Genomic DNA, 226,237 nt, shown 5'->3' on the forward strand with positions numbered 1-226,237 from the left:
GCCGACAGTGCCACGCCCCGGGCGGACCCCGGTCTACGGCTGCCGACGCGGGGAGCGGACACCGACGCGCTGGGACGGCCGACACCACAAGGTGCGCGATGCGCCGGTGATCCGCCTGCGGGCGGCCTGCGGGTAACGAGGCGGGGGCCTGCCGACAGTGCTACGCCCCGGGCGGACCCCGGTCTACGGCTGCCGACGCGGGGAGCGGACACCGACGCACTGGGACGGCCGACACCACAAGGTGCGCGATGCGCCGGTGATCCGCCTGCGGGCGGCCTGCGGGTAACGAAGCAGAGACCTGCCGACCGCACCGCCCGCCGGGCGGACTCCCGCACCGGGGTAGGGCTGCTGGCGCAGGTCGCGGACACCGGCGCACCAGGACGGCCGAGGTCATACCGTCCGTGATGCGCCAGCGACTCGCCCGCGGGCGAGTCGCTGGCGAGGCAGCGGCCCTCTGGGGGCGCCACGAGCCAGGCGGACTCCCGCGCCTTTACACGGCTTCCGGCACAGGCCGCGGACACCGGCACAGCCGCTGCCACAGGGCCCGAGATGGCGCAGGCCGCCGCGGGTCCCTGCGGGTCGCGAGACGGACGGCCCGCCGACCGCGCCACCCGTCGGGCGGACTCCCGTACCGGTACACAGGTACCGGCATGGGCAGCGGACACCGACGCACTGGGACGGCCGACACCACAAGGTCCACGAGGCGCCAACGACCCGCCCGCGGGTGTCCCCCGCGGATCACGAGGCAAAGACCCGCCAACAGCGCCGCCCGCCGGACGGACCCCCCTCCGCTGCAACAGATGCCGACGCGGACCGCCGACACCGGCACGGCCCGCCACCAAGGACCACGATGCGCCGACGACCCGCCCAGTTCCCCCGGGCCCTTGAGATGCGCTCGCGTTCCGCGCAGCCGTCCCGCGCGGGCGTTCGCACCGGGCCGTCGATACGCGAACGGCCGTCCCGGTGGGGCCGGGACGGCCGTTCGTCGTGATCGTCTGCTGGTCTGCTCAGAGCTTGAGCAGTGCCTCCAAAGGGGCGCCTTCGAGGGTCGGTTCGAGGCGGGCGCGGCCGCCCAGGAAACCCAGCTCCATGAGGACGGCGACGCCCGCGATCTCGGCGCCCGCCCTGCGGATCAACTGGAGGGAGGCCTCGGCGGTGCCGCCCGTCGCCAGGACGTCGTCGACGACCAGGACGCGGTCTGCGGCGCTCAGGTCCTCGGCGTGCACCTCGATCTCGGCGGAGCCGTACTCCAGGTCGTACGCCTGGCTGAGGGTCGCTCCGGGGAGCTTGCCCGCCTTGCGTACGGGGATGAAGCCGACGCCCGCGCGGACGGCGACCGGGGCACCGAGGATGAAGCCGCGGGCCTCCAGGCCGACGACCTTGGTGGCACCGGTGTTCCCGACGATCTCGGCCAGGGCGTCCGTGAGGGCCGTGAAGGCCGCCGGGTCCGCCAGGAGCGGGGTGATGTCCTTGAACATCACGCCCGGCTCCGGGTAGTCGGCCACATCACGGATACGGCTGAGCAGCAGCTCCTGGATGTCGGTCATCGGCGCTTCCCCGAGGGACGGCCGCGGCCGCGGTTGCGGGACGCGGGCTGGGTGCGCGGCCCGACGACCGCCGCCGCGTCCTCCGGCTCGTCGTCGTAGTCGTCGTCCGACCGGTCGGTGACCTCGGGCTCGGTCGGCGTGCCCTGCGCGGCGGCCTGGGCCCGCTTGGCGAGGACGCGCTTCTTGAGCGCCTTCATCTGCGGCTCGGCCTCCTTGAGGTCGGCGACGAGCGGCGTGGCGATGAAGATCGAGGAGTACGCACCGGCCGCGAGGCCGACGAACAGCGACAGCGAGATGTCGTTGAGCACACCCGCGCCGAGGAAACCGCCACCGATGAACAGCAGGCCCGCGACCGGCAGCAGCGCGACGACCGTGGTGTTGATGGAACGCACCAGGGTGCCGTTGATCGAGCGGTTGGCGATGTCGCTGTAGGTCCAGCGGGTCTGCTTGGTGATGTCCTTGGTCTGCTCCTTGAGGCTGTCGAAGACGACGACCGTGTCGTAGAGCGAGTAACCGAGGATCGTGAGCAGACCGATCACCGTGCCGGGCGTGACCTCGAAGCCGACGAGGGCGTAGATCCCGATGGTGATGGTGATGTCGTGGATCAGCGCGACGAGCGCGGCGAGGGCCATGCGCCACTCGAAGGCGATCGCCAGGTAGATCACGACCAGCACCATGAAGATCGCCAGGCCTTCCCAGGCCTTGTTGGCGACCTGGTCACCCCAACTGGGGCCGACCAGGTCCGCGGCGATGTTCTCCGAGCTGACGTTGAGGTCCTTCGCCAGCTTCGCCTTGATGGTGTCGGACTTGTCGGTGTCGATGCCGGCGATCTGGATGCGCAGGCTGCCGTCGCCGAGCTTCTGGACGACCGCGTCGTGACCGGAGGCGTCCTCGGCGTACTTCTCGGCCTGGGTCACCGAGGCGCTCATGTGCTTCGGGGTGGTGAAGGCGGCGCCGCCCTGGAACTCGATGCCCATGTTCAGGCCCCGCACCGTCAGGCCGAGGATGGCCGTGATGGTGATCAGGATCGAGATGCCGTACCAGATCTTGCGATTGCCGACGAAGTCGTACCCGACCTCGCCACGGTGCAGTCGGGCGCCGAGGTTGCCGAGTTTCGACATCTCACGCCTCCTTCGGGTCGACAGGGCCCGCGGTGGAACCGGCGGGGCGGCGGGTGCGGCGCAGCGGCGGCTTGGCGCCCAGTGCCTTCGGGTCGATGCCGGACCACTTGTGGCCGTCCGCGAAGAACTTCCTGCGGGCGAGGAGCGTCATCAGCGGCTTGGTGAAGAGGAAGACGACGACCACGTCGAGCACGGTGGTCAGACCGAGGGTGAACGCGAAGCCCTGGACCTTGCCGACGGTGACGATGAACAGCACCGCGGCGGCGAGGAACGACACGAAGTCGGAGACCAGGATGGTGCGCCGGGCGCGGGGCCAGGCCCGCTCGACGGCGGGGCGCAGCGAGCGGCCCTCGCGGATCTCGTCCCTGATGCGTTCGAAGAACACGATGAACGAGTCCGCGGTGATACCGATCGCGACGATCGCACCGCAGACGGCGGGCAGGTTCAGCGCGAAGCCGATGCCCGGGCCGAGCAGCGCCATGATCACGTAGGTGAGGATCGCGGAGACCAGCAGCGAGGGGATCGCGATGACCGACAGACCCCGGTAGAAGATCAGCAGGTAGATGACGACCAGCGCGAGGCCGATCGCGCCCGCGATCAGACCGGCGTGGAGCTGCTCACCGCCGAGGGCCGCGGTCACCGTGGTGACGCTGTCCTCCTTGAAGGTCAGCGGCAGGGCGCCGTAGGACAGCATGTTGGCGAGGCTCTGGGCCTCTTCCTGGGTGAAGCTGCCGGAGATCTCCGCGTTGCCGCCGGTGATGGACGACTGGACGAACGGGCTGGAGACGACCTGGCCGTCGAGGACGATGCCGAACTCGTTCTGCGGGGTGGTGTTCTTCGCCAGCTCGCCGGTGATGTCCGCGAACTTCTTGGAGCCACCGCTCGTGAAGTCCATGGTGACCTGCCAGCCCGCGGCGGACGTCGTGTTGTAGACGGCCTGCGCCTTCTTGACGTCCGTGCCATCGACGGCGGCGGGGCCGAGCAGGTACTTGTACCAGACGCCGGAGACCTTGCCGCAGGCGACGGTCGCGTCCTTCGCCGTGGCGTCCTTGCCGGCCGTGTTCTGCGTCGCCTTCTTGGAGCAGTCGAGCGCCGTGTACTGGGCCTCCAGCTTGGCGGCGGCCGCGCTGGCGGCGCTGCTGCTGGTGGCCGACGGGGTGGCGCTGGCCGAGGCGGTGGCGCTGGGGCTCGCGGACGAGGTGGAGCCGGCCTTCAGGGCGTCGCTGGCGGCACGGCCCTGGGAGGTCGCGGTGGCCGACGGGGTCGCCGAGGAACCGGTCGCCTTGGGGGTGGCCGAACTCGACGAGCTGCTGGAGGCGCTGCTGGACGCGCTCGGGGACGGGCTCGCCGTCGCGGCACCGGCGGAGGCCTCGGTGGCCAGGACCGGGCGGAAGTACAGCTTGGCCGTGGTACCGACCTGCTGGCGCGCCTCCTCCGAGTTCGTGCCCTTGGGGATGTTGACGATGATGTTCCTGGTGCCCTGCGTCTGGACCTCGGCCTCCGAGACACCAAGACCATTGACACGGCGGTTCATGATGTCGACCGCGGTGTCCATGTTGGTCTTGTTGATCGCGGATTCCTGGCCCTTCTCCGGGACGGCCCGGAGGGTGATGCTCGTACCGCCGGCCAGGTCGATGCCGAGACGCGGAGTGGTGTGCCCGGATGCGAACATGCCACCGGTGAGCGCCACGATGGCGATCAGGATGAGGGCCAGCGAGCGCCCTGGCTTGCTCTGGGCGCTCGCGCTACGGCCCCTCTTAGGTGCTGCCACCTTCTCGTACTCCCTCTCGGGCCGCTCCGCGCCGGGTCAGCGCGGCCGCGGCCATGACATGGTGTCGGGATCCCGTGCGAGCGACGCACGCCCCCGGGGTGCACGGGGCGCGAGCGGGTCGCGCCGCGCTCCCGGGACGTGAACTACTTCGCGTCGGAGTCGCCGTCGGTCTTCTTCGGCTCTTCGTCCGACTTTGCCTCTGCGGCCTCGGCCGGCTCCTCGGTGGCGTCGGCCGGCTCGTCGGCCGCGTCCTTCTTGCCGAGGTCGATGGGCTTGTCGTCGGAAGAGTCGGCGGCGGGCTCGGCGGTCTCGGTGAGGGAGGAAGCGTCGTCCGGGACGATGTCGGCGTCGTCCTTCAGGTCGTGCTCGACGCCGTGGACGATGCGGTTGTACTCGTCGTCGCTGAGGACGGCGCCGATCGCGTTCTTCGCGAAGAGAAGCTCGACGCCCGGGCCGGCGTCGAGAAGGACCGTCTCTTCGTTGACCTCCTTGACCGTCGCGTACACGCCCCCGATCGTGCGGACGCCGGTGCCGGGCTGCATGTCATTACGCATCGACGCGGCCGCCTGCTGCTTGCGCTTGGCAGAGCGGGTCATCAGGAACATGGCCCCGATGAGCACGATGAACGGGAGGAGGGTCACGATATTCACGGGACGGAATTTCCTTCGCACGACCGCGGCGGTGAGCGGCCTGGTGGATGGGGGTGGTCGGCGCCGCCCACAAGGGCGGCATCGGCGGAGTCTAAGCGAGTCCACGCTGATGGAACAACGCTCAGCATGGCACCGGGGTTCCTGACCCGGCCAGCGCCCCCGCCGTCACGCCCCGAACAGGTCCCCTTGTCCGTTTCCCCCGGTTGACGAGCGGGGTGGGGTGAGGCCGAGATGCGCCCACGCGGCGGGGGTGGCGACGCGTCCGCGCGGGGTGCGGGCCAGCAGGCCTTCCCGTACGAGGAAGGGTTCGGCGACCTCCTCCACGGTCTCGCGCTCCTCCCCCACGGCGACCGCGAGCGTGGACAGGCCGACCGGGCCGCCGCCGAACAGCTTGAGCAGCGCTTCGAGGACACCGCGGTCGAGCCGGTCGAGGCCGCGGCCGTCGACCTCGTACACCTTGAGGGCCGCCCCGGCGATGTCCCTCGTGATGAAACCGTCGGCCTTGACCTGCGCGTAGTCCCGGACCCGGCGCAGCAGCCGGTTGGCGATGCGGGGCGTGCCGCGGGAGCGGCCGGCGATCTCGGCGGCCCCGGCGGGGTCGATCTCCACGTCGAGGAGGTTCGCCGAGCGGTGGATGACGCGCTCCAGTTCGACGGGTTCGTAGAACTCCATGTGCGCGGTGAAGCCGAAGCGGTCGCGCAGCGGGGGTGGCAGCAGGCCCGCGCGGGTGGTGGCGCCGACCAGGGTGAACGGCGGCAGTTCGAGCGGGATCGCGGTGGCGCCGGGGCCCTTGCCGACGATGACGTCGACGCGGAAGTCCTCCATCGCCATGTAGAGCATTTCTTCGGCGGGCCTCGACATGCGGTGGATCTCGTCGAGGAAGAGGACCTCGCCCTCCTGGAGGGAGGAGAGGATCGCTGCGAGGTCGCCGGCGTGCTGGATGGCGGGGCCGCTGGTGATGCGGATGGGGGCGCCCATCTCGGCCGCGATGATCATCGACAGGGTGGTCTTGCCGAGGCCGGGGGCGCCGGAGAGCAGGACGTGGTCGGCGGTGGCGCCCCGCGCGCGTGCGGCGCGCAGGACCAGGTCGAGCTGTTCGCGGACCTTCTCCTGGCCGATGAACTCGCCGAGGTCCTTCGGGCGCAGGGCGGCCTCGACGGCCTGGTCCTCGCGGTCGGCGACCGAGCCCACCAGCCGCTCGGCGGCGGTCTCGTCGGTGGTGTCGTCCCAGTTCACTGACGTTCTCCTAGCGGGCGCGGTTCAGGGTCTGCAGGGCGGCCTTCAGCAACTGCCCCACCTGCGGCGCCCCTTCGGCGGCCTCGGCCTGCGGCGTTACGGCGGCCACGGCCTCGTCGGCCTCGCGGGTGGCGTACCCGAGGCCGATCAGCGCGGCGTGCAGTTGGTCGCGCCAGCCGCTGGTGACCGGGGCACCGATCGCCGGGGCGGACCCCACCGGCGCGCCGAGCCGGTCCTTGAACTCCAACAGCAGCTTCTGCGCGCCCTTCTTGCCGATGCCCGGCACGGCCATGAGCGCCTTCTCGTCACCGGCGGCGACCGCCCGGCGCAGCGCGTCCGGGGTGTGCACGGCCAGCATCGCCTGCGCGAGCCGGGGGCCGACGCCGGTCGCGGTCTGGAGCAGCTCGAAGATCTGGCGTTCGTCGTCGTCCACGAAGCCGTACAGGGTGAGCGAGTCCTCGCGGACGACGAGGGAGGTGGCGAGCTTGGCCGGCTTGCCGAGACGGAGCGTGGACAGCGTGTTCGGCGTGCACTGGATGGCCATGCCGACACCGCCGACCTCAACTACTGCGGTGTCGGGGGCGAGCGCGGCGACCGTGCCACTCACGAAGGCGATCATGCGGTACGGCCTTTCGGTGCTTGCGGTGATTGCGGGGTCTTGGCCGCGTGCAGGGCGACGGCCTGCTGAAGTCGGTTCTGGGCGACGGCCTGTTGGAGACGGTTCTGTGCGGGGGCGCGCCAGATGTGGCAGATCGCCAGCGCGAGGGCGTCGGCCGCGTCGGCGGGCTTGGGGGGTGCGTCGAGCCGGAGGAGCCGGGTCACCATGGCGCCGACCTGCGCCTTGTCGGCGCGTCCGCTGCCGGTGACGGCGGCCTTGACCTCGCTGGGGGTGTGCAGGGCGACCGGGATGCCACGCCGGGCGGCACACAACATCGCTACGGCGCTGGCCTGGGCGGTGCCCATCACCGTCCGTACGTTGTGCTGGCTGAACACCCGCTCCACGGCGACGAATTCGGGCCGGTGTTCGTCCAGCCACGCCTCGATGCCCTGCTCGATGGCGACCAGGCGCATGCCCAACTCGGCGTCCGCCGGGGTCCGTACGACACCGACGCCGACCATGGTCAGCGGCCGGCCCGCGACGCCCTCGACGACACCGACACCGCACCGGGTCAGTCCGGGGTCCACCCCGAGTACCCGCACGCGCCTCCCCCTTCGGTGATCTTTGACTTCACGCCAGGCTATCCGCTGCCACCGACAACAGCGGCGGGCCGGTGGAACGTGTCCCACCGGCCCGCCGAAACCGCTCAGCCCGCGAGGGCGTTACGCGTCGACCTTCTCCATGACCTCGTCGCTGACGTCGAAGTTGGCGAAGACGTTCTGCACGTCGTCGCTGTCCTCCAGGGCGTCGATCAGCTTGAAGATCTTGCGGGCGCCGTCCTCGTCCAGCTCGACCTGCATGGTCGGGACGAAGTTGGCGTCGGCGGAGTCGTAGTCGATCCCGGCGTCCTGGAGGGCGGTGCGGACCGCGACCAGGTCGGTGGCCTCAGAGATGACTTCGAAGGACTCACCGAGGTCGTTGACCTCCTCGGCGCCCGCGTCGAGCACGGCACCCAGGACGTCGTCCTCGGACAGCTCGCCCTTGGGGACGACGACGACGCCCTTGCGGTTGAAGAGGTACGACACGGACCCGGGGTCGGCCATGTTCCCGCCGTTGCGAGTCATGGCGACGCGGACGTCCGAGGCGGCGCGGTTGCGGTTGTCGGTGAGGCACTCGATGAGCACCGCGACACCGTTGGGGCCGTAACCCTCGTACATGATCGTCTCGTAGTCGGCGCCACCGGCTTCGAGACCGGCGCCGCGCTTGACCGCGGAGTCGATGTTCTTGTTCGGGACCGAGCTCTTCTTGGCCTTCTGGATGGCGTCGAACAGCGTCGGGTTGCCGGACACATCGGCGCCACCGGTACGGGCCGCGACCTCGATGTTCTTGATCATCTTCGCGAAGAGCTTGCCGCGCTTGGCGTCGATCACGGCCTTCTTGTGCTTCGTCGTAGCCCATTTAGAGTGGCCGGACATCTGCCTGTCTCCTTCGCGTAACCCAACTCTTTACGAACCCCAGAGATCCTACTAGGACCCCGGAGCCAGGTTCGCGCGCACCATGTCGACGAACAGGGAGTGCACGCGGTGGTCGCCGGTCAGTTCCGGGTGGAACGACGTGGCGAGCGCGTTGCCCTGGCGGACCGCGACGATGTGGCCCTCGTGTTCGGCGAGGACCTCGGTCTCGGCACCGACGGACTCGACCCAGGGGGCGCGGATGAAGACGCCCTCCACAGGATCGCCCTCGATGCCCCGGACGTCGACAGCCGCTTCGAAGGATTCGTTCTGGCGTCCGAAGGCGTTGCGGCGCACGATCATGTCGATGCCGCCGATCGTCTCCTGGCCCGAGCGCGGGTCGAGGATCTTGTCGGCGAGCATGATCAGGCCGGCGCAGGTGCCGTAGACGGGCATACCTGCACGCACGCGTGCGCGCAGGGGGTCCATCACTCCGAAGAGGACGGCCAGCTTGGAGATGGTGGTGGACTCGCCGCCGGGTATGACGAGGCCGTCCACCTCGGCGAGTTCCTCGGGGCGCCTGACCTGCCTGGCCACGGCGTCCGCCGCGGCCAGGGCGACCAGGTGCTCCCGTACGTCGCCCTGGAGGGCCAGGACGCCTACGACAGGGGTGGTCATCGGTGACTACCAGCCGCGGTTGGCGTAGCGCTCGGTCTCGGGGAGGGTGTCGCAGTTGATGCCGACCATGGCCTCGCCGAGGTTGCGGGACGCGTCCGCGATGATCTTCGGGTCGTCGTAGAAGGTGGTGGCCTTCACGATGGCGGCGGCGCGCTTGGCCGGGTCGCCGGACTTGAAGATGCCGGAGCCGACGAAGACGCCCTCGGCGCCGAGCTGGCGCATCAGCGCCGCGTCGGCGGGGGTGGCGACGCCGCCGGCGGAGAACAGCACGACGGGGAGCTTGCCCAGCTCGGCGACCTCGCGGACGATCTCGTACGGGGCGCGCAGCTCCTTGGCGGCGGCGTACAGCTCGTTGTTGTCGAAGCCGCGCAGCTTGGCGATCTCGTTCTTGATCTGGCGCAGGTGACGGACGGCCTCGACGACGTTGCCGGTGCCGGCCTCGCCCTTGGAGCGGATCATCGCGGCGCCCTCGGCGATACGGCGCAGAGCCTCGCCCAGGTTGGTGGCACCGCAGACGAAGGGGGTCGTGAAGGCCCACTTGTCGGAGTGGTTGACCTCGTCGGCCGGGGTGAGGACCTCGGACTCGTCGATGTAGTCGACGCCGAGGGACTGCAGGACCTGGGCCTCGACGAAGTGACCGATGCGGGACTTGGCCATGACCGGGATGGAGACCGCCTCGATGATCTCCTCGATCATCGTCGGGTCGGACATCCGGGCCACGCCACCGTCCTTGCGGATGTCGGCGGGGACCCGCTCCAGGGCCATGACGGCCACGGCACCGGCGTCCTCGGCGATCTTCGCCTGCTCGGCGTTGACCACGTCCATGATCACACCGCCCTTGAGCTGCTCGGCCATGCCGCGCTTCACGCGCGCGGTGCCGGTCTCGGGAGTCTGGGCGGAGGGGAGGGTGCTCGACACGGGGTGACCTCGCTCGGTGAAAGAGGGTTTCTGCAGTACCGAGGAAACGTGAGAGGTGCAGGCCACAGCAAGGGCCAATGAACACCCGGTGGATCATTTTCGAACCGCTGTGCCACCAGGGGCTCGACGGCGGGTCATGCCGGGAGCGGGATCTTGGGCGCTGACCTGCGGTGCCGTCGTCGGCTCCTGACAGCAGGGCTTCGCAGCCGCACGCGCTGCTCTCACCGGAGCCGGTGGGTGCGCGGGGGGGGGCCAGCAGACCATGCCGCCAACGCGGCCCTGGACGCGCTCGCCTGCGGTGCTACCGGCAGCCGCCGGCTACCCACGACAACGCCCGAAGTCGGCCCTCCTCCACCTCGCAGCCGCCCGCCGGAGCCGGTCGATCCCATCGGCTTCCCCACTCCGCTCCGCCGGACAGGCCCTACGCGGCCCGGTCGGCCAGGGCGGACGATGGCTCCCGCATCGCACCGCCCGCCGCGGCAACGGCTGAGGCCACAGCCCAGCCGCACACACCACACACACCACACACCGGACACCGATGCCGATCAATGCCCCTCGATCTGCCGCGCCGCCCCGCCGGACAGGCCCGACGCCGCCCGGTCAGCCAAGGCCGCCGACGACTTCCGCATCACACCACTCGACGCGGCAACGGCTGAAGCCACAGCCTCCACCACCTCCCAGCCGCGCGCACGGCTCACCGGTCACCGGCACTGATCGATGCCCGTCGGTCTCCCGCGCCCCGCTCCGTCGGACAGACCCACGCCGCCCGGTCAGCCAAGGCCGCCGACGACTCCCGCATCACACCACCCACCGCGGCAACGGCGGAAGCCACAGCCTCCACCACATCCCAGCCGCACACACCACTCACCGATCACCGACGCCGACCGATGCTCCTCGGACTGCCGCGCCCCGCCCCACCGAACAGGCCCTACGCCGCCCCGTCGGCCAGACCGCCGACGGCTCCCGCATCGCACCACCCACCGCAGCGACGGCCAAAGCCACATCCCAGCCGCACACACCACTCACCGGACACCAGCGCCGACCGATGCCCCTCGATCTCCCGCACCCCGCCCCGCCGACCAGGCCCTACGCGGGCCGGTCGGCCAACGCCGACGGTGGTTCGTCGTCCATTTCGAAGGCCATGGGGAAGGGGGCGTGTCCGGCCAGGCGGAACCAGCGGACCTTGCGGTGTTCGCGCAGGCGTCGGGCCGCGCCCACCGCGTCGTTGTGGAAGCGCCGGGCCATCGGGACGCGGCGTACGGCCTCCGCGAGTTCGCGGGCGGCCGCCTCGCCGCCGGGTGCCTCGCGGACGCCCTCGACCTGCTGGGCCTCGGCGAAGACGGCGCGCAGGGCCTGGCTCAACTCGCTCTCGGCGACCTCCCGTTGCTCCTCCTCGGCCTGCCGGGCGGCGTGCGCGGCCTCGTACAGGACGATCGAGGCGGCCGGGTCGAGGACTCCGGAGGTAGCCAACTCCTGGGTCACAGAGGCGCGGCGCAGCAGTTGGGCGTCGAGCGCCGCGCGGGCCGCGTCGATCCGGGCGTGCAGCCGGTCGAGCCGGCCCGCGGTCCAGCTCAGGTACAGGCCGATCGCCACGACGGCGACGAGGATCCAGATCAGGGTTGCGGTCACGGGCGGCAAGGCTACCCGCCCGCGCTCACACTCCCGTCAGGTCCCACGCGCACCGGCAACCACCATGCCCCGTCGACGAGTCGGGCGTGTTCTTCGAGCGGGCGGCGACCCGGTACCACTGGCAGTAGGACGCGTGGCAGAGGTACGAGCCGCCTCGGATCACCCGCTCCTCCCCGCCCTGTACGAAGCGGTCGGCGCACCACTCCCACACGTTGCCCGACGTGTTGAACAGGCCGAAGCCATTGGGCTCGTACGCGTCGACCGGGACCGTACCGATGGCTCCGCCGGTGCGGGTGCTGACCCGGGGGAAGTCGGCCTGCCAGGTGTGCATGCGCTCGCCCACGAAATCGTCGCCCCAGGGGTAGCGCCTCCCCTCCAGGCCACCCCGGGCCGCATACTCCCACTCGGCCTCGGTGGCCTCGGTGGGCAGCCGGGCGACCGCCCAGGCGCAGTAGGCGAGCGCGTCGTCGTACGAGAGGTGTACGGCGGGGTGGTCGGGACGTCCGCGATGTCCGAGCCGGGGCCCGCCGGCGCGCTCCAGGAGGCGCCTTCCACGCCGAGCCACCAGGGGGCCGCTTCGACCTGGCCGTACACGGCGTCCCGCGCGCGGCCGTGCAGCAGCGGGTGGAACACGAACGAACTGCCGTACCGCTCCGCCTCGGTGACGTATCCGGTGTCCTCGACGAAGCGTGCGAAGCGCGCGTTGGTGACGGCGGTCGCGTCGATGCGGAACAGCCCCACGGTGACCGTACGGACGGGTCCCTCAGCACCCTCCGGGTAGCCCTCGTCGAACGCGTCGCCCATCCGGAACTCGCCGCCGGGGAGGGCGATCGCACAGCTGTCGTCGGCGAATCGCCCACCGCGCACCCCGAGTTGGAAAAGCGAACCGACCTCCCCGCGCGCGGGAGCGCAGCACGCCCCCTCGGGGCCGGCGCCCGGCGCCCTCAGTCCCGGGCCAGCCCGAACCGCGCCCGCAGTCCCGTGCGTTCGTCGGTGGCGACGGCCGCCGCGCCAGCGGTCACCGTCTCGTACACGGAGAGGATGTCGGCCCCGACCGTCGACCAGTCGAACCGCCGCACATGGGCGCTCCCGCTGCGGCGCAGTTCCGCCAACCGCTCGGGGTCGCCCAGAAGTCGTACGGCCGCCTCGGCGAGCGCGTCCGCGTCCTCGTTGGCGAACAACTCCCCCGCCGCGCCCTGGTCGAGGACCTGCGCGAAGGCGGGCAGATCGGAGGCGAGCACCGGGGCGCCCGCCGACATGGCCTCGACGAGGATGATGCCGAAGCTCTCGCCGCCGGTATTCGGGGCGATGTAGAGGTCGATGCTGCGCAGGAAGCGGGCCTTGTCCTCGTCGCTGACCATGCCGAGGAACTCGACGCGCGAGCGCAGCTCCTTGGGGAGCGATTCGACGGCCTCCTCCTCGTCGCCGCGTCCGGCGACCAGGAGCCTGGCCTTCGGGCGCGCGGCGAGGATCTTCGGCAGGGCGCGCATCAGCACCGGGAGTCCCTTGCGGGGCTCGTCGATGCGCCCCATGAAGCCGATCGTCTTGCCCTGCCACTCGGGATTGGGTTCGGCGCGGGCGAAGAAGTCGACGTCGACGCCGTTCGGGATCACCACCGCGTCCCCGCCGAGGTGTTCGACGAGGGTGCGGCGGGCGTACTCGCTCACCGCGATCCGCGCGCTGATCTTCTCCAGCGCGGCCTGGAGGATCGCGTACGCGGCGATCATCGCCCGGGAGCGCGGGTTGGAGGTGTGGAAGGTGGCGACGATCGGGCCCTGCGCCGCCCAGCAGCTCAGCAGGCCCAGCGACGGAGAGGTCGGTTCGTGGATGTGGATGACGTCGAACTCGCCGTCGTGCAGCCAGCGTCGGACCCGGGCGGCGGACAGGAAGCCGAAGTTGAGCCGGGCCACCGAGCCGTTGTACGGCACCGGGACCGCGCGGCCGGCCGAGACGACGTACGGCGGCAGCGGGGTGTCGTCGTCCGCGGGGGCGAGGACGGACACCTCGTGGCCGAGCCGGATGAAGTACTCGGCGAGGTCCTTGATGTGGAACTGGACGCCGCCCGGCACGTCCCAGGAGTAGGGGCAGACGATGCCGATCCTCACGAGGGCCCCTTCGTGGGATCGAGATCCGCGAGCCACAAGCGCTGGAGCATGTGCCAGTCCTCCGGGTGGTCGGCGATGCCGGTGGCGAAGGCGTCTGCCAGCGCCTGTGTCATCACAGACGTCTTCTCGGCCCGGTCACCTGACTCGGGCACCTCGACCGGCGGATGGACCCGCCCCTGCATGACGGGTGAGTCGTCGTACCAGAGCGTCACCGGGAGCAGCAGCGCGCCCGTCTGCTGGGCGAGGAGGGCCGGCCCCGCGGGCATCCGGGTGGCCTCGCCGAAGAACTTCACCTCGACGCCGGAGGCGGAGAGATCGCGCTCGGCGACCAGGCAGACCAGGCCGCCGTCGCGCAGCCGCCGGGCCAGCGTGCCGAAGGCGGTGCCGCCGCTGTGCGGCAGGACCTCCATGCCGAGGCCCTCGCGGTAGGCGACGAACCGGTCGTAGAGCGTCTCGGGCTTGAGGCGTTCGGCGACCGTGGTGAACGGGGTCTCCAGCTTGGTGGTGACCCAGGCGCCGGCGAGGTCCCAGTTGGCCAGGTGCGGGAGCGCGAGGATGACACCCCGGCCGGAGGCGATGCCGTCGGTCAGGTAATGCACGTCCTTGGGGGTGAAGCCCGCCTTGATGCGCTCGGGGCTCCAGGCGGGGAGCCGGAAGGACTCCATCCAGTAGCGCAGGTACGACCGCATGCCCGCGCGCGACAGCTCGGCGAGCCGCTCGGGGCTCGCGTCGGGCACCACGCGCGCGTAGTTGCTCTCCAGCCGCCGTACACCCTTGCCGCGCCGTTTCCAGGCGAGGTCGGCGACGGTGCGGCCGAGCCGGACGGCGACGGGCTCGGGGAGCTTCTTGACGGTGCTCCAACCGACGCCGTAGAGCGCGTCCGTCAGCCGCTCCTGGGCCTTGCTCACGGGGTTGCCCCGCTGCTGTGCTGCGTGGCCTCCTGAGCGGCCGCCGCGTCGGCCTCGGCGGACTCACGGCGGACCGTGACGACCCGCTGGATGAGCGTGACCAGGCTGCCCACGGCGACGATCCACAGCGCGATCGGCAGCAGCCACTGGATGCCCGGGACGCCGAACTTGTGCAGCCCGGCGAGACCGCACGCGACCAGGGAGATCACCAGCCGCTCGGCCCGCTCGACCAGTCCGTTGACGGCCACCGGCAGGCCGATCGCCTCGCCGCGCGCCTTGGTGTACGACACCACCTGGCCGCTGGCCAGGCAGAAGATCGAGACGGCGCACAGGGCGATGTCGTCGCCGCCGCCCGCGTACCAGAGGGCCAGGCCGCCGAAGACCGCGCTGTCGGCGACCCGGTCGAGCGTGGAGTCCAGGAAAGCGCCCCAGCGGCTGGAGCGGCCGAGCTGGCGGGCCATGTTGCCGTCGACGAGGTCCGAGAACACGAACAGCGTGATCACGACCGTGCCCCAGAAGAACTCGCCCATGGGGTAGAAGACCAGCGCGCCCGCGACCACTCCGGCGGTACCCAGGAGGGTGACCGTGTCGGGGCTGACGCCCCGGCGGATCAGAAACGCGGCGAACGGCGTGAGGACACGCGTGAAGAATGCACGCGCGTACTTGTTCAGCATGGCCTTCCCGAGGGTCGGTGTCGCCGTGCGGCCCCTGCTGGCCACCGGCTGGCCCATCGTAGCCACGCGCGCGCGTGGGTGACGGCCGGGCACCCGCGTGCCGATGTTTTGAGTGGCCGCGGCACGACCCGATGCCATCGGGGTCCACGGGCCCGGATCGCGTCCGCTGTATGGACGCACCGTGACGGGAGTGGAAAGCTCGAAGGACCGCGGGCGTCATCGGAGCCGCCACCGCACGCGGCTGCGTGTGTCCGCGCCCACAGTGACCTCACCGTGTACGGGAGGCAAGACCATGGGCGACAAGGCGAACGCACACCCCGGAGCCGCCGGCAGGGCTACGGCGGCCGACCACCCCGCGTCCGTACGGAATGTGGTGCTGGTCGGCCACTCCGGATCGGGCAAGACGACTCTGGTGGAGGCCCTCGCGCTGACCGCGGGGGCGGTGAACCGGGCGGGCCGCGTGGAGGACGGCGGCACCGTCTCCGACTACGACGAGATCGAGCACCGGCAGCAGCGCTCGGTGCAGCTCTCCCTGGTGCCCGTCGAGTGGGACGGGTACAAGGTCAATCTGCTGGACACTCCCGGATACGCCGATTTCGTCGGGGAGTTGAGGGCCGGTCTGCGTGCGGCGGACGCGGCCCTCTTCGTCGTCTCGGCCTCCGACGGCGTGGACGGCTCGACCCGCATGGTGTGGGAGGAGTGCGCGGCGGTCGGCATGCCGCGCGCCATCGTCATCACGCACCTGGAGTCCGCCCGCGCGGACTTCGAGGGGATGACCCGCACCTGCGCGGAGGCCTTCGGCGCGGACGACCCCGACGCCGTACTCCCGCTGTATCTGCCGCTGCGCGGCGCGCCGGGGCCGGACGGGCACGCGCCCGTGACCGGTCTGGTCGGGCTGCTGTCGCAGAAGGTGTTCGACTACGCGTCCGGGGAGCGCAAGGAGTCCGAGCCCGGCCCGGATCAGGTGCCGGGGATCGAGGAGGCCCGCAACCGGCTCATCGAGGGGATCATCTCGGAGAGCGAGGACGAGACCCTCATGGACCGCTATCTCGGCGGTGAGGAGATCGACGTCAAGACGCTGATCGGCGACCTGGAGCGGGCCGTGGCGCGCGGGGTCTTCTTCCCCGTGCTGGCCGCCGCCCCCGCCGCCGAGGGCTCCCGCCAGGGCCTCGGCACCGTCGAACTGCTGGAGCTGATCACAGGTGGTTTCCCGACCCCGCTGGAGCGCGAGGCGCCCGGTGTCACCACGGTCGACGGCAGGGCGCGCGAGCTGAAGCCGTGCGACCCGAACGGGCCGCTGGTCGCCGAGGTCGTGAAGACCGCCTCCGACCCCTACGTCGGCCGGGTCTCCCTGGTCCGCGTCTTCTCCGGCACCCTGCGCCCCGACGAGACGATCCACGTCTCCGGGCACGGGCTCGCCGACCGCGGCCACGAGGACCACGACGTCGACGAACGCGTCGGCGCCCTGTCCGCGCCCTTCGGCAAGCAGCAGCGGGCGCTCACGCACTGCATCGCCGGTGACCTCGCGTGCGTGGCGAAACTGGGCCGCGCGGAGACCGGGGACACCCTCTCCGCCAAGGACGACCCGCTGCTCATGGAGCCCTGGGAGATGCCCGACCCGCTGCTGCCGCTCGCCATCCAGGCGCACAGCAAGGCGGACGAGGACAAGCTCTCGCAGGGCCTGAGCAGGCTCGTCGCCGAGGACCCGACCATGCGCCTGGAACAGAACCAGGACACCCACCAGGTCGTCCTGTGGTGCCTCGGCGAGGCCCACGCGGACGTCGCCCTGGAACGGCTGCGCAGCCGCTACGGCGTCCAGGTCGACCTCGTCCCGCACAAGGTCTCCCTGCGCGAGACGTTCGCCGCCAAGGCGCACGGGCGCGGCCGGCACGTCAAACAGTCCGGCGGACACGGGCAGTTCGCGATCTGCGAGATCGAGGTCGAGCCGCTGCCGGGCGGCACCGGCATCGAGTTCGTGGACAAGGTCATCGGCGGCGCGGTGCCCCGGCAGTTCATCCCCTCGGTGGAGAAGGGCGTAAGGGCCCAGGCCGCCAAGGGAGTTGCCGCCGGACATCCGCTCCTCGACGTACGCATCACGCTGCTGGACGGCAAGGCGCACTCGGTGGACTCCTCGGACGCCGCGTTCCAGACGGCCGGCGCGCTGGCCCTGCGGGAGGCGGCGACCGACGCGAAGATCCATCTCCTCGAACCGGTGGCCGAGGTGACCGTGCTGGTCGGCGACGACTACGTGGGCGCGGTCATGAGCGATCTGTCCGGGCGCCGGGGCCGGGTGCTCGGCACCGAGCAGACGACCGGCGGCCGCACCCTGATCCGGGCCGAGGTGCCCGAGATAGAGATCGGCCGCTATGCCGTGGACCTCCGCTCCCTCTCGCACGGCACGGCCCGCTTCCAGCGCGCGTACGCCCGGCACGAACCGATGCCACCGCAGATCGCCGAGAGGATCCGCGAACAGGCGGGCGACGCACCCTAGTTGCCCCGTGCTTCAAAGATCCTTGGGTGTCGGCGGGCGGCTTCGGTTGTCCGCCGACGAATGTCAGTCGGTGCGGATACGCTGATGACCTGATCAACAGGTGTGCGGAGCACGGAAGTCGGGAAAGCCGCAGAAGCGGGAGCAGCGGCGATCGGGGGCGGGAATGACCGTTGACAGCGGTTACGCGGACATCTTCGGACCACAGGTGCCGCTGACGGGCGGCGAGGGACAGACGGCGACCTTCGCGCTGGCCTCGGCGGCCTACCGGGACAACCCGGTCGTGGACATCAAGAAGGCCGACAACGAATGGCACCAGACGACCGTCAACGCGGGCCGCAAGTGGGCGACGATCTTCCGCCCCAACCTCGGCGAGGCGTTCTCGGGAGCCCTGGTGACCCGCCTGCTGGGCCCCGGACGCAAGCCCCTCATCCAGTCGTTCGGTACCGAACCGCAGGCCGTCGTCGAGCACGCCCTGGCGGCCAACAACATCCGCCGGGCCCGGGACAACCGGCTGTCCATGGTCATGGTGTTGTGCGGTCTGCTCTTCCTGCCCGGGCTCGTGGTCTGGCTGCTGATCTTCCAGTTGCGCAACCTGATCGACAAGAGCACCCAGAAGAACAAGGGGGCCGGCGCCCTCGCCACGGCCCTGCTCGTCGCGGTGGGCGCCATCGCCGTGCTCTTCCTGATCAAGATGCCGTTCAAGGGCTTCGGGGGCTGGTACGCACGCGCGTGTGTCGTCCTCCCCGTCGTCGGCTGGCTGTGGGCCAAGCAGATTTGCGAGAAGACCGCGCGGGACCTGCGCGAGCGCTGGGACAGCCTGCTCTCCGGCAGCAGTGTCGGCGCCAAGGTCCCCGAGGCGGTGCCGACCAGCCCCGGCGAGACCCAGGCCGAGCAGCTCCGTCAGGCCCTGGCCAAGCTCAGTGCCGAGCAGCAGTCCAACTCGGTCTTCTACGCCGGGCCCAAGGGCATCCTCGGCATGGGCACCCGCTGGGGAAGCTGGCAGCTCGCCGAGGATCTGATCGCGCGCGACGCCGACCGGGAGATCCACCCCTTCCGCAGTTGGGACGTCATCCGCAACATCCACGACGACCTCCGCATGCTGGAGCGGAACACGATCAACACCGGCGGCTTCCCGAAGGCGTCCGTACGCCACTGGATCGTCACACCGATCGGTGAGGGCGCCAAGGCGGTGTCCCGCCCCGAGGGCACGGACGTCGAGGCGTACCAGGTCAAGTCGCACGCCATCCAGGACATCTGCAACAAGCAGCAGTTCGGCGCCGGCGACCGGCACTACCTGGGTGTCCAATGGACGCTCTGGGAAGGCCAGTTGGTCATCACGATGATGATCACCGTGACCGTGCTCCACAAGACGCTCCGCATCGAGATCACCGGGCACGCCCTGGGTCCGGTGAACTCGCTGTTCACCGGCAAGCCCGAGGCTCCCACCAGGGACGTCCAGAAGACCCTCAAGCCATGGGAGACCCGCAAGGTCAAGCTCCCCCTCGTCCCCACCGACGAGGTCGTACGCCTCGCGGTCCGCGCCCCGCTCACCTGGTACCCGCCGCTGCTGAACTGGCTCGGGGGCTCCATATCCCTGCCCGAGCCGTTCGGCCTGCGGCACGCCTGGGCCGACCAGCCCTGGCGCCACCGCTTCATGGCGGACGACGCGCTGCGCGCCGCGACACCGGTCCTGCGGGTGGTCCACGCCGCCGCGATCCGCGTCCTGGACGAGAACGGCGTGGACACGGAGAAGTTCGGCAACCGCTCGGCGTTCCTCAGCACGAACGTGCAGGACGCGTCACCGCGCAAGGCCGACGTCTACGACGCGTGAGACCAGCGCGGCTCGTGGCTCACACCGTGGGCCACGCGTCCGCGAGCATCTTCCGTGTGTCCGCGAGGAGTTGGGGCAGCACCTTGGTGTGGCCGACGACCGGCATGAAGTTGGTGTCGCCGCCCCAGCGCGGGACGATGTGCTGGTGCAGGTGGGCGGCGATGCCGGCGCCCGCCACACTCCCCTGGTTCATGCCGATGTTGAAGCCGTGGGCACCGGACGCGGTCCGCAGGGCCGTCATCGCCTGCTTGGTGAGGGCCGCGAGTTCCACGGTCTCCGCGTCGGTCAGATCGGTGTAGTCGGCGACGTGACGGTAGGGCACGACCATCAGATGGCCGCCGTTGTACGGGTACAGGTTGAGCACCCCGTACACCAGGTCCCCGCGCCTGACGATCAGCCCGTCCTCGTCCGATTTCGCCGGGATCGAGCAGAAGGGGCAACCGTCGTCGGCCCCGGGTCCGGTCGGCTTGTTCTCACCCTGGATGTAGGCCATCCGGTGCGGGGTCCACAGGCGCTGGAACGCGTCCGGCGTCCCCACTCCGATCTGCTGCTCCGGCTCACTCGTCATGCAAGTCAGCATATGGCTTCGCCCGTTCGCGGCGTGTCGCCGGGGTTGCGCGAGGGGGGCCCGCCGCCAAGCTGGACCGATGGACGACGACAGGCGCATGGAGCGGTGGGAGCGACGCACCGAGGTTCCGCTCGCCGTGGTGTCGATGGTCTACCTCGGCGCGTACGCGGTCCGTATCCTCGCCCACGGCCTGCCGTCCGACTGGCAGGACCTCTGCCTCGCCGTGCTGTTCGCCGCCTGGGCGCTCTTCGCCGTCGACTACGCGGTCCGCTGGCGGCTCAGCGGACAGCGGCTGCGCTTCGTCCGGAAGCACTGGCTGGACACCTTGGTACTGCTCCTGCCCCTGCTGCGCCCGCTGCGCGTCGTCAAGGTCTACGAGGCCGTCCAGCGCCGGCACGGCCGACCCCGGCTCGCCCTGCACGCGCGCGTGATCGTCTACGCCGGCCTCTCCACCGTCCTGCTGGGCTTCGCGGGCGCCCTCTCCGTCTACCAGCAGGAACACACGGCCCCCGACGCGACGATCAAGACCTTTGGCGACGCCGTCTGGTGGACCTGCGCCACCTTCGCGACCGTCGGCTACGGCGATGTCGTGCCCGTCACCCCGCTCGGCCGCCTGATCGCGGTCGGCATGATGGCCATCGGTCTTGCCCTCCTCGGCACGGTCACCGGAACCTTCGCGTCCTGGCTGCTCCAGGTCTTCGCGCGGGAGGACGACGAGAGGCCCCCGGGGAGCTGATCTCCCCGGGGGCCTCCGTAGCGGCGTTGGATCAGACCTGGACGCGGTTCGCCACGATCTGCTCGATCTTGGCGATGGCCTCGTCGAACGCGATGCCGTTCTCCTGCGAGCCGTCGCGGTAACGGAAGGACACCGTGCCGCCGTTCATGTCCTCGTCGCCGACGATGACCATGAACGGCACCTTCTGCTTCTGGGCGTTCCTGATCTTCTTCTGCATCCGGTCCGAGGACGAGTCGACCTCGACGCGCAGCCCCTTCTTCTTGGCCGCTACGGCGAACTTCTCCAGGTACTCGACATGTCCGTCCCCGATCGGGATCCCGACCGCCTGCACCGGCGCCAGCCACGCCGGGAACGCCCCCGCGTAGTGCTCGAGCAGCACCGCGAAGAACCGCTCGATGGAGCCGAACAGCGCGCGGTGGATCATGACCGGCCGCTGCTTGGAGCCGTCCGGCCCGGTGTACTCCAGGTCGAAGCGCTCCGGCAGGTTGAAGTCGAGCTGGACCGTGGACATCTGCCAGGTCCTGCCGATCGCGTCCTTGGTCTGGACGGAGATCTTCGGCCCGTAGAAGGCGGCGCCGCCCGGGTCGGGCACCAGCGGCAGCCCCTGCTTCTCGGCGACCTGTCGCAGCGTCTCGGTGGCCTCTTCCCAGACCTCGTCCGAGCCGACGAACTTCTCCGGGTCCTTGGTCGACAGCTCCAGGTAGAAGTCCGTCAGACCGTAGTCGCGCAGCAGGTTGAGGACGAAGGTGAGCGTCTTGTCCAGCTCGTCGGCCATCTGCTCGCGCGTGCAGTAGATGTGCGCGTCGTCCTGCGTGAAGCCCCGCGCGCGGGTGAGGCCGTGCACGACGCCCGACTTCTCGTACCGGTACACGGTCCCGAACTCGAAGAGGCGCAGCGGCAGTTCACGGTAGGAGCGGCCGCGCGCGTCGAAGATCAGGTTGTGCATCGGGCAGTTCATGGGCTTGAGGTAGTAGTCCACGCCCTCGTCGAGCTGCATGGGCGGGTACATGCCGTCGGCGTACCAGTCCAGGTGCCCGGACGTCTCGAAGAGCTTCCCCTTCGTCGCGTGCGGGGTGTAGACGAACTCGTAGCCCTCCTCCTCGTGGCGGCGCCGCGAGTAGTCCTCCATCACCCGGCGGACGACCCCGCCCTTGGGGTGGAAGACGGCGAGGCCCGAGCCGATCTGGTCCGGGATGGAGAACAGGTCCAGTTCGTTGCCCAGCTTGCGGTGGTCGCGCTTCTCGGCCTCGATCAGGAAGTCGAGGTGCGCCTTCAGCTCCTCCTTGGAGGGCCAGGCGGTGCCGTAGATGCGCTGGAGCATGGGGTTCTTCTCGCTGCCGCGCCAGTACGCGGCGGCGTTGCGCATCAGCTTGAACGCCGGGATGTTGCGCGTGGTGGGCAGGTGGGGACCGCGGCAGAGGTCCTTCCAGCACAGGTCGCCGGTCTTGGCGTCGAGGTTGTCGTAGATCGTCAGCTCGCCGCCGCCGACCTCGACGTCCGCGCCGTCGTCGGTCGAGGCGGAGCCCTTGATGCCGATCAGTTCGAGCTTGTACGGCTCGGAAGCCAGCTCCTCACGAGCCGCCTCGTCCGTGACCACGCGGCGGGAGAACCTCTGCCCCCGCTTCTGGATCTCCTGCATCTTCTTCTCGATGGCCTTGAGATCCTCGGGCGTGAACGGCCGCTCGACGTCGAAGTCGTAGTAGAAACCGTCCTTGACCGGCGGGCCGATGCCGAGCTTGGCCTCGGGGAACAGCTCCTGCACGGCCTGTGCCATGACGTGCGCGGTGGAGTGGCGCAGGATGTTGAGACCGTCGGCGGAGGAGATCTCGACGGGCTCGACCTGCTCGCCGTCCCGCACCTCGTACGCGAGGTCCTTGAGCTCTCCGGCCACACGCGCGGCGATGATCGAGCGCTCGCCGGCGAAGAGCTCCGCGGCCGTGGTGCCCGTCGTCACCGTGCGCTCTTCCCGCTCGGAATCGCGTTGGATGATCACACGGACGTCTGACACCGGTCTCTCCTGACTGCAGGGTGGATGCGGCGCCATACCGTGAGCGCGCGCAATAGGGGATCGTACCGACCCTACGGGGCCCACCGCGAAACGGTCGCCCCCGGGCTCCCCTCCCTCACTCCTCCCCGCTGCACGCCTCCTCGAAGAAGTCTGTGTTCTCCCCGTGCCCCTGGATCGACTTCATCAGCCGGTCCCGCTCCGCCTCGTCCACCTGCACGGGTACGACCCCCGAGGCGCCGGTCAGCCTGCGGAAGCCGCCCCGGCTCTCCAGCCGTCCGTGCACCCGCACCGGGAGGCCGACGAGATGGGCGTGACCGGCTATCCGGTAGGACTCCTCGTCCAGCGTCATCCGGACGTGCCCGACCTCGGCGCCCGCGATCACCTGCAGCCGTACGGTGCCCTCGCCGCGCGGCCCCGACCGGCGCATCCGCACCACCGAGCCGGTGATGCGGACCGGCATGGCCGGTTCCTCGCGGAGGTAGCGGGCCCCGGCCGCGCGCAGCACGGGCAGGTCGCCGGGCGAGAACTCGACGGCCTCGGCGGGGGCGGCGCAGCCCTCGGGCACCCCCGCGGCCGGCGCCCACTCGACGGCGATCCGGGCCCCCTCGGTGCCCCGCACCAGGGCGACGACGGCCTCGGTCAGCTCACGGCTGACGCCCGCCTCGACGGCGCCGTCGAAGGCGTCCATGCCGCCGGTGGCCCGCTCGTAGTCGATCGCCTCGCGGGTGGCGTACAGCGCATGGTGGAGGCGTACGGCGAGGGCGCGCCCGGTGTCGACAGGAACGAACGCGGTCAGTTGGCGCCCTCCCGACGCGGAACCCACGAGGACGTTCTCCAGGGACGCGGCGGCCGGGCGGCGGTGGCGGGCGCCGTAGTAGCCGGCCCGGGCGCGGGTGGCGAGTGCGGCGGCGAGGAGCATCTGGCGGGCGGCGGCACGCAGTTGGTCCTCGACGGTCCAGGACGCGGCGCCGGCCGGGCCGGTCGGGACATCGCGCCACCAGCGGATCTCGTCGCTCGGTACGGCGAGGCCGACCAGGACCTCGCGCGCGGAGGGGCTGTTGCTGCGGGCGAGGGCGACGAGCGCCTCGCCGAGCAGGTCGTCGCTGTCGGGGAAGGCCCGGCTCTCGGGGACCAGCAGGCTGGTGCCCGAGCCGCCGGGCCCGGGTGGGGTCCAGCGGCCGTACCGTCCGGGGGCGCCGCCGCGCCGCTGCCAGCCGTGCCGGCGCAGCAGGGCGCCGAGGACGGCCGGGTCGACCTGGTCGGCCTCGGGGGGCCGCTCCCAAGAGGTGGTGACGGCATGGTCGTCGGGATGCGGTCGTACCGACCGCAGGTGTTCCTCGACCGAGCGGTGCCTCATGGCCTGCCTCCCGTCCCGACCCGCGTCATGATCTCGCACAGCGCCCGGTCGTCGAAGATGCGTGCGGTCGGTATGCGCACGGTGGTCCGGGTCCGGCCGGTGATCGCGTGGCCGGCGAGGTTGACCCAGTAGCAGCAGTGCCGCAGATCGAGCCGGTCGTGGCTGGCGCGCAGCCAGTCGTCCTGGGAACGCGGGACGAGCATCACGACCAGGATCTTGTGCACCGAGACCGGGGTACGGGCGAGCTTGCGCAGATGGTCGTTGTCGAGCGTGAAGGAGAAGGAGCGGCCCGGCGGGTTCGGCGGGATCTGGTAGGTGCACTTGAGCTGCACCTTGATGGTGACCTCGTCGTCGACGGTGTGCCCGGGCGAGCCGTGGCTGACGTGCCAGTCGATGCCGTTGTCCGGGAAGGGCTGGGACAGCGAACAGCCGGCCGCGGCGGCGACGGCGTGCAGATAGCCCACCTGCAGAGTCTCCATGCAGGCGGTGGTGGCGAGCGATCCGCGATGGGGTGCCGTCCGTTCGGGCAGCAGCCCGCCCCGCTCGGGCTGCGCTATCACCATGACCAAGTCGCCTTCCGCGCCAAGTGTTTCCCCGTGGCGAGCCGCTGAACTGCAAAGACCCGCACTCCTGTTGTGTCCTTCCGGCGTACGGCGCAAACAGCCCGGGTATCACCAAACAGGCAGAAGACGGTACGTCACCTGCCGTGGGTGAACGAGGAGTTGTGTACGTATGACGTGCTGGTACGAGGGCCCGTTGGCCGCGTTCGACACGGAGACCACGGGCATCGATGTGGAGACCGACCGGATCGTGTCGGCCGCGGTCGTCGTCCAGGACACCCCCGGTACCCGGCCACGGGTGACCCGGTGGCTGGTGAACCCTGGGGTGCCGGTGCCCGCGGGGGCGACGGCGATTCACGGACTGACGGACGAGCATCTTCAGCGCAACGGCCGCTGGCCTGCGCCGGTGATGCGTGAGATAGCCGACGAGTTGGCCGAACAGGCCGCCATGGGACGCCCGTTGGTGGTGATGAACGCGCCCTTCGACCTGACCCTCCTGGACCGGGAGCTGCGCCGCCATCGCGCGTCCTGTCTTGACCACTGGTTCGAGTCGACGGCGCTGCGGGTGCTGGACCCCCGGGTCCTGGACAAACACCTGGACCGCTACCGCAAGGGCCGCCGCACCCTCACCGACCTGTGCGCGCACTACGGCGTCACGCTGGAGGGGGCGCACGACGCGGGCGCGGACGCGCTGGCGTCCCTGGATGTCGTACGGGCGGTGGGCCGCCGCTTCGCGACCCGGCTGGAACGCCTGTCGCCGGCCGAACTCCACACGTTGCAGTCGACGTGGCACGCGGCACAAGCACGCGGTCTCCAGGCGTGGTTCGCGCGCAGCGGTACGCCGGAGCCGGTGGATCCGTCATGGCCCATGCGCCCGGACCTGACGGCCGAGGCGGCCTAGACGACCGCCGCGTCGGCGCACAAAAAGGCCGGTCCGCTACTGCGGACCGGCCTTTCCCGGTGGGCGATACTGGGTTCGAACCAGTGACCTCTTCGGTGTGAACGAAGCGCTCTCCCACTGAGCTAATCGCCCGGGAACGGACTGAACAATACAGGCCCCCGCCGGTTTCCTTCAAACCGCTTCCAGGTACGCGAGGAGCCCGCGCCGTCCGGCCCGCATCATCAGCGCGTGGTTGAGCCGGAACACCGGCCTTCCGGGGACGGCGAACCGCCTCAGCAGCGGCTGGTTCAGGTCGACCTCCTGGTCGTAGCGGGCGAGCGTGCCGGGGCCGTCGGCCGTGAGCGTCCAGCGTGCCCAGCCCGCCAGGTCGCCGGTCATCGAGATCTCCAGGACCCCGGCGGCCGGATCGCGTCGCACCTCCCGCGCGGTGAAGGTCAGGGCGTACGGCAGGCTCGCCCTGATGCGGATGACGCCGGTGGTGTCGTCGAGCTGCTTGACCTCGCGCACCTGCGGCCACCAGCGCGGATACTCCTCGGCCCGCTCCAGGACCGGGTAGACGACGGCGGGCGGCGCGGGCAGGGCCCAGCGGGTGTGGAAGCGGTAGTGGGTCCAGTCCATGGCGGGAGTCTGCCCGCTCATGGGCCCGTCTCCCGTCAACCAGGTTCGTTTGAGTACGCGTACTCATGTCGTACGACGTGACGGGCACCACACTCCGAACCATGACGCACATTCCGCCCCCGGCCGTGGAGTTGGGGCTTCTGGACGCCGAGCTGCGCCAACTGGACGCCCGCCGGGCCCAGTTGCTGCACCGCCGGGCCTGGCTGCTGACCGTGCTCCAGCCGGTCCGGCCCGCGCCCGTGCCGCCTCCGCCCACCGCATCGCCCCGCCCGGAGGCCTCCGCACCGGGCGTGCAGAACGTGCTGCTCCTGCTCGGCGGCATCCTGCTCACCCTCGCGGCGATGGCGTTCACCCTGGTGAGCTGGGGGAACCTGGGCATCGCGGGCCGGGCCCTGGTGCTGGGCGCGGTGACCCTGGCCACGCTCGGCGCACCGGTGGCGCTGCTGCGGCGGGGGCTGCGTTCCACGGCCGAGTCGCTCGCGGGCCTCGGCCTCGTCCTGACGGTGCTGGACGCCTACGCGCTGCACGAGGTGGCGTTCCCTGCCGGTGACGGCGTGACCTTCGCGGCGGCAGCGGCGACGGTACTGACGGCGCTCTGGACGGCGTACGGCCTCGGGCTCGCGGCACTCCCGGTCCCGGCCGCGCTGCCCACCTCGACGACCCTTCTCCTTCCCCTCCCCGCCGCGCTCGTGATCGCCCAACTCCCCTTGATTCTCTGGGCGATCGCGGTCGGCGGGGGCCCGCACACCATCACGGCCGCGGTGCTGCTGACCGCCGTGATCGACATGGTTGTCGCGCTCCGGGTCTCCCCCAAGGCCGTTCGTCTCGTCGCCGCCGGCGGCGCGTTCGGCATGGGTGGCTGGGGCGTGCTGGCGGCCGGCCTGATCTCCTTGGACGCGGCCGGTCCGGGCGCCGCCGCCCGTGCGGCGGCGCTCTTCACTCTCGCGGCGGCGGGCGCGTTCGGCACCGCGTGGCTCGCGGACGGTCGGGGACTGCGGACGGGTACAGCCGCGGCGGGCGGCCTGTTCGTGGTCGCCGCGCTCGGCGGCATGCTGCGCGCGTCACTCCCCGCCGACTGGACGGTTCCGGGCATGCGGCATCGCCCTGTTGACGCTTGTACGGGGCCGGCTCCCCGAGCCCGTGCGCCATGGTCTCGGCTGGGCCTCCGGTGTCGTACAGGCGGGTGCGGTGCTGTGGACGGTGCCGGTGGTCGGTGTCACGCTGCTGGGTCCGGCCGCGTGGGTGTCACATGCCTGGTCCGGTGCGCAGGGGGACGCCCGCGACGCGGCGACGATGGGCGCCTTCTGGCCGGCGCACACGACCGCAACTCCCCTGGTTCTCGCGACGGTTGCCGCGGTCCTGACCTTCGCGGTCAGCAACACCGAATGGCGGCCCCAGGCACGAACCGCAGCACTGACCCTGGTGTGGGCGATGGTGATCACCGCCCCGACGACACTCCAACTTCCGTACGGCCTGAGCCTGTTGGTGCAGGGCCTCGCGATCGTGGCCTTGCTCGCCCTCGCGCACCGTGCCGCCGTCCTCCTCGCCCTGCTCACCTCGCTCAGCCTGGCCGCCCTCTCGCTGGCCACGGAGCCGGCCACGCTCGCCGTACTCGCCTCCCTGACCGCCGTGTTCGCGGGGGCGGCCTGGCGCGGGCGTCTCGCACCGGCCTCCGCCGCCGCTTCCCTCGGGTACGCCACGGCCCTCACCTGCGCTGTCGGGGCCGCCCTGGACTGGCAGCCACAGCACATCGCGCTGCTGGTCCTCGTCGTACCGGCGACCGCCGCACTGCTGGCCACGCGCATCGCCGACCCGGTCACCACCATGGTCGTCGAGATCACGGGCGTGGCCGCGGCTCTGGTCGCGATCGTTCTCGCGGCGGGCGAACTGCCCATGCTGGCACTGGTGTTGGCCCTGTGCGGGGTGATCGCGGCCGGCACGGCGGTACGGCCCGAGCGCAGGGACGTCGGCTATGCGGCCGCCGCCCTCTTCGTCCTCGCCACCTGGGTACGCCTGTCCGCGTGGGACGTCGGCAGCCCCGAGGCGTACACGTTGCCGGTGACCGTCCCGGCGCTGTTCGTGGGCGCGCTGCGCAGGCGCCGCGACCCGAACGCCTCGTCCTGGACGGCGTACGGCCCCGGGTTGGCCGCCACACTCGCCCCGAGCCTCCTCGCGGCCTGGGCGGACGCGCACTGGACACGCCCGCTGCTGCTGGGTACGGCCGCGCTGGTCGTCACGCTGATCGGCGCACGACACCGCCTCCAGGCGCCGCTCGTCCTCGGCGGCGGCACCCTCGTCCTGGACGCGCTGCACGAACTCGCCCCGTATCTCGCCCAGGTGGTCGGCGCCCTGCCCCGCTGGGCACCGCCCGCCCTCGCCGGGGTCCTGCTGCTCGCACTCGGTGCCACGTACGAGCAGCGAATCAGGGACGCCCGGCGGGTGCGGGAGGTGCTGGGAAAGATGAACTAGCTCTCCGCTAGGGCATCTTGTCGCCGAGCAGGGCCAGGTTCTCGATGGCGGCGAGGCCGTAGAGCGCGGTGTCGTTCGAGGACACCCAGGCGGCCTCGCTGCCCGGGACGAGGGTGACGGGGCCGTTCAGCGCCTCCGTCTTCCACGGCGAGGACTCCATGTAGCCGTCCGAGCTGTAGAACTTGGTCCACGCGCGCTTGGCGAGCGTCTCGTCGCCGAGTTGTACGGCGGCGTAGGCGTCGAGGCGGGAGTGGCCCTGGAAGAGCAGCAGGGTGCCGAAGTTGGAGCCGTAGCGTGCCGCCTGTTCCGTCTTGGAGGCGTTGAAGTAGCGGCAGTAATCCATGTACACCTCCTTGAACTTGGGCATGTCGACCAGGTAGATCAGCTCCGCGCACAGCTCGTTGAGGCCGAAGACGGCGGAGAGGTGCGAGACGGAGACCACGGGTGCGCTGGCGACGGCGAACTTGCCCGTGTCGAGGTCGTACAGCCCGCTGCCCTGTACAAATCCGTTGGGCTGGGCGGCGATTGTCTCCATCGTGGACAGGACGCGCGCCTTGGCCTTCTCCCACTTGGGACCCTTGCGCTCCCACTCGGTCAGCCAGGCCGAGACGAGACCGCTCCAGTCCGTACCGAAGCCGATCGACAGGGCGTGCCGGTCGGGGGTGTACGGCTCGGTGCGGATCTTGCGGATCGGGTCGAGGACGAGGAACGTCTCGTCGGAGTCGACGTTGGCGGCCATGAGGTCGCCGACGCGTTCGTCGGCGGTGAGGAAGTAGTAGTAGCGCCGGTAGGTGGTGTTGGCGATGCGCTGCTGCTTGGCGCTGTCGGCGTAGTGCTGCACGCCGTGCCGGGTGCCCAACCCGGCCCATTGGCCCAGGTGGTAGACGTCGACCTCGCCGGTGTGCCGGGTGAGCGCCTCGGCGAAGCGGAAGATGTCCGAGCGCCCCGAGCGGATGTACGCGAACCAGAGCCAGATGTCCGGCGACAGCTCGGAGTTGTCCCAGGCGTAGCCGCCGACGTCGTACCGCCACTGGTGGCGCACGGTGTCGTAGGAGTGCATGAAGTCGCCGTAGTCCCAGAAGCCGTACCAACGGCGTTGTGCCACCTGGTCCTTGTAGTAGGTGAAGAGGAAGTCGAGGTGGTCCTCGATCTTCGCCTTGGCGGTGGTGGAGCGGTCGGGCTCGGAGTAGAGGCCGGGGCCGAAGACCTTGGACTTGATCAACTGCTTGGGCGGGGCGGCGAGTTGGGGCAATACCCGTACGGCTTCGACCTGTTGGGCCAGGGCTTCCGCCGCGGGCGTCGACTCGTTGGCCCAGAAGAGGAGTTCGGAGGTGCGGGCGATGCCGTACGGGGTGCCGAACTCGGGTTCGTAGTCCTCGTAGGTGATTTCGAGGCCTTCGAGCTGCTTGGCGTAGGTGTCCTGGCCCATGCCGTCGTGGTAGAAGCGCAGGTCCATCGGCTGGGCCTCGGGCGACCAGAGCCAGAGGGTGACCTCGGCCTCGTCGGTGTGGGCGTCGCGGATGTCGAGCTGGGCGGGGAACTTCTCCCAGAAGTCCCTTAGCCCGAAGGAGAATCCGCCGCTCGCGCCGCCGACGTATCCGAATCCGGAGGCGTGTCCGCCACCGCCGGCGGCGATCCAGCCGTGCCCCTTGGTGGTGCGCTTGCGCAGGGTGAAGCCGTCGGCGGAGAGCTGGGAGAGGGTGTAGTCGCCCCACTTGGGGATGTACTGGAGGCGGGTGGTGACCCGTTGGTCCCAGGTGGACGGGTCGGCCAGCTTCTGGCCCGCGTACTGGGCCGCCTGGACGGTCGCGCCCGGGTCGCGGCGGAGTCCGGTGATGCCCTGAACCGCCTCACGAAGCAGGCCTGTTCCCTCGCCGCCGATGCGGATGTGACGGTCGTAGGCCTGATCCCGCATCGGCACGGTGAAGCGGACGCCGAGACCGCGGATGAAGTCGCCGCTGGCCTTGCCCGGTTCGACCGTGCCGTCGAACGTGATGGTGTGCACCATGCGGAAGGAGTCGGCGCCCGCGTAGAAGTAGAGACGGATCGAGAACGGCAGCCAACTCCGGCCGCCCTTACGGTGCTTGCCGTCGATGCGGACGACCGCGCGGACCGGGCCGTCCTGTTCGACGGTGACATCGCCGATCACCCCGTCGAAGCGCTCGGTCTTCACCGAGCCCTGGTCCTCGTCCTCGATCTCCGGCTGGCGGATGAGGACGAGCCGCCCGTTCTTGGCGATCTCCGTGCCGCCCCGGGTGACCGACTTGATGAGGGTGGAGCCGTTCTTGCCGATCTTCGCGGTGATGACCCCGGTCGACACGTCGATGGTGCCGCCGTGCTTGTCGACGGTGACCTTCTTGTCGGGGGCGGCCGTGTCACCGGCGGTGAGGGTGAGCTTCCCGGAGCCCGAACTCACCGCGTGCGCGGTCCACTTGAGCGAGCCGTCGGGCCAGTAGGCGAGCGGCCAGGACTGCACGGGTACGGCCGTGCCCTCGGCGTCGGTCAGTGCGAAGGTCTGGTCCTCCTGGTAGGTGCCCATCGGCCATGGCACTCCGACCGTGGACCCGGGCGCGGCACCGAGGCCGCCGTCCTCCAGCCAGTCGAGGGTGACCGGGTCGTCGTCGGCCGCCGCGGTTCTCGGCGCGGCCTGGGCGTCCTTCGCACCGAGCGCCCAACTGAACTGCGCGGCGGCTCCGGCGACGGCCGCCGCCTTGAGAAGGGACCTGCGGGGAATGGGAGACATGGCCTTTCCTTTCCGTGCGGGAAATCCGTGCGGGAATCTGTGCGGGAATCCGTGCGCGACGCTTTCTTCAAGTCCGTCCGGTCAGGGGCATGACAGATAGAGGTACGACGCCGGGCGCGCGCCGACCTGGTGCGAGGGCACCGCCCGTCAGCGGTGCCGGTAGCGCTCCTCCACGGCGACGGCCGCCGCGGCGACGGCCCCCAGCACGGGGACCGCCAGCGGCGCGATGAGCAGGGCGGAACAGCCGACGAGGACCAGTCCGCCGACGAGCAGGAAGGATCCGGCGGGGTCGAGGACCGTGCGACGACCGGCGGCGGCGAGCAGCGCCCGCCAGGTCTCCTCCGGCGCCCAGACCGCCGCCGCGCGCATCCCGGCGACGACGATCCCGAGCAGCGCGAAGACGCCGACGGCACCGACGAGCGGCCCACCGGGCAGCCCGGCCGGCGCGGCCTGGACGTCCACCCACACGGCGGCCGCCGCACCCCATCCGGCGACCCCGACGACCCACCCGCCCCGCACGGCTGCCCGGAAGTCCGCGACGAACTCCCGCCAGCCGCCGCCCTCATGGGCGGTACGACGCCTCAAGTGCCGTGCTCCGGCGGCGAACGCGGCCGGATACGTGACAACTCCCGCCGAGGCGACGGCGATCCACACCCCGGTGAGCAGACATTCGGCGAACACCCCGAACCGCTCGGCGAAGACCGACTCCCCGCGCGCCTTCACCCGTGCTTCGGCCACCGTCTCAGCCCTTCAGTCCGGAGGTCGCCATACCGTCGATCAGATACCGCTGGAAGGCGAGGAAGAACAGCAGCACCGGCAGCAGCGCGACCAGTGACATGGCGATCATGCCGCCGTAGTTGGCCGCGACACCGTCGGAGTCGCGGAACATCATCAGGCCCAGGGAGACGGTGTACTTGCCCGGTTCGTTGAGGTAGATCAGCGGGCCCATGAAGTCGTTCCAGGCGTTGATGAAGGTGAAGATCGCGCTGGTGATGAGCGCGGGCCGGCACAGCGGCAGCACGATCGACCAGTAGATGCGCAGATGTCCGCAGCCGTCGAGGCGGGCGGCCTCGTCCAGTTCCCTAGGCAGGTTGCGCATGAACTGCACCATGAGGAAGACGAAGAATGCCTCCGTCGCCAGGTACTTGCCGATGAGCAACGGGACGTAGGTGTTGACCAGTTCGAGCTTCTGGAACATCACGTACTGCGGGATCAGCAGCACGTGGTAAGGCAGCAGGAGCGTGCCGATCATCAGGGAGAACAGCAGGTTGCGGCCGGCGAACCTGATCCGGGCGAAGGCGTAGGCGGTCAGGGAGCAGGAGACGAGGATGCCGAGGACCGAACCGAGGGCGTAGAAGAGGGAGTTCTGGAAGAAGGTCCAGATCGAGATGTCCGCGATGCCGTCGGCCAGGCCCCTGAAGTTGCCCAGGATCGGGTGGCCCGGGATCAGTTGCAGGCTGTTGATGATGTCCTTGCTGGGCTTGAACGAGGCGCCGACGACCCAGATCACGGGATAGAGGATGATCACGAGGATCAATAGGGCACCGAGGTGCCAGACGAGCGAGCCGGTGCGCCTGCGTCCGAGGCCGCTCAGGGGTTTGCCGGTGGTCGCGCTCATCGGGCGTCCTCCTCGTAGTGCACCCACTTCTTCTGCGACCAGAAGAGGACGGCCGTCGCGAGCGCCACGGCGAGCAACAGCATCCAGGCCATCGCGGAGGCGAAGCCCATCTGGGCGTTCTTGAAGCCCTGTTGGTAGAGGTAACAGGTGTAGACGAGCGTGGCATCGGCGGGACCGCACTCCGTGTTGGAGACGACGTAGGCCGAACCGAAGATCTGGAACGAGTGGATGGTCTCCAGCAGCACGTTGAAGAAGAGCACCGGAGAGATCATCGGCAGGGTGATGCTCCAGAACCTGCGGAAGGGCCCGGCGCCGTCCATCTCGGCGGCCTCGTAGAGCTCTCTGGGCACCTGTTTGAGCCCGGCCAGGAAGATGACCATGGGCGCCCCGAACTGCCATACGGTCAGCGCGACCAGGCAGTAGAGAACCCAGTCCGCGTTGCCGACCCAGCCGCCGACGTGGAAGCCGAGGAAACTCTGCGTACGGTCCACGACGGCGTCGTCGGAGAAGAGCGACCGCCAGACGAATCCGACCGAGACACTCGCGCCGATGAGCGAGGGGGCGTAGAACGCCGCCCGGTAGAAAGCCTGTCCGCGGCGGCTCTGGGCGAGCAGCAGAGCGACGCCGAGGGCGAGTAGCAGTTTCAGCGGGGTGCCGATGACGACGTATTTCGCCGTCACCTGGACCGATTTCTGCCACCGGGGATCGTGGAACATCCGGGTGAAGTTGTCGAAGCCGATCCACTTCGGCGAGTTGAAGAGGTTGTAGTCGGTGAACGCGAAGTAGAGGGAGGCGACCATGGGGCCCGCGGTCAGGAGCAGGAAGCCCGCGATCCACGGGGACATGAAGAGATAGCCGGCGAGGTTCTCGCGGCGCCCCCGCCGCCCGTTGGCTGCGGGGGCGGCGGAACGGGCCTTCCGGGTGGCGGGTGCGGAGTCCTTGACGAGCGTCACGGAGGTTCCCATCGGGCTGGTCAGGCTTGGAAGGCGGTTTCGGACTCGGTGAAGAACTGCTTCACCGCGTCCGCGACCTTGGTCTTGCCCTGGCCCAGGTCACCGGCGAGACGCAGGAACGAGGCCTCGACGGTGTCCGCGCCGGAGGGGTGCGGGGTGATCGTGCCGAGCACTCCGGCCTTCGCGGTGTCGGCCTCGTACTGCGCGATCTCCTTGCTGACCGCGTCGGTCGGCTGGAACGCCGCGTACTGCTCGGTGCTCGCCAGGATGCCGCGGTCGTAGCCCATGATCTTGCCGACTTCGGGGTCGTGGACCATGAAGTCGATGAACTGGGCGACCTCCTTGGGGTGCGAGGTGTGGGCGGAGCCGCTCAGCATCAGGGAGGCGAGGTACTGGCCGGTGTGTTTGCCGTCCATGGTGGGGATGGGCGCGAGGCCGTAGGTGCTGCTGCCCTCGGCCGAGTAGCGGACGGTGAAGTTGTCCCAGGTGAACTCCGAGGCCCCGTGGCCCGCGGACAGCGAGGACTTGGGCGTGTCCTGGGCGACGACCTTCGGGTCGGTGACGAGACCGGCCTTGATGCGGTTGTAGCCGTCCTGCCACCACTCCGTCAGATCGGCCTTGTCGAAGCCGAGTCCGTCCGCGGTGTAGAACGCCTTGCCGTTCTGTCGGAGGTAGAGGTCGTAGAGGTACATGATGCCGAAGTAGCCGGTGTCCCCGGGAACCTTGGTCTTGTCGTGAATGGTCTTCAGCGCCTTGAAGTACTCGTCCCAGGTCCAGCCCGTCTGCGGGTCGACGCCCGCCTTCTGGAAGACCTTCTTGTCGATGACCAGTGCCATGGTGTTGGAGCCGACCGGGACGCCGAGTTGCTTGCCGTCGACCTCGCCGACCTTGGTGACACCCGCACGGAAGTGATTGAGGCTCAGATTGCCTGCCTTGACCTGTGAGTTGAGGTCGAGAAGAACGCCTCTCTTGTCGTACTTCCGAAGAAATCCGACGGCATTCTGGAATACGTCTGGAGGATTTCCGCCTGCGGCCTGGGTCTGAAACTTCTCCCAGAACGAGAGATACGTCTGGAAGTCCGTCTTCACCTTGATCTTCGGATACTTCTTCTCGAAGAGCGCGATGGACTGATTGATCTTTTTCGCCCGCTCCTCGGCACCCCACCACGAGTAACGGATCGTCACCGATCCGTCCGCGGACGTGCCGTCGTTGCCGCCGCATCCCGTCGCGGCCAGGCCGAGCGTGACCGCCGAGACTCCGGCGGCCTTCAAGACCGTACGCCTCTCCACATTCGTGCCGGTTCCCATGACGGGCCCTCCCCGTAGCGTCGTTGCCACCTGCATGAATCGTTTCAAGTAAGCGCTTGCTGGCACAAGGTACGGAGGCCCTCGGGGTGCGTCAATGATTCGGACAGAATTTTCTTGTGAACCCGCTGAGCGCTACGACGGCACCAACTGGCCCATCGCGCGGGCGACAGGAGGGACACCGCAGGTGAGGCGCCCACGATCGGTCGGCCGAACAGAAAGCAGCCTGCCGCGGTCCGCTCCCGACCGGCCGAAAAACGCCTGGACGGTGGGGAGTTGACCACGCGGCCCGGCGGGCGAACGACGACGGCCCGACTGCGTGATCGCAGACGGGCCGTCGATTCGGGTGGGCGATACTGGGTTCGAACCAGTGACCTCTTCGGTGTGAACGAAGCGCTCTCCCACTGAGCTAATCGCCCCAGGCGCGCGGAGAACCGCGCGCACGGAGAACATTACCGCATGTCAGCGGTGCCTCCGACCAGCGCGGGAAGGCACCCCGACACCGTCACCGGGTCACTGGTCCTTGATGTTCCAGGGCATCACGACGCCGAACTTCCAGACGTAGATGCCGACCAGCGCGACCACGATCACCAGGCCGATCGAGGTCAGGACGATGTTGCGGCGGCGCACCGCGGGGTCGAGCGCACGCTGTGCCGCCTCGGTGACCTTGCGTTTGGTCCAGCGGAGCACCAGTTGGGCCCAGACGAACTCGGTCGCCCAGATCGCCATGCCGCCGAAGATCACCACCCAGCCGGGTCCCGGCAGCGGCAGCATGACGATGCCGGCGCCCACGACCGCCAGGCCGACGACGAAGACGCCGACCTGCCAGCTCATATGCAGCGCACGGCGCGCCTTGATGAATTCCGGCGCCCTGGAACCGAGCCCGCGCTCGTCCCGCGCCCCGTCCGCTCTCGTCTCGTCCGGCGTTTCGCCGGCCACGGCAACCTCACCCGGATCGTCACTCCCCGTATTCATACGGACAAACCCTACCCGAGGGAAACCAGTCACCGGAATGGCCGCACGGAGCGCTCGACCTCTCGGCCGGAAGAGTTACGTAAAGGCACGCAAAACACTCAGAGGGGTTTACAACGGCACCGTAGGTGGCATGTCGATTTCGCCGACGTGCGAATCCCCGAGCGCACACTGAGCGAAAGGCCCTGGCGCTTATGAACACCACGGTCAGCTGCGAGCTGCACCTGCGCCTCGTTGTGTCGAGCGAGTCATCCCTGCCCGTCCCCGCAGGCCTGAGGTACGACACGGCCGACCCCTACGCCGTGCACGCCACCTTCCACACCGGAGCCGAGGAGACCGTCGAGTGGGTGTTCGCCCGCGACCTTCTCGCGGAGGGCCTCCACCGGCCCACCGGCACCGGCGACGTCCGAGTCTGGCCATCCCGTAGTCACGGTCAGGGCGTCGTCTGCATCGCGCTGAGCTCTCCGGAGGGCGAGGCCCTGCTGGAGGCGCCGGCGCGAGCCCTGGAGTCCTTCCTGAAGCGGACGGACGCGGCCGTGCCACCCGGCACGGAACACCGGCACTTCGACCTGGATCAGGAGCTGTCGCACATCCTGGCGGAGAGCTAGCGCGAGGTCCCGACCAAGCCGCCCGGCGCCGTCCGAACTCGGGGAGACGGCTCGGGCCCAGACAACCGAATAGGGCATACACCGGCGCCGTCGCCGCGATTCGTCGCGGGGGCGGCGCCGGTGCGCGTGGCCGCCGCCGCGCAACGCTCCGGGGTGTTCGGGGAACCACCAGGGGCGCGGTGCCGTTCATAGAGGCAGGAGGCCGCCCTCCGGGAAGCCACTACCATCGGCCAGCATCGGCGGGCGCCCGCCCGACCCCCAGGCCAGGGAGCGAAACGTGCTGATCACCCACGACACCCGGTGCGCCCTCGACACCGTGGTCGATCTGGTGAACACCGCACCGGAGGACGCCGCGGCGCCGGACGGACTGCAGGATGTCGCCCTGCTCGCGGATTTCGTACGAAACCACGAGATCAGCGATGTCGGGGTGCTGTCGGAGTTCGACCTGTCCGCCGTGCGCCGGATCCGCGGCCGGTTCGCCTCGGTCTTCTCGGCCCCGGACACCCGGGCCGCAGCCGGAGTGATCAACGATCTGGTCGCCGCCGCCGGTACCACCCCCCGGCTCACGGACCACGACGGCTACGACTGGCATGTGCACTACTTCGCGCCCGGCGCCTCGGTCGCCGACCATCTCGCCGCCGACTGCGGGATGGCGCTCGCGTTCTTCGTGGTGGCCGGCGAGCAGGAGCGGCTGCGCCGCTGCGAGGCCCCCGACTGCCGACGCGCCTTCGTGGACCTTTCCCGGAACCGCTCCCGCAGGTACTGCGACAGCCGCACCTGCGGAAACCGGCTGCACGTGGCCGCGTACCGGGCCCGGCGCAAGGAGGCGGCGGGCTGACGTCCACGGTCCACCTCGATGAGGTCGATGAGGTCGTGGCCCCCGGCGGGTGACGTCGGGGACCACGAGTACGGCTCACAGCATCAGCAGGTCGTGCAGCGAGGCCATGAGCAGCAGACACCCGATCACCGCTAGGAAGATCATCAGCGGTGGCTGGGAAAGGGCGAAAAGGCAGCCGCGCGGCTCGTCCTTCGGCGGCGCGGCGTCGCTCTGTGTCGTGTCCAGCATCTCGCGGCGATGATGACGCAGCGGAGACCCTCGGCGCGATCAACACGCCCGATAAGAGAGGGAGTTCGCTGAATTCCGTGATGTCCGTTTCGGGTCGCGTCGCGTCCTGAACGGTTACCGGCGGACCGGGCCCACTCTGTGTCGTTTCAGTCGCGGTCCGGTCCGGCCGTCATATGCCGTGCTTCTTCAGGATCGCCTCGATGTCACTGAAGTCGTCCCCGCTCTGCGCTCGGGGCGCCGCGGCGGGCCGGGCCGCCGGACGCTTGGCCGGTCCCAGCGAGGGTGCGGAGGCCGCCGGGGCCACCGCGTCCTGCTTGGTGGAGCCTCGGGCCGCCCTGCGCTCCTTGCGGGTGCCACCGCGGCGGCGCTCCACGGCACGGGTGCCCGTGAACATCAGCCAGGCACCGCCCAGCAAGACGAAGCCCGCCCAGGCCATGGGACTGAACGCGGTGTCGGCCACCCAGCCGACGATCCCGGTCATCACCAGGCCGACCGGCACCAGCGCATAGGCGGCGATCCTGGCGGCGGAGAGAAATCGCTTGCGGTACGCAGTGACCGCCGCGATGCCCAGGCCGGCCGCGGAGACGGCGGAACAGACGGTCTCGGCAATCATCCGGTCCTCCAGGCAGGTCCGTCGGGCGGGTCTCGGTCGGTCATGGTCGTCGGTCCGGGCCCGCTCGATTCCGTTCGGGCCCCGCAGCGTGCACTTCGTCCCTTCCATCCTGCACCGTCCGGTCCCCGCGAGGCCATGCCCCGGTGCGACATCAGGGACATCTCCGGGTCGCCTCCTCCCCAGGTGCCGGTCGCGTCGTACGCGTGCGGCCCGTGGTCCGGTTGGGGCCCTGTGTCCGGGGCTGGGAGACTGGTGCCATGAGTGACCTCTCCTCCGCGCGCACCCCCGTCCTCGACGTCTGGTGCGAGCTCCAGTGCCCGGACTGCCACAGCGCCCTGGACGATGTACGCGCCCTGCGGGCCCGCTACGGCGACCGGCTGGAGCTGAGGCTGCGGCACTTCCCGCTGGAGAAGCACAAGCACGCCTTCGCCGCCGCGCAGGCCGCCGAGGAGGCCATGGAGCAGGGGCGGGGCTGGGACTATGTGGAGGCCGTGCTCGGCCGGGTCGCGGAGCTGGACCGTAAGGGAGAACCCTTCCTGGTCGAGGTCGCCGGTGAACTCGGTCTGGACGCCGAGGAGTTCGACACCGCTCTGATCGACGGCCGGCACATCCTGATCGTCGACGCCGACCAGGCCGAGGGCAAGGCCATCGGCGTGACCGGCACCCCGACGTACGTCATCGGCGGCGAGCTTCTCGACGGCGGCAAGAGCCAGGAGGGGCTCCGCGCCCGGATCGAGGAGATCGCCGACCGGCTGCTCGCCGGGGGCGAGTGAGCCGCGCGGTGCGCCTCAGAGCAGGTTCTTGTACAGGTGGTGGGTGACCGTCTCGTAGCCGAGCGACTCGTAGAGGCGCTCGGCCGGGGTGTTGCCCGCGAAGACGTTCAGCCGGATGACGGGCAGACCCGCCGCGATGCCCTGCGCCTCGGCCAGGAGCATCAGGGTGCGGCCGTGGCCCTTGCCCCGATGGCCGGCGTCGGCCTCGACCTTGTAGACGAAAGCCTTGCCTTCGCGGGGGCCCGTCCAGAGGGTGCCCACCGGGGCCCCCTCGTGCTCCAGGACGCTGAAGACCATGCCCGCCGTGTCCACTCCGTCCGGCAGCAGGGTGGCGTCGCTGTCGAGGGCCCTGGCCCTGGCCTGCGCCTCGGGCACACCGCGCTCGGTCCAGCTCTGGATGAAGCCCTCCGTTTCGCGCTCCTGCCAGGGGCCGAACTCCTCCCGGGTCATGGGCCGCCCCAGGCTCCCCGCGGGCAGTTCGGGCGCGGTGTCGCCGAGCGGTTTCTCCATGTGGCGGTTGCGCACTACGTAGCCGAGAGCCGTCGCCACCTTCAGCGCCGCCTCGGCCTCCGCGGGCACGGACGCCTCGATCCGCTCGCAGCCCCAGCCGCGCACCACTTCCTCGGCGGCGAGCGCGGCCACCGTGCCACGACCGCGCCGACGGTCCTGCTCTTCGATGCGCAGGTCCAGGATCTGGGCCACGGAGTCGCCGAAGAACGGACTCGTGGCGAGGTGTATCGCGCCGACGGGACGGCTGTTCACACACACCTGGTAGCGGCGCGAACGTGTCCCGTCGGCCTCGTGCTGAAGCGGCTCGGTCGGCCGTAGGGTCGTGGTCATCAGTGGAGTTCTACCCGACCAGGAGCACCAGGTCAGCCCAATAATCGAGGCTTTTATGGATCGAGGTCGTCGCCCGAGCGCTCGGCGAAGACGCGCATGGCCTTGGCGGTCACCGGGCCCGCCACGCCCGGGAGTTGGCGGTCGTCGACCAGGTGGACGGCCTGTACGTCCCGCAGCGACGACGTCAGGAAGACCTCGTCGGCGCGCTCCAGGACGTCCAGCGGCAGGTCGATCTCCTTGGCGCCGGTCCATTCGACGGTCAGGGCGCGGGTGATACCGGCGAGACAGCCGGAGGTGACCGGCGGGGTGTGGATCTCGCCCTCCAGGACGACGAAGACGTTCGACCCGGTGCCCTCGCAGAGTTGGCCGACCGTGTTGGCGAACAGCGCCTCGGAGGCGCCGAGTTGGTGGGCGCGGGCGAGGGCGACGACGTTCTCGGCGTACGAGGTGGTCTTGAGGCCGGTGAGGGCGCCGCGTTCGTTGCGGGTCCACGGGACCGTGACGACGGCCGTGGAGTCGGGGCGGCGGTTCGCCTCGCCGAGGGCGATCACGAGGGTCGGTCCGTGCTCGCCGCGGTCGGAGCCGAGGGGGCCGTGGCCGCCGGTGTAGGTGATGCGCAGCCTGCCGAACGGCATCGGGTTGGCGTCGAGGACGGCGGCGCAGCCGCGGCGGACCTCGTCGAGGTCGGGGTCGGGCAGCCCGAGGCCGCGCGCCGAGCGGGTCAGCCGGTCGAGATGGCGGGTCAGCGCGAACGTCTTCCCGTCCGTCGCCTTCACCGTCTCGAAAACGCCGTCGCCCACGGTCAGTCCGTGGTCGAAGACGGAGACACGGGCGGACTCGATGTCCTGCAGGCCGCCGTCGAGCCAGATCTTCATGAAAGAGCCCCTCCACTCACCTCGTACACACCCGACGCTACCGCGAGCAGCCGCGACGCCTTCAGCTCGGTCTCCCGCCACTCCCCCTCGGGGTCCGAGCCCCAGGTGATGCCCGCGCCGGTGCCGAAGCGAAGCACGCCGTCGGCGCGGTCGATCCAGAAGGTACGGATGCCGACGGCCAGCTCGCCGGTGCCCCGGTCGGCGTCGACCCAGCCGATGCCACCGCAGTAAAGGCCCCGAGGCGCGGTCTCCAGGGCGTCGATGATGCGCAGGGCACTGGACTTGGGGGCGCCGGTAACGCTCCCCGGCGGAAAGGCGGCACCCAGCAGCTCCGGCCAGCCGGCGCCCTCGGGCAGCTCGCCCCGGACCGTCGACACGAGGTGGACCAGGCCGGGGTGCTTCTCCAGGACGCACAGATCCGGCACGGTCACGGTCCCTGTCGCGCAGACGCGGCCGAGGTCGTTGCGGACCAGGTCCACGATCATCACGTTCTCGGCGTAGTCCTTCTCCAGCAGGTCCGCCTCGGTGCGCCCGGTGCCCTTGATGGGACCGGACTCGACGACCCGGCCGGTGCGCCGTAGGAAGAGTTCCGGAGAGGCGGTCGCCGTCTCGACACCGTGGCCAGGCAGCCGAATCGTTCCTGCGTACGGCGCCGGGTTGCCCCGGGCGAGCAGCGCGGTGAGGGCGTCGACGTCCGCGTCGGGCCCGACGGGCGCCGACAGGACCCGGCACAGGTTGGCCTGGTAGACCTCGCCGGCCGCGATGTGCTCCCGGATACGGCGGACGCCGGCGGTGTAGGCGGCGCGGTCGAGGGACGAGCTCCAGGCGTCGGTCGCGGGGCCGTGCCAGGCGCCGGGGACGGGTGCCGGGACCGGTTCGTGTCGTACGTCTCGGAAGCGGGCGCAGGTCAGACGGCCCTCGAAGTCGGCCGCGACCGCCCAGAAGCCGGTGGAGTCCAGGGCCGCTGGGTCGCTGGTGACATCGAGGAGACCGGTGGCGACGCGGCCGCCGAAACGGGCGAGGGGAGCGAGGTCGAGCACGCCGTCGAGTCTATGGCGGGTGTCTCCCAGGTTGCCCGGTCATGTCCCCACGGGTGCCCTGACCATGTGTTGCCGTAGTCGCAGGCCAGCACGCTGCACAAACGCGTTTTTGTACTGGCCCCGGAATCCGCTAGAGTTCAACTCGTCGCCGCGACGCGCAAGCCGAGCGGAAACGACAAGCGGACGTAGCTCAGTTGGTAGAGCGCAACCTTGCCAAGGTTGAGGTCGCCAGTTCGAACCTGGTCGTCCGCTCGCAGGAAGTGGGGGCTCTTCCCGAACCCCTACGCTCCTGGTGGAGTGGCCGAGAGGCGAGGCAACGGCCTGCAAAGCCGTCTACACGGGTTCAAATCCCGTCTCCACCTCCAAGGACGATTAGCTCAGCGGGAGAGCGCTTCCCTGACACGGAAGAGGTCACTGGTTCAATCCCAGTATCGTCCACTGGTCCGCGAGGATCCCCGCGCGATTAGCTCAGCGGGAGAGCGCTTCCCTGACACGGAAGAGGTCACTGGTTCAATCCCAGTATCGCGCACGCACCGCCCATGATCCCCGGATCGTGGTCCCGAGGACGATTAGCTCAGCGGGAGAGCGCTTCCCTGACACGGAAGAGGTCACTGGTTCAATCCCAGTATCGTCCACACCTCGAAGCCCCCGGCCGTCTCGTACGGCCGGGGGTTCTTCCGTGTGCCGGTCAGCTCGAGAACAGCATGTGGCCGAAGCTCTTGTGGCGGTGGTGGCCGCCGTGACCGCCGTAGTGGCCACCGCCGTGACCGCCGCCGTGCGGGGCGCCCCAGGCGGGCGCGGGCGGGGCCGGGTAGGCCTGCGGGCCCGGGGGCGGCGGCGCGGGCTGCTGCCACTGGGACTCCACGCGGGTCAGCGCTTCGAGCTCGCCGTAGTCGAGAAAGATCCCGCGGCAGTTGCTGCACTGTTCGATCTGGACACCGTTGCGGTTGTACGTGTGCATCGGCGCATGGCACTTCGGACACTGCATGCTCGGCTCAACTCCTCGCCCGTCGGTACATCTTGGTGTTTCCCCAGGACAGACTCCGTCCGACCCCGGTCGGTTGCAGCCTACTTCGCGGATCCGGGCGCCAACTCGGGTGGGACGGAACCCATGCGGTCGCACGCGTCCACCACAGCCTGTTCGACCTCGTCCAGCGGTCGGCCCGCCGTGACCGCCTTGACGATCGCCAGGGCCGCGGTCTGCACGGTGAGGGCGCGGGCCGGGACGTCCAGGGCGGGCCAGGGGTCGCCGTCCGCGGGCACGGCCGGGCCGCCCGCCGCGCGGTACGCGGCCAGGAAACGGACCCACTCGTCGGCCGGGAGCAGCCCGCAGGCGTACCAGGCGGCGGGCCGGGCCAGGTCCCACCCCGGAACCCCCGCGCCCAGGTCGTCGACGTCGATCAGCAGCCAGGGGCCGTCGGGGGCCGGGTACCGGACGAGCTGGCCGAGGTGCAGGTCGCCGTGGCAGAGGGTGGTCGTGTCGGGCTGGGGCGACTCTGCTCGGGCCCAGGCGGGGAGGCTCGTCCAGGCGCGCAGGACAGGGGCGGCCGCGGGGTGGGGGCCGACCGCGCGGAGGCGGGTGATCGCGCGGAGCGCCTTGCGGGGACCGCGCATGGGGGGTAGCGGACTGGGGGCGGGGGTGCGGTGGAGACGGGCGAGGAGAGTGGCCGCGGCTTCCCAGGGGGCCGCGTCCGGATCCTCCGGGTCCACGGGGGTGCCGTACGGCCAGAGCGTCACCAGGCGGTCGTGCAGGTGGAGGGGGGTGGGGTCCAGCGGGGGCAGGAGGATGCCGGGGAGGTGTGCGGCCGTGGTGAGGCGGGCGGTCAGTTCGGCGGGGTGCGTGTCCGGGGCATGGGCCTTGGCGACGGTGTCCGCGTGGCGGACGACTGTGCCGTCGGGGCGGTCGGTGAGGGTGGCTCCGCCGGGTTCGCAGGGGCAGGTCGCCGCGTGTGCGTGTGCCGTGGTCCTGGCTCGGTGGGTGAGCTGGGAGAGGAGGGGGGTGGCGGCTGTCACGGAGCTTCCTGGGAGCGGGCGGTGTCGGTCTCGTCGTGAGCCTACGGCGGTACGGCGGGCTCGGGCCGCCTGTGTGGTTGAGGGGCGGGCACAGCAAAGCCGGCGTAGCTCCCCAGCTACGCCGGCTTTTCTTGCCGTCCGCCGCACCCCCGTCCCCACGGGGTTTCATGGGTGGATGTCCCCGCCCGGACCGCTCTTCCGGGCCTGGGGTCGCCGCTCAGCGCCCCAGCATCACTCCCACGGACGACGCCTGTGTGGCCACGGTCTCCCAGCCGTCGAAGACGACGAGGAGCAGGACCGCCAGGGGAAGTGCCATCAAGGTCGCCACCAGTGGGTGGCGACGGCCCGTGCGGCGGGTGTGGAACGCCGCGTTGTACGCCTTGCGTCCCTCGGTGCGGATCAATGCCCGCGGTGCCGTGTGGGCCATGGTCCCTCTCCTGACCGTGCTCCGTTGACCGAACTCAGTTGTCGTTGGCAGCGGCGGGTGTCTGACCTCGGGGGACGAGTGCTGCACCCGCCGCTTGACCTCAAATCTAGGCGTCCGGCGGGTGCGGGTCGTCATGCCCTCGTACCGATTGGCGGGCCTCCCGGAGGATGAGCAATGACCTGCGAAGTACTCCCCTGGGTGGAGATGGCGCCCTACGTCTCGGGGTCTTCCCGGAGGGGAAGTCCGGTGTGCCCCGCTTTCTCTGAGCTGTCCTCGCGCGGGACCGGCTGCTCGACCAGAGCCAGGACCCTGGTCGCCATGAAGCGGGCGGTGCGCACCACGGAGCCGTTACGGGTGACTTCGCTCACTTCCACCACACCTCGGCGCACCGCTGTCTCCACCCGACGGCCCGCCCTGCTCGCCACCACCTCATATGTACGTGTTGTGTCGCCGGCGTCCACCACTATCTCGACGCGATCACCCTTCACGCGCTCAATCCCCCTTCTGTGATGGTTGGTTGGGATCGGGGGCTAGGCGAAGTCCTGCTGTTCGCACGGCCTCTGACCACTCTTCAAGTTTCCCACCCGGCACTGACAATCCGTCGGTCCGAGAGGGCGCGGCCTTTGCGCGCGGGCGCCCGTGGAAACGTAAGCTGTCGCTCGTCACACGGACCGGGCAGCGGGGATGAACATGGCGATGATGCGCCTGAGGCGCGAGGACCCGCGCGTCGTCGGCTCGTTCAGGCTTCACAGACGGCTCGGCGCGGGCGGAATGGGTGTCGTCTACCTGGGCTCCGACCGCAAGGGCCAGCGGGTCGCGCTGAAGGTCATCCGGCCGGATCTGGCGGAGGACCAGGAGTTCCGTTCGCGGTTCGCGCGCGAGGTCTCGGCCGCCCGGCGGATCCGCGGTGGGTGCACGGCTCGGCTGGTCGCGGCGGACCTGGAGGCGGACCGGCCGTGGTTCGCCACGCAGTACGTGCCCGGGCCGTCCCTGCACGACAAGGTCGCCGACGAGGGTGCGCTGGGCGCGGCCGAGGTCGCCGCGATCGGGGCCGCCCTGTCGGAGGGGCTCGTCGCCGTGCACGAGGCCGGGGTGGTACACCGGGATCTCAAGCCGTCGAACATCCTCCTCTCCCCCAAGGGCCCGCGGATCATCGACTTCGGTATCGCCTGGGCGACCGGTGCGTCGACGCTCACGCACGTCGGTACGGCGGTCGGTTCGCCCGGCTTCCTCGCGCCCGAGCAGGTGCGGGGGGCGGCGGTCACGCCGGCCACGGACGTGTTCTCGCTCGGTGCCACGCTCGCGTACGCCTCGACGTCCGACTCGCCCTTCGGGCACGGCAGTTCAGAGGTGATGCTGTACCGCGTGGTGCACGAGGAGGCGCACCTGCACGGCGTGCCGGACGCGCTGGCCCCCCTCGTCCGCGCCTGCCTCGCGAAGGACCCCGAGGAACGGCCCAGCACCCTCCAACTGTCCTTGCGCCTCAAGGAGATCGCCGCCCGCGAGGCCCAGGGCCTGTCCGACGTACGACCGCCCGCGCCGCGCGCGGGGGAGGCGGACCGGCCCACCGGGCGGCTCACCGAGAGCTACCCCGAGCAGCGCACGCAGGGCGCGCGCCGTCCGCAGGGCACCCCGACACCGCGCGGTGCGGCTCCGCCGTCCCGGGGGGGCGGAGCCCCTTCCCGGCCTGGCTCGGCACGGCCGACCCCGGCGGGACGCAACACCACCCGCTCCGGCAACGGCAGCCGCCCCACCCCCCGCAACGGCACCGGCCGCCCCGGCCCACGCACCACGGGCACCGGGCGACGCCCCGCCAATCCGCGCCTGCTACGGCAACGACTGTTCGTGTTCGTCGTGGTGACCCTGCTGGTCGCACTCGGAATCGCGGTGGCCCAGGGCTGCTCGGGACCGGCACACGGCCTCGACAGGCCTGGGGGCGGGGTGCGGCAGGAGCGGGTCGCGGGGGCGGATGGCCCGGTACCGGGCGGGACGGTGACGGCGGGGCGGCGGTACGGGTCGCTGGGCGCCGACGGCGCGTAGCTGCGGACGGGCGCTGCGCGCCACGTGAGCCGGGAGGCTACGGCCGCGCGATGCACGTCGGCGGGCGGCTTCGCCGGGCAGCGACGGGTGGGCGGTGGGCGAGCCGACAAGGCGACGACAGGCCCGCAGCCGGCTGAGGATCTGCATCGGCCCCCCGCTCTCCCATCCCCGCTACAACCCCGGCAGCACCCGCTCGAAGAACTCCCGGTCCGCGTCGAAGAGGGGGGTGAGGGTGAGGAACTCGGTCGGGGTGACCCAGCGGAACTCGGAGACCTCGGACGGGTCGGGGACGATCGTGGGGTTGCCTGTTTCGGTGGCGGTCCACCAGTGGAGGCGGAAGCTGCCGTCGTCCGTCTGGGACTCCCAGACCTTGGTCAGGGGCGAGACCGCGAGGCCGACCTCCTCGTGGACCTCTCTGACCAGGGCCTCTTCCTGGGTCTCCCCGGGTTCGAGCTTGCCGCTGAGCGGGGCCCAGTAGCCGGAGCGGGCGGAGCCGGGGCCGCGGCGAATGACCAGGACGCGGTCCGCGCGCCGGAGTACGGCGACGATCGCCTCGCGCGGGACCAAGCGGGCTCCTAGAGTTCGGGGCGGCCGGTCGCCACCGCGTAGAAGGCTACGGCAGCCGCGGCGCCCACGTTGAGGGAGTCGACGCCGTGGGCCATCGGGATGCGGACCCATTCGTCGGCGGCGACCAGGGCCTGGGTGGACAGGCCGTCGCCCTCGGCGCCGAGCATCAGGGCGACCCGGTCCATGCGGTGCGGGGCGGCCTCGTCGAGGCTCTTCGCCTTCTCGTCGGGGGTGAGGGCGAGGAGGGTGAAGCCGGCCTCGCGGACCGACTCCAGGCCCTTGGGCCAACTGTCCAGGCGGGCGTATGGGACGGAGAAGACCGCGCCCATCGAGACCTTCACGCTGCGGCGGTAAAGGGGGTCCGCGCAGTCCGGGGACAGCAGGACCGCGTCCATGCCCAGCGCCGCCGCCGAGCGGAAGATCGCGCCGATGTTGGTGTGGTCGTTGACCGACTCCATCACCACGACCCTGCGGGTGGTCTGGAGGAGTTCGAGCGCGGTCGGGAGCGGTTTGCGCTGCATGGAGGCGAGCGCGCCCCGGTGGACGTGGTAGCCGGTGACGCGTTCGGCGAGCTCCGGGCTCACCGCGTAGACAGGGGCCGGGAGTTCGTCGATGACGTCCCGCATGACGTCGACCCACTTCGCGGACAGCAGCATCGACCGCATCTCGTAGCCCGCGTCCTTGGCCCTTCTGATGACCTTCTCGCCCTCGGCGATGAACAGGCCCTCGGCCGGTTCACGCTTGCGGCGCAGCTCTACGTCGGTCAGGCCCGTGTAGTCACGCAGGCGCGGGTCGTCGGGATCCTCAACGGTGATGAGATCGGCCACAGGGTGATACTGCCTTGTCCTGGGTGTGGTGCCAACGGCTGGGAACGAGTTGTGTTACCCGGGGTTACCCAAGTGCCTTCGGGCCTACGGTGACGACCGCCCCGATGACGATCACCGCCGGCGGCTTCACGTCCTCGGTGCGCGCGGTCTCGCCGACCGTCGCGAGGGTCGCGTCCACCCGGCGCTGGGCGGCGGTCGTGCCCTCCTGGACCAGGGCGACCGGGGTGTCCGCTGGCTTCCCGTGCGCGATCAGGGTCTCGGCGATCTTCCCGATCTTGTCGACGCCCATGAGGACCACCAGCGTGCCGGTGAGCTTCGCGAGGGACGGCCAGTCGACCAGGGAGCGCTCGTCGTCAGGGGCGACATGGCCGCTGACCACCGTGAACTCGTGTGCGACCCCGCGATGGGTGACCGGGATACCGGCCGCGCCCGGCACCGAGATCGAACTGGAGATGCCGGGGACCACGGTGCACGGGATGCCGGCCTCGGCCAGCGCCTGGACCTCCTCCATCCCGCGGCCGTAGACGAACGGGTCGCCGCCCTTCAACCGGACCACCGACTTGCCCTGCTTGGCGTGTTCGATGAGCGCGTTGTTGATGGCCTCCTGGGCCATGTAGCGGCCGTAGGGGATCTTCGCCGCGTCGATCACCTCGACGTGCGGGGGGAGTTCGGCGAGGAGGTCGCGGGGGCCGAGGCGGTCGGCGATGACGACGTCGGCCTCGGCGAGGAGGCGGCGGCCGCGGACCGTGATCAGGTCCGGGTCGCCGGGGCCGCCGCCGACGAGAGCGACGCCCGCGGTGCGGGTGCGGTGGTGCGGGGCGACGAGGGTGCCGTCGCGCAGGCCCTCGACGACCGCGTCGCGGATGGCGGCGGTGTGGCGGGGGTCCCGGCCGCGCGCGTCCGTGGTGAGTACGGCGACGGTGACGCCCTCGCTGTGGCCGGTCGCCGGGGTCCAGGCGGTGGCCTGGTCGGCGTCGTCCGAGCGGACGCACCAGACGCGGTGGGCTTCCGCCTCCGCGGAGGCCGCGGTGTTGGCGGCGGTGTCGCTGGTCGCGATCAGGGCGTACCAGGCGTTCGCCAGGTCGCCGTCCGCGTACGGGCGTCGCTCCCAGGCGATCTCCCCCGCGTCCGCCATCGCCTCGACGGACGGGGTCGCCTCCGGGGAAACGAGCAGGATGTCAGCGCCGGCCGCGATCAGTGCCGGCAGACGGCGCTGGGCGACCTGGCCGCCACCGAGGACGACGACCCTGCGGCCGGTGAGGCGGAGGCCTACGGGGTAGGCGGGGTTTTCGGCCATGAGGGTGCGGCTCCTCTTTTCGACGTGCGGTGGCCCTGACGTGCAGATTTTACGGGCAGGGCGCTACGGCGGCTCAGCCGGTCCACTGGCTGAGCCGCCGTAGTCGACTGCGGGCGGGATTACTTTTCCGTCACTCCCGCGGAATCGAAGGTCGCCACCTCGTGCATCGCTCGCGCCGTGCTCTGCACCAGCGGCAGGGCCAGCAGCGCGCCGGTGCCCTCGCCGAGGCGGAGGTCGAGGTCGACCAGGGGGCGCAGGCCGAGCTTGTTGAGCGCGGCCACATGGCCGGGTTCGGCGCTGCGGTGGCCCGCGATGCAGGCCGCGAGGACCTCGGGCGCGATCGCCCGGGCCACCAGAGCCGCGGCGCCCGCGCTGACGCCGTCCAGGATCACCGGCGTACGCAGGGAGGCGCCGCCGAGCAGCAGACCGACCATGGCCGCGTGCTCGAAACCCCCGACCGCGGCGAGGACGCCGATGGGGTCGGCCGGGTCCGGCTGGTGGAGTTCGATCGCGCGGCGCACGACCTCCGTCTTGCGGGCCAGGGTCTCGTCGTTGATGCCGGTGCCCCGGCCGGTGACCTCGGCGGGGTCGACGCCCGTGAAGACCGAGATGAGGGCGGCCGAGGCGGTGGTGTTGGCGATGCCCATCTCGCCGGTGAGCAGGGCCTTGTTGCCGGCCGCCACCAGGTCGCGGGCCGTCTCGATGCCCACCTCGATGGCCTGCTTGGCCTCCTCGCGGGTCATCGCGGTACCGGTCGTCATGTCGGACGTACCGGCACGGATCTTGCGGGGCAACAGGCCGGGGGTAGCCGGGAGTTCGGACGCCACGCCCACGTCCACGACGCACACCTCGGCGCCCACCTGACCCGCGAAGGCGTTGCAGACCGCGCCGCCGCCGAGGAAGTTGGCCACCATCTGGGCCGTCACCTCCTGCGGCCAGGGCGTGACGCCCTGCGCGTGCACGCCGTGGTCGCCCGCGAAGATCGCGACGGCCGCGGGCTCCGGGATCGGCGGCGGGCACTGCCGGGACAGGCCGGAGAGCTGCGCGGAGATGATCTCCAGCATGCCGAGCGAGCCCGGCGGCTTCGTCATCCGCTTCTGGCGTTCCCACGCCTCGCCGAGCGCCTTCGCGTCCAGCGGGCGGATCCCGGCGACGGTCTCGGCGAGCAGATCGTGCGGGTCCTCGCCGGGCAGCGCCCGACGGCCGTACGTCTCCTCGTGCACGACCCACGACAGCGGACGGCGCTTGGACCAGCCGGCCTGCATCAGCTCGGGCTCTTCAGGGAACTCGTCGACGTAGCCGACGCAGAGGTACGCGATGACCTCCAGGTGCTCCGGCAGACCGAGGGCACGGACCATCTCGCGCTCGTCGAAGAAGCTGACCCAGCCGACACCGAGGCCCTCGGCACGGGCCGCGAGCCAGAGGTTCTCGACGGCGAGGGCGGCGGAGTACGGCGCCATCTGCGGCTGCGTGTGGCGGCCCAGCGTGTGCCGGCCGCCGCGGGTCGGGTCGGCGGTGACGACGATGTTCACCGGGGTGTCGAGGATGGCCTCGATCTTCAGTTCCTTGAACTGCTTGGCGCGGCCCTTGGGCAGCGACTTGGCGTACGCCTCACGCTGGCTCTGGGCGAGTTCATGCATGTTCCGGCGGGTGTCGGCGGAACGGATGACCACGAAGTCCCACGGCTGGGAGTGGCCGACCGACGGCGCCGTGTGCGCCGCCTCGAGCACCCGCAGCAGTACGTCGTGCGGGATCGGGTCACTGCGGAAGCCGTTGCGGATGTCCCGGCGCTCGCGCATCACCTTCAGCACGGCCTCGCGCTCGACGTCGTCGTAACCAGGTGCGGCCGGGCCGGTGGACTCGCGTACCTCTTCCACTACGGCCGTGCTCTCTTCTTCCTGGTCGGCGGCCCGGGTGTCCAGGTCGTCCGCGTGCTGTACGAGTTCGGGCTCGGGGTCGGGCTCGGGGTCGGCCTCACGAGGGCCGGGGACCACGGCGAAGGGCTCCTCGGCGACGCTCTGCTGCTCCGGTGCCTCCGGTGCGGGGAAGACCTCCGCGGGGAGCGTGAGGGGGTGCGGCGGGGTCGGCGCGAGGTGCGGGGTGGTCGGCACGGAGCCCTCCACCGGCACGAAGTGGCCCAGCGAGTCGTCCGGTTGGGGCTGGGGCTCCAGCTCCAGTTCCGGCTCCGGCTCCAGTTCCGGCTCCGGGGCGGGGAGTTCGACGAGGAAGGGGGGTTCTACAAACTCCGTGGCCTCCGCGGGCTCCGTCGCATGGTCCTCGATTACGACGGGCTGCGGGGCCTGTACGACTTCGGGCTCGGGTTCGGGTTCGGGTGTGGGTTCAGGCTCCGGCAAGGGCTCGGGCTCGACCACGGCCTCGGGTTCTTCGACTTCGGCCTCGGGGACGAGCGGGGCCTCAACTGCCGCCGGAGCGGCTGGAGTCAGCTCGATCTCCGGCTCCGGCTCCGGAATGGCTACGACTTCAGGGGCCTGGTCGGTGACGCCAGGAGTGACATCGTGCTCGTTCCCAGCAGCGAACCCGGCGTCGTAGACCTCTTCAACTCCCGCCACGGCAACGGGCTCCGGCTCGGGCACGGAAGCCTCCGCGACCGCCACCGCGTACACCTGCCCGTGCTCCTGCCACGCCTCTCCGGCGTCGGGAGCCTGCGTGATGTCCCCGTCTGCGACCGGAACAGGGACCGGGACCGGATCCGCAGCCGGCTCGGGCACGACGATCCCCGCGTCCACGGCCGTGGCGACGCTCGCGCCGAGCACCTCCTCGGCCGGTGCCACGGCAGCTGGCTCCACGCTCGGTTCGCTTACGGGAACAACCGTTTCGGCAGGCTGCGCCTCCGCGCCCACCGGAGGCTGGACGCCCCAGGGAGCCGCGCCCTGCGGAGGCAGATCGCGGAGCTGGGGTGCGTCGAAGTACTCGGGGCCGGTCGCCGGCGGGCCGGGCTGCCGTACCGGCGCGCCCGCGGGCCCCCGGTCGGCGAGGGAGCGGACCGGGCTCGCGGAGGTGTCCGGGAGGGGCGGGCCGAGGTGCAGCGGGCGGCGCGGGGTGACCGGCGCGGGCGGCTGTTCGGTCAGCCGGACGCCGCTGAGGTCGACGGAACCGCTGTCACGGCCGGCCGTCTCGTGCGGGCCGGGCTCGTGGACGGCCTCGACGACGGGCTCGGGGGCCGGGGGCGGGACCTCGTTGCCCCAGGCGCCCTGGGCGCCCGGCAGCAGCAACAGGTCTTCGTCCTCGGCGGTGCTCTCGGAGAGGTAGGCGTACGCGCCGTGTGCGGGAACGCTCGGCTGTTCCACCATGCCTGCGTTCTCCGGCAGCCCCTCGGCCGGGACCTGGCCGGTGTCGGTCATGCGTACCCCTCGCCCATCGGTTAGTGCTTCTACGACCCGCTCACCGGGAACGGCGCACCGACCGCCCCTGATGGAGAACGAGCGTGCCTGTCCAGCGGCACGAACGACCCGACGCCAAAAAGCGACAAAGCAATTTAGACGACAAAGCCATTGCCTGGCATTGTCGCGGCCGTTCGGCCGTCGCGACAGCTTGACCCGCGACAGCCCGCTGTGGACTGCGCCACGTTGCGCATCCCCCGGTTCCGCCGTACCACACTCGCCCCAAAACGGGCGGGTTTTCCGGACATTGACGAACGAAGTGCCGGGTCACCCGATGCGGTACAACAGTCCGCCAGCCTACCGCGCGCAGTACGACAACAGGATCACGGGGACGGTACGAGGGGTCAGGAAACGCGCTCCGGCAGGAGGCCGCTGAGCAGGAACGCGACGCTCCGCTCCGTCTCCGTCCAGGCCCTGGTGTCGAGTTGGACGGACTGGAGGAGGGCGCACTCGACGTGGTAGCCGTGCTCCGTGAGGTCGCGGCCGACGAGTTCGGCCTCGTCGCGGGTCGAGGCGTGCGCCACGATGCGCTGCGGGCGCCGGTCGGCGACCGCGGAGACGACGGCCACTCCCCCGCCGCCGACGCGTACGACGTCGGGTTCGGGGAGGTTCTCCAGGATGTGCGGGGCGTCGCCCTGGACGATCTGGAGGTGCACGCCGAAGCTACGGGCCGCGGAGTCGGTGCGGGTGCAGGCCTGGGTGTCGCGGTCGACGGCGATGACGGCGGCTCCGGCGCGGGCCGCCTCGATGGCGAAGGCGCCGCTGCCGCAGCCGATGTCCCACACGAGGTCTCCGACGCGCGGGCCGAGGCGGGCGAGTTGGGCGGCCCGGAGCAGATCCGTCTCACCCTCGCCCGGTTGACCTCCGTAGGCCTCGGCGGGAAGGGTCCAGCCGCGGGCGACGGCGGCCGGGTCACGGCCGGCGATCCAGCCCTCGCCCGCGACGGTCGTGACGGCGGGTCCGGCCGGGCCGCCGATGACGATGACGACGTTGGGGTCGCGCCAGGTGCGGTCGGCGGCCTTGTCGGAGGTGAGGACGGTGACCTGCTCGCGCTCGGTGCCCAGTTCCTCGCAGATGACGAAGGTGCGGTGGACGCCCTCCATCAGCAGGCCGAGTTCGGCGGGGCCGGCGCCCGGTGAGGTGAGAACGGCGACTTTTGCATGGGCCCGGCATACGTTCACCGCGCGTCGCAGGGTGCGCCGGTGTGCGACGACCACCTGTGCGTCGTCCCAGGGCATACCGGCCCGGGCGAAGGCGGCGGCCACGGAGGAGACGGCCGGGACGACCTCTACCTCCAGGCCGAACTCGGGGGCGCGCAGGCTGCGTACGACGCCGAAGAAGCCCGGGTCGCCGTCGGCGAACACGACGGCGGTGCCGCGGTGTCCGGCGATCCGGCGGGCGGCGAGGGCGACGCTGCCGAGGCGGATGCGCTCGGCGCGCTGCGGCACCTCGGGGAGCGCGAGATGGTGGGGCGCGCCGGCCACCAGGCTGGCCGCGGCGAGTGCGGAGCGTGCCGCGGCGGTCAGCGGAGAGCCGTCCCAGCCGATCACCGTGACGCGGTCGGCCATCGTCGTCAGTCTCCAGGGGTTCTTCGCAGGTCGTCGGGAAAAGCGGCCCGTACGCGGGCACCGTGAGGGTACCTGGTGCGACCGGGCGGTGCTCCCGGGGTCGTACCCGCCGGTTTCAGTTCCAGTCGGCGAGTGACGTGAAACCGTCGGCGTCGGCGAGCTGTTCGGCCGTGCCCTCCAGGTCCTCCGGGAGGAGGCTCCACACGATGAAGTCGGTGCGGACGTCGGACCAGGTGCCGTCGTCGGCGCGGACGTGCGCTATGCACGCGCCCCGCAGGACGCCCTCGCTGATGCAGCCGATCTTCTGGGCCACCTGTTGGGAGGCGGTGTTGTCGGCGGCGGTGCGCAGTTCGATGCGCTCCAACTTCTGGTCCCCGAACAGCCATTGGGCGGTGGCGAGGGCGGCTTCGGAGGCGTAGCCCTCGCCGCGGGCCCAGGGCGCGATGACGTACGACAGCTCGGTGGAGCGAACGTGCCAGTTGGTCTTGGCGAGTTGGACGACGCCGACCAGGCGCTGGGTGAGGAACTCGGTGACGGCGAGGTCGAGGCCGCGGCCCGAAGTCCGTTCGGTGGGCGCGTACTCGGTGATCCAGCGGCGGGCCCGGTCCTCGGTGAACGGCTGGGGGACATCGGTCCAGGCCCCGACCTGTTCGTCGTTCATCATCTCGGTCAGGGCGGAGATGTCGTCCTCGTCGAGGGGCCGCAGCACCAACCGCTCCGTGCTGATGGAGATGTTGGGGAAGGTGCTAGTCATGCGCCGCTCCGTAACCGTTGGAAAATGTTCAGGGCCCCCTGAACTGCCCAGCATGCAGCATGAAAGCACCCAACCGCACCACGGGGTCCACCCAAGGTGAGTGGGTGGACCCGGTGAGTTGCGGCGAGTTGTCTACAAGGCGACTCAGAAGGACGGGATGACCGAGCCGTCGTACTTGTCCTCGATGAACTTCTTGACCTCGGGCGAGGTGAGGAGCTTCGCGAGCTTCTTGACGCGCGGGTCCTTCTCGTTGCCCTTCTTCACGGCGAGGAAGTTGCCGTAGGGGTTGTTCGTCGCGGACTCCAGGACGATGGCGTCCTTGGCGGGCTTCAGGCCCGTGGAGATGGCGTAGTTGCCGTTGATGACGGCCGCGTCGACGTCGTCCAGGGAGCGCGGGGTCTGGGCCGCCTCCAACTCCTTGAACTTGAGGTTCTTGGGGTTCTTGGTGATGTCGGCGGGGGTCGCCTCGTTGCCGACACCGGCCTTGAGGGTGATCAGCTTGTTGGCCGCGAGCAGCTTCAGGGCGCGGGCCTCGTTCACGCTGTCGTTCGGGACGGCGATCGTCGCGCCGCTCTTGAGGGCGTCGGCGCTCTTGACCTTGTGGGAGTAGAGGCCGAGCGGCTCCAGGTGGACCGTGACGACGGGCACGATGTGGGTGCCGTTCTTCTTGTTGAAGTCGTCCAGGTACGGCTGGTTCTGGAAGTAGTTGGCGCCCACGGACCCGTCCTCGGTCGCCGTGTTCGGCGTGACGTAGTCGGTGAACTCCTTGACCTCCAGGTCGAGTCCCGCCTTCTTCGCCAGGTGGTCCTTGACGTAGTCGAGGATCTCGGCGTGCGGGGTGGGGCTCGCGGCGACGACCAGCGGTCCGCTGTAGTCGGAGGACGCGGAGGAGCCCTTGTCCGAACCGCAGGCCGAGAGCGCGAAGGTGAGGGCTCCGGCGGCGAGGACGGCGGTGGTGATCTTGGCGGTGTTGCGCACGAAAAGTGCCTTTCCTGAGGGGTGTTGCTGCCCCGCGGTGGGTGGTGCGGGGAGTCTGTGGGGATACGGGGTACCGGGGTGCCTACGCGGCCTTCAGCAGCCGGAGCCTCGGCGCGGGACCGGAGCGTCCGCCGCGCCGGTGCAGCGAGCGGGCCGCGTAGTCGCCGGCGAACTGGATGAGGGAGATGACGACCGCGAGGATCGCCACGGTGATCCACATCAATTGGGTCTCGAAGCGCTGGTAGCCGTAGCGGATGGCGATGTCGCCGAGGCCGCCGGCGCCGACCGTGCCGGCCATCGCGGAGTAGCCGATGAGCGCGACGATCGTGGTGGTGGTGCTGGAGATCAGCGAAGGCAGGGACTCCGGTACGAGGACCTTGCGCACGATGGTCCAGGTGTTGCCGCCCATCGACTGCGCGGCCTCGACGAGCCCGCCGTCCACTTCGCGGACAGCCGTCTCGACAAGGCGCGCGAAGAAGGGAATCGCCCCGATCGCGAGCGGCACGATGGCGGCCTCGCGGCCGATGGTCGTGCCGGTGATGGTCCGGGTGAAGTTCATCAGCGCGACCATGAGGATGATGAACGGCAGCGAGCGGGCGATGTTCACGATCTGCCCGATGACCTTGTTGGCGGCGACGTTCTGGAGGAGTCCGCCGCGGTCGGTCAGCACGAGCAGGACGCCGAGCGGGAGCCCGCCGACGACGGCGATGACCGTGGACCAGCCGACCATGTAGAGCGTGTCCCAACACGCCTGGGACAGCAGGGGCTGCATCTCGGACCAGCTCACTTGGCACCTTCCTTCAGCAGTACGGGCTCCTGGCCCAACACGTCGATCTGCAGGCCCTGTTCGCGCAGGAAGCCGATCGGCACGACGTTGTCCTCGTAGCGGCCGGGCAGTTCGATGCGCATACGGCCCACCTGGAGTCCGCCGACGGTGTCGATGGCGGCGCCGAGGATCGAGATGTCGATGTTGTAGGTGCGCGAGAGCTGGGAGATGACGGGCTGGGTGGCGGCCTCGCCGTGGAAGGTGACGTCGACGACGGTCCGGTCCTCGCCGTGCGCCTCGCCGCTGACCGGGAACAGTGCGGAGGCCAGCTCGGAGCCCGGGGTCGCGAGGAGTTCGCTCACGGTGCCCGCCTCGACGATGCGCCCGTTCTCCATGAGGGCGGCCGAGTCGCAGATCGACTTCACGACGTCCATCTCATGGGTGATGAGCAGGACGGTGAGGCCCAACTGCCGGTTCAGGTCGCGCAGCAGTTGGAGGATCGAGCGGGTGGTCTCCGGGTCGAGGGCGCTGGTGGCCTCGTCGGAGAGCAGCACCTTGGGGTCGCCGGCCAGGGCGCGGGCGATGCCGACGCGCTGCTTCTGACCGCCGGAGAGCTGCGCCGGGTAGGCCTTGGCCTGGTCGGCGAGTCCGACGAGGTCGAGCAGTTCGAGTGCCTTGCGCGAGCGCTCCTTGCCCGAGGTGCCGAGGATTTCGAGCCGCAACTCGACGTTGTCCTGCACGGTCCGCGAGGAGAGCAGGTTGAAGTGCTGGAAGACCATGCCGATACGGCTGCGCGCCTGCCGGAGTTCGCGTCCGGCCCGGGGTCCGCGCCCGGCGAGGGCGGTGAGGTCCTGTCCGGCGACGGTGACCGTGCCGGCGGTGGGCTTCTCCAGCAGGTTCACGCAGCGGATGAGCGAGGACTTGCCGGCGCCGGACTGGCCGATGACGCCGTACACCTCGCCTTCGCGGACGTGGAGATCGACGCCGTCGAGGGCGGTGACCTCACGGCCTCGCGAGCGGTAGACCTTGGTCAGGCCCGATGTGGTGATCACTGGGATTCCATGACTGTCGAGTACGCGGGCGTGGGTGTGCCCTGGTACGGGAGGGAAAATGTGCGCGGGGCAGGAGTCACCTACGGCGTTCGGCGCGGGGACATGCCACGACGGCTCGCTTCGGGGCGCGAGGCGGGGGTGGTGCGGGGGCCCTCTAGAAGGCGCACATTCGACACATACAACGAGCACCGGGCGTCAGGGTCGCCTCGGTCGCAAAGGTGCGGCTGCTCGTCGTGGTCATGGAATCAGTAAACCAGACGTACGGTCCTGACAACGGGCCGCTGTCCGCATGCCGGACAGTGGCGGACGGCCGTCAGCGGCGCTCGGAGATCTCCACTCCCCCGTCGCTGACCAGCGCGGACAAGGCCGAGAGGTTGTCGACGACCAGGTCGGCGTCCAGCTCGTGGGCCTGGTGGGTTGTGGCCAATGCCACGGTGATCATTCCGGCCGCGCGGCCCGCCTGGAGGCCCGCCGGGGCGTCCTCGAAGACGACACAGCGGGCCGGGTCGACGCCCAGTTGGCGGGCGGCGAGGAGGTAGGGCTCGGGGTCGGGCTTGCCGCGCGTGACGTCCTCGGCGACCACGAGGGTCTTGGGGAGGATGCCCGCGTGGGCGAGCCGGGCCTCGGCCAGCCTGCGGGTGGCGGAGGTGACGACGGCCCAGCGGTCGGCGGGCAGCGAGTCGAGGAAGTCCCTGGTGCCGGGCAGCAGGGTCGCGCCGCCGTTGGGCACGTCCTCCACCTCCAGCGCCTCGATCCGCGCGACCGCCGCCGGGACGACGTCGGCGGGCAGCAGGTCGGCGGCTATCGCCACGGCGGTCCGTCCGTGCAGCTCGACCCGCGCGAAGTCCTCGGCGGTGATCCCGAACTCCGCCGCCCACCGGGTCCAGCACCTGCGCACGGATTCGAGGGAGGAGACGAGTGTGCCGTCGTTGTCGAACAGGAGGGCCTCAGCGTGGATCTTCATGTTCCCGACCCTACGGTCACCTGCCTTTTGGCCCGTAATAGGGTCACTGCATGCTTGATGCCCTGACGCTGGTGACCGGTGTCGCCGCGCTGCTGCTCGCCGCCTGGACCGGGTGGGCGGCCTACCGCGATCAGTCGACCAAGGACTGGCACTTCATCGGGATGGCCGTGGTCACCCTGCTGGCCACCGTCCAACTGGTCATCGGCATCGTGCAGTTGGCGCGCGGCGAGAAGGCCGAGCAGGGCACGGCGATCTTCGTGGCGTATCTCCTGGGCGCGTTCGCGGCCGTCCCTGCGGCCGGTTTCATGTCGCTGGCGGAGCGCACCCGCTGGGGTTCGGCGACGGTCGCGGCCGGCGCCGTGGTCCTCGCCGTGCTCGAAGTCCGGCTCTACGACATCTGGGGAAGCTGAGATGACAGCCGTGGAAGACACCGTGGAAGAGAAGCCGAAGCGGCTCATCGGCGGGCCCGGCATGCTGCTCGTCTGGTTCTACGGCGTGATGGTCGTCGGCGCGGTGTCGCGCTCCGTCTACCAGATCGCCACCGACTTCGACCGGGCCCCGCTCGCCTACTCGCTGTCGGCCGTCGCGGGTGTGGTGTACGGCTTCATCACGTACTCCCTGATCCGCGGCGGGGAGCGGGCCCGCAGGGCGGCACAGGCGTGCTGCGCCGCCGAACTCGCGGGTGTCCTGATCGTGGGCACGCTGACCGTGATCGACAGCTCGGCCTTCCCGGACGCGACGGTCTGGTCGTACTACGGCGCGGGGTACATCTTCATCCCCGTGCTGCTGCCGTTGTCCGCGCTGTACTGGCTCCGGAAGAACCGAGCCGACACCGTCACGCAGTAGCTACGTACGCCTCGACCGGCTTCTCCAGGACGATCATCGGTACGCCGTCGTCACCCTGGGAGGTGCCCACGGTCTCGTAGCCGACGCGCCGGTACAGGCGGAGGTTGCCCTCGCTGCGGTGGCCGGTGTGGAGGCGGAACTTCTTGGCGCCGCGCTCCCCGGCAAGGGCGGCTTCGGCCGCGCGGAGGAGGCGGGCGCCGATGCCGTGACCCTGGAGGCGCGGGTGGACGCAGAGTTTGCCGATGGCCGCGGCGCCGTCCTCCGTCACCGTGCCGCGGACCGAGCCGACCACCTCCTCGCCGAGCCGCGCGACGAAGACGCAGTCCGAGCCGACCTCGGCACGGACGGAGTCGAGACTCTGGACGAGCGGGTCGATGCGGTAGTTGCCGTACAGCGCCGCCTCGCTCTGGAAGCACAGGTACTGCAGCCTGAAGATCTGCTCTGCGTCCTGCTCGGTCGCCACCGAGATGGTCACGCTCATGCCCATGTGCGCACGCCTCCCGCTCACCTGATCGCTTTTTGGTTTCTCACTCCTATCCCCGTGCTTCGAGGGCCGCAACCTCCGGCGTCAGCAATCGCCGAAGACATCCCAGACATCTGGAACGTTCCGGGCCGAGACTGCCCTGTGAGATACCCAACTCCCCCGCGATCTCACGGTAGGTGAGGTCCTTGGGTGACAGCAGCGCCTCCATCAGTCGCGGGCACCGGCCGGGCAGCCGGCGCACCGCGTCGTGCAGCGCGCGATGCCTCGCCGCAGCGAGGGCGGTCTGTTCGGGGCCGCGGTCGCCGTCCTCGACGGGAACATCGCCGTACGACTGCTCGAGGCGAGCCGTGCGGCGGGTGCGGCGGGCCTCGGAGCGGACCGCGCGGCGCAGCCAGCGCTGGGGGTCGACCGGTGGGCCGGAGGCGTCGAGGCGTTCCAGGAGGCGGAGCCACACGGCCTGTTCGAGGTCTCCCGGCTCGGTTCCGGAGGCATATGCCTCGGCGGAGGCCTCGGCCGCGAGCAGTGGGCGCAAGGTGGCGACGAGTTGATGTGTCATATGCGGCACGACGCGGCCGCCCCGGCACAAGGTTGCCGGGGCGGCCGTCTGTCACTCCAACGGGGCGCGGGGCTCAGCCGTTGACGAAGTCCGCGCGGGCGAGCAGACCGGTGTCGGCGTTGTCGGTGAAGACACCGTCGATGCCGGTGGCGAAGTACCGCTGGAAGGCACCGAACGCGTCGCCGTAGGCGTCCACGGCCGTGCCCTTGCGGTACTCCAGCGGCAGGAAGGGGTTCTCGTTGCGCATGGTGTAGGGGTGCAGGATCAGGCCCGCCTTGTGCGCGTCGGCGACCAGGGTGGTCTCCTTGTTCAGGCTGCCGTCGGCGTTCTTCGTGATGATCAGGTCGAGGGTCGGGCCGATGCCCTGCGCGTACGTCGCGATCTCGGCGAGGCCCTTGGGGGTGATCAGGTCGTCGACCTTGCGCGGGTCGCCCAGGTCGATGAAGTCGAAGGGCTGGGTGCCCGTGCCGGACAGCAGCACCGCGAGGTTGTTGTCGACCAGCTTGCTGATCTTCTGGATGCCGGTCGGCTCAAAGCACTGGATGAGGACCGGCGAGTTCCTGCGGTCCTTGCCGTGCTTGCGCAGGGCCTTCGCGAGGAGCTTGTCCATCTCGAAGCCGCGCTTGCGGAAGTAGGTGGGGTGCTTCATCTCGGGGTAGATCCAGACCTGCTTGCCGCGCTTACGGGTCTGCTCGTCCTGCCACTTGAGGACCTCTTCGAAGGTGGGGATCTCCCAGCGGCCGTTGTAGAGCGTGTTGTGCGGGCGGTTGGCCGGGATGCGCTCGATGGCGCGCAGGGTCTTCAGCTCGGCGAGCGTGAAGTCCTCGGTGAACCAGCCGGTGGTGGAGACGCCGTCGAGCACCTTGGTGGTCTTGCGGGAGGCGAACTCGGGGTGGTCGGCGACGTTGGTGGTACCGCCGATCTCCGGCTCGTGCCGGCAGACCAGGTGGCCGTCCTTGGTGGGGACGAGGTCACCGGCCTCGACGATGTCGGCACCCAGGTCGAGGGCCAGGTTGTACGAGCCGAAGGTGTGCTCGGGGCGGTAGCCGCTGGTTCCCCGGTGGCCGATGATCGTCGGCACGGGCAGGCTCTTCAACCCGCCGCCGTGCCCGCCCTTCCCGGTCGCCTCGGCGGCTCTCGCGCTGCCGGCCGGCCCCAGTGCGGCCACTCCCGCGCCGAGCACGGCCGCGCCGAGCAGCGCCCGCCGTCCGGTGCCGTTCACTCGCTCGTTCGGCCCCTGCGTTCCCTGCGTGTCCATGAATCCTCCTGGCGTCGCCCCGTCGCTGCGCGCCGATCGTAGGTGCGCGTACATGACCAACGGGAGACCTCGGCCGGAACACGGCGCCGACGCTGGATGTCGTACGCAAGGCGAGGTTTGACCCACCATCAGCAAGGAACGCGAGATGTGTCACAACATGGCGGCCCGGTTACGGGACGGCTCCGGCGCGCCACCGCAGGTAAACGGGCGTCAACACCGCGTAAGACTTGGGTGAACCCGATGTGCAATACCCCGGGCGCCGCGAGTATCGTCCTCACCTGCACAGACTTATATCGAACCCCTTGACACCGGAGGGCCCGTTGTCCCGCTTCGCGCTCATCAAGGCAGTGCTCGGACCGATCATGCGCCTGATGTTCCGCCCACGGGTGGAGGGTGTGGAGCACATCCCGGGCGACGGGCCGGTGATCCTGGCCGGGAACCATCTCACGTTCATCGACTCGATGATCCTGCCGCTGGTGTGCGACCGGCAGGTGTTCTTCATCGGCAAGGACGAGTACGTCACCGGCAAGGGCTTCAAGGGCCGCCTCATGGCGTGGTTCTTCACCGGCGTCGGCATGATCCCGGTGGACCGGGACGGCGCGAACGGCGGCGTCGCCGCACTGATGACCGGACGCCGCGTGCTGGAGGAGGGCAAGGTCTTCGGCATCTACCCCGAGGGCACGCGGTCCCCCGACGGCCGGCTGTACCGGGGCCGCACCGGCATCGCCCGCCTCACGATGATGACGGGCGCGCCGGTTGTTCCCTTCGCGATGATCGGCACGGACAAGTTGCAGCCGGGCGGTGCGGGGATCCCCCGTCCCGGGCGGGTCACCGTGCGGTTCGGTGAGGCGATGGAGTTCTCCCGGTACGAGGGGATGGACCGGGACCGCTATGTGCTGCGGGCCGTGACCGACTCCGTGATGACCGAGGTCATGCGGTTGTCGGGGCAGGAGTACGTGGACATGTACGCCACCAAGGCGAAAGCCGCCTAACCCTGGGGTGTGCTGTCCAACCGTTGGTCCCGCAGCATGAACCACGCCGCGACTGCCGTGGCCAGCAGGACGATCGCGCCCGCGCCCACCGCGATGGACAGGCCGTCCACGAAGGCCTCGCGGGCCGACGCCAACATCTGCTGAGCCGCCTCCCTCGGCATCCCGGCCGCCGCCTCCACCGCGCCGCCCAGTGACTCGTGCGCCCCGCTCGGGGTGCCCGTCGGGGCCGTGAAGTCCCGGTACACGCCCGTCACGATCGAGCCGAGTACGGCGATGCCGAGGGCCGCGCCGAGTTCGTACGCCGTCTCCGAGACCGCCGAGGCCGCGCCCGCCTGTTCCTTCGGTACGGAGGAGAGGATGACGTCGGCGGTCACGGTGAAGGAGAAGCCGGCGCCGACGCCGACCACCAGCAGCGCGGCGCCGAGGAGCGGGTAGCCGGTCGACCGGTCCACGGTGGTCAGGACGGCGAGGGCCAGGCCCACCGCCGCGAGACCGCCGGCGACGATCGCGCGGACCGAGAAGCGGCGGGCCGCCCGGCCCGCGACCAGGCCTGCCGCCACCGCGCCCATGGCTGCGGGGATTTCGGCGAGGCCTGCCTCGAACGGGCTGCGGCCCTGGACGAGTTGCAGGTACTGGGAGAGGAAGAAGACCAGCCCGGACAGTCCGAGGATGGTCAGCAGGTCGGCGAGGACCGCGCCGCTGAAGCCCCGGTTGCGGAACAGACGCATGTCCAACAGCGGTACGGGCATGGTGAGTTGGCGCCGCACGAAGCCGTACAGCGCGGCCACGCCGAGCAGGCCGGCGGCGGCCGTCGTAGCGGTGAAGCCGTGGGTCGCCGCCTCCTTGACCGCGTACACCGTGGCGATCATGCCGACCAGGGACAGGGTGACGCTGAGCAGATCCCAGGGCCCGGGGTTCGGGTTCTTCGACTCGGGGAGCGTCTTGATGCCGACCAGGACGAGGACCGCCATGACGGGCAGGTTGATGAGGAACACCGAGCCCCACCAGAAGTGTTCGAGCAGGAAGCCGCCCGCGACGGGACCGACTGCCGTACCGGCGGAGGCGGTTGCGCCCCAGATGCCGACGGCCAGGCTGCGTTCGCGCGGGTCGTGGAAGAGGTTGCGGATCAGGGCGAGGGTGGCGGGCATCAGGGTCGCGCCCGCGACGCCGAGCAACGCCCGGGCCAGGATCATCAACTCCGGTGTCGTGGCATAGGCGTTGAGAACCGAGATCGCGCCGAAGGTGGTGGCGCCGACGAGCAGGATGCGCTTGCGGCCTATTCGGTCGCCGAGGCTGCCCATCGACACCAGCAGACCGGCGATGACGAAGGAGTAGACGTCGCCGATCCACAGGAGTTGGGTGCCCGAGGGCTTCAAGTCCTCGCTGATGTAAGGGGTCGCGAGGCCCAGGACGGTCGCGTCCACGGCCACCAGCAGCACGGCGAGCACGAGGACGGAGAGCGCGAGCCAACGGCCCGGGCGCTTCTCCGTCTCCGTCGCGACAGCCGGCCGCAGGGTGCTGGTCATGATTCCTCTCTCCGTGTTTCATCTCTTCTGAGTGCTCCGCCGAGCAGCAGCTCGACGATCATGTGCGTGAAGTCGTTGGCGGCGACCCGGCCCTCCTGGACGGCCCAGGCGCCGGAGGCCATCAGGCCGTAGAGGGCCTCGGTGAGCCAGGCCGGGGTGAGGTCGATGCGGAACTCGCCGCTCGACTGGCCGCGCCGGAAGAGCGCGGCGATCCGGTCGTCGATGCGGGTCCAGCCCTCGTTCTGTCCCTCGCCCTCGAAGAGCTGGTTCTCGGTGTAGAGGAACGCGAGCAGGCCGGCCGCCGGCTCCAGCGCGCGCACCAGCCGCCGTACGGCGTCGCTCGCGGGCCCCTCGGCCAGGCGGGCCGTGTCCAGGGCCGCCTCGCACTCGGCGATACCGAGCGCCTCCAGCGCGCGGACCAGCGCGTCGCGCCCGGCGAACTGGCGGTGCAGGGTGGCCCGGCTGATTCCGGCCGCCCTGGCGACCTCGTCCATGGTGGACGTGGATTTCCGGGTGAGCAGGGCGGCTGCACTGCGCAGTACGTGGTCACGGTCGACGGCCATGAGACAACCATAACCCAGATGAGACAGTCATGTCTCATCATGGGCATGTGTGACTCATGGCTCGGGGTGCATCAGGTGTCCCGTCAGTGCCAGGGCAGTTGTCCGCGCCGCTCCCAGTACGTGTGCGGGTCCTCGGCCAGCGCGTCGAGACGGGCGAGCTGGTCGTCGTTCAGGTCCACGACCGCCGCGTGCAGATTGGAGGCGAGCTGCCCCACGGTCGCCGCGCCGGACAGGACCACACCGGCCCATGGCTCACGCAGGATCAGGGCCAGCGCGACCGCGTCGGTGCCGAGGGACGTCTCTTCGGCTACGGCCTTCAGGGCGTCCGGCGCGTACGGCTGAGCCAGCCGTCCGTTGGCCATGCCCTCCTTGACGATCACGGTGAGCCCGGCGTCGTGGGCCTCGGCGAGGGCGGGGCCCGCCGAGGTCTCCAGGGCGTTGTACGTCGACTGGACGGTCCGGAAGAGGGGCTCGCCGTCGACCGTCACGGCGAGCGCGGCGCGGATGGCGTCGGCCTGGGCCGGTCCGCTGGTCGAGAAGCCGATGGTGACTCCCCCGGCGGCGGCCTCGGCCAGCCTCGCGTGGAGTTCCTTGTCGGTGAGGGCCGGGCTGTCGGGGGTCACCGAGTGGATCTGGTAGAGGTCGAGGCGGTCGCCGAGCAGGGCGGCGGTCTCGGCGCGCTGGCGCTCGTAGGTCTGGACGCTGTGGTCCTTGACCTCGTGCTTCTCGGCGTCGGTGGACCAGTCGGCGGTGTAGGTGTAGCCCCATTTGCTGCCGACCACGATGTCGTCGAGGCCGGGGCGGGCGGTCAGCCAGTCGGCGAGGAACTCCTCGGAGCGGCCGTAGGAGCGGGCCGCGTCGAAGTAGCGGACGCCCTGCGCGTAGGCGGCGTCGAGGAGTTCGTGGGTGCGGGCGCGCAGGGATTCGGGGCTGCGGTCCTCGCCGAGGTCCTGGTCGCGGCCGAGGTTGATGTAGCCGGGGCGGCCGACGGCGGCGAGGCCCAGTCCGAGGTGGCTGGTGGGGGTGGTCGCTGCGGCCAGTCGGGCGAAGGGCATCGCGGGCTCCGTTCGGTCGGCTCCGGTGGGGCGGTTCCGGTTGGGCTTCGACCAACGTAACCCGCGATGACCTTGACGTCAGGGGCCGGGTGCGGGAGCCGTCCAGCGGCGGTAGGCGTCCATGTCCACGTTGCCGCCGCACACGATGGTGACGACATGCCGGCCGGCGAAACGGTCGCGGTCTTCGAGGATCGCGGCGATTCCGAGCGCGGCCGAGGGTTCGACGACGAGGCCGGCGTGGTCGAGGAGCAGCCGCATACCGGCGATGATCGACGCCTCCTGGACGAGGACGGCGTCGTCGGCGACAAGGAGGAGGTCGTCCAGGACGGCCGGGACGGGATACCGGCCGGCGACTCCGTCGGCGATGGTGTCGGTCAAGTCGGTGGTGACGACCCGTCGGGCGCGCCACGAGAGGGTCAACGCCGGTGCGCCCAGCGGCTGGACGCAGATCACCTCAACGTCGGGCGCGAGTTCCTTCAGCACATGGCCCACGCCGGTGGCCAGCGCGCCGCCGCCGAGAGCGATCAGCACGGTGTCGAACTGCGGCGCGGTGTCCACCAGTTCCAGACCGATGGTCGCCGCGCCCTCGCAGGTCTCGATGTCCAGGCTGTCCTCGACCAGCCGGATGCCGTCGTGGCGTGCGACGGCCGCCGCCCGCTCGCGCGCCAACTCGTGGTCGCCGTCGACCAGTTCCAACCGGGCGCCCAGTGCGCGGATGCGATCGAGTTTGGTCCGGGTCGCGAAGCGGGAGGCCACGACGGTGATGTCGAGACCCCGGCCGCGACCGGACCACGCGAGGGCCTGGCCGAGGTTGCCCGCGCTCGCGCACACCGCCGCGCGCGAGCCGTTGTCTGCGAGCAGGCTCGCGATCACCTCGGTGCCCCGGCCCTTGAAGCTGCGGACCGGGTTCGCCGTTTCGAGCTTGACGCTCACCGCACATCCGAGGGCGGGTTCCAGTGCCTCGCACCGGTACAGCGGAGTGCCGAGAAAGACCGGGTCGATCACCTGGCGGGCGGCCCGGATCCCAGCGGTGTCGAGACGTGTGTGCCCCATCAGCATCAGGCCCCAGCCCCCCGCCCTCGGAAAAACCCTCAGCTCTTCGCCGTGGCCCAAGCGTGCTGGACCGCCAGGTCCTGCTTCACCTCGGCCAGTTGGATGGCCACCGCGCTCGGGGCCGTGCCGCCGCGGCCGTTGCGGGATGCCAGGGCGCCCGGGACGTTGAGGACCGTGCGGACCTCGGGGGTGAGGTGGGCGGAGATCTTCGCGAACTGTTCGTCGGTGAGGCCGTCGAGTTCGACACCCTCGGACTCCGCGACCTTGACGCACTCGCCAGCGACCTCGTGCGCGACCCGGAACGGGACACCCTGCTTGACCAGCCACTCGGCGATGTCGGTGGCGAGGGAGAAGCCGGCCGGGGCCAGTTCCTCCATGCGCTCGCGGTGGATGGTCAGGGTGGCCATCATGCCGGTGAACGCCGGGAGCAGGACCTCCAGTTGGTCGATGGAGTCGAAGACCGGCTCCTTGTCCTCCTGGAGGTCGCGGTTGTAGGCGAGGGGGAGCGCCTTGAGCGTGGCCATCAGGCCGGTCAGGTTGCCGATCAGGCGGCCCGACTTGCCGCGCGCCAGCTCCGCGATGTCCGGGTTCTTCTTCTGCGGCATGATCGACGAGCCCGTGGAGAACGCGTCGTGCAGGGTCACGAAGGAGAACTCCTTCGTGTTCCAGATGATGACCTCCTCGGCGATCCGGGAGAGGTTCACACCGATCATCGCGGTGATGAAGGCGAACTCGGCGACGAAGTCACGCGAGGCCGTGCCGTCGATCGAGTTGGCGACCGAGCCGTGCTCGAAGCCGAGGTCCTTCGCCACCGACTCCGGGTCCAGGCCGAGGGACGAGCCCGCCAGGGCGCCGGAGCCGTACGGGGAGACGGCTGTGCGCTCGTCCCACTGGCGCAGGCGTTCCGCGTCCCTGGACAGGGGCTGGACGTGGGCCAGGACGTGGTGGGCGAAGAGGACCGGCTGGGCGTGCTGGAGGTGGGTGCGGCCGGGCATCGCCACGTCGGGGTGGGCCTCCGCGAGGCCGATCAGCGCGTCCTGGAGGTCGGCGATCAGGCCGCCGATCGTACGGGCGTGGTCGCGCAGGTACATGCGGAAGAGGGTGGCGACCTGGTCGTTGCGGGAGCGGCCCGCGCGCAGTTTGCCGCCGAGGTCGGGGCCGAGGATCTCCAACAGGCCGCGTTCCAGGGCCGTATGGACGTCCTCGTCGGCGATCGTGCCGACCAGAGTGCCGTCGGCGACGTTCGCTTCGAGCTGGTCGAGGCCCGCGAGCATCCGGGTCAGCTCGTCGTCCGTGAGGAGGTGCGCCTTGTGCAGCACGCGCGCGTGGGCTCGCGAACCGGCGATGTCGTAGGGCGCGAGCCGCCAGTCGAAGTGGACGGACGCGGACAGCTTCGCCAGGGCCTCGGCGGGACCGTCGGCGAAACGACCGCCCCAGAGCCGTACGTCACCGCTGTTGCTGCTCACTTGCGCTGCTCCTCAAAGGCTGTGGATGGGTCGGTCGTCACGCTTGCAGTGTTCCCGCATCACGTCCCCGCGGTATCCGCAGTATCCCTGCATCGTGCGCATGCATGATTATGCAGACCCTCGCATGATTCGTCAATTTTAGCGGCCCTTGAACACCAGCAACCGCTTTCCCGTACCTCTCGCCGAACGCAGGCGCCGCGTTTCCCCCACGAGTCACTCCCCGTTCACCCCTGACCCGAGTGAGGCATTCGCATGTCCAGGGCTCTCCCCAAGTACAACAAGCGTCGCGTCGTGTTCATCGGCGGTGCCGCCGCCGTGGTGTTGTCCGGCGCGGTCATCGCCGGTTCCGCTCTTGCCGGTACGCCCGACAAGAGCAGCACCACGCAGAGCGCCCGGACGCTGTCCGACCCCGGGACGATCACCTGCCCGGACGTGAAGTCGCAGCTCCCCGCGATCCCGGCGTCCGCGCAGGCCGAGGTGGACCGGAACCTCGCCCTCCTCGACACCCAGATCGCCGAGGCCAACAAGCGACTCGTCGACACCGTCGGACAGGGCGGACCCAACTTCGTCCAGAACGCCATCCTCGGCCCGCTGAAGGACAAGCGCGTCTCCACCATCGACCGCATCGCCATCTCCATCGGCCGCCAGGGCACCAAGCCGACGGGCCTCGACGCGCTCGCCGAGTGCACCCTCAACGCGGCCGGCACGAGCGGTTCGACCGGTGCGACGGACACCGCGACCCCGAGCGCCACGGCGGCCGCCACCCAGGCGGCCGGGGGGACGGACGACACCGCCACCGCTTCGAGTGCGGTCGGCACCATCACCTGCCCGGACGTGAAGTCGCAGCTCCCCGCCGTCCCGGCGTCCGCGCAGGCCGAGGTCGACCGCAACCTCGCCCTCCTCGACACCCAGATCGCCGAGGCCAACAAGCGACTCGTCGACACCGTCGGACAGGGCGGACCCAACTTCGTCCAGAACGCGATTCTCGGCCCGCTGAAGGACAAGCGCGTCTCCACCATCGACCGCATCGCCATCTCCATCGGGCGTCAGGGCACCAAGCCGACCGGTCTGGACTCCCTGGCCGCCTGCACGCTCACCCAGTGACGTGACAGGCAGCCGTGGCCGCCCCGATGAACGCCGGCCGGGGCGGCCACGGTGATGTCCGGACCTGACGAGGAGGCCTGGCCTGTTCGGCCCATCTGAGGTGCCGTCACCGTGCGCGGCCTCTACCGTCTGAGCCATGCGTCCCGGTGTCCTCGCCCTCGCGTCCGCGTCCCTGCTTCTGCTGCTCGGTGCGGTGCCCGCGCGTGCCGCGGAGCCTCCGCTGCCCCTGTTGCTCGCGGACACCGGCGGCGGCGGTCAACTGATCGTCGCCCAGGCGCCACGTACGAACTCCACTACAGGGACGCTCAGTTGGTGGGAGCGGCGGGGCTGGAGATGGGTGAAGGCCGGTTCGACCGCGGCGCGGTTCGGGGCGAAGGGGCTGGTCGAGGGCCGGGCACGCAAACAGGGGTCCTACACCACTCCCACCGGGCTGTACGACCTGCCGTACGCCTTCGGGGTCAAGGCCGCTCCGGGTGGGACCCGGGCCAAGTACCGGCGGGTGAACGGGAGTTCGTGGTGGTGCGAGGACATCCGGTCACGGGTCTACAACCGGTGGAGCGAGCCGCTGGCCCGTGACTGCCGGGCGGCGGAGTCCGAGCGGATGGTCTCGTACCCGACGCAGTACGCGTACGGGTTCGTCATCGGGTTCAACTACGCCAAGCCCGTGAAGGGGCGGGGTGCCGGGATCTTCCTGCATGTCAACGGACGTGGGGCCACAGCCGGTTGTGTGTCCGTGCCGGTGGACGCGATGCGGAGGATCCTCTCGTGGGTAGATCCCGGGCGGAGGCCGCACATCGCGATCGGGACCGCCGGTGGGGCCACGGCGATCAGTCGGTACTGACCGCCGCCGGAAGACGAACCGTGAACGTGGTCGCCCCCGGACGGCTCTCCAGCTCCACGCTTCCCCCATGCGCCTCCGCCACCGCCACCACGATCGACAGGCCCAGCCCCGCTCCTCCTCCCGTGGCCGCTCCCCCGCCCTCCGTCCGTCGACGGTCGGCCCGGGTGAAGCGTTCGAAGACTCCGGGCTGGACATCCTCCGGGACGCCCGGGCCGTTGTCGTGGACCACCAGGCGGGTCGCATCGATGTCGTTCTCCACCGCCACGGTCACCTTCGTGCCAACAGGCGTGTGCAAACGCGCGTTGGCCAACAAGTTGGCCAACACCTGTTGGAGGCGGTGGGCGTCGCCCGTGACGGTGACCGGCTCCTCGGGGAGTTCCAGGGCCCAGCGGTGATCCGGGCCCGCGGCCCGCGCGTCGGCGATCGCGTCGAGGACCAGGCGGGTGAGGTCGACGGGGCGGCGTTCCAGGGGGCGGCCCGCGTCGAGACGGGCAAGGAGAAGCATCTCGTCGACCATCACGCCCATCCGGGCGGACTCGGACGCGATGCGCTCCAGCGCCCGGGTCACCTTGGGCGGCACGGGGTCCGGGTGCAGCAGCGCGAGTTCGGCGTGACCCCGGATCGACGCCACCGGGGTCCGCAGCTCATGGCTCGCGTCGGCCGCGAAGCTGCGCAGGCGTTCCTCGCTGGCGTGCCGGTGGGTGAGCGCGTCCTCGACATGGCCGAGCATGCGGTTGAAGGCGCCCGCGACCCGGCCGACCTCGCTGCGCGGATCGGACTCGGGCGCCCGGGGCGGCAGGGCCACCTCGCCGCTGGCCAGCGGGAGTTCGCTGACCAGCGTGGCCGTGGCGGCGACCCGGCTGAGCGGCCGCAGCGACCAGCGCACCCAGAGGGCGCCCGCGAAGCCGGTGATCAGGAGGGCGGCGCCGAAGACGATCCCGGCGACCGCTTCCAGCCGGTGGACGGTGGCCTCCACCGACTCCAGCGGGAGTCCGGTGATCATCACGTCGCCGTCCCGGCCCTTGGAGGCGAGGACGCGGTATCGGTCGAGGGACGAGAGGTGGATGGTGTGGGCCCTGCCGTCGACCCGGATCGCGGCCAGTTCCCTCCGGTCCCGCGCGGTCAGCGCGACCTTCAGGTCGGTCGTGGCGCCGCCCTTGTCGGTGGGCACGACCGCCGCGTTGGTGACGGTGCCGTCGACCAGGCGGGCGCCGAACGTACCCGGCGCCTGTCGGCGGGTGTCGCCGCGTTCCCTGTCGTCGGCGTCGTGGTCGGTCGGCGTCGTGCCCCTGTGCTCCAGGCTGGCCGGGAACTGTGTCCCGACCTCGACCAACTGCTGGTCGAGCCGGCCGGTGAGAAAGCCGTCCAGCTCGATCACCGCGGCGACCCCGACGGCGGCGCAACTGACCGCGAGCAGCACCACCAGACCCGCCGTCAGGCGCGCTCGCAGGGTGTGCGGCCGGGGCAGTCGCCGCAGCCACCGCCCAAAGGCCCGGGGCGCCCTGCTCACCCGTGACGCCCCGCTCATCGGACGACCGCGCTCATCGGACGACCGGCTTGAGCACATACCCGGCCCCGCGAACGGTGTGGATCATGGGCGTCCGGCCCTGGTCCACCTTCTTGCGCAGGTAGGAGATGTACAGCTCGACGACATGGGCCTGGCCGCCGAAGTCGTAGGACCAGACGCGGTCGAGGATCTGGGCCTTGCTGAGGACGCGGCGCGGGTTGCGCATGAGGAAGCGGAGCAGTTCGAACTCGGTCGGCGACAGTTCGATGAGCCGGCCGTCGCGGCTGACCTCGCGGGCCTCCTCGTCCATGACCAGGTCCCCGACCACGATCCGCGGGCCCTCCTCCTGCTGGCGGGCCATGCCCGCGCGGCGCAGCAGTCCGCGCAGCCGGGCGACCACCTCCTCCAGGCTGAAGGGTTTCGTCACGTAGTCGTCGCCGCCCGCGGTGATGCCGGCGATGCGGTCCTCGACCGTGTCCCGTGCGGTGAGGAAGAGCACGCAGACATCGGGCTTCACCTCGTGCAGGGTGCGCAGCACGGCGAAGCCGTCGGTGTCGGGGAGCATCACGTCGAGGACGACGGCGTCGGGCCGCAGCTCGCGTGCCCCGGCGACGGCGGAGGCTCCGTCACCGGCCGTGCGGACCTCCCAGCCCTCGTAGCGCAGGGCGCCGGAGAGCACCTCGGCCAGGTCGGGGTCGTCGTCGACGACGAGGACGCGCACGGGAGTGCCGTCGGGGCGGGTGAGGGCCGGTCGGCCCGAGCGGGTCGTGTTCATGGCACTACCAGCATCACCCCTCGCACCGCCCCCGACCGCCGCGAGCCCCTCTGAGTTTCCTCTGAGTCCTCTGAGAAAGGCGCCCGCTCAGAGATCCCTCAGAGGTTGGGCCCGCACAGTGGCGTGCAGGAAACGTGAAAGGACATCCACATGACCACCGTGTACGAGCAGCGGAAGGCGCCGCCCGTGCCACCCGTCGCCCGGCGTTCACCGGCGGTCCCGGTGCTCGCCCTGCTGTGGGCGGGCGCGGCGGCCGTCGTCGCCCTGTGGTGGGCGGACACCGGCTCGGTCGTCGGGGCCGCGGGCTGGCTGACCGGCGGGGGCCGGATCGCCGGGCTGCTGTGCGGGTACGCCTGTGCGGTGCTGGTGGGCCTGATGGCGCGGGTGCCGCTCTTGGAGCGGCGGATCGGCTCGGACCGGGTGGCGCGCTGGCACGCGATGGCCGGCCGCTACACGGTCTGTCTGCTGGTCGCGCACATCGTGCTGATCCTGCTCGGGTACGCGGCCCAGGACCGCGCCTCGGTCGTGCACGAGACGGTGACGGTGGTCCTGGACTACCCCGACATGCTGAAGGGCACGGTCGGTGCGCTGATCCTCTTCGCGGTCGGCATCACCTCGGCCCGCGCTGCCCGGCGCAGGCTCAGCTACGAGTTCTGGTACTACGTCCATCTCCTCACGTACGTCGCCGTGTTCCTCGCCTTCTTCCACCAACTGACCCTGGGCAACGAGTTCAACGGCCACGCCGGAGCCACGGCCGCCTGGTACGCGCTGTATCTGGGCGTCGCGGCACTGGTGTTGTGGTTCCGGGTGCTCGCCCCGATCCGCCTCAACCTGCGGCACCGGCTGCGGGTCGACTCCGTGCACCAGGAGGCGCCGGGCGTGTACTCCGTCGTCGTACGGGGGCGGCATGTCGACGACATGGGCGCGGAGGCCGGGCAGTTCTTCCGCTGGCGGTTCTTCGGCGAGGGCATGGGCTGGACGTCGACGCCGTATTCGCTGTCGGCGCCGCCCCGCCGGGACCTGCTGCGGATCACGGTCAAGGCGCTCGGCGACCACAGCGCGGCCGTGCCGCTGCTGCGGCCGGGCGCCCGGGTGTGGGTGGAGGGGCCGTACGGGTCGCTGACCGCCGACCGGCGCACCTCCCACAAGTCGCTGCTGATCGCGGCCGGGGTCGGCATCACCCCGCTGCGGGCGCTGTTCGAGACGCTGCCCGGCGAGGTGACGCTGCTGTACCGGGCGCGTACGGCCGAAGACCTGGCGCTGGGCGGGGAGTTGGAGTCGATAGCGCGGTGGCGCGGGGCGAAGGTGCTGTACGCGCTCAACGGGCCGCAGGGGCAACGCCCTTCGCTCACACCGGCGGCCCTGCGCGAGGCGGTGCCCGATCTCGCCGGGCACGACGTGTACATCTGCGGTCCGCACGCGTTCGCCCAGGATCTGTACGGGGCACTGCGCGCCGCCGGTGTGCCGGACCGCCGTATCCATCACGAGTCGTTCGAGCTGTGAGGCCCTCATGCATCCGTTGAAGCAGAACCGTCCGCTGCGCCGCGTCGTGCTGGCGAGCGCGGTCACCGCCTCCGGTCTGGTGATGCTGCTGGCGCTGAAGCCGCACACGGCGCCCGAGGTTGCCGCGGCGCCCTCGGTGGCGTCGAGTCCCCAGGCGACCACCGCCCCCGCTCCCTCCGGCAGCGCGAGCGCCAAGGCTGCCACCGGGACGAAGACCGTCACCGGGGACACCGTTCAGACCCGTTGGGGCCCCGTCCAGGTGAAGATCACCCTGACGAACGGCAAGGTCACCGATGTCACGGCGGTCCAGTACCCCACGGACAATCCGCGCGACCAGGAGATCAACTCCTATGCCCTGCCCCAGTTGAAGAGCGAGGCCCTCGCCGCGCAGAGCGCGAGCATCGACACCGTGTCCGGCGCGACGTACACAAGTGACGGTTACCGCCAGTCACTCCAGTCCGCACTGGACTCGGCAGGCCTCTGAACAGACAGCCTCCGCGGCACGTACTTCAGGGCCAAGGGACCACGCCACCCCCCTTGTGCCCCGTCCACGGAGGAACCGTGACCACCACGCTCGCAGGCGGACGTGCCGCCCGCCGCCAGACGATGCGCCGCATCCGCCCGCGCCGCTCCCCAGCGACCCTGCTGCTGCTCGCCGTCTGGGCGGGCGCGGTCGGGGTGCTGTGGATGTGGTGGCACAACACGCCGTCCATCGCCGACCAGAACGGCAAGATCCTCAACGCGGGCCGTATCACAGGCCTGTTGGCCGGTTACCTGATGGCGCTCGTCGTGCTCCAGATGGCCCGGGTGCCCGCCCTGGAGCGGCGGGTCGGCTCCGACCGGGTCGCCCGCTGGCACGCGATGAGCGGCCGCTACACCCTCTGTCTGGTCTTCGCCCATGTCTTCCTCATCATGTGGGGCTACGCCCTGCAGGCGGGCAAGACGCTGAGCGACATCGTCCAGCAGACCATCGACTCCGTGAACCAACTGCCCGACATGGGCAAGGCGGCCATCGGTACCGGTCTGTTCCTCCTCATCGGCCTGTCCTCGATCGGCGGCATCCGCCGCAGGCTGCCGTACGACACCTGGTACCACGTCCATCTCCTTACGTACGCGGCGGTGTTCCTGACCTTCTGGCACCAGATCACCACCGGCAACGACTTCGCGCTGACCCCGCTCGCCAAGACCGTCTGGTACGGGCTCTACGGCTCGGTCACCGCGCTGGTGGTCTGGTACCGGATCCTCGTCCCGATCCGCCTCAACCTGCGGCACCGGATGCGGGTCGAGGCGGTCGTCGAGGAGACGCCCGGCATCGTGTCGGTGCTGATCAGCGGGCGGAAGCTGCACCGGATGGGGGCGGAGGCGGGTCAGTTCTTCCGGTGGCGGTTCCTCGCGCCGGGGATGCGGTTCAGCTCGCATCCGTACTCGCTGTCGGCGGCGCCCCGCCCGAACATGCTCCGGATCACGGTCAAGGCGATCGGCGACCACAGCGCCCGGCTGCGCGAGCTGCGGCCCGGTACCAAGGTGTGGGCCGAGGGTCCGTATGGCGCGCTGACCTCGCAGCGGCGCACCCGCGGCAAGGTGCTGCTGGTCGCGGGCGGCGTCGGCATCACCCCGATGCGGGCGCTGTTCGAGACCCTGCCCGGAGCCGCCGGCGACATCACCCTGCTCTACCGGGCCAACACCACCCAGGACCTGGCGCTGTGGGACGAGTTGGCGAAGATCGCCGACGAGCGCGGCGCCCGGCTGATGTACGCGGTGAACAGCCCCGACGGGGAACGCCCCGACATCTCGGCGGAGTCCCTGCGACGGAAGATGCCCGACATCAACGACCACGACGTCTTCATGTGCGGGCCGCCCGGCTTCGCGCAGTCGGTCTACGAAGCACTGCGCGGCGCGGGGGTTCCCGCCCGCCGCATCCATCACGAGTCGTTCGAGATGTGAGCGACGGGAGTCAGGAGCGATGAAGAAGAGCCACCCCATCCGGCGTGTTCTGCTCGCGAGCGCCGCCACCGTGTCCGGGATCGTGCTGCTGCTCTCCCTGAAGCCGGCGTCGGATCCAGCATCGGCGTCCGCGCAGGGAGCGGCGGCCCAGGAGACCGCCGCCGCGCAGGAGTCGCCCCAGGGCGGTGCCGCGGCGGCCGGGACCTCGACGGTCACGGGCGCTGTCGCCCAGACCCAGTACGGGGTCGTCCAGGTGCGGCTGACCGTGGCCAACGGGAAGATCACCAAGTCCGAGGCCGTCCAGGCCCCGCACGGCGGGACCAGCGACCAGAAGACCGCGCTGGCCGTGCCCAAACTCAACCAGGAGGCCGTCGCCACCCAGAGCGCGGACATCACGTCCGTGACCGGGGCGACGTACACCAGCGGCGGCTACAAGCAGTCCCTCCAGTCGGCCATCGACAAGATGAAGGCGAGCACCAGTACCGGTTCGACGACTCCCTCCCAGGGCGCGGGTCAGGCCGCTCAGGCCAAGACCGTGACCGGTGAGGTCGCGACGACCGAGTACGGGCCCGTCCAGATCCGGATCACGGTGGCGGGCGGCAAGATCACCAAGGCCGAGGCCGTGCAGGCGCCGAGCGGCGGGACCAGCGACCAGAAGACCGCGCTGGCGGTACCCAAGCTCAACCAGGAGGCGGTGGCGGCCGGGAGTGCGAAAATCGACTCCGTGTCGGGTGCCACGTACACGAGCGGCGGCTACAAGCAGTCCCTGCAGTCGGCGCTGGACAAGGCCGGTGGCTGACACGGTGACCGATCCCGCGGAGGCTCCCGCCGCACTGCGGCACGCCGAGGAGGTCATGGGGACGGTCTTCTCCTTCGACATCCGCGGCGGGGAGCCCGAGGCCGTCCGGACCGCGCTGGAGCAGGCGGTCGCCCAACTCCACCGGGTCGACGAGGTGTTCAGCACCTACCGCGACGACAGCCAGCTCTCACGGCTGTCCCGCGGCGAGCTGACCGTCGCCGAGTGCGACGCCGAGGTCGCCGAGGTGCTGGAGCTGGGCGCGGAGGCGGAGCGGGTGAGCGCCGGCTGGTTCAGCACGACGTACGAGGGACGGCTCGATCCGACCGGCATCGTGAAGGGCTGGGCCGCCGAGCGGGCCGCCGGGCTGATCGCGGCGGCGGCCGGGGTGAGCGGGGTCAGTGTGAACGGCGGCGGTGACGTCCAGATGTTCGGCATGCCCGATCCGCACCGGCCCTGGCGGGTCGGTGTCTCCGATCCGCTCCGCCCGGGCGGTCTCGCGGCCGTGATCTCCGCCGCGGGCGCCGACGAACTGGCCGTGGCCACCTCCGGTACGGCCGAGCGCGGGGCGCACATCGTGGACCCGAGCACCGGAAAGTCCGCGGTGACCGACCTCGTCGCCGTCACCGTCGTCGCACCCCGCCTCACCTGGGCCGACTGCTGGGCCACGGCCGCGTTCGCGATGGGCTCGCGCGAGGGGCTGGCCTGGCTGGAGTCGCTGCCCGACGTGGAGGCGCTGCTCATCACGGCGGGCGACGAGGTGCGCTGCACGGACGGCCTCGCGGCGCGGCTGGGATAGGGATCCCCCATGCGGGTCGGGGGGTGCACCGGAGACTTCCGGTGCACCCCCCGACCCGTTGCCCGTACGGGTGTGTCAGTGGTCGTTCTGTGCCAGGCGCAGCAGATGGTCCGCGAGGGCCTGCCCGCCGGACGGGTCACGGCTGATCAGCAGGAGCGTGTCGTCGCCGGCGATGGTGCCGAGGATGTCCTGGAGCTCCGCCTGGTCGATCGCCGAGGCGAGGAACTGGGCGGCGCCCGGCGGGGTGCGCAGGACCACGAGGTTGGCGGAGGCCTCCGCGGAGATCAGCAGCTCGGACGAGAGCCGCCGCATCCGCTCCTCCTTCGCCGACTCCCCCAGCGGCACCCGCGGGGTACGGAAGCCGCCCTCGCTCGGTACCGCGTAGATGAGGTCGCCGTCGTTGTTGCGGATCTTCACCGCGTTCAGCTCGTCCAGGTCCCGGGAGAGCGTCGCCTGGGTGACGCTCAGCCCGTCGTCGGACAGCAGCTTCGCCAACTGGCTCTGGGAGCGCACCGGTTGCCGGTTGAGGATGTCCACGATCCGGCGGTGGCGGGCGGTGCGGGTCTGCGGCACGGCCGGCCCCGCGGGATGTTCGTGCTCCTGCGCCTGACTCATCGTCGACTCATTCTCCGGATCATCCGTCCCCCTTGGCCACGTCCAGGACACCGGGCAGCGCCCGGAGGAACGCGTCCGTCTCGTCGTCGCCGAGGTTCAGCGGTGGCATCAGCCGTACGACATCGGGGGCGGGCGCGTTGACCAGGAAACCGGCGTCCTGGGCCGCCTGTTGCGCCTGGGGCGCGAGCGGCTCGGTGAGCACGATACCCAGGAGGAGGCCCGCGCCCCGGACATAATCGATCAACGGGTGGCGCAGCGACTCGATTCCGTCGCGCAACTTCTCGCTCTGCCGCTTCACGTTGTCGAGGAGGTCGTCGGCCGCGATCGTGTCGAGGACGGCGAGTCCGGCGGCGCAGGCGACCGGGTTGCCGCCGAAGGTCGTGCCGTGCTGGCCGGGCTGGAGCAGGTCGGCCGCGCGTCCGAAGGCGACGGTGGCGCCGAGCGGCAGTCCGCCGCCGAGCCCCTTCGCGAGGGTCACGACGTCGGGCAGGACGCCTTCGTGGGCCTGGTACTCGAACCAGTGTCCGGTACGGCCGACCCCGGTCTGCACCTCGTCCAGGACCAGCAGCGCCCCGTGGGCGGCGGTGATCGCGCGGGCCGCCTTGAGATATCCGGCGGGCGGTACGACGACCCCGTTCTCGCCCTGGATCGGCTCGATGATCACCAGCGCGGTCTCGTCGGTGACGGCGGCGGCGAGGGCCTGCGCGTCGCCGTACGGGACGTGCGTGACATCCCCGGGCAGCGGCAGGAACGGCTCCTGCTTGGCGGGCTGGCCGGTGAGGGCGAGGGAGCCCATCGTCCGGCCGTGGAAGCCGCCCTCGGTGGCGACCATGTGCTGACGGCCCGTCAACCGGCCGATCTTGAAGGCGCCTTCGTTGGCCTCGGCGCCGGAGTTGCAGAAGAACACCTTGCCGTCCCGGCCGAAGACCTCCAGCAGCCGTTCGGCGAGGGCGACGGGCGGTTCGGCGATGAACAGGTTGGAGACATGGCCGAGTTGGGCGATCTGGCTGCTGACCGCCTCGACGATCGCCGGGTGCGCGTGGCCGAGCGCGTTGACCGCGATACCGCCGACGAAGTCGGTGTACTCGTTGCCGTCGGCGTCCCAGAGCTTGGCGCCCGCGCCGCGGACGAGGGGGATTTTCGGGGTGCCGTAGTTGTTCATGAGCGCGCCCTGCCACCGCTGGGTCAGGTCGTCGTTCGCGGTCATACGGCATCCCCCTGCTTCTTGCCGGACTTCTTGGCGGACTTCTTCTTGGCGGGCTTCAGGTCGGGCAGCTCGTCCGGCACGACCATCGTGCCGATGCCCTCGTCGGTGAAGATCTCCAGCAGGATCGAGTGCTGGACCCGGCCGTCGATGACGCGGGCGGTGGTCACGCCGTTGCGTACGGCGTGCAGACAGCCCTCCATCTTCGGCACCATCCCGGCGCTCAACTCCGGGAGCAGTTTTTCCAGTTGGGAGGCGGTGAGGCGGCTGATCACCTCGTCGCTGTTCGGCCAGTCCTCGTAGAGACCCTCGACGTCCGTGAGGACCATGAGGGTCTCGGCCCCCAGCGCAGCAGCGAGTGCCGCAGCCGCCGTATCAGCATTGACGTTGTAGACATGTCCGTCGTCCTCGCTCCGGGCGATCGACGAGACGACCGGGATACGGCCGTCGGCGAGCAGTGCCTCGATCGCGCCCGTGTCGATCGCGGTGATCTCGCCCACCCGCCCGATGTCGACCAACTCCCCGTCGATCTCGGGCTGGTGCCTTACGGCGGTGATGGTGTGCGCGTCCTCGCCGGTCAACCCGACGGCGAGCGGCCCGTGTTGGTTGAGCAGCCCGACAAGCTCGCGCTGGACCTGCCCTGCCAGCACCATCCGTACGACGTCCATGGCGTCCTCGGTGGTGACACGCAGGCCGGCCTTGAACTCGCTGACGATGCCGTGCCGGTCGAGGGCGGCGCTGATCTGCGGGCCGCCGCCGTGCACGACGACGGGTTTGAGGCCGGCGTGGTGCAGGAAGACGACGTCCTGGGCGAACGCGGCCTTCAGGTCCTCGTCGATCATGGCGTTGCCGCCGAACTTGATGACGACCGTCTTGCCGTTGTGCCTGGTCAGCCAGGGCAGGGCCTCGATGAGGATCTGAGCCTTGGGCAGCGCGGTGTGCTTGCGGGTCACATTGTTCATGTCGCTCGGGTTGCTCATGACGAGTACGCGCTGTTCTCGTGGACGTAGTCGGCGGTCAGGTCGTTGGTCCAGATCGTCGCGGTCTGTGACCCGGCGGCGAGGTCGGCGACGATGTGCACCTCGCGGTAGCGCATGTCGACCTTCTCCCGGTCCTCGCCGACACCGCCGTTCTTGCACACCCAGACACCGTTGATGGCGACGTTGAGCCGGTCGGGCTCGAAGGCGGCCTTCGTGGTGCCGATCGCGGACAACACCCGTCCCCAGTTGGGGTCTTCGCCGTGGATCGCGCACTTGAGGAGGTTGTTGCGGGCGATGGAACGGCCCACTTCGACGGCCTCGTCCTCGGAGGCGGCGTTGACCACTTCCACCTTGATGTCCTTGCTGGCGCCCTCGGCGTCGCGGATCAACTGCTGCCCGAGGTCGTCGCAGACCGCGCGGACGGCTTCCGCGAACTCGGCGTATTCCGGGGTGACTTGGGAGGCACCGGAGGCGAGCAGCAGCACGGTGTCGTTGGTGGACATGCAGCCGTCGGAGTCGACGCGGTCGAAGGTGGTGCGGGTGGCGGCCCGAAGTGCCGTGTCCAGCACGTCACTCGGGACATCGGCGTCCGTGGTGAGGACGACCAGCATGGTGGCGAGACCGGGTGCGAGCATGCCGGCGCCCTTGGCCATGCCCCCGACGGTCCAGCCCGCCTTCGTCACCACGGCGGTCTTGTGGACGGAGTCGGTCGTCTTGATGGCGATGGCGGCCTTCTCGCCCCCGTGCGGGGAGAGTTGGGCGGCGGCGGTGTCGACTCCCGCCAGCAGCTTGTCCATCGGGAGCAGCAGCCCGATGAGTCCGGTGGAGGCGACGGCGACCTCGGCGGCGTTCAGCCCGAGCGTGTCGGCGACCTTCTCCGCCGTGGCGTGGGTGTCCTGGAAGCCCTTCGGCCCCGTACAGGCGTTGGCGCCACCGGAGTTGAGGATCACGGCGGAGACCTGGCCGCCCTTCAGCACCTGCTCGGACCACAGCACCGGCGCGGCCTTGACACGGTTGGAGGTGAAGACGCCCGCGGCGGCGAGGCGGGGCCCGGTGTTGACCACGAGAGCCAGGTCCGGGTTGCCGTTCTCCTTGATCCCGGCGGCGATGCCCGCGGCCGTGAATCCCTGTGCTGCCGTCACACTCACGGCGCGACTCCGATCGTAGAGAGCCCGGTGGTCTCGTCGAGCCCGAGGGCGAGGTTCATGCTCTGGACGGCACCGCCCGCGGTGCCCTTGGTCAGGTTGTCGATGGCGCTGATCGCGATGATGCGGCCCGCGGCCTCGTCGTACGCGACCTGCACCTGAACGGCGTTGGAACCGTAGACGGACGCCGTCGCGGGCCACTGTCCCTCGGGGAGCAGGTGCACGAAGGGCTCGTCCGCGAAGGCCTTCTGGTAGGCGGCGCGCACGGATTCCGCCGTGGTGCCGGGCCTGGCCTTGGCGCTGCAGGTGGCGAGGATGCCGCGGGGCATGGGCGCGAGGGTGGGCGTGAAGGAGACGGTGACGGGCTCGCCGGCCGCCGCACCCAGATTCTGGACGATCTCGGGGGTGTGCCGGTGTCCGCCGCCGACGCCGTACGGAGACATGGAGCCCATGACCTCGCTGCCGAGCAGATGGGGCTTGGGTGCCTTGCCCGCGCCGGAGGTGCCGGAGGCGGCGACGATCACGGCCTCGTTCTCGGCGAGCCCGGCGGCGTACGCCGGGGAGAGCGCGAGGGAGGCGGCCGTGGGATAGCAACCGGGCACCGCGATGCGCTTGGACCCCTCCAACGCGGCGCGGGCGCCCGGCAGTTCGGGAAGGCCGTAGGGCCAGGTGCCGGCGTGCGCGGAGCCGTAGAACTTCTCCCAGTCGGCCGCGTCCTTCAGCCGGAAGTCGGCACCCATGTCGACGACGAGGACGTCCGGCCCGAGCTGCTCGGCGACGGCGGCGGACTGGCCGTGCGGCAGGGCGAGAAAGACGACCTCGTGTCCGGCGAGCACCTCGGGGGTAGTTTCCTCCAGGACCCGGTCGGCCAGCGGCAGCAGATGCGGTTGGAGCGCGCCGAGCCGCTGGCCGGCGTTGGAGTTGCCGGTCAGGGCGCCGATCTCGACCTCCGGGTGGGCCAGGAGCAGACGCAGCAGTTCACCGCCCGCGTATCCACTCGCTCCGGCCACTGCCGCACGTACCGCCATGGAACCCTCCTCATTGATGGCATGACTATACGTTTCGTTGCACGTTTATGCAATCCAATGAGGCCGGGCGGGCCCGACGGCCTGCCGAGAGGGCCTGCTCGCGCGCGGTCCGCGCCGATACAGTTCATGGGACGTCACACGGGGGAGGCTGTCATGATCGAACTGTCCGTGATGCTTCGGGAACTGCGCGCGGAGCTGAGCAAGTCCATGGCGGAGGCCGCCGACAAGGAACTCCGCTTCGAGCTGGGGCCGATCGAGGTCGAGGTCTCGGTCGCGATCACCAAGGAGGCGGGCGTCGGGGGCAAGGTCAGGTTCTGGGTCGTCGACGCGGACGCCCAGGGGAAAGTGAGTGACGCCACGACGCAGCGGATCAAGCTGCAGCTCGACCCGAAAGTGGCCGCCACCGGCAGACGCCCGGAGGTCTCCGGGAAAGAAGTGCCCGGGGAACGCTGATCGGGCGACGAGCGACGACGGTGGCTACGGGGGTGGGCGATGGACGGCCGACAGGCGTTCGCCGCGACGGGACTTGATCCGGACCGGGTCGCCGAGATCATCGTCGATCGCCCCGGCGAACCGCACGGGGACAGGGGATCCGGCTATCGCGTCAGGACCGGTTTCGTCCTCACCGCCGCGCATGTCGTACGGGATGCCTCACGGGTCCGGGTGCGGTTCCGCGCGGACCAGCCCGGTGCCTGGGCGACGGACGGCACCGTGGTGTGGCGCGCCGACGACATCGACGTGGCGATCGTGGCGATCTCCGATGCGGGCCGGCCCGCGGGACCGGTGACACCGGTCCGGTTCGGAAGGATCGAGGAGTACGACGGCGAGGTGCCGTGCAGTGCCCTGGGCTTCCCGCGCCACAAGCTGCGCTTCGACGTCGAGGACCCTTCCTCGCCGGCCGCGTCCTCGGCCTACCGGGACTACGCCCACGTCACGGGCACCACCAACCCGTGGTCGAACCTTCGGGAAGGCACGCTGTCGGTCCGGGTTGCGCCGCCCGAGTACGACCCCGACCCGGAGAGTTCCCCATGGGAGGGCATGTCGGGTGCCGCGGTGTGGAGCGACGGCTGCCTCATCGGCCTGATCCGGTCGCACCACCGCTCCGACGGACTCGGCCAGCTCGCCGCCAGCCGGGTCGAGGGCTGGTACGAGCGGCTGGACGAGACGCAGCTCGGCGAACTGGCCCTGCTGATCGGGCTGCCGCCCCGCGAGCAGCTCACTCTCGTCGCGCTCCCCCGCGGCTCGCACGGCCGACGCGACGACTCCGTCGAAGCGCTGCTGCGGGCCGAGGCCATCGCTTCCTCGGTGCAGCCGTACCGCATTCCCGGCGGGCGGACCCCGCGACTGAGCCAGGTGTACGTCCGCCAGTGGGCGGACCGGCGGTCGGACTCGGCCGAAGGGCCGGGAGCGGAGACGGAGTTCGCCGTCGACCGGGTACCGGTGGCCGAGGTGCTGGCGGCACACCGGCACGTCCTGGTCGAAGGCGGTCCCGGTGCCGGCAAGTCGACGTTCACCCACCATGTCAGCGGCGCCCTGGCCACGTCCTGGCTCGACAACGGAGCCGGGCCGGAGGAGTCGGCGCAGTTGTCCGCGGTAGCCGTCCGCATTCCCGCCGGGCACCTCGCGGGTGACGCGCCGCTCGCCTCCCTGCTGCACGCCTCCGTACGCACCCGGTTGGGCATCCGTCTGGCCACGGAACTGCCGGACGACCTGTTCGCGGCGACGCCGCGCGGTGTGCCCTGGCTGCTGCTGGTGGACGGGCTCGACGAGATCCTCGACCCGGTGGCCCGGGAACGCGTGATCACGACCATCGCCGAGAACGCCGCGGCGGCCACGGCCCCCTACCGCTGGGTGGTGACCACGCGCCCCCTTCCCACCAGGGAACTGGGACCGCTGTGGGATGCGGGCCTCGCCCGCTGCGCCCTCGCACCGTTCGAGGACCCCCAGCTCCGCGAGCTGGCGGAAGGCTGGCTCGCCGGGTCGTCCGACGACGAGTCGGCCACCGCCCGGGTGGACGACTTCCTGCGTGAGGTCGACGAGAGCGGCCTGCACCAGTTGGTCAGGGCCCCGCTGCTGGCCACCATCACCTTGACGATCTTCCGTCGGCATGGCACGCGGGGTCTGCCCGCCGGGCGTCCGGGCCTGTACCGCGAGTTCATCGCCTACCTGTTGACCGGCCGCGACGGCGAGACAGCACGCCGCACCGCGTTCCTGCAGGCGGCGGAGGCCACCGGCGCCGGCCGCCGGCTGGCGGAGTGGCTCTACGAGAACCGCGTGGCGCTGCTGAGGTTCCTGGCGAACCGGACCCTGGAGGCCGAGTCCTCGCTGCTCGGCGAGAGCCTGGCCTGGATCAGGGCGAAAGCGCCGGAGGCGCCCGACTTCCTGCTCGGCTGGCCCGACATCGTCGTGGGTCTGCTGACCGGCACCGGCCTGCTGGGCGACGACGGCACCGGTGAACTGTCGTGGACGCACCGGAGCTTCGCCGAATACCTGGCGGCACGCGACGCGGCCGACGCCCTGCCGGACCTGTGGCCGGGCGACGATCCCGACGCCGACGCGTTTCTGCGCCAGGCGCTGGAGGGCACGGGCCAGGACCAGTCCGCGCTCACCATCGCGTGCTGGGCCGAGACCCATGAAAGTGCGGCCGGCCGGCTGCTGGACTTCCTGATCGCACGCAGCGCGTCCTACGAGTTCCTGCTGAAGAGCCGCGGCGGCGGAATCACCGTCGGCAACGACAGCAGTCGCGTGGACCGCCACATCGCCCTGGCGGGCCGGCTCCTCGCGGAAGGGGTGCCGGCCGCGTCCGCCGTCTCGGAGGAGGTCCTGGACCGGCTCCTCGTCCGTGCGCGTTCCCTGTTCACGGCCCACTACTTCTGTCTGCTCATCGCGGCACAGCCGCAGCGCGACCTGGCCCGGAACGCGCTGCTGCGGATGGCGTACGCCGAAGACCTGCCTGCCATGGTCCGGATCGACGCGGTGGTGACACTGGGCCGCATCTTCGGTCTTGAGTCCCTGGAGGGTGCCACCCGGTCCCTGCTCGACGTCGTGGAGCGGACGCAGTACTCGCCGCCGACGGAACGTGGCCAGCGGCTCGTCACCGTGTCGGACGCGAGGGCCGTCATGGCGTACAAGCTCTCCGCTCTCGGTCAGGGCACCCGCACGGTGGTCGCCGCCTTCCTCGATCGGGTGGCGCTCGACCGGGAGGACGGCTGGGGCCGGTACCTGGCGGCGGAAGCGGCGCTGGCGATCGGCGAGCCGGACCGGGCCGCCTCGTTTCTCCTTCCTCCGCCCGAGAAGGACCATCGCACCATCGCCGGCGAGGTCTCCGTCCTGGTGCGTGCGGGCCGGGTGCAGGCCGCGGCGCGGACGGTGGAAGCCCTCTTCGCGAACCACCGGCCGGACAACCACTGGGCGCGGGACAGCCTGCTCGGCAGTGTCCAGGAGATCGCCGACGTGTATGTGCGGGCCGGGCTGACCGACCAGGCGCTGGACGTGGCGAGGCGGATGCTGTCCCTGTTCCCCGAGGGCACCAGTGCCGGTTCGCTCGATGCCCTGGCGCGAGCGGGTGACGTGCTGCCCGGCGTGCGTTTTCTGCGCACCGCGACCATCGGAGACCCCGACTCCCGCGATCCCGCGCCTCACGTCGTGCGGCTCGGCGACTGGATCGACCTCGCTCGCACCCTGTGGAAGCGAGGAATGAGCGACGCCGTGCGAGAAGCCGTCGATCTGCTCCTGGCGCACGGCTTCCGCAGCGAGTACGACGTGTCGTCGATGGCCGACTTCCTCGACGACATCGAAGACGACAGGGCGAGGCATCTGCGGCGGTGGCTGGCTGTCAACGCCGGGGCCCGGTTGCGCCTGAGCGCGGCCGAGGCACTCCTGGAGACCGAGGACAGGGCCCTCGGCATCGAGGCCCTGACACGTCTGGCACAGGAACCACCGGACGACATGCGCGAGGCCGTGGACCTCGTGCGCTCTCTTCTCCTGGTGGGGGTCGTGGAGCCCGCCGTGGACCTGCTCCACCGGTTGATCGACGGCGTGGAGCCCGACGCGCGGGAGGGGCGGTGGGCGGCGAACAACCGGTGCGACGCATTCGACCTGATCTGCTGGGTGCGTCCGGCCGAGGGGACACGGGTGCTGCTCGACCTCGTGCGCTCCGGTTCCCTCACCGGTGCCGAGTACTTCTCCGCGGCACGGAACCTGCTGCGGCTCGAAGAACATACGGCCGCGCTGACCATGCTCCACGAGGTCCTGGAGCGGGACACCGCCACAGGTGAGGAACTGTTGCAGACCGCCGTGCTCCTGGGTGCGGCCGGTGAACGCACCGACACCGTCAGGGCGTGCGAACTCATCCTCGAACTGGCCGGTCGCGTACCGCACTCCGAAGGCGAGGAACCTTCCGTCACCCTGTCGGAGGTGCTCCCCGCGGCCCACTTCCTGGAATCAGAAGGGCGCCTCGGCCCTCACCGATCCGCGGCGCTGACCTCCGCCGCCATGACCGCGCTCCGGACGAAGTCCGCCTGGGACAAGAGAGCCGAACTGTTCGCCGTCGCCGGACTGCTCCACCGCAACGGCGCCGAGGCCGCGGCCATCGACCTTCTCACCCGTGCGATCGGCCACGACCGGGGCTCCGAGGCGACCCGGACCGTGTTCGAGGAGGAGATCGGCCGTCTTCGGAGCATGGGGGAAGGGGCTGGGCACGAGAGTTAGGGCGTCGGGCGCAGGGGGCTACTCCCGCGGCGCACCGCCCCCTTGCACAGGTCAGGACTGCTTCGGAAGGTGATCCACAGGAGGGCTTGACCTGGAGCGCGCTCCAGGTTCTACGGTTGTCCACATGACCAGCGGACAGCCCCTCGGATCCCCCTCGCGGGGCCGGGAACCCACCCTGACCATCGCCCAGGTCGCCGAACGCACCGGCCTCTCGCACGACACGCTGCGCTACTACGAGAAGGCCGGCCTGATCGAGCGGGTCGGCCGGAGTACCGGCAATCAACGGCGGTACCAGGCGGCGGACTTGGTCTGGCTGGAGTTCCTGCTGCGGCTGCGGGAGACGGGGATGTCGATCGCCGACATGCAGCGTTTCGCGCGACTGCGGGCGGCGGGGAACGTCACGGTCGCCGAGCGGCTGGCGATGCTCCGCGAGCACCGCGCCGAACTGGCGGACCGGATACGGGCGTTGCGCCGCAACGCGGCCGTGCTGGACGACAAGATCGACCACTATGAAGGCCTGCTCCACGACGAGCGGCCGGGATCGGAAGAGCTGACATGAGCGCGAGCACCACCCGTGAAGAGCGTTTCACCCACGGCCTGGAGGTCCTGAAGCGGGTCGACGGCGAGGCCGGGCAGCGGGTCGTCGACTCGCTCGCCGACATCAACCCCGAACTGGGCCACCAGGTCGTCGCCTGGGCCTTCGGCGAGATCTACGACCGTCCCGGACTCGCCCCGCGCGACCGCCAGTTGGTGACCCTGGGCATGCTCACCGCGCTCGGCGGCTGCGAGGCCCAGCTCGACGTGCATGTGAACGCGGCGCTGAACGTGGGCCTCACACCCGAGGAGATCGTCGAGGCCCTGACGCACTCCGCGGTGTACTGCGGCATCCCCAAGGCCCTGAACGCCACCTTCGCCGCGAAGAAGGTCTTCGCCGAGCGTGGGCTGCTGCCGCTGGGACAGCAGCCCACCGAAGAGGCGACGACCGTTACCTCTGCCTGATCCTCAGGAAGGTGACAGAATTGGCCGGGAAGGTGTAACTGAACTTGTCGGCAACGCCCTTGAAGGTGGACACGACCGGCGCGACCGCGGTGGCCGTCTCGCTGTTCACCGCGTCGGGCGCGGCGGCGAGCGTGGTCACCTTCGCATTGGAGGAGACCTTGGCGCCGCCCAGGTCGATCGCCGTACGGGCCGCCGAGGACTGGGCGTTGACGACCTTGACGATCAGGTCACCGGTCTTCGCGTCCTTGGTGACGACCTGACGGAACGGCTCGGCCGGCTTGTCGTCGGTGAAGCTGCCCCACTCCTGCCCGTCGAGGTACAGGGTGACCTGACGGCCCCTCACCTTGATGTCGACGTCGTAGGCACGGCCCGTCTCGATGGTCCCCGGCTTGGCGATCAGCGTCGACTTGCCGCCGTCCACGGCCTGTTCGACGGCGGACTGGGTGTTGTTCCAGCCGCCCAGGTTCCACCAGTAGTAGTTGCCGGTGTCCTTGACACCGAACGCGACCAGGAAGCCTTCCTTGCCGGCCTTCTTGGTGGCCTTCACATGCAGGTCGTAGTCGTGCCAGGCCGGGTCGCCCGCCGAGACCATGGTGTTCTCGGCGGCGGTGTCGGTCTGGACGTACTGCCCGTCCTGAAGGCTCCAACTCCCGCCTCCCGTATGGGTCCACCCGGAGGCGTCACCGGAGAAGTCGTCGGAGAGCAGCGCCGTACCGTCGGCAGCCGTCACCTTCACATCGTCGTACGCCGCGCTCGTCGCCCAGGTCGACAGGCCGACCGCGCCGGTGATCGGGGCGAGCAGTGAGGGTGTGCCGGTGGCCGTCGAAGGCACCACGCGGGTACCGACGTTGTTCATGAACAGCTTCTGGACCTCGTAGTCGGCGGAGCCCCAGGAGGCGTGGTTGTTGAACCACACCATGTCCGGGCGCCACTGGACGTAGTCCTCGTTGGCGAACAGCGGGGCGTACGAGGCGAGTTTGACGACGTCGGCGTTGCGTTCCAGACCGGTCATGTAGGCCGCTTCGGCGAGGCCGTTCTTGAACGCGTTGCCGCCGGAGGCGTATTCGCCGAGGAAGACCTTCGGGCCGGTGCGGTCGTAGGAGTCGTAGCGGTCGTTGTTCTGGAGGAACCACTGCGGGCTGTTGTAGTAGTGCTCGTCGACCATGTCGACCTTGGCGTCCTTGTTGAGCTGCCAGGCCGTGTCGAAGGTCGAACCGCTGTCGTCCGGGCCCGCGTTGGAGATCACGGTCATGTACGGGTACTCGGCCTGGATCGCGGCGCGGAACTGGGTGAAGCGGGCGAAGAACTCGGCGGGGAGGTTCTCCTCGTTGCCCACCTCGATGTGGGTGAGATGGAAGGGCTTGGGGTGGCCCATCTGCGCCCGCTTCTTCCCCCACTCGCTGGTCACCGGGCCGTTGGCGAACTCGATGAGGTCCAGTGTGTCCTGGATGTGCCGCTTGAGCAGCGCGGGGTCGTCGACGGCCTTGTTCTGGCCGCAGCCCGTCACCAGGGCCGGTACGACGGGCAGCGGCATCGCACCGATGTCCTCGGCGAGGCGGAAGTACTCGTAGTAGCCGAGGCCGTAACTCTGGTTGTAGCCCCAGAAGTTGGAGTTCGTCGCGCGGGTCTCGACCGGGCCGATGGTGTCCTTCCACTGGTACGAGCGCTTGCGCTGGTAGCCGGAGGCCGCGCTGTAGTCCTCCATGGAGCCGGTGTTGACCAGGCAGCCGCCGGGGAAGCGCACGAAGCCCGGGTGCAGGGCGGCGATCTTCTCGGCGAGGTCCTTGCGCAGGCCGTTGGGCTCGTGCTTGTAGGTGTCGCGCGGGAAGAGGGACACCATGTCGAGGGCGGCCGCGGCGGAGGAGGCGACGGTGAGGCGGCCGGTGGTGCTGGTGCGGGTCGCGGTGAAGGTGGCCTTGTACTGGGCCCAGCCGCTCTTCCGTACGGCGACCTGGTGGGCGGTCGCCAGGGTGCCGCCGGTGTCCTGGAGGCTCACGGTGAGCGTGGTGCCGCTGTCGGCGCGGGCCCATACCGAGAAGTCGTACTTCTTGCCGTCCTCGACGGCGATGCCGGTGTTGTAGCCGGCGTCGGTGACGGACGAACCGGCCGCCAGGGAGAGGTAGTTGCGGTTGGTCTCGTTGAGGCGCCCGGCGTCGTCCACCACCTGGGCCGCACCGGCGACGGTCCAGCCGGTCAGCGGGGTGTACGAGGTGTTGTCGGCGGTGGAGTACTCGAAGGACCGGTTCTGCACGAGCTCGGCGTACAGGCCGCCGTCGGCCGCGCGGTTGATGTCCTCGAAGAAGACGCCGTACATCGTCTTGTCGATCTTGGCGCCCTGCGTGCCGGGATCGACGGTGATCGCGTAGTCGGTGACGTCCTCGGCGTGGGCGGGGACGGGGACGACGGCCGTCGCCAGCAGGAAAGCGCTTGCCCCGAGGGCAAGTCTCAGGCGGGTGCGGCTGGTGCGTGACATGGATACTCCGCGGCTCTTGTCGGATCGTGCGCGATGCTCGAACGTGGGGCTCACGTAGGGGGTTCGAAATATCGGACGTCGGTCAGCACTTCGAACGGCAAGATAGGCAAGGGTCGTGAGCACGTCAATGGGGCGGACAGGGGGCGGGGTCGTAGGGTCGAGGGCATGCATGCGCTGTTGCCGTACCTCGCCCTGCTCGGCTTCCTGGCCGTCGTGCTCGGGTTCTTCACCTGGCTCGCCCGGCGGATCCGCCGTCGCGGCATCGCCGGGGGCGGTATGAGCGGCGCCCTGGCCGCCTACGAGGAGGCCTTCCGGGCGACAAGTCACGCCTCGCACTACGAGATCAGGGCGCAGGGCGAGCGCAAGGCGCCCACCGACTCGCCGGACGGTTGGCGTCGGTGGCGCGGGAAGGGGTGACGGTGGGCGAGTTCCGGCCGGTGCCCGATGTGCTGGCGTATCTGTCCGGGAAGTGGCGGGTGCGCAGGTCGGTGCGGGATCTGGCGAGCGGCGACGAGGGCGACTTCTCCGGTACGACCGTCTTCGGCGCGCTGCCCGAAGGGGGCCTGCTGCACGCCGAGTCGGGCACCTTCACGTGGCGGGGCGTGGCCCGGCCCGCCGAGCGGACGCTACGGTTCCTGCCGGGTCCGACGCCCGCGAGGGCCGAGGTGCGCTTCGGCGACGGGCGGCCTTTCCACGATCTGGATCTGACCTCGGGGCTGTGGGTGGCCGACCATCCGTGTTCGGCGGACCTGTACCGGGGCGAGTTCACGGTGCTGGACGCGGATCGGTGGCGGACGGTGTGGCGGGTGCGCGGGCCCGCCAAGGACCTGGTGCTGAGTACCGATTACCGGCGGGTGGGCTGAGCGCCTACGCGCGCGTGCGCTGGACCGTCGCCCCGTCGAAGCGCAGGTTCCAGCGGCCCGCGTGGCCGGTGACCGTGGTCGTCGACAGGGGGCGTACGTCGATGTTCCAGTAGGTCGAGGGCGGTGCCTTGAGCGCGTAGACCAAGGCGGCCCGGATCACGGAGGGTTCGGCCACGGCGACGATCCAGCCGCCGTCCTCGATGGGGCGGGTGTCCAGCCAGCCGCCCACCCGGGAGATGAAGGACAGCAGCGACTCCCCGCCGTGCGGGGTGGAGCGCGGGTCGGCGAGCCAGGCGTCCACCAGCTCCGGTTCGCGGGCCATCGCCTCGCCGAGCGTCAGTCCGCGCCAGCGGCCCATGTCGCAGTCCCGCAGGCCGAGTTGGACCAGCGGGGTGTAACCGAGGCCGTCGCCGGTCGTCCGGCTGCGCGGGGTCGGCGAACAGTAGCGCAGCTCCGCCGCCGCCAGCGGCAGCAGGAACGGGGCGGCGCGCTGCACCTCGTCCCATCCCGCCTGGTCCAGCGGGCGGTCGTCCTCGAAGCGCTCCGCGAGCAGCGGGGAGCTGCGCGCGGCGGCGACGAACGTGACCCGAAGTTGCATGCGGCGATGGTGTTCCCGCCGAAGTACGCAGGTCAAGGGGTGCCGGATGAGAGTTACCCAGGGTGGGCGAAACCTCACTTCGAGGTCGGGACCAGGCGGACAACTCACTCGAAATACAGGGCCATCCACTGGTCGGGGTGCTTCAGCGGCTCGAACCCGAGCTTCTCGTACACCCCGTGGGCATCGAGCGTGGCGAGCAGGATCCGCCGCAGTCCGAGCGGCCGCAGCTCCTCGCGTACGGCGCCGACGAACGCGGTACCGATGCCCTTGCCGCGCACCGACGGATCGACGTACACATCGCACAGCCACCCGAACAACGCCTCGTCCGTCACCACCCGCGCGTACGCCACCTGCTCCCCCGAAGTGCTGTCGTACACCCCGTAGTTGAGCGAGGACGCGACCGCCCGCTCGTGCTGCTCACGGGGCCGGTCCTTCGCCCAGTACGCGTCGGTGGACAGCCAGTGATGGACGCGGTCGAGGTCGACGCGGGCGGTGTCGGCGGAGAACTCGTAGCCGTCGGGGAGGCTCGGGATGTGGTTCATGGCGGGAGAATCGCAGGCCTGGCGCGGGGACGTCGAACGGTTTTCCCCTGCGGCGCGGGCATTGTCAGTGGCGGGTGGCAGGCTTTGAGACATGACACGGATGACGACCGCCGACGACTACACCTGGCTCGACGAGCAGTACGACTCGCTGATGGAGGCGTACTGCGTCACGCTGGTCAGCGCGATAGCGCCGGATCGGCTGCTCCAGGAACTGGGGGCCGAGCCGGACGTGAAGTTCAGAGGCGTCGAGGCCCTGAGCGAGCCGACGTCCGCCGCCTGGGACGAGCACGGCGGGGACCCGGTGTACGTCGGTGTCGCCGCGGTCGGCGACTGGCCTCTGATGGTCGAGTACAACGGCTACCTGGGCGTCACGGACGCGGCCATGCTGCCGATCTCGCGCGGGCGCACGGTGGTTTCGCACTTCCGCAACATCAATGCGGTGGACCACTTCAACTGGTATGAGGACGGTGACGCACGACTGCATTTCGAACCGCTCTTCCCCTATTACCGGGACGGCAGTCACGCGGACGAACTCCTCGCCGAGATGCGGGAGTCGGGCTTCGATCTGAGCGCGGACGACGATCGCGACTACCAGCGGCACACCGAGGCCGCCTTCGCGCTCGCCCATCGCCTCACCGGGATCCGCCTGACGCCGGAGCTGTTCGCGTCGCTGGAGTTCACCGGCGGACTGGTGCCGCTGCCTCCGCGTTAGAGGACCTCGTCGCAGGCCGCCCGGAGTCGGCGTACACCCTCCGCGATCTCACCCGTCCCCGCGACGGCCGCGAAGCTCAACCGGACGTGGGCGGCCGGGGGTTCGGCGCTGAAGTAGGGGCGGCCAGGGGTGATGGTGACGCCTCGGCGCAGGGCCGCGTTCGCCAGGGGCTGTTCCTCCGTGCCGGCGGGGAGGCGGAGCCAGAGGTGGTAGCCGCCGGAGGGGATGTGCGGGAGGGAGAAGGCGGGGAGTTCGAGGCGCAGCGCGGTCGTCATCGCGTCCCGGCGGGTCTTCAACTCGGTTGAGATGGCGCGGAGATGACGGGGCCAGGCCGGTGAGCCGACGAGTTCGAGGGCCGCTTCCTGGAGCGGGCGGGGGACGAAGAAGGTGTCGACGACCTGGATGGCGCGCAGGCGTTCCAGTACCGGGCCGTGCGCGGTGAGGGCGCTCACCCGGAAGCTGGGCGAGGTCGCCTTGGTGAGGGAGCCGACGTGGACGACGACTCCGTCGGGGTCGTCGGCGGCCAGCGGGCGCGGCAGCGGGCCCGCGTCCTCGTGCACCATCCGGCGCGCGAAGTCGTCCTCGACGACGAACGCGCCCGCGTCACGGGCGATACGCAGGACCTCCGGACGGCGGGCCGGGGACAGGACGGCGCCGGTCGGGTTCTGGAACAGGGGCTGGCAGACGAACACCCGGGCGCCGGTCGCGCGGAACGCGTCGGCGAGCAGGGACGGGCGGACACCGTCCGCGTCGACCGGCACGGGGACCGGCCGCATGCCGGTCGCCCGCGCGATCGCCAACATGCCGGGATACGTGGGGGATTCGACGAGAACGGGTGCGCCGGGGGGCGCCAGCGCGCGCAGTGCCGTCGTCAGCGCGGTCTGGCCGCCCGCGCTGACCAGCACGTCGGCCGCGGTGACGGCTCCGCCGATGCCGCGCGCGAACCACTCACGCAGCTCCGGCAGACCCTCGATCGGCGGCCGGCCCCACGCGCCGGGTCGGCGCCCGGCCCGGGACAGGGCCGCGGCCATCGCCCGCTCGGGCTGCAGGGAGGGGTGCAGATAGCCGCCGTTGAACTCGATCACCCCGGGCGGCGGGACGGCGAGCGTGGCCAGGACGCCGGACGCGTCCACCGTGCGGGGGACGAGCTCGGCGGTGCCGTCCGCACTCAGGGCGACCTCCTGCCAGGACGTGTCTCCCGCGAGGGTGGTGGCGGATCGAGGGACGGCGCGGAACGCGCCGGCGCCGGGCCGGGTGACCACCAGTCCCTCGGCGGCGAGCTGCGCGAGGGCGCGGGAGACGGTCACGGGGCTCACCCGGAACCGCTCGACGAGCGCCCGGCTCGATGGCAGCTTTCCACCGGGAGAGTAGCGGTTGAGTTCCTCCCTCAGACGGCTGGCCAGTTCACCGACACTGCTACGCTCTTGCATGAGAGCACACGATAGCGCTACTGCCACCAGACCGATAGCGGTCAGCACCTCCCCCACCACCGAGGAGGCCAAGGCCCCCGCCGGTACGGTCCTCGCCGCGCTCGGTGTGATCGCCTTCTCCCTCACCTTCCCCGCCACCGCGTGGGGGCTCGAAGGCTTCGGTCCCTGGTCGCTGGTGGCCGTGCGCAGTGTCCTCGCCGCGGTTCTCGCGGGCGGCTGTCTGCTGGTGCTGCGCGTGCCCGTGCCCGCCCGTCGGCACTGGGCGGGGCTGGCTGTCGTGGCGGGCGGAGTGGTCGTCGGTTTCCCGCTGCTCACCACGCTCGCCCTGGAGACGTCGACCACCGCGCACGCTGCGGTCGTGGTCGGCCTGCTGCCGCTGACGACCGCCGCCCTGTCCGCGCTGCGCACCGGCATCCGCCCCTCGCGCACCTTCTGGACGGCCGCGCTCGCCGGCGCCGGCGCGGTCCTCGCCTTCACGGTCCAGCAGAGCGGCGGCGCCGTGACCAGCGCCGACCTGTATCTCCTCGCGGCGCTGCTGGTCTGCGCGGCCGGTTACACCGAGGGCGGCCGACTGGCCCGGATCATGCCCGGCTGGCAGGTCATCGCCTGGGCGCTGGTCCTGTGTCTGCCGGTGAGCGTGCCGGCCGCCGCGGTCGCGCTGTCGTACGACACCCCGCAGCTCACCGCGCACAGCGTGGCCGGGGTGCTGTGGGTCGCGGCGGGTTCGCAGTTCGTCGGCCTGGTCGTCTGGTACCGGGGCATGGCCGCCATCGGTGTCCCGAAGGCCAGCCAGTTGCAGTTGGCCCAGCCCCTGCTCACACTGGTGTGGTCGGTGCTGCTGCTCGGCGAGCATCTGACCGTGGCGGCACCGCTGACCGCGGCGGCCGTGCTGGTGTGCATCGCCGTCACGCAGCGGGCCCGGAGTTGAGGGGCACGCACGTCACGGTCCCGGCCGGGCGTGCCGCCGTAGACTCGAAGAGCATGGACCGCTGCTCCCGGACTCGGTGAGGAGGCGCTTGCAGATGCGTGCGACCGTGGGCGACCGGCTCGTCCAGCACGGCAGAGTGGTCGGGCAGCACGACCAGGTCTCGGAGGTCGTCGAGGTGATGGGCACGGAGGGCAATCCGCCCTACCGCGTCCGCTTCCCCGACGGACACGAGGCCGTGATGTCTCCCGGCCCCGACTGCGAGATCAAACACCCGGAAGCGCGAAGGTAGATCAGCGCGGAGGCTTCGCCGGCCGCTGGTAGTGGTCGGCGACCACGCGCGCCATCGCTCCGATCGGGTCGACCGCCACTTCCCGGGCGGCGAAGAAGACATGCCCGCCGACCTGTGGGTAGCGGTCGGCCAGCGTGAGGTGCCGCGAGAGCTCGGCCGGATCCTGCCAGGCCGCGGACTGCGCCGGGTCGCCCGCCTTGTACAGCGCCTCACCCGCGTACAGCCGCGTCCGCGAACCCCGCGCGACCTCCGCCCACCAGGGCAGCAGCTTGGCGTAGTCCGCGGCGGCGAGGCCGATGTTCCAGTACAACTGCGGGACGATGTAGTCGATCCACCCCTCGCGCACCCACTTGCGGGTGTCCGCGCAGAGATCGTCGTACGTCTGCACTCCCGCCCGGGTGTCCGAGCCGCGCGGGTCGGTCGCGGCGTTGCGCCACACGCCGAAGGGGCTGATCCCGAAGCGGGTGCCCGGGCGGATCTGCTTGATGCGGGCGGCCGTCTCGCGGATCAGCCGGTCGATGTTGTCGCGGCGCCAGGCGGCCCGGTCGGCGAAGCCGCCGCCGTACCGGTCGTAGGCCGCGTCGTCGTCGAAGGTCTGGCCGGCCACCGGGTACGGGTAGAAGTAGTCGTCGAAGTGGACCGCGTCCACGGGGTACTTGCGCACCGCGTCGAGGATCGCGTTCTCGACGAAGGTGCGGACCTGGGGCAGCCCGGGGTTGTAGTAGAGCTTCCCGCCGTACGTCACGACCCAGTCGGGATGCTTGCGGGCGGGGTGCGAGGCGACGAGCTTCGTCGGGTCGGTGTTGTTCGCGATGCGGTACGGGTTGAACCAGGCATGCAGTTGCAGGCCCCGCACATGCGCTTCCTCCACGGCCGTCTTCAGCGGGTCCCAGCCGGGGGCCACACCCTGGGTGCCGGTCAGGTACTGCGACCAGGGCTCGTACGGCGAGGGCCACAACGCGTCGGCGGTGGGCCGGACTTGGAAGATCACCGTGTTGAGCCGGTTGCGGACCGCCGTGTCGAGGTGGGCGATCAGTTCGGTGCGTTGCCGCTCCGCCGGGAGGCCCGGGCGGGAGGGCCAGTCGCGGTTGACCACCGTCGCCAGCCACACGCCCCGCATCTCGGTGACCGCGCGCGGACGCCTCGGCTCGGCCGACGCGCTGCCCGTGGTCCCCAGTGTCGACAGCGCGGCCATCGCGAACGCCCGACGTGACAATCGCCCCATCTGCACACCCCCATACGCTGTGGATCCGTGCCGTCACGGATCGTTCCCGCGCCCCAGAATGCCCGACCCCGGCGATCGATCATCGATACTTGCGGGTAACGTGCACGATCGGAGCAGACGCCGAACGACGGGGTCTGCCACCGCCAGATCTCAGCGAAGGGGACGATGTGACCGACATCGAGCGCGTCGGAGTGGTCGGCTGCGGCCAGATGGGCGCCGGTATCGCCGAGGTGTGCGCCCGCGCCGGCCTGGACGTGAAGGTCGCCGAGACCACCGGCGAGGCCCTGGAGATCGGCCGGACCCGGCTGTTCAACTCGCTGACCAAGGCCGCCGAACGCGGCAAGATCTCCGCCGAGGAACTCGCGGAGACCCAGGCGCGGCTCAGCTTCACCACCGACCTCGGCGAGTTCGCCGACCGCGACCTCGTGATCGAGGCCGTCGTGGAGAACGAGCAGGTGAAGACCGAGATCTTCCAGGTTCTCGACCAGGTCGTCACCCGCCCCGACGCGATCCTCGCCTCCAACACCTCCTCGATCCCGCTGGTGCGGCTGGCGGTCGCCACCTCACGCCCGGACCAGGTCGTCGGCATCCACTTCTTCAACCCGGCCCCGGTGCAGAAGCTCGTCGAGCTGATCCCGGCGCTGACCACGTCCGAGGGCACCCTCGGCCGCGCCCAGTTGTTCGCCGAGAAGGTGCTCGGCAAGCACGCGATCCGCGCCCAGGACCGCTCCGGCTTCGTGGTCAACGCGCTGCTGATCCCCTATCTCCTCTCCGCGATCCGGATGTTCGAGTCGGGCATCGCCAGCCGCGAGGACATCGACAACGGCATGGAGATGGGCTGCGCCCACCCGATGGGCCCGCTGAAGCTGTCCGACCTGATCGGTCTGGACACGGTCGCCTCGGTCGCGTTCAGCATGTACGAGGAGTACAAGGAGCCGCTGTACGCCGCTCCGCCGCTGCTCCAGCGCATGGTCGACGCGGGGCGCCTGGGCCGGAAGTCCGGCTCGGGGTTCTACACCTACGGCTGAGCGCCCGCCGCGCGGAGCAACTCACCGTGACAGTCCGGCCGTTACGGGCCCGGCACTCTTCGGAGTGCCGGGCCCGCGGCATTCACACACCGTGTGCGCGCCGGGCCCGCATATGCCGCTCGCACACTCTCCCCCCGTGCCCACCAGGCGAGTTGACTCTTCATGCGCATGCAAGGGATGTTCCGACTACGGAAAGGAGCGGACCCGTGACCGCCGACCCCGAGCATCCCGTGGTCCATGGAGAACTCGCAGAGTTACGCCGCCGCCTCGACGTCGCCTACGCGCGCGTCGAGGGCGGGCTGGCCCTGCTCAGCCATCGCACCGAGGAGACGGACAAGGAACTGGACGACCTGAGCGCACGTATCGTCGCACTGGAGCACACCCGTTGGCCGCTGCCCGCGATCGCCGCACTGACCGCCGTGGGCGCCCTCGTCGTCACGGTCTGGCAGGCACTCGGACGCTAACTACCCGGACGCCGGTGGGGGGATCGGGGCACAGCGTCCTGCCCGAGCCTGAGATGGTGCAACAGCAGTAACGCGGCCGCCATGTTGGCGGCCGGGACCTCCCCGCGGGCGACCATGTCGGGTACGAGTTTGAGCGGAACCCACTCCCGGCGGTCCGACTCGAAGTCGTCCACGGGGTGTCCGGTGTACTCGCCCTCGTCGGCCCAGTAGATGTGGTGCCGGGCGTCCGTGAGCCCGTTGGACGGTTCCACGCTCATCAGGTGGCGCAGAGGCCCCGGCCGCCAGCCGGTCTCTTCCTCCAACTCCCTGGCGGCCGCGCGCGCGATGTCCTCGCCGTCCTCCACGACCCCCGCCGCGAGTTCCCACCCCCAACTGTTGGTGATGAAGCGGTGCCGCCATAGGAGGAGTACTTCGTTCGCCTCGTTGACCACCGTCGCCACGGCCACCGGGCGCAGCCGGATCAGGAAGTGGTCGAGGTGCCGGCCGTCGGGTAGTTCGACATCCGCGAGATTGACGCTGAACCAGCGGTTTGAGTACACAGTTTGTTCGTTCTGTTTCGTCCACTGCACGGTTCTGCCACCTTCCGTCGAGTAAGTGGCAATATCGCAGCAGGGACTGTGTCGTGTACGTCTACGAGTCGTGGGTCTACAGCGGTACGCGCAGTGCTCCGTCGATGAGTTCGGCCACCTCGGCCGTACCCGCGCAGTCGCTGCGCACCAGGTACTCGCGTACCGCGCGGAGTCTGTCGCGCAGTCGCTGGGACTCCATCCCCCGGGCCTGCTCGGCCATCTGCACCGCCGTGGCCACCGCTTTGTCCGCGTTTCCCTGGCGGAGTTCGATCTGGCTGAGCATCGCGAGCCGGTGCACCCGGCCCCGGTCGTGCGCCGGAGTGTCCACGGCCGCCGTGGCGTGCTCCCCCGCCGCCGTCAGATCACCGAGGCTGAGCAGCGCCTCCGCCACCTGGACGTTGACCAGTCCCGGTTGGACATAGCCGGTCTCGTCGGGTTCGTATCCGCGCCGGATGCGTTCGGCGGCCTGCTCGGCCCGCCGGATGCAGGACAGGGCGCTCGTGCCGTCACCGAGGTGTGCGTACGCCTTCGCCTGCATGGCATACAGGTCGGAGGCGAGCGCCGGCGTGATCTGCCGCCCCGCGGCGCGCAGCGCGGCCTCCGCGAAGGCGACGGCCTGACGGAACTCCCGCATGAACAGCGACTGGTTGACGAGCAGCGCGATCACATACGCCCCAAGTCCCCTGTCGTTGCTGGCCTTTGCCAGCCTCAGCGCCTGGTGGAAGTAGCGCTGCGCGAGTCCGTGCGCGTCGGAGTCGTAGGCGCAGATGCCCGCGATCGCCACCAACCCGCCGGTGGCCCGGTGCAGTTGGCGGCCGGTGGCGTCGGTGTAGCTGCCGCGCAGCAACGGGGCGGTCTCGGAGTTGAGGAAGCCGACGATGCGGGTGCGGGTCGCCACCCCACCGGCCTTGCGGTACATCTGCTCGTAGTGGGCGCGGGCCGCGCGCAGCATCTCGATGTCGGCCATGCTCACCCGGTGCCGGCCGCCGCGCGAGACGTCGACGTCGTCGGGCGGGTTCTCCCACTCCCACACCGGCATGACCGCGGGCGTTCCGGTGACCGCGGGCGCGCCCAGGATGTGCGGGCGCTGCTGCTCGTCGGAGCGCCACAGGGCGGTGGCCCGCTCGACGAAGCCGGAGAGGGAGGTGCTGTGCGGGGTGGAGGGTTCGCCGGGTACCCCGAGGCCGATGTCGTCGAGCGTGACGGGCCGGTGCAGACGGCTCGCGAGCACCTCGCAGATCAGGTCGGGCACCTGGCCCCGCGGCCGCTGGCCCTTCAACCACCGTGCCACGGCGGTGTGTTCGTACCGGAGCGCGAGTCCCCGGGCGCGGCCGGCCTGGTTCACATGTGCGGCCAGTCCCGCGTGCGAGATGCCCGCCTCGTCGAGGATGGCATCGAGGAGTGTGTTGGGCTGCATGGATGGCCCCCCGGGTGACTCGGTGCGGACAGAGTAGTGCGGTTCGGTTCACACCGGGTGTGAACGGAGTGCGCGAATCCGCGGTGTGTGCGCACTGTCGCGGAGAGTTTCGTACCGGTTGACTGGATTGCCTCGCAAGAGGCCGGCCGGGCCGCCGGCTCCCCCTCGTAAGTGCGGCGGCCCGGTTTTGCGGAGCGCTGCGCTGGCTGAGGCGGGGTAACTACAGCGGGGTTACTTACAGGTGGGTTGTTGGCTGCGGGTGGGTTTTTGCTGGGTGCGCCCGCGCGGCGGAGCCGCTGATGTCACCGTCCCGCGCCCCTATCGGGGCGCTGACCGTGGGCCTTCGGTCATTTCGAAGGACCATTAACGCTACGTCGTCCGTCGGCGTGCCGCCCGTATGACGCAGTAGTGCCGTGAAGACCGAGCCCAGGACCGACTGGGGTACGGGGAGCGGGTGTTGGGCTGCCGTCTCTGCCAGGACCTCCGCCAACGGAAAGAAGCGGCCCCGCCCGTCCCTCGCGTCCTCCGCCCCGTCCGTGTAGAGGAACAGCGCCTCGCCCGGGAGGAGTTGGCCGCAGCGGACGTACGGTAGCTCGGTCGGGAGTGGGAACGGGCCGAGGGGCGGGAGCGGGTCCGTGCGGGACACCGGCCGCACGCCTCCCCCGCTGAGCAGATACGGCCATGGATGGCCGCAGTTGAGGGCGCGGATCTCGCCGTCCCTGCCGATCTCCAGCAGCAGGACCGTGACGAACTCCTCGGCCACCGGGCTTTCGGGGTCCAGGGCTCCCGACGCGGGGTGTTCCGCGCGGGCTCGTTCGCGGAGGTGTCGGGCGAGGGCGCGGTCGAGGCGGTGCAGGACGCCGGGCAGGTCGGGTTCGTCGTGGGCGGCCTCGCGGAAGCTGCCGAGGACGGCGGCGACCGTGCCGATCGCGGCGATGCCGTGGCCGCGCACGTCGCCCATCACGACCCGGACGCCGTGTTCGGTGGCGATCACCTCGTACAGGTCGCCGCCGACCACCGCGCCGCGCTCGGCGGAGAGTTGGGCGGCGGCGATGTTCAGGCCGTCCAGGCGGGGCGGCAGTGGGCGCAGCAGCGCGCTCTGGGCGGCGCCGGCGATCTGGCGGATCTGCCGGAGTTCACGCAGCAGGGAGCGGCGGACCTGGACGATGAGACCGGTGCCGACCGCGAAGAACACGGCACTGGTGATGATGCGTGCGCCGAGGCCGGTCTGCTGGGCGAGCGGGCAGCTGAGTTTGTAGGTGATCGCTATGGCTCCCCAGACCGTGGGCAGCCCAAGAGCGAGCGCCCGGCGCAGTGGACGGCGGGCGCGCGGCCTCGGGCGTGGCCTGCGGGGAACCCCAGCCTTGATGCGGATCATGCCTGTGGCCCCCCAAATAGGCCCCGACAGCGCAATCGGACCGACCCCGAAAGGCCGGTCCGATTCTGTCGACCGCATGCCCCGATCGGGCCGGATCGCCCGAACTTCTCACCCGAACGAGTGAGGTGACACGCGGTAGCTGCATTTATGCATTTACGCAGGTAGGGGCAGCCCCGATGCGGAGTCAGGCCCTCAGCACGGCTCCCGTTCGCTCCGCCGCCAGCGCCACCGCCGCGTCCCGGGCCGCCGACGCCTCGTCGACGGTCAGCGTCCGGTCCGCCGCACGGAATCGCAGCGCGTAGGCGAGGGACTTCTTGCCCTCGCCGAGCTGTGCGGCGTTGTCGTACACGTCGAACAGGCGGATGGACTCCAGCAGTTCACCGGCGCCCTCGCGCAACGCCGCCTCGACCTCCGCGTGCGGGACCGAGGTGTCGACCACCAGCGCGACGTCCTGTGTGGCGACCGGGAACGTGGAGATCTTCGGGCCCTTCGGGACGCCGGCCGACGCCGACTCCAGGACGTCCAGGTCCAGTTCCATCGCGCTGGTGCGCGCGGGCAGCCCCAGGGTCTTCAGGACACCGGGGTGCAACTCACCGGCGTGGCCGATGACTTGCTCGACTCCCTCGACGACGACGGCGAGTTCGGCGCAGCGGCCGGGGTGCCAGGGGCCGTACTGGCCCTTGCGGACGAGGAGTTCGGTGCCGGCCTCGCGGGCGAGGACGCGCGCCGACTCGACGGCGTCGGCCCAGTCGGACGGGCGGCCCTTGCCCCACCAGCCGGCCTGCTCGCGGGCGCCCGTGAGGACGACGGCGGCGTGCCGGGGCTGCAGCGGGAGCGCCTCGGTGAGAGAGGCGATCTCCTCGTCGGTCGGACGCCGGTCTACGGGCAGCCGTACGGCGATCTTCAGCTCTTCGCGCGGGTGGAAGACCAGCCCGGTCTCGAAGAGCGCGAGGTCGTGGCTGCCGCGACCGTCGTTGCGGCGCAGCGCGCCGAGCAGGCCCGGGAGCAGCGTCGTGCGGAGCGCGGGCTCCTCGTCGGAGAGCGGGTTGACCAGCTTGACGACCTTGCGGTTCGGGTCGTCGGCGGCCAGGCCGAACTGGTCGAAGACGTGCTCGCCGACGAAGGGGTAGTTCGGCGCCTCCACATAACCGGCACCGGCCAGCGCGCGGCCGACCCGGCGGTGCAGCCGCTGGCGGTCGGTCAGGCCCCGGCCCGCGGGGGGCTTGGGGAGCGTAGAGGGCAGGTTCTCGTAGCCCTCGAGCCGGATGACCTCTTCGGCCAGGTCGTTCGGGTCGGTGAGGTCGGGGCGCCAGGACGGGACGGTGACGATCAGCTCGTCCTGCCCGTACACGTCGCAGCCAACCTCCTGGAGACGCCGTACGACGGTCTCGCGGCCGTAGTCGACGCCCGCCACCTTGTCGGGGTGGTCGGCCGGGATGGTGATGGTGTGCGGGGCCGAGGGCGCGATGACCTCGGTGACACCGGCGTCCGCCGTGCCGCCGGCGAGGAGGACCAGGAGGTCGACCGTGCGCTGGGCGGCGGCCGACGCGGCCTGCGGGTCGACACCGCGCTCGAAGCGCTTGGACGCCTCGGAGGCCAGCTTGTGGCGGCGGGCCGTGCGCGAGATGGAGAGCGCGTCGAAGTGGGCGGCCTCGACGACGACCTCGGTGGTGGTGCCCTCGGTGTCGTCGATCTCGGTGTTGGCGCCGCCCATCACGCCCGCGAGGCCGATGGGGCCGCGGTCGTCGGTGATCACCAGGTCCTGGGCGTCCAGCGTGCGCGTGACGCCGTCGAGGGTGGTGAGCTTCTCGCCCTGCTCGGCCCGGCGCACACCGATCGGACCCTGGACGCGGGAGCGGTCGTAGGCGTGCAGGGGCTGGCCCAGCTCCAGCATCACGTAGTTGGTGATGTCGACGGCGAGCGAGATCGGGCGCATGCCGGCCTTCTGGAGGCGGCGGGTCAGCCACAGCGGGGAGCGGGCCTCGGGATCGAGGCCGGTCACCGTGCGGGCGGTGAAGCGGTCGCAGCCCATCGGGTCGGAGATCTGGACCGGATACCCGAAGGCGTTCGGCTGCGGCACGTCCAGCAGCGCGGGGTCGCGCAGCGGGAGGCCGTAGGCGATGGCGGTCTCGCGGGCGACGCCGCGGATCGACAGGGCGTAGCCGCGGTCGGGGGTGACGGCGATGTCGAGGACCTCGTCGACGAGCTGGAGCAGCTCGATCGCGTCGGTGCCGACCTCGTGCTCCGGCGGCAGGACGATGATGCCGTGGGAGCCGTCGTCGCCCATGCCCAGCTCGTCGCCGGAGCAGATCATGCCGTGCGAGGTCTTGCCGTAGGTCTTGCGCGCGGCGATCGCGAAGCCGCCGGGCAGCTCGGCGCCGGGCAGGACCACGACGACCTTGTCGCCGACCGCGAAGTTGCGGGCACCGCAGACGATTTCCTGGGGCTCACCGGTGCCGTTGGCGGTGCCGACGTCGACCGTGCAGAAGCGGATGGGCTTCTTGAAGCCCTCCAGCTCCTCGATGGTGAGGACCTTGCCGACGACGAGCGGGCCCTTGAGGCCGTCGCCGAGCTGCTCGACGGTCTCGACCTCCAGGCCGACCGAAATGAGCTTGGCCTGGACGTCTCGGCCGGTCTCCGTCGCCGGCAGGTCGACGTACTCCCGCAGCCAAGAAAGCGGGACCCGCATCAGATCTCCATCCCGAACGGCCGGGTGAACCGGACGTCACCCTCGACCATGTCTCGCATGTCTTCGACGTTGTGGCGGAACATCAGCATCCGCTCGATGCCGAACCCGAAGGCGAATCCGCTGTACTTCTCCGGGTCCACCCCGCAGGCCACGAGGACACGGGGGTTGACCATGCCGCAGCCGCCCAGCTCGATCCAGCCCTCGGAGGAGCAGGTACGGCAGGGGCGGTCGGGGTTGCCGACGGACTCGCCCTTGCAGACGTAGCAGAGCATGTCCATCTCGGCGGACGGCTCGGTGAAGGGGAAGTAGTTCGGCCGCAGCCGGGTCTTCATCTCCGCGCCGAAGAGCGACTGCACCATGTGGTCCAGGGTGCCCTTGAGGTCGGCCATGGTCAGGCCCTCGTCGATGGCGAGGAGCTCGATCTGGTGGAAGACCGGGGTGTGCGTGGCGTCCAGCTCGTCGGTGCGGTACACGCGGCCGGGGCACACGATGTAGACCGGCGGCTCGCGGTCGAGCATGGCGCGGGCCTGCACGGGCGAGGTGTGCGTCCGCAGGACGACACCCGACTCGTCGCCTTCCGTCCCCTTCGGGCCCTGGACGAAGAAGGTGTCCTGCATCTGCCGGGCCGGGTGGTCCGGGGTGAAGTTCAGGGCGTCGAAGTTGAACCACTCCGCCTCGACCTCGGGGCCCTCGGCGATCTCGTATCCCATGGACACGAAGACGTCCGCGACCCGCTCCATGAACGTGGTCAGCGGGTGCCGGGCGCCGGGCGGGACGCGGTCGTACGGCAACGTGACGTCCACCGCCTCCTCGACCAGGACGCGGGCGTCGCGGTCGGCCTCCAGCTCGGCCTGGCGGGCGGCGAGGGCCTTGTTCACCGCGCCCCGGGCCTGACCGACGAGCTTGCCCGCGGCCGCCTTGGCCTGCGGGGGCAGGGCGCCGATCTCGCGGTTGGCGAGGGCGAGCGGGGAGGTGCCGCCGGTGTGGGCGACCTTGGCCTCCTGGAGCGCGTCGAGATCACCGGCGGCCGCGAAGGCGGCGAGCGCCTCGTCCCGCATGCGCTCGATCTCTTCCGGTTTCAAGGCCTCGACCTCTACAGGGTCGTACGACTTATTCGGTGCCGACATCTCTTCCCGTGCTTCCGGTTGGCTGGCGGATGGTCCCCGTCGACGACTCGGAGACGAATCGTCCACATCGATCGAGGGACGCAAAGGTGCCAAAGGCCGAGTCTAACGGGGGTGAGACAGGTGACCGCGCCCGTGGGGCCTCGTCGGCGGCTACTGGAGATACGCCGGGGTGCCCACGGGCAACATAAATCGGAACTCGGCGCCGCCGCCGGGGGCGCGGCCCACCGTGATGGTGCCGCCGTGGGCTTCGACGATGCCCTTGACGATGTACAGCCCAAGTCCGGTGCCACCGCGCTTGCTGCCCCGCCAGAAGCGGGTGAAGACGCGGTTCATGGACTCCTCCGGGATGCCTGTGCCCTCGTCGCTCACCGTCACCGATGTGCCGGTTTCCTCCCCCTCGCGGGGGGACGCCGAGGCCGTGACGTCGATAGTGACGGTTCCCTCGCCGTGGCGCACGGCATTTTCCAGCAGGTTGCTGAGCACCTGGTCGACCTTGTCGGGGTCGGCCCACAGATCGGGCAGCGGCTGTTCGACGCGGAGCAGGAACCGGTCGGCGGTCTGCCCCGCGGCGACGTACGCCTGGATGTGGCGGCCGACGGCCGCGCCCATGTCGACGGGCTGGCGGCGCAGCTCGAGCCGCCCGGAGTCGATGCGGGAGATGTCGAGCAGCTCGGCGATGAGCCGGGTGACGCGGTTGGCGTCGGCGTCGACGGTCTCCAGCATCAGCCGCTTCTGGTCGTCGGTGAAGCGTTCCCACTTGGCGAGCAGGGTCGCGGTGAAGCCCTTGACGGAGGTGAGCGGCGAGCGCAGTTCGTGGGCGACGGTCGCGATCAGCTCGGCGTGACTGCGCTCGGTGCGGCGGCGCGCCTCGGTGTCCCGCAGGGAGACGACGACGCGGCGGACCGGACCGAGGGGTTCGGTACGGACGTAGCGCGCCGTGACGAGGACCTCATGGCCGCCCGGCAGCAGCAGGTTGCGCTCGGGCTGCCGGACCCGGATCGCCAACCCGCCGTAGGGATCGGTCAGTTGCCACCAGCGCCGGCCCTCGAGGTCCTCTAACGGGAGGGCCTTCTCCAGTCGCTGTCCGAGGGCGTCGGAGGCGGCGGTCGCGGTGATGCGCTCGGCGGCGGCGTTGAAGCAGACGACATGGCCGTGCTCGTCGGCGATCACCAGGCCGTCGGGCAGTTCGTCGGGGTCGATGCCAAGGTCCGCGAGCTCGCCGTGCGGGGGCCCGGACGGATGGGGCACACCCGGTGCTCCCGGCGCGCTGCTGGTGCCGACAGTCATCCCCGTACCCCACCTCTTCTCATACGGCGCAGGTGGCCCCCGAGCTGGTCACCCTACTAGCTGTCGGTGACGGAGCGGCACCCTCCGGAGGCGCGCTGTGCACGGGCTGACGCATAGAGACATACGGCGGCGGCGGTGGCGAGGTTCAGACTCTCGGCCTTCCCGTGGATCGGAACCCGCACGACGGCGTCCGCGAGTGCGCGGGTCTCCTCCGGGAGCCCCCAGGCCTCGTTGCCGAACACCCAGGCGGTGGGGCCGCCCATGGTGCCCTGGTCCAGCTCGTCGTCGAGGTCGTCGGTGCCGGCCCCGTCGGCGGCGAGGATGCGCACCCCGATGTCCTTGAGCCCGGCCACGGCCTGCTCGACGGGCACTCCGACGGCGACCGGCAGATGGAACAGGGAGCCCACGGACGCCCGTACCGCCTTGGGGTTGTACAGATCGACGGAGGCGTCGGTCAGTACGACGGCCTCGGCACCGGCGGCGTCGGCGCAGCGCAGGACGGTGCCGGCGTTGCCGGGGTCGCGAACGTTCGCCAGAACGGCGACGAGCTTGGGCCGGGCCTCGAGGATCTCCTCGAAGGGGGTGTCGAGGAACCGGCAGACCCCGACCAGCCCCTGCGGGGTGACGGTGGTCGAGATGTCGGCGATCACCTGCTCGTCGGCGAGATGCACCCGGGCACCGGCCACGCGGGCCTCCCCCACGATGTCGGCGTACCGCTCCGCGGCCTCGACCGTGGCGAACAGCTCGACGAGCGTGTCCCCGTACCCCGCCGCCTCCCGCACGGCCTGCGGCCCCTCGGCCAGGAACAGCCGCTCCTTGCCCCGAAAGTTCCGCCGCGCGAGCCGCCGGGCGGCCAAGACGCGGGGGGAACGGGGGGAGATGAGGTCGGGGGTGAGGGGGGGCATGTTCTGCTTCACCTTCAAATCTCAGGACAACCGCAACCCCCTAGGGGCGCGGGGAACTGCGCAACCAGCCACAACACGGCCGCACCAGAACAACGAACGCGGGCCGGGCCGGGCCAGCAGCAAAGGACCCGCAGGCTGGAAACCTGCGGGTCCTTTCAAGTCACGGCTCAAGCCAGCGCAGCGTCACGCAGCCTTCGGCGCGTTGACGTCGCTCGGCAGCGCCTTCTGGGCGACCTCGACCAGCGCGGCGAACGCACCGGCGTCGTTGACGGCCAGCTCCGCGAGGATCTTGCGGTCGACCTCGATGTTGGCCGCGTTCAGACCCTGGATGAAGCGGTTGTAGGTGATGCCGTTGGCGCGGGCAGCGGCGTTGATGCGCTGGATCCACAGCCGACGGAAGTCGCCCTTGCGCTTCTTGCGGTCGTTGTAGTTGTAGACCAGCGAGTGGGTGACCTGCTCCTTGGCCTTGCGGTACAGGCGCGAACGCTGACCGCGGTAGCCGGAGGCGGCTTCGAGGATCGCCCGGCGCTTCTTGTGGGCGTTGACTGCCCGCTTGACGCGTGCCACTTGTTTAACTCCTTGTAGCGGGGCCGTGGTGGGACTCACACGGCCCGGTGTCGATGGGGTCCCGGTCCAGACGTACGGCGCTCAGGTCGAGCGCCGTAGACGTCACTTGCCGAGAAGCTTCTTGATCTTCTTGGCGTCGCCCGGGGCCATCTCGGCGTTGCCGGTGAGGCGACGCGTCACACGGGACGACTTGTGCTCGAGCAGGTGACGCTTGCCGGCGCGCTCGCGGAGCACCTTGCCGGAGCCCGTGATCTTGAAGCGCTTGCTGGCACCGCTGTGCGACTTGTTCTTCGGCATAGCGCCGTTATCTCCTCGTCGGTGGCGCTCCGGTGCCCGGTCGTGAAACCGGGCACAGGTGGAGCGTCGCTCTTGTTTCGGTTACGTCCCCGGACTGGCGTCCGGGGATCAGGCGTCGGCCGAAGCCTCGGCCGGGGCCTCGGCGGTCTCGACCTCGGCGGCCTCGGCGCCCTCGTCGACGGAGTTCTCGTCGTCGAACTCGGACTCCGCGGCGTTCTGCGACTTGCCCGGGTTGGCCTTCGCTTCCGCCTTGCGGGCCGCCTGGGCCTCACGGGCCTCGGCCATCGCCTCGGTCTTCTTCTTGTGCGGACCGAGAACCATGATCATGTTTCGGCCGTCCTGCTTCGGGTTCGACTCGATGAACCCGAGGTCCTCGACGTCCGAGGCGAGCCGCTGCAGCAGTCGGTAGCCCAGCTCGGGCCGGGACTGCTCGCGACCACGGAACATGATCGTGATCTTGACCTTGTCGCCCTGCTTGAGGAACCGGACGACGTGACCCTTTTTGGTGTCGTAGTCGTGCGGGTCGATCTTCGGCCGGAGCTTCATTTCCTTGATGACCGTGTGCGCCTGGTTCTTGCGCGCCTCACGGGCCTTCATGGCCGACTCGTACTTGAACTTCCCGTAGTCCATGAGCTTGCAGACCGGCGGACGAGCGTTCGCCGCCACCTCGACCAGGTCGAGGTCGTACTCCTGCGCAAGCTCCAGGGCCTTGGCAAGCGGAACAATTCCGACCTGCTCGCCGCTCGGACCGACAAGTCGCACTTCGGGAACGCGAATCCGGTCGTTGATACGGGGCTCGGTGCTGATGGATCCTCCTCGGTTAGCACCACACGGCCATCTGGCGGACGGCCGCGTTTGTCTCTGTTAGACAGACCCAACCGCGCCGGAACATGAAAAATGCCCCGGACGATCACAAGACGGGGCTCCAAAACACTGCCGGAGCACCGCCGCGATGATCGCGGGGCGCGCTTTCGGGCGACTCCATCGTCCGTACGGAACGATGGCGACCGCCTGACCGGGGTGACCCGCCGTCCGTGAGGACGGTCAGGTGGGAGATCGGAGCCTCCACTTGTTGGCCGGGCACACCAGTGCCTGGCCGGTCATCACACAAGGTTAGCAGCTCCCCGGGGGTGGTGCGAACCGCCGTACACCGGGCCCTATCGTGTGGGGCATGAGTGACACGCCCCCCGAGTCCCCGAACACCGACTCCCCCGACTTCGACGCCATGGCCCGCGACATCGCGGAGGTTCCGGCGGTCGAGGTGATCGTGACGGTCGCCGTCAACCTGATGAGTGCCGCCGCCGTGAAGCTCGGGCTCACCGAGGAGGGCGACAAGTACAAGGACCTGGACGAGGCCCGCAAGCTGGTCACCGCCCTGGCCGGACTTCTCGACGCGAGCGCGACGGAGATCAGCTCGTTCCACGCGGCCCCGCTGCGCGACGGCCTGAAGTCCCTCCAACTGGCGTTCCGCGAGGCATCCCTCGTCCGCGACGAGCCGGGCCAGGGTCCCGGCGAGAAGTACACGGGCCCGATCTACGGCTAGTCGCTACTTCCCTCGCGTACATACAGGGGCTCGCCCGGAGGCGTCGTCCCGGCCGGCAGCAGTGCCAGGTCGAGGCCGCGCACCAGGCGGGCCCTCAGCGTGTCGTCGTCGGCCAGGCGCCGGGCCACCGCGCGGGCGGCCTCGGCGGCGGGCGCCGACGGGTCGAGCACGAGGGCCAGGGTGCCGTCGGCCTGCCCCGGCCCGAGATGGGCGCGGAGCACGGCGGGTTCGGCAGCCACCGCGGTCCGTACCGCCCCGACCACCGCCGGGTCGGTCAGCGGATCGGCGGTCGTCCGCCCCTCCGCCACCGCGAGCAGCGCGGACCCGCTCAGTTCGTACGGCACCGGACCCGCCAGGTCCAGCACGATCGTGTCCGCCTTCTCGTGCACGGCGGCCTGCAGCGCCTGATGCAGCGGTACGGCCACGGGGCGGGCCGCCGGGTCCCAGCGGGCCAGCGTCTCGGTGGAGGTGAAGGCGGGCAGGGCGGTGCGGCCGCCGGCCTTCAGAGTGGGTACGGCCATGTCGCTGGTCTTCTCGCGGCGCAGTCCGTTCCCGTCCTCCTCGACCTCACCGAGCACGGCCACCACGGGCACCAGCAGCCGGGCGCCCTTGAGGGCCGCCAGCACGGGGCCCACGGCGGTGCGGTCCTCGGCCCAGGCGGCGAGCGCCGCGCTCAGCCGGGGATCGGCCGAGCCGTCGTCGTCGGAGTAACCGGAGTCGGGAATGTTCTTGTTCGCCACGGTGACCGACCCTATCGGGGGGATGCTGCTGGACTTGTGCGGGTCCTGAAACGCGGGGGACACAGGTTTCACACGTTTCTCAGACACAGTTGACAGACATCTAACTTTCATCTCACGGTTCGCACAGTCGCCGCCACCACGATCGCGGGCATGGAGTCTTCCAGAGCCGCCCGCCGAAACCACCGCGCGCGTCCCTCACGGCGCCGTCCGCTCGTCTATGTCGCCCTGGCCTCCGTGGCCGTCGTGGGCGTCACGGCGGCGGGAACCGTGTATGTGAAGGCACAGGCCCACTCCGGCGCCGTATCGTCGGCGGCGACGCCGTCGGCCTCGGCGTCGGGGAGCGGGGAGGCATCGGTGGAACCTGTGACGGAGCCGACGGTGGACTACGCAGCGCTGCTGGCCACGTCCATGAAGTCGGTGACCCCGGCCGGCGACCAGCGGGTGTCCGTCGCCGTGCTGGACCTGGACTCCGGCGAGAGCGCCATGTACGGCGACGGGGCCTTCGACACGGCGAGCATCGTCAAGGTCGACATCCTGGCGACGCTGCTGCTCCAGGCGCAGGACGCGGGGCGGCAGTTGACCGCGACCGAGAAGTCGTACGCCACCGCGATGATCGAGAACAGCGACAACGACTCCGCGACGGCGCTGTGGAACATCATCGGCACGGCGGACGGGCTCGACGCGGCGAACAAGACGTTCGGGCTGACGGCCACCACGGGGGGCGCCGGTCCGCTCTGGGGGCTGACCCAGACCACGGCCGCCGATCAACTCACGCTGCTCCAGCAGGTGTTCGGGGACGACTCGAAGCTCAGCTCGGCCTCGCAGTCGTACCTCCAGGGGTTGATGGGGAAGATAGAGGCGGACCAGCAGTGGGGTGTGTCGGCCGCGGCCGACGGCGCGCGGTGGAAGCTGAAGAACGGCTGGCTGGCCCGGAGCACGACCGGGCTGTGGGACGTCAACAGCATCGGGCGGATCACCGCGGACGACGGTCACGAATACCTGGTCGCCGTGCTGTCGAAGGGGAGCACGACGCAGACCAAGGGGATCACGCTGATCGAGGCGGCGGCGAAGGCGGGGGTCGCGGCGTTCGCCGGGGCCGGCTCCTCTACGTCGGCTTCCGCGTCCGCGACGGACTGATCAACCGGCTGTTCGTCGTGGTCTAGAAGGGCTCGCGGCGACCGCGTCGGCCGCGCCACAGGACGACCGCCGCGACGAGCAGGACCCCGCCGACGCTGCCTGCGAGGGGGCCCGCCCAGTCGGACGGGTCGCTGTCGGTCTTGGCGGCGTCCGGGCCGGAGCCGAAGTACTCCTTGCCGTAGGCGGCGGACGCCAGGGCGGCCGGCTTGAGGCGGGCGGCGGCCCTGATGGCGGCGGCGGGGTCGATGAAGCCGAAGCCGCGGGAGTCGTCGCGGCCGCCGGACGGGGGGTTGCGGGCGGTGTCTTCGAGGAGCTTCTTGATCTGGGCCGGTGTGAGCCCCGGATGGGCCGCCTTGACGAGCGCCACCGCGCCCGAGACGAAGGCGGAGGCGGCGCTGGTCCCCCAGCCCTCGTAGTACTTGTGGTCGGGGTCGGCGATGACGACGTTGACGCCGGGGGCGCTGACCGTGGCGTACCAGCGGCGGGTGGAGAAGGAGGCGCGGGTGCCGAAGCGGTCCACGGCGGTCGCGGCGATCACGCCCGGGTAGGCGGCGGGGTAGGAGACGTGGTCGCCCTTCTCGCCGCCGTTGCCGGCCGAGGCGACGACGGCGACGCCCTTCTTCAGGGCGTACTGCACGGCCTCGTCCTCGGCGGGCTCGGGGTGGGCGGAGGCGGAGTCGTCGCCGAGGGAGAGGTTGATGACGTCGGCGCCGTGGTCGGCGGCCCAACGGATGCCGTCCGCAAGGGCGTTGCCCCGGGTGGTGCGGGCCTTGCCGCGGGCGGAGTCGCCGTCTTCGAGGATCACCCGGACGGGCAGGATCTTCGCTTCCGGTGCGACACCCATGACGCCGTCCTCGTCACCGGGGCCGTGTCCGTGCCCGGCGATGATGCCGGCCATGGCGGTGCCGTGGCGGGCCCAGGACCGGTCGCCCGGCTGCGCGCCGAAGCCGACCATGTCCTTGCCGGTGAGGACGTTGCCGTCGAGGTCGGGGTGGTCGGCCTCGACGCCGGTGTCGAGGACGGCGACGGTGATGCCCTTGCCCTTGGTGGTCTGCCAGGCCTCCTGGGTGTGCATGGCGTCCAGGGCCCATTCCTGGGCGCGTATGCCGTCCGCGTGGGCGACGGTGGGCGGGACCAGGGCGAGGGAGGCGGCGAGGGCGACGCTCAGGAGACCGGCCCGGCGGGACGTGACGCTCACGGGGTCTCCTCCGAGGTCTTCGATGCGTTCGAGGTCTCGGAGGTGCTGGAGCTCTCGGTGGGTGAGTCGACGGTCTTGCGCAGGCTCCGCTCGACGCGGTCGGCGAGGCCCTGCGCCTCGTTGCCGAGACCCGCCTGGGCGGGAGCGGCGGTACCACCGGAGGTGACGGCCTCGTCGGCGGGCTCCGGTTCGTCGACCTTACGGCCGTCCGCCCAGCCGGAGACGGCGTAGACGACGACGGGGGCGTCGGTGAGGACGGAGACGGTCCACGAGGCACGCTGTTCGGCGCCGAAGGCGGCGGCGACGGTGCCCTTGGCGGCGTACGGGCGGGGCATGAGGTCGGTCCGGTTGGCGAGGTTCTCGTTCTTGAACCGGGTGGAGAGAGCGGTCATCGCGGTGATGTCGGCCTTGGTGAAGAGGAGTCCGACGGTGGTGACGTAGCTCTGGGTGGCGTCGGTGTAGGTGGCGCGCAGGAGCCGCCGACAGCCGACGGGGGCGAGGACGTCGCGCAGCAGCGGGTCGAAGGCGCCCGCGCAGCCCGTGTCGGGGGCCACGGCGATCCGCGTCCAGGTGCGGTCGGCGCCGCCGGGACCCGCGCCCTGCCCCCGCACGGTGGGCGGAAACAACTCATCGACGGGCACGCTGTGCCACAACTCGCCGGCAGCGGCGAAGGTACTGGCGCCGCTGTCCACCCCGTCGTCCCCGGTGAGCCAACTCCCGGTCACCGCACCGCCGATGAGCCCGAGACCGAGCACGACACAGACGGCAACAGCGGCGGTACGGGACCGTAGCCGCGCTCCCAACGGCCGCGCCCGCACCCGCTCGTCGTACCCCTCGGGCTCCCCGAACGACACGACGGGCCGCCCACCACCCGGGTTCACGGGCGAACTCCAGGAAAAGGCGGGGTCGGGGCGCGGCATCTCGGACGCGGGGCGCGTCGGGGTACCGGGGGCGGAGGGGGACCAGGCGCGGGTGTCGGTACCGAGGTCGTCATGGGCGGAGCCGACAAGGTGGGCGTCGCCCCGGGGAGCCTCGGGAGGATAGGTCGCACCGGCGGCGGAGGGCGACCACGCACCCCGGGTGGGCGCACCACCTGTCGGGTCCCCGAACGATTCCCCTCGCCACAGCGGGGCCGACCGAAGTTGGGTGGTGCTCTCCGAGGGCGACTCGGGGGGCATGGAGCCGGGAGGTGTTTCCGGGCGGGCGGAGTCCTGGCGGAGCCGGTCGGACGACTGACTCGGAGGCTCGTCCTCGGGGGGCAGCGGGTCGGCTGCGGGGCGGGGCGGCACGGCGGAGCCGGCAGACGTCCCCGGACGCTTGGGCACGTACCGCTCCCGATCGGACGACCGACGCGGAGACTCGTCCCCGGAGTGCAACCGGTCGGTCTCCTGGCGGGGCTCGGATACGGGACGGGGCGGCACGGCGGGGTCGACGGGTGTCGCCGTGCCGACGGACTCCCGGTGCGGCCGATCGGACCGCTCACTGGGAGTCCTGCCCGCAGGCCGCGGCGGAACAGCAGAATCGGAAGACGTCCCCGGACGCCTGGGCACGTACCGCTCCCGATCGGACGGCCCACGCGGAGACTCGTCCCCGGAGTGCAACCGGTCGGTCTCCTGGCGGGGCTCGGATACGGGACGGGGCGGCACGGCGGGGTCGACGGGTGTCGCCGCAGAATCGGAAGACGTCCCCGGACGCCTGGGCACGTACCGCTCCCGATCGGCCGGCCCACGCGGGGTCCTGCTCTCCGGGCGCGGTGGGACAGCGGAGTCCGCAGGTGCTGCCTGACGGGGCTGGTCGGATGCCTCACCCGTGGCGGGGGGCGTCGTCGAGCGGGGCCGGCCGGACGGCTCGCCTTCAGGGCGGCGGGGGGTGTCCGAGCCGACCGGTGTGGTCGGGCGGCGGAAGAAGGGGGAGGACGGCTTCGGTCCGGTCTCCCTCTGTGCTTCGTTGTCACGCGTGCCCGCCGTGGGGCGGTGCGGTGGCCGAGGCGGGACGGAACTCTGTGTGGGGCGGCGCGAGTCGGTGCCGGACGTGGGCGGTGTGTCCGGGAAGCGTGCCGAGGCCGGTGGCGGGGGTGGGCTCACGGGGTCGGTGGCGCGGGGCGAGAAGGGCCGAAGGCCCGGGAAGCGCGGTCGGCTGTCGGTGCCCCGGGACACGGTACGGGCATCGTCGCCGTCCTCGTCCCACCAGGCCTCGCCGCGCCGCGCGCCGCTCCCCGCCCCACCCTGCGACGCGTCCGATATCGGATCTGCCCCCGAAGCGGACCCCGACGTGTCTACGGGGCCGGAGTGCGGTTGGTCCAAGTCCTCGCCTGTTGCATCGTCGGACGGCTGCGGCTCCGCCGCATTCGTCGTGTGGCGCGGTGGTACGGGGGCGCGTCGCGCTTCCGTGCTCATGCACCCCCCGTTTCCTCGTACCCGGGCCACCGTTCGTACGTACGCGGGCCGGTGTTCTCCCGCACCTGCTCGTATACGGACTCGTATACGGACCGGTGACCACCCCGCTCTCACCCGGCACGCAGACAAAAACAAACTCGTCCCGAGCACGCATACCCGCAGCGGCGGACCGCCATCCCGGGCGCGGTCGAACGACCGGCGGCGTTTCCTCCGTGCGTGCGCGTCACTCTACGGGTTGCCCCCGCTCGAACGGGAACCAGTCCGCGCCCCCGGGGCATCTGCCCGGAACGTCCCCCTACCCTGCGGTAATCCTGTCTGGCAGGCTGCGTTCATGACTGCGCGCGCCGCCGACCGGGCCCGTTACGACCGGGCCACCGCCCACCTCGACGCCCCCGTCGCCATCGTCGACCTGGACGCCTTCGATGCCAACGCGGACGACCTCGTCCGCCGGGCCGGCGGGAAGCCGATCCGCGTCGCCAGCAAGTCCGTCCGCTGCCGAAACCTGCTCGAACGCGTCCTGGCCAGGGACGGCTTCGCGGGCCTCATGTCCTTCACCCTGGCCGAGTCGATCTGGTTGGCCCGCTCCGGGTTCGAGGACGTGCTGCTCGCCTACCCCTCCGCCGACCGCGCCGCCTTCGGCGAGCTGGCCAACGACCCCAAGCTCGCCTCCGCCGTCACCGTGATGATCGACGACCCGGCACAGCTCAAGCTCATCGACGACGCCCGCGACGGCGGCGGCGAAGTCGTGCGTGTCTGCCTGGAGTTGGACACCTCGCTGCGGCTGCTCGGCGGCCGCGTGCGCGTGGGAGCGCTCCGCTCGCCGCTGCGCTCCCCCGCCCAACTCGCCGACCTCGCACGGACGGTGTCCCGCCGCCCGGGCTTCAAGGTCGTCGGAATCATGGCCTACGAGGGGCACATCGCCGGTGTCGGCGACTCCGTGGCCGGGCGGCCCTTCCGGTCCCGCGCGATCCGGCTGATGCAGGCCACCGCCAAGCGTGAACTCGCCGAGCGGCGTGCGGAGGTGGTGCGGGCCGTGCGGGCCGTCGTACCGGATCTGGAGTTCGTCAACGGCGGTGGCACCGGCAGTGTCCAGCACACCGCCGCCGAGGACGCCGTCACCGAGATCGCGGCCGGTTCCGGGCTGTACGTGCCGCGCCTGTTCGACAACTACACGTCCTTCACCGGCCGTCCGGCCGCGCTCTTCGCCCAGCCCGTCGTACGGCGCCCGGGCGTCGGCGTGGTGACCGTCCTCGGCGGCGGCTACCCCGCCTCCGGCGCCGCCGGCCCCGACCGGCTCCCGGTGCCGTACCTGCCGGAAGGTCTGCGCTACGACCCCCAGGAGGGTCCCGGCGAGGTGCAGACGCCGCTGCTCGGCGCGCCCGCCGACGACCTGCTCATCGGCGACAAGGTGTGGTTCCGGCACGCCAAGGCGGGTGAACTGTGTGAGCGGTTCGACGCGTTGCACCTGATCGAGGGCGACCGGGTGACGGCCACCGTCCCCACCTACCGCGGCGAGGGCATGACCTTCCTGTGATGGCTCGCCGCGTCAACTGCCCCCGCTCCGGCGGGGGTTCAGGGCTCACATCGGGGTGACGTACGCCCCGGCGATGCCGCCGTCGACCAAGAAGTCGGCCGCGTTGACGAAGGACGAGTCGTCGCTCGCCAGGAACGCGACGGCGGCGGCGATCTCGGTCGCCTCCGCGAAGCGGCCGACCGGGATGTGGACGAGGCGGCGCGCGGCCCGCTCCGGGTCCTTGGCGAACAGCTCCTGGAGGAGCGGGGTGTTGACCGGGCCCGGGCAGAGGGCGTTGACCCGGATGCCCTCGCGGGCGAACTGCACGCCCAGTTCACGGGACATGGCGAGGACCCCGCCCTTGGAGGCGGTGTAGGAGATCTGGGACGTGGCCGCGCCCATCCTCGCCACGAAGGACGCCGTGTTGATGATGGAGCCCTTGCCCTGGCGGCGCATGTACGGGATGGCGGCCTTGCAACACAGGTACACGGACGTGAGGTTGACGTCCTGGACGCGCTTCCACGCCTCCAGGCCGGTGTCGAGGATGGAGTCGTCGTCGGGCGGCGAGATGCCCGCGTTGTTGAAGGCGATGTCGACACTGCCGTAGGTGTCGAAGGCGGCCTTGAAGAGCGCCTCGACCTGCTCGGGGTCGGTGACGTCGACCTTCACGAACAGCCCGCCGACCTCGTCGGCCGCCGCCTTGCCGTGGGTCTCGTCGATGTCGCCGCAGACGACATGCGCGCCCTCGGAGGCGAGCCGGCGCGCGGTGGCGAGGCCGATGCCGCTGCCGGCTCCGGTGATGACGGCGGTACGGCCGACGAGTCGTCGGCAGACAATCTCTGCGGTCACTGTGCTGGGCCCTCCGTGCTGGTGGCGACGTCGCTGATGAAGACGTTCTTGGTTTCGGTGAAGGCGGTGAGCGCGTCCGGGCCCAGTTCGCGGCCGATCCCCGACTGCTTGAAGCCGCCGAAGGGGGTCCAATAGCGGACGCTGGAATGGGAGTTGACGGACAGGTTGCCCGCCCGGACGGCCCCGGAGACGCGCAGGGCGCGGCCGACGTCGCGGGTCCAGATGGAGCCGGCGAGTCCGTAGTCGGTGGCGTTGGCGAGCGCGATCGCCTCCGCCTCGTCCTCGAAGGGGAGGACCACGGCGACCGGGCCGAAGACCTCCTCGACGGCCACACGCGCGTGCGGGTCGACGCCGGTGAGGACGGTGGGCGGGAACCAGAAGCCGGGGCCCTCGGGCGCCTTGCCCCGGATGCCGTCCAGGTCGTCGGTGACGTACGAACGGACGCGCTCCAATTGGACCTTGGAGATCAGCGGGCCCATGTCGGTCTTCTCGTCGGCCGGGTCGCCGACCGTGACCGCCTCGATCGCGGGGGTCAGGAGGTCCAGGAAGCGGTCGTAGGCGCCGCGTTGGACGAGGATGCGGGTGCGGGCGCAGCAGTCCTGGCCGGAGTTGTCGAGGAAGGACATGGGGGCGGCGGCCGCGGCGGCTTCGAGGTCGGCGTCGGCGAAGACGATGTTGGGGCTCTTGCCGCCGAGTTCCAGGGTGACGCGCTTGAGGAGCGCCGACCCCTTCGCCAACACCTGTTTGCCTACGGCCGTTGACCCCGTGAACACGATCTTCGCGACGCCCGGATGCTCGACGAGCGCGGTGCCCGCGACCGGGCCGTGGCCGGGGAGTACCTGGAAGAGGTGCTCGGGAAGGCCTGCCTCCAGGGCGAGTTCGGCCAGTCTGAGCGCGGTCAGCGGGGTTGTCTCGGCCGGCTTGAGGATGACCGCGTTGCCCGCCGCGAGCGCCGGTGCGGTGCCCCAGGCGGCGATCGGCATGGGGAAGTTCCAGGGCGCGATCACGCCCACCACGCCCAGCGGTTCGAGGATCGTGACGTCGAGACCGCCCGCGACCGGGATCTGCCGACCGGTCAGGCGCTCCACTCCCCCGGCCGCGTAGTCGAGCAGATCACGGACGTTGCCGGCCTCCCAGCGGGCGTTGCCGACCGTGTGCCCGGCCTCGCGGACCTCCAACTGGGCGAGTTCCTCCAGGTGTCCGTCCACCGCCGTCGCGAAGCGGCGCAGCAGCCGGGCCCGGTCGGCGGGCGGCAGCGCGGCCCACTTCGCCTGGGCCCGCGCGGCACGTACGACGGCGGCGTCCACGTCGGCCGCGGTGGCGGCCGGGACGGTGGCGAGGACCTCCTCGGTGGCGGGGTTCAGTACGTCGAGATGCTGCTCGGCAGGCAAGGGGTTCCTCACAGACGTTCGAAGGAGCGACGCAGCTCCCAGTCGGTGACGGCGGCGTCGAAGGCTTCCAGTTCGACGCGCGCCATGTTGCGGTAGTGCGCGACGACCTCGTCGCCGAAGGCGGCCTTGGCGATCGGGCTGTTCTCCCACAGCTCGGCGGCCTCACGCAGGTTGGTGGGGACGTGCGCGTACTCGGCGCTGTAGGCGTTGCCCGCGCAGGGCTCGGGCAGCTCCAGCTTGTGCTCGATGCCGTAGAGGCCGGCCGCGACCAGTCCCGCCACCGCCAGATGGGGGTTCACGTCCCCGCCCGGCAGCCGGTTCTCGAAGCGCATCGAGCGGCCGTGGCCGACGACCCGGAGCGCGCAGGTGCGGTTGTCGTAGCCCCAGGCGACGGCGGTCGGCGCGAACGAGCCCGGCTGGAACCGCTTGTAGGAGTTGATGTTCGGGGCGTACAGCAGCGAGAAGTCGCGGAGCGCGGCGAGCTGCCCGGCGAGGAAGTACCGCATGACCTCCGACATGCCACCGGGGTCGGAGGCGGAGCCCGCCATGGCGTTGCCGCCCTCGCCGTCGCCGAGCGAGAGGTGGATGTGGCAGGAGTTGCCCTCGCGCTCGTTGTACTTCGCCATGAAGGTGAGCGAGACGCCCTCCTGGGAGGCGATCTCCTTGGCGCCGGTCTTGTACACGGCGTGCTGGTCGCAGGTGACGAGGGCGTCGTCGTAGCGGAAGACGATCTCGTGCTGGCCGGGGTTGCACTCGCCCTTGGCGGACTCGACGACGAGACCGGCGGCCGTCATCTCGTTGCGGATCCGGCGCAGCAGTGGCTCGATGCGACCGGTGCCGAGCACGGAGTAGTCGATGTTGTACTGGTTGGCCGGGGTGAGGCCCTGGTAGCCCGCGTCCCAGGCCTGTTCGTACGTGTCCTTGAACACGATGAACTCCAGCTCCGTACCGACCTGCGCGGTGAAACCGTGCTCGGCGAGGCGCTCCAGTTGGCGGCGCAGGATCTGGCGGGGTGCGGCGACCACCGGCGACCCGTCGTTCCAGGCGAGGTCGGCGATCAGCAGGGCGGTGCCGGCGTTCCACGGCACACGGCGGAGGGTGGACAGGTCCGGGTGCATGGCGAAGTCGCCGTAACCGCGCTCCCAGGAGGACATCTCATAGCCGTCGACCGTGTTCATCTCCGTGTCGACGGCAAGGAGGTAGTTGCAGCCCTCGGTGCCGTGCCGGAGTACGTCGTCGAGGAAGAAGCGGGCGGCGAACCGCTTGCCCTGGAGCCGCCCTTGCATATCGGGGAAGGCCAGGACGACAGTGTCGATCTCGTCACTGGCGACGAGGGCGTGCAGTTCCTCGACGCTCAGCGGGGGTGTGCGGTCTGCCACGGGAAAGCTCCTTCGGCTGCTGCGCGCTTCTTCGACCGGGCCGGAAACCATAAGGTATTGCGGAGAACCATTGCTTGGGAAGGGGGTGCCGCCAGATGTCGCTGAGCGCGGAGGACGGCCTTGAGGACCGCTTGACCCCGGTCCTGCGGCCGGTACGGGCGGGCAACGGCTTCGAAGAGGCGCTGGAGCAGATCCTGCAGGTCGTACGGCTCGGGCTGGTGCCGGGCGGCGAGCGGTTGCCGGCCGAGCGGGAGCTGGCCGAGCGGCTCGGGATCAGCAGGGTGACGCTGCGCGAGGTGCTGAAGGTGCTCCAGGACCAGGGTCTGGTGGAGTCCCGGCGCGGGCGCTACGGCGGGACGTTCGTGCTGCCGAAGTCGGACGCCGGCGGCGAGGACGAGCTGCGGCGGCGGGTCAGCGCGGTGGACATCGAGGACGTGCTGCGCTTCCGGGAGGTGCTGGAGGTCGGCGCGACCGGCCTGTGCGCGACCCACGGCCTGACGGACGAACAGGCGGGCCGTCTGCGCGACGCCCTGGCCCGCACGCACGACGCCCCGCTCGCCGACTACCGCCGCCTGGATACCCTGCTGCATCTGACCCTGGCCGAGCTGTGCGGTTCCCCGACCCTGACCGCGCAGTACGCGGCGGTGCGGGCCACGGTGAACGACCTCCTCGACTGCATCCCGCTTCTGGTCCGCAATCTGGAGCACTCGCAGCGGCAGCACATCGCGCTGGTGGAGGCGGTGCTGGACGGGGACGCGGACGGGGCGCGGGAGATGATGCGGGAGCACTGCGCGGGGACGGCGGCACTGCTGAGGGGGTTCCTCGCGTGACCGGTGGGGTAGTTCAATGGTTCCCATCGAGTCCATTCACGTCGCCTCGCGGTCGGAGGAAAGCATGGCGGGCAGGCCGCTGATCGGCATCAGCACATACCTGGAGGACGGTGCACGCTGGGGCATCTGGGAGCTGGAGGCGGCGCTGCTGCCGGCCGGCTATCCGCGGCTCGTCCAGCGTGCGGGCGGCCTGGCCATGATGCTGCCGCCGGACTCCCCCGAGCAGGCCGCGGCGACCGTCGCCCGCCTCGACGGCCTGGTGATCGCGGGCGGCCCGGACGTCGACCCGGCCCGCTACGGCGCGGAGCGCGACCCCCGCACCGGCCCGCCCGCCCACGCCCGCGACACCTGGGAACTCGCCCTGATCCAGGCCGCGTTGACAGCCCGCGTCCCCCTGCTGGGCATCTGCCGGGGCTTGCAGCTCCTGAACGTCGCCCTGGGCGGCACCCTCGTTCAGCACCTGGACGGTCACGCGGAGACCCCGGGCGTCTTCGGCCACCACACGGTCAAGCCGGTACCGGGCACCCGCTACGCGACCGCCGTACCGGAAGAAGCCTCCGTACCCACCTTCCACCACCAGGCCGCCGACCGCCTGGGCACCGGCCTGACGGTATCGGCCTGGTCCGGGGACGGAACCCCCGAGGCGATCGAACTCCCCACCGCCCACTGGGTGTTGGGCGTCCAGTGGCATCCCGAGATGGGCGAGGACCTGCGGGTGATGCGGGCGTTGGTGGAGGCGGCCGCGACGGCTACGACACGTCCAGCCGCTTCCTGAGCCAGGCCAGGGCCGCGTCTCCCTGAGCCCGTTGGAACGCGCGGAGAGTGGGCAGGCCCGGCGGTGACGGCTTGAGCGCGTGCCCGACGAAGTAGCCCGCCAGGGCCGCGAGGGTGGCGGTGACACCGGACGGGTCCGCGTCCTCGGCCAGGGGGTGCCGGGTGAACAACTCCTCGGGATCCGGGCCGCCTTGGGCGCGGACACACGGGAGCATGACGAGCAGGTCGAACCAGTGCGCGGCCCGGACGGCATGCGGCCAGTCCACGAAGACCACCCCACCATCGTCCGTGAGCAGCATGTTGTCGGCGCGCAGATCGGCATGCGCGAGGGTGTCGCCGGCCGCGGACTCGGCCCAGGGGGAGGCGAGTTCGGCCAGCTCCGCGAGGTGCGCGACCGCCCATGGATCGAGTCGTCCCGTGACGTCACCCGTCTCCCCGTCGAGCAGGTGCCGCCAGCCGGCGAAGTCGTGGCCCAGACTCTCGGCCACCGACGGGGCGGTGACGGGGGACGGTGTGAGCGTGCGGGCCAGTCGCTCCACGGCACCCAGAACCCGCTCCAACTCGGCTCGCCGCCAAGGGACATGAGGCTGCCGACCGACCACCTCCTCGAAGACCAGGGCCACCCAGTTGCCGTCGTCGTAGGTGCCGAGGAGGCGAGGTGCGGGGACCACGGGCGGAAGGGCCGCGGCGTTGCGGGCCTCCGCGCGATGGAAGTCAGGACTGTGGGGGTTGCTCTCGGCGCTCACCGCCTTGACGAAGGCACGGGTGTGGTCGGCGGTGCGCACGCGGGCGGCTGTCCCCGGGGAGAAACCGCCGGGTTGAGTGACGGCATGGGTCACCCGTGAGCCCAGGATGCGCGCGACGGCGTCGTGAAGGTGGCCGGGGAGCGCTTCCCAGGGAGTTCGGACACCTGTGGCGGGCGGGGCGGTGGGCGGCATGCGGGTCATGGTGGCGGTCGGGAGCGGTCGCACGCGAAGGGTTTTCACCGCCCGCGGCTCGCTAGCTCCGCGTCAGCGACAGCAGTTCCCGTGCCGGCCCCGTCGGACGATGTCCCGTCGGCCATACCGCTCTCAAGTCCCGGGCGAGAGTGACTCCTTCCAGCGGGATGCGTACGAGTCTCCGTGTCGACAGTTCCTCCCCCACCGCCAGTTCGCTCAGGACGGCGGGTCCGGCTCCGCCGACCGCCGATGCCTTGACGGCCGTGGTGGAGGAGAGTTCGATCAGCGGGCGGGCCAGGCCGCCCAGGGCCACGTCCAGGACCTGGCGGGTGCCGGAGCCCTTCTCGCGGAGGATCAGGGGCGTCGACGCCAACTCCCCCGCGGGGACGGGGCGTCGGCGGCGGGCCCAGGGGTGGGTGGGGGCGGTGACGACGATCAGGTGGTCGTGGGCGATCACCGTGGAGTCGAGGCCGTGCGGCACCGACAGGCCCTCCACGAAACCGAGGTCCGCCTCGTCCGCCAGCAGGCGTTCCGCGACCGCCGCGGAGTTGCCGGCCAGCAACGAGACCGCGGTGTCAGGGCGTTGGGAGCGCAGCGCGAGGAGCCAGCCGGGGAGCAGATACTCGGCGATGGTCATGCTCGCGGCCACGCGGAGCCGGGAGTCACGGCGGTGCCGTAGCGCCTGGGCGCCCGCGTCGAAGGCCGCAGCCGCCTCGACGACCCGGCGGGCCCAGTCGGTGACCAGGGCCCCGGCATCGGTGAGGCTTGAGCCGCGCGGTGAGCGGTCCACCAGGGCGACGCCCAGTTGCCGTTCCATCGAGCGGATACGGCTGCTCGCGGCCGGCTGGGTGATCCCCAGCTCGCGTGCCGCCCCGCCGAGACTCCCGAGCCGTGCCACCGCCAGCAGCAGTTCCAGCGCACCCAGATCCGGCACCCGGTGCGCGATCGACCCCTCCCGCGGCTCTTCCACCTCACTGCTGCTGCTCATAAATCCAGTTTATGTCCCCATAGACAGATACTCCCTGGTCGGCCGTCTCGGTCGGCGAGACGGTGGACGCATGGTCACCGCCGTTCGTCACCTCGGACCCAACTGGTACGCCTCCGTCATGGGCACCGCCATCGTCGCCACGGCCGGTGCCGGACTCCCCGGCCATCTCCCGGGGCTGCGCACGGCCTGCACAGCCGTCTGGGCCCTCTCGCTCGCCCTGCTCCTGGCCCTGCTCGCGGCCCGGACCCTGCACTGGACCCACCACCGCGACCAGGCCCGCGCCGACCTCCTCGACCCGGCGACGGCGCCCTTCTACGGCTGCCTCGCGATGGCCCTGCTGGCGGTGGGCGGCGCCACCCTGGTGGTCGGGCAGGACTGGATCGGAGTGCGGGCTGCGGTCCTCCTCGACGCGGTGCTCTTCGCGGTCGGTACGGTCGTCGGGCTCGCGGCCGCCGTCGCCGTCCCGTACCTGATGGCCGTACGGCATCACGTGCACCCGTCGGAGGCGACCCCCGTGTGGCTGCTGCCCGTCGTCGCACCGATGGTGTCCGCCGCCCTCGGCCCGCTCCTCGTGCCGCATCTGCCGGCCGGGCAGGCCCGGGCGACGCTTCTCCTCGCGTGCTTCGCGATGTTCGGACTGAGCCTGCTGGCCACCCTGTTGATGCTGCCGCTGGTCTTCGCCCGGCTCGTCGCCGGTGGCCCGCTGCCCCTAGGGCCTGTTCCAGGTTTCCCGCAGGGCCCGCCCTCCGGGCGGACGACGGGAAACCTGGAACAGGCCCTAGCGCTCACCCCGACGCTGTTCCTGGTGCTGGGTCCGCTGGGCCAGTCCACCACCGCCGTCGGCAAGTTCGCGGACTTCGCCCCCGGAGTCGTACCGGCCGCGTACGCCCAGGGCTTCGGTCTCCTCGCCGTCCTCTACGGCGTCCCCGTCATGGGGTTCGCGCTGCTCTGGTTCGGCCTCGCCACCGCGCATGTCGTCCGCGCCCGGCGCCGGGGCATGGGCTTCGCGATGACCTGGTGGGCCTTCACCTTCCCGGTCGGCACCTGCGTCACCGGCGCCGAGGCCCTGGCCCGGCACACCGGGCTCGCCGTCTACGACGGGCTCGCGGTCGTCCTGTACGGCGTGCTGGTCGCCGCCTGGGCCACCGCCGCCGTCCACACGGCGAAGGGTCTGCTCAGCGGTGAGCTGCTCGCAGGGCCTCGGACAGCAGCCGTGGCGCTTCGGCCAGTGACGGCCCGTACCACGTGAGGTGCCGGCCGCCGACGAGCGCGTGGGGCAGGCCAGAAAACACCTCCGAACCGTCAGCAATACACGCGGTCCGGGGACAGATCAACCTCGCGCCGCTCGCAGCGCCACCGCCAGCACCCGCGGCGCCTCGGCCAGTGACGGCCCGTACCACGTGAGGTGCCGGCCGCCGACGAGCGCGCAGGGCAGGCCCGGGAAGGCCTCGGGGCCGTCGTCGGCCATGAAGCGGTACGGCTCGTCGGGGAGGACCACCAACTCCGGTTCCGCCGCCCGCAATTCGTCCAGGGTGACGCGCGGATAGCGTTCGGCGTGCGTCGCGTACGCGTGGTCGACGCCCAGCCGGGACAGCACATCACCAGCGAAGGTGTCCCGGCCCAGCACCATCCAGGGTCGGCGCCAGATCGGGACGACCGCGGTCCTGCGGCGCTCCGGTCGCGGCAGCTCCACCCATGCCCGCTCCGCCTCGTCCAGCCAGCGGGGGCGGGACCGCGCCCCGCACGCGTCGAGCACCCGGGTCAGCTCACTGAACGCCTGCGGGACGGAACGCACTTCGGTGACGAGGACCTCAACTCCCGCCGCGCGCAAGGCCGTCAGGTCCGGTGCGCGGTTCTCCTCCTCGTTGGCGACCACCAGGTCGGGGGCGAGGGCGAGGATCGGGTCGAGCTTCGGGTTCTTGGTACCGCCCACCCGGGCGACGTCCAGCCCGGGCGGGTGACTGCACCAGTCCGTCGCGCCGACCACAACTCCCGGCAGCGACACGGCGACCGCCTCCGTCAGGGACGGCACGAGCGAGACGACGCGCATCAGCGCGGGCGGTCCTGGACCGCCTCGATGTGCTCGGCCACCGCGACCACGACCACCCGGGTGTCCGGCACGGTCGCGCGCCAGCGGTGGCGCACCCCGCCGGTCAGGTACATCGTGTCGCCACGCACGAGGCGGTAGGCGCGTCCCTCGGCCTCGATCTCGACGGCGCCGTCCGCGATGTACATCAACTCGTCGTTGCGGTGCTGGAATTCGCGTCCCGCGTCATGGTCGCCGGTGAACTCCGAGGCGTGGAGCTGATGGTGGCCCCGCACAAGGGACCGCATCAGGGGTTCGACCCCCGACTCGGCGTCCTGCGCGCGGACGACGTCGACGCTGCACGCGGGGTCGGCAGCGGCGAGGAGTTCGACGGCGGTGGTGCGCAGGGCGTCGGCCACCTTCTCCAGGGAGCTTCTGCTGGGGCGGGCGCGGTCGTTCTCCACCTGGCTGAGGAAGGGTACCGACAGGCCGCTGCGTTCGGCCACGACGGCGAGGGTCAGGGACAGCGCGCGGCGTCGCCGCCGTACGGCCGCGCCCACCCGGAGGGGCTGTTCTTTGTGGTCGCCCATCGCTCCGGCTCCCTCCTTCGCTCGTCGGTCCGCGGCCGCTTCGGCGGCTGCTTCTGAAACTGCCTCTGATGACTTCTCTGCACCCTACGCATGTTCGGCAAACCGTTTCATGCGCCTGTCACATCCACGTCACACAGCGTGCGATCGGACCTCACAGTTCTGGCCAGGCGACGAGGGCCCGCCGGCCCTCGATCGGCGCGGGAGTTCTCCCCTCTCTTCAATGCGTACGCGGTCGCCTGTGTTCCCGCTCACTTCTCCGCCCGGTCGACGGGGCTTCGTAGCGCTGTGTGGTTGGCCGGATCCTTTTCGTACCGGGACGGCACGAAAAGGATGGGCCCCGCCGCACGAAGGGGGGAACGTGCGGCGGAGCCCACCGGGAGGCGGCTGCGGGACTGTCAGGTCACCCGGCCGCCTGGCTCTTCTGGTTCTTCGTGACCGGTGCCCACTGGTCGGCCAGCCCCGGGTGCTGCTTCAGCCAGGTGCGGACGGCGGCCTGCTCCTGGCCCTTGCCGGACTTCTGGATCTGCGCCTCCAGACCGGTGAGCTGCTCCTCGGTCATGTGGAAGTCCTTCAGCCATGTGCCGACGTCCGGGTTGTCGGCCGTGAAACCCTTGCGGGCCACGGTGTGCACGCCGTCGCCCTTGCCCCAGGCGCCCTTCGGGTCCTTGAGCTTCTTCAGCTTGTAGTCGCTGTACGCCCAGTGCGGCGACCAGAGCGTGACGACGATCGGCTGCTGCTTGGCGTAGGCGCGCTTCAGCTCGGCCAGCATCGCCGGGGTCGAGCCGTCGACGACGTCGTAGGAGCCCGTCAGGCCGTACGCCTTGAGGACCTTGGTCTTCAGGAGGCCCATCATTCCGGCGCTCGGTTCGATGCCGGTGATCTTGCCGCCGAACTCGGAGGCGTGGGTCTTGAGGTCCGCGAGGGTGTTGACGTCCTTCATGTACGCCGGGACGGTCAGCTCCAGGGATGTGGAGCCGTACCAGTTGCCGACGTCGTCGAGCCGCTTGCCGTACTTCTTCCAGTACTCGGCGTGCGTGGTGGGCAGCCAGGCGTCGGTCTGGAAGTCGATCTGGCCGGTGGCGAGGCCGGTGTAGAGGGGGCCGGCGGCGTACTGGGTGGTGGTGACCTTGTAGCCGCGCTCCTCCAGGAGTTCCTTCCAGAGGAAGGTGGAGGCGATGCCCTCGTCCCAGGGGATGTAGCCGATGGTGATGTTCTTGCCCTTGCCGATGTCGTCGACGCCGGTCGTCGTTGTGTCGGACGAGGAGCCGAAGACGCCGATGCCGCTCGCCACCAGGGCGAGGACGACGACGCCGATCACGGCGAACGCCGGGCGGGGGCGGTAGTTCCACGGTTTGACGCTCTCCGCCGCGCGGGCCTTGGCGGCGGCCCTGCGGCCGAGCGGGGAGATCTGGGTGCCGAGCGCGCCGGTCATGCGGTCGAGGTAGATGGCGAGGACGACGATGCCGACGCCCGCCTCGAAGCCGAAACCGATGTCGAGCTGGCCGATGGCCTCGTTGACCGCGCCGCCGAGGCCGCCGGTGCCGACCATGCCGGCGATGACGACCATCGACAGGCCCAGCATGATGACCTGGTTGACGCCGGCCATGATCGTCGGGAGTGCAAGGGGCAGTTGGACACGGAGCAGGGTGTCGCGCGGTGAGGTGCCGAACGCCTCGGCGGCCTCGACGAGTTCGGCGTCGACCTGGCGGATGCCCAGCTCGGTCATGCGGACGCCGGGGGCGAGCGCGAAGATCAGGGTGGCGATGACTCCGGCGGAGGTGCCGAGGCCGAAGAAGAGGATCGCCGGGATCAGCAGCACCATCGACGGCATCGTCTGGAGCAGGTCGAGCGCGGGCCGGACAATCGCGCTGACCGTCCTGGAGCGGGCCGCCCAGATGCCCAGCGGGATCGAGATCACCAGGGCGATGACGGTCGCCACGAGCACCAGGGCCAGGGTCGACATGGCCCGGTCCCACAGGTCGAGCGAGTCGATCAGCACGAATCCGGCGAAGGCCAAGACGCCGGCGACCAGTCCGCGCAGCCACCAGGCGAGCACGGCGAGGATGCCCGCGAGGAGCAGCGGTTCGGGGGCGCCGAGGACCGCGTTGATGCCGTCGTACATGCCCTCGACGACGGTCTTGATGGCGTCGAAGAGCCAGGACATGTGAGCGAGGAGCCAGTTGACACCGGAGTCGACCCAGTCGCCGAGCGGAAGCCTAGGCACAGGCGGTCACCTCCCCCTGCTCGGCGTCGTCCCCACCGAGGAACGCGACGAGACGTTCCTGCGGTACGACGCCCACGACCTCGTCGGCCGCGTCGAGCACCGCGACCGCGTGCGGAAGGCGGGCGCTGAGGGCGCAGAGGTCGGTGAAGGGCATCTCCGGTGTGGCGGTCGCGCAGGCGCAGTCGGCCTCGTGGCCGTCGACACCGGTGTCCATGACGGCGCTCGCGGTCAGCACCCGGGAGCGGTCGACGTCCTGGGTGAAGGAGGCGACGTAGTCGTTCGCTGGGCGGAGCAGGATGTCCTCGGCGGTGCCGGTCTGGACGATGCGGCCGTCGCGCATGACGGCGATGCGGTCGCCCAGGCGCATGGCCTCGTTGAGGTCGTGGGTGATGAAGACGATCGTCTTCTTCAACGACTTCTGGAGTTCGAGGAGTTGGTCCTGCATGTCCCGGCGGATCAGCGGGTCGAGCGCGCTGAACGACTCGTCCATCAGGAGCAGGTCGGCGTCGGTGGCCAGCGCGCGGGCCAGGCCGACGCGCTGCTGCATACCGCCGGACAGCTCGTCGGGCCAGGAGTCCTCCCAGCCGGCCAGCCCGCACAGAGCGAGCGCCTCGCCGGCGCGGGCTTCGCGCTCGGCGCGGGGCACGCCCTGCACGGCCAGGCCGTAGGCGGCGTTCTCGCGGACGCTGCGGTGCGGGAACAGCGCGAAGTGCTGGAAGACCATGCTGATCTTGCGGGCGCGGACTTCGCGCAGCTCACGGTCGCCGAGCGCGGTGAGGTCCTGACCGTCGAAGAGGACGCGGCCCGCGGTGGGCTCCAGAAGCCCGTTGAGCATACGCAGGAGGGTGGACTTGCCGGAGCCGGACAGGCCCATGACGACGAAGATCTGGCCCGGTGCGACGGAGAAGGAGGCGTCGATCACGGCGGCCGTGGTGCCGTCGGCGCGCAGTTCCTCCCGGTCGGCTCCCTGCTGGAGCCGTTCCACTGCCTGGTCTGATCGTCTGCCGAACACCTTGTACAGATGCTCGGCTTCTAGCCTGGCTGACACGCGTACCTCTCGATGGGGGGCAGGACGGGCGGCACCTGCCCCCGCCCGTCCTGCGCAAACGGAACGTGGTTCAGGTCACTCGCGCCGTAGGATCGCGTCCCGAGTCTCTGGGGGGCACTGTGGAACGACCTGACGACCGGCTGCCGTCGGTCTTTCGCTTCAGTACGGAACTCGTCGCCTGGGTGGGCATGCCGTGGGCGCTGGCCCGTCACTCCTGGGTTCTGGCGGTCCTGTCGCTCGTGGTGCTGATCGGTCTGCCGACCGTGTTCGCCACTCCGGGTGACAAGGAGCGGGTGGTCGTGCCGGTGCCGGGGTGGGTGACGATCCTGCTCGTGCTGTCGCAGCTCGCCGGTGCGCTGGTCGCCGCCTGGTGGATCATGCCGCTGTGGGCCGCCGCGCTCGTGTCCGTGGTGGCCGCCGTCACGCTGGTCACGGAGCGTCCGCGGTGGGCCTGGCTGCTCTCGCTTCCGCACCGCGCCGACGCCTGACTGTCCGCTCTGTCCGCGCGGTGCGGCATGATGCGAGGCGTGACCGGACGACTGATGCTTCTCGACACCGCCTCGCTCTACTTCCGCGCCTACTTCGGCGTCCCGGAGTCCGTGAAGGCACCGGACGGGACGCCGGTGAACGCCGTGCGCGGGCTGCTCGAATTCATCGACCGGCTGGTCAAGGACCACCGGCCCGACCAGTTGGTCGCGTGCATGGACGCCGACTGGCGGCCGCAGTGGCGGGTCGACCTGATCCCCACCTACAAGGCGCACCGCGTCGCCGAGGTGCGCGAGAGCGGCCCGGACGCGGAGGAGGTGCCGGACACGCTCTCCCCGCAGGTGCCGATCATCGAGGCCGTCCTCGACGCGGTCGGCATCGCACGCGTAGGAGTCGAGCCGTACGAGGCGGACGACGTGATCGGCACCTTCACCGCCCACGCCAAGGGCCCGGTCGACATCGTCACCGGCGACCGCGACCTGTACCAACTCGTCGACGACGCCCGGGGAATCCGAGTGCTGTATCCCCTCAAGGGCGTCGGCATGCTCCAACTCACCGACGAGGCGCTGCTGCGCGAGAAGTACGGCGTCGACGGCCGGGGGTACGCGGATCTGGCGCTGCTGCGCGGCGACCCCAGCGACGGCCTGCCGGGCGTGCCCGGGATCGGCGAGAAGACGGCGGCCAAGCTCCTGGCCGAGTTCGGTGACGTGCCCGGGATCATGGCGGCGATCGACGACCCCAGGTCGAAGCTGACTCCCTCGCAGCGCAAGCGCCTCGACGAGTCGCGGCCGTATGTCGCGGTCGCGCCCAAGGTCGTACGGGTCGCGGACGACGTACCTCTGCCCGACGTCGACCCGACGCTGCCGCGAGCCCCGCGCGATCCGGAGCTGGTGGACGCACTGGCGGACCGCTGGGGTCTGGGCGGATCATTGCGGCGACTGCTCACCACGCTGGGCGCGTAAGCATTGTTCTCGCCCTTGTTTCCTTGCCTTTCACAGAGAATGTAGTGCTAACTTAGGTAAGCCTAAGCATGTGAATCTGGGAGGCCGTCATGGCAGAACGTCCGGCACGGAAGCCGCGTAAACCCCACTCCGCGCAGGTTGTCCGCACCGAACGGCTGACCCCTCATATGCAGCGCGTGGTGCTCGGTGGCGAGAGTCTGGCCGGGTTCTCGGCGGACACCTGCACCGACCACTATGTGAAGCTGCTGTTCCCGGCCGGGGGCGCCACCTACCCCGAGCCCTTCGACATGGAGCGCATCCGCGCGGAGTTCCCGCGCGAGCAGTGGCCGGTGACCCGCACCTACACCGTGCGCGCCTGGGACCCCGAACACCTCGAACTCACCCTGGACTTCGTGATCCACGGCGACGAGGGCCTCGCCGGCCCGTGGGCCTGCCGCGTCCAGCCGGGCGAGACCGTCCACTTCATGGGCCCCGGCGGCGCCTACGCCCCCGACACCGACGCCGACTGGCATCTGCTCGCCGGGGACGAGAGCGCGCTGCCCGCGATCGCCCGCGCGCTGGAGTCGCTGCCCGAGGGCGTCACGGCGCACGCCTTCGTGGAGATCTCCGGGCCCGAGGAGGAGCAGAAGATCGACTCCGACATCGAGGTCGTCTGGCTGCACCGCGGGGACCGTCCCGTCGGCGAGACCCTCGTCGAGGCCGTCCGGGCACTGGAGTTCCCGGAGGGCCGGATGCACGCCTTCGTGCACGGCGAGGCGGCCTTCGTGAAGGAGCTGCGCGCCCTGCTGCGGGTCGAGTTGGCGATTCCGCGCGAGGACCTGTCGATCTCCGGCTACTGGCGCCTCGGCCACAACGAGGACGGCTGGCAGGCCTCCAAGCGGGAGTGGAACGCGAAGATCGAGGCCGAGCAGGAGGGCAGCACGACGGCCGCCTAGGCCGTCGCGCCGCGCCCCTCACACCGAGCGCTGATACGACCGGAACGTACGGATCGACAGCCACACCGCCACCACCGCGAGCCCCAGCAGCGCACCGCCCCGGCTGAGCACGTCACCCCAGTCGGGGTGCTCGGACATGGCCGAACGGCCCGCCACCATCGCCCAGTTGAGCGGGTTGAAGTCGGCGATGTGCCGCATCCACGAAGGCATCTGGGACGGCGCCATGAAGGCGCTGGACAGGAACGTCAGCGGCAGCAGCAGGAAGGTGTTGATGCCGATGATCGACTCCCGCTCCCGCACCAGCATGCCCAGCGCGTTGGACAGCGCCCCGAATATGGTGCCCAGCAGCACGGAGGCCACGATCAGGATCGCGATGCCGCCGATGCCGCCCGGGTAGTCGGCGCCGCCGAGCAGTCCGAGCAGCACGATGACCACCGACTGGAACGCGGTCACCAGGCCGTTGTTGACGACATTTCCGTTCATCAGCGCGGCCCGGCTGACCGGTGTGGTCAGGAAGCGGTCGAGGGTGCCGCGCTGGATCTCCTCCAACGTGCCCATGCCCGCCCACATGTTGGAGCTGAGGGCGCTCATCACGACCACGCCCGGGACGAGGTAGTCCAGGTACGAGGTGGTGCCGAAGCCGCCGAGTTCGACGACCTTCCTGAAGAGGTTGCCGAACAGGAACAGCCAGATCACCGGCTGGATGAGGGTGATGACCGCGAAGGCGGGCTGCCGTGCGAACACCCTGAGTTGACGCTGCGTCATGTACCAGGTCTGGGAGACGGCCGTGCTCATCGCGCACCTCCGGCGATCGCGAGCTGCCCGGCGCCGTCCGAGTCGGCCTCGGAGTAACGGCGGCCGGCGTAACGGAGATAGACGTCGTCGAGCGAGGGGCGGGCGACGGTGGCGGCGGCGACCCCTACACCGGCGCGCTCGAACGCGGCCAGCAGCACGGGCATCGCGGCCGCCCCGTCGTCGGCGCGGGCGCTGACGCGCTGCCCGTCGACCAGCACCTCGTGCACGCCCGGCAGTCCGACGAGGGCGCCCTTGAGCAGCGTACGGCCGGCGTCGCCGACCGCTTCCCGCAGCTCCAAGTGGACGGCGTCGCCGCGGAGTTCGCCCTTGAGGGAGTCGGGGGTGCCTTCCACGACGACCCGGCCGCGGTCGACGATCGCGATGCGTTCGGCGAGCCGGTCGGCCTCTTCGAGGTAGTGCGTGGTGAGCAGGATGGTCAGGCCCTCCTCCCCCGCGAGGCGGCCGATCTCGTCCCACATCGCGGTGCGGGCCTCCGGGTCGAGGCCGGTGGTGGGTTCGTCGAGGAAGAGCACCTCGGGCCGGTGCACCAGGCCGAGCGCCACGTCCAGGCGGCGGCGCATTCCGCCGGAGTACCCCTTCACCGGGCGCTTCGAGGCCTCGGCGAGGGCGAAGCGGTCCAGGAGCTCGTCCACCCGCTCCGTGAGGGCGGCGCCCTTCAAGCCGTAGAGCCTGCCCTGGAGTTGGAGGTTCTCACGGCCGGTCGCCGTCGGGTCGGCGCCGGAGTTCTGGGCGACCACGCCGATCGCGCGGCGGACCCGGTCCGGGTGGCGCAGCACGTCGTGCCCGGCGACGGTGGCGGTGCCCGAGTCGGGCCTGGCCAGGGTGGTGAGGATCTTGACGGTGGTGGACTTGCCGGCGCCGTTCGGACCGAGGAGGCCGAAGACGGTGCCGGGTTCGACGGTGATGTCCATGCCGTTGAGGGCGGTGACGTCACCGGGATAGGTCTTGATCAGTTGACGCGCCTCGACCGCGGGCGCACGGGTACTGCCCATGACAGCTCTCCATGAGTGAAGTGAAACGTGCAAGACCACGACTGATCCGCGTGAAGAGCGCCGGGCTATCCTGGGTGTGCCGCACCTCGATCGCCTGGCTTCGCCGCACGGCGGGTCAGCTCGGGGTTCGTGACCCCGGCGGGGCTGCTGCAACAGCCCGGTCGGGGTTCTTCTCGTCTAGGTCTAGGTGAACTCCGGTGGCAGCTCCCCCGTTTCGTGGAAGTGGCGCCAGCTTTCGACGCCCGGCATCGAGCCCTTCCTGATCTCCTCCAGGAAGCCGCGGACCCACTCGGCCTGCGCCTCGATCATGTGCAACTGGTACTCGACCTCCACCAGGAACAGCCGGGGCACCGATTCGTAGAGCTTCTCCAGCGCCCCGCGTTCGCTCGCCGCCCGGACATCGAGGTTCTGCACCCGCTCCTCCAGGAGGGTCGTCACCTCGTCGGGGGGCAGGGCGCCGAGCAGGGACAGTGCGCTCTCGAAGATCGGGTACTCCTTGACCGGGCGGGCCAGCAGCTCGGAGAGCCACTCGGTCATCTCCTCGCGGCCGGCGCTGGTCAGTCCGTAGACCGTGCGCTCGGGGCGGTTGCCCTGCCGCTCGGTGTCGGCGACCTCGACGAAGCCGTGCTTCTCCAGGTTCTGCACGACCGTGTAGAGCGAGCCGTAGTTGATCTTCGTGCTGGTGTCCTTACCCTGGCGGCGCAGAGTCTGGGCGATCTCGTACGGATGCATGGGCTTCTGCCAGAGGGTGACCAGCACGGCGAGCGCCAGCGGATTGCTCAGCCTGCGACGCTTCGACGCCATCGGGACCACCACCTCCGCCCACACCTCGTATCCGAATATCCGTGCCCGAACATATCGCGAGTGCGCGGTGAACGTCAATACACACGATGTATCGCGTTTTCGGCGCGAGGGCAAGGACGTGAGGACTTAGGCCCGCCGCGGACATGGCGGCGTGACGCGGCCGAAACAGCCCCTCCCTAATTTCTGTCACCCGACAGGAACTCGCGTGATACCGCGCCGAAGGCAGGTGCCGCATGGCCACGACCGCCCCCTCCGACGTACACCCCGATCCGCCCCACTCCCCCGACGACGGCTCCCTCGCGGAGTTCGGCTACCGCCAGGAGCTGCATCGCAGCCTGGGCCGGTACGCGTCGTTCGCGGCCGGGTTCTCCTTCATCTCCGTGCTGACGACCGTCTTCCAGTTCTTCGCCTTCGGGTACGCGTTCGGCGGCCCGGTCTTCTTCTGGGCCTGGCCGATCGTGCTGGCCGGCCAACTGCTGGTCGCCGCCTGCTTCGCGGAACTGGCCGCGCGCTACCCGATCTCGGGCGCGATCTACCAGTGGTCCTCACGCCTGTCGACCCCGTCCTTCGGCTGGTTCGCCGGCTGGATCATGGTGATCGGGCAGATCGTGGTGGTCGCCGCGGCGGCCCTCGCGCTCCAGATGGTGCTGCCCGCGATCTGGTCGGGCTTCCAGCTCGTGGGCGGTGACCCCTCGCCCGTCTCGCCGGACGGCGCGGCCAACGCGGCGGTCCTGGGCGTGATCCTGCTGGTCCTGACGACCCTGGTGAACATCCTCGACAACCGCGTGATGTCCGTGATCAACCGGGTCGGAGTGACGGCGGAGATCATCGGCGCGATCCTGATCGTCGTCCTGCTCCTGACCCACTCGAAGCGCACCCCGGGCATCACCTTCCACACCGGCGGCGGAGCGGAGGGCGGACTGATCGGCGCGCTGCTGGTCGGCTCGTTCACGGCGGCGTACGTGATGATCGGCTTCGACAGCGCGGGCGAGATGAGCGAGGAGACCCACAACCCGCGCCGCACCGCGCCCCGCACGATCCTGACCGCGCTCGGCGCCGCGGGCCTGCTCGGCGGCCTGATCATCCTCGGCGGTCTGCTGGCCGCGCCCAGCCTGACCGACGGCCACCTCGGGGTGGACGGACTCAGCTATGTCCTGACCAGCAGCCTCGGCGACGGGGTGGGCAAGGCCCTGCTGGCCGACGTGGTGGTGGCGATCGCGGTGGCGACCCTGGCCATCCAGACGGCGGCCTGCCGCATGCTCTTCTCGATGGCCCGCGACGGCCAACTCCCCTTCTCCGCCCGCCTCTCACGCGTCAACCCCCGCACCGGCATGCCCGGCGCGCCCGCCCTGGTCGTCGGTGTCCTGGCCGCCGCCCTGCTCCTCCTCAACTTCGCCTCCCCGGACGCCTTCCTCGCCATCGGTACCACCTGCATCGTGATGCTGTACCTGGCGTACGCGATGGTCACAGGTCCGCTGCTGCTGCGCCGTCTGCGCGGCGGCTTCACCACCGAGGGCACCGACGAGACGGGCGCCCGGCTGTTCTCCCTCGGCCGCTGGGGAGTTCCGGTCAACGCCCTGGCCCTGCTCTACGGCCTGGTCATGACGGTCAACCTGGCGTGGCCGCGGGCCGCGGTGTACGACCCGGCGGGCGGGCACTGGTACTTCCAGTGGTTCACGGTGCTGTTCCTGCTGGTCACGGTTGCGCTTGGAGCTTTGTACCGGCTCATGCGCGCGCGGCGCGTGCGCTCCGCGACCGAACCTGCCCCATCCCTTGCGGCTACTGCTCAACTGCCGCCGAAATAAGCCTTGTTGTGGTCGTCCGGTGGCGCACGGACGGCGCACTGGACGGAGCGTGAAGCCGCGCATCCAGCAAGCGGGGAACCGCTCCATGCGCCGGGGTAGCACCATGCGCCGGGGCAGAACGCCCTTTCGGGGAGACACACGCCGTCGCATGGTCCGGAGCAAGGGCCTTTCAAGGCGAATTGACGGCATGACCCGGTGCTGTGCCCGGGCCTGTTGGAGGTGGTGCCCGGATGCCCGCGACGGCCGGCGGCTCGACACTCCGCGGCGGGGGCTTTCCTGAGTCCCGGTCGGCTTCGAACAGTTGACTAAACCCGCAGGCACATCGGAAGGTGGAGACGATCCGCGGCCGCACCGTCCGGCGGTCGCGCCCGAAGGTCATGGCTGACGGCACCACCCGGCGCGCGGTCGATGACGCCCGCTCGACCGGTTCAGCCCACAGGCCTTCTTCGTGCACGAATCAGCCACGCCGCAGTCACGGCGCAGGGAGCACAGCGCGTAGTTCGTGGACTTGGTCGACTCCGTCATCCGGAGGGCACCGTCAAGGGCTCCGCCCCCGCCCAGGGGCCGTCGCCCTGGCTGTCGGCTGCGTACGGCGGCCCGCGGTCGCCCCCCGCGAGTCTCCGATTCCGTGCTCCGCACAAGCCGAAAGGCCTGACGGCCACTGCTCATGCCAGGTCTTGCGTCCCGACAGGAGATCAGCACGATGAGCACAACCTCGCTCCGAGCGCTTTACACATGGCAGGGGAATCCGAACGTCGACTTGCTGAATCGCGACGGCGACGACTGGACGTACGACATGGGGCTCCTGCCCGTCGCGGCCGACCCGGACGAGTGGGCGGCCATCGGACTCGCCGACTGCACCGCGTGGTGCTATCCCATGGCGGACAAGGACGAGCTGTTCCTCGCGTACCACCTGTACGCGTGGATGTTCGCCCTCGACCTGCTGTTCCCGCGGACGTTCAAGGCCGAGCGAGATCTTCCTGGGGCGCGGGCGCTGGTCGACCGGCTCTCCTTGTTCATGCCGTTGCACGGCACCTCCTCTTCGATTCCGAAGCACCCCATCGAGAGGTCCCTTGCCGATTTATGGGTACGAATGGCGCCGACCCGGTCGACGGACTGGAAGCGCAACATGCGGAACGCGGTGATGGAATACGCCGACGGGCAGTGCTGGGAGCTGGAGTGCATGTGCACCGGGCGAATCCCTGATCCGGCCGAGTACCTCGTCCGCCGCCGCGGCTCCTTCGGCGGCCAGGTCGGGATCTGTCTCGCCGAGCACGTGGCCGACGCGGAGGTACCGACGCGGGTGCGTCGCTCCCGCCCGTTCCGCGCGCTGACGGACGCCTGGATAGACCTCCAGACTCTCTACAACGACGTCCGTTCCTATCGCCGTGAGGTCGAGAGCGAGGACGAGATATGCAACTTCGTCCTCGTGTTCGCGAGGTTCCTGGACATCTCCGTGGACGAGGCCGCGACCCTGGTCACCCGGCTGCGTGCGGCCAGGCGGTCGGAGTACGAGCACCTTGAGAACGCGCAACTCCCGGACCTCTGCGAACAGTTGCAGCTCAATGGCAACGACCGTGAGCAGTTGTCGGCCGTCATCGAGGTGATGGGTTACCACCTCGCCGCCGTCGACGCCTGGACGACCACCGCCCCGCGGTATCAGGCGCCTGCCCCGGGAGACGCGCCCTCCACGGTCCTTGGATCCTGACGGCCCGGACCGGCACGTACGCTTGATCGTGATGAGACGCCGTACCCCGCCCCCGCCCTCTCCCCTGCCGCAGCGCGACGGAGTGGATCCGGTGCGGGTGCGGCTGCCGGACGGGAACGCGTGGGCGAGCGTGCGGGACCATCTCGTGGCGCGGCTCGCGGCCGGGGCCGAGGTGATCGACACCATGCTCGCCGAGGGACGGATCGTGGACGTCACCGGACGCCCCGTGCCACGGGACATGGCGTATGTGCCGGGGATGTTCGTGTGGTTCCACCGGGAGCTGCCGGACGAGGAGCGCGTGCCGTTCCCGCTCGACGTCGTGTACCGGGACGAGCACGTGGTGGTGGCCGACAAGCCGCACTTCCTGGCCACCACCCCGCGCGGCAGCCACATCGCCGAGACGGCCCTGGCGCGGCTGCGCCGGCAGTTGGGCATCCCGGCGCTGGGCGCGGCCCACCGCCTGGACCGGCTGACGGCCGGGCTGGTGCTGTTCGTCGTCCGGCCGGAGGAGCGCGGCGCGTACCAGTCGTTGTTCCGCGACAAGCGGGTGGCGAAGGAGTACGAGGCGGTGGCCCCGTACGATCCGACGCTGGAGCTGCCGCGCACCGTGCGCAGCCGGATCGTCAAGGAGCGCGGGGTGCTGGCGGCGTACGAGGTCGCGGGCGAGCCCAACGCGGTCAGCCGGGTGGAGCTGCTGGAGCACCGGCACGGGCGGGCCCGGTACCGGCTCACGCCGCACACCGGGCAGACACACCAACTGCGGGTGCATATGAGCGCGTTGGGGGTACCCATCCTCGGCGATCCCCTCTATCCGGTGGTGGCCGACCCCGTGCCGGCCGGTGACTTCCGGCGCCCGCTCCAACTGCTGGCGCGGGTCATGGAGTTCACCGATCCGGTCACGGGGCGCACGCACCGGTTCGTCAGCCCGCGGGTGCTGCGGGCCTGGTCGTCGTACGAGGAGTGGGCGGGTTGAGCCCGGCGGCCGGTCCGTTCACTCGCCGCGCCACCAGCGCAGGATGCGGTGGAACACGCCTGGTCGGCGGGCCGGTTCGGGCACCGGCGACGGAGTGGGCGCCGGGGCCGGGGTGGGCTGGACGGTCGGGACGGCGGGCGTGGGCATCGTGGGCCGTGCCCGCTCGGAGCTGACCTGCCAGTTGTCCGGGCGTTGCCGCGGCAGCGGGTTGATGGAAGGCCGCTCCATCACGTCCTGCTGGGCCTTCGGCTCGAACTTCACCGGCAGTTCCACCAGGTGCCGGTTCCCGATGGAGGACCGCCAGCGCAGTTCGTCCTCCGCGCAGGCGAGTTGGACGTCCGGAACGCGGGTCAGCAGTGCGTCGACGCCGACGTCGGCGATGGCGCGGCCGATGTCCTGGCCCGGGCATTCGTGCGGGCCGCCGCTGAAGGCGAGGTGCGAGCGGTTGCCCATCATGTTCGCCTTGAGGTCGGGCCGCACCCGGGGGTCCACGTTGCCCGGCGCGGGCGCGAACAGCAGTCCGTCGCCCTTGCGGATGCGCTGGCCGCCCAACTCCGTGTCCTGCTTGGCGAAGTAGGCGAAGACGGTGCTGAACGGCGGCTCGTCCCACAGGGACTGCTCGACCGCCTCGGGCACCGTCATCTGGCCGCCGTTCAACTGGGCCCGGAAGCCCGGCTCGGTGAGCACCATGCGCAGCGCGTTGGCGAGGAGGTTGGCCGTGGCCTCGTAGGAGGCGAGGAGCACCACGCGCAGATGTTCCCTGACCTCCTCGTCGGTGAGCCCCGCCGGGTGGGTGACGAGGTGGCTGGCGAAGTCGTCCTGTGGCTGGGCCCGGCGCCGGACGGCGAGCCGGCTGAGGACCTCCATGAGGTAGGCGTGGCTGGCGAGCGCGGTCTCGCTGCCCTTGAGGCAGTCGCGGGCGGCCTGCACCAGCCGGTCGCCGTACTCCTCGGGCATGCCGAGGATCTCGCACATGACCGCCATCGGCAGATGCTCGGCGAACTGGGCGACCAGGTCCGCCCTGCCGTCCTCGCAGAACTGGTTGACGAGGTGCTGGGTGGCGCGGTTGATGTGGCGGCGGATGCCCCGGTGGTCGATGGTCGACATGGCGCCGGTGACCGCGCCGCGCAGCCGCAGGTGTTCGTCGCCCTCGGCGTGGGCACAGATGGGCTGCCAGGCGAAGTGCGGCATCAGCGGGTGGTCGGGCTTGACCGTGCCGTCCAGCATCGGAGTCCACAACCGGCTGTCCTTGCAGTACTGCGAAGGACTGCTCACCATGTGCAGGTTCTCGGCGTGACCGAGCACCACCCAGATCGGCACGTCCTCGTGCAGCAACGCGGGGGCCACCGCACCGTGTTCGGCGCGGAGTTTCTCGTACACGGCTCCCAGGTCCTCGGCCTCGGGTCCGTACAGCCGGCGCACTCCGCCGGGTCCTGTGCCGTGTGCGGGGCAGCCGGGGGGCGGACCGAGCGCGGGGTCGTCCGTACCGGTCGGGGAGTGGGGTTTCGACGTCACGTGATCGCTCCGAAGTGGATCCGGTGTCAGGGGAGTTGGGGCAGAAGGGCCGGGTCAGGTGAGTGAGCCCGTCATGGCGAGGGAGTGCAGGAAGCGCATCAGCGTCATCAGGACGTCCCGGCTGGAGGCACGGCGCCGCGCGTCGCACTCGATGATCGGGACGTCCGGGGACAGGTCGAGCGCGGTGCGCAGGTCCTCGACGGGATAACGCGGGCCGTCCGGGAAGGAGTTGACGGCGATCACGAACGGCACCCCGCGCTCCTCCAGCCGCCCTATGACGTCGAAGCTGACCTCCAGGCGGCGGGTGTCGATCAGCACCACCGCGCCGAGCGCCCCTTCGAAGAGCCCGTTCCACAGGAACCAGAAGCGTTCCTGGCCGGGGGTGCCGAAGAGGTACAGCACCAACTGGTCGGTGATGCTGATCCGGCCGAAGTCCATGGCGACGGTGGTGGCCGTCTTGGTGTCCGAGCCGTAGTTGTCGTCGACTCCGACGCCGGCCTGCGTCATGGTCTCCTCGGTGGTCAGCGGCCTGATCTCGCTGACCGAACCGACCATGGTCGTCTTGCCGACCCCGAAGCCACCGACGATCACGATCTTCACCGCGGCCTGGGCCGTGTGCGGGAGATGGTCCTCGGACCGTGGACCCGTGATGGTGTCAGAGCTTTTGAAGTCCATGCATCACCGCTTCGAGGAGGGAACGGTCGGGCAGCGCCTGGCGGACGATCGGGGCGCGTGCCTGCACCAGTTCGGCCGCCAGCAACCCGGTGAGCAGGACGGTCACCACGCTGTACGGCAGATTGAGATAGGCCGACAGTTCGGCCACGGACAGGGGGGCGATACAGAGCCGGAGTAACGCCGCCTGCTCCGGCGTGGCGGACTGCGGTACGTCGGCGCGGGCCACGATCAGCGTCACCAGGTCGAGTTCGGCGCGGTCGCCGTCCTCGGCCGCGCCGGTGAGCACGTACAACCGCTCGGGGATCTTTCCCTCGCCTTGTTTCCCGCCCTGTTGACCGGCGGGACTCGGCGGCGGGGCTTCTTTGGGATGTCGCCGTTGGCGTTTCGGAGGAGTCATACGGTCTGCCCGTTGCGCCTCGGCGGGCTGGTGAGGTGGGCGCCGATTCTGACCACGAGGTCGCGCATGCGGTTGCTCATGAGACCGGGCTCGGCGACCACGTCGGACAGCACGGCGAGGTAGGCGTTGGCGCCGGCCGCCATGAGGTAGAAGTAGCCGCCGTTGATCTCGATGATGACCATCTTCATCCGGCCGTCGCTGTTCGGGATCTCGGAGGCGACGGCACCCGCCAGGCTCTGCAGTCCCGCGCAGGCGGCGGCGACGCGGTCGGCGGCGTCCGGGTCGCCGCCGTAGCGGGCGATGCGCAGGCCGTCGGCGGAGAGCACCACGATCTGCTGGATGCCGGGTACTCCGTCGGCGAGGTCCTTGAGCATCCAGTCGAAGTTGGCTCGCTGCTGGATCACTTGAGATCCCCCTCGTCGTCGGCCTCGACACGGGCCGGCTCGGTCTTCTGGGTGAATGCGGTCGGGTCCGGGTCACCCTTGAGGCCGTTCATGAACGCCTCGACCCACAGGCCCGGTTCGGGTTCTTCCTTGGGCTCCGGCTCGGGCACGGGCGGCCCCCAGGCGGAGCGGGCCTCGCGTGCGGCGGCCTCGGCGCGGTCGGCGGCGGCCTGTTCGGCGTACCGCTGGGCGAGCGGGATCTTGACCCGGCTGCGGCGCTGCGGCAGGCCGCCCGCCGTCCACTCGGTGACCTCGGGGACGTCGTCCTCCATGCTCACCGAGGCCCGGATGCGCGGGCTGGTGGGGCGGCGGCGCTTGACCGTGCGCTTGGGACCGTCGACCGCGCCGAGTTCCGCCTTGGGCAGGGCGGTGGCGCCGATGCCGTGGGCGAGGCCGGGAGCGGTGCCGGTGGTGAGCATCTCGCTCGGCACGATGAGCACGGCGCGGACCCCGCCGTAGGCCGAGGCACGCAGCGAGATCTGCATGTTGTACGCCGCGCAGAGGCGGCCCACGACGGCGAGGCCCAGGCGTGGGGTCTCGCCCAGGTCCTGGAGGTCGGTGCCGGCCATGGCCCGCTCCAGCATGCCTTCGGCACGGGCCCTCGACTCCTCGCTGAGGCTGACGCCGCCGTCCTCGATCTCGATGGCGACACCGGTCTGCACCTCCACGGCGGTGACGTGCACCTTGGTCTGCGGGGGCGAGTAGCGGGTGGCGTTGTCGAGGAGTTCGGCGCAGGCGTGGATGACCGGTTCCACCGAGACACCGTGGACGTTGACCTTGGCGATGGAGTCCAGCGAGATGCGCCGGTACTCCAGGATGCGGGACATCGCGCCGCGCAGCACGCTGTACAGCGGTACGGGCTCGGGCCACTGGCGTCCGGGGCGGCCGCCGCCGAGCACGGAGATGGAGTCGGCGAGCCGGCCGATCAGCGCGGTGCCGTGGTCGATGCGCAGCAGGTCGTCGAAGACCTCGGGGTTGCGGCCGTGGTCCTCCTCCATCTCGCGGAGTTCCTTGGCCTGTTGGTGGACGATGGCCTGAACGCGCCGGGCGATGCTGACGAAGGAGCGCTGCGCGGAGTCACGCATGATCTCCTCGCGCTCCACGATGCCGAGCACGGTCCTCAGCAATTGGCGCTGCTGTTCGGGAAGTTGGTGCCACTCGGGATCGGCGTCGACGACTTGGCGAATCACCTCTGCGGGGGATTCTCCGCCGCCGAGCCGGTACAGCGCGGCGGGCAGGATCTCCTCGCCGAGGCGGACCATCTCCTGCTCCTGGTCGGCGATCCGGCGTTGCAGATACGCGGCGTGATGGTCGTGTCGGACGCGTTGCTCCCGAAGGGTGCGCCCGCGGCGTACGGCTTCGGCGGCCGTGGCGATCACCAGGAGCGTGGCCACGGCACCGCAGCAGCCGACGGCCAGCCGGGCCGACCCCGCCACCAGGGCGACGGCGGCTCCGGTCGCCGCGGCCATCACTATGGCCGGCAGCAACAGCACGCGCGCGTAGGGAAGTTCACGGCCACCGGGAGGCGATTGAACACTCACCATGTATGCCCTCTGAGACAGGTCGACTGGGGGGATGGGGGGAGCTTCTGTATCTTTTGCATGTTTGGGAACAAGCGCACGAATACAGGCCAACTCGGTGCGCTGCGGGCGAGCTTAGTCCGACCGGATCATCGCCGTGTCATATTCGGCAAGCCCCTGAAAAGGGACACAAGGGAGGAGTACTCTCGGCCCATTTACACGCTGCGCCGTCATTCGAACACATTGCGTAACCTCATGCGAGCAGGCGAAAATCACTCACCGTAAGGAGTGAGGCCGCCGTTCCGGATCAGATTCCGGCGATGCGCAGCGCGGCGTCGGCCGTGGCCTCCGCGAAGGCGGACACCGGGCGCTCGGGGTCGGAGCGGTGCACCAGGATGACACCCTCGATCAGCCCGAACAGCAGATCCGTGCGCAGCTCCAGCTCGCTCTTGGCGAGCGCCCCACCGGCGGCGGTCGCGGCGAGCAACTGCCGGTAGGCGTCCTTGAGTTCGGCGCGCACGGCATGGAAGCCGGCGAAGCGCTCGGCGCGCACCTCGGGCAGCAGATAGAGCCCGCCGAGGTTGTGCGAGCCGCCGCACAGCAGCTCGACGTCGGTCCGGCACAGCTCCCACAGCCGGTCCTCGGCCGGGACAGTGTCGTCGGCGAGCAGGTTCCTGGCGCAGATCAGCGAGGGCGTGACCGTGGACTCCAGGAGGTCCGCGAGCAGTTCCTCCTTGCCGGAGACGTAGTGATACATGGACGCCTGCCGCATGCCCGCGCGCTCGGCGACGGCCCGGGTGGTGGTGGCCGCGTAGCCGCGGGTGGTGAACAACTCCGCGGCGGCCGAGAGGAGTTCGTCACGTGGGGACAGTCCGCTGTCCGGCCGCCGCTCGGCCCGCGGCCTGCCGACCCGGCGGCCCCCCTGTGCACCTGTCGTCCCCATGCGTTCGATCCTCGCACACGGCCCCGCACGGCGAACGCCCGGCGATCTTCGTGAGGGCTCGGTAACCGACCGGCAACACCCGGGCAATCGCGGCGACCCGGCCGCCTCCTAATTTCTGTCGAGCGACAGAAATGTCGTACGACCGAGATGTCCCCGCAGCCGGAGGTCCCCGCGATGGCGACAGCGACCACTTACGGAGCCCGCGCCCACGCCCGCGCCCAGGAGGGCGAACGGGCCGAGGCCATGCCCGTCGTCCCGGCCGGCGACTGGCCGGCACCCCCCTGCGAGGCGGGCCACCTGGTGTGGGCCGAGACGGTCGCGGGCGGCAACTACACCCATCGCGTCCTGGCCCGCGGCACCGAGCTCCGCCTGACCGACCTGCGCGGCGACGCCTGCGCCCATCTGCTCCTGTACGCGGCCGACCGCCCCTGGGAGCGGCTGAACGTCGCCGACACGGTCAAGGTCCAGTGGAACGCCTACCTCGGCGAGGGCCGGCTCCTCCTCTCCGACCAGGGCCGCGTCCTCGCCTCCCTCGTCACCGACACCTCGGGCCGGCACGACGCGCTGTGCGGCACCTCCACCCTCGTCCGCAACACCGGGCGCTACGGCGACGGCACCCCGCAGTCCGACTCCCCCGCCGGCCGCGAACTCTTCAAGCTGGCCGCCGCGAAGAACGGCCTCGAACCCCGCGACCTCCCACCCTCGCTCTCCTTCTTCCAGGGCGTCGCGGTCCTCGACGACGGCTCCCTCGACTTCACCGGCTCGGCCGGCCCCGGCGGCAGTGTGACCCTGCGCGCCGAGCAGGACGTGACCGTACTGATCGCGAACGTGCCGCACCCGGCCGATCCGCGCGAGGACTACGTCAGCACCCCGCTGGAGGTCCTCGCCTGGCGCGCCGAGGCGACCGCACCGGGCGACCCGCTGTGGGAGGCCACCCCCGAAGGCCGCCGCGCCTTCCTCAACACCGCCGAATTCCTCGCCGCGAGGGGGCTCATATGAAGACCGCGACCGTCCCGGCACGCGCTGCCTGGTCCGCCGTCGTCCGCACGGGCGAGACGCTCACCGTCACCGACCTGCACGGCAACCAGGCCGTCGACTTCCTCGTCTACGACGCCCACGACACGACGGTCCGCTACAGCGCCCCCGACACCATCCAGGCCCAGGGCAACCTCTTCCTGACCGCCGGCAGTGTGCTCATGTCCAACGAGCACACCCCACTGATGACCGTGACCGACGACGAGGTGGGCCGACACGACACCGTCGGCGGCGCCTGTTCCAAGGAGTCGAACAGCCTGCGCTACGGCCATCACACCTGGGCACAGCACGCGTGCGTGGACAACTTCCTGGCCGAGGGCGCCAAGTACGGCCTCGGCAAACGGGACCTGGTCTCCAACATCAACTGGTACATGAACGTGCCGGTCGAGCAGGACGGCACCCTCGGCATCGTCGACGGCCTCTCCGCACCGGGCCTGAAACTGACCCTGCGCGCCGAACGCGACGTCCTGGTCCTGGTCTCCAACTGCCCCCAGATCAACAACCCTTGCAACGGCTTCGAGCCGACGGCCGTGGAGATGACGATCGGGGTTCCCGCATGACCTTCGACACGCTGCTGATCGCCAACCGGGGCGAGATCGCCGTCCGTGTCATCCGCACGGCACGCGAACTCGGCCTGCGCACGGTCGCCGTGTACTCCGACGCCGACCGCTCGGCGCCCCACGTCCGGCTAGCCGACGAGGCGGTACGGCTCGGCCCGGCGCCCGCGAAGGAGTCGTACCTCGACGCCGACCTGGTGCTGAAGGCGGCGAAGGACACCGGCGCGGGCGCGATCCACCCGGGCTACGGCTTCCTCTCCGAGGACGCGGCCTTCGCCCGGCGCTGCGAGGACGCTGGGATCGTGTTCGTGGGCCCGACGCCCGGGCAACTGGAGCTGTTCGGCGCGAAGCACACGGCACGGGCGGCTGCCGAGGCGGCGGGAGTACAACTGGCGCCGGGCACAGGCCTGTTGGCAAACCGGGACGAGGCACTCACCCAAGCCACGCGGATCGGCTACCCCGTCATGCTCAAGGCGACCGGCGGAGGCGGCGGCATCGGCATGTCGGCCTGCCACTCCGCCGAGGAACTCACCGAGGCCTGGGAGCGGGTGCAGCGCGTCGCCGCCGCCTCCTTCTCCTTGGCCGGTGTCTTCCTGGAACGCCTCGTCGAACACGCCCGCCATGTCGAAGTACAGGTCTTCGGCAACGGCGAGGGCACGGTCGTCACCTTCGGCGACCGCGACTGCTCCCTCCAGCGCCGCAACCAGAAGGTGGTGGAGGAGGCCCCCGCACCGGGACTCCCCTCACGCATCCGTCAGCAACTCGCCCGGTCCGCCCGCGACTTGTGCGCCTCGGTCGGCTACCGCTCCGCCGGGACCGTCGAGTTCGTCTACGACGCGCGGCGCGAGGAGGCCTACTTCCTGGAGGTCAACACCCGTCTCCAGGTGGAACATCCGGTCACCGAGGAGGTCTACGGCGTCGACCTCGTCGCCTGGATGCTGCGCCTGGCCCGCGGCGAGCGGGACGTCGTCCGCGACCCGGGCACCCCGCGCGGTCACGCCGTCGAGGCCCGCGTCTACGCCGAGGACCCCTCCCGCGAACACCGGCCCAGCGCGGGCCTGTTGACCCGTGTCGAGTTCCCGCAGGGCGTGCGCGTCGACGGCTGGGTGGAGACCGGCACCGAGGTGACGACGTCGTACGACCCGATGCTCGCGAAGGTCATCGCGTACGGGCCGGACCGCGCCCAGGCGCTCCGCCGCCTCGACGAGGCGCTGGCCCGCACCCGCGTGGACGGCATCGAGACGAACCTGGGCCTGGTCCGGGCGGCGCTCGCCGCACCGGACTTCCGGGCGGCCACCCACTCCACGGCAACCCTCACCACCGTCACCGACCCCACTCCCCGCATCGAGATCGTCTCCGGCGGCACCCTCACCACCGTGCAGGACTGGCCCGGCCGTACCGGCTACTGGCAGGTCGGCGTCCCCCCTTGCGGCCCCATGGACGACCTCTCCTTCCGCCTCGGCAACCGCGCGCTCGGCAACGAGGACGGCACCCCCGGCCTCGAATGCACCCTCCAGGGACCGGCGTTGAGGTTCACCCACGCCACCACCGTGTGCGTGACGGGCGCACCGGCGCCGGTGACCGTCGACGGCGCGCCGGTCCCCCAGTGGGAACCGGTGACGGTACCTCCGGGCGCTCTCCTGGAGATCGGTGCACCGGACCGACACGGGCTGCGGACCTATGTGTTGGTGGCGGGCGGCCTGGACGTGCCCGCTTTCCTCGGCAGCGCGAGCACCTTCACGCTGGGCCGGTTCGGCGGTCACGGCGGCCGGGCGCTGCGCACCGGCGACGTCCTGCACGGCGGCAGGGTCGCCGAGGGCAGGCCGGTGCCGGCCGCCGACCGCCCGGTCCTCGGCGCCGTATGGGAGGTGGCGGCGGCCGAAGGCCCGCACGCGGCACCGGAGTTCTTCACCGAGGACGACATCCGCGACTTCTACGCCGCCGACTGGAAGGTCCACTTCAACTCGGCGCGCACGGGCGTCCGGCTGGTCGGCCCGAAGCCCCGCTGGGCCCGCTCCGACGGCGGCGAGGCCGGCCTGCACCCCTCCAACATCCACGACACCCCGTACTCGGTCGGCGCCGTCGACTACACGGGCGACATGCCGGTCCTGCTCGGGCCCGACGGCCCGTCCCTCGGCGGTTTCGTCTGCCCGGCGACGGTCATCAGCCAAGAGCGCTGGAAACTCGGCCAGTTCAGGCCCGGCGACACGGTCCGCTTCCGCCCGGTGAACGTCGACGGCTCGCCCCGCCCCGACATCGTGGACGGCGGAATCCTGGCCCGCGACGGCGACGTCACCTTCCGCCGCAGCGGCGACGACAACCTGCTGGTCGAATTCGGGCCCATGCAACTGGACTTGGCGTTGCGCATGCGCGTCCACGCCCTGATGGAGTCGATCGTCGAGACCGACCTCGACGGGATCACCGACCTCACCCCCGGCATCCGCTCCCTCCAGATCCGCACGGACCCGAGCCGCCTGCCCCAACCCCAACTCCTCACCGCCGTAAGGGAGATAGCGGCGGCCCTCCCACCCACCGATCAACTGATCGTCCCCTCCCGCACGGTCCACCTTCCCCTCTCCTGGGACGACCCGGCGACCCGCGAGGCCATCGCCCGCTACATGGCCGGCGTCCGCGACGACGCCCCCTGGTGCCCCTGGAACATCGAGTTCATCCGCCGCGTCAACGGCCTGGACTCGGTGCGGGATGTCTACGACACGGTCTTCGACGCCGAATACCTCGTACTGGGCCTGGGAGACGTCTACTTGGGCGCCCCGGTGGCGACCCCCCTGGACCCGCGCCACCGCCTGGTCACCACCAAGTACAACCCGGCCCGCACCTGGACCGCCGAGAACTCGGTCGGCATCGGCGGGGCCTACCTCTGCGTCTACGGCATGGAGGGCCCCGGCGGCTACCAGTTCGTGGGCCGTACGACCCAGGTGTGGTCGGGCTGGCAGCAGCGCGGCGCGTTCGAGCCGGGCTCACCGTGGCTGCTGCGCTTCTTCGACCGCATCAAGTGGTACCCGGTGGAGGCCGACGAACTCCTGGAACTCCGGGCCGACATCACCTCCGGGCGCTTCGTCCCGCGTATCGAGAAGGGCACCTTCTCGCTCGCCGAGTACGACGCGTTCCTCGCCGAACACGCCGATTCCATCGCGGAGTTCAGGTCGCGCCAGCAGACCGCGTTCGGCGCGGAGCGCGACGCCTGGGAGGCGGCGGGAGAGTTCACCCGGGCGGAGGCGGCGGCCGTCCCGGCACCACCGCGGGCCGAGGTGACGGTCCCGGCCGGCGGACGGCTGGTGGAGGCCGAATTCGCCGCGTCCGTATGGCAGTTGAACGTGGAGCCGGGAGACGAGGTGACGGTCGGCCAGCCGCTCCTCGCCCTGGAGGCGATGAAGATGGAGTCCAGGGTCCACGCTCCGATGACCGGCGTGGTGACCGAGATCCTGGCCAGGCCCGGCGACCAGGTCGAAGCGGGCACGGCGTTGCTCGTCCTCGCCCCCGCAAGCTGAACCGCAGCCTGAACCGCAAGGAGCAACAAGAGATGTCGACCACCGTGTCCCGAGTCCGCGCCGCCTACGCCCGCATCGAGGCGGTGGACCGCCCCGAGATCTGGATCGACCTGCGCCCGCAACCGGACGTCGAGTCAGAGGCGCGGGCGATCGACGAGCGACTGGCGGCCGGCGAGCAACTGCCCCTCGCGGGCCGCCTGTTCGCTGCCAAGGGCAACATAGACGTGCACGGCCTTCCGACGACGGCGGGCTGCCCGGCGTATGCCTACGAGCCCGAGGCGGACGCCCCGGCCGTCGCCCGCCTCCGTGCGGCGGGAGCGATCGCGCTCGGCACCACGAACCTCGACCAGTTCGCCACCGGCCTGGTCGGCACCCGCTCCCCGTACGGCGCGGTCCGCAATGCTCATGACCCGGCCCGGATCAGCGGCGGCTCCAGCGCCGGTTCCGCCGTCGCCGTGGCCCTCGGCATCGTCGACCTCGCACTCGGCACCGACACGGCGGGCTCCGGCCGGGTCCCCGCCGCCTTCAACGGCATCGTCGGCCTCAAGCCCACCCGGGGCCTGGTCCCGACGGCCGGCGTGGTCCCGGCCTGCGCCTCGATCGACTGCGTGACGGTCTTCGCCCGCACCCTCCCCGAGGCCGAGCAGGCCCTGTCCTTCCTGACCTCCCCACCGGACCGCGGCCTCCCGCCTCTCCCCCAGCGCCGACCGGGCCCCTGGCGTATCGCGGTCCCGCCACGCGATCAGTTGGGCGAACTGGACGCGGGGTGGGCGGAGGCCTACGAGGCGGCGGTAAGCCGATTCAGAACGGCAGGCTGTGAGATCCGCACCCTCGACCTCACCCCCTTCACGGAAGCGGCGGCGATGCTCTACGAGGGAGCGTTCGTGGCCGAGCGCTACACGGCGGTAGGGGCCTTCGTCGACAAGGCGATGGCGGACGGAGTTGCGGGCCTGGACCCCACGGTCACCGGCATCATCACCCGAGCCCGAGCCGTCCCGGCCCACCAGCTCTACGACGACCAGGAGCGCCTGACCACTCTCCGCACCCGCGCCCTGACCGAACTGGCCGACGCGGACGCCCTGTTGCTCCCCACCACACCGGGCCACCCCACGCTGTCCGAGGTAGCGGCCGATCCCTTGGGAGCCAACGCCCGCCTGGGCCGCTTCACCAACTCGACCAACCTCTTCGACCTGGCAGCGGTGGCAGTCCCCGCAGGCGAGGTGAACGCCCTGCCCTTCGGCGTGATGCTGATCGGCCCGGCCTTCACGGACGACCGCCTGGCCCGAATCGCGCAGGAGCTGAACCCACCGGTCCAACTGGCAGTGATGGGAGCCCACTTGACGGGCCAGCCCCTGAACCCCCAACTCCTTGCCCTGGGCGCCCACTTGGACCACACCACCACAACGGCCCCGCTCTACCGCTTGCACGCCCTCCCAACGACCCCACCCAAGCCGGGCCTTGTGCACGTGGGCGAGGGCGGCGCGGAGATCGAGACGGAGATATGGCGCCTACCGGCAGAGGGCTTGGGCCGACTGCTGGCGGCCCTCCCCCGCCCGATGACACTGGGGAGCGTGGAACTGGCGGACGGCACGAGGGTGCCGGGCTTCCTCTGCGAACCGGCCGCGCTGTCGGACGCAGAGGACATCACCAGGTACGGCGCCTGGCGAACCTACCTGAACCGCTAGTTTTTTCAGGGGCGCGGGGCTGTGACATATGCGGCTCCGCCGCGTGGGCGCACCCCAGCGACAGCGAACCCTCACCCCACCGACGAGTACGCCACAACCCCCCGCAGCAACAACTCAACAGCCTTACGCGCATTCTTGGCCACGGTCGAGGAAGCCTCCCCACCAGAAACCGGTGCCGCCGCCGAAATCTGCCCCAACACATCGATCACCTGCTTGCACCACCGGACAAAGTCCCCGGCCGGCATCTCGACCTCCCGAAGGACCTCGTCCAGCCCCTTCCCACTGGCCCACATGTACGCGGCCCAGGCGAAGCCGAGATCGGGCTCCCGCTGCCCGACCCCCTCGGTCTGCGTGATCCGGAAATCCTCCTCCAGGGCATCGAGACGCCCCCAGATCCGCACCATCTCCCCCAGCGCGGCCTTGGCCTTGCCGGAGGGCACCTTGGGCGTCGTGGCGTCGTCGCTGACGCGGGCCTCGAACACCAACGCCGAGACGCACGCGGCCAGTTCGGCAGGGGCGAGACCCTCCCAGACACCCTCCCGCAGACACTCACTCGCCAGCAGGTCGAGTTCGCCGTAGAGCCGGGCCAGCCGCTTGCCGTGCTCGGTGACCTCGTCGCCGCGCAGATAGTCCAGCTCGGTGAGCAGCGCGACGATCCGGTCGAAGGTGCGGGCGATCGTGTTGGTCCGCCCCTCGATACGCCGCTCCAGCTGCGTGGTGTCCCGCTGCAGCCGGTGATACCGCTCGGCCCAACGCGCATGGTCCTCACGGTCGTTGCACCCATGACACGGATGCGCCCGGATCGCCGTACGCAACTGCGCGATCTCCCGGTCGTCCGCCGCCTGCGAGCGCTGCTTGCGGGCCCGCTCCGGCGGGATGTGCCCGGCCTTGGTGCGCAGCGCGGACGCGAGGTCCCGACGGGACTGCGGGGAACGGGGGTTGAAGGACTTCGGGATCCGCATCCGGTCCAAGGCCTCGACGGGGACGGGGAAGTCCATCGACGCGAGCCGCTTGACCTGCCGCTCGGCCGTCAGGACCAGCGGACGCGGCCCGTCGTGCTGCTCGAAGCCGCGATGGCCGTTCGACCGCCCGGCGGGCAGGCCCGGGTCCAACACCAGTGCCAGGCCCGCGTACTTGCCGGTCGGGACATGGATGATGTCTCCCGGCTTGAGCTTCTCCAGCGCCACGGCGGACTCGGCCCGCCGTAGCGCCATGCCCTGGCGGGCCAGCTCGGTCTCCCGGTCCTTGAGCTCGCGGCGCAGCCGCATGTAGTCGTCGAAGTCGCCCAGGTGGCAGGTCATGGAGTCCTTGTAGCCCTCCAGGCCCTCCTCGTTGCGCTGCACCTGCCGCGAGATCCCGACGACCGACTTGTCCGCCTGGAACTGTGCGAAGGACGTCTCCAGCAGCTCCCGCGACCGGTGCCGCCCGAACTGGTCGACGAGGTTGACCGCCATGTTGTACGACGGCTTGAAGCTGGAGCGCAGCGGATAGGTGCGGGTGCCGGCCAGCCCCGCGAGGTGCTCGGGGCTTATCCCGCGCTGCCACAGCACGACGGCGTGGCCTTCGACGTCGATGCCGCGACGGCCTGCCCGGCCGGTCAACTGGGTGTACTCGCCGGGGGTGATGTCGGCGTGCTGCTCGCCGTTCCACTTGACGAGCTTCTCCAACACCACCGAGCGCGCGGGCATGTTGATGCCGAGCGCCAGGGTCTCCGTAGCGAACACGGCCTTCACGAGCCCGCGCAGGAACAGCTCCTCCACGACCTCCTTGAACGTCGGCAGCATGCCCGCGTGGTGGGCCGCGATGCCGCGCTCCAGGCCTTCCAGCCACTCGTAGTACCCGAGGACATGCAGGTCCTCGGACGGGATGGACGATGTGCGCTCCTCGACGAGCGCCCGCACCTTCTCCCGCGCCTCGTCGTCATTGAGCCGCAGCCCGGCGTACAGACACTGCTGTACGGCGGCCTCGCAGGCGGCACGGCTGAAGATGAAGGTGATGGCGGGCAGCAGGTCCTCGGCGTCGAGCCGCTCGATGACCTCGGGGCGGCCCGGTGTCCACACCCGTGAGCGCTGCCTGCGGTCGCGCTCCCGGTCGGCCTCGCGCATGGCGCGGCCGCGTCTGCGGTCCTGGTACGACGGGCGCTGGGCCTCCATACGGGCCAGGCGCGTGAGGTCGGGGTTGACGGCCTTCTTGTTGCCCTCGCCCTCCTCGAACAGGTCGTACATCCGGCGTCCGGCGAGTACGTGTTGGAACAGCGGAACCGGCCGGTGCTCGGAGACGATCACCTCGGTGTCGCCGCGGACGGTGTCGAGCCAGTCGCCGAACTCCTCGGCGTTCGACACCGTCGCCGACAGGGAGACCAGGGTCACCGACTCGGGGAGGTGGATGATCACCTCTTCCCAGACGGCGCCGCGGAAGCGGTCGGAGAGGTAGTGCACCTCGTCCATGACCACGTATCCGAGGCCGAGGAGGGTCTGCGAACCGGCGTACAGCATGTTCCGCAGGACCTCGGTGGTCATGACGACCACCGGTGCCTCGGAGTTGACGCTGTTGTCGCCGGTGAGCAGGCCGACCTTGTCCGCGCCGTAACGGCGGCACAGGTCGGCGTACTTCTGGTTCGACAGTGCCTTGATGGGGGTCGTGTAGAAGCACTTCTTGCCCTGCTGGAGGGCGAGGTGGACGGCGAACTCGCCGACGATCGTCTTGCCGGAGCCGGTGGGCGCCGCGACCAGCACGCCCTTCCCCGCTTCGAGCGCCTGGCAGGCCTCGATCTGGAAGGGGTCGAGACCGAAGTCGTACATCTCGCGGAAGTCCGCGAGCGCGGTGGCCTGCTCGGCTGCCCGCAGGCGGGAAGCCGCGTACCGCTCGGCCGGGGAGAGGTCCTCTGTCATCGTGCTTTCGAGCGTACCGGGCGCCACTGACAACAGGACGATCATTATCCGTTCCCACCGGCCGTACACACGCCGTACACACACGGAGACCGGCCGCCCGCGGTGCGGGAAAGGCCGGTCTCGGCGAAGAACTGGCGGTGATCAGGTCACGTCGTCATAGCCGTTGACCCGGTCCGAACCCGTGCCGCCCGCCTGCTCGGGGAGGGCTGCCCGGCCGGCCGAGACGGCTTCGACATCGCCGATGTCCTCGGGGGTGAGGTCCAGGTCGGAGGCCTCGTCGTCGTCCGGTCCCTCCGCCTCGCGACGGCGCTTGCGGCGGTCGTTCAGCAGGGAGAAGACGACCGCGCCGAAGTACAGCACCCAGATCGGGCCGGCCAGAGCCAGCATGGTCAGCGGGTCGGTGCTGGGGGTGGCGACGGCCGCGAAGACCGTGATGCCGAGGATCATGGCGCGCCACCAGCCGAGCATCCGCTTGCCGGTCAGCGCACCCGTGAGGTTGAGCATGATCAGCAGCAGCGGCAGCTCGAAGGAGAGCCCGAAGACGAGCACCATGCGCGTGACCAGGTCGAGCAGGTCGTCCAACGGCAGCAGGTTGTTGACGTCCTTCGGCGTGAAGCCGATCAGGACCTTCGCCGTGGTGGGCAGCACCCGGTAGGCGAAGTAGGCGCCGCCGAGGAACAGGGGGACGCCGGTGCCGACGAAGGAGAGCGCGTACTTCTTCTCGTTCTTGTGCAGACCGGGAGCGACGAAGCCCCAGAGCTGGTACAGCCAGACCGGGGAGGCCAGGACGACGCCGGCCATCAGGGACACCTTCAACGCCAGGGTGAACGGCGTCAGCAGACCGTTGATCGTGATCTGCGCGCACTGGGTCTTGTCCGTCGACTTCGACAACTGCTCGAAGTTCTGGGTGCAACCGACCGAGTGCAGGATCGGCTTGGTGATGACGTTGACGATGTCGTTGTAGTAGAAGGCGGCCACGCAGGTCACCACGATGATGGCGAGCATCGCCTTCGCGAGCCGGTTGCGCAGCTCACGCAGATGGTCCGCGAGGGGCATCCGCCCCTCGGGGTCCTTCTCCTTCTTGCGGGCGGGCTTAGGCAACCCACGTCCTCATCTCGTGCGGCAGGCCGGGGGCGTCCCGGCCCTGCGTCAGCGCTTGGTCGTGTCCGACGGCTCGGTGACGGGGCGCGAGCTGGTCACGTCGCCGGGGGCGGCCTGGATGGTGCGCTGCACGGACTCGTCGGTGTTCGGCGGGCCTGCGGGGGCGGAGGTGCTGTTGCCCTCTTCCTTCATCGCCTTGGCTTCGCTCTTGAGGATGCGAGCGGACTTGCCGAGGGAGCGGGCCATGTCCGGAAGCTTCTTCGCGCCGAACAGAAGCACGATGACGACGAGGATGAGAATGATCTCGGGAGCTCCGAGCCTTCCGAACATAAGTCTTTACCTTCTCACCGAGGCGGCTGGGGTGTGGGTGCTGTCCGATCGGTCGGACATCTGTCCGATCCATCGTGCTGACAGCGATCGTAACGCTCAGGGGTAAACGTGAGGCAATCCCCGTGCGTACTCCCGGTCCGCGCTCCGGGCCTCGTTATCCGGATCGCGACCAGCAGCGTACCTGTCCCCACCGACAACGTGACAGGGCAAAGTGACGCGAAGCGCATCAGGCGCGGAACTCACACCCCGCCCATATGTGACTCACAGTGCGTCCACGGAGCGGGCCGTCGCGACGGCCGCCCGCTCCAGGTCCTCGGCCGCCCTGCTGATGCGCCGCGCCGAGTCCGTGACCTGGAGTCCGAGCCGCCGGGCCTCCAGGAAGACCCGGACAGCGAGCACGCCCAGCACGGCGAGACCCAGAAAACCAACAGCTACCGCGACCATCGCCCAGAACATGGGGGCGAGCCTAGACCCTGCTAGCCGACGGAGGTCAGCCGCAGGGTCCGGACCCCGCCGCCGGTGAGCAGTTCGACGATCCGCTCGCCCGCGGGCTTGCGGACCGCGGCGCCGCAGTCGGGGCAGGTGAAGGAGTAGAAGGTGGTGCGGCTGGTGGCGCCGATGGCGAGGCGCAGGGCGCTCGCCGCCAGTTCGAAGTTGCCCCGGCAGTCCGGGCAGCCCGCTCTGAACAGCACGGGCACCACGCTCTTCATCCCGGCGAACGCGGCGGCCACCGTCATCCCCTGGACACCCGACTGAACACCCGACACCGTCGACTCACTCACAGCTCTTGCTCCTGCCTGTCGCCAACACCGTGCACACCGTCAACCACGCTCTGCGGTCCGTCGTACGCCGCCAACGCCTCGCGCGCGGCCCGGCGGGCGCTGTCGGCGAGGTCGCTCGGCGAGACGATCCGGCCGTCACGCCCGAGCCGCAGGGCCAGGCGTCGCAGGGACGCCGGGTCGGGGGTGCGCAGAGTAATACGCAACCCGCCGTCGGGAAGCTCATCGGCACTGTCGTGCGGGTAGTACTCGGCGACCCAGCGCCCGCCAGGACCGACCTCCACCACGACCTCCGGGTCCTCGGCGGCGGGCTGCACCAGCGCCTCGGACAGGTCCCGCAGTTCGATCTCGGGCGGGGCGGACGGCTCGTCGAGGATCTTGATCTCGGCGACCCGGTCGAGCCGGAAGGTGCGGCGCGCCTCGGAGCGCCGGCACCAGGCCTCGACATACGTGTGTCCGACGCTGACCAGGCGGATGGGGTCGATCTCGCGCTCGCTCAACTCGTCCCGAGCGGGTGAGTAGTAGCGGATCCACAGGCGGCGGCGCTCCGAGATCGCCCGGTCGACGTCCGCGAAGACACCGCCCTCGGACTCGAAGGTCACCGAAAGCCGGGCGCTGGCACCGGCTGCCTCGCCGGCCGCCGCCTCCAGCTTGGCGTTGGCCCGCAGCAGTGCCAGCCGGTCGCTCTCGCGCAGGCCCGGCAGCGTGGACACCGCGCGGGCGGCCACCAGCAGCGCGGTCGCCTCGTCGGCGGCCAGCCGCAGCGGCTCGGCGACATCGTCCGGGTTGTGCCACCAGATGCGCTCGCCGTCGGTGTCGATGTCGAGCAGGTCACCGCCCCGGAAGCTGGTCCCGCACATGGGCAGCACGTCGAGGTCGGACACCAGCTCGTCCTCCGTGATCCCGAAGGCCCGGGCCACGTCCTCGACGCGGGCTCCGGGGCGCTCCTTCAGATAGGTCACCAGGGAGAGCATCCGCCGGGTCTGGTCGATGGCGTTGACGGGCCTGACCGGTTTGCCTGCCACAGTTCTCTTCCGCTCCCCCTCAGCCCTTGGCCACGGCACGCAGCCGGTCCACCACGTCGGCCCGCAACTCGGCCGGCTCCAGCACGACGACGTCGGGCCCGAACTCCACCAGCCAGGCGTCCAGCCCGTGGCCGTACGGAATCTCCAACTCGTCCCAGCCGTCCCCGAGTTCCCGAACCGCCGTGGCCTTCGCCCGCAAGGGGTACCCGGAGCCGGCGCGCAGCCGGATCAGCGCGGAGCGGTCGGCGGTCTCTCCCGCCCAGCTCGCGACGGTCTCGCGCACGGTCACGACGTCGGGTACGTCGGCGGTGAACCGCCCGTTGCGGGAGCGCACCCTGCCGGTGATCCGGGAGAGCCGGAAGACCCGCTCGGCACCCCGGTCCCGGTCCCAGCCGGCCAGGTACCAGTGGCCGCGCCAGCACTCCAGGGCCCAGGGTTCGACGCTGCGGGTCTCGGGGCGGGCGGCGGTGGCCTTGCGGTACTCGAACACGACGGGCCTGCGGTCGCGGCAGGCCAGCATCAGCGGCTCGAAGGACGCCTCGTGCACCGGAATGCGCGGCTCCAGGGCGCCGTGCGGTTCGTACGGGTCGAGGTCCTCGGGCATCCCGGCCGCGCGCAGCTTCTGCAGGGCTCCGCTGGCGGCGCCGGCGAGCCGGGCCTGCTGCCACACCTTGGCGGCGAGACCGAGCGCGGCGGCCTCCTCGGCGTCGAGGGTGATGGGCGGCAGACGGTTGCTGTCGCGGCGGGCGAGATAGCCGACCTCGCCGTCCAGGTTCTCCACCGTCTCGATGACGAGCCCGAGTTCGCGCAGATCGTCCTTGTCGCGCTCGAACATCCGGTTGAAGGAGTCGTCGCTGCCCGCTTCGAGATAGGCCTCGATGGATTCACGCAGCTCACGCTTGCTGAGCGGCCGCCGCGTCCCGAGCAGACACAGCGCGAGGTTCATCAGCCGCTCGGCCTTGGCAATGGCCATCGACGCCCTTCGCCTCCCTATGTGCTTACGAACGATGACCGTACCGCCCCACGACGGCCTGGCAAAAGCCGAGGGCCCATGCCCGAACAGGCATGGGCCCCAGGTGATCGGGTCCGGTCGGATCCGGTGATCAGACGGCGACGAGGTCGACCACGAAAATCAGGGTCTCGCCCGGCTTGATCGCCGGAGTCGGGCTCTGGTTGCCGTAGGCGAGGTGCGCCGGGATGGTCAACTGGCGGCGGCCGCCGACCTTCATGCCCTGCACGCCCTGGTCCCAGCCCTTGATGACGCGGCCGCCACCGAGCGGGAACTTGAACGGGGTGCCGCGGTTCCAGCTCGCGTCGAACTCCTCGCCGGTGCTGAAGGCCACGCCCACGTAGTGGACGGTGACGTTCTGGCCCGCCTCCGCGACGGCGCCGTCACCCTCCCACAGGTCCTTGATCTCCAGGTCGGCCGGGGGCTCGCCGCCCGGGAAGTCGATCTCGGGCTTCTCGATGCTCACGTCTAGCTCCTGCTTGTGTACGACAAGACAACTCGGACAGTCTCGCATCCCGGCAGGCGTAGCGCGCCGGGACGCCTTCACCCGCGGGGCTACATCGCCGCCAGGATGTCGACCGTGAAGACCAGCGTGTCGCCCTTCTTGATGGCACCGCCGCTCGGCGGGGTGTTGCCGTAGGCCAGGGCCGGCGGCGCGACGATCAGGACGCGGCTGCCGACCTTCTTGCCGGTGACGCCCTGGGCCAGTCCCTTGACGATCGACTCCATCTGAGAGATCGCGAACTGGCTCAACCGCTTCTGCGAGTACGTGGATTCGAACTCCTTGCCGGTGTTCCAGACCACGCCCTTGAACTGGCACAGGATCGTCTGCGAGGCCTTGACGACGGCTCCGTCGCCCTCCAGGACGTAGTTCGACACCAGCTTCTTCGGCGGGTCCGCCTTGGGGACGGTGACCGAGGGGGCCTTGCCGTCGGTGTTCGTGCCGACCTTGGGCAGCGCGGCGTCGGACTGCGCGACGGCCGTGCCCTTGGCGGAGCTGCTGACGTTGAAGGCGTCCTGCACATCGATCACGAAGACCAGCGTGTCGGTGCCCTTGATGCCCGCCTGGCTGTTGCCCGACGTGCCGTAGCCCCAGGTCGGCGGGATGGCCATCTCGACGCGGCTGCCGACCTTCTTGCCCGCGAGGCCGTAGCGCCAGCCGTCGATGATGCTGCCCTGGGCGAGCTGGATGACCAACGGGGTCTTGCGGTCGTAGGAGTTGTCGAAGACCTTCGCCGTCGACCAGATCTGGCCGAGGTAGTTGACCTGGACGAAGTCGCCCTCGGCGACGGCCTTGCCGCCGCCCGCGATGACCGTCTTGACCGCGAGGTTCTTCGACGGGTCGCCGGTGCCCTTCGCGACGGTCGGCTTCTCGTCGAACTTCGTGCCCGCCGTGATCGCCGGAACCGGCCCGTCCACCAGCTTCGGCGGCGGCACCGACGAGGCCGAGGCGGACGGCGACGGCGACGCACTGGCCTTGCTTGAGGAGGAATCGCTGTCACCGCACCCCGCGACCGTCACGAGTCCTGCGGGAACAGCGATGAGAAGGGAGCGTCGGCGCACGGTGAAGGCCTCGTAATCGGTCGATCTTGTTGATGGCGTGCGCGCAACTCTACGGCGTGAGGCGGGCCCCGTACGTGAAACGTACGGGGCCCGTGTGGCGTACCGAATATGTATCCGGACGTCGGTATCCGGATGCTTTCGCCTACATTCCGGCGATCAGTTTCTCCACCCGGTCGTCCACGGAACGGAACGGGTCCTTGCACAACACCGTGCGCTGGGCCTGGTCGTTGAGCTTGAGATGGACCCAGTCGACGGTGAAGTCCCGCCGCTGTTCCTGAGCCCTGCGGATGAAGTCGCCGCGGAGCCTGGCCCGAGTGGTCTGCGGCGGAACGGACTTGCCCTCGAAGATCTTCAAGTCGTTGCAGATTCGGGCGGCTTGGCCCTTCCTCTCCAGGAGGTAGTAGAGCCCTCGGCGACGGTGGATGTCGTGGTAGGCGAGGTCTATCTGGGCGACCCGCGGGTGGGACATGGTCATGTTGTGCTTGGCCCGGTACCGCTCGATCAACTGGTACTTCATGACCCAGTCGATCTCGGTGCCGATCCGGTCGAGGTCCTCGGCCTCGATCGAGTCCAGCACCCGGCCCCAGAGTTCCAGGACCTGCTCGACGGTGCCGGTGCGGATGCCGCGGCGCTCGACGAAGTCCACGGCCTTCTCGTAGTACTCGCGCTGCACCTCCAGCGCGGAGGCCTCACGGCCGCTGGCCAGACGCACCTTGCGCCGGCCCGTGATGTCGTGGCTCACCTCACGGATCGCCCGGATCGGGTTCTCCAGGGTCAGGTCACGCATCACCGTGCCCGCCTCGATCATGCGCAGCACCAGGTCGGTGGCGCCGACCTTGAGCAGCATGGTCGTCTCGGACATGTTCGAGTCGCCCACGATGACGTGGAGACGGCGGTAGCGCTCGGCGTCCGCGTGCGGTTCGTCCCGGGTGTTGATGATGGGCCGGGAACGCGTCGTCGCCGAGGAGACGCCCTCCCAGATGTGTTCGGCGCGCTGGCTGACGCAGTACACGGCGCCGCGCGGAGTCTGCAGCACCTTGCCCGCGCCGCACAGCAACTGACGCGTGACCAGGAACGGGATGAGGATGTCCGCGAGCCGGGAGAACTCGCCGTGCCGTGCCACCAGGTAGTTCTCGTGGCAGCCGTACGAGTTGCCCGCCGAGTCGGTGTTGTTCTTGAAGAGGTAGACGTCGCCCGCGATTCCCTCCTCGTGCAGGCGTCGTTCGGCGTCCACCAGGAGTCCTTCGAGAATGCGCTCGCCGGCTTTGTCGTGGGTGACCAGTTCGGTCACGTTGTCACATTCGGGGGTCGCGTATTCCGGATGTGAGCCCACGTCGAGATAGAGCCGGGCGCCGTTTCGCAGAAAGACATTGCTGCTGCGGCCCCATGACACGACACGGCGGAAGAGGTACCGAGCCACTTCGTCGGGAGACAGCCGGCGCTGTCCCCTGAACGTACACGTGACGCCGTACTCGTTCTCCAGCCCGAAAATGCGGCGGTCCATGAGTGAACATTACGCCCGATCCCCTGTGCTGAAACGGGGTTCGACAGCTCGGTTTGGATCATTTTCCGATGAAGCCGCAACCACCGCACCCCCGGCGGGAGCTGCGAGGACCCTCCCGGTCGCCACGAGGACCAGCAGCGACACGGCCCCCGCGACCCCCGGCACGGCGAACCCCCACAGGGCCCCACCGGCCTCTACGACCGGCCCCGCCACGCCCGTTCCGACCGACGCCCCCACCGTGAACGTCGTCACAAGCCACGAGAAAGCCTCGGTGACCGTGCCCTTCGGCGCATGCCGGTCGACCATGATGAAGGCACAGGCGAGCGCGGGCGCGAGGAACACCCCGGCGAGCACGGTCAGCAGCACCATGGCGACCGACCCCGGCATGAGCATCAACGGCAGGTAACACACCGCCAGCAGCCCCACCAGGACCCGCAGTCGCCGCTCCGGCACCCCGCTCCACTGCCGCGCCCCGTAGACCGTGCCGCCCACCAGCGCGCCCAGGCCGATCGCGGCCATCAGCCAGCCGTACACCACGTCACCGCCGTGCCCGTCCGCGTACGACACGGACGCGACCGTGATGGACCCGAGCGCCATCCCGACGAACAGGAAGGCGCCCAGCAGCGCCAGCAGCCCGGGCGAGCGCAGGGCGCCCAGCCAGTGCGCCGCACGCGGAGCCGACCGCCACGCGCGCGAGGGCGGCGACACGACCACGGAGAGCGCGCCGAGCACCCCGATGAGGTTCAGCACCAGCAGCGCCACCGGGGCCGACCACAGCGACACGAACACCGTCACCAGCAACGGCCCTACGGTGAACATGACCTCCTGCGCCACCGCGTCCATGGCGTACGCCGTGTGCACCTGTTCCTCCCGGCGCAGCACGGTCGGCCACAGCGCCCGCAGACCGCCCTCCAGGGGCGGCGCGAACAGGCCCGCGGCGGCTATGGCGACGTAGGCGAGGGGCAGCGGATCGGTGCCGCAGAAGGCGAAGACGGCCATCGCGAGCGCCGAGAGGACCGCCGCCGGCAACTGCACACGCGGCTGTCCGTGGACGTCCACCAGCCGCCCCAGGAGAGGCTGCCCGACCGCGTTGGCGATCCCGTACACGGCCGCCAGCGCGCCCGCGAGGCTGTAGGTGCCGCCCTCCGCGCGGATGAACAGCACGATCGCGATGGCGGCGGTCGCGTTCGGCAGCCGGCCGACCAGGGTGCCCACCAGCAGGCGCGTGGCGTGCCTCGCCCTGAGGATCTCCAGATATCCCACGGCCATGCCCCACCCTTACGTTTTACGTATAACTTCCACCGTCATACGTACCATGTGCCCTGTCACGAGTCCAGACGGAGCCCGGCCGAAGGAGCAGCCCCACGGTGGTACGAGGCAGCACCCGCCCCACCAGCCGCGACGTCGCCCAGGCCGCAGGGGTGTCACAGGCCGCCGTCTCCCTGGTACTCGGCGACAAGTGGCGGGGCCGCGTCTCGGAGACCACCGCAGAACGCGTCCGGGAAGCAGCACGTGACCTGGGATACCGACCCAACCTCGCGGCCCGCAATCTCAGGCTGGGACGCACCCGTACCGTCCTCCTGGTCGTCCCCGCGCTGACCACGGAGTTCTTCGCCGGCGTCTACACCGGCGCCGCCCGCGTCGCCGCCGAACACGGCTTCGGCCTGGTCCTCTACCCCTCGCCCGAGGGCATCGGCCCCGCCCGCGACCCCTTCGCCTCGGCCCAGGCCGCCCTGGACGGCGTGATCGCCTCCTCCATGGCCGCCGACGCCCTCACCGCGATCCGCGGCGACCAACTCCCCCTCGTGATGCTCGACAGCGACCCCGAGGGCAGCCTCGGCGCCGCCACCGTCAACCTGGACATCGCCGACGGCGTCCGCCAGGTCGCCGACCACCTGCTGGCCCTGGGCCACCGTCGCTTCCTCCACCTCGCCGCGGACATCCCGTCCTGGACCTTCGAGGTGCGCGCACGCGAACTGGCCGTACGGGTGGGCAAGTTCGAGAACACCACGGTCCGTACGACCCGCGCCCCCATCTCCATCGAAGGCGCCCTGGCCGCCGCCGAGACCGCCCTGGCGGCCCCCGGCCCCCGCCCCACCGCCCTCGTCTGCGACGACGACAAACTCGCCGCCGGCGCCTACAAGGCTGCCCGCCGCCTCGGTCTGCGCATCCCCGAGGACATCTCCATCACCGGCCTCGACGACCTCGCCCTGGCCACCGCCATCGACCCGGAGCTCACCACCGTCCGCCTCGACGCCGAACTCTTCGGAGAACACGGCATGCGAGCCCTCCTGGCCGTCCTGGACGGCCGCACACCGCACGAGGGCGACATCCCGGTGGAACTGGTCGTACGAGGGTCCACAGCGCCGCCGAGCGCCTCCTGAAGCGTCCGCTACGCCGTGTGCCCCGGCCGATACCCGGCCGGGGCACACGAGAGACCTGATCCAGGCCGACTCACTTCTCGTCGTCGTCGGCCTCGTCACCGTCCGACGAGGTGTCCGTGCTCTCGCCCTCCAGCAGGCGGGCGAGCTGACGGCCGACGATCCGCTTGAACTTACGGGCCTGCGGACGCGTACGGTCCAGGACCGCGACCTCCAGGCGCTCGGCGGGGATCTCCCGCTCGCTGCCGTTCGTATCGCGCGACAGGGACTGCACGGCCAGCTTGAGCGCCTCCGCGAGGGTCATACCGTCACGGTGACGCTGGTCCAGATAGCTGCTGATCGTCTCCGCGTTGCCGCCCACCGCGACCGAGCCGTGCTCGTCCACGATCGAACCGTCGTGCGGCAGCCGGTAGATCTGGTCACCGTCCGGCGTGTCCCCGACCTCCGCGACAACCAACTCCACCTCGTACGGCTTCTCGGCCGCACTGGAGAAGATCGTGCCGAGCGTCTGGGCATAGACGTTGGCGAGACCACGAGCGGTCACATCCGCGCGGTCGTAGGTGTAACCGCGCATGTCGGCGTACCTCACACCGCCGATCCGCAGGTTCTCGTACTCGTTGTACTTTCCGGCTGCCGCGAACCCGATCCGGTCATAGATCTCGCTGAACTTGTGCAGCGCACGGGACGGGTTCTCGCCGACGAAGACAATGCCGTCGGCGAACTGCAGCACGACCAGGCTGCGGCCACGGGCGATGCCCTTGCGGGCGTACTCCGCCCGGTCGGCCATCGCCTGCTGGGGTGAGACATAGAACGGCGTCGACACCGGTATCCGTCCCTCTCTTTAAAGTTCCGTCGAAGTCACTGGATCACCTTGATGAGAACGGGCCCTCGATCAGAGCAGCGCGGCGCGCGGGCCGTCGGGCTGCTGCAGTCGCCGCTCCAGGATCGAGCGGGCGATCTCGGAGGACTCCTCGTCGGTGAGCCGGCGGAAACCGTCCTCGGTGATCACGGTGACGATCGGGTAGATCCGGCGGGCGACATCGGGACCACCGGTCGCCGAGTCGTCGTCGGCCGCGTCGTAGAGGGCCTGGACCACCAGGGTCGTGGCCTCGTCCTCGGTCAACTGGTCGTGGAAGAGCTTCTTCATCGCACCGCGCGCGAAGACCGAACCGGAGCCGGTGGCCGCGTAACCGAGCTCCTGGGAACGGCCGCCCGTCACGTCGTACGAGAAGATGCGACCGACGCCGCGGTCCACGTCGAACCCGGCGAAGAGCGGGACCACGGCCAGGCCCTGCATGGCCATGCCGAGGTTGGAACGGATCATCGTGGACAGCCGGTTCGCCTTGCCCTCCAGGGAAAGCTGGGCGCCTTCGACCTTCTCGAAGTGCTCCAGCTCCAACTGGAAGAGCTTGACCATCTCGACGGCGAGGCCCGCGGTGCCGGCGATACCGACGGCCGAGTACTCGTCCGCCGGGAACACCTTCTCGATGTCCCGCTGCGCGATGACATTGCCCATGGTGGCCCGCCGGTCACCGGCGAGCACCACGCCGCCGGGGAACGTGACGGCGACGATGGTCGTGCCGTGCGGGGCCTCGATGACGCCCTGGGTGGGCGGCAGTTGCCGGTTGCCCGGGAGCATCTCCGGCTGATGGTCGGAGAGAAAATCCATGAAGGACGACGACCCAGGCGTCAGGAAGGCAGCCGGTAGACGCCCGGTGCTACGAGTGTTGGCTTCCACGACGTTCCCTCCAAGTAAGCGGCAGCCCGACGGACAGCGTCGGGATCGTCTCCCAACTTGCCGATGGCCGAATTGCAGTTGAAGCACAGTACGCCTCGGACCCTACCCGTCTCATGGCAGTGATCCACATGAACGGTGGAGGCATTCCCATGCCGCTCCGAAGGCGGCCGGATCTTCCCGAATCGCGGGCGATTCCTGTGCCGGATGCGAAAGCTGCGTGCGGCTCGGTCTCGCCGCACCACACGCAGCACTTCATCTTCGCCCCGCCCGCCACCACGCCACCCCGTTCACCTTCGAATCGAAGGGTAGAGCGGCCTACTGGCCGCCCTTCTGAACGAAGGAACGCACGAAGTCCTCGGCGTTCTCCTCCAGGACGTCATCGATCTCGTCCAGGACGGAGTCCACGTCATCGCTCAGCTTCTCGTGGCGCTCCTTGAGATCGTCGGTCGCCTGCGCTTCTTCCGCCTGCTGCTCGACCTCCTCCGTGGAGCGCGTCGCCTTCTGCTGTCCGCCGCCGGTGTCCTTGGTCGCCATAACCCTCACCCCGCTCGGTTCGACGTTCTTGATCAGACCCTACTTGCAGGGACTGACATCGGCCCCGCAGTTCCTACAACGTACGGCGGCCACCTCGATGATTCCCGGCCACCGGACGTTCCACCCTGCCGGGCGGCCCGGACCCGAGGGTCCACTCAGCCGCCCGACAGGACCCTGACCAGGTCTTCCGCCGTACGACAGCGGTCAAGGAGCTCCTTGACGTGATTACGCGTTCCGCGAAGCGGTTCCAGGGTTGGGACGCGCTGGAGCGAGTCCCGGCCCGGGAGGTCGAAGATCACGGAGTCCCAGGAGGCCGCGGCGACGTCGTCGGCGTACTGCTCCAGGCAGCGGCCGCGGAAGTACGCGCGGGTGTCCTCCGGCGGGGTCGTACGGGCCCGCTCGACCGTGTCCTCGTCCAGCAGGCGCTTGATGCGGCCGCGGGCCGCCAGACGGTTGTAGAGGCCCTTCTCGGCCCGTACGTCCGCGTACTGGAGGTCGACGAGGTGGAGCCGGGCCGCGTCCCAGTCGAGGCTGTCGCGGCGCCGGTAGCCCTCCATGAGTTCCCGTTTGGCGACCCAGTCCAGCTCGCCGGCCAGGCTCATCGGGTCGTTCTCCAGGCGGTTGAGCGTGTCCTCCCAGCGGGCCAGGACGTCCTTGGTCTGGTCGTCGGCGTCGGAGCCGTAGCGCTCCTCGACGTATTTGCGGGAGAGCTCGAAGTACTCCATCTGCAGCTGGACCGCGGTGAGGGTCCGGCCGCTGCGGAGGGTGACCAGGCGCTTGAGGGTGGGGTCGTGGGAGACCTGGTGGAGGGTCCGGACCGGTTGGTCCACCGCGAGGTCGACCGCGATGAAGCCGTCCTCGATCATGGAGAGGACCAGGGCGGTGGTGCCCAGCTTGAGGTAGGTCGAGATCTCGGAGAGGTTCGCGTCGCCGATGATCACGTGCAGGCGGCGGTACTTCTCGGCGTCCGCGTGGGGTTCGTCGCGGGTGTTGATGATCGGGCGCTTCAGCGTGGTCTCCAGGCCGACCTCGACCTCGAAGTAGTCGGCGCGCTGGCTGAGCTGGAAGCCGTGTTCGTGTCCGTCCTGGCCGATGCCGACGCGGCCGGCTCCGGTGACGACCTGGCGGGAGACGAAGAAGGGCGTCAGGTGGCGCACGATGTCCGAGAAGGGGGTCTCCCGCTTCATCAGGTAGTTCTCGTGCGTGCCGTAGGAGGCGCCCTTGTTGTCGGTGTTGTTCTTGTAGAGGTGGATCGGCTGGGCGCCCGGGAGTTGGGCGGCGCGCTCGGCGGCCTCGGCCATGATGCGCTCGCCGGCCTTGTCCCACAGAACGGCGTCCATGGGGTTGGTGACTTCCGGGGAGCTGTACTCCGGGTGTGCGTGGTCGACGTAGAGCCGTGCGCCGTTGGTGAGGATGACATTGGCGAGGCCGATGTCCTCGTCGGTGAGCTGGCTGGAGTCGGCGGCCTCCCGGGCGAGGTCGAAGCCTCGCGCGTCCCGCAGCGGATTCTCCTCCTCGAAGTCCCAGCGGGCCCGCCGGGCCCGGTGCATCGCCGCCGCGTAGGCGTTGACGATCTGGGACGAGGTGAGCATGGCATTGGCGTTGGGGTGGCCGGGGACGGAGATCCCGTACTCCGTCTCGATGCCCATTACTCGCCGTACGGTCATGCGGCCCTCCTTGCCCGGCGGCGCCCTCGGTCGGGGGCGCCGCTCAAGTACCGCTGGCGCTCCGGTGCGTGTGCGGTGCCCGTCCCCGCACTGCGCGACTCGGCGGTACCGAAGAGCCTAGAACGGCTTTGCGCTGGTGGGGAGATCATTTGCGTCATTGCCTCGCGCGCCCCTTGTCGCGGTCATGGCCTGAAAAGCAGTCGGCTGCGGGTACCCGCCGTGGGCACCCGCAGCCGCCCTGTTTTTTACAGGTACTGACCGGTGTTCGCCACCGTGTCGATGGAGCGTCCGGTGTCGGCGCCCTGCTTTCCGGTGATGAGCGTACGGATGTAGACGATCCGTTCGCCCTTCTTTCCGGAGATCCGGGCCCAGTCGTCGGGGTTGGTGGTGTTGGGCAGGTCCTCGTTCTCCTTGAACTCGTCCACGCAGGCCTGGAGGAGGTGGGAGACGCGGATGCCCTTCTGCTTGTGGTCGAGGAAGTCCTTGATGGCCATCTTCTTGGCCCGGCCCACGATGTTCTCGATCATGGCGCCGGAGTTGAAGTCCTTGAAGTAGAGGACTTCCTTGTCACCGTTGGCGTAGGTGACCTCCAGGAAGCGGTTCTCCTCGGATTCCGTGTACATGTGTTCCACTGCCGTCTGGATCATGCTCTGGACGGTGGTGGTCTTGTCGCCGCTGTGCTCGCCGACGTCGTCGGGGTGGAGCGGGAGGCGTTCGGTGAGGTACTTGCCGAAGATGTCCTTGGCGGCCTCGGCGTCGGGACGCTCGATCTTGATCTTCACGTCCAGGCGGCCGGGGCGCAGGATGGCGGGGTCGATCATGTCCTCGCGGTTCGAGGCGCCGATGACGACCACGTTCTGCAGGCCTTCGACACCGTCGATCTCGGCGAGGAGCTGGGGGACGATGGTGTTCTCCACGTCCGAGCTGACGCCGGATCCGCGGGTGCGGAAGAGGGATTCCATCTCGTCGAAGAAGACGATGACGGGTGTGCCCTCGCTGGCCTTCTCACGAGCACGCTGGAAGACGAGGCGGATCTGCCGCTCGGTCTCGCCGACGTACTTGTTGAGGAGCTCGGGGCCCTTGATGTTGAGGAAGAAGCTCTTGCCGGTGGCCTGTCCGGTGACTTCGGCGACCTTCTTGGCCAGCGAGTTGGCGACGGCCTTGGCGATGAGCGTCTTTCCGCATCCAGGGGGCCCATACAGCAGGACGCCCTTGGGCGGCCGCAGTTCGTGCTCCTTGAAGAGGTCGGGGTAGAGGTACGGCAGTTCGACCGCGTCGCGGATCATCTCGATCTGGCCGCCCAGACCGCCGATCTGCTCGTAGCCGATGTCGGGGACCTCTTCGAGGACGAGTTCCTCGACCTCGCTCTTCGGGACGATCTCGTAGACGTAGCCGGAACGGGGTTCGAGCAGCAGGGCGTCGCCGGGGCGGATGGTGATGTCCAGCAGGGGCTCGGCGAGCCGCACCACCCGCTCCTCGTCGGTGTGCCCCACCACGAGTGCGCGTTCGCCGTCCTCGAGGATCTCCTTGAGGGTGACGATGTCGCCGACGCTCTCGTACTCCATGGCCTCGACCACGTTGAGCGCTTCGTTGAGCATTACTTCCTGGCCGCGGCGGAGCTCTTCGAGTTCCACGCTTGGGCTGACGTTCACCCGTAGTTTGCGACCGCCGGTGAAGATGTCCGCGGTGCCGTCCTCGTTGGCCACGAGGAAGACTCCGAAGCCGGCCGGTGGCTGTGCGAGCCGGTCGACTTCTTCCTTGAGGGCCACGATCTGGTCGCGGGCCTCACGGAGCGTGTTGGCGAGTCGCTCGTTCTGGGCGGAAACTCCGGCCAGATTGGTCTGCAGCTCGACGATCCGCTCTTCGAGAATCCTCGTGTGTCGCGGAGAGTCGGCGAGCTTACGTCGCAGGACGGCGATCTCCTGCTCAAGGTAGGCAATCTGCCCGGACGGGTCGTCGGACCCTCGTCCCGGGCGGATGCCGCGGTTCATGTCGTCGTCGTGGGCTGCCACGGTCCTCACCTCCTCCAAGGGGAGCTGGACGCTTCCAGACCCTACCTGGGTGGGTGTCGATTGAAACCCCTAGATCACAAAGACTGTCAAGGTGTGTCGTCGGTCACCCTGCGCTCTCCCTCACGCCGTGTGGATACCCACTCAACGCGATTCAGAAGCCGACTGTTCCGAGGCCGGGTCGGCCGAATCCCTTCACGGCGGACGTGAGTTGCCGTATCGGCGGGTTCGGGGCCCGGCGGAAACCCGCCACGGGCTCCTGACTGAGAGTGTCCATGCGGACAGTGTCCGTCATGTCGTGGCGTGAAACCCGAGATCGCGGAGAAAGGCCTCTCGGGCGGGCGGAGGTAGGGTCGATGGTGTTCAACACCCGGCGGAATCAGGAGACATCACGTGCAGGACGAGGCCGCGGCCGACGGCGGGGCGCTGGAGGTCTGGATCGATCAGGACCTCTGTACCGGCGACGGCATCTGCGCCCAGTACGCCCCCGAGGTCTTCGAGCTGGACATCGACGGTCTGGCCTATGTGAAGAGCCCGGACGACGAGCTGTTGCAGGACAAGGGCGCCACCACGCCGGTCCCGCTGCCCTTGTTGGCCGATGTCGTGGACTCCGCCAAGGAGTGCCCCGGTGACTGCATTCACGTGCGCCGGGTCGCGGACCGGGTCGAGGTGTACGGGCCCGACGCGGCCTGAGGATCAGCGGGTCGTCAGATGCTCTGGGAGTTGCCGGGGGTGGAGCGGACGAACGCGCCGTTCTGCCACTGCCACTTGGCGGTTTCCTTGACGTCGGGGCAGCAACTGGGCACGTCTTCGGTGGAGTAGCCGAGGAGGGTCGCGAGGACCGCGCCGTCGCGTACGGAGAAGTCGGTGACGGTCTCCCGGGCCTTCGGGGCGACCAGGGTGGCGACCACGCGCGGTGTGCGGGCGTTGGCTGCCTGGGTGAGGACGTAGACGCCGTCGGGCGGGGTGCCCATGCCGGCGTCGCAGTGGACCACGGCGACGGTCTCGGGCCTGCCGTCGCCGTCGAGGTCTCCGGTGGCCTTCTTCTGCACGATGGCCTTCAGGGGGCCGCACTGGATGGGGAAGTCGACGCCCGTGGTCGCGGGTGCGGAGGCGGTGGTGGGCGCGGACTTCGTCTGCGGGCCCGAGGCCTGGGCGGCGCGGGCGGAGTCGGGCTGCAGGACCGAGGAGAGCGCGACGACACCGGCGAGCGCCGTGGCGATGGCGACCCAGTGGATGGGCCGGGTGTTCGTGTGTGCCAGTTCCAGTTCCGGGACGGCGGAGTGCTGCACTAGGAGTGTCTCCCGTGAGGGCTGTGCCGGTGGGGTGGCCTGCATGCTGCCACACGGCACGGTGCGGGGGAACGGCAGGGTCGGCAGTTCGTTCGCGGGGTCGCACGGGCGGGTGGGAGTCCCCGCGGTGGTGATGTGTCAGAAGCAGGACGCCGTGGCCGAGTTCCTGGAGACTTCCGGGAACTCGGCCACGGCGTTCGTGCGTTGAGTGCGGCACAGGGCCGCCAGGGAGCGGGCTCAGCGACCGGCGGCGCCGCCTTCGGCGTTGGGGCCGGTGTAGTCGTCGCCGTAGGCGCCCTTGGCGGGGCGGCGGCGGCGCATGGGGGGCTCGACGCCGTCCGCGAGGCGGCGGGCGGTGAGGAGGAAGCCGGTGTGGCCGATCATCCGGTGGTCGGGGCGGACGGCCAGGCCCTCGACGTGCCAGTTGCGGAGCATCGTCTCCCAGGCCGTCGGCTCGTTGAAGGAGCCGATCTCGCGAATGGACTCGACGGTCCGGGCGAGCTGGGTGGTGGTCGCGACGTAGCAGCAGAGGATGCCGCCGGGCACGAGCGCCTTGGAGACGGCCTCCAGGCACTCCCAGGGGGCGAGCATGTCGAGGATGACGCGGTCGACGTCCGTGTCGGAGAGGTTGTCCTGGAGGTCGCCGACGGTGAGCTGCCAGGCGGGGTGCGGGCCGCCGAAGTAGCGCTCCACGTTCTGCTGGGCGATCTCGGCGAAGTCCTCGCGGCGCTCGTAGGAGTGCAGCATGCCGTGGTCGCCGATGGCGCGCAGCAGGAAGCTGCTGAGCGAGCCGGAGCCGACGCCCGCTTCCACGACGCGTGCGCCGGGGAAGATGTCCGCGAAGGACAGGATCTGCCCCGCGTCCTTGGGGTAGACCACGGCGGCGCCGCGGGGCATGGACAGGACGTAGTCGGGGAGCAGGGGGCGCAGCGCGAGATAAGCGACGTTTCCGGTGGTGCGGACAACGCTGCCCTCGGGTGCGCCGATCAGCTCGTCGTGCGGGAAGGAACCCTTGTGGGTGTGGAAGTTCTTCCCCGCTTCGAGCGTGAACGTGTAGTGGCGGCCCTTGGGGTCGGTCAGCTGAACCTGGTCCCCGACCTTGAAGGGCCCGCGCCTGCGGGCGGCACCGGTCGGTTCGGACATGTGAACACCCTACCGGCGTTTGCGGGGGCCGCCGACCACGCGCGCGTGCCTCAGTTGGGGCGGGCCATGGCCTTCACGAAGGCGCGCTCCACGTCGGCGGCGGACAGGACGCCGTAGATCTCGCCGGTCTCCTCGACCACGAGGTATTCGGTGGCGGGGGTGGCGCGCAGGGCGTCGAGGAGGTCCTCCCCGGCGAGTTCCGCGGAGACGCGCATGCCGTCGGTGAGGTCCTGGGCGAGGCCGCTGACGGTGACCCAGGGGCGGCGGTGTTCGGGGACTCCGACGATGGCGGCCTCGCGGACGAGCGAGAGGGGCTCGCCGTCGGCGTCGACGACGACCAGGGCGCGGGCGCCGGCGGCGTTGGCGCGGCGCAGGGCCTCGGAGAGCGGGGTGTCGGTCTCGACGGGTACCGCGCGGCGGGTGAGGTTGCGGGCGCGCAGTTCGGGGAGGTGTTCGCGCAGTCGGGCCATACGGAGGCTGTTGCCCGCGCCGGTCCAGATGATCGCGGCGAGGATCGCGGCCAGCAGGGCGTCCGTGACGGTGTCCATGCCGTTGATGTCCTCGGTGTTGGTTCCGAGGGCGCCGGTCTGGGTGAGCAGCGGGAGGCCGATGAGGACGGAGACGGCGAGGGCGCGGCCGACCCAGGCGGCGGCGACGGTGCCGCTCATGGGCCTGCCGGTGATCTTCCAGACGACGGCGCGGAGCATACGGCCGCCGTCGAGGGGCAGGCCGGGCAGCAGGTTGAAGGCGGCCACGATGAGGTTGGAGACCATCAGGCCGGCCAGGAGGACGCCGGGGACGGTGCCGGGTTCGGTGGGGAGCATGGCCAGGTAAAAGATGCCCGAGAGGATCAGGGAGAGCAGCGGGCCGACGAAGGCCAGCACGAATTCCCGGCCCGGGGTCTCGGCCTCCTTCTCGATCTCGGAGACGCCGCCGAAGAACTGCAACTGGATGCGGCGGACCGGGAGTTTGAAGCGGAGGGCGGCGACGGTGTGGGCGAGTTCGTGCACCAGGACCGAGCCGTAGAAGGCGACGGCGAAGAAGAGGGCCACGAGGTAGCGGGCGGCGCCGAGTTCGGGCAGCACGCGGTCGAGCTGCCCGCCGAACACCCAGGTGATGAGCGCGGCGACGAGGAACCAACTGGGCGCCACGTAGACGGGCACCCCGAAGGGCCGCCCCATCAGCAGGCCACCGCCGGGCTCCTTGGGTCGCTGCGGGGGGCGTCCCTTGGCGATGCCGGGGTTGGCGCTGGTGTGAGCCTCGCTGTGGGCGTGGGGGCGGTCGGGGGCTCGGTCGTGGATGTCAGCGTGGTCAGGTGCTGCGGGGCCGCTGTCGGGGTCCGGCTCGCCGTCCGTGGACTCGGCGGGAGCGGATGACGGGCTCGTGGGCCCGTGCTCTTCCGCCGACTTGTCCGCGCCTTCGTGTTCACCCGACGACGTGTGCGCTTCCCCGGTCCCCTCGGCGGAGGTCCGGGGGCCGGCGGCCGGGGTCGTGGCACCCGTGGTGTGCTCGGTCGGCTCGTTGGTGCCGGACCGCGGCTGCCCGCTCCCGCCGCTCTCGTCCACGGTGTCCCCTCGTTCGAAGCGTCCTCCGCGCCGACCGGGCGGAGGGGTCTCGGGTCGATGGTATGCGGCGGTCGCGACGCGTTCCGCCCCGGCACCCCCCGTGTTTCCCCGGCTGTCGCGGGTGCGTCGACCGGGATCGGGTCACTGTCAGTGGCGGGCCGTAAGGTCTGTGGGCATGGAGACGAGTACCGAGGGCGTCGCGGGGATGTCCTGCGACGAGGGCGCGGCGGCGGGACCGACCGCGGAAGTGACGGTAGAGCCGGGGACGGCGGGCGTGGTCGAGCGTGTCGCCATAGCGCCCGCGTCGCTGTCGCCCTCGCGTGCCAGTGACTTCATGCAGTGCCCGTTGCTGTACCGGTTCCGGGTGATCGACCGGCTGCCGGAGAAGCCGAGCGAGGCGGCGACTCGGGGGACTCTGGTGCACTCGGTCCTTGAGCGGCTCTTCGACGCGCCGGCGGCCGAGCGTACGGCGCCGCGTGCGAAGTCGCTGATCCCCGGGCAGTGGGACCGGTTGCGGGAGTCCCGGCCGGAGGTCGTGGAGTTGTTCGCCGACGATCCCGAGGGCGAGCGGCTGGCGCGCTGGCTCGGGGAGGCGGAGCGGTTGGTCGAGCGCTGGTTCTCCCTCGAGGATCCGACGCGGCTGGAGCCGGCCGAGCGGGAGTTGTTCGTCGAGGCCGAGTTGGATTCGGGGCTGAAGCTGCGCGGGATCATCGACCGGGTCGATGTGGCGCCGACGGGCGATGTGCGGATCGTCGACTACAAGACGGGCAAGGCGCCCCGGCCGGAGTACGCCGAGGGTGCGCTGTTCCAGATGAAGTTCTACGCGCTCGTGGTCTGGCGGTTGAAGCAAGTCGTCCCGCGGCGGCTCCAGTTGGTGTATCTCGGCAGCGGGGACATGCTGACGTACGACCCCGACCTCGCCGACCTGGAGCGCGTCGAGCGCAAGCTGCTGGCGCTGTGGGAGGCTATCCGGCTGGCCACCGAGACGGGCGAGTGGCGCCCACGCCCGACGAAGCTGTGCGGTTGGTGCGATCACCAGGCGGTGTGCCCGGAGTTCGGGGGGACTCCTCCGCCTTATCCGCTGCCTGTAGGGGTGAGGGACGGTCTTTCGGCCGGGGGGCCTCAGGTGAGGGACTGAATTCCCGGCTGGGCCCGGAGGGGTTCTCCGCACTCGCAAGCCATGGACGGCGTACCACCGGAAGCCAAGGGCAAAGCCACTCGGCGCCGACTCCCCCAGGCCACCCCCTCAGGCCGGTCGAGTCGCCCCGGCTCGCGCAGGGCAGAATGGGGCCGGGCTAGCGAAGGAGACTCACGTGGCCATCCGCGTCCTACTTGTCGATGATCAGCCGCTGCTGCGCACCGGGTTCCGGATGATTCTGGAGGCCGAGCAGGATCTCGCGGTCGTCGGTGAGGCCGGTGACGGGCTGCAGGCGCTTGACCAGGTGCGGGCTCTGCAGCCCGATGTGGTGCTGATGGACATCCGTATGCCGCGGATGGACGGGGTGGAGGCGACCCGGCAGATCACCGGTCCCGGGCGGGACGGTCCGGCGAAGGTGCTGGTGCTGACGACCTTCGACCTCGACGAGTACGTGGTGGAGGCGTTGCGGGCGGGGGCCAGCGGCTTTCTGTTGAAGGACGCGCCGGCGAACGAGTTGGTGCAGGCGATCCGGGTGGTGGCCGCCGGCGAGGCCATGCTCGCGCCGAGCATCACGCGGCGGCTGCTCGACAAGTACGCGGGTCATCTGCCGTCCGGTGACGAGCCGGTTCCGGATGCCCTGCACACGCTGACCGAGCGTGAGGTCGAGGTGTTGAAACTGGTGGCGCGCGGGTTGTCGAACGCCGAGATCGCCGCCGATCTCTTCGTCAGCGAGACCACCGTCAAGACGCATGTGGGGCATGTGCTGACCAAGCTGGGTCTGCGGGACCGGGTGCAGGCCGCGGTGTACGCGTACGAGAGCGGGCTGGTGCGTCCCGGCGCGCAGTAGAGGCCGGTGTACACACGGAGAGGGCGCCCCTTCCTGACAGGGGCGCCCTCTCCGTGTGTTCGGGGCGGATTCAGCCCTTGCTGAGTTCCCAGAAGCGGAACACCGTCGAGGCGTCGAGGCAGTATTCGAGGCCGTAGACGTTCTCGCGGGTGACCGCGTACTGCTTGGCCTGCCAGACCGGGAGGACGGGCAGTTGGTCGGCGACGATGTCCTGGAGCTTGCCGTAGTCGGCGTCGGTGGCTCCGCGGTCGCTCTGGGCGGCGGTCCTGGGGATGAGCGTGTCGGTGATCGTGTTGTTCGTGTAGTTGTTGCTCAGGACGTTGCCCTTGCCGAAGAACGGGGCGGTGAAGTTGTCGGCGTCGGGGTAGTCCGGCACCCAGCCCTTCACGTAGACGCCGTACTTGCCCTTGGCGATGTCCTTCTCGTACTGGTCGTAGGCCACGGACTTCACGTCGGCGTCGAACAGGCCGCTGGCGTCGAGTTGTTCGGCGATGGCCTTCAACTCCCGGTCGGTGGCGGGGCCGTAGCGGGAGGGGGTGGACCAGAGAGTGAGTTTCACCTTGCCGGTGATGCCGGCGGCCTCCAGCGCGGCCCGTGCCTCGGCCTTGGAGGGGCGGGAGCCGTAGGTGTCGAAGAAGGACGTGGTGTGGCCCGCGATGCCGGCCGGGATGATCGAGTAGAGCGGGGTCGCCGTGTCCTTGTAGACGTCCCGGATGAGGGCGTCGCGGTCGAGGAGGTGGGCGATCGCCTTGCGGACGCCGAGTTGTCCCGCGACGGGGTCGTCCATGTTGAAGACGAGGTGCTGGACCTCGGCGCTGCTGCCCTCGACGACCTCGACGCCGTCGCTGTCGCCGGAGTTCTCGATGTCCGCGATGTCGGTGGCGGTCAGGCCGCGGTAGGCGATGTCGACCTTGTTGTCGAGGAGGGCCGTCTTCAGGGCGCTCTGGTCGCCGTGGAAGAACCTGAGGGTGACGCCGGAGTTCTTCACCTCGGCGGTGCCCTTGTAGTGGTCGTTGACGGAGAACACGGCCTCGTCGTCGCCGTAGGAGTCGAGCTTGTACGGGCCGGAGCCGACCGCTTCGCCGTCCTCGCGGAGTCCGTTCGCGTCGTACTGGGTGTGGTCGACGATCGAGCCGGCGCCGGAGGCGAGCTTGCTCGGGAAGGTGGCGTCGGAGGTGTTGAGCCTGAAGACGACGGTCTTCTCGTCCGGTGTCTCGACCTTGTCGAGCATCGGGAACATGATCGCGGGACCGGCGGCGTCGTCGATCTTCAGCATGCGGTCGAAGGAGAACTTGACGTCCTTCGAGGTGAGCGGATCGCCGTTGCTGAACTCCAGGCCGGTCTTGAGGGTGCAGCGGTAGACCTGGGCCCGGGAGTCCGTGAAGGAGCACTCCTTGGCGACCTCGGGCTGTGGTTCGGTGCCGCCCTTGGGGAAGCTGAGCAGCGACTGGAAGACGTTGTCGAACAGCAGCCAGGAGCCGGGGTCGTAGCCGGAGGCGGGGTCGGTGGCCAGGACGTCGTCGGACATTCCCATGACGATGGAGGAGCCGGTGTCCGAGGAGCCGCCCGTCTGGGAGCCGCATCCGGTCAACAGGCCGGAGGCCAGCCCCGCCACGATCGGCAGGACTGGCCACTGGTGGAGCTTGTTCACTGCGTGGTGCCTTGTCTTCGGTGCTTGAGAAGTCCCGGGGCGCCACGGCCCCGGGCACTCGGGGCTGTCAGTTGCCCGCGCCTCGGCCCAGCTCCCAGAGCTGGAGGGTCGAGGAGGAGTTGAGCGCGTACGCGGTGCCCGTGATGTCGTCGCGGGCGGCGACGTACTGCTTGCCCTGCCAGAGCGGGATCATCGGCACGTCGGTGGCGACGATGTCCTGGATGGCCGTGAGGCTCTTGGACGCGGCGAGCCGGTCGGCCTCTCGGCGGGACTCGGGGATCAGCGTGCTGATGATCTCGGAGTTGGCGTACGGCGAGCCGAGGGTGTTGTCCTTGTCGAGGAACGGGGCGAGGTAGTTGTCGGCGTCGGGGAAGTCCGGGAACCAGCCCATCCCGTAGACGTCGTACTTGCCCTTCTGCTCGGCCTGACGGAACGTCGACCAGGGCGTGCCCTTGATGCTGACGTCGAACAGGCCGCTGTCGTTGAGCTGCTTCTGGAGCTGCTCGAACTCGTCCTTGGTGGCCGGGCCGTAGTGGTCGGTCGTGTAGTGCAGGGTGAGCTTCACCGGGGTGCTGATGTCCGCCTTGGACAGCAGCGACTTGGCCTTGGTGACACTGGGGTCGCCGTACTTGTTGAAGAACGAGTTCGAGTGACCGGTGATGGTCGCCGGGACCAGGGAGTAGAGCGGATCGGCCTCGGTGCCGTAGACCTTGGAGACGAGTTCGCCGCGGTCGATGACCTGGGCCATCGCCTCGCGCACGGCCTTCGTCCTGACAGTGGCCGCATCGGTGTTGAAGGCCAGGTAGCGGATTTCGAGACCGGGCATCTCGACGAGGTCGACGTCGCCGCCGGTGTCGTCGCTGAGCTTCTGGATCTGCGTCGGCGACATGGTGCGCGTCATGACGTCGATGTCGCCCTTGGTGAGCGCGGTGCCCATGGCGGTGGCGTCCGCGAAGGAGCGCATCTCGACCTTGGTGTTGTTCACCTTCAGAGTCCCCTTGTAATTGGGGTTCTTGGTGAAGGTGGCCGTCGTGATCGCGTCGTTCTTCTGGTCGACCGAGAGGGTGTACGGGCCGGAGCCGTCCACCTCGAAGCCGTCGCGCAGCTTGTCCTTCTCGTAGTCGTCCGGGTTCACGATGCCGGCGACGGGGGTGGACAGCTTGTACGGGAAGGTGGCGTCGGCCGTCTTGAGGTGGAAGATGACCTCGCTGTCACCCTGGGTCTCGACGGTGTCGACGGTGGACAGCAGGGCGAACACACCGCTGTCGGCCTTGATGCGCATCGCGCGGTCGATGGAGTACTTCACGTCTTCCGCGGTGATCTTGTCGCCGTTGGCGAACTTCAGACCGTCGCGCAGGGTGCAGGCGTAGCGCTCGTTGCCGGTGTCGGTGAAGCCGCACTTCTCGGCTGCCTCGGGGACCGGGTTGCCCTCGCCCTTGGGCTGGATCATGAGGGTCTGCACGGTCTGGCGCAGGATGTTCCAGGTGCCGACGTCGTAGGCGTAGGCGGGGTCGAGCGGCGCCGGAGCGTCCTTCGTCGCCTCGAACCGGTCCGTGGTGCCGACGACTATCGCATTGTCGCTGGAACTGCCGCTGCCGCTGCTGCCACACGCGGCGAGCACCGGCGCGAGCAGGCCGACGACGGCCGGCAGCACCAAAGTCTTGCGGTTCATGCGGGCGTTTCTCCAGAACTGTTCGAAGTCCGTGTAGCCGGCATACGTGGGGTGGTGTTGCCGATCACGGGGGTAAGGGCGATGTTCTCGCGTTGAGATTAGTCCGCACCTGCACAGGGTTCCGCAGTCACCGTAGTTGAGTTCCCATCACGCAGCGGAACCGGGTGCGGACGGACCGAAAACCCACCGAGGGAAGGATTAGTGCAGGGTTTCACCAATCGGGACACAAGGGTGCGTGATCGGCCTCAGAAAAGGGGTGAACAGCACAGGGTGACGACGTTGTCGACCCTCCGGCACGTGGTGAACCTCACATGCTTCAACTCAGTTGGAGCGCAACGGAATTCGACCGGCCGACCGGAACCGAATTCCCCGCCCTTTGGATCCCATTGGATCCCATTGGACTTTGCACGCTCGGTGAACGCCTGGTCGCATTTCCGTCATCGGTCCCTCATCGGGCCGGCATCAGGCCCCGAAGAAATGCCAGGTCCACGACTTCCAGTGAGGTCACGACGGTTCGCCGGGCGGCCGGGGCGATGGGTGCCACGGACGGCACGGCCACCACCAGACAGCCCGCCGCCTCCGCCGCCGCGACCCCGGTCGCGGTGTCCTCGACGACCGCGCAGCGGGCCGGATCGACGCCGAGTCCGGCGGCGGCGAACAGATACGGGTCGGGGTACGGCTTGGTGCGCGCGACCTCGTCGCCGGCCACCGTCAGCGCGAAGTGCTGGGGGCCGAGCGCGGTCAGGACGCGGTCGATGATGCGCCGGTGCGAGGCGGAGACCAGGGCCGTGGGGATCTCGTACTCCGACAGCTCGGCCAGGAGTCTGGCGGCTCCCGGCATCAGCGGCAGGGCCCGCCCGATGCGGTCCTCGAAGCCCGCGTTGAGCAGCACGGTCAGCTCGGCGAGGGTGATGTCGGCGCCGGTGGCCTCGATCAGGAAGCCGGCACTGCGGGTCATGGGGCCGCCGACCACGACATGGCGCCAGGAGTCGTCGAGGGGGTGTCCGAGGCCGGCGAAGACCTCGACCTCGACGTCCCACCAGAAGCCCTCGGTGTCCACCAGGGTTCCGTCCATGTCGAGGAGTACGGCCTGGAGTGCGGAGCCTTCGGCCGTACGGGTTCCGAGCGCGGGGACCGTGCTGGTCATCCTGGCGCACCTCCTTGAGGGACGATCAGGCCGGCCGCCTCTTTTTCACAGAGAGGCGACCGGCCTGCGGTGGACCGACCAGTGTACGACTTATCCGATCAGTGTGCTCGTCCGTTCAGCTGTGCCCGTCGTTCAGCGCGCGTTGAAGTACTTCGCCTCCGGGTGGTGGATGACGATCGCGTCCGTGGACTGCTCCGGGTGCAGTTGGAACTCCTCCGACAGGTGGACGCCGATGCGCTCCGGCTCCAGCAGGTCGGCGATCTTGGCGCGGTCCTCCAGGTCGGGGCAGGCGCCGTAGCCGAGGGAGAAGCGGGCGCCCCGGTACTTGAGGGCGAACATGTCCTCGACGTCGGCGGGGTCCTCCCCCGCGAAGCCCAACTCGCTGCGCACGCGCGCGTGCCAGTACTCGGCGAGTGCCTCGGCCAACTGGACGGACAGGCCGTGCAGTTCCAGGTAGTCGCGGTAGGAGTTCGACTCGAAGAGCTTCGCGGTCTCCTCGCCGATGCGGTTGCCGACGGTGACGATCTGGAAGCCGACGACGTCGGTCTCGCCGGACTCCTCGGGGCGGAAGAAGTCGGCCAGGCAGAGGCGGCGGCCGCGACGCTGGCGCGGGAAGGTGAAGCGGGTGCGCTCGTTGCCCTCGTCGTCCAGGACGATCAGGTCGTCGTCCTTGGACACGCAGGGGAAGTAGCCGTAGACGACGGCCGCCTCAAGGAGGTTGTCCGTCTGGAGCTTGTCCAGCAGGCCGCGCAGCCGGGGCCGGCCCTCGGTCTCGACCAGTTCCTCGTACGTCGGACCGTCGCCGGTGCGGGCCTGCTTGAGGCCCCACTGGCCCTTGAAGAGGGCGCCCTCGTCGAGCCAGGACGCGTACTCCTTGAGCTGGATGCCCTTGATGACCCGGGTGCCGCTGAACGGCGGTGTGGGGACCGGGTTGTCGATCGCCACGTCGGAGCGGACGTGACCCTCCTCCGGGCGCTCCTCGACCTCGGCGGGGGCGCTCGCCCGCACCCTGCGCTGCTTGAGTTCGGGCAGCTTCGCGCCGGGCACGCCGCGCTTGACGCCGATGAGGGCGTCCATCAGGCGCAGTCCCTCGAACGCGTCGCGGGCGTAGCGGACTTCGCCCTCGTAGATCTCGTGCAGGTCCTGTTCGACGTATGCCCGCGTGAGCGCGGCGCCGCCGAGGATGACCGGGTAGTCGGCGGCCAGCTTGCGCTGGTTCAGCTCCTCCAGGTTCTCCTTCATGATCACCGTGGACTTGACCAGGAGGCCGGACATGCCGATGACGTCGGCGCGGTGCTCCTGGGCGGCTTCCAGGATCGCGGAGACCGGCTGCTTGATGCCGAGGTTGACGACGTTGTAGCCGTTGTTGGACAGGATGATGTCGACGAGGTTCTTGCCGATGTCATGGACGTCGCCGCGCACGGTGGCGAGCACGATGGTGCCCTTGCCCTCGGCGTCCGACTTCTCCATGTGCGGTTCGAGATAGGCGACCGCGGTCTTCATGACCTCGGCGGACTGGAGCACGAACGGCAACTGCATCTGGCCGGAGCCGAACAGCTCGCCGACGACCTTCATGCCGTCCAGGAGCGTCTCGTTGACGATGTCGAGGGCGGCGCGGGTCTCCAGGGCCTCGGCGAGGTCGGCCTCCAGGCCGTTCTTCTCGCCGTCGATGATCCGCCGCTTGAGCCGCTCGTCCAGTGGGAGGGCGGCCAACTCCTCGGCGCGGCCCGCCGTCCGGGACTTGGTGGTGGCGCCCTCGAAGAGGGCCATCAGCTTCTGCAGCGGGTCGTAGCCCTCGCGGCGGCGGTCGTAGATGAGGTCGAGGGCGGTGGTGACCTCCTCCTCGCTGAACCGGGCGATCGGGAGGATCTTCGAGGCGTGCACGATCGCCGAGTCGAGGCCCGCCTTGACGCACTCGTCGAGGAAGACGGAGTTGAGCAGTACGCGGGCGGCCGGGTTCAGGCCGAAGGAGATGTTGGACAGGCCCAGGGTGGTCTGGACGTCGGGGTGGCTGCTCTTGAGCCGGCGGATCGCCTCGATGGTGGCGAGGCCGTCGCCGCGGGACTCCTCCTGGCCGGTGCAGATGGTGAAGGTCAGGGTGTCGATGAGGATGTCCGACTCGTGGATGCCCCAGTTCGTCGTCAGGTCCTCGATCAGCCGCTCGGCGATGGCGACCTTGTGCTCCGGGGTGCGGGCCTGGCCCTCCTCGTCGATGGTCAGGGCGATGAGCGCGGCGCCGTGTTCCTGGGCGAGCCGGGTGACCTTCGCGAAGCGGGAGTCGGGGCCGTCGCCGTCCTCGTAGTTGACGGAGTTGATGACCGCGCGGCCGCCGAGCTTCTCCAACCCGGCCCGGATCACGGCGACTTCGGTGGAGTCGAGCACGATGGGCAGGGTGGAGGCGGTGGCGAAGCGGCCGGCCAGTTCCTCCATGTCGGCGACGCCGTCGCGGCCCACGTAGTCCACGCAGAGGTCCAGCATGTGGGCGCCCTCGCGGATCTGGTCGCGGGCCATCTCCACACAGTCGTCCCAGCGGCCCTCCAGCATGGCCTCGCGGAACTTCTTCGAACCGTTGGCGTTGGTGCGCTCGCCGATCGCCATGTAGGCGGTGTCCTGGCGGAACGGGACCGTCTGGTAGAGCGAGGCGGCGCCCGGCTCGGGCTGGGGGTGGCGCTCGGTGGGGGTCGCCTCGCGGACCCGCTCGACGAGCTGGCGCAGGTGCTCGGGCGTCGTGCCGCAGCAGCCGCCGACCAGGTTCAGGCCGTAGTCGCGGACGAAGTGCTCCTGCGCGTCCGCGAGGCCCTCGGGGTCGAGCGGGAAGTGGGCGCCGTCCTTGGTGAGGATGGGCAGGCCCGCGTTCGGCATGCACAGCAGCGGGGTGCGGGAGTGGCGGGCGAGATAGCGCAGGTGCTCGCTCATCTCGGCCGGGCCGGTGGAGCAGTTCAGGCCGATCATGTCGATGCCGAGGGGCTCAAGGGCGGTGAGCGCGGCGCCGATCTCCGAGCCGAGCAGCATGGTGCCGGTGGTCTCGAAGGCCATGGAGACCAGGAGGGGTACGTCGACGCCGGTCGCCTCCATGGCGCGGCGGGCGCCCAGGATCGACGACTTCGTCTGGAGGAGGTCCTGGGTGGTCTCCACGATCAGGGCGTCGGCCCCGCCGGCGAGGAGGCCCTCGGCGTTCGCCTGGAAGCCGTCGCGGAGGGTGGCGTAGCCGATGTGGCCGAGGGTGGGCAGCTTGGTACCGGGGCCGATGGAGCCGAGGACCCAGCGCTGGCGGCCGTCGCGGGCGCCGACCTCGTCGGCGGTCTCGCGGGCGATGCGGGCACCGGCCTCGGAGAGTTCGTAGACGCGGTCGGCGATGTCGTACTCGGCCATCGCGGAGTGGTTGGCGCCGAACGTGTTCGTTTCGACGCAGTCGACACCCGCGCCGAAGTACTCCTCGTGGACGGAGCGCACGATGTCGGGGCGGGTGATGTTCAGGATCTCGTTGCAGCCCTCGAGCTGCTGGAAGTCGTCGAGGGTGGGGTCCTGCGCCTGGAGCATGGTGCCCATGGCTCCGTCGGCGACCACCACACGGGTGGCGAGCGCCTCTCGGAGCGCGGACACACGGGTCCGGCTGTCGGCAGAAGGGGTCAGTGGCGACGAGGCCATGAAGGGGCTCCCTGGAATGCGACGGCTGTCGGCTTTGCGGCTTCCCTGGGAACCTCTCACGGAACTCCCCGGGGAGCGTGCACGTCGCCAGGGTAACGGGGAGGGCGGGAGGATGCTCGGAACGTCCAGAGGTCGGACCGGGGTGACGGGCGGATCAACCCACACCTAGGTTCTCGCGACGGGTGACGTAACAGATATCGACACCGGTATTGACCGATCATTAGCGGGAGGTCGGCATGGACCGGTAGTGTTCGACATTGCCGAACGGCGGCAGCGACGTCGCGCGTCGACGGTCGAACGGGACGGAGGCAGTACGGCGATGGCACGGAACATCCAGTCGCTCGAACGGGCGGCCGCGATGCTGCGCCTGCTCGCGGGCGGCGAGCGACGGCTCGGCCTCTCGGACATCGCCTCGTCGCTCGACCTCGCCAAGGGCACGGCCCACGGCATCCTGCGCACCCTCCAGCACGAGGGCTTCGTCGAGCAGGACGAGGCCTCCGGGCGCTATCAACTGGGCGCCGAACTGCTGCGCCTGGGCACCACCTATCTCGACGTGCACGAACTACGGGCCCGCGCCCTGGTGTGGACGGACGACCTGGCCCGCTCCAGCGGCGAGAGCGTGCACCTGGGCGTCCTGCACCTGCAGGGCGTCCTGATCGTGCACCACGTCTTCCGGCCCGACGACAGCCGGCAGGTCCTGGAGATCGGCGCCATGCAGCCGCTGCACTCCACGGCCCTGGGCAAGGTGCTGTCGGCCTACGACCCGGTCGCGCACAGCGAGGTCCTCGAGGCCGAGCGCAAGGCCTTCACCGAGCGCACGGTGTTCGAGCTCCAGGACTTCGAGCACATCCTCGACATCACACGCGCGCGTGGGTACGCGGCCGACGTCGAGGAGACCTGGGAGGGCGTCGCCTCCATCGCCGCGCCCATCCATGACCGACGGCGCATGCCGGTCGGCGCGGTCGGCATCACCGGCGCTGTTGAGCGGGTGTGCCGCGAAGGCGAGGTGCGGCCCGAACTGATCGCCGCCGTACGGGACTGCGCCCGCGCGGTGTCGCGGGACCTCGGCGCCGGGCGGTTCTGACCCCGCCCGATTCACAGGTGAAAGGCCGGAACGTCCTGAGGGACGTTCCGGCCTTCGTCGTACCCAAGGCGACAAAATCGCCAGAACGCCACATCGCGACACACGGTGTCCATCCGACTGCCGTGCGCATCGACCGCAAGATCAACAGCTCACAGCAATCAATAACGATCGTGTTTTCGATAACAGCACTCTTGACGCGCCCGTAACCCCAGAGCAAGACTCCCGTCCATCGGTCGGCATTGTCGAACACCTACCGGCAATACGCGCTAGAGTGTGGCAACGCCAAAGGCCGGCATCGCTCTCACCCCCGAGGGCGCACGAATCCCCGGCGGGACCCGGGGTTCGGCTTCCCTGGACGAAGGACAAAGGAGTCGCGGGTGTCCAGCTCCGACATCTTCATCGGCGAAACCATAGGTACCGCCGTTCTCATCCTGCTGGGCGGTGGCGTCTGCGCCGCCGTCACGCTGAAGGCCTCCAAGGCCCGTAACGCCGGCTGGCTCGCCATCGCCTTCGGGTGGGGTTTCGCCGTCATGACGGCTGTGTACATCTCGGCACCGCTCTCCGGCGCCCACCTCAACCCGGCCGTGACGCTCGCCCTCGCCATCAAGGACGGCGGCTGGGACAACGTCCCGATCTACTGGGCCGGACAGATCCTCGGTGCCATGATCGGCGCGACCCTGGTCTGGGTCGCCTACTACGGCCAGTTCCAGGCGCACCTCACCGACAAGGAGATCGTCGGCGAGCCGGCGGACAAGGCGGTCGAGGCCACGGAGAAGGGTGCCGGCCCGGTGCTGGGCATCTTCTCCACCGGCCCCGAGGTCCGCAACGTGGTGCAGAACCTGGCCACGGAGATCATCGGCACCGTCGTCCTGATCCTCGCCATCCTGACGCAGGGTCTGAACGACAAGGGCAACGGTCTGGGCACCCTGGGCGCCCTGATCACCGCGTTCGTGGTCGTCTCCATCGGTCTGTCGCTCGGCGGCCCGACCGGTTACGCGATCAACCCGGCCCGTGACCTGGGCCCCCGCATCGTGCACGCGCTCCTGCCCCTGCCCAACAAGGGCGGCTCCGACTGGAGCTACGCCTGGATCCCGGTGGTCGGTCCGCTGATCGGCGGCGCGATCGCTGCGGGCCTCTACAACGTCGCCTTTGCTTAGAACCGGATGAGAACCGGCCCTCCGAGCACTGAAGCAGCAGTAGAACCAGTCCTCATGACCACGGAACCCCTCAGGAGCACACAGTGACCGACGCCCACACCGCCGGGCCCTTCATCGCCGCCATCGACCAGGGCACGACCTCCAGCCGCTGCATCGTCTTCGACCGGGACGGCCGTATCGTCTCCGTCGACCAGAAGGAGCACGAGCAGATCTTCCCGAAGCCGGGCTGGGTCGAGCACAACGCCACCGAGATCTGGACCAACGTCCAGGAGGTCGTCGCCTCCGCCATCGAGAAGGCCGGCATCACCCGCGACGACATCAAGGCCATCGGCATCACCAACCAGCGTGAGACCACGCTGCTGTGGGACAAGAACACCGGTGAGCCCGTCCACAACGCCATCGTCTGGCAGGACACCCGCACCGACGCGCTCTGCAAGGAGCTGGGCCGCAACGTCGGCCAGGACCGCTTCCGCCGCGAGACCGGCCTGCCGCTCGCAAGCTACTTCGCCGGCCCCAAGGCCCGCTGGCTGCTCGACAACGTCGAGGGCCTGCGCGAGCGCGCCGAGGCGGGCGACATCCTCTTCGGCACCATGGACAGCTGGGTCATCTGGAACCTGACGGGCGGTGTCGACGGCGGCAAGCACTACACCGACGTCACCAACGCCTCCCGCACCATGCTGATGAACCTGCACACCCTGGAGTGGGACGACAAGATCGCCGAGTCGATCGGCGTCCCGCTGAACATGCTCCCGGAGATCCGCTCCTCCGCCGAGGTCTACGGCGAGGTCACCGGCGGGCGCCTCGGCGACCTGCTCGGCGGCATCCCGGTCGCCTCCGCGCTCGGCGACCAGCAGGCGGCCCTGTTCGGCCAGACCTGTTTCGCCGAGGGCGAGGCCAAGTCGACGTACGGCACCGGCACCTTCATGCTGATGAACACCGGCGAGAAGATCATCAACTCGTACTCCGGACTGCTGACCACCGTCGGCTACCGCATCGGCGACGAGGCCCCGGTCTACGCCCTCGAAGGCTCCATCGCCGTCACCGGTTCGCTGGTGCAGTGGATGCGCGACCAGATGGGCCTGATCTCCACCGCCGCCGAGATCGAGACGCTCGCGCTCTCCGTCGAGGACAACGGCGGCGCCTACTTCGTGCCGGCCTTCTCCGGTCTGTTCGCCCCGTACTGGCGCTCCGACGCCCGCGGTGTGATCGCCGGTCTGACCCGGTACGTCACCAAGGCGCACCTCGCGCGCGCCGTCCTGGAGGCCACCGCCTGGCAGACCCGTGAGATCACGGACGCCATGACGAAGGACTCCGGTGTCGAGCTGGCCGCGCTCAAGGTCGACGGCGGCATGACCTCCAACAACCTGCTGATGCAGACCCTCTCCGACTTCGTGGACGCCCCCGTGGTGCGCCCGATGGTCGCCGAGACCACCTGCCTCGGTGCCGCCTACGCCGCCGGCCTCGCCGTCGGCTTCTGGACCAGCACCGACGACCTGCGCGCCAACTGGCGCCGGGCCGCCGAGTGGACCCCCAACATGGCCGCGGAGAAGCGCGACCGTGAGTACAAGAGCTGGCTCAAGGCCGTGGAGCGGACCATGGGCTGGCTCGAAGACGAGAACTGACGAGGAGTAAGAACCCCACCATGACCAGTCAGTCCACCCTGCAGTCCGTACCTGCCCTCGGTACGCACCCGGCCTCCGGCTCGAACCCGAGCCGGGCCGAGACCCGGGAGCAGCTCTCCAAGGCGACGTACGACCTTCTCGTGATCGGCGGCGGCATCCTGGGCATCTCCACCGCCTGGCACGCCGCGCAGTCCGGGCTGCGGGTGGCCCTGGTCGACGCCGGCGACTTCGCCGGCGCCACCTCCTCCGCCTCCTCCAAGCTGCTCCACGGCGGTCTGCGCTATCTGCAGACCGGCGCGGTGAAGCTGGTGGCGGAGAACCACTTCGAGCGGCGTGCGGTCTCCCGCCAGGTGGCACCCCACCTGGCGAACCCGCTCACGTTCTACCTCCCCGTGTACAAGGGCGGACCGCACGGCGCGGCGAAGCTCGGGGCGGGCGTCTTCGCCTACTCCGCGCTCTCCGCGTTCGGCGACGGCGTCGGCCACCTCCTCTCCCCCGCCAAGGCGGCGCAGGACGTGCCCGAGCTGCGCACCCAGAACCTCAAGGCCGTGGCCGTGTACGGCGACGACCAGATGAACGACGCCCGCATGGCGCTGATGACGGTCCGCGCGGCCGTCGAGGCGGGCGCGGTCGTCCTCAACCACGCCCAGGTAACCGGCCTGCGCTTCACCCAGGGCCGGGTGACCGGCGCGGAGCTGCGCGACACCACCTCCGGCGACGAGTTCGGGGTGGGCGCCCGGCTGGTGCTCAACGCGACCGGCCCGTGGGTCGACCACCTGCGGAAGATGGAGGACCCGAACGCGGCCCCCTCCATCCGCCTCTCCAAGGGCGCGCACCTGGTCCTGAAGCGGACCTCCCCCTGGAAGGCCGCCCTGGCGACCCCCATCGACAAGTACCGCATCACCTTCGCCCTCCCCTGGGAGGACATGCTGCTGCTCGGCACGACCGACGAGGAGTACGAGGGCGACCCGGCGGACGTCTCGGTCACCGAGCAGGACATATCCCAGATCCTGGACGAGGCCGCGTTCTCGGTCCGCGACCAGCAGCTCTCCCGTGACCTGATCACGTACTCCTTCGCCGGTCTGCGCGTGCTCCCGGGCGGTCCCGGCAGCACCGCGAAGGCCAAGCGCGAGACGGTGGTGACCGAGGGCAGGGGCGGCATGCTGTCCGTCGCGGGCGGCAAGTGGACCACCTTCCGGCACATCGGCCGTACGGTCATGCAGAAGCTGGAGGCCCTGCCCGGCCGCCCGCTCGGCGAGGACTTCGAGCCGATCTCCTCGCTGCCCAAGAAGCTGCCGCTGCCGGGTGTCGCCAACCCGCGCGCGGTCGCCCACCGTCTCCTGGTCGACAACCCGGCGCCGGGCCCGCGCATGGCGGCCGACACCGCCAAGCACCTGGCCACGCACTACGGCTCCCTGGCCTTCGACATCGCCCGCCTCGCCAACGAGAACCCCGAGCTCGGCCAGCGCGTCCACCCGGACGCCCCCGAGATCTGGGCACAGGTCGTCTACGCCCGCGACCACGAGTGGGCCGAGACCCAGGACGACATCCTGCGCCGCCGCACCACCCTGACGATCCGCGGCCTGGCCACGGACGACATCCGCGCGAAGGTCCAGGACCTGCTCGACAAGAAGTAGTCGCTACGGCGTGACAGGGGCGGTTCCCGATCGGGAGCCGCCCCTTCGTCGTGTCCCGCACCCACTGATCTCGGCGCGCACTTGCCTGAGCTGTGCATTTCCGGTCCCGTTCAGCCCACTGAACCCCCATAATATGCCTGATACATCGGATGTCTGAGCAACAAGGAGGCCGGCCATGGCAGTCACCGATGAGGCGATCGAGAAAATCAAGGGAATGATCGTCTCCGGCGCGCTGCGTCCGGGGGACCGGCTGCCCAAGGAGAGCGAACTCGCCGCCGAACTCGGCCTGTCCCGCAACTCCCTGCGGGAGGCCGTACGGGCCCTGTCACTGATCCGCATCCTGGACGTCCGGCAGGGCGACGGCACGTACGTCACGAGTCTCGATCCGCAACTCCTGCTGGAGGCACTGAGTTTCGTCGTGGACTTCCACCGCGACGACACCGTGCTGGAGTTCCTGGCCGTACGGCGGATTCTGGAGCCCTCGGCCACGGCGATGGCGGCGCTGCGGATCAGCGAGCAGCAACTGGACGCGCTCGGCGCACAGTTGGACGCACTGGGGGGCGCCCCCTCGGTGGAGGAACTGGTCGCCTGCGACCTGGAGTTCCACCGGGGCATCGTGCAGAGTTCGGGCAACTCCGTGCTGTGTTCGCTTCTCGACGGTCTGTCAGGGCCCACCACGCGGGCCCGGATCTGGCGCGGTCTGACCCAGGAGGACGCGGTCAGCCGGACCCTGCACGAGCACCGGGCGATCCTGGGCGCGCTGCGCGACCGGGACGCGGAGGCGGCGCGGTCGTGGGCGACGGTGCACATCGCGAGCGTGGAGCAGTGGTTGCGTTCGACCCTGTGAACGAGCGGGGCTGCCGGTCGACCCATCGGAGGAGTGAGTGGCCGGCCTGAGCCCGCACAAGGTGGCGATCTTGTGTGTTCGACCGGCTCGGACGGGGCAGGCATGGGTTCACTCCCCCGTGCAAGGGGGCTGCGGGCGCCCCCGTCGGACGCCGTAAGGTTGGGGCGTACGCGAGGGCAAACCGGAAGGAGGCGCTGGGTGATCGAGCTGGAGGGGGTTCCCGAGCTGATCGACCCAGTGATGGTGGCCGCGTTCGAGGGCTGGAACGACGCCGGCGACGCCGCCTCCACCGCGGTCGCGCATCTGGACAAGGAGTGGAAGGGCGAGGTGTTCGCGGCCCTCGACGCCGAGGACTACTACGACTTCCAGGTGAACCGGCCCACGGTGTGGATGGACGCCGGAGTGCGGAAGATCACCTGGCCCACGACCCGGCTCTCGGTGGTCCGGGTCGGCGGTGAGAAGCCGCGCGATCTCGTCCTCGTCCGGGGTATCGAACCGTCGATGCGCTGGCGCTCGTTCTGCAACGAACTGCTGGGATTCGCACACGAGTTGGGCGTAGAGCTGGTGGTGATCCTGGGCGCGCTGCTCGGTGACACCCCGCACACCCGTCCGGTGCCGATCAGCGGGACCACGTCCGACTCGGACCTGGCGCAGCGGATGGACCTGGAGGAGACGAAGTACGAGGGTCCCACCGGGATCGTCGGCATCCTCCAGGAGGCGTGCACGCACGCGGGCGTACCGGCCGTGTCGCTGTGGGCGGCGGTGCCGCACTATGTGTCGCAGCCGCCCAACCCGAAGGCCACCCTGGCGCTGCTGAACCGCCTGGAGGACCTGATCGACGTACGCATCCCGCTGGGCGAGCTGCCCGAGGACGCGCGCGCCTGGCAGGTCGGTGTGGACCAACTGGCCGCCGAGGACAGCGAAGTGGCCGAATACGTACAGACGCTGGAGGAGGCCCGCGACACCGCGGAGCTGCCGGAGGCGTCGGGCGAGGCGATCGCCCGCGAGTTCGAGCGCTATCTGCGCAGACGGGACGGCGGTGGCGGCCCGCAGCCCGGCGGGCATGCCACGGCGGACGGCAGCGACAGCGCCTCGTATCTGCGCGACAACCCCGGGGGCGGCCGTACGAAGCCGACGCGGCCCGCGAAGCCGGAGGCGGAGCCCGAGTCCGGGCCGGAGGCCGACGACGAGGACTCCGCCGAGGAGTGATCCTCACGAGAAGCGAGAGAAGGCGGTGCGCGAGGTGCGCACCGCCTTCTTCATGACCTCGTGCTAGAGGGCCACGCCCAACAGGGCGTCCACGGCGCGGGACACGACGCCGGGGGCGCCCTCGTCCGTGCCGCCCCGTTCGTCCTGGAGGGCCGCCCAGCGGTCGACGGCGGCCAGTGCGGCCGGGGCGTCCAGATCGTTCGCGAGGGCCTCGCGGATCTCCTCGACAAGTGCCTCGGCAGACGGTCCGTCGGGCCGGGAGACGGCGGCGCGCCACCGCCCGAGCCGGGCGACCGCGTCCGCGAGCACGCCGTCGGTCCACTCCCAGTCGGCGCGGTAGTGGTGGGCGAGCAGTGCCAGCCGGATCGCGGCCGGGTCGACGCCCTCGCGCCGGAGTGCGGAGACGAAGACCAGGTTGCCCTTGGACTTCGACATCTTCTCGCCGTCCAGGGCGACCATGCCGGCGTGGACGTACGCCTTGGCCATGGGGAACTCGCCGGTGAGCACCTGGGCGTGCGAGGCGCCCATCTCGTGGTGCGGGAAGGCGAGGTCGGAGCCGCCGCCCTGGACGTCGAAGCCCATGCCGAGGTGGTCCAGGGCGATGGCCACACACTCGATGTGCCAGCCGGGGCGGCCCCGGCCGAGCGAGCCGCCGTCCCAGCTCGGCTCGCCCTCGCGGGCGGCGAGCCACAGCATCGGGTCGAGCGGGTTCTTCTTGCCGGGGCGGTCCGGGTCGCCGCCGCGCTCGGCGGACAGCAGCCGCATCGCGGCGGCGTCGAGGTTCGAGACCTTGCCGAAGTCGGGGTCGGATTCGACGGAGAAGTAGACGTCGCCTTCGAGTTCGTAGGCGGCGCCGAGGTCGCGCAGCCGCTCCACCAGCGGCACGATGCCCGGTATGGCCTCGACCGCGCCTATGTAGTGCTTCGGCGGCAGCATCCGCAGGGCGGTCATGTCCTCGCGGAAGAGGGTCGTCTCCTGCTCGGCGAGGGCGACCCAGTCGAGGCCGTCGCGCTGGGCGCGCTCCAGGAGCGGGTCGTCGACGTCCGTGACGTTCTGGACGTAGTGCACCTGCCGCTTGGTGTCGAGCCACACGCGCTGCACCAGGTCGAACGCGTTGTAGGTCGCCGCGTGTCCCATGTGGGTGGCGTCGTACGGCGTGATGCCGCAGACATAGATTCGGGCGACGGGACCGGGGTCGAGGGTGACCAGACCGCCGGTCGCGGTGTCGTGGATCCTCAGGTCGCGGCCCTGACCAGGCAGGGCGGGGACCTCGGAAGCGGGCCAGGCATGCATGTACATGAGCGTAACCGGACCCGAGTTCGGTATACGAACCGGACGGCCGACAAGGCGCTCTTGATCTCGGGCCCGCGATGTGCTGTGGAACTCGCTGGTGAGCGCTATACCGGCGGCCAGGGGATGGCGGGCCACTCACCGCTCGGTTCCGGGTGCTTCCCCGTGGTGAGCAGGGCGTCGACACGCGCGCGCGTGGCGTCGACTTCGGCGGCGGTGATCAGTTCGGCCAACCGGGTCCCCAGCGCCCCGTCCAGGGCCGCACGCAGCTCCGTGAGGGCCTCGACGGCCTCCGCGGTGAGCGGCTCCCCCGCCCAGCCCCACAGGAGGGTGCGCAGCTTGTTCTCGGCGTTGAAGGTCACACCGTGGTCGATGCCGTACAGGCGGCCCTCGTCGGCGGGCAGCAGATGGCCGCCCTTGCGGTCGGCGTTGTTGATGACGGCGTCGAGGACGGCGAGGCGGCGCAGCCGTTCGTCGTCGGCGTGCACCAGGAGGGCCGTCTTGCCGTCACCGACCTCGGCGAACCCGATCGCCTTCCATCCGGCCTCGGGCTCCTCCGCGTCGACCAGGGCGAGCAGTTCGGACCCGTCCTTGTCGGTCGCCGCCTCGATCCAGAGCTGGCACATGCCCTCGCCGTACGGCCCGTCGCGCAGGACGGTCGTCGGCACGAGGCCCCAGCCGGTCGCCTCGGAGACCTCGTAAGCGGCGACCTCGCGCTGGGCGAGATTGCCGTCGGGGAAGTCCCACAGGGGCCGCTCCCCGGCAATGGGCTTGTAGACGCAGGACGCCTCGCGGCCCTCGTACGTCACGGAGCAGTACAGCACCGCGTTCGAGGCCTCGCGGATGCGTCCGCGCACCTTCAGCTCACCCTTGGTGAGCAGCTCGGCGGTGGTCACGCTCCGCGGCGGTATCCGTTCTGGCGCGGACATACGTGTCCTTCCGGGTCGAGCGGGAGGCTGCACAACGGGCAGGGCGGCCGGCCGGCGTTGACGACGTCCAGGGCGCGCTTGGCGAAGGCGCGGGCCTGGGCTCCGGTGAGCCGGACCCGCAGCATCGGGGGTCCGTTCTCCTCGTCCTGGAGCAGCCGTTCCTCGGCCTCGGCGAGGTCCTCCTCGGACTCCGCGTCGAGTTCCACGAGGGCCTGCGCCTCGACGATCATGCGCTGTTCCTCGCCGTCCCAGGCGAGCGCCATGGTCCCGACGCGGAACTCCTCCTCGACGGGCGTCTCCAGAGGGCGGGTGTCGGAGATCTCGGTGGGAGTGACGGCCGGGACGGCCGCGTTGCCGCCACTGCGCCGTACGACCTCGTCCAGAAGCTCGTCCATGCGCTCGGCGAGCGCGGCGACCTGCGTCTTCTCCAGGGCCACGCTGGTCACCCGAGGGCCGGCGGCGGCCTGGAGGAAGAACGTACGGCGCCCGGGCAGTCCGACCGTGCCGGCTACGAAGCGGTCCGGCGGGTCGTAGAGGAACACCTGACGGGACACGTCCTGTCTCCATTGGAATCGACTGCTGACAAGTGCGGCGCTACTGCGACCGCTTCACCCTACTGCGGTCGACGATCACGGTGCGCCCGCGCCGCCCCCGACCGTGGCGTCGTCGCCCGGGGGCTCCTCGCGCGGCGCCAGGGACGCGAGATCTCCGGTGTCCCCGAGTCGTACGAGAAATGGCCTGAGACGGGTGTAACGGATCGCGGTGATGGAACACGGTTCTACGGAGATCCGCTGGAAGAGGTCGAGATGAAGTCCGAGTGCGTCGGCCACAAGAGACTTGATGATGTCGCCGTGCGAGCACATGAGATAGACCGCGTCGGCACCGTGATCGCGCTCCACGCGCGCGTTCCACTCGCGTACGGCCTCCGCCGCGCGGGTCTGCATCGCGCGCAAGGACTCGCCGCCGGGGAACGCGGCGGCCGAGGGGTGCGCCTGGACGACCTCCATCAGGGGCTCGTCCTTGAGCTCGGCGAGCTTGCGGCCGGACCAGTCGCCGTAGTGGCACTCCCCGATCCGCTCGTCGGTGTGCGCGCGCAGCTCGGGGCGGGCATCGAGGAGCGGCCGGAGGGTCTCCTGGCAGCGTTGCAGCGGGCTGGCGACCACCTCGGCGATCGGCAGCGCGGCGAGCCGTCCGGGGAGCGCGGCGGCCTGGGCGTTGCCCCGCTCGTCGAGAGCGACGCCGGGCGTCCAGCCGGCGAGCACTCCCCCGGTGTTCGCGGTCGAACGTCCGTGCCGGACAAGGATCAACGTGGGCATGCCGCCAAGGGTAGGCGCACGCGAGAAGTGTCAACGTGCGCCGTCGGCCGGACGACAGGAGAATACGCACCGTGATCGTCGACTACGCCATCTACCGTGACGGACGCCGGACGGAAGGGCCCGGCGACTTCTCCGACGGCTTGGACCACTGCCGTCGGGTGGGCGACGCGTTCGTCTGGATCGGTCTCTACGAGCCCACGGAGAAGGAGTTCGACAAGGTCACGGAGGAGTTCGGGCTGCATCCGCTGGCCGTCGAGGACGCCCTGACCGCGCATCAGCGGCCCAAGCTGGAGGTCTACGACGACTCGCTGTTCATGGTCCTGAAGCCGGTGGGCTACGAGGCGGACAGCGACGTGGTCACCTCGGGCGAGGTCATGGTCTTCGTCGGCGACTCCTTCGTGGTGACCGTCCGGCACGGCGAGGAGGCCCCACTGGCGGCCGTACGGCACCGACTTGAGGAGGAGCCGGAGATGCTGCGGCACGGGCCGACGGCGGTGCTGTACTCGATCGCCGACGCGGTGGTCGACCACTACGTGGACGTGGCGGGCGAGTTGCAGACCGACCTGGAGGAGCTGGAGGCGGCGGTGTTCTCGCCGACCGGCGGAGGCTCGCGGACCACGGCGTCGCGGATCTACGACTTCAAGCGGCAGATCCTGGAGTTCCGCCGGGCGACCGGTCCCTTGGCGCAGCCGGTGGCCCGGCTGGCGGGCCTCGGCTTCGCCGTCGACCGGGTCCCGTTCGTGCAGGACAAGTCGCGGCCGTTCTTCCGTGACGTGAACGACCACCTGACGAAGGTCAACGAGTCCGTGGAGGGCCTGGACCGGCTGGTCTCGGACGTCCTGTCGGCGCATCTCGCGCAGACCAGCGTCCGGCAGAACGACGACATGCGGAAGATCTCCGCGTGGGCGGCCATGGCCGCGATCCCCACGATGATCGCGGGCATCTACGGCATGAACTTCGACCACATGCCGGAGCTGCACTGGATGTGGGGGTATCCGGCGGCGATCCTGCTGATGGGCGCCCTGGAGGTGCTGCTGTACCGGCAGTTCAAGCGGCGCGGCTGGCTGTGACCGCCCTGCTTCACGCGAACTCGGGGGCGGCGGTCGCCGGTCCGCCGAGGGCGTCGCGCCTCTCCGGCATCCGCAGGGACACCATCCGCCGCCAGCCGCCGAGGCGTTCGTACGCGTACACGGCGTGGATGCCCGCGGCGAGCGCCGCCGACTTGGCGCGCGGCCAGTCCAGGACGCGTCCCATGTGGGCCATCACGGCGAGGCTGACGTCCCGGTAGACACGGATCTCGGCCAGCGCGCACTCGCGCAGCGTCCGCTGGATGGCGCGGCCGTGTCCGGCGTGCGCGAAGCGCAGCAACTCCTCATGGCAGTAGGCGAGATGGTTGTCCTCGTCGTGGGAGATCATCCGCACCGCGCGGCCGAGGTCGGGGTGGTCGGCGAAGTGCCTGCGCAGCAGGTCCATCTGCTCGGAGGCGCGCTGTTCGGTGACCCGGCTGTGGGCGAGGTAGGTGACGATGTCCTGGACGGTGAGCGGCTCGTCGCCAGTGAGCCTCTCGTGGGCGAGACCGATGCCGCGCCGCTCCAGGAGCATCGTGTAGTCGGTGTCGGGGGGCACCGGGGCGGGTTCGAGGCCGCGCCTCTTCATGAGGGCGGCGAAGATGCGTCCGTGTTTGTCCTCGTCGGCGCCGTGCCGGCCGATCTTGGGGGCGAGGTCGCGTTCGCTCGCCGGGACGAGGGCGGCGATGCGGCCGTTCTCCCAGCCGCCCTGGGACTCGCCGCTTGCCGCGATGGAGCAGAACAGCCGGAAGGACTCGTCGTCGTCCAGGATCTCCTGGAACAGACTCTTGGCCGAAAGCATCTGAAGGCACCTCCGTGCAGGATTCCGCCGCATTCCGCAAAGAACGAGTCAAATGCCGCATCAGAAGTGCTGCAACAGATGCGTCGGACAACTCCGCCAAAAGGAGGACGGCCGATGTCCGACAGGGGCGTAACCGCGGGGGCCGCCACGCGTTGTTCCCCGTGACGGCCGTGGCGGGGAAGACCCCCCGAGCCCCCACCACGGCCGTAGAAACTTCCGTACGGCAGCGCCGCGTTACGCGAGACCCGCGCGCTCCAGTGCCTCACTGCCGGCGCGGAGCGCGGCGAGGCGCTCCTCCAGCGTCCAGCCCGCGGGGGCGAGGGTCAGGGTGGTGACACCGGCCGCCGCGTACTCCTTCATCCGGTCCGCGATGCGGTCCACGGAGCCCAGCAGCGTCGTCTTGTCGATCAGGTCGTGCGGGATGGCGGCCGCGGCGGCGTCCTTCTCCCCGGCCAGGTACTTGTCCTGGATCTCGGCGGCCGCGGCCTCGAAGCCCATGCGCTGGGCCTGCTTGTTGTAGAAGTTCTGCTGCCGGCTGCCCATGCCGCCGACGTACAGCGCGGTGTACGGGCGGAAGGTGTCGGCGAGCTTCTCGACGTCCTTGTCCTCGCCGAGGGCGAGCGGGAGCGTCGGGACGATGTCGAAGCCTTCGAGGGTCTTGCCCGCCTTCTCGCGGCCGGCCCGCAGATGGCGGACGGCGGTGTCCTCCAGGTGCTCGGCGGACGGGAAGATGAGCAGCGCGCCGTCGGCGATCTCGCCGGTCTGCTCCAGGTTCTTCGGGCCGATCGCCGCGATGTACAGCGGGATGTGCTCGCGCACCGGGTGCACGGTCAGCTTGAGCGGCTTGCCCGGGCCGCCGGGCAGCGGCAGCGTCCAGTGCGCGCCGTCGTACGACAGCCGCTCGCGCGTCATCGCCTTCCGTACGATCTCGACGTACTCACGCGTGCGTGCCAACGGCTTGTCGAACTTGACGCCGTACCAGCCCTCGGAGACCTGCGGGCCCGAGACGCCGATGCCGAGGCGGAAGCGGCCCCCGGAGAGCGAGTCGAGGGTCGCGGCGGTCATCGCGGTCATCGCGGGCTGACGGGCCGGGATCTGGAAGATGGCCGAGCCGACATCGATGCGCTCGGTCTGCGCGGCGACCCAGGTGAGCACGGTGGCCGCGTCGGAGCCGTAGGCCTCGGCGGCCCAGCACACGGAGTAGCCGAGCCGGTCGGCCTCCTGGGCCACGGCCAGATTGTCGCCGTCCATTCCGGCACCCCAGTAGCCGAGGTTGATCCCGAGCTGCATGGCAGACCCCTTACCCATCAGTAACGTCGCTGTTGCTCCGACCCTAGCGCGCGGGGGTCGGGGCGGGCAGGACGGGTGCCGGTGAGTGGTCACGGAGTGTGCCGTGCGATGGACTGTGGATCATCGTGGAAATCGGTTATCCACAGGCCCCCACGAGGCAGGTTCAGGCCAGTAATCTCGGCGTTCATGGAGCAGAGGCATCTCGGCCGTACCGGCCTTCGTGTGTCCCGGATCGGACTCGGCACCCTCACGTGGGGGCGCGACACCGACGAGCATGACGCCGCGGACCTGTTGAAGGCGTTCTGGGAGGCCGGCGGCACCCTCGTCGACACGGCGGACGTGTACGGCGACGGGGAGGCCGAGTATCTGCTCGGGCAGCTCATAGAAGGGCTCGTGCCGCGCCGGGACCTGGTCATCTCGACGAAGGCGGGGAGCGTGCCCGACCCCGACCGCCGCTTCGACGCCTCACGCGGCCATCTGCTCGCCGCGCTGGACGCCTCGCTGGCCCGCCTCGGCACGGACTACGTCGACCTGTGGCAGGTCCACGCCTTCGACCCCTTCACCCCGCTGGAGGAGACCCTCCAGGCCCTGGACCTGGCGGTCAGCAGCGGCCGGGCGCGGTACGCGGGCGTCTCCAACTACTGCGGCTGGCAGCTCGCCAAGGCGGCGACCTGGCAGCTCGCGGCGCCGGGCACGCGGACCCGGCTGGCGAGCACGCAGTTGGAGTACTCGCTGCTCCAGCGGGGCGTGGAGCGCGAGGTGCTGCCGGCCGCGCTCGACCTCGGCATCGGGCTGCTGCCCTCCTCGCCGCTCGGGCGCGGGGTCCTCACCGGCAAGTACCGGCACGGGACACCGGCCGACTCGCGCGGCGGCTCGGAGCACATGGCGCCCTTCGTCGCGCCCTACCTCGACGAGACGGCGACCAGCATCGTGGACGCCGTGACGACGGCCGCGGACGGGCTCGCCGTGACCCCCCTCCAGGTGGCCCTCGCCTGGGTCCGCGACCGGCCGGGGGTGGCCGCCCCGATCGTCGGCGCGCGCAACGCGCAGCAGCTCACGGCCGCATTGTCAGTGGAGGCGCTTAGTCTTCCTGACGAGATCTGCCGAGCGCTCGACGATGTGTCGGCGCCTCTGCACCGCTATCCCGATCACGACTGGAGCACGCTGTGAGCACGGACCCGGAGACCACGGAGACCTCGCCGGCCGAGGACACGGAGGCGGAAGCCGGGGCGGGCGCCGAGGACATGGGCGCGGACACGGGTGAGGCCGCGACCGCGGAGGGCACCGAGAGCACCGGTGAGGCCACGTCCGAGGCCGCCGCTGCCGAACTGTCCGAGGCCGCCGCGGAGTTGCAGGCGCAGCGGCTGGAGCGGGAGCGGATCGAGCGGCGGAAGGCGGAGAAGGCCGGGCCCATCGCGGCGGGGGCGAAGCTGAGCGGGACGGCCGCCGATCTGCTCGCGGCGGTGCGGGCCGTGGAGAGCGGCGAGAAGCCCGTGACCACCGCCTTCGCCAAGCCGGAGCCGACCCCACGCCGTACCGCCGCCGCCCCGGAGGCGGTAAGCCGGCCACAGCCCGTCGCCGCCGAGCCCGGCGCCCCCGCGACCGAGGCCGTCGAGTCCGCGCGGCTCGTGCTGGCCGAGGGCGGCGCGCCCGAGACGCTCGCGGCACAGGTCGCGGCGGCACTCGGCGAGGGCGCTGACCACCAACTCCGCGAGGATCCCTGGCAGTTGCTGCGCGTCCCGGGGGTACGGCCCGAGCAGGCCGACGGGTTCGCGCGGGCGCTGCTCGGCGCCGAGTGCGCGCCGGACGACGAGCGGCGGGGCCGGGCGGTCACCGGCTGGCTCCTGGAGCAGGCGGCCCTGGCCGGGCATACGGCCCTGGAGGCGTCGGCGCTCACGGCGGCACTGGCCAAGCAGGGTGTGCCCGACCCGGACGCGGCGACGCAGAGCGCCATCGCGGAGGGCGAAGTGCTGGTGTTCCAGGACGCGTTGGACGAGCCCGCGGTCCCGGTGCAGCGCACGGACGAGGAGGGCGAGGCGGGCGAGGCGGGCGCGGAGCGTCCGGTCCGGGTGCTGATCGGCCTGGAGCGGTACGCGCTCGCCGAGGAGAGCCTCGCGGAGGGGCTGGCCAAACTGATCAACTCGGTGCCGAAGGAGGACGGTTCGGCGGCGGAGTGGGAGCGGGCCGGCGCCGCCAAGGGCTCCACCGGCGAGCTGATCCGTGCGGTCGCGGGCCACGGCCTGGTGCTCCACACCGGCGGGGAGGCCTCTCTCGAAGAGGCGGCCGCGCTGCTGACCGTGGCGGCGAGCTTCGGGCTGCGCGCCTGGGCCGCCACCCACAGCCCGGTCGGGCGGGACCGGTTCACCTCGCTGCTGGCGCGGGCCGCCGACGCGGAGAGTGCCGCGCCCGGCGAGCGGTTGCGGCCGGGGGCGGGCGGCTTTGCGCCGGAGGGCCTCGTCGCGGGGGACTCTGCGGGCGCTCCCGGGACCGGCGATGAGCACCAAGGAGCAGGCGATGGACCCCAAGTAGCCACCGTCGCCGGGCTGTTGGCCGGTGCCGAAGGGCCCGGTCGGGACTCGGACGGTGCCCTGGGCCTGGATCTCCTCGTCGTGCTCGACGCCCCCCAGCTCGACGTCGAGACCGCGGCCTTGCTCACCGAGTCGTTGCCGGACGGCGCCCGGTTGGTGCTGGCCGGTGACCCGGCGGTGCTGTGGTCGGCGGGCCCCGGGCGGGTCTTCGCCGATCTGCTCGCGGCGCGGGTCTGTCCGCACGTCGTCTCGCGCCGCCCGGACCTCGGCCCCGTGGGCGAGCTGGTCTCGGGCATCGGCATCGGTGAGCTGAACCAGGTGGAGGCCCCCGGCAAGGAGGTCGTGATCGTGCCGGTGCGGGACGCCGGCGAGGCCGTGCACCGGACCGTGCAGCTCGTCGCCGACTCGGTGCCCCGGGTGATCGGTGTCCCGTCCGAGCAGACGGTGGTGATCACACCGGGTCACGGCGGCGCGGCCGGCACCCGTGCGCTCAACGTGGCGCTGAAGGAGCGGCTCAACCCCGGCCCCGGCCGCTTCGGCGGCTTCGATCCCGGCGATCGGATCGCGTACTCCTCCGCCCCGGGCCGTGCGGTCCCCGGCCAGGTGGTGAAGGCCGACGCGGAGGGGCTGCACCTGTCGTGCGCAGGCGAGCCCGTCGTCGTAGCGAAGGAGCGGGTCGAGCAGTCCGTGCGGCACGGGTGGGCGCTGACCGCACACCAGGCGGTCGGGGCGCGGTGGCCCGCGGTGGTCGTGGTGCTGCCGGGGGACGCGGCGCAGGCTCTCAACCGGCCCTGGGTGTATACGGCGTTCAGCAGAGCGGACCGGCATCTGTCCGTGGTCCACGGTGTGGATCAGGCGTTGCCCCGGGCCGTCGCCGAGATCCCGGCCAAGCCGCGTACGACCCGGTTGCCTGTCCTTCTGCGACCGCAGGTCCCGGCGGAGGCCTGAGCCGCAGGACACGACGACGGCGGCGGTCACGGAGGGACCGCCTCCGTGACCGCCGCCGTCGTGTCGTCACAGCCGGTGCGGCGCCTCTCAGCGGTCCGCTTCCAGCGCCTCCAGGTCCTCGTCCTCGTCGAGTTCCGGGATCTCGTCCTCGATCTCGGCTTCGGGCTCGACCACCTCGTCGATGTCGTCGGGGTCGTCGGGGTCGTCCAGGTCGTCGTCGATCTCGTCGTCGAAGACAGCGCTGACGTCGAAGCGGCACACCACTCTCTGCGGATCGACCGTCTCGAAGGGGGCCTCCAGCCAGGCGCCGGGTTCGGCCGCTTCGTCGGCGGCGGTCACCCACAGCGTGGAGTCGCCCTCCTCCAGGCCGAACTCCTTGGGCCGGGAGGCGATCTCATCCGCCTCGAACTCGTCGAAGAGGATGCCGAGCGCGCCGTGGATCGTGGCGGAGGCCTCCGTGCCCATGCCGTCGCCGACCGCCGTCTCGACCCGGTGCGCCTGGGCCAGCAGCCGCTGCGGCTCCGCCACGGCGTAGTCACGGCGGATCAGCACGCTTACCGCGTTCGGCTCCTCGGGGCCGGTGTACGGCGGCAGGGAGTCGTCGGTACCGGGGATCTCGAAAGGCGTGACCTCGTCATAACGGTCGTAGAGCAGCTCGTCGTAGACCTCGGCGGCCGCGGCGAGCTGGTTGAACGCCTCGTAGACGGCCGGGTCGGCCTCCCCCGACCGGCCTTCGACCGCGGCCAGGTGGCGGTCGAGCGCGGTCTTGACCGCCTCGGCGGCGGCGCGTACCTCGGCAGCGGTGGGCTGCGCAGCATCAGACATAGTGCAGACGCTATCCGTACCGGGGCTCTGCCCGCACAATAGATGCGATGCCGGAATACGAATTTGTCGACGTGTACGTACCGCGCGGGGTCTCCCGCAAGGACGCCACACGTCTGCTGACGGACCATGCCGAGTACGGACACTGGGAATTGGACCGACTGAGCCTGCTGCGCGACGGCAGTCGCAGGGTGCGGCTGCGCCGGCGGATCATCCGCCAGGTGCGCGCCACGTGGTGAGCTGAGCCGGACGGAACGGAGCGGGCCCCGACGGTGCGGGGCCCCTCCGTTGCGCAGATCACATGTCCTCGCGAGCTACACCGAGGCCTTCGCCTTGCGGTAAAGCACCGCGCCCGCCAGCAGCGCGCCCGCTCCGACCGGCAGAGCGAGGCCCAGTGGCAGGTCGCTGCCGGTGTGCGCGAGCTGCGCGGCGCCCTGGGTCTGGACGGCGGAGTGCGCGCCGGCCTGGTTCACGTACGCGGAACCGGTCGGCGTGTAGCCGCCCTTGATCGGCGAGGTGATCGGTGAAGCGGGGTGACCGGGTGTGACCGGGTGTGTGGGCGTGCCCGGAGTTCCCGGAGGGGTCGTCCCGTGGCCGCCGCCCGGCGAGGTGCCGTCGTGGCCGCCGCCCCCGTGGTGATGGCCACCGTGATGGCCGCCGCCACCCCCGTGGTGACCACCGCCGCCCGGAGGCGTCCCGTGGTCGTGGCCGCCGCCGTTCCAACTGCCCCCGTTGGCACAGTCGTTGCCGGTGGCGGGGTTGCCGATGCCAATGACGTCGACGCTGTTGCCGCACACGTTCACCGGTGCGTCGATCGGTACCTGGACGTGGTTGCCGGAGCCGACACCGGGCGAGCCGGAGGCGTGTCCGCCGGCGTGCGAGCCCCCGGAACCGCCGTGCGCGCCGTGCCCGCCCGACGAGCCGTATCCCCCGGAGTCGCCGTAACCGCCTCCGCTGCCCCCGCCCTGGTTGCCGCACTTGTTGCCGACCGCCGGATTCAGGACCCCGACCACGTTCACGGTGTTGCCGCAGACGTTGACCGGCACATGCACCGGTGCCTGCACGGTGTTGCCGGACAGTACGCCGGGCGAGTCCGCACTGGAGCCGCGCGCGCCCGAGTCGGCGTGGGCCACGCCCCCCGCGGCGGCGATCACTCCGGTGGCGACCGCCACGGTCATCAAGCTCTTGCGAGTGACTTGTCGCATTACTGAATTCCCCCCTGCCTTCATTCCTGACCGAATTCGTCGCGCGATTTCTCGCGCAAAGACCTCTCGGCCCCGGAGCGCATGGCGCGCGCTCCGGGGCCGAGGATGTGGTCGCCCCTCAGAGGGCGGACGTCACTTGTTGATGCAGGTGTTGCCGAAGGCGGGGTTCAGCAAGCCGATCACCGAGATCGTGTTGCCGCACACGTTCACCGGGACGTGGACGGGCACCTGGACGACGTTGCCGGAAACGACACCCGGGGAGTGCACAGCGGCACCCTGAGCACCCGAGTCGGCGACGGCCAGGCCCGCTCCCGCGAGAACCAGGCCACCGGTGGCAGCCGCAGCGGCGACGACCTTCTTGATCATTATTCCTCCTTGTTGGCAAAAGCGATCTCGTGTTGCTGATCGCATCACCTGTAACGAGGAAGGAGTAATGGAGCTACGAGCTTATGAGCACATTCACCCTTCCCAGTAATCCCCGCACACGCGGTCGATTACCGGCGTCAACGCATGCCGTACGACGTCAGGACGCGTCGATGAACCGGTCCAGCACCCGCACCCCGAACTTCAGCCCCTCCACCGGCACCCGCTCGTCCACGCCGTGGAACATGCCGGCGAAGTCCAGCTCGGGCGGCAGCTTGAGCGGGGCGAAGCCGAAGCCGCGGATGCCCAGGTCGTCGAAGGACTTGGCGTCCGTGCCGCCGGAGAGCATGTACGGGATCGCCTTCGCGGTCGGGTCCTCGGCGAGCAGCGAGGACTGCATGGCGTCGACCAGGGCGCCGTCGAAAGAGGTCTCCAGCGCCTTGTCCGAGTGCACGTCCTCGCGCTTCACCTTCGGGCCGAGGATGCGGTCGAGGTCGGCGAGGAACTCCTCCTCGTGGCCGGGCAGGAAGCGGCCGTCGATGTTCGCGGTGGCCTCGCCGGGGATGACGTTGACCTTGTAACCGGCGTTGAGCTGCGTCGGGTTGGCGGTGTTGCTGAGCGTCGCGCCGATCAGCTTGGCGATCCCGCCGAGCCGCTTGAGCGTCGACTCCATGTCCTCGGGGTCGAGCGGGGTGCCGAGCGCGTCGCCGAGTTCGTCGAGGAAGGCCCGGGTCGTCTTGGTGACCCGCACCGGGAACTTGTGCCGGCCCACCCGGGCGACGGCCTCGGACAGCTCGGTGATCGCGTTGTCCCGGTGGATCATCGACCCGTGTCCCGCGGTGCCGGCCACCGTGAGCTTCATCCAGTGCATGCCCTTCTCGGCCGTCTGGATCAGATAGAGCCGCCGCTCCTCGCTCACCGTGAACGAGAACCCGCCGACCTCGCTGATGCCCTCGGTGACGCCCTCGAACAGCTCCGGGTGGTTGTCGACGAGGTGCCGCGCCCCGTACGTACCGCCCGCTTCCTCGTCCGCGAGGAAGGCGACCACGATGTCGCGCGGGGGCCTGCGCCCGCTGCGCAGCCGGTCGCGGACGACCGCCAGGGTCATCGCGTCCATGTCCTTCATGTCGACCGCGCCGCGCCCCCACACGCACCCGTCGGCGACCTCGCCGGAGAAGGGGTGGTGGGTCCAGTCGGCCGCGTTCGCCGGTACGACGTCCAGGTGGCCGTGGATGAGGAGCGCGGGCCGGGAGGGGTCCGTGCCCTCGATCCGGGCCACCGTGGAGGCGCGCCCCGGGTGCGACTCGAAGATCTTCGGTTCGAGGCCCACCTCGGCGAGCTGCCCGGCGACGTACTCGGCCGCCTTGCGCTCACCCGGTCCCGAGTGGTCGCCGTAGTTGCTGGTGTCGATCCGGATCAGCTCGCGGCAGAGGTCCACGACCTCGTCCTCACCGGTGACGCCCTTGGCCGTGTCCGTGTCGCTCACGCTGCTTCCTCCCACTGTCACTGCTGGTGGTCCTCCCTCATCCTCCCCCGCCCGAGGCTCGCGCCCAAGGCCGGACCCGGCCCGTCACACGCCGTTCACGCGGGACGAGGGCGGGAACAGGGGGTGATCGGCCACCCCTGGAAGCCTGGTAATGTTTCCTTCGTCGCCGCGGGGGAAACCACGCGCGACAGACACCTTGTCCGGGTGGCGGAATGGCAGACGCGCTAGCTTGAGGTGCTAGTGCCCTTTATCGGGCGTGGGGGTTCAAGTCCCCCCTCGGACACCAGCAGAAACCCCAGTTGATCTGGGGTTTTTCTGTTTCTCCGGCTGGGCGCGGGTCCCGGGTCGTACGCCGCGAACCCCGGTTGTCAGAGGCGGCGACTAGCGTGCGCCCATGACCGACAAGCAGAAGCGGTCGGGAGCCGACGCGAAGCCGAAGGGCATCGCGTTGTATCACGACATGCGGGTCGAGGAGGACTTCACCAAGTGCGCCCATCGCCTCTTCTCCATCCTCAAGAAGGCCGCGGCGACAAGCCCTGGCGCCCCGCGTCGCCTCTATCTCGACATCCAGGGACACCGCAACGCGGCCGGTGGCTACGACGCCGACGCCCTGGAGATCATCCGCGATTTCCTGCTGGGGTTACTCGGCCCGTACCTCAGCGAGATCAGCACACCGCTGTACCACGTGAGGAACCCCGAGCCGCAGCGCGAGGACATACCTGGTGTCCTGAACGTACGGGACCCCGACCGTGAACACTCCTACGACCACCGCGAGTTGCGGGTACGCAACCGGGACGAGAGTCCTGACGCGCGCCGGTCCAGACCCCCGGTCCGGGCCATCGCCGACCACCTCGGCCTCGAGGAGCCGATCTGTCTGATCTGCTGGCAGGCGCCGGTGGAGAGGGCTCATGTGGTCCCGGAGTCGCTCGGCGGTTCCAACGATGTGCGCAACTTCGCCCTCCTCTGCCCGCGCCATCACCGTGAGGCGCCCGACGTCGCGGACGCCGAGGCGTTCTGGTCCTGGGTCGACTACGCCTGCGAACGCGACGGCCATATGAAGTGGGAAGGCGTGGACCCGGAGATGCTGGCGCGAGCGGAACGCGTCGGCCTCCGCATCGAGACGCGCGGACCGGTGCGCAAGAGCCTGCGGCATTTCGACCGGGTCCGTGACGAACTCGTACGTCACTACGGCTGGTGCCCCGAGGACTTCGCCGGCGGCTACCACTGGGGAGCGCTGATGGAGGAGTTCCACACGGTGATGGACTCGGCGACCAGCACTCACTTCAACGTTCCCAAGAAGGCATCCACCGAGGCATGGGCCTTCGAAGTGGCCCGCAAACGCGTGAGGGACGGAGTCGCGGAGCACGAGCCCGGCCAGGAGCACGAGGAGCAGTCGGCGGTGTCGAGCCGCCCGTCGGTCGAACTGGCGGAGCGGACGGCGCGCACGTCGCCCGGCAGCCATGGTCCCCAGAGCCTGGCCGATGCAGCGCGGCGAGCCGACATCGCGATCGAGGCCGCGGCGCTCGTGCGCGACCTCATCGCTTCGGCAGGGGTCTCCAGTGCCGAGGATGTGCTGCGGGGCCTCGAAGAAGAGGTGGCGGACCGCACCGCGCAGTTCGAGCGGCTGGATGACGAGTTGACGGGGCACGCGGTCTGCCGGCACTGCGGCCACGCCATAGTCCGGATCGGGGACTCCGCCTGGCGCCACAGCGCGGCGGCACCCATGTCCCGTGGCTGCCGGGCCGCGAGTTTCGACCGGGACGGCGACTGGGACGATTCCCTCGACCGGGCGTGGAAGGCGAGTCCGCCCAAGGCCTACCACTGAGCTTGGGCGAGTTGGGCTGCCTCGACGAGCCGCGACCACCAGGGTCGCGGCCCTCGTCGCATTTGTGGGGGATGTCTCCTCCGGTTCGAAGATCACCAGGTCAGAGCGTTGCCGGACGCTCACGGAGCGCCCCCGTTCGGCTCTGCCGAGTGGCCGTCGGCGGAGCCGGAGCCTAGCGTCGTACTAAAATTTCCGGCTTGTTACGGAACGGAGCTGGAGCTGGACAACCCCAGGCAGACCTGCGGGCCCGCCAGCGCCCCGGAAGTTACCGGGCTTGAGACGCGAGGACCGATGGCAGCCATACACGAGAGCAGTGCTCTCGGCCTGCTCGACGAAGAGATCCGCACGCAGTTCGGCGATACGGCACGTTTCTCCGCGGCATCCGCTGCCTCGCCCCGCACGCTTGTCGACATCTTCGACGCGTCGGTGCGTTCGTATCCCGACGAGCTCGCCCTGGACGACGGCACCGTCTCCCTCACCTACCGAGCGCTGGCAGCCGAGGTGGAGACGCTGCGCCGGACACTCGCCGCGGCCGGTGTAGGCCTCGGCGACCGGGTCGGTGTGCGCGTCCCCTCCGGGACCAACGACCTCTACATCGCGATCCTCGCCGTACTCGCCGCCGGCGCCGCCTATGTGCCCGTGGACGCCGAGGACCCGGACGAGCGGGCCGAGCTGGTGTTCGGCGAGGCCGAGGTGCGGGCCGTGATCGGTGCCGAGCACGCGCTGACCGTGCTCGGGCACAGCGAGACCCCGGCCGCCCGGCCCGGTGTCGAGCAGGACGCGTGGATCATCTTCACCTCCGGCTCCACCGGCAAGCCCAAGGGCGTCGCCGTCTCGCACCGCAGCGCGGCGGCCTTCGTGGACGCCGAGGCGGCGCTGTTCCTCACCGAGGACCCGATCGGTCCGGGTGACAGGGTCATGGCGGGGCTGTCCGTCGCGTTCGACGCGTCCTGCGAGGAGATGTGGCTGGCCTGGCGCTACGGCGCCTGCCTGGTGCCCGTGCCGCGCTCCCAGGTCCGCAGCGGCGCCGACCTCGGCCCCTGGCTGGTGGACCAGGACATCACCGTCGTCTCGACCGTGCCGACCCTGGCCTCCCTGTGGGAGCCCGAGGCGCTGAACGACGTACGCCTGCTGATCTTCGGCGGTGAGGCCTGCCCGCCCGAGCTGGTGCAGCGGCTGGTCACCGAGGGCCGTGAGGTCTGGAACACGTACGGGCCGACCGAGGCGACCGTCGTGGCCTGTGCGTCGCTGATGACCGGCGACGAGCCGATCCGTATCGGACTCCCCCTGAACGGCTGGGAGTTGGCCGTCGTCGACGAGGCCGGGGTGCCCGTCCCGATGGGCGGCAGTGGGCAGTTGGTGATCGGCGGGGTCGGGCTCGCCCGATATCTGGACCCCGAGAAGGACGCGGAGAAGTACGCGCCTCTCGAGTCGCTGGGCTGGGAACGGGCGTACCGCAGTGGTGACTTGGTCAAGGCGGAGCCCGAGGGGCTGATCTTCCTCGGCAGGGCCGACGAGCAGATCAAGCTCGGCGGACGCCGGATCGAACTCGGTGAGGTCGACGCGGCGCTCCAGTCGCTGCCCGGAGTCGCGGGCGCGGCTGCCGCCGTCCGCACCGCGCGCAGCGGCAACCAGCTTCTCGTCGGCTATGTCGTCACCCAGGAGGGCTGGGACCAGGCCTCCGCCGTCGAGAAGCTGCGGGCCGAACTGCCCGCCGCCCTCGTGCCGTTGATCGCGCCGGTCGAGGATCTACCGACCCGCACCTCCGGCAAGGTGGACCGCAACGCGCTGCCCTGGCCGCTCGAAGGCCTGGAGACCGGTGGCGCCAAGGAGCAGCTCTACGGCACGGAGGCCTGGCTCGCGGAGCAGTGGGCCGAGGTGCTCGGCATCCCCGTGAGCACCGCCTCCGACGACTTCTTCGCGATCGGCGGAAGCAGCCTGGCCGCCGCGCAGTTGACGACTCGGCTGCGCACCCGTTACCCGAGCGCGGCCGTCCTCGACATCTACCAGCAGCCGACCCTGCGCAAGCTGGCCCGGCACCTGGAGGCCTCGGCGCAGGGCGACGGCACAGCACGCGTGATCGCGCCGGTGCCGACCCGCGCCAAGGTGGTCCAACTCCTCGCGCTGGTCCCCCTGTTCACCCTGGCCGGCCTGCGCTGGACGGTGGCCCTGGCCGCCCTCGGCAATGTGCTGAACGGCTATGCCTGGCTGCCGACCGCCTCCTGGTGGCTGGTGGCCGCCGGAGTGCTGCTCCTCTTCAGCCCGCCCGGCCGGCTCGCGATCGCCGCGGGCGGTGCGCGCCTGCTGCTGCGCGGCGTGAAGCCGGGACGCTACGACCGTGGTGGCAGCGTCCATCTGCGGCTGTGGGCGGCGGAGCGGCTGGCCGAGTTCAGCGGGGCGACCGCGCTGACGGGGTCGTGGCTGGAGCGGTACGCGCGTGCCCTCGGCGCCAAGATCGGCCCGGACGTCGACCTGCACTCGCTCCCGCCGGTCACCGGCATGCTCAAGCTGGGCCGCGGTGCCGCCGTCGAGTCCGAGGTGGACCTGTCCGGCTACTGGCTGGACGGCGACCGCCTGGAGATCGGCCCGACCAAGATCGGCGCGCACGCCGTCGTCGGCACGCGCAGCATGCTCTTCCCCGGTGCCCGGGTGGGCAAGCGGGCCGAGGTGGCGCCGGGTTCGGCGGTCACCGGCACGATCCCGACCGGTCAGCGCTGGGCGGGCGCGCCCGCGGTCAAGCTCGGCAAGGCCAAGCGCAACTGGCCCAAGGAGCGCCCGCAGCGGGGCACGTACTGGCGCGTGATGTACGGCATCACCGGTTTCGCGCTGACCATGCTGCCGGTGCTCTCCGGCGCGGTCGCCCTGCTGGTGACGAGCCTGTTCGTGGCGCCGGGCGACGGTCTCGGCGAGGCGCTGCGGGGCGCGTCCCTGGGCCTGGTCCCGGCGACGCTCGCCTTCGGGCTGACGTACGCGCTGCTGATCCTGGTCGGTGTCCGGCTGCTCAGCCTCGGGCTGCGTGAGGGTACGCATCCCACGCACAGCCGGATCGGCTGGCAGGCGTGGACCGTCACGCAGTTGATGGACCTGTCCCGCGAGACCCTGTTCCCGCTGTACGCCGGGCTGGTCACGCCGGTGTGGCTGCGGCTGCTCGGGATGCGGATCGGGCGGGGCGCCGAGGTGTCGACCGTGCTGGCGCTGCCGAGCCTGACGACCGTCGGCGAGGGTGCCTTCCTGGCCGACGACACGCTGACCGCGCCGTACGAACTCGGCGGCGGCTGGGTGCACATCGGGCGGGCCGAGATCGGGCGGCGGGCGTTCCTCGGGAACTCCGGGATGACCGCGCCCGGGCGGAGCGTGCCGGACGGCGGGCTCGTCGGGGTGCTGTCGGCGACGCCGAAGAAGGCGAAGAAGGGCACGTCCTATCTGGGGCTGCCGCCGGTGAAGCTGCCGCGCAGCACGAGCGGCGGCGACCAGAGCCGGACGTACGACCCGCCGGCCCGGCTGCTGTGGGCGCGCGGTCTGGTGGAGCTGTGCCGGATCGTGCCGGTGTTCTGCTCGGCCGCGCTGGCCCTGCTGACGGTGGCCGCGCTGTGCGCGCTCGGTGTGTGGGCGCCGCTGCTGGCGGGCGTGGTGCTGCTGGCTGTGGGTGCTCTCGCGGGGCTGGTGTCGATCGTCGCCAAGTGGGCGCTCGTGGGCCGGCACCGCGGTGCCGAGCACCCGCTGTGGAGCGGTTATGTGTGGCGCAACGAGCTGGCGGACACCTTTGTCGAGGTCGTGGCGGTGCCGTGGCTGGCCGGTTCCGTGCCGGGTACTCCGGTGCTGACGGCCTGGCTGCGCGGGCTCGGCGCGCACATCGGCAAGGGCGTCTGGGTGGAGAGCTACTGGCTGCCCGAGACCGACCTGGTGACCCTGGAGGACGCCTCGACCGTGAACCGCGGCTGTGTGCTCCAGACCCACCTCTTCCACGACCGGATCTTGCGGACGGATACTGTGGTCCTCCGTGAGGGCGCGACGCTGGGTCCTGGCGGAATCGTCCTGCCCGGCAGCGAGGTCGGGGCGCGCACCACTCTGGGCCCCGCATCGCTGGTGATGGCGGCGGAGTCCGTCCCGGACGACACCCGCTGGCTGGGCAATCCGATCGAGTCATGGCGAGCCTGAACACGGGTCGCACGGCGTCGGCTTCGGAGGGCGGTGCACGGGTACGAGATACGAGCACAGCGCAGGGAGCAGACGCAGCAGTGACCGTTCAGCAGGCGGCAGGGCAGGACCCGTATTTCCCGGCAAACGGCGATGCCCGCTACCGGGTGCACCGCTATGAGCTGGCGCTGGACTACCGTCCCGGCCCCAACCGTCTGTCCGGCACGGCCCGTATCAACGCGATAGCGGGCCGTGCGCCGATGCCCGAATTCCAGCTCAACCTGGGCGACTTCAAGATCGGCCGGATCCGGGTGGACGGCCGCCAGCCGCACTACACGCACCGCGGCGGCCGGCTGCGCGTCCGGCCCGCGAAGCCGCTGCGGGCCGGGGCCGCGTTCACCGTCGAGGTGCACTGGTCGGGCAACCCCAAGCCGGTCGCCAGCCCCTGGGGTGGGCTCGGCTGGGAGGAGCTGACGGACGGCGCGCTGGTGGCGAGCCAGCCGATCGGAGCGCCGTCCTGGTATCCGTGCAACGACCGCCCGGCCGACAAGGCCTCGTACCAGATCTCGATCACCACGCCGTCGGCGTACGCGGTGGTGGCGGGCGGCAGACTTCTCACCCGCACGACCAAGGCCTCCACCACGACGTGGGTGTACGAACAGTCGGCGCCGACGTCGAGTTACCTGGTCGGGCTGTCGATCGGGAAGTACCAGACGGTGCTGCTGGGCGACCCGGGTCTGGGCGGAGTACCGCAGCACGGCCACATTCCCGCCGAGCTACTCCCCGAATTCTCAAGGGACTTCGCACGCCAGCCCGCGATGATGGAACTCTTCCAGGAGCTGTTCGGACCGTACCCGTTCGACGAGTACGCGGTCGTGGTGACGGAGGAGGAACTCGATGTCCCCGTCGAGGCACAGGGGTTGTCGCTGTTCGGCTCCAACCACGTCGACGGGGCCCGGGGTTCGGAACGGCTCGTCGCGCACGAGCTGGCCCACCAGTGGTTCGGCAACAGTGTGTCCATCGCCGACTGGCGGCACATCTGGCTGAACGAGGGCTTCGCCAAGTACGCGGAATGGCTGTGGTCCGAGCGCTCGGGCGGCCGCACGGCCCACCAACACGCCGCCGCCGCACACCGGTTGCTCTCCACGCTCCCCCAGGATCTGCGCCTCGCCGACCCCGGCCGCAAGTCGATGTTCGACGACCGGCTCTACGAACGCGGCGGAGTCGCCGTCCACGCGGTCCGCTGCGCGCTGGGCGACATCGCGTTCTTCCGCATGCTTCGAAGCTGGGCCGGCCTGCACCGCAACGGCACGGTCACCACGACGACGTTCACGTCCCACGCGTCCCGGTTCACCTCCGAGCCGTTGGACCAGCTCTTCGACGCGTGGGTGTTCGGGACCCGGTTGCCACCGATGCCTTCGGCCGAGACGGGGATCGCGGTCTGAGCGGGCTCGCCTTCGCAGCGGGCACAATGACCGGCATGAGCACGCCCTCCTGCCCCTGCGGCCTCCCCGACCCCTACGACACCTGCTGCGGCCGCTACCACTCCGGCACCGCCGCCGCCCCCACCGCCGAGGCGCTGATGCGCTCGCGCTACTCCGCCTTCGTGCGGCTGGACGCGCCGTATCTGCTGCGCACCTGGCATCCGCGGACGCGGCCCGCCGAACCGCTGGAGCTCGACCCGGGGATGCGGTGGACGGGGCTGGAGATCCTGGAGACGGGGGGCGGATCGGCGTTCCACTCGGCGGGGACCGTGACGTTCCGGGCGTCGTACCGGGGTGGGGCGATCCATGAGCGGAGTCGGTTCGAGCGGATCGACGGGGCGTGGGTGTACCTCGACGGGGAGTTTCTGGACTGAGCCGACTACGGGGCCAGGATGTCCAGTTCCTGGAGTGCGCCGACCGTGATCTCGCGGGTCAGGGTCTCCGCGCGGAGGGCGTCGCCCTCGCGGACCGCCTCCGCGACCTGGACGTGCAGGGTCACGGCGGCCGGGTCGGGGTCCTCGAACATGACCTCGTGATGGGTGCGGCCGGCCAGGACCTCGGTGACGACGTCGCCGAGGCGGGCGAACATCTCGTTGCCGGAGGCGGCCAGGATCACCCGGTGGAAGGCCACGTCGTGGACGAGGTAGCCCTCCAGTCGGTGGCCGCGTGAGTTGGCCACCATGCCGATCGCGCACTCGGTGAGTTCCGCGCACTGCTCCGCCGTGGCGAACTTGGCCGCGAGGCCCGCCGCGATCGGCTCGACGGCGGAGCGCAGCACGGTGAGTGAGCGCAGTTGGTGCGGGCGGTCGGCGCCGGCCAGCCGCCAGCGGATGACCTGCGGGTCGTAGACGTTCCACTCGGCCTTGGGCCGTACCGTCACGCCCACCCGGCGGCGGGACTCGACCAGATGCATGGATTCGAGCACCCGGACCGCCTCGCGCATCACGGAGCGCGACACCTCGAACTCCTTGGCCAGCTCGTCCGTACGCAGGACACTGCCCGGCGGGTACTGGCCCGCCGTGATGTCGGGGCCGAGGGAGTCGAGTACACGGCCGTGCAACCCGCGGCCCGGAGTGGTCATGTACTCAGAGTACGGGGCGAGTCACGGAACCAAAAAGTCAGACTTATATGTCACAGGCTCTTGTATTCGTCGTACCTAATCGGTTTCAGTGGGTTCACATCAGTCGGTCGGTCGGCAGTCGATGCCGACGGAGACAGGACAGCGAGGCAGCGATGCGCACCCCCCATGTCGTCGTGGTCATGGGCGTCGCGGGCACCGGGAAGACCACCATCGGTCCCCTGCTCGCGGCCCGGCTCGGCGTTCCCTACGCCGAGGGCGACGACTTCCACCCGCAGGCCAACATCGCCAAGATGTCGGCCGGGCACCCGCTCACGGACGACGACCGGTGGCCGTGGCTGGACGCCATCGGCACCTGGGCGCACGGGCGCGCGGGGCTCGGCGGTGTGGTCAGCAGCTCGGCGCTGAAGCGGTCCTACCGTGACCGGCTGCGGGCCGCCGCCCCCGGTGTCGTCTTCGTACATCTGACCGGCGACCGCTCCCTCATCGAGGACCGGATGGCGCACCGGCACGGGCACTTCATGCCGACCGCGCTGCTCGACTCCCAGTTCGCCACGCTCCAGCCGCTGGAGGCGGACGAGGCGGGGGTCGCCGTCGACATCACCGGCACCCCCGAGCAGATCGCCGAGCGGGCGACGGCCGCGCTGGAACAGGTTCCCGAGCCGACCCTGTAGTACCTCTCACCCCACCCACCCGAATCCGCAAGGAATCCACTGTGACCAGACTCAGCGTCGAGATGCTGGCAGCGGACCCCGTCGAGCCCATCACCTCGGCCGGCCACGCGCAGTTGGGCATCGCCGTACTGGCGGGCATCGCCGTCATCGTCCTGCTCATCACCAAGTTCAAGATGCACGCCTTCCTGGCGCTGACCATCGGCTCGCTCGCGCTCGGCGCGTTCGCCGGGGCGCCGCTGGACAAGACCATCACCAGCTTCACCACCGGACTCGGCTCCACGGTCGCCGGTGTCGGCGTGCTGATCGCGCTGGGCGCGATCCTCGGCAAGCTGCTCGCCGACTCGGGCGGCGCGGACCAGATCGTCGACACGATCCTCGCGAAGGCCGGTCCCCGGTCGATGCCGTGGGCGATGGTCCTGATCGCCTCGGTGATCGGGCTGCCGCTGTTCTTCGAGGTCGGCATCGTGCTGCTGATCCCGGTCGTGCTGATGGTCGCCAAGCGCGGCAACTACTCGCTGATGCGCATCGGCATCCCGGCACTGGCCGGTCTGTCGGTCATGCACGGCCTCATTCCGCCGCACCCCGGGCCGCTGGTCGCGGTCGACGCGGTGAAGGCCAACCTCGGGCTGACCCTCGCACTCGGCGTACTGGTCGCCATCCCGACCGTGATCATCGCCGGTCCGCTGTTCTCGAAGGTCGCCGCCCGCTGGGTGGACGTCCAGGCGCCGGACCGCATGCTCCCGGAGCGTCCCTCCGAGGAGCTGGAGAGCCGTCCCGGCTTCGGCGCGACCCTCGCCACGATCCTGCTGCCGGTCGTGCTGATGCTCTCCAAGGCGCTGGTCGACGTCATCATCGACGACCCCGAGCACTCCGTGCAGCGCGTCTTCGACGTGATCGGCTCCCCGCTGATCGCGCTCCTCGCGGCCGTCATCGTGGGCATGTTCACGCTGGGCCGCCCGGCCGGGTTCACCAGGGAGCGCCTCTCCACGACCGTCGAGAAGGGCCTGATGCCGATCGCGGGCATCCTGCTCATCGTCGGCGCGGGCGGCGGCTTCAAGCAGACGCTGATCGACTCCGGCGTCGGCCAGATGATCCTGGACATCTCCAAGGACTGGTCGATCCCGGCGCTGCTGCTGGCCTGGCTGATCGCGGTGGCGATCCGGCTGGCGACCGGTTCGGCGACGGTGGCCACCATCTCGGCGGCCGGTCTGGTCGCCCCGCTGGCCGCCGACATGTCGACCACCCACACCGCCCTCCTGGTGCTGGCGATCGGCGCGGGCTCGGTCTTCTTCAGCCATGTCAACGACGCCGGGTTCTGGCTGGTGAAGGAGTACTTCGGCCTCAGCGTCGGCCAGACCCTCAAGACCTGGTCGGTCATGGAGACGATCATCTCGGTGGTCGCCGGCGGACTGGTCCTCCTCCTCTCGCTGATCATCTAGGGGCACGGTCATGTCCTACGGCCCCGGGCCCACAGGTCCGGTCGCCGGTACGGCAGTTGCCGTGCACCCGGCCACTCCGTGCGGGGCGCTTCCCTACGGTTTCCACAACGGGTGTTCCCGTTTCGCCCACTCCCTGCTGACCGACCCCGTACGCAACCCCTGACGTGCCTCCGGATCGCCCAGGGCCATGCCGATGTGGCCGCCGAGGACGATGCCGCTGGTCAGGGCGAGCCAGTCGTGGACGAAGGTCGCGCTGGTGCGCCACATGATCGGGGTGAGGTGGGTGAACCACATCATCAGGCCCGTGCCGAGCATGACCAGGGTGGCGCCGGCGATCCAGTTGGCGTAGATCTTCTGGCCGGCGTTGAACTTGCCCGCGGGGCGGGCCGATCGGCGTTTGTCGCGCATCACGGCACCGCGCAGCCAGACCCGGTCGTGCGGGCCGAAGCGGTTCAGGAAGCCGAGGTTGACGCGGAAGCCGCGGTTGACGAGGCCGATCAGGACGGGAACGGGGAGGGCGATTCCGGCCAACTCGTGGATCCGGACGACGAGTTCGCGGCGGCCGACGAGTTCGGCGAACTGGGGGATGTAGAGGCAGGCCGCGGTGGCCACGCAGATGCCCATCAGCGCGGCCGTCGTCCGGTGGACCCAGCGCTCGGTGCGGCCGAAGCGGCGGACGCGGGCCGACGGCTCCGTGCGCGGGGCGGGGGTGTCAGCTCGTAGGGACATCGTCGCGTCCGTTCGACTTGCCGACCCAGGCGTCGACGTCGTAGCCCCGGTCCTCCCAGTATCCGGGCTTCACGTCCTCGGTGACCGTGATGCCGGAGAGCCACTTCGCGGACTTGTAGAAGTACATGGGGGCGACGTAGAGACGGACCGGGCCGCCGTGGTCGTGGCCCAGGTCCTTGTCCTGCATACGCAGCGCGACCAGGATGTCGGAGCGCCGCGCCTGGTCGAGGGTGAGGCTCTCCGTGTAGGCGCCGTCGAAGCAGGTGAAGCGGACCGCCCCGGCCTTGGCGCGCACTCCCGCGGCCTCCAGGAGCCGGGACAGTCGCACCCCCTCGAAGGGGGTCCCGGGAACCCGCCAGCCGGTGACGCACTGGACGTCCTTGACCAGCCGGGTCTGCGGCAGGGCCCGCAGGTCGGCCAGGGTGTAGGAGGCCGGTTTGTCGACCAGGCCGTCGACGGTCAGCCGGTAGTTCTGGGCGCTCTTGTGCGGTACGGACCCGGTGACGGAGTAGTAGCGGAAACCGCCGCCGTTCGGGAGCAGTCCGGTCAGCCCCGTGGGGTCCTTGCCGGACATGGCGCCGAGGAACCCCTCCATGCCTTTCTGCACGGCGGGCGCGGTGACGACGCCGAGGGCGCCCAGGCCGAGGGTGCCGAGCAGGACGCGGCGGCCGATCGGCCGGCCCTCGGCCTTTCCCGCCCTCTCGGGCTCGGGTTGTTCAGGGTTCACGCATTCATTCGAACACCCGCGACCCCGGCACGGCCAGGGATCGCGGATACCCGTCAGACTTCCGTAACCACTTCTTACGTGCTTCTCAGCGACCAGAGTTTCGACGACCCGTTCCTACGACGCCTCCGTCGCCGCCTTGTCGAGCTGGAACGCCTCGTTGCCGAGACCGATCCGGGCATGCGCCTCGGGGTTGCGGGAGCGCAGGAACAGGCCCTGGGCCAGGCCGACGAGCAGGGCGAGGCCGATGATGCCGGGCAGGATCCAGCTCAGGGAGGAGTTCGGGCCGGCACCGACCAGGACGTCGAAGTCCTTGACCGTGTAGACGGCGATGACGACGAGCGCGACACCGGCCAGCCCGGCGGCGACCAGCCGCCAGGCCTGGGCGCCCGCGGCGCCGCGGCGGGCGAAGAAGACGATCACCGAGAGCGAGGCAGCGGCCATCAGCACGATCACGCCGAGGGCGCCGATGTTGCCGAACCAGGTGAACAGGTGCAGGACCGGCTCGGTCGGGTCGCCGGTGGGCTTGTCGTCGACGATCGCGAAGACGATGACGATCACGGCGGACACGGCGGTCTGGAGCAGCGAGCCGGCGGCGGGGGCGCCGTTGGAGCCCGTCGTACGGCCGAAGGCGGACGGCAGCAGTCCCTCGCGGCCCATGGCGAAGGCGTACCGGGCGACGACGTTGTGGAAGCTGAGCATGGCCGCGAACATGCCGGTGACGAACAGGACGTGCAGCACGTCGGTGAAGGTGCCGCCGAGCCGGGACTCGGTGAGGTAGAAGAGCAGGCCGGCGCTCTGCTTCTGGGAGACACCGACGATCTGGGAGGGCCCCGTCGCGACGGTGAGCGCCCAGCAGCTCAGCGCGAAGAAGACGGCGACGCCGCCGACGGCCAGGTACATCACGCGCGGCACCAGGATGTGCGGCTGGCTGGTCTCCTCCGCGTACACCGGGGCCTGTTCGAAGCCGAGGAAGGCGGCGATGCAGAAGCAGAGGGCGGTGCCGATCCCGGCGCCGCCGAGGGTGTCCGGGTTGAAGGCGTGCAGGGACAGGCCCTCCTTGGCCGGGTCGGCGACGGCCGCGATGTCGAAGATGACGACGAGGGCGACCTCGACGACCAGCAGGACGCCGAGCACGCGCGCGTTGACGTCGATCTTCAGCCAGCCGAGCGTTCCTACGACGAGCACGCCCGCCAACGCCGGTATCCACCAGGCCACTTGGAGATGGACATAGGTGGAGAACAGCCCGGAGACCTCGAAGCCGAAGATGCCGTAGATGGCGAACTGGAGGGCGTTGTACGCGACGAGCGCCACCAGGGCCGCGCTCGCGCCGGCGGTGCCGCCGAGGCCGCGGGAGATGTACGCGTAGAAGGCACCCGCGTTGTGGACGTGCCGGCTCATCTCGGCGTAGCCGACGCTGAAGAGGACCAGGACGACGCCGAGGAGGACGAAGAGCAGCGGCTGCCCCTCGATGCCCATCACCGCAAATGTGGTGGGCATGACACCTGCGACCACCATGAGGGGCGCGGTCGCCGCGAGCACGGAGAGCAGCAGGCCTCCGGTGCCGAGCCGGTCGGCGCGCAGTGCGCGTTCCTGCCCTCTGAACGTGCTGATACCGCTGCCGTCGGCGGTGGCGCTGCTCGTGCTGGAACTGCCCGTCGTCATGGCGGGAACGTCCTTTCGGGTCACTGAGGGATCACTGAGGGATCGCCGAGGGGTCGCTACGGGGGCGTTACGACGTACCGAGCGCGGTGTCGCGTGCGGCACGGAAGGCGGTGAGCGGGTCGCGGTCGGGGTAGGACCACGGGGCCGGGGTCGGGTGCTCCCCGATGCGGTGGAACAGGGCGGCGGCCTCGGCGCTCCGGCCCTCGCAGCACTTGGCGTGGGCGAGGAAGTTGAGGTCGACCAGGCGGCGCGGATGTCCTTCGTGCTCCCACTCCAGCCACCAGTCGAAGGCGGCCTTCATCACCTGCCGGGCCCGGCGTCCCGACCAGTGCCCGGAGGCGGCCGGATCGGCGGGTTCCAGACCGGCGGCGGCCAGCACGCGGTAGCGCTCGGCGTGGGCGATCACCGGCAGGATGGCGAGCGGGGAGTCGGCGGGGGCCTGTTCGGCGGCCCAGTAGGCGAAGTCGTAGACCTCGTGCAGCGGGTCGAGGCCGGCGGCGGCCCTGCGCTCCGCCAGCCGGGCCACCATCAGATGGTGGGCGTGGTGGTGGTCGGCGTGCCGGTGACGGACCTCGTCGAAGAGCCGGACCACGTCCTCGTCGGCGCCGACGGCATGCTCCAGGAGCAGCAGCCCGAGCCACGGCGTCGGGTCGGCGGGCACCCGGGCCGCCGCCGCGCGGCAGGCGTCGCGGGCGCGGGCCGGTTTCTCCTTGCCCGCCAGCACGCGCTGGACCTGGGCCAAGGCGAGCAAAACGGAGGCGTCACCGGACTCGGGCTCGGCGAGCAGCCAGTCGCGGGACCAGGCGGCGGTGTAGGGCTCCAGGGCGAGGACGGTGACCCGGTGGGCGCGCAGGTCCCAGTCGTCGCCCGTCCGGGCGAGCAGCCCGCGCGCCACCTGCCAGCGACCCTGGGCCAACGCGGCCCGTGCGGCGACGAGTTGATCGTCGTCGAGCGCGGCGTCGAAGGCCTGGGACGCACGCTTGTGACGGCGTCCGAGGGGTGGCGGGGGTGGGGACACCCGGGTATTCCTCACGATCCTCACGCGACGCTGCGGGACATCGGCGCGCTATCGGCCGATCACGCACAGCAAACCCTCCGCCAATGCTTCACGTCAAGGGCCGCACCACCGTTACACCTGTCAACTGCCGTTACGTGTGCGGTACTTGTGGTCCCACCCCGTACCCGGGACGGTACGCTTCCAAGCGTTCATGGGGCACCGATGTGGCGTAGGCCATGGCGCTCGGGCGCCCGGCAGCGGACCATGGCCGAACGGTCCCGCATCCGGGAACCTCCAGGGGCAAGCCGGACCCCGGGGCGCTACAGTCGCCCCAACGCATCCCGTAGCCCGGCCCAACGATCGAGGTACGCAGCGTGTCGGTTCTGGTTCTGATGCTCTCGGTGAGCGCGGCCTGTTGCCTCGGCTTCGGGTTCGTGCTCCAGCAGAACGTGGCCCAGCAGGCACCCCTGAGCGACTTCCTCTCGCCGCGGCTGCTCCTCGACCTGATGCGGGTGCCGCGCTGGCTCGGCGGTATCGGTCTGATGGTCGCGGGCATGGTGCTCGGCGCGATAGCGCTCAGCCGCGGCGAGGTCTCCCTGGTCGAACCGCTCCTCGCGACGAACCTGCTCTTCGCGCTCGCCCTCTCCCGCAAGCAGACCAGACAGCCCCTGGGCCGTCAGGGCTGGGCGGGCCTCGCGCTGCTCGCGGGCGGCGTCACGACCTTCATCGTCGCGGGCGAGCCGCGCAGCGGGACGGCGGTCACGAACCCCTTTCGCCACTGGCTGATCATCGGCGCGATGGTCGGGCTGGCCCTGCTCCTCACGACGTACGCCAAGCGGTCCCGGCTCAGCTCGGGCCCGGTCCTGCTGGCCCTGGCCGCCGGGCTCCTCTACGGCGTGCAGGACGCGCTGACCCGGGTCAGCGGCCAGCGCTTCACCGAGGGCGGCCTCACCGAACTCGTCACCGGCTGGCAGCCGTACGGTGTGCTCGCGCTCGGGGTGACCGGTCTGATCCTCGTGCAGAGCGCGTTCGAGACCGCTCCCCTGCGGATGTCGCTGCCCGCCCTCACCGCGGCCCAGCCGCTGGCCGGGATCATCTGCGGGGTGGGTTTCCTGGGCGACCGGCTGCGCACCGACACCGGCGCGCTGGCCTGGGAGGCGGTGGGCCTCGCCGGGATCGTCGTCGGCATCCTGCTGCTCGGGATGCACCCCGCGATGCCGTGCGGCACCACGAAGCCGAGGCCGGTCCTGGATCTCCAGCGCCGCTGACCGACACGGACGGCCCGGCCCCTGTTTGGATGGGGACATGAGCGCAGCAGACGAACTCCTCGACATCGTCGACGAGCACGACCAGGTCACCGGGCAGGCCCCACGCGGCGAGGCGTACGCAAGAGGCCTGCGCCACCGCGCGGTCTTCATCCAGGCACGGGACGCGCAGGGCCGTATCTTCGTCCACCGCCGTACATCCATGAAGCTGGTCTTCCCGTCCCTCTACGACATGTTCGTCGGCGGGGTGGTCGGCGCGGGCGAGTCCTACGACGAGGCGGCGCTGCGCGAGGCCCAGGAGGAACTGGGCGTCTCCGGGCTGCCGCATCCCGGCTTCCTCTTCAAGTTCCTGTACGACGACGGGGCCGGTCGGACCTGGTGGTCGGCGGTGTACGAGGTGCGCTGCGACCTTCCGGTCAGTCCGCAGGTCGAGGAGGTCGCCTGGCACGCCTTCCTGGAGGAGGGGGAGATCGTGCGGCGACTGGAGGAGTGGGAGTGGGTGCCGGACGGGCTGGTGGCCTACGAGAAGCTCAAGGCGTACCGGGAAGAGTCGGCCGGACGGGCCGGATAGGGTCCTGCCCGTGATCGAATTCGCACGGAACGTCCGGCTGTGGTTCGCGCCCCAGGAGATCCGCGAGGAGGGCGGCACACCCGACTACCGGTTCTCGCTGGCCAACGAGCGCACCTTCCTGGCGTGGCTGCGTACCGCGCTCGCGCTGATCGGCGGGGGTTTCGCGGTCGACCAGTTCCTGCCGGACCTGCGCTGGGCCTGGCGGGTCGGCCTCGCCCTCGCGCTGCTCGCGGCGGGCGTTCTGTGCTCACTGCGCGCGGTCAACCACTGGGTGCGCTGCGAGCGGGCGATGCGGCGGGGCGAGGATCTTCCGGTGTCGCGTTTCCCGGCGCTGCTGAGCATCGCCGTCGCGGTGGTGGCCGTGGTGATGGTCGTCGTCGTACTCGCCGGCTGGGAAGGATGACCAGAACTCCGGCCCCGGACCGCGACCCGGGCCTCCAACCCGAGCGCACCCGACTGGCCTGGCGCCGCACGACCCTGTCGAGCACGGTCGCCGCGGTACTGGCCGTCAAGGCCTCCCTCCACGGCGGAGCCCGCCCGGAAGGCGTGCTGATCTGCGCCCTGTGCTGCACCCTCTGGCTGGCTTTCCTGGCCGTGGCCCACCACCGCATCCGCACCCTCACGGCGGACGCCACACCCCCGGCCCTTTCCCCTCGCCTCGCCACGACGGCGGTGCTGTGCACGGTGGCTGTGGCGGTGTGTGCGGCGGTGCTTGTGTATTGAGGCGGGCCGTGTGTCGGGTGGGTCGAGCGGGGATACCGACGCCCTCGGGGCGCCGATGCACGAAGCAGCGCCAGCCGATCGCGGCACGGGCCGATCGCGCGGCACGGCCCGATCGCGCGGCACGGCCCGATCACGCAGCACGGCCCGATCACGCAGCACGGGCCGATCACGCAGCACGGGCCGATCACGCGGTAGCGCGCTCCGGCCCGGAGCCACCGATCGGGAGCGTGGACTGCTCACGCGGGGCCCCGGCCGGCACCCGCACCCGCACCCGCACCCGCGGCGAAGCTCGCGCGCGGGCCCGCTCCCGCCGAACCACTAGCCGTTCACGCGACACCCCGCCCAATCCGCACACCGCCCCAAGCCCACGGCACCCCCCTCAGCGCACCCGTGCACCAAGCCCACCGCCACGCGCCCAGAATGACCCAATACACCGCATTCGCGTGGCAACCTGTGCGACGTCATCGACCGCACTACCGAAGGTGAGCGCCATGACCGTCCTGCATCTGGAGCACTCCGCCCACACCCACGCGCACGGCCCGGACTGCGGGCACGCCGCCGTGCCGCACGAGGACCATGTCGACTACGCGCACGACGGGCATCTGCACCGCGAGCACGGTGGGCACTGGGACGAGTGCGAGCCGGGCGGGCATGTCGCTCATGAGGGGCACGAGCACCGGCACGGGCAGGACTGCGGGCACGAGAGTGTGCTGCACGGCGACCACGTCGACTATGTGCACGACGGTCACCGGCACGCCCTGCACGACGGGCACTGGGACGATCACTGAGGGACTTGGGCCTGGATTCGCCGTTCGACGGCGGATCCGGGCCTATCGTGGCTCCGGTCACGTTTCGCTCCTCTACTGGACGACATACCGACTGGTCGGCATGATGAGTCGAGTCTTGTTCATCCGTTCGTAGGAGTGATGTATGAGCCCCGACCACCCGCCCGGACTCGATCTCGACCGGCTGCGCGGTCTGCTCGACCGCGAGCGGCCCGGTCTGGTGACCGGTGCCCTGTCCGGCCGGCTGATCGAGGGCGGACGGTCGAACCTCACCTACGCGGTCACCGACGGCTCCGCGAAGTGGGTCGTACGGCGCCCCCCGCTCGGCCATGTACTGGCCACCGCACACGACATGAAGCGCGAGCACCGCGTGATCAGCGCCCTGCACCCGACGAACGTACCGGTGCCCAGGCCTGTGCTGCTCTGCGAGGACGACGAGGTGCTCGGGGCGCCGTTCTACGTCATGGAGTTCGTGGACGGCACGCCGTACCGCACCGCCGACGAACTCGCCCCGCTCGGCCCGGACCGCACCCGGGGCGCCGTCCTCGAACTGGTCGACACGCTGGTCGAGTTGCACTCGGTGGACCCCGCCGAGGTGGGCCTCGCGGACTTCGGCCGGCCCGAGGGCTTCCTGGACCGCCAACTGCGGCGCTGGGGCAAGCAGTTGGACGCCTCCCGCAACCGCGAACTGGCCGGCGTCGAGGAGTTGCACGCGGCCCTCGGCCGCCGCCTCCCCGACTCCCCCGCCCCGGCGGTCGTGCACGGCGACTACCGGCTCGACAACGTGCTCATCGGTGACGACGACCGCATCAAGGCCATCCTCGACTGGGAGATGTCCACGCTCGGCGACCCGCTCACCGACCTCGGTCTGCTGGTGATGTACAGCATCCCGCTGAAGCTGCCCAACTCCCCCATTTCCACGACCGCTTCGGCCCCGGGCCACCCCGCACCGGCCGAACTCATCGAGCGGTACGCCGCGCGCTCGGGGCGCGACGTCTCCGCGGTCGCCTGGTACACGGCGTTCGCCTGGTTCAAGCTCGCCGTGATCCTGGAGGGCATCCACTACCGCTACACCCTGGGCCAGACGGTCGGGCGCGGCTTCGACCGCATCGGCGAACTGGTCCCCGTCTTCATCGAGCACGGCCTGACCACCCTTCAGG

Annotated in this window: 204 protein-coding genes, 8 tRNA genes and 3 pseudogenes (1 of these 215 cut by a window edge); 78 read left to right on the forward strand and 137 right to left on the reverse strand. The window is 70.4% G+C overall.

The genetic code is table 11. From position 1 onward, the window contains the following. Positions 1-1,007: 1,007 nt before the first annotated feature. The 15 genes and pseudogenes from ABZT04_RS18235 to pgsA form a co-directional block, all read right to left on the reverse strand. Positions 1,008-1,547, reverse strand: a complete 540-nt coding sequence (locus tag ABZT04_RS18235) for an adenine phosphoribosyltransferase (RefSeq protein ID WP_356057623.1) — start codon at positions 1,545-1,547, stop codon at positions 1,008-1,010. Further along, positions 1,544-2,668, reverse strand: coding sequence for a protein translocase subunit SecF (gene secF, locus ABZT04_RS18240; RefSeq protein ID WP_356057624.1), 1,125 nt, complete (start codon positions 2,666-2,668; stop codon positions 1,544-1,546). Before secF ends, ABZT04_RS18235 begins: the two co-directional genes overlap by 4 nt. Before the next feature lies 1 nt (position 2,669). Beyond that, positions 2,670-4,439: a protein translocase subunit SecD gene (gene secD / locus ABZT04_RS18245; protein ID WP_356057626.1), complete on the reverse strand. Its 1,770-nt coding sequence runs from the start codon at positions 4,437-4,439 to the stop codon at positions 2,670-2,672. Between the two features lie 143 nt (positions 4,440-4,582). Next, positions 4,583-5,089 (reverse strand): preprotein translocase subunit YajC, encoded by a 507-nt coding sequence (yajC, locus tag ABZT04_RS18250; protein WP_356057628.1) that lies wholly within the window; start codon positions 5,087-5,089, stop codon positions 4,583-4,585. A 165-nt stretch (positions 5,090-5,254) separates the two neighbouring features. Beyond that, on the reverse strand, positions 5,255-6,325 hold the full coding sequence (ruvB, locus tag ABZT04_RS18255) for a Holliday junction branch migration DNA helicase RuvB (protein ID WP_356057629.1): 1,071 nt from the start codon (positions 6,323-6,325) through the stop codon (positions 5,255-5,257). A 10-nt stretch (positions 6,326-6,335) separates the two neighbouring features. Further along, positions 6,336-6,944, reverse strand: a complete 609-nt coding sequence (ruvA, locus tag ABZT04_RS18260) for a Holliday junction branch migration protein RuvA (protein ID WP_356057630.1) — start codon at positions 6,942-6,944, stop codon at positions 6,336-6,338. Next, entirely contained in the window at positions 6,941-7,525 is a 585-nt protein-coding gene (gene ruvC, locus ABZT04_RS18265; protein ID WP_355919047.1) for a crossover junction endodeoxyribonuclease RuvC, read from the reverse strand. The genes ruvA and ruvC overlap by 4 nt, the downstream gene beginning before the upstream one ends. 120 nt (positions 7,526-7,645) lie before the next feature. Continuing rightward, positions 7,646-8,398: a YebC/PmpR family DNA-binding transcriptional regulator gene (locus ABZT04_RS18270; RefSeq protein WP_352180401.1), complete on the reverse strand. Its 753-nt coding sequence runs from the start codon at positions 8,396-8,398 to the stop codon at positions 7,646-7,648. A gap of 51 nt (positions 8,399-8,449) precedes the next feature. Beyond that, positions 8,450-9,052 (reverse strand): pyridoxal 5'-phosphate synthase glutaminase subunit PdxT, encoded by a 603-nt coding sequence (gene pdxT / locus ABZT04_RS18275; RefSeq protein ID WP_356057631.1) that lies wholly within the window; start codon positions 9,050-9,052, stop codon positions 8,450-8,452. A 6-nt stretch (positions 9,053-9,058) separates the two neighbouring features. Continuing rightward, positions 9,059-9,970: a pyridoxal 5'-phosphate synthase lyase subunit PdxS gene (gene pdxS / locus ABZT04_RS18280; RefSeq protein ID WP_356057632.1), complete on the reverse strand. Its 912-nt coding sequence runs from the start codon at positions 9,968-9,970 to the stop codon at positions 9,059-9,061. Positions 9,971-11,056: 1,086 nt separating this feature from the next. After that, positions 11,057-11,608, reverse strand: a complete 552-nt coding sequence (locus ABZT04_RS18285; protein ID WP_356057633.1) for a hypothetical protein — start codon at positions 11,606-11,608, stop codon at positions 11,057-11,059. 16 nt (positions 11,609-11,624) lie between these two features. Beyond that, positions 11,625-12,403 (reverse strand): annotated as a pseudogene (locus ABZT04_RS18290) (formylglycine-generating enzyme family protein). A gap of 140 nt (positions 12,404-12,543) precedes the next feature. Continuing rightward, positions 12,544-13,704 (reverse strand): glycosyltransferase family 4 protein, encoded by a 1,161-nt coding sequence (locus ABZT04_RS18295; protein ID WP_356057635.1) that lies wholly within the window; start codon positions 13,702-13,704, stop codon positions 12,544-12,546. Further along, positions 13,701-14,612: a phosphatidylinositol mannoside acyltransferase gene (locus ABZT04_RS18300; protein ID WP_356057636.1), complete on the reverse strand. Its 912-nt coding sequence runs from the start codon at positions 14,610-14,612 to the stop codon at positions 13,701-13,703. Before ABZT04_RS18300 ends, ABZT04_RS18295 begins: the two co-directional genes overlap by 4 nt. Next, positions 14,609-15,343, reverse strand: coding sequence for a phosphatidylinositol phosphate synthase (gene pgsA / locus ABZT04_RS18305; protein WP_356057854.1), 735 nt, complete (start codon positions 15,341-15,343; stop codon positions 14,609-14,611). Before pgsA ends, ABZT04_RS18300 begins: the two co-directional genes overlap by 4 nt. A 235-nt stretch (positions 15,344-15,578) precedes the next feature. Between pgsA and ABZT04_RS18310 the strand changes: the two genes are divergently transcribed. Together ABZT04_RS18310 and ABZT04_RS18315 are read left to right on the forward strand one after the other, a co-directional pair. After that, positions 15,579-17,777, forward strand: coding sequence for an elongation factor G-like protein EF-G2 (locus tag ABZT04_RS18310; RefSeq protein ID WP_356057637.1), 2,199 nt, complete (start codon positions 15,579-15,581; stop codon positions 17,775-17,777). Between the two features lie 163 nt (positions 17,778-17,940). Continuing rightward, on the forward strand, positions 17,941-19,608 hold the full coding sequence (locus tag ABZT04_RS18315) for a hypothetical protein (RefSeq protein ID WP_356057638.1): 1,668 nt from the start codon (positions 17,941-17,943) through the stop codon (positions 19,606-19,608). A gap of 19 nt (positions 19,609-19,627) precedes the next feature. Here ABZT04_RS18315 and ABZT04_RS18320 read toward each other — a convergent pair whose 3' ends face one another. Further along, the gene (locus ABZT04_RS18320) at positions 19,628-20,188 is read right to left on the reverse strand and encodes an HIT domain-containing protein (protein ID WP_355919073.1); all 561 of its coding nucleotides are present in this window, start codon (positions 20,186-20,188) and stop codon (positions 19,628-19,630) included. A gap of 67 nt (positions 20,189-20,255) precedes the next feature. Between ABZT04_RS18320 and ABZT04_RS18325 the strand changes: the two genes are divergently transcribed. Beyond that, positions 20,256-20,912, forward strand: coding sequence for a potassium channel family protein (locus ABZT04_RS18325; protein ID WP_356057640.1), 657 nt, complete (start codon positions 20,256-20,258; stop codon positions 20,910-20,912). A 31-nt stretch (positions 20,913-20,943) separates the two neighbouring features. Here the strand turns inward: ABZT04_RS18325 and thrS are convergent, their stop codons facing one another. The 3 genes from thrS to ABZT04_RS18340 all read right to left on the reverse strand — a co-directional run bounded on the left by thrS (position 20,944) and on the right by ABZT04_RS18340 (position 24,840). Continuing rightward, positions 20,944-22,920: a threonine--tRNA ligase gene (thrS, locus tag ABZT04_RS18330; RefSeq protein WP_356057642.1), complete on the reverse strand. Its 1,977-nt coding sequence runs from the start codon at positions 22,918-22,920 to the stop codon at positions 20,944-20,946. Positions 22,921-23,035: 115 nt separating this feature from the next. Beyond that, the gene (locus ABZT04_RS18335) at positions 23,036-24,277 is read right to left on the reverse strand and encodes a hypothetical protein (protein ID WP_356057643.1); all 1,242 of its coding nucleotides are present in this window, start codon (positions 24,275-24,277) and stop codon (positions 23,036-23,038) included. Continuing rightward, positions 24,274-24,840, reverse strand: coding sequence for a DUF4365 domain-containing protein (locus ABZT04_RS18340; protein WP_093624554.1), 567 nt, complete (start codon positions 24,838-24,840; stop codon positions 24,274-24,276). Before ABZT04_RS18340 ends, ABZT04_RS18335 begins: the two co-directional genes overlap by 4 nt. A 169-nt stretch (positions 24,841-25,009) precedes the next feature. On the opposite strand from ABZT04_RS18340, the gene ABZT04_RS18345 reads away from it, so the two are divergent. Further along, positions 25,010-25,738, forward strand: a complete 729-nt coding sequence (locus tag ABZT04_RS18345) for a 3'-5' exonuclease (protein WP_356057644.1) — start codon at positions 25,010-25,012, stop codon at positions 25,736-25,738. A gap of 60 nt (positions 25,739-25,798) precedes the next feature. On the opposite strand, the gene ABZT04_RS18350 is transcribed toward ABZT04_RS18345, so the two are convergent. Together ABZT04_RS18350 and ABZT04_RS18355 are read right to left on the reverse strand one after the other, a co-directional pair. After that, a tRNA-Val gene (locus ABZT04_RS18350) sits at positions 25,799-25,870 on the reverse strand. A 39-nt stretch (positions 25,871-25,909) separates the two neighbouring features. Beyond that, a complete protein-coding gene (locus ABZT04_RS18355; RefSeq protein ID WP_356057856.1) occupies positions 25,910-26,356 on the reverse strand; it encodes an SRPBCC family protein in 447 nt (148 codons plus the stop codon). 65 nt (positions 26,357-26,421) lie between these two features. Here ABZT04_RS18355 and ABZT04_RS18360 point away from each other — a divergent pair. Further along, positions 26,422-28,825, forward strand: a pseudogene (locus ABZT04_RS18360) (hypothetical protein). Positions 28,826-28,832: 7 nt separating this feature from the next. On the opposite strand, the gene ABZT04_RS18365 reads toward ABZT04_RS18360, so the two are convergent. The 7 genes from ABZT04_RS18365 to ABZT04_RS18395 all read right to left on the reverse strand — a co-directional run bounded on the left by ABZT04_RS18365 (position 28,833) and on the right by ABZT04_RS18395 (position 36,418). Continuing rightward, a complete protein-coding gene (locus ABZT04_RS18365; protein WP_356057645.1) occupies positions 28,833-31,568 on the reverse strand; it encodes a Tat pathway signal sequence domain protein in 2,736 nt (911 codons plus the stop codon). Positions 31,569-31,715: 147 nt separating this feature from the next. After that, a complete protein-coding gene (locus ABZT04_RS18370) occupies positions 31,716-32,306 on the reverse strand; it encodes a hypothetical protein (RefSeq protein ID WP_356057646.1) in 591 nt (196 codons plus the stop codon). 4 nt (positions 32,307-32,310) lie between these two features. Then, positions 32,311-33,186, reverse strand: a complete 876-nt coding sequence (locus ABZT04_RS18375; RefSeq protein WP_356057647.1) for a carbohydrate ABC transporter permease — start codon at positions 33,184-33,186, stop codon at positions 32,311-32,313. Next, positions 33,183-34,151, reverse strand: coding sequence for a sugar ABC transporter permease (locus tag ABZT04_RS18380; RefSeq protein WP_356057648.1), 969 nt, complete (start codon positions 34,149-34,151; stop codon positions 33,183-33,185). The genes ABZT04_RS18375 and ABZT04_RS18380 overlap by 4 nt, the downstream gene beginning before the upstream one ends. Positions 34,152-34,159: 8 nt before the next feature. Beyond that, positions 34,160-35,446 (reverse strand): sugar ABC transporter substrate-binding protein, encoded by a 1,287-nt coding sequence (locus ABZT04_RS18385; protein WP_356057649.1) that lies wholly within the window; start codon positions 35,444-35,446, stop codon positions 34,160-34,162. 344 nt (positions 35,447-35,790) lie between these two features. Then, positions 35,791-35,862: transfer RNA gene (locus tag ABZT04_RS18390), tRNA-Val, on the reverse strand. A 94-nt stretch (positions 35,863-35,956) separates the two neighbouring features. Then, positions 35,957-36,418: a TIGR02611 family protein gene (locus ABZT04_RS18395; RefSeq protein WP_356057650.1), complete on the reverse strand. Its 462-nt coding sequence runs from the start codon at positions 36,416-36,418 to the stop codon at positions 35,957-35,959. Positions 36,419-36,609: 191 nt separating this feature from the next. Between ABZT04_RS18395 and ABZT04_RS18400 the strand changes: the two genes are divergently transcribed. Continuing rightward, a complete protein-coding gene (locus ABZT04_RS18400; RefSeq protein WP_004002642.1) occupies positions 36,610-37,023 on the forward strand; it encodes an SsgA family sporulation/cell division regulator in 414 nt (137 codons plus the stop codon). 277 nt (positions 37,024-37,300) lie between these two features. After that, complete coding sequence (locus ABZT04_RS18405) at positions 37,301-37,861, forward strand: CGNR zinc finger domain-containing protein (RefSeq protein WP_356057651.1); 561 nt, start codon at positions 37,301-37,303, stop codon at positions 37,859-37,861. Positions 37,862-37,936: 75 nt separating this feature from the next. Here the strand turns inward: ABZT04_RS18405 and ABZT04_RS18410 are convergent, their stop codons facing one another. Then, a complete protein-coding gene (locus tag ABZT04_RS18410) occupies positions 37,937-38,089 on the reverse strand; it encodes a hypothetical protein (RefSeq protein WP_019059824.1) in 153 nt (50 codons plus the stop codon). 169 nt (positions 38,090-38,258) lie between these two features. Continuing rightward, positions 38,259-38,702, reverse strand: coding sequence for a hypothetical protein (locus ABZT04_RS18415; RefSeq protein ID WP_356057652.1), 444 nt, complete (start codon positions 38,700-38,702; stop codon positions 38,259-38,261). 257 nt (positions 38,703-38,959) lie between these two features. On the opposite strand from ABZT04_RS18415, the gene ABZT04_RS18420 reads away from it, so the two are divergent. Then, complete coding sequence (locus tag ABZT04_RS18420) at positions 38,960-39,475, forward strand: DsbA family protein (RefSeq protein WP_356057653.1); 516 nt, start codon at positions 38,960-38,962, stop codon at positions 39,473-39,475. A gap of 15 nt (positions 39,476-39,490) precedes the next feature. Here ABZT04_RS18420 and ABZT04_RS18425 read toward each other — a convergent pair whose 3' ends face one another. Genes ABZT04_RS18425 through ABZT04_RS18435 form a run of 3 tightly spaced genes read right to left on the reverse strand, consistent with a single transcriptional unit; the run spans position 39,491 to position 42,230 of the window. Further along, positions 39,491-40,315, reverse strand: coding sequence for a GNAT family N-acetyltransferase (locus ABZT04_RS18425; RefSeq protein ID WP_356057654.1), 825 nt, complete (start codon positions 40,313-40,315; stop codon positions 39,491-39,493). Positions 40,316-40,368: 53 nt separating this feature from the next. Continuing rightward, positions 40,369-41,190, reverse strand: coding sequence for an aminodeoxychorismate lyase (locus ABZT04_RS18430; protein WP_356057655.1), 822 nt, complete (start codon positions 41,188-41,190; stop codon positions 40,369-40,371). After that, on the reverse strand, positions 41,187-42,230 hold the full coding sequence (locus tag ABZT04_RS18435) for a chorismate-binding protein (RefSeq protein ID WP_356057656.1): 1,044 nt from the start codon (positions 42,228-42,230) through the stop codon (positions 41,187-41,189). The genes ABZT04_RS18430 and ABZT04_RS18435 overlap by 4 nt, the downstream gene beginning before the upstream one ends. A 179-nt stretch (positions 42,231-42,409) precedes the next feature. On the opposite strand from ABZT04_RS18435, the gene ABZT04_RS18440 reads away from it, so the two are divergent. The 5 genes from ABZT04_RS18440 to ABZT04_RS18460 all read left to right on the forward strand — a co-directional run bounded on the left by ABZT04_RS18440 (position 42,410) and on the right by ABZT04_RS18460 (position 42,865). Continuing rightward, positions 42,410-42,482: transfer RNA gene (locus tag ABZT04_RS18440), tRNA-Gly, on the forward strand. A gap of 39 nt (positions 42,483-42,521) precedes the next feature. Next, positions 42,522-42,595 (forward strand) — tRNA-Cys (locus ABZT04_RS18445). Between the two features lies 1 nt (position 42,596). Next, positions 42,597-42,668 (forward strand) — tRNA-Val (locus tag ABZT04_RS18450). Positions 42,669-42,687: 19 nt separating this feature from the next. After that, positions 42,688-42,759, forward strand: a tRNA-Val gene (locus ABZT04_RS18455). A gap of 34 nt (positions 42,760-42,793) precedes the next feature. Next, positions 42,794-42,865: transfer RNA gene (locus ABZT04_RS18460), tRNA-Val, on the forward strand. A 53-nt stretch (positions 42,866-42,918) separates the two neighbouring features. Here ABZT04_RS18460 and ABZT04_RS18465 read toward each other — a convergent pair. The 4 genes from ABZT04_RS18465 to ABZT04_RS18480 form a co-directional block, all read right to left on the reverse strand. After that, the gene (locus ABZT04_RS18465; RefSeq protein ID WP_318015217.1) at positions 42,919-43,218 is read right to left on the reverse strand and encodes a zf-TFIIB domain-containing protein; all 300 of its coding nucleotides are present in this window, start codon (positions 43,216-43,218) and stop codon (positions 42,919-42,921) included. Between the two features lie 80 nt (positions 43,219-43,298). Continuing rightward, complete coding sequence (locus ABZT04_RS18470) at positions 43,299-44,243, reverse strand: aminoglycoside phosphotransferase family protein (protein ID WP_356057657.1); 945 nt, start codon at positions 44,241-44,243, stop codon at positions 43,299-43,301. 217 nt (positions 44,244-44,460) lie between these two features. Continuing rightward, on the reverse strand, positions 44,461-44,670 hold the full coding sequence (locus ABZT04_RS18475; protein WP_355919133.1) for a hypothetical protein: 210 nt from the start codon (positions 44,668-44,670) through the stop codon (positions 44,461-44,463). Between the two features lie 212 nt (positions 44,671-44,882). After that, complete coding sequence (locus ABZT04_RS18480) at positions 44,883-45,158, reverse strand: hypothetical protein (protein ID WP_026150855.1); 276 nt, start codon at positions 45,156-45,158, stop codon at positions 44,883-44,885. 196 nt (positions 45,159-45,354) lie between these two features. On the opposite strand from ABZT04_RS18480, the gene ABZT04_RS18485 reads away from it, so the two are divergent. Beyond that, positions 45,355-46,710, forward strand: coding sequence for a protein kinase (locus ABZT04_RS18485; protein WP_356057658.1), 1,356 nt, complete (start codon positions 45,355-45,357; stop codon positions 46,708-46,710). Between the two features lie 171 nt (positions 46,711-46,881). Here ABZT04_RS18485 and ABZT04_RS18490 read toward each other — a convergent pair whose 3' ends face one another. From ABZT04_RS18490 to ABZT04_RS18535, 10 genes are all read right to left on the reverse strand, one after another. Continuing rightward, entirely contained in the window at positions 46,882-47,277 is a 396-nt protein-coding gene (locus tag ABZT04_RS18490; RefSeq protein WP_356057659.1) for an NUDIX domain-containing protein, read from the reverse strand. Between the two features lie 8 nt (positions 47,278-47,285). After that, positions 47,286-48,104 carry an RNA methyltransferase gene (locus ABZT04_RS18495; RefSeq protein WP_200691403.1) on the reverse strand — a complete coding sequence of 273 codons (819 nt, stop codon included), beginning with the start codon at positions 48,102-48,104 and terminating at the stop codon, positions 47,286-47,288. A 64-nt stretch (positions 48,105-48,168) separates the two neighbouring features. Further along, a complete protein-coding gene (cobA, locus tag ABZT04_RS18500; protein ID WP_356057660.1) occupies positions 48,169-49,401 on the reverse strand; it encodes a uroporphyrinogen-III C-methyltransferase in 1,233 nt (410 codons plus the stop codon). Positions 49,402-49,520: 119 nt separating this feature from the next. Then, complete coding sequence (gene cobT, locus ABZT04_RS18505) at positions 49,521-52,763, reverse strand: nicotinate-nucleotide--dimethylbenzimidazole phosphoribosyltransferase (RefSeq protein ID WP_356057661.1); 3,243 nt, start codon at positions 52,761-52,763, stop codon at positions 49,521-49,523. Positions 52,764-53,146: 383 nt separating this feature from the next. Then, on the reverse strand, positions 53,147-54,370 hold the full coding sequence (gene cbiE / locus ABZT04_RS18510; RefSeq protein ID WP_356057662.1) for a precorrin-6y C5,15-methyltransferase (decarboxylating) subunit CbiE: 1,224 nt from the start codon (positions 54,368-54,370) through the stop codon (positions 53,147-53,149). Between the two features lie 115 nt (positions 54,371-54,485). Beyond that, positions 54,486-55,124 carry a GNAT family N-acetyltransferase gene (locus ABZT04_RS18515; RefSeq protein ID WP_356057663.1) on the reverse strand — a complete coding sequence of 213 codons (639 nt, stop codon included), beginning with the start codon at positions 55,122-55,124 and terminating at the stop codon, positions 54,486-54,488. A gap of 144 nt (positions 55,125-55,268) precedes the next feature. Next, the gene (locus ABZT04_RS18520; RefSeq protein WP_356057664.1) at positions 55,269-56,102 is read right to left on the reverse strand and encodes a MetQ/NlpA family ABC transporter substrate-binding protein; all 834 of its coding nucleotides are present in this window, start codon (positions 56,100-56,102) and stop codon (positions 55,269-55,271) included. Between the two features lie 82 nt (positions 56,103-56,184). Next, positions 56,185-56,889: a methionine ABC transporter permease gene (locus ABZT04_RS18525; RefSeq protein WP_356057665.1), complete on the reverse strand. Its 705-nt coding sequence runs from the start codon at positions 56,887-56,889 to the stop codon at positions 56,185-56,187. Next, positions 56,886-57,920: an ATP-binding cassette domain-containing protein gene (locus ABZT04_RS18530; RefSeq protein WP_356057667.1), complete on the reverse strand. Its 1,035-nt coding sequence runs from the start codon at positions 57,918-57,920 to the stop codon at positions 56,886-56,888. Before ABZT04_RS18530 ends, ABZT04_RS18525 begins: the two co-directional genes overlap by 4 nt. Before the next feature lie 313 nt (positions 57,921-58,233). Next, positions 58,234-58,884, reverse strand: a complete 651-nt coding sequence (locus tag ABZT04_RS18535) for an HAD family hydrolase (RefSeq protein ID WP_356057669.1) — start codon at positions 58,882-58,884, stop codon at positions 58,234-58,236. Positions 58,885-58,934: 50 nt separating this feature from the next. On the opposite strand from ABZT04_RS18535, the gene ABZT04_RS18540 reads away from it, so the two are divergent. Together ABZT04_RS18540 and ABZT04_RS18545 are read left to right on the forward strand one after the other, a co-directional pair. Next, positions 58,935-59,294, forward strand: a complete 360-nt coding sequence (locus ABZT04_RS18540) for a hypothetical protein (RefSeq protein WP_355919186.1) — start codon at positions 58,935-58,937, stop codon at positions 59,292-59,294. Position 59,295: 1 nt separating this feature from the next. After that, the gene (locus ABZT04_RS18545; protein WP_355919189.1) at positions 59,296-59,730 is read left to right on the forward strand and encodes a hypothetical protein; all 435 of its coding nucleotides are present in this window, start codon (positions 59,296-59,298) and stop codon (positions 59,728-59,730) included. On the opposite strand, the gene ABZT04_RS18550 is transcribed toward ABZT04_RS18545, so the two are convergent. The 3 genes from ABZT04_RS18550 to ABZT04_RS18560 form a co-directional block, all read right to left on the reverse strand. Then, positions 59,720-60,217, reverse strand: coding sequence for a GNAT family N-acetyltransferase (locus ABZT04_RS18550; protein WP_356057671.1), 498 nt, complete (start codon positions 60,215-60,217; stop codon positions 59,720-59,722). The genes ABZT04_RS18545 and ABZT04_RS18550 overlap by 11 nt on opposite strands. 46 nt (positions 60,218-60,263) lie before the next feature. Continuing rightward, entirely contained in the window at positions 60,264-60,770 is a 507-nt protein-coding gene (locus tag ABZT04_RS18555) for a sigma-70 family RNA polymerase sigma factor (protein WP_356057672.1), read from the reverse strand. 73 nt (positions 60,771-60,843) lie between these two features. Further along, the gene (locus ABZT04_RS18560) at positions 60,844-62,028 is read right to left on the reverse strand and encodes a glycerophosphodiester phosphodiesterase (protein ID WP_356057673.1); all 1,185 of its coding nucleotides are present in this window, start codon (positions 62,026-62,028) and stop codon (positions 60,844-60,846) included. 302 nt (positions 62,029-62,330) lie between these two features. On the opposite strand from ABZT04_RS18560, the gene ABZT04_RS18565 reads away from it, so the two are divergent. Then, on the forward strand, positions 62,331-63,020 hold the full coding sequence (locus tag ABZT04_RS18565) for a lysophospholipid acyltransferase family protein (RefSeq protein ID WP_356057675.1): 690 nt from the start codon (positions 62,331-62,333) through the stop codon (positions 63,018-63,020). On the opposite strand, the gene ABZT04_RS18570 is transcribed toward ABZT04_RS18565, so the two are convergent. From ABZT04_RS18570 to argH, 5 genes are all read right to left on the reverse strand, one after another. Continuing rightward, positions 63,017-64,546 (reverse strand): MFS transporter, encoded by a 1,530-nt coding sequence (locus ABZT04_RS18570; RefSeq protein WP_356057676.1) that lies wholly within the window; start codon positions 64,544-64,546, stop codon positions 63,017-63,019. The genes ABZT04_RS18565 and ABZT04_RS18570 overlap by 4 nt on opposite strands. Further along, positions 64,543-65,109 carry a helix-turn-helix domain-containing protein gene (locus ABZT04_RS18575; protein WP_356057678.1) on the reverse strand — a complete coding sequence of 189 codons (567 nt, stop codon included), beginning with the start codon at positions 65,107-65,109 and terminating at the stop codon, positions 64,543-64,545. Before ABZT04_RS18575 ends, ABZT04_RS18570 begins: the two co-directional genes overlap by 4 nt. An 83-nt stretch (positions 65,110-65,192) precedes the next feature. Further along, positions 65,193-66,164 carry an aldo/keto reductase gene (locus ABZT04_RS18580; protein WP_356057681.1) on the reverse strand — a complete coding sequence of 324 codons (972 nt, stop codon included), beginning with the start codon at positions 66,162-66,164 and terminating at the stop codon, positions 65,193-65,195. Between the two features lie 78 nt (positions 66,165-66,242). After that, entirely contained in the window at positions 66,243-67,217 is a 975-nt protein-coding gene (locus ABZT04_RS18585) for a pyridoxal-phosphate dependent enzyme (protein WP_356057684.1), read from the reverse strand. 38 nt (positions 67,218-67,255) lie between these two features. After that, positions 67,256-68,683 (reverse strand): argininosuccinate lyase, encoded by a 1,428-nt coding sequence (gene argH, locus ABZT04_RS18590; RefSeq protein ID WP_356057685.1) that lies wholly within the window; start codon positions 68,681-68,683, stop codon positions 67,256-67,258. Between the two features lie 252 nt (positions 68,684-68,935). Between argH and ABZT04_RS18595 the strand changes: the two genes are divergently transcribed. Next, complete coding sequence (locus ABZT04_RS18595) at positions 68,936-69,787, forward strand: hypothetical protein (RefSeq protein ID WP_356057687.1); 852 nt, start codon at positions 68,936-68,938, stop codon at positions 69,785-69,787. A 136-nt stretch (positions 69,788-69,923) separates the two neighbouring features. Next, positions 69,924-70,628 carry a L,D-transpeptidase family protein gene (locus tag ABZT04_RS18600; protein ID WP_356057688.1) on the forward strand — a complete coding sequence of 235 codons (705 nt, stop codon included), beginning with the start codon at positions 69,924-69,926 and terminating at the stop codon, positions 70,626-70,628. On the opposite strand, the gene ABZT04_RS18605 is transcribed toward ABZT04_RS18600, so the two are convergent. Together ABZT04_RS18605 and ABZT04_RS18610 are read right to left on the reverse strand one after the other, a co-directional pair. Further along, positions 70,615-72,138 carry a HAMP domain-containing sensor histidine kinase gene (locus ABZT04_RS18605; protein ID WP_356057689.1) on the reverse strand — a complete coding sequence of 508 codons (1,524 nt, stop codon included), beginning with the start codon at positions 72,136-72,138 and terminating at the stop codon, positions 70,615-70,617. The genes ABZT04_RS18600 and ABZT04_RS18605 overlap by 14 nt on opposite strands. 31 nt (positions 72,139-72,169) lie before the next feature. After that, entirely contained in the window at positions 72,170-72,910 is a 741-nt protein-coding gene (locus ABZT04_RS18610; protein ID WP_356057690.1) for a response regulator transcription factor, read from the reverse strand. A gap of 150 nt (positions 72,911-73,060) precedes the next feature. On the opposite strand from ABZT04_RS18610, the gene ABZT04_RS18615 reads away from it, so the two are divergent. The 5 genes from ABZT04_RS18615 to ABZT04_RS18635 all read left to right on the forward strand — a co-directional run bounded on the left by ABZT04_RS18615 (position 73,061) and on the right by ABZT04_RS18635 (position 77,952). After that, positions 73,061-74,413 carry a ferric reductase-like transmembrane domain-containing protein gene (locus ABZT04_RS18615; protein WP_356057692.1) on the forward strand — a complete coding sequence of 451 codons (1,353 nt, stop codon included), beginning with the start codon at positions 73,061-73,063 and terminating at the stop codon, positions 74,411-74,413. Positions 74,414-74,420: 7 nt separating this feature from the next. Next, positions 74,421-74,897, forward strand: a complete 477-nt coding sequence (locus tag ABZT04_RS18620; protein WP_356057694.1) for an FMN-binding protein — start codon at positions 74,421-74,423, stop codon at positions 74,895-74,897. Positions 74,898-74,974: 77 nt separating this feature from the next. Continuing rightward, a complete protein-coding gene (locus tag ABZT04_RS18625; RefSeq protein WP_356057695.1) occupies positions 74,975-76,357 on the forward strand; it encodes a ferredoxin reductase family protein in 1,383 nt (460 codons plus the stop codon). A gap of 19 nt (positions 76,358-76,376) precedes the next feature. Next, entirely contained in the window at positions 76,377-77,156 is a 780-nt protein-coding gene (locus ABZT04_RS18630; RefSeq protein ID WP_356057696.1) for an FMN-binding protein, read from the forward strand. Then, a complete protein-coding gene (locus tag ABZT04_RS18635) occupies positions 77,149-77,952 on the forward strand; it encodes an FAD:protein FMN transferase (RefSeq protein WP_356057698.1) in 804 nt (267 codons plus the stop codon). The genes ABZT04_RS18630 and ABZT04_RS18635 overlap by 8 nt, the downstream gene beginning before the upstream one ends. Before the next feature lie 75 nt (positions 77,953-78,027). Here the strand turns inward: ABZT04_RS18635 and ABZT04_RS18640 are convergent, their stop codons facing one another. From ABZT04_RS18640 to argC, 5 genes are read right to left on the reverse strand one after another with little or no spacing between them, the layout of a single operon-like run. Next, positions 78,028-78,567 (reverse strand): arginine repressor, encoded by a 540-nt coding sequence (locus tag ABZT04_RS18640; protein ID WP_356057699.1) that lies wholly within the window; start codon positions 78,565-78,567, stop codon positions 78,028-78,030. Between the two features lie 19 nt (positions 78,568-78,586). After that, positions 78,587-79,774 (reverse strand): acetylornithine transaminase, encoded by a 1,188-nt coding sequence (locus ABZT04_RS18645; RefSeq protein WP_356057700.1) that lies wholly within the window; start codon positions 79,772-79,774, stop codon positions 78,587-78,589. Then, positions 79,771-80,751 carry an acetylglutamate kinase gene (gene argB, locus ABZT04_RS18650; protein ID WP_356057701.1) on the reverse strand — a complete coding sequence of 327 codons (981 nt, stop codon included), beginning with the start codon at positions 80,749-80,751 and terminating at the stop codon, positions 79,771-79,773. Before argB ends, ABZT04_RS18645 begins: the two co-directional genes overlap by 4 nt. After that, positions 80,748-81,899 carry a bifunctional glutamate N-acetyltransferase/amino-acid acetyltransferase ArgJ gene (gene argJ, locus ABZT04_RS18655; RefSeq protein ID WP_356057702.1) on the reverse strand — a complete coding sequence of 384 codons (1,152 nt, stop codon included), beginning with the start codon at positions 81,897-81,899 and terminating at the stop codon, positions 80,748-80,750. Before argJ ends, argB begins: the two co-directional genes overlap by 4 nt. Next, entirely contained in the window at positions 81,896-82,924 is a 1,029-nt protein-coding gene (gene argC / locus ABZT04_RS18660) for an N-acetyl-gamma-glutamyl-phosphate reductase (protein WP_356057704.1), read from the reverse strand. The genes argJ and argC overlap by 4 nt, the downstream gene beginning before the upstream one ends. A 153-nt stretch (positions 82,925-83,077) precedes the next feature. On the opposite strand from argC, the gene ABZT04_RS18665 reads away from it, so the two are divergent. The 4 genes from ABZT04_RS18665 (at position 83,078) to ABZT04_RS18680 (ending at position 88,633) form a co-directional block, all read left to right on the forward strand. Beyond that, positions 83,078-83,377 carry a trypco2 family protein gene (locus tag ABZT04_RS18665; RefSeq protein ID WP_356057705.1) on the forward strand — a complete coding sequence of 100 codons (300 nt, stop codon included), beginning with the start codon at positions 83,078-83,080 and terminating at the stop codon, positions 83,375-83,377. A 39-nt stretch (positions 83,378-83,416) separates the two neighbouring features. Next, on the forward strand, positions 83,417-87,634 hold the full coding sequence (locus ABZT04_RS18670; protein ID WP_356057706.1) for a trypsin-like peptidase domain-containing protein: 4,218 nt from the start codon (positions 83,417-83,419) through the stop codon (positions 87,632-87,634). Positions 87,635-87,758: 124 nt separating this feature from the next. Further along, complete coding sequence (locus ABZT04_RS18675; protein ID WP_356057707.1) at positions 87,759-88,193, forward strand: MerR family transcriptional regulator; 435 nt, start codon at positions 87,759-87,761, stop codon at positions 88,191-88,193. Then, positions 88,190-88,633: a carboxymuconolactone decarboxylase family protein gene (locus ABZT04_RS18680; protein ID WP_356057708.1), complete on the forward strand. Its 444-nt coding sequence runs from the start codon at positions 88,190-88,192 to the stop codon at positions 88,631-88,633. The genes ABZT04_RS18675 and ABZT04_RS18680 overlap by 4 nt, the downstream gene beginning before the upstream one ends. Here ABZT04_RS18680 and ABZT04_RS18685 read toward each other — a convergent pair. After that, positions 88,620-91,106, reverse strand: coding sequence for an alpha-L-arabinofuranosidase C-terminal domain-containing protein (locus tag ABZT04_RS18685; RefSeq protein WP_356057710.1), 2,487 nt, complete (start codon positions 91,104-91,106; stop codon positions 88,620-88,622). The genes ABZT04_RS18680 and ABZT04_RS18685 overlap by 14 nt on opposite strands. 165 nt (positions 91,107-91,271) lie before the next feature. On the opposite strand from ABZT04_RS18685, the gene ABZT04_RS18690 reads away from it, so the two are divergent. Together ABZT04_RS18690 and ABZT04_RS18695 are read left to right on the forward strand one after the other, a co-directional pair. Next, entirely contained in the window at positions 91,272-91,523 is a 252-nt protein-coding gene (locus tag ABZT04_RS18690; protein WP_356057711.1) for a hypothetical protein, read from the forward strand. A 2-nt stretch (positions 91,524-91,525) separates the two neighbouring features. Continuing rightward, the gene (locus tag ABZT04_RS18695) at positions 91,526-91,969 is read left to right on the forward strand and encodes a DUF6314 family protein (RefSeq protein ID WP_356057714.1); all 444 of its coding nucleotides are present in this window, start codon (positions 91,526-91,528) and stop codon (positions 91,967-91,969) included. 4 nt (positions 91,970-91,973) lie between these two features. On the opposite strand, the gene ABZT04_RS18700 is transcribed toward ABZT04_RS18695, so the two are convergent. Then, positions 91,974-92,567, reverse strand: a complete 594-nt coding sequence (locus ABZT04_RS18700) for a histidine phosphatase family protein (RefSeq protein ID WP_356057715.1) — start codon at positions 92,565-92,567, stop codon at positions 91,974-91,976. A 104-nt stretch (positions 92,568-92,671) separates the two neighbouring features. Continuing rightward, the gene (locus ABZT04_RS18705; RefSeq protein ID WP_356057716.1) at positions 92,672-93,109 is read right to left on the reverse strand and encodes a GNAT family N-acetyltransferase; all 438 of its coding nucleotides are present in this window, start codon (positions 93,107-93,109) and stop codon (positions 92,672-92,674) included. Between the two features lie 91 nt (positions 93,110-93,200). Between ABZT04_RS18705 and ABZT04_RS18710 the strand changes: the two genes are divergently transcribed. Beyond that, complete coding sequence (locus ABZT04_RS18710) at positions 93,201-93,821, forward strand: DUF6461 domain-containing protein (protein WP_356057717.1); 621 nt, start codon at positions 93,201-93,203, stop codon at positions 93,819-93,821. Here the strand turns inward: ABZT04_RS18710 and ABZT04_RS18715 are convergent. Next, positions 93,818-95,251, reverse strand: a complete 1,434-nt coding sequence (locus ABZT04_RS18715) for a PLP-dependent aminotransferase family protein (protein ID WP_356057719.1) — start codon at positions 95,249-95,251, stop codon at positions 93,818-93,820. The genes ABZT04_RS18710 and ABZT04_RS18715 overlap by 4 nt on opposite strands. Between ABZT04_RS18715 and ABZT04_RS18720 the strand changes: the two genes are divergently transcribed. Further along, positions 95,250-96,179, forward strand: a complete 930-nt coding sequence (locus ABZT04_RS18720) for a DMT family transporter (RefSeq protein ID WP_356057720.1) — start codon at positions 95,250-95,252, stop codon at positions 96,177-96,179. The two genes, ABZT04_RS18715 and ABZT04_RS18720, sit on opposite strands and share 2 nt — an antisense overlap. A 94-nt stretch (positions 96,180-96,273) precedes the next feature. Beyond that, positions 96,274-96,468 carry a DUF1918 domain-containing protein gene (locus tag ABZT04_RS18725; protein ID WP_356057721.1) on the forward strand — a complete coding sequence of 65 codons (195 nt, stop codon included), beginning with the start codon at positions 96,274-96,276 and terminating at the stop codon, positions 96,466-96,468. Between the two features lies 1 nt (position 96,469). Here the strand turns inward: ABZT04_RS18725 and ABZT04_RS18730 are convergent, their stop codons facing one another. After that, entirely contained in the window at positions 96,470-97,693 is a 1,224-nt protein-coding gene (locus ABZT04_RS18730) for a family 10 glycosylhydrolase (protein WP_356057723.1), read from the reverse strand. 167 nt (positions 97,694-97,860) lie between these two features. Here ABZT04_RS18730 and ABZT04_RS18735 point away from each other — a divergent pair, with 167 nt between their 5' ends. Further along, complete coding sequence (locus tag ABZT04_RS18735; RefSeq protein ID WP_356057724.1) at positions 97,861-98,721, forward strand: 3-hydroxybutyryl-CoA dehydrogenase; 861 nt, start codon at positions 97,861-97,863, stop codon at positions 98,719-98,721. A gap of 206 nt (positions 98,722-98,927) precedes the next feature. After that, entirely contained in the window at positions 98,928-99,185 is a 258-nt protein-coding gene (locus tag ABZT04_RS18740) for a hypothetical protein (protein ID WP_355906674.1), read from the forward strand. On the opposite strand, the gene ABZT04_RS18745 is transcribed toward ABZT04_RS18740, so the two are convergent. From ABZT04_RS18745 to infC, 10 genes are all read right to left on the reverse strand, one after another. Then, the gene (locus ABZT04_RS18745) at positions 99,182-99,754 is read right to left on the reverse strand and encodes an NUDIX hydrolase (protein WP_356057726.1); all 573 of its coding nucleotides are present in this window, start codon (positions 99,752-99,754) and stop codon (positions 99,182-99,184) included. The two genes, ABZT04_RS18740 and ABZT04_RS18745, sit on opposite strands and share 4 nt — an antisense overlap. A 76-nt stretch (positions 99,755-99,830) precedes the next feature. Then, entirely contained in the window at positions 99,831-101,171 is a 1,341-nt protein-coding gene (locus ABZT04_RS18750; RefSeq protein WP_356057727.1) for a transcriptional regulator, read from the reverse strand. 235 nt (positions 101,172-101,406) lie between these two features. After that, complete coding sequence (locus tag ABZT04_RS18755) at positions 101,407-102,549, reverse strand: PP2C family protein-serine/threonine phosphatase (RefSeq protein WP_356057728.1); 1,143 nt, start codon at positions 102,547-102,549, stop codon at positions 101,407-101,409. 184 nt (positions 102,550-102,733) lie between these two features. Beyond that, positions 102,734-105,238, reverse strand: coding sequence for a phenylalanine--tRNA ligase subunit beta (gene pheT / locus ABZT04_RS18760; protein ID WP_356057730.1), 2,505 nt, complete (start codon positions 105,236-105,238; stop codon positions 102,734-102,736). Then, a complete protein-coding gene (pheS, locus tag ABZT04_RS18765) occupies positions 105,238-106,365 on the reverse strand; it encodes a phenylalanine--tRNA ligase subunit alpha (RefSeq protein ID WP_356057732.1) in 1,128 nt (375 codons plus the stop codon). Before pheS ends, pheT begins: the two co-directional genes overlap by 1 nt. A 150-nt stretch (positions 106,366-106,515) precedes the next feature. Continuing rightward, positions 106,516-107,652 carry an ATP-binding protein gene (locus ABZT04_RS18770; protein ID WP_356057733.1) on the reverse strand — a complete coding sequence of 379 codons (1,137 nt, stop codon included), beginning with the start codon at positions 107,650-107,652 and terminating at the stop codon, positions 106,516-106,518. 56 nt (positions 107,653-107,708) lie between these two features. Then, on the reverse strand, positions 107,709-108,557 hold the full coding sequence (locus tag ABZT04_RS18775; protein ID WP_356057734.1) for an RNA methyltransferase: 849 nt from the start codon (positions 108,555-108,557) through the stop codon (positions 107,709-107,711). A gap of 183 nt (positions 108,558-108,740) precedes the next feature. Further along, complete coding sequence (rplT, locus tag ABZT04_RS18780) at positions 108,741-109,124, reverse strand: 50S ribosomal protein L20 (RefSeq protein ID WP_019066261.1); 384 nt, start codon at positions 109,122-109,124, stop codon at positions 108,741-108,743. 102 nt (positions 109,125-109,226) lie between these two features. Continuing rightward, positions 109,227-109,421: a 50S ribosomal protein L35 gene (gene rpmI / locus ABZT04_RS18785; RefSeq protein ID WP_019065473.1), complete on the reverse strand. Its 195-nt coding sequence runs from the start codon at positions 109,419-109,421 to the stop codon at positions 109,227-109,229. A gap of 108 nt (positions 109,422-109,529) precedes the next feature. After that, positions 109,530-110,228, reverse strand: a complete 699-nt coding sequence (gene infC / locus ABZT04_RS18790) for a translation initiation factor IF-3 (protein ID WP_356057857.1) — start codon at positions 110,226-110,228, stop codon at positions 109,530-109,532. 364 nt (positions 110,229-110,592) lie between these two features. Here infC and ABZT04_RS18795 point away from each other — a divergent pair, with 364 nt between their 5' ends. Continuing rightward, positions 110,593-110,964 carry a DUF1844 domain-containing protein gene (locus tag ABZT04_RS18795; protein WP_355906649.1) on the forward strand — a complete coding sequence of 124 codons (372 nt, stop codon included), beginning with the start codon at positions 110,593-110,595 and terminating at the stop codon, positions 110,962-110,964. Here the strand turns inward: ABZT04_RS18795 and ABZT04_RS18800 are convergent. Next, a complete protein-coding gene (locus ABZT04_RS18800) occupies positions 110,961-111,704 on the reverse strand; it encodes an SseB family protein (protein ID WP_356057736.1) in 744 nt (247 codons plus the stop codon). The two genes, ABZT04_RS18795 and ABZT04_RS18800, sit on opposite strands and share 4 nt — an antisense overlap. A gap of 150 nt (positions 111,705-111,854) precedes the next feature. Here ABZT04_RS18800 and ABZT04_RS18805 point away from each other — a divergent pair, with 150 nt between their 5' ends. Further along, a complete protein-coding gene (locus ABZT04_RS18805; RefSeq protein WP_356057738.1) occupies positions 111,855-112,841 on the forward strand; it encodes a serine hydrolase in 987 nt (328 codons plus the stop codon). 22 nt (positions 112,842-112,863) lie between these two features. On the opposite strand, the gene mycP is transcribed toward ABZT04_RS18805, so the two are convergent. Together mycP and ABZT04_RS18815 are read right to left on the reverse strand one after the other, a co-directional pair. Continuing rightward, positions 112,864-114,039, reverse strand: coding sequence for a type VII secretion-associated serine protease mycosin (gene mycP, locus ABZT04_RS18810; protein ID WP_356057739.1), 1,176 nt, complete (start codon positions 114,037-114,039; stop codon positions 112,864-112,866). Then, complete coding sequence (locus ABZT04_RS18815) at positions 114,036-114,893, reverse strand: hypothetical protein (protein WP_356057858.1); 858 nt, start codon at positions 114,891-114,893, stop codon at positions 114,036-114,038. Before ABZT04_RS18815 ends, mycP begins: the two co-directional genes overlap by 4 nt. 1,873 nt (positions 114,894-116,766) lie before the next feature. On the opposite strand from ABZT04_RS18815, the gene ABZT04_RS18820 reads away from it, so the two are divergent. Next, entirely contained in the window at positions 116,767-117,969 is a 1,203-nt protein-coding gene (locus ABZT04_RS18820; RefSeq protein WP_356057740.1) for an amino acid deaminase/aldolase, read from the forward strand. 45 nt (positions 117,970-118,014) lie between these two features. Here ABZT04_RS18820 and ABZT04_RS18825 read toward each other — a convergent pair whose 3' ends face one another. From ABZT04_RS18825 to ABZT04_RS18835, 3 genes are read right to left on the reverse strand one after another with little or no spacing between them, the layout of a single operon-like run. Next, positions 118,015-118,797 carry a 3-oxoacyl-ACP reductase gene (locus ABZT04_RS18825; protein ID WP_355906631.1) on the reverse strand — a complete coding sequence of 261 codons (783 nt, stop codon included), beginning with the start codon at positions 118,795-118,797 and terminating at the stop codon, positions 118,015-118,017. After that, positions 118,794-120,188 (reverse strand): aldehyde dehydrogenase family protein, encoded by a 1,395-nt coding sequence (locus tag ABZT04_RS18830; protein ID WP_356057741.1) that lies wholly within the window; start codon positions 120,186-120,188, stop codon positions 118,794-118,796. The genes ABZT04_RS18825 and ABZT04_RS18830 overlap by 4 nt, the downstream gene beginning before the upstream one ends. Before the next feature lie 8 nt (positions 120,189-120,196). Then, positions 120,197-121,567 (reverse strand): glutamine synthetase family protein, encoded by a 1,371-nt coding sequence (locus tag ABZT04_RS18835; protein WP_356057742.1) that lies wholly within the window; start codon positions 121,565-121,567, stop codon positions 120,197-120,199. Between the two features lie 95 nt (positions 121,568-121,662). Here ABZT04_RS18835 and ABZT04_RS18840 point away from each other — a divergent pair, with 95 nt between their 5' ends. Both ABZT04_RS18840 and ABZT04_RS18845 read left to right on the forward strand, forming a co-directional pair. Then, on the forward strand, positions 121,663-122,397 hold the full coding sequence (locus tag ABZT04_RS18840) for an FCD domain-containing protein (protein WP_356057743.1): 735 nt from the start codon (positions 121,663-121,665) through the stop codon (positions 122,395-122,397). Between the two features lie 64 nt (positions 122,398-122,461). Continuing rightward, positions 122,462-123,172, forward strand: a complete 711-nt coding sequence (locus tag ABZT04_RS18845) for a gamma-glutamyl-gamma-aminobutyrate hydrolase family protein (protein ID WP_356057745.1) — start codon at positions 122,462-122,464, stop codon at positions 123,170-123,172. On the opposite strand, the gene ABZT04_RS18850 is transcribed toward ABZT04_RS18845, so the two are convergent. After that, positions 123,147-124,109, reverse strand: a complete 963-nt coding sequence (locus tag ABZT04_RS18850; RefSeq protein WP_356057747.1) for an aminoglycoside phosphotransferase family protein — start codon at positions 124,107-124,109, stop codon at positions 123,147-123,149. The genes ABZT04_RS18845 and ABZT04_RS18850 overlap by 26 nt on opposite strands. Positions 124,110-124,170: 61 nt before the next feature. Continuing rightward, positions 124,171-125,097, reverse strand: coding sequence for a LysR family transcriptional regulator (locus ABZT04_RS18855; protein ID WP_356057748.1), 927 nt, complete (start codon positions 125,095-125,097; stop codon positions 124,171-124,173). Between the two features lie 70 nt (positions 125,098-125,167). Here ABZT04_RS18855 and ABZT04_RS18860 point away from each other — a divergent pair, with 70 nt between their 5' ends. Beyond that, complete coding sequence (locus tag ABZT04_RS18860) at positions 125,168-126,346, forward strand: TDT family transporter (RefSeq protein WP_356057749.1); 1,179 nt, start codon at positions 125,168-125,170, stop codon at positions 126,344-126,346. An 81-nt stretch (positions 126,347-126,427) separates the two neighbouring features. Here the strand turns inward: ABZT04_RS18860 and ABZT04_RS18865 are convergent, their stop codons facing one another. From ABZT04_RS18865 to ABZT04_RS18880, 4 genes are all read right to left on the reverse strand, one after another. Further along, a complete protein-coding gene (locus tag ABZT04_RS18865) occupies positions 126,428-127,147 on the reverse strand; it encodes a helical backbone metal receptor (RefSeq protein ID WP_356057751.1) in 720 nt (239 codons plus the stop codon). After that, positions 127,147-127,713 carry an XRE family transcriptional regulator gene (locus tag ABZT04_RS18870; RefSeq protein WP_356057752.1) on the reverse strand — a complete coding sequence of 189 codons (567 nt, stop codon included), beginning with the start codon at positions 127,711-127,713 and terminating at the stop codon, positions 127,147-127,149. Before ABZT04_RS18870 ends, ABZT04_RS18865 begins: the two co-directional genes overlap by 1 nt. Before the next feature lie 400 nt (positions 127,714-128,113). Next, positions 128,114-129,937, reverse strand: a complete 1,824-nt coding sequence (locus tag ABZT04_RS18875; RefSeq protein ID WP_356057753.1) for an ABC transporter permease/substrate binding protein — start codon at positions 129,935-129,937, stop codon at positions 128,114-128,116. After that, on the reverse strand, positions 129,930-130,985 hold the full coding sequence (locus tag ABZT04_RS18880; RefSeq protein WP_356057754.1) for a glycine betaine/L-proline ABC transporter ATP-binding protein: 1,056 nt from the start codon (positions 130,983-130,985) through the stop codon (positions 129,930-129,932). Before ABZT04_RS18880 ends, ABZT04_RS18875 begins: the two co-directional genes overlap by 8 nt. Positions 130,986-131,104: 119 nt before the next feature. Here ABZT04_RS18880 and ABZT04_RS18885 point away from each other — a divergent pair, with 119 nt between their 5' ends. The 3 genes from ABZT04_RS18885 (at position 131,105) to ABZT04_RS18895 (ending at position 133,368) form a co-directional block, all read left to right on the forward strand. Continuing rightward, entirely contained in the window at positions 131,105-131,473 is a 369-nt protein-coding gene (locus tag ABZT04_RS18885) for a hypothetical protein (RefSeq protein WP_356057756.1), read from the forward strand. Positions 131,474-131,503: 30 nt separating this feature from the next. Continuing rightward, positions 131,504-132,433 (forward strand): 5'-3' exonuclease, encoded by a 930-nt coding sequence (locus tag ABZT04_RS18890; RefSeq protein ID WP_356057859.1) that lies wholly within the window; start codon positions 131,504-131,506, stop codon positions 132,431-132,433. A gap of 89 nt (positions 132,434-132,522) precedes the next feature. Continuing rightward, positions 132,523-133,368 (forward strand): siderophore-interacting protein, encoded by an 846-nt coding sequence (locus tag ABZT04_RS18895; RefSeq protein ID WP_356057757.1) that lies wholly within the window; start codon positions 132,523-132,525, stop codon positions 133,366-133,368. 18 nt (positions 133,369-133,386) lie between these two features. Here ABZT04_RS18895 and ABZT04_RS18900 read toward each other — a convergent pair whose 3' ends face one another. The 3 genes from ABZT04_RS18900 to ABZT04_RS18910 form a co-directional block, all read right to left on the reverse strand. Further along, complete coding sequence (locus tag ABZT04_RS18900) at positions 133,387-134,163, reverse strand: ABC transporter permease (protein WP_356057759.1); 777 nt, start codon at positions 134,161-134,163, stop codon at positions 133,387-133,389. Continuing rightward, complete coding sequence (locus tag ABZT04_RS18905) at positions 134,160-135,176, reverse strand: ATP-binding cassette domain-containing protein (RefSeq protein WP_356057761.1); 1,017 nt, start codon at positions 135,174-135,176, stop codon at positions 134,160-134,162. Before ABZT04_RS18905 ends, ABZT04_RS18900 begins: the two co-directional genes overlap by 4 nt. 183 nt (positions 135,177-135,359) lie before the next feature. Further along, positions 135,360-135,980 carry a PadR family transcriptional regulator gene (locus tag ABZT04_RS18910; RefSeq protein WP_356057762.1) on the reverse strand — a complete coding sequence of 207 codons (621 nt, stop codon included), beginning with the start codon at positions 135,978-135,980 and terminating at the stop codon, positions 135,360-135,362. Between the two features lie 233 nt (positions 135,981-136,213). Between ABZT04_RS18910 and ABZT04_RS18915 the strand changes: the two genes are divergently transcribed. From ABZT04_RS18915 to ABZT04_RS18925, 3 genes are all read left to right on the forward strand, one after another. Further along, positions 136,214-137,785, forward strand: coding sequence for an amino acid permease (locus ABZT04_RS18915; protein WP_356057763.1), 1,572 nt, complete (start codon positions 136,214-136,216; stop codon positions 137,783-137,785). Between the two features lie 703 nt (positions 137,786-138,488). Further along, positions 138,489-139,493 (forward strand): hypothetical protein, encoded by a 1,005-nt coding sequence (locus ABZT04_RS18920; RefSeq protein WP_356057765.1) that lies wholly within the window; start codon positions 138,489-138,491, stop codon positions 139,491-139,493. Between the two features lie 31 nt (positions 139,494-139,524). After that, positions 139,525-140,466 carry an RluA family pseudouridine synthase gene (locus tag ABZT04_RS18925; protein ID WP_356057767.1) on the forward strand — a complete coding sequence of 314 codons (942 nt, stop codon included), beginning with the start codon at positions 139,525-139,527 and terminating at the stop codon, positions 140,464-140,466. Between the two features lie 18 nt (positions 140,467-140,484). On the opposite strand, the gene ABZT04_RS18930 is transcribed toward ABZT04_RS18925, so the two are convergent. The 6 genes from ABZT04_RS18930 to ABZT04_RS18955 all read right to left on the reverse strand — a co-directional run bounded on the left by ABZT04_RS18930 (position 140,485) and on the right by ABZT04_RS18955 (position 145,959). Beyond that, on the reverse strand, positions 140,485-141,981 hold the full coding sequence (locus tag ABZT04_RS18930) for a cytochrome P450 (protein WP_356057768.1): 1,497 nt from the start codon (positions 141,979-141,981) through the stop codon (positions 140,485-140,487). Positions 141,982-142,035: 54 nt separating this feature from the next. Next, entirely contained in the window at positions 142,036-142,656 is a 621-nt protein-coding gene (locus tag ABZT04_RS18935) for an ATP/GTP-binding protein (RefSeq protein ID WP_356057769.1), read from the reverse strand. After that, on the reverse strand, positions 142,637-143,053 hold the full coding sequence (locus ABZT04_RS18940; RefSeq protein WP_356057770.1) for a DUF742 domain-containing protein: 417 nt from the start codon (positions 143,051-143,053) through the stop codon (positions 142,637-142,639). Before ABZT04_RS18940 ends, ABZT04_RS18935 begins: the two co-directional genes overlap by 20 nt. Then, positions 143,050-143,457 (reverse strand): roadblock/LC7 domain-containing protein, encoded by a 408-nt coding sequence (locus ABZT04_RS18945; protein WP_356057772.1) that lies wholly within the window; start codon positions 143,455-143,457, stop codon positions 143,050-143,052. Before ABZT04_RS18945 ends, ABZT04_RS18940 begins: the two co-directional genes overlap by 4 nt. Further along, positions 143,454-145,040: an ATP-binding protein gene (locus ABZT04_RS18950; protein ID WP_356057773.1), complete on the reverse strand. Its 1,587-nt coding sequence runs from the start codon at positions 145,038-145,040 to the stop codon at positions 143,454-143,456. Before ABZT04_RS18950 ends, ABZT04_RS18945 begins: the two co-directional genes overlap by 4 nt. 283 nt (positions 145,041-145,323) lie before the next feature. Next, positions 145,324-145,959 carry a helix-turn-helix domain-containing protein gene (locus tag ABZT04_RS18955; RefSeq protein ID WP_356057775.1) on the reverse strand — a complete coding sequence of 212 codons (636 nt, stop codon included), beginning with the start codon at positions 145,957-145,959 and terminating at the stop codon, positions 145,324-145,326. Positions 145,960-146,133: 174 nt separating this feature from the next. Between ABZT04_RS18955 and ABZT04_RS18960 the strand changes: the two genes are divergently transcribed. Genes ABZT04_RS18960 through atzF form a run of 4 tightly spaced genes read left to right on the forward strand, consistent with a single transcriptional unit; the run spans position 146,134 to position 152,745 of the window. After that, entirely contained in the window at positions 146,134-146,958 is an 825-nt protein-coding gene (locus ABZT04_RS18960) for an urea amidolyase associated protein UAAP1 (protein WP_356057776.1), read from the forward strand. After that, entirely contained in the window at positions 146,955-147,554 is a 600-nt protein-coding gene (locus tag ABZT04_RS18965; RefSeq protein WP_356057778.1) for an urea amidolyase associated protein UAAP2, read from the forward strand. Before ABZT04_RS18960 ends, ABZT04_RS18965 begins: the two co-directional genes overlap by 4 nt. Then, positions 147,551-151,060, forward strand: coding sequence for a 5-oxoprolinase/urea amidolyase family protein (locus ABZT04_RS18970; protein ID WP_356057779.1), 3,510 nt, complete (start codon positions 147,551-147,553; stop codon positions 151,058-151,060). The genes ABZT04_RS18965 and ABZT04_RS18970 overlap by 4 nt, the downstream gene beginning before the upstream one ends. 8 nt (positions 151,061-151,068) lie before the next feature. Further along, the gene (gene atzF, locus ABZT04_RS18975; protein WP_356057860.1) at positions 151,069-152,745 is read left to right on the forward strand and encodes an allophanate hydrolase; all 1,677 of its coding nucleotides are present in this window, start codon (positions 151,069-151,071) and stop codon (positions 152,743-152,745) included. Positions 152,746-152,816: 71 nt separating this feature from the next. Here the strand turns inward: atzF and ABZT04_RS18980 are convergent, their stop codons facing one another. The 11 genes from ABZT04_RS18980 to ABZT04_RS19030 all read right to left on the reverse strand — a co-directional run bounded on the left by ABZT04_RS18980 (position 152,817) and on the right by ABZT04_RS19030 (position 164,216). Then, positions 152,817-155,681 (reverse strand): DEAD/DEAH box helicase, encoded by a 2,865-nt coding sequence (locus ABZT04_RS18980; protein ID WP_356057780.1) that lies wholly within the window; start codon positions 155,679-155,681, stop codon positions 152,817-152,819. Between the two features lie 96 nt (positions 155,682-155,777). Further along, positions 155,778-156,737, reverse strand: a complete 960-nt coding sequence (tatC, locus tag ABZT04_RS18985) for a twin-arginine translocase subunit TatC (RefSeq protein WP_356057782.1) — start codon at positions 156,735-156,737, stop codon at positions 155,778-155,780. Between the two features lie 48 nt (positions 156,738-156,785). Beyond that, positions 156,786-157,067 (reverse strand): Sec-independent protein translocase subunit TatA, encoded by a 282-nt coding sequence (gene tatA / locus ABZT04_RS18990; protein ID WP_356057783.1) that lies wholly within the window; start codon positions 157,065-157,067, stop codon positions 156,786-156,788. A 261-nt stretch (positions 157,068-157,328) separates the two neighbouring features. Continuing rightward, on the reverse strand, positions 157,329-157,523 hold the full coding sequence (locus tag ABZT04_RS18995; RefSeq protein ID WP_356057784.1) for a hypothetical protein: 195 nt from the start codon (positions 157,521-157,523) through the stop codon (positions 157,329-157,331). Positions 157,524-157,543: 20 nt separating this feature from the next. Continuing rightward, positions 157,544-157,849, reverse strand: coding sequence for a hypothetical protein (locus ABZT04_RS19000; RefSeq protein WP_355906532.1), 306 nt, complete (start codon positions 157,847-157,849; stop codon positions 157,544-157,546). Then, the gene (locus ABZT04_RS19005) at positions 157,846-158,871 is read right to left on the reverse strand and encodes a WYL domain-containing protein (RefSeq protein ID WP_355906529.1); all 1,026 of its coding nucleotides are present in this window, start codon (positions 158,869-158,871) and stop codon (positions 157,846-157,848) included. Before ABZT04_RS19005 ends, ABZT04_RS19000 begins: the two co-directional genes overlap by 4 nt. 19 nt (positions 158,872-158,890) lie before the next feature. Beyond that, positions 158,891-159,844: a WYL domain-containing protein gene (locus ABZT04_RS19010; protein ID WP_356057785.1), complete on the reverse strand. Its 954-nt coding sequence runs from the start codon at positions 159,842-159,844 to the stop codon at positions 158,891-158,893. A gap of 130 nt (positions 159,845-159,974) precedes the next feature. Continuing rightward, entirely contained in the window at positions 159,975-160,346 is a 372-nt protein-coding gene (locus ABZT04_RS19015; protein ID WP_356057786.1) for an FKBP-type peptidyl-prolyl cis-trans isomerase, read from the reverse strand. 89 nt (positions 160,347-160,435) lie between these two features. After that, positions 160,436-161,443: an FKBP-type peptidyl-prolyl cis-trans isomerase gene (locus ABZT04_RS19020; protein ID WP_356057787.1), complete on the reverse strand. Its 1,008-nt coding sequence runs from the start codon at positions 161,441-161,443 to the stop codon at positions 160,436-160,438. A 142-nt stretch (positions 161,444-161,585) separates the two neighbouring features. Then, positions 161,586-162,947 carry a Pup--protein ligase gene (gene pafA / locus ABZT04_RS19025; RefSeq protein ID WP_171143128.1) on the reverse strand — a complete coding sequence of 454 codons (1,362 nt, stop codon included), beginning with the start codon at positions 162,945-162,947 and terminating at the stop codon, positions 161,586-161,588. Positions 162,948-162,956: 9 nt separating this feature from the next. After that, positions 162,957-164,216: an MFS transporter gene (locus ABZT04_RS19030; RefSeq protein WP_356057788.1), complete on the reverse strand. Its 1,260-nt coding sequence runs from the start codon at positions 164,214-164,216 to the stop codon at positions 162,957-162,959. A 98-nt stretch (positions 164,217-164,314) separates the two neighbouring features. Between ABZT04_RS19030 and ABZT04_RS19035 the strand changes: the two genes are divergently transcribed. Next, complete coding sequence (locus tag ABZT04_RS19035) at positions 164,315-165,331, forward strand: LacI family DNA-binding transcriptional regulator (RefSeq protein WP_356057789.1); 1,017 nt, start codon at positions 164,315-164,317, stop codon at positions 165,329-165,331. A gap of 70 nt (positions 165,332-165,401) precedes the next feature. Here ABZT04_RS19035 and prcA read toward each other — a convergent pair whose 3' ends face one another. From prcA to arc, 6 genes and pseudogenes are all read right to left on the reverse strand, one after another. Further along, positions 165,402-166,151: a proteasome subunit alpha gene (gene prcA, locus ABZT04_RS19040; RefSeq protein WP_356057790.1), complete on the reverse strand. Its 750-nt coding sequence runs from the start codon at positions 166,149-166,151 to the stop codon at positions 165,402-165,404. Positions 166,152-166,220: 69 nt separating this feature from the next. After that, on the reverse strand, positions 166,221-167,066 hold the full coding sequence (gene prcB, locus ABZT04_RS19045; protein ID WP_356057791.1) for a proteasome subunit beta: 846 nt from the start codon (positions 167,064-167,066) through the stop codon (positions 166,221-166,223). Continuing rightward, positions 167,018-167,197, reverse strand: a pseudogene (locus ABZT04_RS19050) (endonuclease VII domain-containing protein); the annotation flags it as partial. The gene prcB and the pseudogene ABZT04_RS19050, both read right to left, overlap by 49 nt. 184 nt (positions 167,198-167,381) lie before the next feature. After that, on the reverse strand, positions 167,382-167,600 hold the full coding sequence (locus ABZT04_RS19055; protein ID WP_200680184.1) for a ubiquitin-like protein Pup: 219 nt from the start codon (positions 167,598-167,600) through the stop codon (positions 167,382-167,384). Positions 167,601-167,755: 155 nt separating this feature from the next. Further along, positions 167,756-169,267, reverse strand: a complete 1,512-nt coding sequence (dop, locus tag ABZT04_RS19060; protein ID WP_356057792.1) for a depupylase/deamidase Dop — start codon at positions 169,265-169,267, stop codon at positions 167,756-167,758. 245 nt (positions 169,268-169,512) lie between these two features. Continuing rightward, positions 169,513-171,279: a proteasome ATPase gene (arc, locus tag ABZT04_RS19065; protein WP_355906499.1), complete on the reverse strand. Its 1,767-nt coding sequence runs from the start codon at positions 171,277-171,279 to the stop codon at positions 169,513-169,515. A 390-nt stretch (positions 171,280-171,669) separates the two neighbouring features. On the opposite strand from arc, the gene ABZT04_RS19070 reads away from it, so the two are divergent. Continuing rightward, a complete protein-coding gene (locus ABZT04_RS19070; protein WP_356057793.1) occupies positions 171,670-171,969 on the forward strand; it encodes a ferredoxin in 300 nt (99 codons plus the stop codon). Between the two features lie 14 nt (positions 171,970-171,983). Here ABZT04_RS19070 and ABZT04_RS19075 read toward each other — a convergent pair whose 3' ends face one another. The 3 genes from ABZT04_RS19075 to ABZT04_RS19085 form a co-directional block, all read right to left on the reverse strand. Then, the gene (locus tag ABZT04_RS19075; protein WP_356057794.1) at positions 171,984-172,568 is read right to left on the reverse strand and encodes a hypothetical protein; all 585 of its coding nucleotides are present in this window, start codon (positions 172,566-172,568) and stop codon (positions 171,984-171,986) included. Between the two features lie 237 nt (positions 172,569-172,805). Continuing rightward, positions 172,806-173,711 carry a tRNA (adenine-N1)-methyltransferase gene (locus ABZT04_RS19080; RefSeq protein ID WP_356057796.1) on the reverse strand — a complete coding sequence of 302 codons (906 nt, stop codon included), beginning with the start codon at positions 173,709-173,711 and terminating at the stop codon, positions 172,806-172,808. A 50-nt stretch (positions 173,712-173,761) separates the two neighbouring features. Further along, positions 173,762-175,276 carry a site-2 protease family protein gene (locus tag ABZT04_RS19085; RefSeq protein ID WP_356057797.1) on the reverse strand — a complete coding sequence of 505 codons (1,515 nt, stop codon included), beginning with the start codon at positions 175,274-175,276 and terminating at the stop codon, positions 173,762-173,764. Positions 175,277-175,451: 175 nt separating this feature from the next. Between ABZT04_RS19085 and ABZT04_RS19090 the strand changes: the two genes are divergently transcribed. Further along, positions 175,452-176,414: a PD-(D/E)XK nuclease family protein gene (locus tag ABZT04_RS19090; RefSeq protein ID WP_356057799.1), complete on the forward strand. Its 963-nt coding sequence runs from the start codon at positions 175,452-175,454 to the stop codon at positions 176,412-176,414. A gap of 175 nt (positions 176,415-176,589) precedes the next feature. Then, entirely contained in the window at positions 176,590-177,261 is a 672-nt protein-coding gene (locus tag ABZT04_RS19095; protein ID WP_019066105.1) for a response regulator transcription factor, read from the forward strand. A gap of 70 nt (positions 177,262-177,331) precedes the next feature. Here the strand turns inward: ABZT04_RS19095 and ABZT04_RS19100 are convergent, their stop codons facing one another. From ABZT04_RS19100 to metH, 4 genes are all read right to left on the reverse strand, one after another. Then, positions 177,332-178,912, reverse strand: coding sequence for an ABC transporter substrate-binding protein (locus ABZT04_RS19100; protein ID WP_356057800.1), 1,581 nt, complete (start codon positions 178,910-178,912; stop codon positions 177,332-177,334). Positions 178,913-178,979: 67 nt separating this feature from the next. Continuing rightward, complete coding sequence (locus ABZT04_RS19105; protein ID WP_356057801.1) at positions 178,980-180,584, reverse strand: ABC transporter substrate-binding protein; 1,605 nt, start codon at positions 180,582-180,584, stop codon at positions 178,980-178,982. 448 nt (positions 180,585-181,032) lie between these two features. Then, a complete protein-coding gene (locus ABZT04_RS19110; protein ID WP_356057802.1) occupies positions 181,033-181,731 on the reverse strand; it encodes an HAD family phosphatase in 699 nt (232 codons plus the stop codon). 132 nt (positions 181,732-181,863) lie between these two features. Further along, the gene (gene metH / locus ABZT04_RS19115) at positions 181,864-185,379 is read right to left on the reverse strand and encodes a methionine synthase (RefSeq protein WP_356057803.1); all 3,516 of its coding nucleotides are present in this window, start codon (positions 185,377-185,379) and stop codon (positions 181,864-181,866) included. 319 nt (positions 185,380-185,698) lie between these two features. Here metH and ABZT04_RS19120 point away from each other — a divergent pair, with 319 nt between their 5' ends. The 6 genes from ABZT04_RS19120 (at position 185,699) to ABZT04_RS19145 (ending at position 192,935) form a co-directional block, all read left to right on the forward strand. Next, the gene (locus ABZT04_RS19120; RefSeq protein ID WP_356057804.1) at positions 185,699-186,463 is read left to right on the forward strand and encodes an IclR family transcriptional regulator; all 765 of its coding nucleotides are present in this window, start codon (positions 185,699-185,701) and stop codon (positions 186,461-186,463) included. A gap of 377 nt (positions 186,464-186,840) precedes the next feature. Next, positions 186,841-187,620, forward strand: coding sequence for an MIP/aquaporin family protein (locus ABZT04_RS19125; protein ID WP_356057805.1), 780 nt, complete (start codon positions 186,841-186,843; stop codon positions 187,618-187,620). Between the two features lie 83 nt (positions 187,621-187,703). Then, complete coding sequence (gene glpK, locus ABZT04_RS19130) at positions 187,704-189,242, forward strand: glycerol kinase GlpK (protein ID WP_356057806.1); 1,539 nt, start codon at positions 187,704-187,706, stop codon at positions 189,240-189,242. A 20-nt stretch (positions 189,243-189,262) separates the two neighbouring features. Next, a complete protein-coding gene (locus ABZT04_RS19135; RefSeq protein ID WP_356057807.1) occupies positions 189,263-190,879 on the forward strand; it encodes a glycerol-3-phosphate dehydrogenase/oxidase in 1,617 nt (538 codons plus the stop codon). 175 nt (positions 190,880-191,054) lie between these two features. Next, complete coding sequence (locus ABZT04_RS19140) at positions 191,055-191,726, forward strand: FadR/GntR family transcriptional regulator (RefSeq protein ID WP_356057809.1); 672 nt, start codon at positions 191,055-191,057, stop codon at positions 191,724-191,726. Positions 191,727-191,924: 198 nt separating this feature from the next. Next, the gene (locus ABZT04_RS19145; RefSeq protein ID WP_356057810.1) at positions 191,925-192,935 is read left to right on the forward strand and encodes a PAC2 family protein; all 1,011 of its coding nucleotides are present in this window, start codon (positions 191,925-191,927) and stop codon (positions 192,933-192,935) included. A 63-nt stretch (positions 192,936-192,998) separates the two neighbouring features. On the opposite strand, the gene mshC is transcribed toward ABZT04_RS19145, so the two are convergent. From mshC to ABZT04_RS19165, 4 genes are all read right to left on the reverse strand, one after another. Next, the gene (gene mshC / locus ABZT04_RS19150) at positions 192,999-194,228 is read right to left on the reverse strand and encodes a cysteine--1-D-myo-inosityl 2-amino-2-deoxy-alpha-D-glucopyranoside ligase (RefSeq protein ID WP_356057811.1); all 1,230 of its coding nucleotides are present in this window, start codon (positions 194,226-194,228) and stop codon (positions 192,999-193,001) included. A gap of 104 nt (positions 194,229-194,332) precedes the next feature. Next, positions 194,333-195,154 (reverse strand): SCO1664 family protein, encoded by an 822-nt coding sequence (locus tag ABZT04_RS19155; protein ID WP_356057812.1) that lies wholly within the window; start codon positions 195,152-195,154, stop codon positions 194,333-194,335. Further along, the gene (locus tag ABZT04_RS19160; RefSeq protein ID WP_355906446.1) at positions 195,118-195,708 is read right to left on the reverse strand and encodes a DUF3090 domain-containing protein; all 591 of its coding nucleotides are present in this window, start codon (positions 195,706-195,708) and stop codon (positions 195,118-195,120) included. The genes ABZT04_RS19155 and ABZT04_RS19160 overlap by 37 nt, the downstream gene beginning before the upstream one ends. Positions 195,709-195,783: 75 nt before the next feature. Continuing rightward, a complete protein-coding gene (locus tag ABZT04_RS19165; RefSeq protein WP_356057814.1) occupies positions 195,784-196,470 on the reverse strand; it encodes a histidine phosphatase family protein in 687 nt (228 codons plus the stop codon). Between the two features lie 71 nt (positions 196,471-196,541). Between ABZT04_RS19165 and corA the strand changes: the two genes are divergently transcribed. Beyond that, positions 196,542-197,540 carry a magnesium/cobalt transporter CorA gene (corA, locus tag ABZT04_RS19170; protein ID WP_356057815.1) on the forward strand — a complete coding sequence of 333 codons (999 nt, stop codon included), beginning with the start codon at positions 196,542-196,544 and terminating at the stop codon, positions 197,538-197,540. A 10-nt stretch (positions 197,541-197,550) separates the two neighbouring features. Here corA and ABZT04_RS19175 read toward each other — a convergent pair whose 3' ends face one another. Beyond that, on the reverse strand, positions 197,551-198,339 hold the full coding sequence (locus ABZT04_RS19175) for a ferritin-like domain-containing protein (protein ID WP_356057816.1): 789 nt from the start codon (positions 198,337-198,339) through the stop codon (positions 197,551-197,553). Between the two features lie 234 nt (positions 198,340-198,573). Further along, entirely contained in the window at positions 198,574-199,629 is a 1,056-nt protein-coding gene (locus ABZT04_RS19180; RefSeq protein WP_356057818.1) for an LLM class F420-dependent oxidoreductase, read from the reverse strand. Positions 199,630-199,815: 186 nt separating this feature from the next. On the opposite strand from ABZT04_RS19180, the gene ABZT04_RS19185 reads away from it, so the two are divergent. Further along, positions 199,816-200,799: an aldo/keto reductase gene (locus tag ABZT04_RS19185; RefSeq protein ID WP_356057820.1), complete on the forward strand. Its 984-nt coding sequence runs from the start codon at positions 199,816-199,818 to the stop codon at positions 200,797-200,799. Beyond that, positions 200,796-203,105: a helix-hairpin-helix domain-containing protein gene (locus tag ABZT04_RS19190; RefSeq protein ID WP_356057821.1), complete on the forward strand. Its 2,310-nt coding sequence runs from the start codon at positions 200,796-200,798 to the stop codon at positions 203,103-203,105. Before ABZT04_RS19185 ends, ABZT04_RS19190 begins: the two co-directional genes overlap by 4 nt. Before the next feature lie 87 nt (positions 203,106-203,192). Here the strand turns inward: ABZT04_RS19190 and ABZT04_RS19195 are convergent, their stop codons facing one another. Then, a complete protein-coding gene (locus ABZT04_RS19195; protein ID WP_356057822.1) occupies positions 203,193-203,930 on the reverse strand; it encodes a hypothetical protein in 738 nt (245 codons plus the stop codon). 47 nt (positions 203,931-203,977) lie between these two features. Here ABZT04_RS19195 and ABZT04_RS19200 point away from each other — a divergent pair, with 47 nt between their 5' ends. Continuing rightward, positions 203,978-204,166 (forward strand): DUF5703 family protein, encoded by a 189-nt coding sequence (locus ABZT04_RS19200; protein ID WP_005485166.1) that lies wholly within the window; start codon positions 203,978-203,980, stop codon positions 204,164-204,166. 75 nt (positions 204,167-204,241) lie between these two features. On the opposite strand, the gene ABZT04_RS19205 is transcribed toward ABZT04_RS19200, so the two are convergent. From ABZT04_RS19205 to ABZT04_RS19215, 3 genes are all read right to left on the reverse strand, one after another. Further along, a complete protein-coding gene (locus ABZT04_RS19205) occupies positions 204,242-205,132 on the reverse strand; it encodes a chaplin (protein WP_356057823.1) in 891 nt (296 codons plus the stop codon). A 132-nt stretch (positions 205,133-205,264) separates the two neighbouring features. Further along, positions 205,265-205,498 (reverse strand): chaplin ChpH, encoded by a 234-nt coding sequence (gene chpH / locus ABZT04_RS19210; protein WP_329508865.1) that lies wholly within the window; start codon positions 205,496-205,498, stop codon positions 205,265-205,267. 157 nt (positions 205,499-205,655) lie between these two features. Further along, positions 205,656-206,981: a M20/M25/M40 family metallo-hydrolase gene (locus ABZT04_RS19215; RefSeq protein ID WP_356057825.1), complete on the reverse strand. Its 1,326-nt coding sequence runs from the start codon at positions 206,979-206,981 to the stop codon at positions 205,656-205,658. Between the two features lie 198 nt (positions 206,982-207,179). Here ABZT04_RS19215 and ABZT04_RS19220 point away from each other — a divergent pair. From ABZT04_RS19220 to ABZT04_RS19240, 5 genes are all read left to right on the forward strand, one after another. Next, a tRNA-Leu gene (locus ABZT04_RS19220) sits at positions 207,180-207,267 on the forward strand. A gap of 108 nt (positions 207,268-207,375) precedes the next feature. Continuing rightward, positions 207,376-208,806, forward strand: coding sequence for an HNH endonuclease (locus tag ABZT04_RS19225; protein ID WP_356057826.1), 1,431 nt, complete (start codon positions 207,376-207,378; stop codon positions 208,804-208,806). A 291-nt stretch (positions 208,807-209,097) separates the two neighbouring features. Next, positions 209,098-212,964 (forward strand): Pls/PosA family non-ribosomal peptide synthetase, encoded by a 3,867-nt coding sequence (locus tag ABZT04_RS19230; RefSeq protein WP_356057828.1) that lies wholly within the window; start codon positions 209,098-209,100, stop codon positions 212,962-212,964. Positions 212,965-213,044: 80 nt separating this feature from the next. Further along, a complete protein-coding gene (locus ABZT04_RS19235; protein ID WP_356057829.1) occupies positions 213,045-214,388 on the forward strand; it encodes a M1 family metallopeptidase in 1,344 nt (447 codons plus the stop codon). Between the two features lie 26 nt (positions 214,389-214,414). After that, a complete protein-coding gene (locus tag ABZT04_RS19240) occupies positions 214,415-214,801 on the forward strand; it encodes a YchJ family protein (protein WP_356057830.1) in 387 nt (128 codons plus the stop codon). A gap of 5 nt (positions 214,802-214,806) precedes the next feature. Here ABZT04_RS19240 and ABZT04_RS19245 read toward each other — a convergent pair whose 3' ends face one another. Next, the gene (locus ABZT04_RS19245) at positions 214,807-215,508 is read right to left on the reverse strand and encodes a FadR/GntR family transcriptional regulator (RefSeq protein ID WP_356057831.1); all 702 of its coding nucleotides are present in this window, start codon (positions 215,506-215,508) and stop codon (positions 214,807-214,809) included. A gap of 152 nt (positions 215,509-215,660) precedes the next feature. Here ABZT04_RS19245 and ABZT04_RS19250 point away from each other — a divergent pair, with 152 nt between their 5' ends. Continuing rightward, on the forward strand, positions 215,661-216,179 hold the full coding sequence (locus tag ABZT04_RS19250) for a gluconokinase (RefSeq protein ID WP_356057833.1): 519 nt from the start codon (positions 215,661-215,663) through the stop codon (positions 216,177-216,179). A gap of 41 nt (positions 216,180-216,220) precedes the next feature. Further along, the gene (locus tag ABZT04_RS19255; RefSeq protein WP_356057834.1) at positions 216,221-217,618 is read left to right on the forward strand and encodes a gluconate:H+ symporter; all 1,398 of its coding nucleotides are present in this window, start codon (positions 216,221-216,223) and stop codon (positions 217,616-217,618) included. A gap of 93 nt (positions 217,619-217,711) precedes the next feature. On the opposite strand, the gene ABZT04_RS19260 is transcribed toward ABZT04_RS19255, so the two are convergent. The 4 genes from ABZT04_RS19260 to ABZT04_RS19275 form a co-directional block, all read right to left on the reverse strand. After that, entirely contained in the window at positions 217,712-218,347 is a 636-nt protein-coding gene (locus ABZT04_RS19260; protein WP_356057835.1) for a cytochrome b/b6 domain-containing protein, read from the reverse strand. Next, positions 218,331-219,074 carry a molybdopterin-dependent oxidoreductase gene (locus ABZT04_RS19265; RefSeq protein ID WP_356057837.1) on the reverse strand — a complete coding sequence of 248 codons (744 nt, stop codon included), beginning with the start codon at positions 219,072-219,074 and terminating at the stop codon, positions 218,331-218,333. Before ABZT04_RS19265 ends, ABZT04_RS19260 begins: the two co-directional genes overlap by 17 nt. A 114-nt stretch (positions 219,075-219,188) precedes the next feature. Then, positions 219,189-220,736: an APC family permease gene (locus ABZT04_RS19270; RefSeq protein WP_356057838.1), complete on the reverse strand. Its 1,548-nt coding sequence runs from the start codon at positions 220,734-220,736 to the stop codon at positions 219,189-219,191. Between the two features lie 67 nt (positions 220,737-220,803). After that, positions 220,804-221,754 (reverse strand): hypothetical protein, encoded by a 951-nt coding sequence (locus ABZT04_RS19275; RefSeq protein WP_356057839.1) that lies wholly within the window; start codon positions 221,752-221,754, stop codon positions 220,804-220,806. A 353-nt stretch (positions 221,755-222,107) separates the two neighbouring features. Between ABZT04_RS19275 and ABZT04_RS19280 the strand changes: the two genes are divergently transcribed. From ABZT04_RS19280 to ABZT04_RS19305, 6 genes are all read left to right on the forward strand, one after another. Next, complete coding sequence (locus tag ABZT04_RS19280; RefSeq protein ID WP_356057840.1) at positions 222,108-223,001, forward strand: DMT family transporter; 894 nt, start codon at positions 222,108-222,110, stop codon at positions 222,999-223,001. Positions 223,002-223,038: 37 nt separating this feature from the next. After that, the gene (locus ABZT04_RS19285; RefSeq protein ID WP_356057842.1) at positions 223,039-223,569 is read left to right on the forward strand and encodes an NUDIX domain-containing protein; all 531 of its coding nucleotides are present in this window, start codon (positions 223,039-223,041) and stop codon (positions 223,567-223,569) included. A 10-nt stretch (positions 223,570-223,579) separates the two neighbouring features. Next, a complete protein-coding gene (locus ABZT04_RS19290; RefSeq protein WP_355906374.1) occupies positions 223,580-223,972 on the forward strand; it encodes a DUF202 domain-containing protein in 393 nt (130 codons plus the stop codon). Further along, on the forward strand, positions 223,969-224,292 hold the full coding sequence (locus ABZT04_RS19295; protein WP_356057843.1) for a DUF202 domain-containing protein: 324 nt from the start codon (positions 223,969-223,971) through the stop codon (positions 224,290-224,292). The genes ABZT04_RS19290 and ABZT04_RS19295 overlap by 4 nt, the downstream gene beginning before the upstream one ends. Positions 224,293-224,783: 491 nt before the next feature. Beyond that, complete coding sequence (locus ABZT04_RS19300) at positions 224,784-225,080, forward strand: hypothetical protein (protein ID WP_356057844.1); 297 nt, start codon at positions 224,784-224,786, stop codon at positions 225,078-225,080. Between the two features lie 142 nt (positions 225,081-225,222). Beyond that, on the forward strand, positions 225,223-226,237 hold the 5' portion of the coding sequence (locus tag ABZT04_RS19305; RefSeq protein WP_356057845.1) for a phosphotransferase family protein. It continues 8 nt past the right edge of the window; only the first 1,015 of its 1,023 coding nucleotides appear in the window; the start codon lies at positions 225,223-225,225; its stop codon lies beyond the right edge, outside the window.

Origin of the sequence: Streptomyces sp. NPDC005492 (genome assembly GCF_040605995.1) — a bacterium.
Taxonomy (GTDB): domain Bacteria; phylum Actinomycetota; class Actinomycetes; order Streptomycetales; family Streptomycetaceae; genus Streptomyces.

What these genes read in the sequence shown, in the direction of transcription:
- ABZT04_RS18920 (WP_356057765.1), top strand. Translation starts at nt 138,489, where the DNA reads ATGAGCACAACCTCGCTCCGAGCGCTTTACACATGGCAGGGGAATCCG.
- ABZT04_RS18270 (WP_352180401.1), bottom strand. Translation starts at nt 8,398, where the DNA reads ATGTCCGGCCACTCTAAATGGGCTACGACGAAGCACAAGAAGGCCGTG.
- ABZT04_RS18345 (WP_356057644.1), top strand. Translation starts at nt 25,010, where the DNA reads ATGACGTGCTGGTACGAGGGCCCGTTGGCCGCGTTCGACACGGAGACC.
- ABZT04_RS19055 (WP_200680184.1), bottom strand. Translation starts at nt 167,600, where the DNA reads ATGGCGACCAAGGACACCGGCGGCGGACAGCAGAAGGCGACGCGCTCC.
- pheS (WP_356057732.1), bottom strand. Translation starts at nt 106,365, where the DNA reads ATGTCGGCACCGAATAAGTCGTACGACCCTGTAGAGGTCGAGGCCTTG.
- ABZT04_RS18775 (WP_356057734.1), bottom strand. Translation starts at nt 108,557, where the DNA reads ATGCCCCCCCTCACCCCCGACCTCATCTCCCCCCGTTCCCCCCGCGTC.
- mshC (WP_356057811.1), bottom strand. Translation starts at nt 194,228, where the DNA reads ATGCATGCCTGGCCCGCTTCCGAGGTCCCCGCCCTGCCTGGTCAGGGC.
- ABZT04_RS19230 (WP_356057828.1), top strand. Translation starts at nt 209,098, where the DNA reads ATGGCAGCCATACACGAGAGCAGTGCTCTCGGCCTGCTCGACGAAGAG.
- ABZT04_RS18970 (WP_356057779.1), top strand. Translation starts at nt 147,551, where the DNA reads ATGACCTTCGACACGCTGCTGATCGCCAACCGGGGCGAGATCGCCGTC.
- ABZT04_RS18940 (WP_356057770.1), bottom strand. Translation starts at nt 143,053, where the DNA reads ATGACTCCTCCGAAACGCCAACGGCGACATCCCAAAGAAGCCCCGCCG.
- ABZT04_RS18430 (WP_356057655.1), bottom strand. Translation starts at nt 41,190, where the DNA reads ATGAAGATCTGGCTCGACGGCGGCCTGCAGGACATCGAGTCCGCCCGT.
- ABZT04_RS19225 (WP_356057826.1), top strand. Translation starts at nt 207,376, where the DNA reads ATGACCGACAAGCAGAAGCGGTCGGGAGCCGACGCGAAGCCGAAGGGC.
- pafA (WP_171143128.1), bottom strand. Translation starts at nt 162,947, where the DNA reads ATGGACCGCCGCATTTTCGGGCTGGAGAACGAGTACGGCGTCACGTGT.
- ABZT04_RS18675 (WP_356057707.1), top strand. Translation starts at nt 87,759, where the DNA reads ATGACCAGCGGACAGCCCCTCGGATCCCCCTCGCGGGGCCGGGAACCC.
- ruvA (WP_356057630.1), bottom strand. Translation starts at nt 6,944, where the DNA reads ATGATCGCCTTCGTGAGTGGCACGGTCGCCGCGCTCGCCCCCGACACC.
- ABZT04_RS18865 (WP_356057751.1), bottom strand. Translation starts at nt 127,147, where the DNA reads ATGCGCGTCGTCTCGCTCGTGCCGTCCCTGACGGAGGCGGTCGCCGTG.
- ABZT04_RS18700 (WP_356057715.1), bottom strand. Translation starts at nt 92,567, where the DNA reads ATGCAACTTCGGGTCACGTTCGTCGCCGCCGCGCGCAGCTCCCCGCTG.
- ABZT04_RS18620 (WP_356057694.1), top strand. Translation starts at nt 74,421, where the DNA reads ATGCATCCGTTGAAGCAGAACCGTCCGCTGCGCCGCGTCGTGCTGGCG.
- ABZT04_RS18845 (WP_356057745.1), top strand. Translation starts at nt 122,462, where the DNA reads ATGGCGGGCAGGCCGCTGATCGGCATCAGCACATACCTGGAGGACGGT.
- ABZT04_RS18715 (WP_356057719.1), bottom strand. Translation starts at nt 95,251, where the DNA reads ATGCAAGAGCGTAGCAGTGTCGGTGAACTGGCCAGCCGTCTGAGGGAG.
- argB (WP_356057701.1), bottom strand. Translation starts at nt 80,751, where the DNA reads ATGAGCAACCCGAGCGACATGAACAATGTGACCCGCAAGCACACCGCG.
- ABZT04_RS19185 (WP_356057820.1), top strand. Translation starts at nt 199,816, where the DNA reads ATGGAGCAGAGGCATCTCGGCCGTACCGGCCTTCGTGTGTCCCGGATC.
- ABZT04_RS18580 (WP_356057681.1), bottom strand. Translation starts at nt 66,164, where the DNA reads ATGCCCTTCGCCCGACTGGCCGCAGCGACCACCCCCACCAGCCACCTC.
- ABZT04_RS18575 (WP_356057678.1), bottom strand. Translation starts at nt 65,109, where the DNA reads ATGGCCGTCGACCGTGACCACGTACTGCGCAGTGCAGCCGCCCTGCTC.
- ABZT04_RS18385 (WP_356057649.1), bottom strand. Translation starts at nt 35,446, where the DNA reads ATGGGAACCGGCACGAATGTGGAGAGGCGTACGGTCTTGAAGGCCGCC.
- ABZT04_RS19250 (WP_356057833.1), top strand. Translation starts at nt 215,661, where the DNA reads ATGCGCACCCCCCATGTCGTCGTGGTCATGGGCGTCGCGGGCACCGGG.
- ABZT04_RS18670 (WP_356057706.1), top strand. Translation starts at nt 83,417, where the DNA reads ATGGACGGCCGACAGGCGTTCGCCGCGACGGGACTTGATCCGGACCGG.
- ABZT04_RS18995 (WP_356057784.1), bottom strand. Translation starts at nt 157,523, where the DNA reads ATGTTCTGGGCGATGGTCGCGGTAGCTGTTGGTTTTCTGGGTCTCGCC.
- ABZT04_RS18485 (WP_356057658.1), top strand. Translation starts at nt 45,355, where the DNA reads ATGAACATGGCGATGATGCGCCTGAGGCGCGAGGACCCGCGCGTCGTC.
- ABZT04_RS19285 (WP_356057842.1), top strand. Translation starts at nt 223,039, where the DNA reads ATGAGCGCAGCAGACGAACTCCTCGACATCGTCGACGAGCACGACCAG.
- ABZT04_RS18680 (WP_356057708.1), top strand. Translation starts at nt 88,190, where the DNA reads ATGAGCGCGAGCACCACCCGTGAAGAGCGTTTCACCCACGGCCTGGAG.
- ABZT04_RS18855 (WP_356057748.1), bottom strand. Translation starts at nt 125,097, where the DNA reads ATGAGCAGCAGCAGTGAGGTGGAAGAGCCGCGGGAGGGGTCGATCGCG.
- rpmI (WP_019065473.1), bottom strand. Translation starts at nt 109,421, where the DNA reads ATGCCGAAGAACAAGTCGCACAGCGGTGCCAGCAAGCGCTTCAAGATC.
- ABZT04_RS19155 (WP_356057812.1), bottom strand. Translation starts at nt 195,154, where the DNA reads ATGTCCGCGCCAGAACGGATACCGCCGCGGAGCGTGACCACCGCCGAG.
- ABZT04_RS18965 (WP_356057778.1), top strand. Translation starts at nt 146,955, where the DNA reads ATGAAGACCGCGACCGTCCCGGCACGCGCTGCCTGGTCCGCCGTCGTC.
- dop (WP_356057792.1), bottom strand. Translation starts at nt 169,267, where the DNA reads ATGACCGTACGGCGAGTAATGGGCATCGAGACGGAGTACGGGATCTCC.
- ABZT04_RS18720 (WP_356057720.1), top strand. Translation starts at nt 95,250, where the DNA reads ATGAGAGCACACGATAGCGCTACTGCCACCAGACCGATAGCGGTCAGC.
- ABZT04_RS19120 (WP_356057804.1), top strand. Translation starts at nt 185,699, where the DNA reads ATGGCACGGAACATCCAGTCGCTCGAACGGGCGGCCGCGATGCTGCGC.
- ABZT04_RS18315 (WP_356057638.1), top strand. Translation starts at nt 17,941, where the DNA reads ATGACCGTTGACAGCGGTTACGCGGACATCTTCGGACCACAGGTGCCG.
- ABZT04_RS19010 (WP_356057785.1), bottom strand. Translation starts at nt 159,844, where the DNA reads ATGGCCATTGCCAAGGCCGAGCGGCTGATGAACCTCGCGCTGTGTCTG.
- ABZT04_RS18550 (WP_356057671.1), bottom strand. Translation starts at nt 60,217, where the DNA reads ATGGGCATGAGCGTGACCATCTCGGTGGCGACCGAGCAGGACGCAGAG.
- ABZT04_RS18710 (WP_356057717.1), top strand. Translation starts at nt 93,201, where the DNA reads ATGACACGGATGACGACCGCCGACGACTACACCTGGCTCGACGAGCAG.
- ABZT04_RS18640 (WP_356057699.1), bottom strand. Translation starts at nt 78,567, where the DNA reads ATGAGTCAGGCGCAGGAGCACGAACATCCCGCGGGGCCGGCCGTGCCG.
- ABZT04_RS18630 (WP_356057696.1), top strand. Translation starts at nt 76,377, where the DNA reads ATGAAGAAGAGCCACCCCATCCGGCGTGTTCTGCTCGCGAGCGCCGCC.
- ABZT04_RS19175 (WP_356057816.1), bottom strand. Translation starts at nt 198,339, where the DNA reads ATGCTTTCGGCCAAGAGTCTGTTCCAGGAGATCCTGGACGACGACGAG.
- ABZT04_RS18560 (WP_356057673.1), bottom strand. Translation starts at nt 62,028, where the DNA reads ATGGACACGCAGGGAACGCAGGGGCCGAACGAGCGAGTGAACGGCACC.
- metH (WP_356057803.1), bottom strand. Translation starts at nt 185,379, where the DNA reads ATGGCCTCGTCGCCACTGACCCCTTCTGCCGACAGCCGGACCCGTGTG.
- ABZT04_RS18340 (WP_093624554.1), bottom strand. Translation starts at nt 24,840, where the DNA reads ATGGTGATAGCGCAGCCCGAGCGGGGCGGGCTGCTGCCCGAACGGACG.
- ABZT04_RS19260 (WP_356057835.1), bottom strand. Translation starts at nt 218,347, where the DNA reads ATGTCCCTACGAGCTGACACCCCCGCCCCGCGCACGGAGCCGTCGGCC.
- ABZT04_RS18325 (WP_356057640.1), top strand. Translation starts at nt 20,256, where the DNA reads ATGGACGACGACAGGCGCATGGAGCGGTGGGAGCGACGCACCGAGGTT.
- ABZT04_RS18595 (WP_356057687.1), top strand. Translation starts at nt 68,936, where the DNA reads ATGTCCAGGGCTCTCCCCAAGTACAACAAGCGTCGCGTCGTGTTCATC.
- ABZT04_RS18415 (WP_356057652.1), bottom strand. Translation starts at nt 38,702, where the DNA reads ATGATTGCCGAGACCGTCTGTTCCGCCGTCTCCGCGGCCGGCCTGGGC.
- ABZT04_RS18465 (WP_318015217.1), bottom strand. Translation starts at nt 43,218, where the DNA reads ATGCAGTGTCCGAAGTGCCATGCGCCGATGCACACGTACAACCGCAAC.
- ABZT04_RS18410 (WP_019059824.1), bottom strand. Translation starts at nt 38,089, where the DNA reads ATGCTGGACACGACACAGAGCGACGCCGCGCCGCCGAAGGACGAGCCG.
- ABZT04_RS18310 (WP_356057637.1), top strand. Translation starts at nt 15,579, where the DNA reads ATGGGCGACAAGGCGAACGCACACCCCGGAGCCGCCGGCAGGGCTACG.
- ABZT04_RS18840 (WP_356057743.1), top strand. Translation starts at nt 121,663, where the DNA reads ATGTCGCTGAGCGCGGAGGACGGCCTTGAGGACCGCTTGACCCCGGTC.
- ABZT04_RS18420 (WP_356057653.1), top strand. Translation starts at nt 38,960, where the DNA reads ATGAGTGACCTCTCCTCCGCGCGCACCCCCGTCCTCGACGTCTGGTGC.
- argC (WP_356057704.1), bottom strand. Translation starts at nt 82,924, where the DNA reads ATGGCGGTACGTGCGGCAGTGGCCGGAGCGAGTGGATACGCGGGCGGT.
- chpH (WP_329508865.1), bottom strand. Translation starts at nt 205,498, where the DNA reads ATGATCAAGAAGGTCGTCGCCGCTGCGGCTGCCACCGGTGGCCTGGTT.
- ABZT04_RS18935 (WP_356057769.1), bottom strand. Translation starts at nt 142,656, where the DNA reads ATGGACTTCAAAAGCTCTGACACCATCACGGGTCCACGGTCCGAGGAC.
- tatA (WP_356057783.1), bottom strand. Translation starts at nt 157,067, where the DNA reads ATGTTCGGAAGGCTCGGAGCTCCCGAGATCATTCTCATCCTCGTCGTC.
- ABZT04_RS18955 (WP_356057775.1), bottom strand. Translation starts at nt 145,959, where the DNA reads ATGGGGACGACAGGTGCACAGGGGGGCCGCCGGGTCGGCAGGCCGCGG.
- ABZT04_RS18690 (WP_356057711.1), top strand. Translation starts at nt 91,272, where the DNA reads ATGCATGCGCTGTTGCCGTACCTCGCCCTGCTCGGCTTCCTGGCCGTC.
- ABZT04_RS18870 (WP_356057752.1), bottom strand. Translation starts at nt 127,713, where the DNA reads ATGGGCGACCACAAAGAACAGCCCCTCCGGGTGGGCGCGGCCGTACGG.
- ABZT04_RS18610 (WP_356057690.1), bottom strand. Translation starts at nt 72,910, where the DNA reads ATGAACACGACCCGCTCGGGCCGACCGGCCCTCACCCGCCCCGACGGC.
- ABZT04_RS18645 (WP_356057700.1), bottom strand. Translation starts at nt 79,774, where the DNA reads ATGACCGCGAACGACGACCTGACCCAGCGGTGGCAGGGCGCGCTCATG.
- ABZT04_RS19270 (WP_356057838.1), bottom strand. Translation starts at nt 220,736, where the DNA reads ATGACGACGGGCAGTTCCAGCACGAGCAGCGCCACCGCCGACGGCAGC.
- ABZT04_RS18860 (WP_356057749.1), top strand. Translation starts at nt 125,168, where the DNA reads ATGGTCACCGCCGTTCGTCACCTCGGACCCAACTGGTACGCCTCCGTC.
- ABZT04_RS18475 (WP_355919133.1), bottom strand. Translation starts at nt 44,670, where the DNA reads ATGGCCCACACGGCACCGCGGGCATTGATCCGCACCGAGGGACGCAAG.
- ABZT04_RS18545 (WP_355919189.1), top strand. Translation starts at nt 59,296, where the DNA reads ATGACAGCCGTGGAAGACACCGTGGAAGAGAAGCCGAAGCGGCTCATC.
- ABZT04_RS18665 (WP_356057705.1), top strand. Translation starts at nt 83,078, where the DNA reads ATGATCGAACTGTCCGTGATGCTTCGGGAACTGCGCGCGGAGCTGAGC.
- ABZT04_RS19300 (WP_356057844.1), top strand. Translation starts at nt 224,784, where the DNA reads ATGACCGTCCTGCATCTGGAGCACTCCGCCCACACCCACGCGCACGGC.
- ABZT04_RS19295 (WP_356057843.1), top strand. Translation starts at nt 223,969, where the DNA reads ATGACCAGAACTCCGGCCCCGGACCGCGACCCGGGCCTCCAACCCGAG.
- ABZT04_RS19105 (WP_356057801.1), bottom strand. Translation starts at nt 180,584, where the DNA reads ATGAACCGCAAGACTTTGGTGCTGCCGGCCGTCGTCGGCCTGCTCGCG.
- ABZT04_RS18425 (WP_356057654.1), bottom strand. Translation starts at nt 40,315, where the DNA reads ATGACCACGACCCTACGGCCGACCGAGCCGCTTCAGCACGAGGCCGAC.
- ABZT04_RS18535 (WP_356057669.1), bottom strand. Translation starts at nt 58,884, where the DNA reads ATGAAGATCCACGCTGAGGCCCTCCTGTTCGACAACGACGGCACACTC.
- ABZT04_RS18515 (WP_356057663.1), bottom strand. Translation starts at nt 55,124, where the DNA reads ATGACTAGCACCTTCCCCAACATCTCCATCAGCACGGAGCGGTTGGTG.
- ABZT04_RS19080 (WP_356057796.1), bottom strand. Translation starts at nt 173,711, where the DNA reads ATGTCCGAACCGACCGGTGCCGCCCGCAGGCGCGGGCCCTTCAAGGTC.
- ABZT04_RS18980 (WP_356057780.1), bottom strand. Translation starts at nt 155,681, where the DNA reads ATGATCGTCCTGTTGTCAGTGGCGCCCGGTACGCTCGAAAGCACGATG.
- ABZT04_RS18725 (WP_356057721.1), top strand. Translation starts at nt 96,274, where the DNA reads ATGCGTGCGACCGTGGGCGACCGGCTCGTCCAGCACGGCAGAGTGGTC.
- ABZT04_RS19195 (WP_356057822.1), bottom strand. Translation starts at nt 203,930, where the DNA reads ATGTCTGATGCTGCGCAGCCCACCGCTGCCGAGGTACGCGCCGCCGCC.
- ABZT04_RS18540 (WP_355919186.1), top strand. Translation starts at nt 58,935, where the DNA reads ATGCTTGATGCCCTGACGCTGGTGACCGGTGTCGCCGCGCTGCTGCTC.
- ABZT04_RS18705 (WP_356057716.1), bottom strand. Translation starts at nt 93,109, where the DNA reads ATGAACCACATCCCGAGCCTCCCCGACGGCTACGAGTTCTCCGCCGAC.
- ABZT04_RS19240 (WP_356057830.1), top strand. Translation starts at nt 214,415, where the DNA reads ATGACCGGCATGAGCACGCCCTCCTGCCCCTGCGGCCTCCCCGACCCC.
- ABZT04_RS18770 (WP_356057733.1), bottom strand. Translation starts at nt 107,652, where the DNA reads ATGACTGTCGGCACCAGCAGCGCGCCGGGAGCACCGGGTGTGCCCCAT.
- ABZT04_RS19180 (WP_356057818.1), bottom strand. Translation starts at nt 199,629, where the DNA reads ATGCAGCTCGGGATCAACCTCGGCTACTGGGGTGCCGGAATGGACGGC.
- ABZT04_RS18600 (WP_356057688.1), top strand. Translation starts at nt 69,924, where the DNA reads ATGCGTCCCGGTGTCCTCGCCCTCGCGTCCGCGTCCCTGCTTCTGCTG.
- ABZT04_RS18795 (WP_355906649.1), top strand. Translation starts at nt 110,593, where the DNA reads ATGAGTGACACGCCCCCCGAGTCCCCGAACACCGACTCCCCCGACTTC.
- ABZT04_RS18895 (WP_356057757.1), top strand. Translation starts at nt 132,523, where the DNA reads ATGGCAGAACGTCCGGCACGGAAGCCGCGTAAACCCCACTCCGCGCAG.
- pdxT (WP_356057631.1), bottom strand. Translation starts at nt 9,052, where the DNA reads ATGACCACCCCTGTCGTAGGCGTCCTGGCCCTCCAGGGCGACGTACGG.
- secF (WP_356057624.1), bottom strand. Translation starts at nt 2,668, where the DNA reads ATGTCGAAACTCGGCAACCTCGGCGCCCGACTGCACCGTGGCGAGGTC.
- ABZT04_RS18400 (WP_004002642.1), top strand. Translation starts at nt 36,610, where the DNA reads ATGAACACCACGGTCAGCTGCGAGCTGCACCTGCGCCTCGTTGTGTCG.
- ABZT04_RS19165 (WP_356057814.1), bottom strand. Translation starts at nt 196,470, where the DNA reads ATGCCCACGTTGATCCTTGTCCGGCACGGACGTTCGACCGCGAACACC.
- ABZT04_RS18905 (WP_356057761.1), bottom strand. Translation starts at nt 135,176, where the DNA reads ATGGGCAGTACCCGTGCGCCCGCGGTCGAGGCGCGTCAACTGATCAAG.
- ABZT04_RS18910 (WP_356057762.1), bottom strand. Translation starts at nt 135,980, where the DNA reads ATGGCGTCGAAGCGTCGCAGGCTGAGCAATCCGCTGGCGCTCGCCGTG.
- ABZT04_RS18925 (WP_356057767.1), top strand. Translation starts at nt 139,525, where the DNA reads ATGAGACGCCGTACCCCGCCCCCGCCCTCTCCCCTGCCGCAGCGCGAC.
- ABZT04_RS18235 (WP_356057623.1), bottom strand. Translation starts at nt 1,547, where the DNA reads ATGACCGACATCCAGGAGCTGCTGCTCAGCCGTATCCGTGATGTGGCC.
- ABZT04_RS18850 (WP_356057747.1), bottom strand. Translation starts at nt 124,109, where the DNA reads ATGCCGCCCACCGCCCCGCCCGCCACAGGTGTCCGAACTCCCTGGGAA.
- ABZT04_RS19090 (WP_356057799.1), top strand. Translation starts at nt 175,452, where the DNA reads ATGGAGACGAGTACCGAGGGCGTCGCGGGGATGTCCTGCGACGAGGGC.
- ABZT04_RS19135 (WP_356057807.1), top strand. Translation starts at nt 189,263, where the DNA reads ATGACCAGTCAGTCCACCCTGCAGTCCGTACCTGCCCTCGGTACGCAC.
- ABZT04_RS18585 (WP_356057684.1), bottom strand. Translation starts at nt 67,217, where the DNA reads ATGGGGCACACACGTCTCGACACCGCTGGGATCCGGGCCGCCCGCCAG.
- ABZT04_RS19110 (WP_356057802.1), bottom strand. Translation starts at nt 181,731, where the DNA reads ATGACCAGCACGGTCCCCGCGCTCGGAACCCGTACGGCCGAAGGCTCC.
- ABZT04_RS18950 (WP_356057773.1), bottom strand. Translation starts at nt 145,040, where the DNA reads ATGGTGAGTGTTCAATCGCCTCCCGGTGGCCGTGAACTTCCCTACGCG.
- ABZT04_RS18750 (WP_356057727.1), bottom strand. Translation starts at nt 101,171, where the DNA reads ATGCAGCCCAACACACTCCTCGATGCCATCCTCGACGAGGCGGGCATC.
- ABZT04_RS18755 (WP_356057728.1), bottom strand. Translation starts at nt 102,549, where the DNA reads ATGATCCGCATCAAGGCTGGGGTTCCCCGCAGGCCACGCCCGAGGCCG.
- ABZT04_RS18685 (WP_356057710.1), bottom strand. Translation starts at nt 91,106, where the DNA reads ATGTCACGCACCAGCCGCACCCGCCTGAGACTTGCCCTCGGGGCAAGC.
- ABZT04_RS18960 (WP_356057776.1), top strand. Translation starts at nt 146,134, where the DNA reads ATGGCGACAGCGACCACTTACGGAGCCCGCGCCCACGCCCGCGCCCAG.
- pheT (WP_356057730.1), bottom strand. Translation starts at nt 105,238, where the DNA reads ATGCGGGTCCCGCTTTCTTGGCTGCGGGAGTACGTCGACCTGCCGGCG.
- ABZT04_RS18805 (WP_356057738.1), top strand. Translation starts at nt 111,855, where the DNA reads ATGGAGTCTTCCAGAGCCGCCCGCCGAAACCACCGCGCGCGTCCCTCA.
- ABZT04_RS18730 (WP_356057723.1), bottom strand. Translation starts at nt 97,693, where the DNA reads ATGGGGCGATTGTCACGTCGGGCGTTCGCGATGGCCGCGCTGTCGACA.
- ABZT04_RS18375 (WP_356057647.1), bottom strand. Translation starts at nt 33,186, where the DNA reads ATGAGCGCGACCACCGGCAAACCCCTGAGCGGCCTCGGACGCAGGCGC.
- cbiE (WP_356057662.1), bottom strand. Translation starts at nt 54,370, where the DNA reads ATGGCCGACCGCGTCACGGTGATCGGCTGGGACGGCTCTCCGCTGACC.
- pgsA (WP_356057854.1), bottom strand. Translation starts at nt 15,343, where the DNA reads ATGGGCCAGCCGGTGGCCAGCAGGGGCCGCACGGCGACACCGACCCTC.
- ABZT04_RS18355 (WP_356057856.1), bottom strand. Translation starts at nt 26,356, where the DNA reads ATGGACTGGACCCACTACCGCTTCCACACCCGCTGGGCCCTGCCCGCG.
- ABZT04_RS18335 (WP_356057643.1), bottom strand. Translation starts at nt 24,277, where the DNA reads ATGAGGCACCGCTCGGTCGAGGAACACCTGCGGTCGGTACGACCGCAT.
- ABZT04_RS18395 (WP_356057650.1), bottom strand. Translation starts at nt 36,418, where the DNA reads ATGAATACGGGGAGTGACGATCCGGGTGAGGTTGCCGTGGCCGGCGAA.
- ABZT04_RS19140 (WP_356057809.1), top strand. Translation starts at nt 191,055, where the DNA reads ATGGCAGTCACCGATGAGGCGATCGAGAAAATCAAGGGAATGATCGTC.
- ABZT04_RS19030 (WP_356057788.1), bottom strand. Translation starts at nt 164,216, where the DNA reads ATGGCCGTGGGATATCTGGAGATCCTCAGGGCGAGGCACGCCACGCGC.
- ABZT04_RS18890 (WP_356057859.1), top strand. Translation starts at nt 131,504, where the DNA reads ATGCGAGGCGTGACCGGACGACTGATGCTTCTCGACACCGCCTCGCTC.
- ABZT04_RS19245 (WP_356057831.1), bottom strand. Translation starts at nt 215,508, where the DNA reads ATGACCACTCCGGGCCGCGGGTTGCACGGCCGTGTACTCGACTCCCTC.
- ABZT04_RS18320 (WP_355919073.1), bottom strand. Translation starts at nt 20,188, where the DNA reads ATGCTGACTTGCATGACGAGTGAGCCGGAGCAGCAGATCGGAGTGGGG.
- ABZT04_RS18820 (WP_356057740.1), top strand. Translation starts at nt 116,767, where the DNA reads ATGACTGCGCGCGCCGCCGACCGGGCCCGTTACGACCGGGCCACCGCC.
- ABZT04_RS18900 (WP_356057759.1), bottom strand. Translation starts at nt 134,163, where the DNA reads ATGAGCACGGCCGTCTCCCAGACCTGGTACATGACGCAGCGTCAACTC.
- ABZT04_RS18555 (WP_356057672.1), bottom strand. Translation starts at nt 60,770, where the DNA reads ATGACACATCAACTCGTCGCCACCTTGCGCCCACTGCTCGCGGCCGAG.
- ABZT04_RS18365 (WP_356057645.1), bottom strand. Translation starts at nt 31,568, where the DNA reads ATGTCTCCCATTCCCCGCAGGTCCCTTCTCAAGGCGGCGGCCGTCGCC.
- ABZT04_RS18570 (WP_356057676.1), bottom strand. Translation starts at nt 64,546, where the DNA reads ATGACCAGCACCCTGCGGCCGGCTGTCGCGACGGAGACGGAGAAGCGC.
- ABZT04_RS18380 (WP_356057648.1), bottom strand. Translation starts at nt 34,151, where the DNA reads ATGGGAACCTCCGTGACGCTCGTCAAGGACTCCGCACCCGCCACCCGG.
- ABZT04_RS19200 (WP_005485166.1), top strand. Translation starts at nt 203,978, where the DNA reads ATGCCGGAATACGAATTTGTCGACGTGTACGTACCGCGCGGGGTCTCC.
- cobT (WP_356057661.1), bottom strand. Translation starts at nt 52,763, where the DNA reads ATGACCGACACCGGCCAGGTCCCGGCCGAGGGGCTGCCGGAGAACGCA.
- ABZT04_RS19205 (WP_356057823.1), bottom strand. Translation starts at nt 205,132, where the DNA reads ATGCGACAAGTCACTCGCAAGAGCTTGATGACCGTGGCGGTCGCCACC.
- cobA (WP_356057660.1), bottom strand. Translation starts at nt 49,401, where the DNA reads ATGGCCGAAAACCCCGCCTACCCCGTAGGCCTCCGCCTCACCGGCCGC.
- ABZT04_RS18915 (WP_356057763.1), top strand. Translation starts at nt 136,214, where the DNA reads ATGGCCACGACCGCCCCCTCCGACGTACACCCCGATCCGCCCCACTCC.
- ABZT04_RS18615 (WP_356057692.1), top strand. Translation starts at nt 73,061, where the DNA reads ATGACCACCGTGTACGAGCAGCGGAAGGCGCCGCCCGTGCCACCCGTC.